Origin of the sequence: Mesorhizobium sp. M8A.F.Ca.ET.165.01.1.1 (assembly GCF_004792065.1) — a bacterium.
Taxonomy (GTDB): Bacteria; Pseudomonadota; Alphaproteobacteria; order Rhizobiales; family Rhizobiaceae; genus Mesorhizobium.
In genome coordinates this window covers 1-222,243 of sequence record NZ_SRTH01000006.1, presented here as the reverse complement: position 1 = coordinate 222,243, position 222,243 = coordinate 1, and the positions used below count along the sequence as shown (strand labels likewise).

The 222,243-nt window shown below is 64.4% G+C and carries 228 protein-coding genes, 1 tRNA gene and 3 pseudogenes (1 of these 232 only partly in view); 101 read left to right on the top strand and 131 right to left on the bottom strand.

Annotated features, from left to right (window positions below):
* From EN808_RS18995 to EN808_RS18985, 3 genes are all read right to left on the bottom strand, one after another.
* A protein-coding gene (locus EN808_RS18995) for a cyclopropane-fatty-acyl-phospholipid synthase family protein (protein WP_135863311.1) crosses the window boundary here: on the bottom strand, nucleotides 1-1,060 show its 5' portion. 209 nt of this gene lie to the left of the window's left edge; 1,060 of the gene's 1,269 nt are visible here — the first part of the coding sequence; it begins with the start codon at nucleotides 1,058-1,060; its stop codon lies off the left edge, out of view.
* Between the two features lie 361 nt (nucleotides 1,061-1,421).
* Nucleotides 1,422-2,900, bottom strand: a complete 1,479-nt coding sequence (locus EN808_RS18990; protein WP_135883266.1) for a pilus assembly protein — start codon at nucleotides 2,898-2,900, stop codon at nucleotides 1,422-1,424.
* A 346-nt stretch (nucleotides 2,901-3,246) separates the two neighbouring features.
* Entirely contained in the window at nucleotides 3,247-4,116 is an 870-nt protein-coding gene (locus EN808_RS18985) for a transglutaminase family protein (RefSeq protein ID WP_127277740.1), read from the bottom strand.
* Between the two features lie 165 nt (nucleotides 4,117-4,281).
* On the opposite strand from EN808_RS18985, the gene EN808_RS18980 reads away from it, so the two are divergent.
* Nucleotides 4,282-4,947: an HAD-IA family hydrolase gene (locus EN808_RS18980; protein ID WP_127277741.1), complete on the top strand. Its 666-nt coding sequence runs from the start codon at nucleotides 4,282-4,284 to the stop codon at nucleotides 4,945-4,947.
* 60 nt (nucleotides 4,948-5,007) lie between these two features.
* On the opposite strand, the gene EN808_RS18975 is transcribed toward EN808_RS18980, so the two are convergent.
* Nucleotides 5,008-5,226, bottom strand: a complete 219-nt coding sequence (locus tag EN808_RS18975) for a DUF1674 domain-containing protein (RefSeq protein WP_135883265.1) — start codon at nucleotides 5,224-5,226, stop codon at nucleotides 5,008-5,010.
* A gap of 105 nt (nucleotides 5,227-5,331) precedes the next feature.
* Here EN808_RS18975 and htpX point away from each other — a divergent pair, with 105 nt between their 5' ends.
* The 4 genes from htpX (at nucleotide 5,332) to purH (ending at nucleotide 11,330) form a co-directional block, all read left to right on the top strand.
* Nucleotides 5,332-6,351 (top strand): zinc metalloprotease HtpX, encoded by a 1,020-nt coding sequence (gene htpX / locus EN808_RS18970; protein WP_135916624.1) that lies wholly within the window; start codon nucleotides 5,332-5,334, stop codon nucleotides 6,349-6,351.
* Nucleotides 6,348-7,736 carry an RsmB/NOP family class I SAM-dependent RNA methyltransferase gene (locus tag EN808_RS18965; protein WP_189522216.1) on the top strand — a complete coding sequence of 463 codons (1,389 nt, stop codon included), beginning with the start codon at nucleotides 6,348-6,350 and terminating at the stop codon, nucleotides 7,734-7,736. Before htpX ends, EN808_RS18965 begins: the two co-directional genes overlap by 4 nt.
* 147 nt (nucleotides 7,737-7,883) lie before the next feature.
* The gene (locus EN808_RS18960) at nucleotides 7,884-9,608 is read left to right on the top strand and encodes a heparinase II/III family protein (protein ID WP_135916622.1); all 1,725 of its coding nucleotides are present in this window, start codon (nucleotides 7,884-7,886) and stop codon (nucleotides 9,606-9,608) included.
* 105 nt (nucleotides 9,609-9,713) lie between these two features.
* Nucleotides 9,714-11,330 (top strand): bifunctional phosphoribosylaminoimidazolecarboxamide formyltransferase/IMP cyclohydrolase, encoded by a 1,617-nt coding sequence (gene purH / locus EN808_RS18955; protein ID WP_135916621.1) that lies wholly within the window; start codon nucleotides 9,714-9,716, stop codon nucleotides 11,328-11,330.
* Nucleotides 11,331-11,374: 44 nt separating this feature from the next.
* Here purH and EN808_RS18950 read toward each other — a convergent pair whose 3' ends face one another.
* Entirely contained in the window at nucleotides 11,375-12,754 is a 1,380-nt protein-coding gene (locus tag EN808_RS18950) for an MFS transporter (RefSeq protein WP_135916620.1), read from the bottom strand.
* A gap of 274 nt (nucleotides 12,755-13,028) precedes the next feature.
* Nucleotides 13,029-17,816 (bottom strand): NAD-glutamate dehydrogenase, encoded by a 4,788-nt coding sequence (locus tag EN808_RS18940; protein ID WP_135916619.1) that lies wholly within the window; start codon nucleotides 17,814-17,816, stop codon nucleotides 13,029-13,031.
* Between the two features lie 137 nt (nucleotides 17,817-17,953).
* On the opposite strand from EN808_RS18940, the gene EN808_RS18935 reads away from it, so the two are divergent.
* The 3 genes from EN808_RS18935 (at nucleotide 17,954) to EN808_RS18925 (ending at nucleotide 21,002) form a co-directional block, all read left to right on the top strand.
* Nucleotides 17,954-18,517 carry a peroxidase-related enzyme gene (locus EN808_RS18935; RefSeq protein WP_135916618.1) on the top strand — a complete coding sequence of 188 codons (564 nt, stop codon included), beginning with the start codon at nucleotides 17,954-17,956 and terminating at the stop codon, nucleotides 18,515-18,517.
* A 139-nt stretch (nucleotides 18,518-18,656) separates the two neighbouring features.
* Nucleotides 18,657-20,477 carry an aromatic amino acid ammonia-lyase gene (locus EN808_RS18930; RefSeq protein ID WP_135916617.1) on the top strand — a complete coding sequence of 607 codons (1,821 nt, stop codon included), beginning with the start codon at nucleotides 18,657-18,659 and terminating at the stop codon, nucleotides 20,475-20,477.
* A 198-nt stretch (nucleotides 20,478-20,675) separates the two neighbouring features.
* Nucleotides 20,676-21,002 carry a YciI family protein gene (locus tag EN808_RS18925; RefSeq protein ID WP_127278718.1) on the top strand — a complete coding sequence of 109 codons (327 nt, stop codon included), beginning with the start codon at nucleotides 20,676-20,678 and terminating at the stop codon, nucleotides 21,000-21,002.
* Between the two features lie 9 nt (nucleotides 21,003-21,011).
* On the opposite strand, the gene EN808_RS18920 is transcribed toward EN808_RS18925, so the two are convergent.
* Entirely contained in the window at nucleotides 21,012-21,626 is a 615-nt protein-coding gene (locus EN808_RS18920; protein WP_127278719.1) for a LysE family translocator, read from the bottom strand.
* A gap of 400 nt (nucleotides 21,627-22,026) precedes the next feature.
* On the opposite strand from EN808_RS18920, the gene EN808_RS18915 reads away from it, so the two are divergent.
* Nucleotides 22,027-22,653 (top strand): DUF1062 domain-containing protein, encoded by a 627-nt coding sequence (locus tag EN808_RS18915; RefSeq protein WP_135916616.1) that lies wholly within the window; start codon nucleotides 22,027-22,029, stop codon nucleotides 22,651-22,653.
* Nucleotides 22,654-22,711: 58 nt separating this feature from the next.
* Here EN808_RS18915 and typA read toward each other — a convergent pair whose 3' ends face one another.
* Entirely contained in the window at nucleotides 22,712-24,541 is a 1,830-nt protein-coding gene (typA, locus tag EN808_RS18910; RefSeq protein WP_027145159.1) for a translational GTPase TypA, read from the bottom strand.
* 197 nt (nucleotides 24,542-24,738) lie between these two features.
* On the opposite strand from typA, the gene EN808_RS18905 reads away from it, so the two are divergent.
* Nucleotides 24,739-25,020: a hypothetical protein gene (locus EN808_RS18905; protein ID WP_245464393.1), complete on the top strand. Its 282-nt coding sequence runs from the start codon at nucleotides 24,739-24,741 to the stop codon at nucleotides 25,018-25,020.
* 72 nt (nucleotides 25,021-25,092) lie between these two features.
* Here EN808_RS18905 and EN808_RS18900 read toward each other — a convergent pair whose 3' ends face one another.
* Entirely contained in the window at nucleotides 25,093-26,376 is a 1,284-nt protein-coding gene (locus tag EN808_RS18900; RefSeq protein ID WP_189524136.1) for an MFS transporter, read from the bottom strand.
* Nucleotides 26,377-26,450: 74 nt separating this feature from the next.
* On the opposite strand from EN808_RS18900, the gene EN808_RS18895 reads away from it, so the two are divergent.
* Together EN808_RS18895 and EN808_RS18890 are read left to right on the top strand one after the other, a co-directional pair.
* The gene (locus EN808_RS18895; RefSeq protein ID WP_135916615.1) at nucleotides 26,451-27,068 is read left to right on the top strand and encodes a TetR/AcrR family transcriptional regulator; all 618 of its coding nucleotides are present in this window, start codon (nucleotides 26,451-26,453) and stop codon (nucleotides 27,066-27,068) included.
* A 44-nt stretch (nucleotides 27,069-27,112) separates the two neighbouring features.
* Entirely contained in the window at nucleotides 27,113-27,706 is a 594-nt protein-coding gene (locus EN808_RS18890) for a hypothetical protein (protein ID WP_127278723.1), read from the top strand.
* Between the two features lie 9 nt (nucleotides 27,707-27,715).
* On the opposite strand, the gene ppa is transcribed toward EN808_RS18890, so the two are convergent.
* The 6 genes from ppa to EN808_RS18855 all read right to left on the bottom strand — a co-directional run bounded on the left by ppa (nucleotide 27,716) and on the right by EN808_RS18855 (nucleotide 32,293).
* Nucleotides 27,716-28,249, bottom strand: a complete 534-nt coding sequence (gene ppa / locus EN808_RS18885; protein ID WP_127278724.1) for an inorganic diphosphatase — start codon at nucleotides 28,247-28,249, stop codon at nucleotides 27,716-27,718.
* 189 nt (nucleotides 28,250-28,438) lie between these two features.
* Complete coding sequence (locus EN808_RS18880; RefSeq protein WP_127278725.1) at nucleotides 28,439-28,945, bottom strand: GNAT family N-acetyltransferase; 507 nt, start codon at nucleotides 28,943-28,945, stop codon at nucleotides 28,439-28,441.
* Between the two features lie 149 nt (nucleotides 28,946-29,094).
* Nucleotides 29,095-29,733 carry a TPM domain-containing protein gene (locus EN808_RS18875; RefSeq protein ID WP_135916614.1) on the bottom strand — a complete coding sequence of 213 codons (639 nt, stop codon included), beginning with the start codon at nucleotides 29,731-29,733 and terminating at the stop codon, nucleotides 29,095-29,097.
* A 9-nt stretch (nucleotides 29,734-29,742) separates the two neighbouring features.
* Nucleotides 29,743-30,636, bottom strand: a complete 894-nt coding sequence (locus tag EN808_RS18870; protein ID WP_135916613.1) for a YgcG family protein — start codon at nucleotides 30,634-30,636, stop codon at nucleotides 29,743-29,745.
* Nucleotides 30,637-30,639: 3 nt separating this feature from the next.
* Complete coding sequence (locus tag EN808_RS18865; protein WP_348630937.1) at nucleotides 30,640-31,377, bottom strand: YgcG family protein; 738 nt, start codon at nucleotides 31,375-31,377, stop codon at nucleotides 30,640-30,642.
* A 277-nt stretch (nucleotides 31,378-31,654) separates the two neighbouring features.
* Nucleotides 31,655-32,293, bottom strand: coding sequence for a LemA family protein (locus EN808_RS18855; protein WP_127280912.1), 639 nt, complete (start codon nucleotides 32,291-32,293; stop codon nucleotides 31,655-31,657).
* 163 nt (nucleotides 32,294-32,456) lie between these two features.
* On the opposite strand from EN808_RS18855, the gene EN808_RS18850 reads away from it, so the two are divergent.
* The 6 genes from EN808_RS18850 to EN808_RS18825 all read left to right on the top strand — a co-directional run bounded on the left by EN808_RS18850 (nucleotide 32,457) and on the right by EN808_RS18825 (nucleotide 37,821).
* A complete protein-coding gene (locus EN808_RS18850) occupies nucleotides 32,457-32,708 on the top strand; it encodes a hypothetical protein (protein WP_127280911.1) in 252 nt (83 codons plus the stop codon).
* 13 nt (nucleotides 32,709-32,721) lie between these two features.
* A complete protein-coding gene (gene pdxY, locus EN808_RS18845; RefSeq protein WP_135916612.1) occupies nucleotides 32,722-33,606 on the top strand; it encodes a pyridoxal kinase PdxY in 885 nt (294 codons plus the stop codon).
* Entirely contained in the window at nucleotides 33,603-34,394 is a 792-nt protein-coding gene (locus EN808_RS18840) for a DUF429 domain-containing protein (protein ID WP_135916611.1), read from the top strand. The genes pdxY and EN808_RS18840 overlap by 4 nt, the downstream gene beginning before the upstream one ends.
* Nucleotides 34,395-34,601: 207 nt before the next feature.
* Nucleotides 34,602-35,246 carry a carbonic anhydrase gene (locus tag EN808_RS18835; RefSeq protein ID WP_023771805.1) on the top strand — a complete coding sequence of 215 codons (645 nt, stop codon included), beginning with the start codon at nucleotides 34,602-34,604 and terminating at the stop codon, nucleotides 35,244-35,246.
* Nucleotides 35,243-35,677 (top strand): nuclear transport factor 2 family protein, encoded by a 435-nt coding sequence (locus tag EN808_RS18830; protein WP_127872891.1) that lies wholly within the window; start codon nucleotides 35,243-35,245, stop codon nucleotides 35,675-35,677. Before EN808_RS18835 ends, EN808_RS18830 begins: the two co-directional genes overlap by 4 nt.
* A gap of 89 nt (nucleotides 35,678-35,766) precedes the next feature.
* Nucleotides 35,767-37,821 carry a M3 family metallopeptidase gene (locus EN808_RS18825; RefSeq protein WP_135916610.1) on the top strand — a complete coding sequence of 685 codons (2,055 nt, stop codon included), beginning with the start codon at nucleotides 35,767-35,769 and terminating at the stop codon, nucleotides 37,819-37,821.
* A gap of 169 nt (nucleotides 37,822-37,990) precedes the next feature.
* Here EN808_RS18825 and EN808_RS18820 read toward each other — a convergent pair whose 3' ends face one another.
* The 4 genes from EN808_RS18820 to EN808_RS18800 form a co-directional block, all read right to left on the bottom strand.
* Nucleotides 37,991-39,466 carry a M81 family metallopeptidase gene (locus tag EN808_RS18820; protein ID WP_135916609.1) on the bottom strand — a complete coding sequence of 492 codons (1,476 nt, stop codon included), beginning with the start codon at nucleotides 39,464-39,466 and terminating at the stop codon, nucleotides 37,991-37,993.
* A gap of 78 nt (nucleotides 39,467-39,544) precedes the next feature.
* Nucleotides 39,545-40,369: a carbohydrate ABC transporter permease gene (locus EN808_RS18815; RefSeq protein ID WP_135916608.1), complete on the bottom strand. Its 825-nt coding sequence runs from the start codon at nucleotides 40,367-40,369 to the stop codon at nucleotides 39,545-39,547.
* The gene (locus tag EN808_RS18810; protein WP_135916607.1) at nucleotides 40,366-41,235 is read right to left on the bottom strand and encodes a sugar ABC transporter permease; all 870 of its coding nucleotides are present in this window, start codon (nucleotides 41,233-41,235) and stop codon (nucleotides 40,366-40,368) included. Before EN808_RS18810 ends, EN808_RS18815 begins: the two co-directional genes overlap by 4 nt.
* Before the next feature lie 384 nt (nucleotides 41,236-41,619).
* Nucleotides 41,620-42,846: a sugar ABC transporter substrate-binding protein gene (locus tag EN808_RS18800; RefSeq protein ID WP_127277076.1), complete on the bottom strand. Its 1,227-nt coding sequence runs from the start codon at nucleotides 42,844-42,846 to the stop codon at nucleotides 41,620-41,622.
* 181 nt (nucleotides 42,847-43,027) lie between these two features.
* Between EN808_RS18800 and EN808_RS18795 the strand changes: the two genes are divergently transcribed.
* The 3 genes from EN808_RS18795 to EN808_RS18785 are packed head-to-tail and all read left to right on the top strand — an operon-like array spanning nucleotide 43,028 to nucleotide 45,769.
* Nucleotides 43,028-43,798 (top strand): SDR family oxidoreductase, encoded by a 771-nt coding sequence (locus EN808_RS18795; RefSeq protein WP_135916606.1) that lies wholly within the window; start codon nucleotides 43,028-43,030, stop codon nucleotides 43,796-43,798.
* Nucleotides 43,799-43,800: 2 nt separating this feature from the next.
* Nucleotides 43,801-44,871, top strand: a complete 1,071-nt coding sequence (locus tag EN808_RS18790; protein WP_127872888.1) for an ABC transporter ATP-binding protein — start codon at nucleotides 43,801-43,803, stop codon at nucleotides 44,869-44,871.
* 16 nt (nucleotides 44,872-44,887) lie between these two features.
* Nucleotides 44,888-45,769: a MurR/RpiR family transcriptional regulator gene (locus EN808_RS18785; RefSeq protein ID WP_127277082.1), complete on the top strand. Its 882-nt coding sequence runs from the start codon at nucleotides 44,888-44,890 to the stop codon at nucleotides 45,767-45,769.
* 3 nt (nucleotides 45,770-45,772) lie between these two features.
* Here EN808_RS18785 and EN808_RS18780 read toward each other — a convergent pair whose 3' ends face one another.
* Both EN808_RS18780 and EN808_RS18775 read right to left on the bottom strand, forming a co-directional pair.
* Nucleotides 45,773-46,096, bottom strand: a complete 324-nt coding sequence (locus tag EN808_RS18780) for a DUF167 family protein (protein ID WP_135916605.1) — start codon at nucleotides 46,094-46,096, stop codon at nucleotides 45,773-45,775.
* A 7-nt stretch (nucleotides 46,097-46,103) separates the two neighbouring features.
* A complete protein-coding gene (locus EN808_RS18775) occupies nucleotides 46,104-46,397 on the bottom strand; it encodes a YggT family protein (protein WP_015315112.1) in 294 nt (97 codons plus the stop codon).
* A 148-nt stretch (nucleotides 46,398-46,545) separates the two neighbouring features.
* On the opposite strand from EN808_RS18775, the gene EN808_RS18770 reads away from it, so the two are divergent.
* The 3 genes from EN808_RS18770 (at nucleotide 46,546) to EN808_RS18760 (ending at nucleotide 48,241) form a co-directional block, all read left to right on the top strand.
* Nucleotides 46,546-46,621, top strand: a tRNA-Ala gene (locus EN808_RS18770).
* A gap of 320 nt (nucleotides 46,622-46,941) precedes the next feature.
* The gene (locus EN808_RS18765; protein WP_127277086.1) at nucleotides 46,942-47,691 is read left to right on the top strand and encodes a helix-turn-helix transcriptional regulator; all 750 of its coding nucleotides are present in this window, start codon (nucleotides 46,942-46,944) and stop codon (nucleotides 47,689-47,691) included.
* Between the two features lie 298 nt (nucleotides 47,692-47,989).
* On the top strand, nucleotides 47,990-48,241 hold the full coding sequence (locus EN808_RS18760; RefSeq protein ID WP_127277088.1) for a hypothetical protein: 252 nt from the start codon (nucleotides 47,990-47,992) through the stop codon (nucleotides 48,239-48,241).
* 15 nt (nucleotides 48,242-48,256) lie between these two features.
* Here the strand turns inward: EN808_RS18760 and EN808_RS18755 are convergent, their stop codons facing one another.
* From EN808_RS18755 to exbB, 3 genes are read right to left on the bottom strand one after another with little or no spacing between them, the layout of a single operon-like run.
* Complete coding sequence (locus EN808_RS18755; RefSeq protein ID WP_135916604.1) at nucleotides 48,257-49,195, bottom strand: energy transducer TonB; 939 nt, start codon at nucleotides 49,193-49,195, stop codon at nucleotides 48,257-48,259.
* The gene (gene exbD, locus EN808_RS18750) at nucleotides 49,192-49,659 is read right to left on the bottom strand and encodes a TonB system transport protein ExbD (protein ID WP_127872884.1); all 468 of its coding nucleotides are present in this window, start codon (nucleotides 49,657-49,659) and stop codon (nucleotides 49,192-49,194) included. Before exbD ends, EN808_RS18755 begins: the two co-directional genes overlap by 4 nt.
* 13 nt (nucleotides 49,660-49,672) lie before the next feature.
* Nucleotides 49,673-50,620, bottom strand: a complete 948-nt coding sequence (gene exbB / locus EN808_RS18745) for a tonB-system energizer ExbB (protein WP_135916603.1) — start codon at nucleotides 50,618-50,620, stop codon at nucleotides 49,673-49,675.
* Nucleotides 50,621-50,962: 342 nt separating this feature from the next.
* On the opposite strand from exbB, the gene EN808_RS18740 reads away from it, so the two are divergent.
* Nucleotides 50,963-51,649: an isochorismatase family cysteine hydrolase gene (locus EN808_RS18740; RefSeq protein WP_135916602.1), complete on the top strand. Its 687-nt coding sequence runs from the start codon at nucleotides 50,963-50,965 to the stop codon at nucleotides 51,647-51,649.
* A 6-nt stretch (nucleotides 51,650-51,655) separates the two neighbouring features.
* On the opposite strand, the gene EN808_RS18735 is transcribed toward EN808_RS18740, so the two are convergent.
* The 9 genes from EN808_RS18735 to EN808_RS18685 all read right to left on the bottom strand — a co-directional run bounded on the left by EN808_RS18735 (nucleotide 51,656) and on the right by EN808_RS18685 (nucleotide 61,053).
* Entirely contained in the window at nucleotides 51,656-52,597 is a 942-nt protein-coding gene (locus EN808_RS18735; RefSeq protein WP_135916601.1) for an LLM class flavin-dependent oxidoreductase, read from the bottom strand.
* 136 nt (nucleotides 52,598-52,733) lie between these two features.
* Nucleotides 52,734-52,889, bottom strand: a complete 156-nt coding sequence (locus EN808_RS18730) for a hypothetical protein (protein ID WP_127279725.1) — start codon at nucleotides 52,887-52,889, stop codon at nucleotides 52,734-52,736.
* Between the two features lie 187 nt (nucleotides 52,890-53,076).
* On the bottom strand, nucleotides 53,077-54,021 hold the full coding sequence (locus tag EN808_RS18725; RefSeq protein ID WP_135863337.1) for an ABC transporter permease: 945 nt from the start codon (nucleotides 54,019-54,021) through the stop codon (nucleotides 53,077-53,079).
* Nucleotides 54,018-55,073 carry an ABC transporter permease gene (locus tag EN808_RS18720; RefSeq protein WP_135916600.1) on the bottom strand — a complete coding sequence of 352 codons (1,056 nt, stop codon included), beginning with the start codon at nucleotides 55,071-55,073 and terminating at the stop codon, nucleotides 54,018-54,020. Before EN808_RS18720 ends, EN808_RS18725 begins: the two co-directional genes overlap by 4 nt.
* Nucleotides 55,073-56,584, bottom strand: coding sequence for an ABC transporter ATP-binding protein (locus tag EN808_RS18715; RefSeq protein WP_135916599.1), 1,512 nt, complete (start codon nucleotides 56,582-56,584; stop codon nucleotides 55,073-55,075). Before EN808_RS18715 ends, EN808_RS18720 begins: the two co-directional genes overlap by 1 nt.
* 232 nt (nucleotides 56,585-56,816) lie before the next feature.
* Complete coding sequence (locus EN808_RS18705; RefSeq protein ID WP_135916598.1) at nucleotides 56,817-57,848, bottom strand: BMP family protein; 1,032 nt, start codon at nucleotides 57,846-57,848, stop codon at nucleotides 56,817-56,819.
* 337 nt (nucleotides 57,849-58,185) lie between these two features.
* A complete protein-coding gene (gene pcaF / locus EN808_RS18695; RefSeq protein WP_135916597.1) occupies nucleotides 58,186-59,391 on the bottom strand; it encodes a 3-oxoadipyl-CoA thiolase in 1,206 nt (401 codons plus the stop codon).
* A 1-nt stretch (nucleotide 59,392) separates the two neighbouring features.
* Nucleotides 59,393-60,199, bottom strand: coding sequence for a CoA-transferase subunit beta (locus EN808_RS18690; RefSeq protein WP_135916596.1), 807 nt, complete (start codon nucleotides 60,197-60,199; stop codon nucleotides 59,393-59,395).
* Entirely contained in the window at nucleotides 60,196-61,053 is an 858-nt protein-coding gene (locus EN808_RS18685) for a CoA transferase subunit A (protein ID WP_135916595.1), read from the bottom strand. The genes EN808_RS18690 and EN808_RS18685 overlap by 4 nt, the downstream gene beginning before the upstream one ends.
* Before the next feature lie 110 nt (nucleotides 61,054-61,163).
* On the opposite strand from EN808_RS18685, the gene EN808_RS18680 reads away from it, so the two are divergent.
* On the top strand, nucleotides 61,164-61,934 hold the full coding sequence (locus tag EN808_RS18680; protein WP_135916594.1) for an IclR family transcriptional regulator C-terminal domain-containing protein: 771 nt from the start codon (nucleotides 61,164-61,166) through the stop codon (nucleotides 61,932-61,934).
* A 224-nt stretch (nucleotides 61,935-62,158) separates the two neighbouring features.
* Here the strand turns inward: EN808_RS18680 and EN808_RS18670 are convergent, their stop codons facing one another.
* The 4 genes from EN808_RS18670 to EN808_RS18655 are packed head-to-tail and all read right to left on the bottom strand — an operon-like array spanning nucleotide 62,159 to nucleotide 67,081.
* Nucleotides 62,159-63,457, bottom strand: coding sequence for an FAD-binding oxidoreductase (locus tag EN808_RS18670; RefSeq protein ID WP_189524135.1), 1,299 nt, complete (start codon nucleotides 63,455-63,457; stop codon nucleotides 62,159-62,161).
* A gap of 2 nt (nucleotides 63,458-63,459) precedes the next feature.
* Complete coding sequence (locus EN808_RS18665) at nucleotides 63,460-64,842, bottom strand: glutamine synthetase family protein (RefSeq protein WP_135916593.1); 1,383 nt, start codon at nucleotides 64,840-64,842, stop codon at nucleotides 63,460-63,462.
* Between the two features lie 5 nt (nucleotides 64,843-64,847).
* The gene (locus tag EN808_RS18660; protein WP_135916592.1) at nucleotides 64,848-66,131 is read right to left on the bottom strand and encodes a glycosyltransferase; all 1,284 of its coding nucleotides are present in this window, start codon (nucleotides 66,129-66,131) and stop codon (nucleotides 64,848-64,850) included.
* A gap of 11 nt (nucleotides 66,132-66,142) precedes the next feature.
* Nucleotides 66,143-67,081 (bottom strand): GntR family transcriptional regulator, encoded by a 939-nt coding sequence (locus EN808_RS18655; RefSeq protein ID WP_135883236.1) that lies wholly within the window; start codon nucleotides 67,079-67,081, stop codon nucleotides 66,143-66,145.
* A 231-nt stretch (nucleotides 67,082-67,312) separates the two neighbouring features.
* Here EN808_RS18655 and EN808_RS18650 point away from each other — a divergent pair, with 231 nt between their 5' ends.
* The 10 genes and pseudogenes from EN808_RS18650 to EN808_RS18605 all read left to right on the top strand — a co-directional run bounded on the left by EN808_RS18650 (nucleotide 67,313) and on the right by EN808_RS18605 (nucleotide 75,534).
* Nucleotides 67,313-68,377 (top strand): spermidine/putrescine ABC transporter substrate-binding protein, encoded by a 1,065-nt coding sequence (locus tag EN808_RS18650; protein WP_127278191.1) that lies wholly within the window; start codon nucleotides 67,313-67,315, stop codon nucleotides 68,375-68,377.
* Nucleotides 68,378-68,703: 326 nt separating this feature from the next.
* Nucleotides 68,704-69,546: an ABC transporter permease gene (locus EN808_RS18645; protein ID WP_135916649.1), complete on the top strand. Its 843-nt coding sequence runs from the start codon at nucleotides 68,704-68,706 to the stop codon at nucleotides 69,544-69,546.
* Nucleotides 69,539-70,333 carry an ABC transporter permease gene (locus tag EN808_RS18640; RefSeq protein WP_135916591.1) on the top strand — a complete coding sequence of 265 codons (795 nt, stop codon included), beginning with the start codon at nucleotides 69,539-69,541 and terminating at the stop codon, nucleotides 70,331-70,333. The genes EN808_RS18645 and EN808_RS18640 overlap by 8 nt, the downstream gene beginning before the upstream one ends.
* Entirely contained in the window at nucleotides 70,330-71,403 is a 1,074-nt protein-coding gene (locus EN808_RS18635) for an ABC transporter ATP-binding protein (protein WP_135916590.1), read from the top strand. Before EN808_RS18640 ends, EN808_RS18635 begins: the two co-directional genes overlap by 4 nt.
* A gap of 12 nt (nucleotides 71,404-71,415) precedes the next feature.
* The gene (locus EN808_RS18630; RefSeq protein ID WP_135916589.1) at nucleotides 71,416-72,690 is read left to right on the top strand and encodes a glycosyltransferase; all 1,275 of its coding nucleotides are present in this window, start codon (nucleotides 71,416-71,418) and stop codon (nucleotides 72,688-72,690) included.
* A 229-nt stretch (nucleotides 72,691-72,919) separates the two neighbouring features.
* A complete protein-coding gene (locus tag EN808_RS18620; RefSeq protein WP_127872867.1) occupies nucleotides 72,920-73,270 on the top strand; it encodes a cupin domain-containing protein in 351 nt (116 codons plus the stop codon).
* 28 nt (nucleotides 73,271-73,298) lie between these two features.
* Nucleotides 73,299-73,442: a hypothetical protein gene (locus tag EN808_RS37025; protein ID WP_245525099.1), complete on the top strand. Its 144-nt coding sequence runs from the start codon at nucleotides 73,299-73,301 to the stop codon at nucleotides 73,440-73,442.
* A gap of 12 nt (nucleotides 73,443-73,454) precedes the next feature.
* A pseudogene (locus EN808_RS37020) lies at nucleotides 73,455-73,640 on the top strand (cupin domain-containing protein); the annotation flags it as partial.
* 20 nt (nucleotides 73,641-73,660) lie between these two features.
* A complete protein-coding gene (locus tag EN808_RS18610; RefSeq protein ID WP_095202811.1) occupies nucleotides 73,661-74,005 on the top strand; it encodes a cupin domain-containing protein in 345 nt (114 codons plus the stop codon).
* Nucleotides 74,006-74,025: 20 nt separating this feature from the next.
* A complete protein-coding gene (locus EN808_RS18605) occupies nucleotides 74,026-75,534 on the top strand; it encodes an aldehyde dehydrogenase family protein (protein ID WP_135863372.1) in 1,509 nt (502 codons plus the stop codon).
* A gap of 145 nt (nucleotides 75,535-75,679) precedes the next feature.
* On the opposite strand, the gene EN808_RS18600 is transcribed toward EN808_RS18605, so the two are convergent.
* The 6 genes from EN808_RS18600 to EN808_RS18575 all read right to left on the bottom strand — a co-directional run bounded on the left by EN808_RS18600 (nucleotide 75,680) and on the right by EN808_RS18575 (nucleotide 81,584).
* On the bottom strand, nucleotides 75,680-76,504 hold the full coding sequence (locus EN808_RS18600) for a hypothetical protein (RefSeq protein ID WP_135863374.1): 825 nt from the start codon (nucleotides 76,502-76,504) through the stop codon (nucleotides 75,680-75,682).
* Between the two features lie 285 nt (nucleotides 76,505-76,789).
* Nucleotides 76,790-77,551: a glucose 1-dehydrogenase gene (locus tag EN808_RS18595; protein ID WP_127278200.1), complete on the bottom strand. Its 762-nt coding sequence runs from the start codon at nucleotides 77,549-77,551 to the stop codon at nucleotides 76,790-76,792.
* Between the two features lie 13 nt (nucleotides 77,552-77,564).
* Nucleotides 77,565-78,377 (bottom strand): ABC transporter permease, encoded by an 813-nt coding sequence (locus tag EN808_RS18590; protein ID WP_135863378.1) that lies wholly within the window; start codon nucleotides 78,375-78,377, stop codon nucleotides 77,565-77,567.
* A complete protein-coding gene (locus EN808_RS18585) occupies nucleotides 78,377-79,240 on the bottom strand; it encodes an ABC transporter permease (RefSeq protein WP_127280013.1) in 864 nt (287 codons plus the stop codon). The genes EN808_RS18590 and EN808_RS18585 overlap by 1 nt, the downstream gene beginning before the upstream one ends.
* Before the next feature lie 63 nt (nucleotides 79,241-79,303).
* Complete coding sequence (locus EN808_RS18580) at nucleotides 79,304-80,467, bottom strand: spermidine/putrescine ABC transporter substrate-binding protein (protein ID WP_135916588.1); 1,164 nt, start codon at nucleotides 80,465-80,467, stop codon at nucleotides 79,304-79,306.
* Nucleotides 80,448-81,584: an ABC transporter ATP-binding protein gene (locus EN808_RS18575; RefSeq protein WP_127280015.1), complete on the bottom strand. Its 1,137-nt coding sequence runs from the start codon at nucleotides 81,582-81,584 to the stop codon at nucleotides 80,448-80,450. The genes EN808_RS18580 and EN808_RS18575 overlap by 20 nt, the downstream gene beginning before the upstream one ends.
* Before the next feature lie 113 nt (nucleotides 81,585-81,697).
* Here EN808_RS18575 and EN808_RS18570 point away from each other — a divergent pair, with 113 nt between their 5' ends.
* Nucleotides 81,698-82,510, top strand: a complete 813-nt coding sequence (locus EN808_RS18570) for a LuxR C-terminal-related transcriptional regulator (RefSeq protein ID WP_127280016.1) — start codon at nucleotides 81,698-81,700, stop codon at nucleotides 82,508-82,510.
* A gap of 14 nt (nucleotides 82,511-82,524) precedes the next feature.
* On the opposite strand, the gene EN808_RS18565 is transcribed toward EN808_RS18570, so the two are convergent.
* The 5 genes and pseudogenes from EN808_RS18565 to EN808_RS18545 all read right to left on the bottom strand — a co-directional run bounded on the left by EN808_RS18565 (nucleotide 82,525) and on the right by EN808_RS18545 (nucleotide 89,241).
* On the bottom strand, nucleotides 82,525-84,597 hold the full coding sequence (locus EN808_RS18565) for a 3-hydroxyacyl-CoA dehydrogenase NAD-binding domain-containing protein (protein ID WP_135916587.1): 2,073 nt from the start codon (nucleotides 84,595-84,597) through the stop codon (nucleotides 82,525-82,527).
* A 128-nt stretch (nucleotides 84,598-84,725) separates the two neighbouring features.
* On the bottom strand, nucleotides 84,726-85,673 hold the full coding sequence (locus EN808_RS18560) for an ABC transporter permease (protein WP_135863386.1): 948 nt from the start codon (nucleotides 85,671-85,673) through the stop codon (nucleotides 84,726-84,728).
* 3 nt (nucleotides 85,674-85,676) lie between these two features.
* The gene (locus EN808_RS18555; protein ID WP_135916586.1) at nucleotides 85,677-86,657 is read right to left on the bottom strand and encodes an ABC transporter permease; all 981 of its coding nucleotides are present in this window, start codon (nucleotides 86,655-86,657) and stop codon (nucleotides 85,677-85,679) included.
* A 1-nt stretch (nucleotide 86,658) separates the two neighbouring features.
* Nucleotides 86,659-88,179, bottom strand: coding sequence for a sugar ABC transporter ATP-binding protein (locus EN808_RS18550; protein ID WP_245525097.1), 1,521 nt, complete (start codon nucleotides 88,177-88,179; stop codon nucleotides 86,659-86,661).
* A gap of 49 nt (nucleotides 88,180-88,228) precedes the next feature.
* A pseudogene (locus tag EN808_RS18545) lies at nucleotides 88,229-89,241 on the bottom strand (ABC transporter substrate-binding protein).
* Here EN808_RS18545 and EN808_RS36360 point away from each other — a divergent pair.
* The 9 genes and pseudogenes from EN808_RS36360 (at nucleotide 89,147) to EN808_RS18505 (ending at nucleotide 98,654) form a co-directional block, all read left to right on the top strand.
* Nucleotides 89,147-89,398, top strand: a complete 252-nt coding sequence (locus EN808_RS36360) for a hypothetical protein (RefSeq protein WP_189524138.1) — start codon at nucleotides 89,147-89,149, stop codon at nucleotides 89,396-89,398. The pseudogene EN808_RS18545 and the gene EN808_RS36360 overlap by 95 nt on opposite strands.
* A gap of 53 nt (nucleotides 89,399-89,451) precedes the next feature.
* Nucleotides 89,452-91,871, top strand: a pseudogene (locus EN808_RS18540) (glucan 1,4-alpha-glucosidase).
* 49 nt (nucleotides 91,872-91,920) lie between these two features.
* A complete protein-coding gene (gene gnd, locus EN808_RS18535) occupies nucleotides 91,921-92,937 on the top strand; it encodes a phosphogluconate dehydrogenase (NAD(+)-dependent, decarboxylating) (protein ID WP_127277935.1) in 1,017 nt (338 codons plus the stop codon).
* 22 nt (nucleotides 92,938-92,959) lie between these two features.
* Nucleotides 92,960-94,336 carry a glucose-6-phosphate dehydrogenase gene (gene zwf, locus EN808_RS18530; RefSeq protein ID WP_135916585.1) on the top strand — a complete coding sequence of 459 codons (1,377 nt, stop codon included), beginning with the start codon at nucleotides 92,960-92,962 and terminating at the stop codon, nucleotides 94,334-94,336.
* 14 nt (nucleotides 94,337-94,350) lie between these two features.
* Nucleotides 94,351-95,055, top strand: a complete 705-nt coding sequence (locus EN808_RS18525; RefSeq protein WP_127872908.1) for an ROK family protein — start codon at nucleotides 94,351-94,353, stop codon at nucleotides 95,053-95,055.
* A gap of 206 nt (nucleotides 95,056-95,261) precedes the next feature.
* Nucleotides 95,262-95,726, top strand: coding sequence for a MucR family transcriptional regulator (locus EN808_RS18520; protein ID WP_127277932.1), 465 nt, complete (start codon nucleotides 95,262-95,264; stop codon nucleotides 95,724-95,726).
* A 126-nt stretch (nucleotides 95,727-95,852) separates the two neighbouring features.
* Complete coding sequence (locus EN808_RS18515) at nucleotides 95,853-96,953, top strand: aminotransferase class I/II-fold pyridoxal phosphate-dependent enzyme (protein ID WP_135916584.1); 1,101 nt, start codon at nucleotides 95,853-95,855, stop codon at nucleotides 96,951-96,953.
* 159 nt (nucleotides 96,954-97,112) lie between these two features.
* Complete coding sequence (locus EN808_RS18510) at nucleotides 97,113-98,351, top strand: MFS transporter (protein WP_127872852.1); 1,239 nt, start codon at nucleotides 97,113-97,115, stop codon at nucleotides 98,349-98,351.
* A gap of 72 nt (nucleotides 98,352-98,423) precedes the next feature.
* The gene (locus EN808_RS18505) at nucleotides 98,424-98,654 is read left to right on the top strand and encodes a hypothetical protein (protein WP_127277929.1); all 231 of its coding nucleotides are present in this window, start codon (nucleotides 98,424-98,426) and stop codon (nucleotides 98,652-98,654) included.
* On the opposite strand, the gene EN808_RS18500 is transcribed toward EN808_RS18505, so the two are convergent.
* From EN808_RS18500 to hemC, 6 genes are all read right to left on the bottom strand, one after another.
* The gene (locus EN808_RS18500) at nucleotides 98,612-99,424 is read right to left on the bottom strand and encodes a glutamine amidotransferase (RefSeq protein ID WP_245525096.1); all 813 of its coding nucleotides are present in this window, start codon (nucleotides 99,422-99,424) and stop codon (nucleotides 98,612-98,614) included. The two genes, EN808_RS18505 and EN808_RS18500, sit on opposite strands and share 43 nt — an antisense overlap.
* A 17-nt stretch (nucleotides 99,425-99,441) precedes the next feature.
* Nucleotides 99,442-99,921, bottom strand: coding sequence for a TerB family tellurite resistance protein (locus EN808_RS18495; protein ID WP_127277927.1), 480 nt, complete (start codon nucleotides 99,919-99,921; stop codon nucleotides 99,442-99,444).
* A 53-nt stretch (nucleotides 99,922-99,974) separates the two neighbouring features.
* Complete coding sequence (locus tag EN808_RS18490; RefSeq protein WP_135916583.1) at nucleotides 99,975-101,570, bottom strand: heme biosynthesis protein HemY; 1,596 nt, start codon at nucleotides 101,568-101,570, stop codon at nucleotides 99,975-99,977.
* A gap of 10 nt (nucleotides 101,571-101,580) precedes the next feature.
* On the bottom strand, nucleotides 101,581-103,059 hold the full coding sequence (locus EN808_RS18485; RefSeq protein ID WP_135916582.1) for a mitofilin family membrane protein: 1,479 nt from the start codon (nucleotides 103,057-103,059) through the stop codon (nucleotides 101,581-101,583).
* A gap of 111 nt (nucleotides 103,060-103,170) precedes the next feature.
* Nucleotides 103,171-103,887 carry a uroporphyrinogen-III synthase gene (locus tag EN808_RS18480; protein ID WP_135916581.1) on the bottom strand — a complete coding sequence of 239 codons (717 nt, stop codon included), beginning with the start codon at nucleotides 103,885-103,887 and terminating at the stop codon, nucleotides 103,171-103,173.
* A gap of 2 nt (nucleotides 103,888-103,889) precedes the next feature.
* The gene (gene hemC, locus EN808_RS18475) at nucleotides 103,890-104,828 is read right to left on the bottom strand and encodes a hydroxymethylbilane synthase (RefSeq protein ID WP_135916580.1); all 939 of its coding nucleotides are present in this window, start codon (nucleotides 104,826-104,828) and stop codon (nucleotides 103,890-103,892) included.
* 103 nt (nucleotides 104,829-104,931) lie between these two features.
* On the opposite strand from hemC, the gene tsaD reads away from it, so the two are divergent.
* From tsaD to EN808_RS18440, 7 genes are read left to right on the top strand one after another with little or no spacing between them, the layout of a single operon-like run.
* The gene (gene tsaD / locus EN808_RS18470) at nucleotides 104,932-106,017 is read left to right on the top strand and encodes a tRNA (adenosine(37)-N6)-threonylcarbamoyltransferase complex transferase subunit TsaD (protein ID WP_189343598.1); all 1,086 of its coding nucleotides are present in this window, start codon (nucleotides 104,932-104,934) and stop codon (nucleotides 106,015-106,017) included.
* On the top strand, nucleotides 106,014-107,036 hold the full coding sequence (locus EN808_RS18465; protein WP_127872846.1) for an NAD(P)H-dependent glycerol-3-phosphate dehydrogenase: 1,023 nt from the start codon (nucleotides 106,014-106,016) through the stop codon (nucleotides 107,034-107,036). Before tsaD ends, EN808_RS18465 begins: the two co-directional genes overlap by 4 nt.
* A 19-nt stretch (nucleotides 107,037-107,055) precedes the next feature.
* Nucleotides 107,056-107,352, top strand: coding sequence for a YciI-like protein (locus EN808_RS18460; RefSeq protein WP_127278253.1), 297 nt, complete (start codon nucleotides 107,056-107,058; stop codon nucleotides 107,350-107,352).
* Nucleotides 107,353-107,369: 17 nt separating this feature from the next.
* On the top strand, nucleotides 107,370-107,795 hold the full coding sequence (locus EN808_RS18455) for an EVE domain-containing protein (RefSeq protein ID WP_127278254.1): 426 nt from the start codon (nucleotides 107,370-107,372) through the stop codon (nucleotides 107,793-107,795).
* Nucleotides 107,750-108,475: a methyltransferase gene (locus EN808_RS18450; RefSeq protein ID WP_189524134.1), complete on the top strand. Its 726-nt coding sequence runs from the start codon at nucleotides 107,750-107,752 to the stop codon at nucleotides 108,473-108,475. The genes EN808_RS18455 and EN808_RS18450 overlap by 46 nt, the downstream gene beginning before the upstream one ends.
* Nucleotides 108,476-108,497: 22 nt before the next feature.
* On the top strand, nucleotides 108,498-108,914 hold the full coding sequence (locus EN808_RS18445) for a DUF1761 domain-containing protein (protein ID WP_127278256.1): 417 nt from the start codon (nucleotides 108,498-108,500) through the stop codon (nucleotides 108,912-108,914).
* Nucleotides 108,915-108,931: 17 nt separating this feature from the next.
* Nucleotides 108,932-109,675 (top strand): glycosyltransferase family 25 protein, encoded by a 744-nt coding sequence (locus EN808_RS18440; protein WP_127278257.1) that lies wholly within the window; start codon nucleotides 108,932-108,934, stop codon nucleotides 109,673-109,675.
* A gap of 25 nt (nucleotides 109,676-109,700) precedes the next feature.
* On the opposite strand, the gene gcvA is transcribed toward EN808_RS18440, so the two are convergent.
* Complete coding sequence (gcvA, locus tag EN808_RS18435) at nucleotides 109,701-110,633, bottom strand: transcriptional regulator GcvA (protein ID WP_135916578.1); 933 nt, start codon at nucleotides 110,631-110,633, stop codon at nucleotides 109,701-109,703.
* Between the two features lie 164 nt (nucleotides 110,634-110,797).
* Here gcvA and EN808_RS18430 point away from each other — a divergent pair, with 164 nt between their 5' ends.
* Nucleotides 110,798-111,040: a hypothetical protein gene (locus EN808_RS18430; protein ID WP_135916577.1), complete on the top strand. Its 243-nt coding sequence runs from the start codon at nucleotides 110,798-110,800 to the stop codon at nucleotides 111,038-111,040.
* A gap of 96 nt (nucleotides 111,041-111,136) precedes the next feature.
* Here EN808_RS18430 and EN808_RS18425 read toward each other — a convergent pair whose 3' ends face one another.
* On the bottom strand, nucleotides 111,137-111,673 hold the full coding sequence (locus tag EN808_RS18425) for a L,D-transpeptidase (protein ID WP_167531445.1): 537 nt from the start codon (nucleotides 111,671-111,673) through the stop codon (nucleotides 111,137-111,139).
* Nucleotides 111,674-111,817: 144 nt separating this feature from the next.
* On the opposite strand from EN808_RS18425, the gene EN808_RS18420 reads away from it, so the two are divergent.
* Both EN808_RS18420 and EN808_RS18415 read left to right on the top strand, forming a co-directional pair.
* On the top strand, nucleotides 111,818-112,501 hold the full coding sequence (locus EN808_RS18420; protein WP_027145512.1) for a response regulator transcription factor: 684 nt from the start codon (nucleotides 111,818-111,820) through the stop codon (nucleotides 112,499-112,501).
* A 122-nt stretch (nucleotides 112,502-112,623) separates the two neighbouring features.
* Nucleotides 112,624-113,079: a cyclic nucleotide-binding domain-containing protein gene (locus tag EN808_RS18415; RefSeq protein ID WP_127278261.1), complete on the top strand. Its 456-nt coding sequence runs from the start codon at nucleotides 112,624-112,626 to the stop codon at nucleotides 113,077-113,079.
* Nucleotides 113,080-113,128: 49 nt separating this feature from the next.
* On the opposite strand, the gene EN808_RS18410 is transcribed toward EN808_RS18415, so the two are convergent.
* The 7 genes from EN808_RS18410 to tesB all read right to left on the bottom strand — a co-directional run bounded on the left by EN808_RS18410 (nucleotide 113,129) and on the right by tesB (nucleotide 121,310).
* On the bottom strand, nucleotides 113,129-113,935 hold the full coding sequence (locus tag EN808_RS18410) for an exodeoxyribonuclease III (protein ID WP_135916576.1): 807 nt from the start codon (nucleotides 113,933-113,935) through the stop codon (nucleotides 113,129-113,131).
* Between the two features lie 73 nt (nucleotides 113,936-114,008).
* Complete coding sequence (locus EN808_RS18405; protein ID WP_127278263.1) at nucleotides 114,009-114,689, bottom strand: outer membrane lipoprotein carrier protein LolA; 681 nt, start codon at nucleotides 114,687-114,689, stop codon at nucleotides 114,009-114,011.
* A gap of 134 nt (nucleotides 114,690-114,823) precedes the next feature.
* Nucleotides 114,824-117,481 (bottom strand): DNA translocase FtsK, encoded by a 2,658-nt coding sequence (locus EN808_RS18400; RefSeq protein ID WP_127872839.1) that lies wholly within the window; start codon nucleotides 117,479-117,481, stop codon nucleotides 114,824-114,826.
* Between the two features lie 205 nt (nucleotides 117,482-117,686).
* On the bottom strand, nucleotides 117,687-117,965 hold the full coding sequence (locus tag EN808_RS18395; protein ID WP_127280025.1) for a hypothetical protein: 279 nt from the start codon (nucleotides 117,963-117,965) through the stop codon (nucleotides 117,687-117,689).
* Nucleotides 117,966-118,421: 456 nt separating this feature from the next.
* Nucleotides 118,422-119,777 (bottom strand): ammonium transporter, encoded by a 1,356-nt coding sequence (locus EN808_RS18390; protein ID WP_127280024.1) that lies wholly within the window; start codon nucleotides 119,775-119,777, stop codon nucleotides 118,422-118,424.
* Between the two features lie 31 nt (nucleotides 119,778-119,808).
* Nucleotides 119,809-120,147, bottom strand: a complete 339-nt coding sequence (locus tag EN808_RS18385) for a P-II family nitrogen regulator (RefSeq protein WP_127280023.1) — start codon at nucleotides 120,145-120,147, stop codon at nucleotides 119,809-119,811.
* Between the two features lie 302 nt (nucleotides 120,148-120,449).
* Nucleotides 120,450-121,310: an acyl-CoA thioesterase II gene (tesB, locus tag EN808_RS18380; protein ID WP_023771879.1), complete on the bottom strand. Its 861-nt coding sequence runs from the start codon at nucleotides 121,308-121,310 to the stop codon at nucleotides 120,450-120,452.
* Between the two features lie 116 nt (nucleotides 121,311-121,426).
* Between tesB and EN808_RS18375 the strand changes: the two genes are divergently transcribed.
* The gene (locus EN808_RS18375) at nucleotides 121,427-122,686 is read left to right on the top strand and encodes a ubiquinone biosynthesis hydroxylase (protein WP_127872838.1); all 1,260 of its coding nucleotides are present in this window, start codon (nucleotides 121,427-121,429) and stop codon (nucleotides 122,684-122,686) included.
* 60 nt (nucleotides 122,687-122,746) lie between these two features.
* Here EN808_RS18375 and EN808_RS18370 read toward each other — a convergent pair whose 3' ends face one another.
* The 3 genes from EN808_RS18370 to EN808_RS18360 all read right to left on the bottom strand — a co-directional run bounded on the left by EN808_RS18370 (nucleotide 122,747) and on the right by EN808_RS18360 (nucleotide 124,011).
* Nucleotides 122,747-123,277: a hypothetical protein gene (locus EN808_RS18370; protein WP_135863401.1), complete on the bottom strand. Its 531-nt coding sequence runs from the start codon at nucleotides 123,275-123,277 to the stop codon at nucleotides 122,747-122,749.
* 153 nt (nucleotides 123,278-123,430) lie between these two features.
* Complete coding sequence (locus EN808_RS18365) at nucleotides 123,431-123,787, bottom strand: YciI family protein (protein ID WP_127276761.1); 357 nt, start codon at nucleotides 123,785-123,787, stop codon at nucleotides 123,431-123,433.
* Nucleotides 123,784-124,011 carry a hypothetical protein gene (locus EN808_RS18360; protein WP_127872836.1) on the bottom strand — a complete coding sequence of 76 codons (228 nt, stop codon included), beginning with the start codon at nucleotides 124,009-124,011 and terminating at the stop codon, nucleotides 123,784-123,786. The genes EN808_RS18365 and EN808_RS18360 overlap by 4 nt, the downstream gene beginning before the upstream one ends.
* A 216-nt stretch (nucleotides 124,012-124,227) precedes the next feature.
* Between EN808_RS18360 and EN808_RS18355 the strand changes: the two genes are divergently transcribed.
* Nucleotides 124,228-124,653, top strand: coding sequence for an OsmC family protein (locus EN808_RS18355; protein WP_135863403.1), 426 nt, complete (start codon nucleotides 124,228-124,230; stop codon nucleotides 124,651-124,653).
* Nucleotides 124,654-124,720: 67 nt separating this feature from the next.
* Here EN808_RS18355 and EN808_RS18350 read toward each other — a convergent pair whose 3' ends face one another.
* The 7 genes from EN808_RS18350 to EN808_RS18315 form a co-directional block, all read right to left on the bottom strand.
* Nucleotides 124,721-125,347 carry a DUF480 domain-containing protein gene (locus EN808_RS18350; protein ID WP_127276769.1) on the bottom strand — a complete coding sequence of 209 codons (627 nt, stop codon included), beginning with the start codon at nucleotides 125,345-125,347 and terminating at the stop codon, nucleotides 124,721-124,723.
* 228 nt (nucleotides 125,348-125,575) lie between these two features.
* A complete protein-coding gene (locus EN808_RS18340) occupies nucleotides 125,576-126,355 on the bottom strand; it encodes a succinate dehydrogenase iron-sulfur subunit (RefSeq protein WP_127276771.1) in 780 nt (259 codons plus the stop codon).
* Nucleotides 126,355-126,789 (bottom strand): DUF3052 domain-containing protein, encoded by a 435-nt coding sequence (locus EN808_RS18335; RefSeq protein WP_127872833.1) that lies wholly within the window; start codon nucleotides 126,787-126,789, stop codon nucleotides 126,355-126,357. The genes EN808_RS18340 and EN808_RS18335 overlap by 1 nt, the downstream gene beginning before the upstream one ends.
* A 2-nt stretch (nucleotides 126,790-126,791) precedes the next feature.
* Nucleotides 126,792-128,627, bottom strand: coding sequence for a succinate dehydrogenase flavoprotein subunit (gene sdhA / locus EN808_RS18330; protein ID WP_135916575.1), 1,836 nt, complete (start codon nucleotides 128,625-128,627; stop codon nucleotides 126,792-126,794).
* A gap of 4 nt (nucleotides 128,628-128,631) precedes the next feature.
* Nucleotides 128,632-129,027 carry a succinate dehydrogenase, hydrophobic membrane anchor protein gene (sdhD, locus tag EN808_RS18325; RefSeq protein WP_135916574.1) on the bottom strand — a complete coding sequence of 132 codons (396 nt, stop codon included), beginning with the start codon at nucleotides 129,025-129,027 and terminating at the stop codon, nucleotides 128,632-128,634.
* A 2-nt stretch (nucleotides 129,028-129,029) separates the two neighbouring features.
* Complete coding sequence (gene sdhC / locus EN808_RS18320; protein WP_127276780.1) at nucleotides 129,030-129,443, bottom strand: succinate dehydrogenase, cytochrome b556 subunit; 414 nt, start codon at nucleotides 129,441-129,443, stop codon at nucleotides 129,030-129,032.
* Nucleotides 129,444-129,699: 256 nt separating this feature from the next.
* Nucleotides 129,700-130,125 carry a hypothetical protein gene (locus EN808_RS18315; RefSeq protein ID WP_135863414.1) on the bottom strand — a complete coding sequence of 142 codons (426 nt, stop codon included), beginning with the start codon at nucleotides 130,123-130,125 and terminating at the stop codon, nucleotides 129,700-129,702.
* Between the two features lie 271 nt (nucleotides 130,126-130,396).
* On the opposite strand from EN808_RS18315, the gene EN808_RS18310 reads away from it, so the two are divergent.
* Nucleotides 130,397-130,759, top strand: a complete 363-nt coding sequence (locus EN808_RS18310) for a hypothetical protein (RefSeq protein ID WP_127872906.1) — start codon at nucleotides 130,397-130,399, stop codon at nucleotides 130,757-130,759.
* On the opposite strand, the gene EN808_RS18305 is transcribed toward EN808_RS18310, so the two are convergent.
* From EN808_RS18305 to rplS, 9 genes are all read right to left on the bottom strand, one after another.
* A complete protein-coding gene (locus tag EN808_RS18305; RefSeq protein ID WP_135863416.1) occupies nucleotides 130,743-131,960 on the bottom strand; it encodes a GGDEF domain-containing protein in 1,218 nt (405 codons plus the stop codon). The genes EN808_RS18310 and EN808_RS18305 overlap by 17 nt on opposite strands.
* A 75-nt stretch (nucleotides 131,961-132,035) precedes the next feature.
* Nucleotides 132,036-133,232, bottom strand: a complete 1,197-nt coding sequence (locus EN808_RS18300; protein WP_135883207.1) for a GGDEF domain-containing protein — start codon at nucleotides 133,230-133,232, stop codon at nucleotides 132,036-132,038.
* 157 nt (nucleotides 133,233-133,389) lie between these two features.
* The gene (gene leuC / locus EN808_RS18295) at nucleotides 133,390-134,799 is read right to left on the bottom strand and encodes a 3-isopropylmalate dehydratase large subunit (protein ID WP_135863418.1); all 1,410 of its coding nucleotides are present in this window, start codon (nucleotides 134,797-134,799) and stop codon (nucleotides 133,390-133,392) included.
* Between the two features lie 400 nt (nucleotides 134,800-135,199).
* Nucleotides 135,200-135,835 (bottom strand): class I SAM-dependent methyltransferase, encoded by a 636-nt coding sequence (locus EN808_RS18285; protein WP_135916573.1) that lies wholly within the window; start codon nucleotides 135,833-135,835, stop codon nucleotides 135,200-135,202.
* 55 nt (nucleotides 135,836-135,890) lie between these two features.
* Entirely contained in the window at nucleotides 135,891-136,700 is an 810-nt protein-coding gene (locus EN808_RS18280; RefSeq protein ID WP_127276792.1) for an amino acid ABC transporter permease, read from the bottom strand.
* 75 nt (nucleotides 136,701-136,775) lie between these two features.
* Entirely contained in the window at nucleotides 136,776-137,573 is a 798-nt protein-coding gene (locus EN808_RS18275) for a transporter substrate-binding domain-containing protein (protein WP_127276794.1), read from the bottom strand.
* A gap of 168 nt (nucleotides 137,574-137,741) precedes the next feature.
* A complete protein-coding gene (locus tag EN808_RS18270) occupies nucleotides 137,742-138,242 on the bottom strand; it encodes a MarR family winged helix-turn-helix transcriptional regulator (protein ID WP_127872826.1) in 501 nt (166 codons plus the stop codon).
* The gene (locus EN808_RS18265) at nucleotides 138,239-138,652 is read right to left on the bottom strand and encodes an organic hydroperoxide resistance protein (RefSeq protein ID WP_127276798.1); all 414 of its coding nucleotides are present in this window, start codon (nucleotides 138,650-138,652) and stop codon (nucleotides 138,239-138,241) included. Before EN808_RS18265 ends, EN808_RS18270 begins: the two co-directional genes overlap by 4 nt.
* Before the next feature lie 439 nt (nucleotides 138,653-139,091).
* Nucleotides 139,092-139,640, bottom strand: coding sequence for a 50S ribosomal protein L19 (gene rplS / locus EN808_RS18260; protein WP_096451662.1), 549 nt, complete (start codon nucleotides 139,638-139,640; stop codon nucleotides 139,092-139,094).
* A 338-nt stretch (nucleotides 139,641-139,978) separates the two neighbouring features.
* Here rplS and EN808_RS18250 point away from each other — a divergent pair, with 338 nt between their 5' ends.
* A complete protein-coding gene (locus EN808_RS18250; RefSeq protein ID WP_127281190.1) occupies nucleotides 139,979-140,731 on the top strand; it encodes a sulfite exporter TauE/SafE family protein in 753 nt (250 codons plus the stop codon).
* Here the strand turns inward: EN808_RS18250 and trmD are convergent.
* Both trmD and rimM read right to left on the bottom strand, forming a co-directional pair.
* Complete coding sequence (gene trmD, locus EN808_RS18245; protein WP_127872825.1) at nucleotides 140,713-141,411, bottom strand: tRNA (guanosine(37)-N1)-methyltransferase TrmD; 699 nt, start codon at nucleotides 141,409-141,411, stop codon at nucleotides 140,713-140,715. The genes EN808_RS18250 and trmD overlap by 19 nt on opposite strands.
* Nucleotides 141,408-142,007 (bottom strand): ribosome maturation factor RimM, encoded by a 600-nt coding sequence (gene rimM, locus EN808_RS18240; RefSeq protein WP_127276297.1) that lies wholly within the window; start codon nucleotides 142,005-142,007, stop codon nucleotides 141,408-141,410. The genes trmD and rimM overlap by 4 nt, the downstream gene beginning before the upstream one ends.
* A gap of 115 nt (nucleotides 142,008-142,122) precedes the next feature.
* Between rimM and EN808_RS18235 the strand changes: the two genes are divergently transcribed.
* Entirely contained in the window at nucleotides 142,123-143,061 is a 939-nt protein-coding gene (locus EN808_RS18235) for a tyrosine recombinase XerC (protein WP_135916572.1), read from the top strand.
* A 62-nt stretch (nucleotides 143,062-143,123) separates the two neighbouring features.
* Nucleotides 143,124-144,194 (top strand): TraB/GumN family protein, encoded by a 1,071-nt coding sequence (locus tag EN808_RS18230; protein ID WP_127276291.1) that lies wholly within the window; start codon nucleotides 143,124-143,126, stop codon nucleotides 144,192-144,194.
* 3 nt (nucleotides 144,195-144,197) lie between these two features.
* Here EN808_RS18230 and EN808_RS37795 read toward each other — a convergent pair whose 3' ends face one another.
* From EN808_RS37795 to mdh, 11 genes are all read right to left on the bottom strand, one after another.
* Complete coding sequence (locus EN808_RS37795; protein ID WP_335930844.1) at nucleotides 144,198-144,974, bottom strand: DUF2867 domain-containing protein; 777 nt, start codon at nucleotides 144,972-144,974, stop codon at nucleotides 144,198-144,200.
* Between the two features lie 465 nt (nucleotides 144,975-145,439).
* Entirely contained in the window at nucleotides 145,440-146,846 is a 1,407-nt protein-coding gene (gene lpdA / locus EN808_RS18215) for a dihydrolipoyl dehydrogenase (protein WP_135916571.1), read from the bottom strand.
* 24 nt (nucleotides 146,847-146,870) lie between these two features.
* Nucleotides 146,871-147,626: an SDR family oxidoreductase gene (locus EN808_RS18210; protein WP_135916570.1), complete on the bottom strand. Its 756-nt coding sequence runs from the start codon at nucleotides 147,624-147,626 to the stop codon at nucleotides 146,871-146,873.
* Nucleotides 147,623-148,132: a hypothetical protein gene (locus tag EN808_RS18205; RefSeq protein ID WP_245511785.1), complete on the bottom strand. Its 510-nt coding sequence runs from the start codon at nucleotides 148,130-148,132 to the stop codon at nucleotides 147,623-147,625. The genes EN808_RS18210 and EN808_RS18205 overlap by 4 nt, the downstream gene beginning before the upstream one ends.
* Before the next feature lie 38 nt (nucleotides 148,133-148,170).
* Nucleotides 148,171-149,448, bottom strand: coding sequence for a 2-oxoglutarate dehydrogenase complex dihydrolipoyllysine-residue succinyltransferase (gene odhB / locus EN808_RS18200; RefSeq protein WP_127276283.1), 1,278 nt, complete (start codon nucleotides 149,446-149,448; stop codon nucleotides 148,171-148,173).
* Between the two features lie 46 nt (nucleotides 149,449-149,494).
* Nucleotides 149,495-152,479 (bottom strand): 2-oxoglutarate dehydrogenase E1 component, encoded by a 2,985-nt coding sequence (locus EN808_RS18195; RefSeq protein WP_135883795.1) that lies wholly within the window; start codon nucleotides 152,477-152,479, stop codon nucleotides 149,495-149,497.
* Nucleotides 152,480-152,576: 97 nt separating this feature from the next.
* Complete coding sequence (gene sucD, locus EN808_RS18190) at nucleotides 152,577-153,479, bottom strand: succinate--CoA ligase subunit alpha (RefSeq protein WP_127276279.1); 903 nt, start codon at nucleotides 153,477-153,479, stop codon at nucleotides 152,577-152,579.
* Nucleotides 153,480-153,491: 12 nt separating this feature from the next.
* Nucleotides 153,492-153,989, bottom strand: a complete 498-nt coding sequence (locus EN808_RS18185) for a DUF1579 family protein (RefSeq protein WP_135916569.1) — start codon at nucleotides 153,987-153,989, stop codon at nucleotides 153,492-153,494.
* 2 nt (nucleotides 153,990-153,991) lie between these two features.
* Entirely contained in the window at nucleotides 153,992-154,363 is a 372-nt protein-coding gene (locus EN808_RS18180) for a cupin domain-containing protein (RefSeq protein ID WP_135916568.1), read from the bottom strand.
* Nucleotides 154,364-154,367: 4 nt separating this feature from the next.
* On the bottom strand, nucleotides 154,368-155,561 hold the full coding sequence (gene sucC, locus EN808_RS18175) for an ADP-forming succinate--CoA ligase subunit beta (RefSeq protein ID WP_127872821.1): 1,194 nt from the start codon (nucleotides 155,559-155,561) through the stop codon (nucleotides 154,368-154,370).
* Between the two features lie 45 nt (nucleotides 155,562-155,606).
* On the bottom strand, nucleotides 155,607-156,575 hold the full coding sequence (gene mdh / locus EN808_RS18170; RefSeq protein ID WP_135916567.1) for a malate dehydrogenase: 969 nt from the start codon (nucleotides 156,573-156,575) through the stop codon (nucleotides 155,607-155,609).
* 215 nt (nucleotides 156,576-156,790) lie between these two features.
* Here mdh and EN808_RS18165 point away from each other — a divergent pair, with 215 nt between their 5' ends.
* Complete coding sequence (locus EN808_RS18165; RefSeq protein ID WP_135916566.1) at nucleotides 156,791-157,216, top strand: GNAT family N-acetyltransferase; 426 nt, start codon at nucleotides 156,791-156,793, stop codon at nucleotides 157,214-157,216.
* Between the two features lie 67 nt (nucleotides 157,217-157,283).
* Here the strand turns inward: EN808_RS18165 and zapE are convergent, their stop codons facing one another.
* The 3 genes from zapE to EN808_RS18150 form a co-directional block, all read right to left on the bottom strand.
* Nucleotides 157,284-158,504: a cell division protein ZapE gene (zapE, locus tag EN808_RS18160; RefSeq protein ID WP_135916565.1), complete on the bottom strand. Its 1,221-nt coding sequence runs from the start codon at nucleotides 158,502-158,504 to the stop codon at nucleotides 157,284-157,286.
* Nucleotides 158,505-158,633: 129 nt separating this feature from the next.
* Nucleotides 158,634-159,173, bottom strand: coding sequence for a protease inhibitor Inh/omp19 family protein (locus EN808_RS18155; protein ID WP_127872818.1), 540 nt, complete (start codon nucleotides 159,171-159,173; stop codon nucleotides 158,634-158,636).
* Between the two features lie 138 nt (nucleotides 159,174-159,311).
* The gene (locus EN808_RS18150; protein WP_127872817.1) at nucleotides 159,312-159,752 is read right to left on the bottom strand and encodes a hypothetical protein; all 441 of its coding nucleotides are present in this window, start codon (nucleotides 159,750-159,752) and stop codon (nucleotides 159,312-159,314) included.
* 213 nt (nucleotides 159,753-159,965) lie between these two features.
* Between EN808_RS18150 and EN808_RS18145 the strand changes: the two genes are divergently transcribed.
* From EN808_RS18145 to EN808_RS18110, 8 genes are all read left to right on the top strand, one after another.
* A complete protein-coding gene (locus tag EN808_RS18145) occupies nucleotides 159,966-160,985 on the top strand; it encodes an MBL fold metallo-hydrolase (protein WP_127872816.1) in 1,020 nt (339 codons plus the stop codon).
* A gap of 90 nt (nucleotides 160,986-161,075) precedes the next feature.
* Entirely contained in the window at nucleotides 161,076-161,237 is a 162-nt protein-coding gene (locus EN808_RS18140) for a DUF1328 family protein (RefSeq protein WP_127281226.1), read from the top strand.
* Between the two features lie 91 nt (nucleotides 161,238-161,328).
* Entirely contained in the window at nucleotides 161,329-162,213 is an 885-nt protein-coding gene (gene dapF / locus EN808_RS18135; protein ID WP_135863427.1) for a diaminopimelate epimerase, read from the top strand.
* Nucleotides 162,213-163,538, top strand: coding sequence for a tRNA (N(6)-L-threonylcarbamoyladenosine(37)-C(2))-methylthiotransferase MtaB (gene mtaB, locus EN808_RS18130; protein WP_127872814.1), 1,326 nt, complete (start codon nucleotides 162,213-162,215; stop codon nucleotides 163,536-163,538). Before dapF ends, mtaB begins: the two co-directional genes overlap by 1 nt.
* Nucleotides 163,539-163,551: 13 nt before the next feature.
* Nucleotides 163,552-165,471, top strand: coding sequence for a signal recognition particle-docking protein FtsY (gene ftsY, locus EN808_RS18125; protein WP_127872813.1), 1,920 nt, complete (start codon nucleotides 163,552-163,554; stop codon nucleotides 165,469-165,471).
* A gap of 57 nt (nucleotides 165,472-165,528) precedes the next feature.
* Nucleotides 165,529-166,203, top strand: a complete 675-nt coding sequence (locus tag EN808_RS18120) for a septation protein A (RefSeq protein ID WP_127872812.1) — start codon at nucleotides 165,529-165,531, stop codon at nucleotides 166,201-166,203.
* Nucleotides 166,204-166,226: 23 nt separating this feature from the next.
* The gene (locus EN808_RS18115; protein WP_127872811.1) at nucleotides 166,227-166,847 is read left to right on the top strand and encodes a pyridoxamine 5'-phosphate oxidase family protein; all 621 of its coding nucleotides are present in this window, start codon (nucleotides 166,227-166,229) and stop codon (nucleotides 166,845-166,847) included.
* Nucleotides 166,848-166,883: 36 nt separating this feature from the next.
* Complete coding sequence (locus EN808_RS18110) at nucleotides 166,884-167,408, top strand: NADPH-dependent FMN reductase (protein ID WP_127872810.1); 525 nt, start codon at nucleotides 166,884-166,886, stop codon at nucleotides 167,406-167,408.
* 288 nt (nucleotides 167,409-167,696) lie between these two features.
* Here EN808_RS18110 and EN808_RS18105 read toward each other — a convergent pair whose 3' ends face one another.
* On the bottom strand, nucleotides 167,697-167,903 hold the full coding sequence (locus EN808_RS18105) for a 4-oxalocrotonate tautomerase family protein (RefSeq protein WP_127280266.1): 207 nt from the start codon (nucleotides 167,901-167,903) through the stop codon (nucleotides 167,697-167,699).
* A 162-nt stretch (nucleotides 167,904-168,065) separates the two neighbouring features.
* On the bottom strand, nucleotides 168,066-168,986 hold the full coding sequence (locus EN808_RS18100; protein ID WP_127872809.1) for an SMP-30/gluconolactonase/LRE family protein: 921 nt from the start codon (nucleotides 168,984-168,986) through the stop codon (nucleotides 168,066-168,068).
* A gap of 250 nt (nucleotides 168,987-169,236) precedes the next feature.
* On the opposite strand from EN808_RS18100, the gene EN808_RS18095 reads away from it, so the two are divergent.
* Nucleotides 169,237-169,404, top strand: coding sequence for a hypothetical protein (locus EN808_RS18095; protein WP_127280268.1), 168 nt, complete (start codon nucleotides 169,237-169,239; stop codon nucleotides 169,402-169,404).
* A 243-nt stretch (nucleotides 169,405-169,647) separates the two neighbouring features.
* Here the strand turns inward: EN808_RS18095 and EN808_RS18090 are convergent, their stop codons facing one another.
* The 4 genes from EN808_RS18090 to ccmA form a co-directional block, all read right to left on the bottom strand.
* Nucleotides 169,648-170,223: a DsbE family thiol:disulfide interchange protein gene (locus EN808_RS18090; protein WP_127872808.1), complete on the bottom strand. Its 576-nt coding sequence runs from the start codon at nucleotides 170,221-170,223 to the stop codon at nucleotides 169,648-169,650.
* On the bottom strand, nucleotides 170,220-170,393 hold the full coding sequence (ccmD, locus tag EN808_RS18085; RefSeq protein ID WP_127280270.1) for a heme exporter protein CcmD: 174 nt from the start codon (nucleotides 170,391-170,393) through the stop codon (nucleotides 170,220-170,222). The genes EN808_RS18090 and ccmD overlap by 4 nt, the downstream gene beginning before the upstream one ends.
* A gap of 132 nt (nucleotides 170,394-170,525) precedes the next feature.
* Nucleotides 170,526-171,191 carry a heme exporter protein CcmB gene (gene ccmB / locus EN808_RS18080; protein WP_127872807.1) on the bottom strand — a complete coding sequence of 222 codons (666 nt, stop codon included), beginning with the start codon at nucleotides 171,189-171,191 and terminating at the stop codon, nucleotides 170,526-170,528.
* Nucleotides 171,192-171,402: 211 nt separating this feature from the next.
* Entirely contained in the window at nucleotides 171,403-172,011 is a 609-nt protein-coding gene (ccmA, locus tag EN808_RS18075; protein ID WP_135916564.1) for a heme ABC exporter ATP-binding protein CcmA, read from the bottom strand.
* Nucleotides 172,012-172,292: 281 nt separating this feature from the next.
* Here ccmA and acnA point away from each other — a divergent pair, with 281 nt between their 5' ends.
* Together acnA and EN808_RS18065 are read left to right on the top strand one after the other, a co-directional pair.
* Nucleotides 172,293-174,983, top strand: coding sequence for an aconitate hydratase AcnA (acnA, locus tag EN808_RS18070; RefSeq protein ID WP_135863433.1), 2,691 nt, complete (start codon nucleotides 172,293-172,295; stop codon nucleotides 174,981-174,983).
* A 348-nt stretch (nucleotides 174,984-175,331) separates the two neighbouring features.
* A complete protein-coding gene (locus EN808_RS18065) occupies nucleotides 175,332-176,147 on the top strand; it encodes a thioredoxin family protein (protein ID WP_127279203.1) in 816 nt (271 codons plus the stop codon).
* A gap of 46 nt (nucleotides 176,148-176,193) precedes the next feature.
* Here the strand turns inward: EN808_RS18065 and EN808_RS18060 are convergent, their stop codons facing one another.
* Genes EN808_RS18060 through EN808_RS37010 form a run of 4 tightly spaced genes read right to left on the bottom strand, consistent with a single transcriptional unit; the run spans nucleotide 176,194 to nucleotide 178,536 of the window.
* Nucleotides 176,194-177,579 carry an FAD-binding oxidoreductase gene (locus EN808_RS18060; RefSeq protein ID WP_135916563.1) on the bottom strand — a complete coding sequence of 462 codons (1,386 nt, stop codon included), beginning with the start codon at nucleotides 177,577-177,579 and terminating at the stop codon, nucleotides 176,194-176,196.
* 21 nt (nucleotides 177,580-177,600) lie between these two features.
* The gene (locus EN808_RS18055; protein ID WP_245511786.1) at nucleotides 177,601-177,858 is read right to left on the bottom strand and encodes a TOBE domain-containing protein; all 258 of its coding nucleotides are present in this window, start codon (nucleotides 177,856-177,858) and stop codon (nucleotides 177,601-177,603) included.
* Between the two features lie 19 nt (nucleotides 177,859-177,877).
* Nucleotides 177,878-178,261 (bottom strand): cupin domain-containing protein, encoded by a 384-nt coding sequence (locus EN808_RS37015; protein ID WP_245525100.1) that lies wholly within the window; start codon nucleotides 178,259-178,261, stop codon nucleotides 177,878-177,880.
* Nucleotides 178,262-178,311: 50 nt separating this feature from the next.
* The gene (locus EN808_RS37010; RefSeq protein ID WP_245525095.1) at nucleotides 178,312-178,536 is read right to left on the bottom strand and encodes a helix-turn-helix domain-containing protein; all 225 of its coding nucleotides are present in this window, start codon (nucleotides 178,534-178,536) and stop codon (nucleotides 178,312-178,314) included.
* A gap of 529 nt (nucleotides 178,537-179,065) precedes the next feature.
* Here EN808_RS37010 and EN808_RS18045 point away from each other — a divergent pair.
* A complete protein-coding gene (locus tag EN808_RS18045; protein ID WP_127279199.1) occupies nucleotides 179,066-179,452 on the top strand; it encodes a DUF2794 domain-containing protein in 387 nt (128 codons plus the stop codon).
* 105 nt (nucleotides 179,453-179,557) lie between these two features.
* On the opposite strand, the gene EN808_RS18040 is transcribed toward EN808_RS18045, so the two are convergent.
* The 4 genes from EN808_RS18040 to EN808_RS18025 all read right to left on the bottom strand — a co-directional run bounded on the left by EN808_RS18040 (nucleotide 179,558) and on the right by EN808_RS18025 (nucleotide 184,484).
* Nucleotides 179,558-180,130 (bottom strand): GNAT family N-acetyltransferase, encoded by a 573-nt coding sequence (locus EN808_RS18040; RefSeq protein ID WP_135916562.1) that lies wholly within the window; start codon nucleotides 180,128-180,130, stop codon nucleotides 179,558-179,560.
* A 104-nt stretch (nucleotides 180,131-180,234) separates the two neighbouring features.
* Nucleotides 180,235-181,008, bottom strand: a complete 774-nt coding sequence (locus tag EN808_RS18035; RefSeq protein WP_127872799.1) for a Bax inhibitor-1/YccA family protein — start codon at nucleotides 181,006-181,008, stop codon at nucleotides 180,235-180,237.
* A 231-nt stretch (nucleotides 181,009-181,239) separates the two neighbouring features.
* Nucleotides 181,240-183,789 (bottom strand): ABC transporter permease, encoded by a 2,550-nt coding sequence (locus tag EN808_RS18030; protein WP_135916561.1) that lies wholly within the window; start codon nucleotides 183,787-183,789, stop codon nucleotides 181,240-181,242.
* Complete coding sequence (locus EN808_RS18025; RefSeq protein ID WP_135883781.1) at nucleotides 183,789-184,484, bottom strand: ABC transporter ATP-binding protein; 696 nt, start codon at nucleotides 184,482-184,484, stop codon at nucleotides 183,789-183,791. Before EN808_RS18025 ends, EN808_RS18030 begins: the two co-directional genes overlap by 1 nt.
* Nucleotides 184,485-184,569: 85 nt before the next feature.
* Here EN808_RS18025 and EN808_RS18020 point away from each other — a divergent pair, with 85 nt between their 5' ends.
* Complete coding sequence (locus EN808_RS18020; RefSeq protein ID WP_127278706.1) at nucleotides 184,570-185,214, top strand: arylesterase; 645 nt, start codon at nucleotides 184,570-184,572, stop codon at nucleotides 185,212-185,214.
* Nucleotides 185,215-185,342: 128 nt separating this feature from the next.
* Entirely contained in the window at nucleotides 185,343-185,939 is a 597-nt protein-coding gene (gene thpR / locus EN808_RS18015) for an RNA 2',3'-cyclic phosphodiesterase (protein ID WP_135883779.1), read from the top strand.
* Here thpR and EN808_RS18010 read toward each other — a convergent pair.
* The gene (locus EN808_RS18010; RefSeq protein ID WP_135916560.1) at nucleotides 185,843-186,361 is read right to left on the bottom strand and encodes a low molecular weight protein-tyrosine-phosphatase; all 519 of its coding nucleotides are present in this window, start codon (nucleotides 186,359-186,361) and stop codon (nucleotides 185,843-185,845) included. The two genes, thpR and EN808_RS18010, sit on opposite strands and share 97 nt — an antisense overlap.
* A gap of 56 nt (nucleotides 186,362-186,417) precedes the next feature.
* Between EN808_RS18010 and EN808_RS18005 the strand changes: the two genes are divergently transcribed.
* The 3 genes from EN808_RS18005 to EN808_RS17995 all read left to right on the top strand — a co-directional run bounded on the left by EN808_RS18005 (nucleotide 186,418) and on the right by EN808_RS17995 (nucleotide 187,990).
* Nucleotides 186,418-186,714 carry a 4a-hydroxytetrahydrobiopterin dehydratase gene (locus tag EN808_RS18005; RefSeq protein ID WP_127278703.1) on the top strand — a complete coding sequence of 99 codons (297 nt, stop codon included), beginning with the start codon at nucleotides 186,418-186,420 and terminating at the stop codon, nucleotides 186,712-186,714.
* 138 nt (nucleotides 186,715-186,852) lie between these two features.
* Nucleotides 186,853-187,215, top strand: coding sequence for a YkvA family protein (locus tag EN808_RS18000; RefSeq protein ID WP_127278702.1), 363 nt, complete (start codon nucleotides 186,853-186,855; stop codon nucleotides 187,213-187,215).
* Nucleotides 187,216-187,486: 271 nt separating this feature from the next.
* The gene (locus tag EN808_RS17995) at nucleotides 187,487-187,990 is read left to right on the top strand and encodes an invasion associated locus B family protein (protein WP_127278701.1); all 504 of its coding nucleotides are present in this window, start codon (nucleotides 187,487-187,489) and stop codon (nucleotides 187,988-187,990) included.
* A gap of 54 nt (nucleotides 187,991-188,044) precedes the next feature.
* Here EN808_RS17995 and EN808_RS17990 read toward each other — a convergent pair whose 3' ends face one another.
* Together EN808_RS17990 and EN808_RS17985 are read right to left on the bottom strand one after the other, a co-directional pair.
* Nucleotides 188,045-189,400, bottom strand: a complete 1,356-nt coding sequence (locus EN808_RS17990) for a chloride channel protein (RefSeq protein WP_135916559.1) — start codon at nucleotides 189,398-189,400, stop codon at nucleotides 188,045-188,047.
* A gap of 208 nt (nucleotides 189,401-189,608) precedes the next feature.
* Nucleotides 189,609-189,908 (bottom strand): hypothetical protein, encoded by a 300-nt coding sequence (locus EN808_RS17985; protein WP_135863461.1) that lies wholly within the window; start codon nucleotides 189,906-189,908, stop codon nucleotides 189,609-189,611.
* Nucleotides 189,909-190,176: 268 nt separating this feature from the next.
* Here EN808_RS17985 and rlmN point away from each other — a divergent pair, with 268 nt between their 5' ends.
* From rlmN to EN808_RS17970, 3 genes are read left to right on the top strand one after another with little or no spacing between them, the layout of a single operon-like run.
* The gene (gene rlmN, locus EN808_RS17980) at nucleotides 190,177-191,412 is read left to right on the top strand and encodes a 23S rRNA (adenine(2503)-C(2))-methyltransferase RlmN (protein ID WP_135863463.1); all 1,236 of its coding nucleotides are present in this window, start codon (nucleotides 190,177-190,179) and stop codon (nucleotides 191,410-191,412) included.
* Nucleotides 191,409-191,858 carry a hypothetical protein gene (locus EN808_RS17975; RefSeq protein WP_135916558.1) on the top strand — a complete coding sequence of 150 codons (450 nt, stop codon included), beginning with the start codon at nucleotides 191,409-191,411 and terminating at the stop codon, nucleotides 191,856-191,858. The genes rlmN and EN808_RS17975 overlap by 4 nt, the downstream gene beginning before the upstream one ends.
* Entirely contained in the window at nucleotides 191,855-192,334 is a 480-nt protein-coding gene (locus EN808_RS17970; protein ID WP_135916557.1) for a hypothetical protein, read from the top strand. The genes EN808_RS17975 and EN808_RS17970 overlap by 4 nt, the downstream gene beginning before the upstream one ends.
* Here EN808_RS17970 and EN808_RS17965 read toward each other — a convergent pair.
* A complete protein-coding gene (locus EN808_RS17965; RefSeq protein ID WP_127280596.1) occupies nucleotides 192,306-192,947 on the bottom strand; it encodes a LysE family translocator in 642 nt (213 codons plus the stop codon). The two genes, EN808_RS17970 and EN808_RS17965, sit on opposite strands and share 29 nt — an antisense overlap.
* Nucleotides 192,948-193,038: 91 nt before the next feature.
* Nucleotides 193,039-195,090 (bottom strand): bifunctional diguanylate cyclase/phosphodiesterase, encoded by a 2,052-nt coding sequence (locus EN808_RS17960; RefSeq protein WP_245525094.1) that lies wholly within the window; start codon nucleotides 195,088-195,090, stop codon nucleotides 193,039-193,041.
* Nucleotides 195,091-195,397: 307 nt separating this feature from the next.
* Here EN808_RS17960 and EN808_RS17955 point away from each other — a divergent pair, with 307 nt between their 5' ends.
* Nucleotides 195,398-196,621, top strand: a complete 1,224-nt coding sequence (locus EN808_RS17955) for an argininosuccinate synthase (RefSeq protein ID WP_127872787.1) — start codon at nucleotides 195,398-195,400, stop codon at nucleotides 196,619-196,621.
* Between the two features lie 5 nt (nucleotides 196,622-196,626).
* A complete protein-coding gene (locus EN808_RS17950) occupies nucleotides 196,627-197,148 on the top strand; it encodes a hypothetical protein (protein ID WP_135916555.1) in 522 nt (173 codons plus the stop codon).
* Between the two features lie 48 nt (nucleotides 197,149-197,196).
* Here the strand turns inward: EN808_RS17950 and EN808_RS17945 are convergent, their stop codons facing one another.
* Nucleotides 197,197-197,994: a lytic transglycosylase domain-containing protein gene (locus EN808_RS17945; protein WP_127872785.1), complete on the bottom strand. Its 798-nt coding sequence runs from the start codon at nucleotides 197,992-197,994 to the stop codon at nucleotides 197,197-197,199.
* Nucleotides 197,995-198,290: 296 nt separating this feature from the next.
* On the opposite strand from EN808_RS17945, the gene EN808_RS17940 reads away from it, so the two are divergent.
* The 6 genes from EN808_RS17940 (at nucleotide 198,291) to rpsP (ending at nucleotide 203,894) form a co-directional block, all read left to right on the top strand.
* A complete protein-coding gene (locus EN808_RS17940) occupies nucleotides 198,291-199,388 on the top strand; it encodes a putative zinc-binding metallopeptidase (protein ID WP_135916554.1) in 1,098 nt (365 codons plus the stop codon).
* A 63-nt stretch (nucleotides 199,389-199,451) separates the two neighbouring features.
* Entirely contained in the window at nucleotides 199,452-200,051 is a 600-nt protein-coding gene (locus tag EN808_RS17935; protein ID WP_127280417.1) for a DUF1236 domain-containing protein, read from the top strand.
* Nucleotides 200,052-200,227: 176 nt separating this feature from the next.
* Nucleotides 200,228-201,181 (top strand): type II CAAX endopeptidase family protein, encoded by a 954-nt coding sequence (locus EN808_RS17930; RefSeq protein ID WP_135916553.1) that lies wholly within the window; start codon nucleotides 200,228-200,230, stop codon nucleotides 201,179-201,181.
* Nucleotides 201,182-201,473: 292 nt separating this feature from the next.
* Nucleotides 201,474-203,078: a signal recognition particle protein gene (gene ffh / locus EN808_RS17925; protein ID WP_135883771.1), complete on the top strand. Its 1,605-nt coding sequence runs from the start codon at nucleotides 201,474-201,476 to the stop codon at nucleotides 203,076-203,078.
* A gap of 8 nt (nucleotides 203,079-203,086) precedes the next feature.
* On the top strand, nucleotides 203,087-203,428 hold the full coding sequence (locus tag EN808_RS17920) for a chorismate mutase (RefSeq protein WP_127279013.1): 342 nt from the start codon (nucleotides 203,087-203,089) through the stop codon (nucleotides 203,426-203,428).
* Nucleotides 203,429-203,492: 64 nt separating this feature from the next.
* A complete protein-coding gene (gene rpsP / locus EN808_RS17915) occupies nucleotides 203,493-203,894 on the top strand; it encodes a 30S ribosomal protein S16 (RefSeq protein WP_127279014.1) in 402 nt (133 codons plus the stop codon).
* 76 nt (nucleotides 203,895-203,970) lie between these two features.
* On the opposite strand, the gene EN808_RS17910 is transcribed toward rpsP, so the two are convergent.
* The 3 genes from EN808_RS17910 to EN808_RS17900 all read right to left on the bottom strand — a co-directional run bounded on the left by EN808_RS17910 (nucleotide 203,971) and on the right by EN808_RS17900 (nucleotide 205,779).
* Entirely contained in the window at nucleotides 203,971-204,234 is a 264-nt protein-coding gene (locus EN808_RS17910) for a YMGG-like glycine zipper-containing protein (protein ID WP_127279015.1), read from the bottom strand.
* Nucleotides 204,235-204,357: 123 nt separating this feature from the next.
* Nucleotides 204,358-204,768 carry a DoxX family protein gene (locus EN808_RS17905; protein WP_135883767.1) on the bottom strand — a complete coding sequence of 137 codons (411 nt, stop codon included), beginning with the start codon at nucleotides 204,766-204,768 and terminating at the stop codon, nucleotides 204,358-204,360.
* Between the two features lie 105 nt (nucleotides 204,769-204,873).
* Nucleotides 204,874-205,779 carry a bestrophin family ion channel gene (locus EN808_RS17900; RefSeq protein ID WP_135916552.1) on the bottom strand — a complete coding sequence of 302 codons (906 nt, stop codon included), beginning with the start codon at nucleotides 205,777-205,779 and terminating at the stop codon, nucleotides 204,874-204,876.
* Nucleotides 205,780-205,955: 176 nt separating this feature from the next.
* Between EN808_RS17900 and EN808_RS17895 the strand changes: the two genes are divergently transcribed.
* Nucleotides 205,956-206,363: an ACT domain-containing protein gene (locus tag EN808_RS17895; protein ID WP_135863475.1), complete on the top strand. Its 408-nt coding sequence runs from the start codon at nucleotides 205,956-205,958 to the stop codon at nucleotides 206,361-206,363.
* 2 nt (nucleotides 206,364-206,365) lie between these two features.
* Here EN808_RS17895 and EN808_RS17890 read toward each other — a convergent pair whose 3' ends face one another.
* The 3 genes from EN808_RS17890 to EN808_RS17880 form a co-directional block, all read right to left on the bottom strand.
* Complete coding sequence (locus tag EN808_RS17890; RefSeq protein WP_135916551.1) at nucleotides 206,366-206,818, bottom strand: GNAT family N-acetyltransferase; 453 nt, start codon at nucleotides 206,816-206,818, stop codon at nucleotides 206,366-206,368.
* Nucleotides 206,819-207,015: 197 nt separating this feature from the next.
* Nucleotides 207,016-208,050, bottom strand: a complete 1,035-nt coding sequence (locus EN808_RS17885; RefSeq protein WP_127279020.1) for an aspartate-semialdehyde dehydrogenase — start codon at nucleotides 208,048-208,050, stop codon at nucleotides 207,016-207,018.
* A 107-nt stretch (nucleotides 208,051-208,157) separates the two neighbouring features.
* Nucleotides 208,158-208,346, bottom strand: coding sequence for a hypothetical protein (locus EN808_RS17880; RefSeq protein WP_127279021.1), 189 nt, complete (start codon nucleotides 208,344-208,346; stop codon nucleotides 208,158-208,160).
* 345 nt (nucleotides 208,347-208,691) lie between these two features.
* Between EN808_RS17880 and EN808_RS17870 the strand changes: the two genes are divergently transcribed.
* Entirely contained in the window at nucleotides 208,692-210,560 is a 1,869-nt protein-coding gene (locus tag EN808_RS17870; protein ID WP_135916549.1) for a DEAD/DEAH box helicase, read from the top strand.
* Between the two features lie 32 nt (nucleotides 210,561-210,592).
* Here the strand turns inward: EN808_RS17870 and EN808_RS17865 are convergent, their stop codons facing one another.
* Nucleotides 210,593-212,038 (bottom strand): glycosyltransferase, encoded by a 1,446-nt coding sequence (locus EN808_RS17865; RefSeq protein WP_135916548.1) that lies wholly within the window; start codon nucleotides 212,036-212,038, stop codon nucleotides 210,593-210,595.
* A gap of 139 nt (nucleotides 212,039-212,177) precedes the next feature.
* Here EN808_RS17865 and EN808_RS17860 point away from each other — a divergent pair, with 139 nt between their 5' ends.
* The 3 genes from EN808_RS17860 (at nucleotide 212,178) to EN808_RS17850 (ending at nucleotide 213,923) form a co-directional block, all read left to right on the top strand.
* Nucleotides 212,178-212,888, top strand: a complete 711-nt coding sequence (locus tag EN808_RS17860) for a DUF805 domain-containing protein (RefSeq protein WP_127280855.1) — start codon at nucleotides 212,178-212,180, stop codon at nucleotides 212,886-212,888.
* 158 nt (nucleotides 212,889-213,046) lie between these two features.
* Nucleotides 213,047-213,475 (top strand): polyketide cyclase, encoded by a 429-nt coding sequence (locus tag EN808_RS17855; RefSeq protein ID WP_135883758.1) that lies wholly within the window; start codon nucleotides 213,047-213,049, stop codon nucleotides 213,473-213,475.
* Nucleotides 213,468-213,923: a MarR family winged helix-turn-helix transcriptional regulator gene (locus EN808_RS17850; RefSeq protein ID WP_135863487.1), complete on the top strand. Its 456-nt coding sequence runs from the start codon at nucleotides 213,468-213,470 to the stop codon at nucleotides 213,921-213,923. Before EN808_RS17855 ends, EN808_RS17850 begins: the two co-directional genes overlap by 8 nt.
* A 13-nt stretch (nucleotides 213,924-213,936) precedes the next feature.
* Here the strand turns inward: EN808_RS17850 and leuB are convergent, their stop codons facing one another.
* The 6 genes from leuB to leuD form a co-directional block, all read right to left on the bottom strand.
* Nucleotides 213,937-215,040 (bottom strand): 3-isopropylmalate dehydrogenase, encoded by a 1,104-nt coding sequence (gene leuB / locus EN808_RS17845; RefSeq protein WP_135863490.1) that lies wholly within the window; start codon nucleotides 215,038-215,040, stop codon nucleotides 213,937-213,939.
* A 322-nt stretch (nucleotides 215,041-215,362) separates the two neighbouring features.
* A complete protein-coding gene (locus tag EN808_RS17835) occupies nucleotides 215,363-215,713 on the bottom strand; it encodes a VOC family protein (protein ID WP_127276575.1) in 351 nt (116 codons plus the stop codon).
* 12 nt (nucleotides 215,714-215,725) lie between these two features.
* Complete coding sequence (locus tag EN808_RS17830) at nucleotides 215,726-216,109, bottom strand: RidA family protein (RefSeq protein WP_127276581.1); 384 nt, start codon at nucleotides 216,107-216,109, stop codon at nucleotides 215,726-215,728.
* Nucleotides 216,110-216,314: 205 nt separating this feature from the next.
* A complete protein-coding gene (locus EN808_RS17825) occupies nucleotides 216,315-217,319 on the bottom strand; it encodes a L,D-transpeptidase (RefSeq protein WP_135916547.1) in 1,005 nt (334 codons plus the stop codon).
* A 307-nt stretch (nucleotides 217,320-217,626) separates the two neighbouring features.
* The gene (locus EN808_RS17820) at nucleotides 217,627-218,562 is read right to left on the bottom strand and encodes a hypothetical protein (protein ID WP_135916546.1); all 936 of its coding nucleotides are present in this window, start codon (nucleotides 218,560-218,562) and stop codon (nucleotides 217,627-217,629) included.
* Nucleotides 218,563-218,616: 54 nt separating this feature from the next.
* Nucleotides 218,617-219,222: a 3-isopropylmalate dehydratase small subunit gene (gene leuD, locus EN808_RS17815; protein WP_127276567.1), complete on the bottom strand. Its 606-nt coding sequence runs from the start codon at nucleotides 219,220-219,222 to the stop codon at nucleotides 218,617-218,619.
* A gap of 153 nt (nucleotides 219,223-219,375) precedes the next feature.
* Between leuD and EN808_RS17810 the strand changes: the two genes are divergently transcribed.
* The 5 genes from EN808_RS17810 to EN808_RS17790 all read left to right on the top strand — a co-directional run bounded on the left by EN808_RS17810 (nucleotide 219,376) and on the right by EN808_RS17790 (nucleotide 222,042).
* A complete protein-coding gene (locus EN808_RS17810; RefSeq protein ID WP_127276565.1) occupies nucleotides 219,376-219,801 on the top strand; it encodes a GNAT family N-acetyltransferase in 426 nt (141 codons plus the stop codon).
* A gap of 86 nt (nucleotides 219,802-219,887) precedes the next feature.
* Nucleotides 219,888-220,205, top strand: a complete 318-nt coding sequence (locus EN808_RS17805; RefSeq protein ID WP_127276562.1) for a metalloregulator ArsR/SmtB family transcription factor — start codon at nucleotides 219,888-219,890, stop codon at nucleotides 220,203-220,205.
* Entirely contained in the window at nucleotides 220,205-220,651 is a 447-nt protein-coding gene (locus EN808_RS17800; protein ID WP_127276560.1) for an SRPBCC family protein, read from the top strand. The genes EN808_RS17805 and EN808_RS17800 overlap by 1 nt, the downstream gene beginning before the upstream one ends.
* Before the next feature lie 43 nt (nucleotides 220,652-220,694).
* Nucleotides 220,695-221,186 carry an SRPBCC domain-containing protein gene (locus EN808_RS17795; protein WP_135916545.1) on the top strand — a complete coding sequence of 164 codons (492 nt, stop codon included), beginning with the start codon at nucleotides 220,695-220,697 and terminating at the stop codon, nucleotides 221,184-221,186.
* A 70-nt stretch (nucleotides 221,187-221,256) separates the two neighbouring features.
* Nucleotides 221,257-222,042, top strand: a complete 786-nt coding sequence (locus tag EN808_RS17790) for a DUF72 domain-containing protein (RefSeq protein ID WP_135916544.1) — start codon at nucleotides 221,257-221,259, stop codon at nucleotides 222,040-222,042.
* The last annotated feature ends 201 nt before the right edge of the window (nucleotides 222,043-222,243 follow it).

Genomic DNA, 222,243 nt, shown 5'->3' with positions numbered 1-222,243 from the left:
AGGTGCGGGCATAGTGCTCGCGCAAATTCTCGACATCGTAGACGAGGAAGCCGTGTGCTTCGAGATTGCCGAGCGTCATGCCGATCGTGTCCAGCTCGCCACCCGGGAAGATGTATTTGATCAGTGCCTTGTATTCCGGCCCCTTGCGCAGGGTCTTCTTGATGTCGCCCTTGCTGCGCCTTGTGATGGCGTGATGCAGATAGATGCCGCCCGGCTTCAGCAGCCGGTGGACGGCGGAGAAGTAGGCCGCATGGTTTGCCAGGCCTAGATGTTCGAACATACCGATGGACGATATCTTGTCGAAGGTGCCGGTCAGCTCCGCGTAGGACTTTATCTCGATGGTGATCTTGTCCTCCAGACCCTCGGCGCGAATGCGCTCGCGGGCTAGCGAGGTCTGGGCTTGCGACAGCGAGACGCCGTGTCCGACGACACCATAATTTTTCGCGGCGTGGATCAGCATCGCGCCCCAGCCGCAGCCGATATCGAGCAATCTTTCACCGGGTTTCAGCCGAAGCTTGCGGCAGATATGGTCGAGCTTGTCGACCTGCGCCTCGTCGATGCCGTTTGCGAAATCCTGGAAATACCCGCAGCTATAGACCATGCGCTCGTCGAGAAAGAGCCCATAGAAGGCATTCGAGATATCATAGTGATGCTGGATCGCCTCCTTGCTGGAGCCGCTGACGAACGGGTTGCGACCGGCGAGATCTACCCGCGACGTCATCTGCTTTCTCGAAAACAACACCGCCGGCAAGTCACGCAGAAGCGCCCGTTTCGGCAAAGTCTTCAGCTTCGGACGCAGCTTGCCCGTCGAAGGCAGGGCATAGAAATCGAACAGCGATCCGTCTTCGATGTCGACTGCCTTGGAAATCCACATCTCGATAAGGGTCGACAGGGACGGTCGGCGAACGATCTGCCAGACAATGTCGTGGTCGTTGATGATCAGCACGGGGCCGGTGGCGGGGCCGATCCGCTCACCTGTCCACAGCCTGACCGCGAAGCTGGGTTTCACCGCCTCGACTACCGTTCTAACGATGCGCGCCGCTCTTTCGGTGGCGTCCATGTCCTTCCCCCCGCGGTCGATGGCTCAATCTTGTCCGTTTAAGACCTGGATCGCAAGCCGGAGCATGCGGCGCCACCTTCCGGCAAGGACGCCTTTTTCAGCAGGGCACTTGTCATTTGCTGCAACGCACCCCATCATGAAGGTGTGTTCAACGAACTGAAAGGAGGTGATCCGATGTCGAGTGATTTCGTTTTCCAGAACGTGGCCTCAGCGGATTGCACTTTCGGGAAGCAGTCTTCCCGTTAAGGCGCGAGATGCGCGGCGGGTGACGTGAACGTCACCGCCATTGAGCCGCGCCATGGACGGAAACACGGAAGGCCGCCGGCTTCGAAAGAAGCGGCGGCCTTTTCCTTTTCGCGGATTATTGGGTCAGTATGACCTTTTCGGTGTTGCGGATGATTGCCTGAAAGGCATCGTCCAATTCACTTCCGGTGGACACCTCGAAATAATGTTTCTCGGTGGCGGAGGAGTCTTTCGACGAACAATCCTTTAGCACCGCCTTTGCCTGGTCCCGCTCGGTTGCCGACATGTCCTTATCGTTCAGGTCGAAGCCGATGGTGAAAATCTCGATGCCGTCATTTTTCATGTTGCCGCACAGCGTTTCAGCATTGCCGCGCGCAAGGTTACCCTGGCCGTTGTAGCTCCCGGCGGCACCCGCGAAGGCCGTATTGAACTGGCCATCGGTCATCAGGATTGCGACCTTGGCAATCTTCTTTCCATTGGCATTCGAAGCGCCGTTGCCGAGGCCGGCATTCTTGATCGCGCTGCGCCATTGCGGCGACAGCATATAATAGGTCCACTGAATGGCGATTGCGCCGGCTGTATAACCACCGGCCCGGAAGTCGTCGATCGAATCGAGCAATGCATCGGAATCCGCGGTCAGCGGGATCACTTGCGCGTCAGGACACCTGTTCATTCCTTCGCCGCCGAGATGATCATCCCGATTGACCAGGGCATAATATTTCTTGCCGTTCCTGTCTGTGCGAACAGTGTCTGGGCCGTCGGCGCTCAAATCCGCGTCGCCGTTTTTGTTCTTGCGCTCCGTAGCGCAATTATCCGGGCGCGGCATGGCCGCACCAACAATGGAGATGTAGTCGCTGAAGGACGGCAGCAGATTTTTGCCCGTCTTGGCAACCAGAAGCGAACTGCCGGCGACGGGTGGCAGTTCAGAACTCCCTTGCTTTTCGGCATAGACGTTCTCCGCCAGTTTGCCGGCGTTCACGCCAGATGCATAAGGCACAATCGCGACACGAACGCGGGGGTTCTTCGAGTCCTGGTTCTCGAGCATCGTCTGGACGGCATTTCGCGCAGCTGCTTTCAGGTCGCCGATCTTGTTGACGTTGCCCCGTTTGGCCATCGATCCCGTTATGTCGAGCATCATGGCCACCTCTATCTGCTTGTCGGAATAGAGCGCTGTGGTGGAAGCGCCGACGCGCTGCATGGCACCGGTGCTGAACAACGGGAAATAGAGGTCGACATCGACGTGGGCATCCGCCTGGACCGTATTGGCGGTCCTGTCGACGATCAGCTTGTCGAGCACGATCTGGCCGGCGTGCAGCATGCCCGCCGTGCTGTTGGCTTCCAGAAAAGCCTGCACGGATTTGTTGGCGTCGGCTTCCTTGATGGCACCGGTGGTCAGGTCACGCGCCGTCGATGTTACAGCCGCATCGACCACGCCCTGCAGGCTCGATTTGGCATTGTAGAGCTGGGTCACATTGACCGAAAAGCCCGCGACCAGCGCCAAGACCGAGGCGGCAAAGCCGAACAGGACCGCGAAATTTCCACCGCGATCCCTGGCCAACTCGCCGACCGCGTGAACAAGACCCCCGTAATTCCGCATCCAACAGCCTCCGCTTGCCTCGGCCTCGTCGCCGCGGACAGGGCAATGCAGGATTCCAGCCGGATGACGCGGCGATCGGACCGCAGACCAGGAGTTCGCCAGCAGAACATTGTTTTTGTTGGATTTTCACAGCGCAGGAAGGTGAATGACCGGTAAACGTCGGACTGTATTCGCGCGCGCGTTTACCGGACGCTTACCATGCGAGACCAAAGACCTCGTGGGGTGTGCGGCGACGTCTTGTTGCGGAACAGCGTCTCTGTGCCGCAACGGGTCAACTGTACCAGGACAGCTGTGTTGAGATTCAGGTGAGGCAATTGCAGGCCGCCTCATCCGAATATCGACATGCCTAGGCCAGCATCTGTGCGCTGGCCGTCCTGTCGATACCGTGGTGGGGTGGATTGAACAGCCTGCCTTCCTGCTCGTAGGTCCATACCTTGAACAAGGTAAGCCGGTGCGGGCCGAAACTGTGCAGCAAGGGAACGTCGGTGGCATCGCGGCCGCGCGCGATGACGACGCGACCAATTCTGGGCCGGTTATGGCGCGGATCGAACGTGTACCACTTGCCGTCGAGGAATGCTTCCATCCAGGCTGAGAAATCCATCGGCGCCGGATCGGCCGGCACGCCGATGTCGCCGAGATAGCCGTTCACGTAGCGCGCCGGAATGTTCATGCAACGGCAAAGCGTGATCGCCAGATGGGCGAAGTCGCGGCACACTCCGACACGTTCCTCGTGCGCCTGCGCGGCGGTGCGAGTCGAACGCGCATAGCCGTAGCCGAAAGACAGCCGGTTGTGGACATAATCGACGATTGCCTGTACCCGCGCCCAGCCGGAGGGAAGATGGCCGAAAAGCTGCCAGGCGAGATTGCTCAAATGATCTGTCTCGCAATAGCGGCTGCCGAGGAGATAGCCGAGCACCTCGTCGGGCAATTCGGCGACCGGCATTTCCCTGGCCAGCGTATTGATCTCGTCCGTCTCGCCGCTGTCCTCGATCACCGCGTCGTAGAGGATGCGAAAGCCGCCGGCGGGGGCAGTGAAGCGGCGGCAGGCATTGCCGTGCAGGTCATGGTAGAGCCGAGTCGGCACCGAAGGCGACGTCAGCACCCGCGTCTGCCGCTTGATATCGGCCTGCCTGTCCCGGTGAATCTCGAGCAGCGAAATCACCGGCGTCGGCTCTGTGCATTCAATGGCGATTTCGTAGCCGAGCCGTATCAGCATCGCGTCCCCCTTCGATGGTCATGGAGATAGTGTGGCTGAAACGCGGTTGGGGGATGGTGGTTCCCTGGACCGTCCGAAAAGGCGTTCTCGCGCCTTTCCATGCCGGCGCCTGGAAGATACGGTTGCGCTCTTCCCCAAGGCACACCCCGCAATCCAAGGAAAATCATGTACCCAGGCAAGAAATTCGCCGCCTTTCTCTTTGACATGGACGGCACGCTCATCAATTCCATCGCCTCGGCGGAGCGGGTATGGAGTGATTGGGCACGACGTCACGGCCTCGACGTCGCCGCCTTCCTGCCGACCATCCATGGCGTGCGGGCGATCGAGACCATCACCGCCCTGGCGCTCCCGGGCGTCGATCCGACGCACGAAGCCGACCTGCTCCTGAAGGCGGAAGCGGCCGATCTGGATGGCATTCTCCAGATCGCCGGCGCCGTTGCGTTCCTCAATTCGCTGCCACCGGAGCGCTGGGCGATCGTAACCTCGGCGCCACGCTCGCTGGCGCTTGCACGCATGAAGGTCGCCGGCATTCCTGTCCCAGCGGTCCTCGTCGCCGCGGAGGATGTTTCCCGCGGCAAGCCGGCGCCCGATTGCTTCCAGCTCGGCGCGAGACGGCTTGGCTTCGACGCGCGCGATTGTCTGGTGTTCGAGGATGCGCCGGCCGGCATTGCGGCGGCCGAGGCGGCGGGCGCTTCGGTCATGGTGATCAACGCCACGCACCAGCACGCGCTGCAGACCCCGCATGCCGCGATATCGGCCTATGACATGGTCGGCCTCACGGTCGACGAGCAAGGCTGGCTGGCGCTCGAGCCCCAGCGCAGTGCCGCTTAGTCTGGGCGCACCAGCTATGGCGAGATACGCCGGCCGGCCTCAGCTGAATATCGACACACTCTAAAAGTCGCTGGTCAGGCCTTTGATCTCCCAGTCGCCATAGCGGCCGGGCTCCTTGCCGCCACGGCCACCGATCTCTTTCGGCAGGGCGGCTTCCTGCGCGAGATAGTCGGTGCGTCGTGCGTCGGCTTCCGCCAGCGCCCGGCGGGCGGCTGGCGTCAAATCTTTCAGCGGCGCATTGCCATCGCCGGCGTGCGTTTTACTGGTTTCGTCGTTCATGCGATATTTCCCGCGGATTGAAACAGGAACAGGCGTTTCCCATCATATAGCGATGACCTCGCAAGGATCGACCCTTTTTCACCACCATCGCGACAGGAGCAGACGATGAACACCATTCGCACCGCCATGCTTCTCGCCGCCATGACGGCGCTGTTCATGGGCGTCGGCTTTTTGATCGGCGGCTCGGGCGGCATGATGGTCGCGCTGGTGGTCGCCGCCGGTACCAATCTGTTCAGCTATTGGAACGCCGACAAGATGGTGCTGTCGATGAACCGCGCCGTCGAGGTCGACGAGAAGAACGCGCCGGAATATTACGCCATCGTCCAGGCACTGGCCAAGCAGGCCGGGCTGCCGATGCCGAAAACCTATCTGATCGACAATCCGCAGCCGAATGCCTTTGCCACCGGCCGCAACCCGCAGAACGCGGCGGTGGCCGCCTCGACGGGCCTGTTGCAGCGGCTGACCCACGAAGAGGTCGCCGCCGTGATGGCGCATGAGCTCGCCCACGTCCAGCACCGCGACACGCTGACCATGACCATCGTCGCCACCTTTGCCGGTGCCATCTCGATGCTTGGCAATTTCGCCTTTTTCCTCGGCGGCAACCGCGAAAACAATCCGTTCGGCTTTGTCGGCGTGCTGGCGGCGATGATCGTGGCGCCCTTCGCGGCCATGATCGTGCAGATGGCGGTCAGCCGCACCCGCGAATATGAGGCCGACCGGCGCGGCGCCGAAATCTGTGGACACCCGCTGTGGCTGGCCTCCGCGCTTGACAAGATCGCCCGCGGGGCCGAACGCATTCCCAACCCCGACGCCGAGCGCAATCCGGCAATGGCGCATCTCTTCATCATCAACCCCCTGCATGGCGAGCGCATGGACAGTCTGTTCTCCACCCATCCGAGCACCGACAACCGCATCGCCGCGCTGCAGGCGATGGCGCGCGAAATGGGCGATGGCGCTACGCGGGCCACGCAGCGCCAGACACAGACGCCGCCGCGGGCGGACGAGCCGCAGGCGGCCGGACCGTGGGGCAAGCCGGCCGAACCGGAACAACAGGCCGAACCGGCCAGCCCGAAATCCAATCCGTGGGGCCGTAACCCGACCGGACCCAAGGGCCGGTGGTCGTGAGCGTGGCGGGCAGAGCACCTCGACGCACGGTTTCAGGCGATCAGGAACACAATGCCGGCGGCGAGTTCGTTGCCGGCCTTGCCGCGCGCAAGGCGGCGGCGCGGCTGCTGGCCGCCGTCATCGACGCCCGCACGCCGCTTGATGGCCTGACCGACCACGAGAACGGCCATCCGCAATACAAGGCGCTCGATTTGCGCGACCGTGGCCTGGTGCGCGCCATACTGGTCACCGCGCTGCGTTACCGCATGACCATATCGGGATTGCTGGCGCGGCGCCTGGAAAAGCCGCTGCCGCCCAACGCGACCGCCTTGTCGCACATACTGCATGTGGCGGCGGCCCAGATCCTGTTCCTCGACATTCCCGACAGCGCGGCCGTCGACCTCGCCGTGACGCACGCCAAGTCCGACCCCCGCACGCAGCGTTTTTCCGGCCTGGTCAACGGCGTGCTGCGCACGCTCGCGCGCGCCAAGGAGGCCGAACTTCCGGCAGTGCTTGCCGCCACCGACGAAGCGCCGAAATGGTTTTCCGACCGGCTGAAGGCGGCCTACGGCGCCGAGAAGGCTGGGCAGATCCTGGCCGCCCATCGCCACGAGGCGCCGGTCGACTTCTCGGTCAAGGCCGATGCCGAACTCTGGGCCGAAAAGCTCGGCGGCATAGTCCTGCCAACCGGCACGGTGCGCGTGGAGAAGCTTGCCGGCCCTGTCACCGAACTGCCTGGCTTCGCCGAAGGCGCCTGGTGGGTCCAGGATGCGGCCGCCAGCTTGCCGGCAAGACTGTTCGGCGATGTCGGCGGATTGCGCATCGCCGATCTCTGCGCCGCGCCCGGCGGCAAGACAGCTCAGCTGATCCTGGCCGGCGCCAGGGTCACCGCCGTCGATACCTCGAAGAACCGGCTTGCGCGGCTGGAGCAGAACCTCGACCGCCTCGGACTGTCCGCCGAAATCGTCCAGGCCGACCTGCTCAAATACGAGCCGGCGGCGTTGTTCGACGCCGTGCTCCTCGACGCACCATGTTCCTCGACCGGCACGGTGCGGCGGCATCCCGACGTGCCGTGGACCAAGACGGCGGCGGACGTCGAAAAACTCGCCGACCTGCAGCGCAGGCTGCTCGCCCGCGCCGTCACGCTGGTCAGGCCCGGCGGCCGGATCGTCTTTTCCAATTGTTCGCTCGACCCGCTCGAAGGTGAAGAACTGCATCGTTCCTTCCTCAAGGACGCGGCTACGGTCATTGACGATCCGCTGCATCAGGGCGAGATCGCCGGCATCGATTCGTTCCTGACGCAGCAAGGCACGCTGCGCACCACGCCCGCCGATCTCGACCTCGGCGCGCCGGAGCGCTCCGGTCTGGACGGCTTCTTCGCCGCGCGTATGCGCCGCGCCGGCTAAGCGTGTAACCGCCCGGATTTGTTGACTTTTTTAGGGCAAGTCAGGGTTAAGACCGGGTTAACTGGACCCGTTGCCAGGAATTCGCCTTCGCACGCTACGTTCAATCATGTAAACTTGTGCCGGGGTAGAGGACGACCAGGAGGGCTTTTGGCACTTGCTGCCGGCAACACGACGCGTCTGTGGACGCTGGTCGCGAAGGAGTTCTGGCGCAAGACGCGCCGGCGCCTGCGTGCCGGGCCGGTTTATCGCTGGCGCTATTCCGGCCGCACGCCCGAACGCGTCCTGATCGCGCCGCCTGACCTGCGCCTCGCCGATCCGCAGATCGCACTTGAGATCTATTACGGCCGCTATCCCCTGTCTGGCCATCTGGTCGAGACCGGCGGCAAATCCCCTTTCCAGATCAATGTCGCCAATCACGGTTGGCAGAAGACCCTGCATGGCTTTCGCTGGCTGCGCCACATGCGCGCCGCCGGCACGGAGCTGGCCGCGGCAAACGCCCGCGCGCTCGTTTCCGACTGGATCACCATGCATGGCAGCCATATTTCGGGCATTGCCTGGGAGCCAGGCACGACGGCCAAACGCATCATCGCCTGGCTGCAGCATTCTTCCGTCGTGCTGCAGGGCGCCGAATTTCCCTTCTACCGGGCCTTCCTGAAATCGCTGGCGATGCAGATCCGCTATCTCAAGTCCATGGCGCGCGAAATGCCCGACGGCAAGGACCGGCTACGCGCTCGCATCGCGCTGGCATTCGCCGCACTGTCCCTGCCGGCGCCGGCCTCGGCGCTGCGCAGCGCCACCCGCAACCTCGCCGAAGAACTCAATCGCCAGATTCTTGCCGACGGCGGCCATGTCTCGCGCAATCCGATGGTGGTGCTGGAAATCCTCGCCGACCTTCTGCCGCTGCGGCAGACCTATGCCAACCAGGCCGAAGCGCCGCCGCAGGCGCTGATCGGCGCCATCGACCGCATGCTGCCGGCGCTGCGCTTCTTCCGCCATCAGGATGGCAGCCTCGCCCGCTTCAACGGCATGGGCGCCACCATCCATGACCGCATCGCCACCATCCTGCGCCACGACGACACCGCCGGCTCGCCGCTGCTGCATGCGCCGCATTCGGGCTATGAGCGGCTGGCGATCGGTGGCACCACGGTCATCGCCGATACCGGCCTGCCGCCGCCGGTCGACGTGTCCAATGCAGCCCATGCCGGCTGCCTCGCCTTCGAACTGTCGTCCGGGCGCCAGCATTACATCGTCAATGCCGGCATCGACACCTACGGCGCCGCCGAGTTCCGACCGCTGGCCCGTGCCACCGCCGCGCATTCGACAGCCACCATCAACGACACGTCTTCGGCGCGTTTCACCCATGCGCTGCGGGTCAACGACCAGTTGGGTTCGCCGTTGATCGGCGGCCCGCAGCAAGTGCAGTGCAAACGCATCGACCAGAAGGGCGTCCACGGCTTCATCGCCCGTCATGATGGCTATCTCCAGCGTTTCGGCTTCCTGCATGAGCGTGAACTGAAACTCTCCTCGGACGGCAATGTGCTGGTGGGCCGGGACCGGTTCCATCGGCCCGGCAACGCCGCGGTCCGCAACAACGGCCGCGATTTCATCACCGTTCGTTTTCACATCCATCCGGACATCAATCTGCTGCAGGACGAACAGGAGCGGCTGATCCTGACCGCCGATCAGGCTGACACCTGGGTGTTCACCTCCAGCGAAGTGATGCCCGAGGTGGAGGAATCGATCTATTTCGCCGGTCTGGGCGGTCCACGCCGCAGCCGCCAGATCGTGCTCGCTTTCAGGGCGTCCGAAATTGCCGAAGTCCATTGGCAGCTGACGCGGACAAAGATCGCCGGTTATCCCGAAAACAACTGAGCTTGCGGCGGCAATGGCATGCCGTGAAAAAGCGAACGCTTGATTTCCGGGCCTCATGTGCTACGGCGCGGGCTTGCTCCTCCAGACTTGAAAGGCCGCCAGCCCATGGCCGTTCCTGCCAAGAACATTCCCGCCCCCGACCTCGTTCCGGTCCGCCGCGCGCTGCTGTCTGTCTTCGACAAGACCGGCATGCTTGACTTTGCCAGGGCGCTGGCCGCGGCCGGCGTCGAGCTGGTCTCCACTGGCGGCACGGCAAAAGCGATCGCCGAGGCCGGCATGGTGGTACGCGACGTCTCCGAGCTCACCGGCTTTCCCGAGATCATGGACGGCCGCGTCAAGACGCTGCACCCGTCGGTGCACGGCGCGCTGCTAGGCGTGCGCGATGATCCCGAGCATGCATTGGCGATGCGCAAATATGGCATCGAGCCGATCGATCTCGTCGTCTCCAATCTTTATCCCTTCGAGGAAGTCCGCCGCTCCGGCGCCGACTACGCGGCGATCGTCGAGAATATCGACATTGGCGGCCCGGCGATGATCCGCGCCTCGGCCAAGAACCACGCTTACGTCGCCATCGTCACCGATCCCGGCGACTACGCCGCGGTGCTCAACGCGCTGGAGATGAACATCGGCTCGCTGTCGCTGGATTTCCGCAAGAAGCTGGCGGCCAAGGCCTTCGCCCGCACCGCCACCTATGACGCGGCAATCTCGGGCTGGTTCGCCGAGGCCCTGGAGATCGAGCATCCGACCTGGCGCGCCTTCGGCGGCAGGCTGGCCGAAGTCATGCGCTATGGCGAGAACCCGCATCAGGGCGCCGGCTTCTATGTCAATGGCGACAAGCGGCCGGGCGTCGCCACGGCGCGGCAGCTGCAAGGCAAGCAGCTATCCTACAACAACATCAACGACACCGACGCCGCCTTCGAACTGGCCGGCGAGTTCGACCCCAACCGCTCGGCCGCCGTCGCCATCATCAAGCACGCCAATCCCTGCGGCGTGGCCGAGGGTACGTCGCTGAAGGCGGCCTACGCCAAGGCGCTCGCCTGCGACCCGGTCTCGGCCTTCGGCGGCATCGTCGCCTTGAACCGCACCCTCGACGCCGAGGCGGCGCAGGAAATCGTGAAAACCTTCACCGAGGTGATCATCGCGCCCGACGCCACCGACGAGGCCGCGGCAATCATCGCCGCCAAGAAGAATTTGCGCCTGCTGGTCACCGGCGGCCTGCCCGATCCGCGTACAGCAGGCACGACGGTCAAGTCCGTCGCCGGCGGCCTGCTCGTCCAGGGCCGAGACAACGCCGTGGTCGACGACCTCGAACTGAGGGTGGTGACGAAGCGCGCGCCGACGCCGGCGGAAATGGCCGACCTCAAATTCGCCTTCCGCGTCGCCAAGCACGTCAAGTCGAACGCCATCGTCTATGCCAGGGACGGCGCCACTGTCGGCATCGGCGCCGGCCAGATGAGCCGCGTCGATTCCTCACGCATCGCCGCCCGCAAGGCGCTCGACGCGGCGGAGGCCGCCGGGGTGACTGAGCCGCTGACCAGGGGCTCGGTGGTCGCTTCGGACGCCTTCTTCCCCTTCGCCGACGGCCTGCTGTCGGCCATCGAGGCCGGTGCCACGGCCGTGATCCAGCCGGGCGGTTCGATGCGCGACGACGACGTCATCGCTGCCGCGGATGAACATGGCATCGCCATGGTGTTCACAGGCGTGCGGCATTTCCGGCATTGAGCACCCCCATCCTTCTCCCCTTGTGGGAGAAGGAAGTGGCGCTGCTACTCAACCGGCCGATCCGCCGGATATGGCGTTCCAACCAGGATCGCCATGCCGATGCCGAGGAACAGGATGATCGCGGCCATGCCGAGCCGTGGCGAATCGCTGAGCGCGGTGATGGTCGCCACCATGAACGGCGCCAGGAAGCTGGTGGCCCGCCCGGCCAGCGCGTAGATGCCGAAATAGCGCCCGGATTCGGCCGCGGTGACGCTGCGCGCCATGTAGGAGCGCGACGAGGCCTGCACCGGACCGAAGGCGAGGCCGATCAGCAAGCCGTACAGGATGTAGGCCTTTTCCGCGGCGGTGCCGAACAGCCCGCCTGAATCGGCGGTCGACAGCGGTATAAGGCCGAGCAGTGTGAAGCCCGGTCCGGTCGAGACGACGCCGACGGTGGCGACCGAAAGCATGACCAGCGCAACCATCACGACGTGCTTCGAGCCGAGCGCGGTATCGAGCCGCGCCGCGATCCAGCAGCCGAAGATGGCGACGACGTTGAGGATGATGCCGAACAGGCCGATCTCGGTGATCGACCAGTGGAACATGCCGGCCGCGAACGTGCCGCCCAGCGCCAGCAGCGCGTTGACGCCGTCCTGATAGATCATCCGCGCCGCGAGGAAGCGCAGGATGCCGCTGCGGTTGCGCACTTCGGCGAGTGTCGACTTGAGTTCCGACAGGCCCTCGCGCACCGCCGGCCCGATCGGGATGCCCTTGACGGCGTCGGGCGTGAAGAAAAACATCGGCAGGATGAACAGGAAATACCAGCCGGCCGACATCGGTCCGGTGAAGCGCGCGTCCTCGCCAAGCTTCGGATCGAGCCCGAACAGCGGGTCGATGCCGATAAGCGTCTTGCCGGTCTCCAGATTGCCTGCCAGGAACAGGACGACGAAGATCAGCGCGATCATACCGCCGAGATAGCCAAGTCCCCAGGCCATGTTGGAGATCCTGCCGATCTCGGCCTTCGGCACCAGGCGCGGCATCATGGAATCGTTGAACACGGTCGAGAACTCGGCCGCCACCGAAGCCAGCGAGAACAACAGCACGACCAGGAACAGGTTCGAACCGGGCGCGGCGAACCACAGCAGGGTGAGGCTGACGATCTTGATCGTCGCGAAGAAGGCGATCCACGGCTTGCGCGGCCCGGTCTGGTCGGCGATCGAACCGAGGATGGGCGACAGGATCGCGATGACCAGCCCCGCCGCGGCGATACCATAACCCCAGGCCGCCTGTCCGGCGGTCGGGTCGCTCGCCATGCGCGAGACGAAATACGGTCCGAAAATGAAGGTGGTGACGACGGTGAAGAACGGCTGCGCCGCCCAGTCGAAGAACATCCACCCCCAGATGCCGCGCCCCGACGCCCGCTGCACTGTCTCTACCGCCGCCATGCTGATTCCCCCGGCCCGCCCGCGTCGGGCGTCATGTCTGCATGTTTTTCATGGGCATGCAAACTGGCAAATGTTCGTGCCGCCCCTCACCTGCCAGCCGGCATCCTCTCCCCGTATAGAGACGGGGAGAGGGGCGCCGTCACTGCGGATTTCGCCAATCACCAGCGTCCCAAAAGAAGGCGCCGAGGCCGCGGCCAGCCCTTTCTCCCCGTCACTATGCGGGGAGAAATGCCCGGCAGGGCAATGAGGGGCGGCGCCGGCGTTTCGGAGATGCTCACATCCCCGTCAAATCGCTCATCAGTCCCGACGCGACCGACAGCCGCGACACGGTGATGTCGCCGCCTTCGGTCAGCGCCTGCAGCCGCTCGCGGATGCGCGCCACCCGCTCGCCGCCCGCTTCCAGCCAGGCCGCCACCGGATCGGCCGCCTTGGCATGGCCGGTGAGCGCGGCCACCGCGATGCCGCGCCGCGCCGCGCCGATCGTGTCGGTGGCGCGGGACAGAGCGAGTTGATCATAATAGTCCGATGGCGTGATCGAGCGCGCCGCATCCTCGACGCGTGGGATGCGGAAGGCATCGCTGACGGCGAAGAACGCCTTGGCGGCCGCGACGATATCGGCACCGGCGGTGCGCGTTGTCAGCGCGATGTCGGGAATGAGCTCCGCCGCCTCGCTCATCGCCAGCTGCTCGGCGAGCTTTTCCGGAGCGCCCGCCTTGAACAGCCCGTGCCGCTTCTCCTCGATCCGCTCGCGCGAAAAAGCCGGCAGCAGCGATACCAGTTTGGGCTCCAGCGCCTTGCGTGCATCCTGCAGTTCGGCGATGCGTTGGCCAAGCGATGCCGTGCCGGCATCGTTTTTCAGATACCAGCCGCTGCTCATATAGATAAGCCGGCTCACCATCTGGTAGAGATCGAGCTGCACCTGGCCGTCGATCTGGTTATCGAGCGCGTCGATCTCGCGATAGAGCGCCGGCAGCGCAAAGCCGTCGCGCACCAAGGCGAAGGTGCGCACCACGTCGGCGGCGGTGCGCCCCGTCGCTTCCTGCAGCCGGTTGACGAAGGATGGGCCGCCGCGATTGACCAGATCGTTGGCGACGACTCGGGCGATGATCTCGCGGCGCAGCCGATGGCCATGAATCTCGGAAGCGTATTTCTTCGCCATCCGGTCCGGGAAATAGCCCATCAGGTCGCGGTCGAAATGGGCATCATCCGGCACGTCGCTGGCGACGATGTCGGAAAACAGCACGATCTTGGCATAGGCGAGCAGCACGCCGAGTTCGGCCCGGGTCAGCGGCTCGCCGCGCGCCTCGCGCTCGGCAAGGGCCGCCGGCGACGGCAGCGTCTCGACCACGCGATCGAGCAGGCCACGCGCCTCGAGCGCGGTCATGAAGCGGCTTTGATGCGCGATGTCGGCGAGGCCGCGCTTGCGGGCGATCGAAAGCGCCAGCGTCTGCTGGTAGTTGTTGGACAGCACCAGGCCGCCGACCTCGTCGGTCATCTCGGCCAACAGCTTGTTGCGCGCCGGGCGCGTCAGCGATCCCTTGCGCATGGCCGACGCCAGCGCGATCTTGATGTTGACCTCGACGTCGGAGCAGTTGACGCCGCCCGAATTGTCGATAGCGTCGGAATTGCAGCGGCCGCCATTCATGCCGAACTCGATGCGTGCCCGCTGGGTGACGCCGAGATTGGCACCCTCGCCGATCACCTTGGCGCGGACGTCGAGCGCCGTGATGCGGATGGCATCGTTGGCGCGGTCGCCGACCTCGGCATTGGTTTCGGTCGATGCCCTGAGATAGGTGCCGATGCCGCCGAACCACAGGAGATCGACGGGCGCCTTGAGGATGGCGGTCATGATCTCGACCGGCGTGGCGGTCGTCTTGGCGAGGCCGATCGCGGTCGCCGCGGCAGCCGGCAAGGTGATCGACTTCTGGCTGCGCGAGACGATGACGCCGCCTTCCGACAGCTTGGTCTTGTCATAGTCCTGCCAGCTCGAACGCGGCAACGCGAACATGCGTTCGCGCTCGGCCATCGAGGCAGCCATGTCAGGATCGGGATCGATGAAGATGTCGCGATGGTCGAAGGCTGCGATCAGCCGCGTCTTCGGCGACAACAGCATGCCGTTGCCGAACACGTCGCCCGACATGTCGCCGACACCGACGACGGTGAAAGGCGAGGTCTGGATGTCGCGGTTCATCTCGCGGAAGTGCCGCTTGACCGCTTCCCAGGCGCCCTTGGCGGTGATGCCCATCTTCTTGTGGTCGTAGCCGGCCGAACCGCCGCTCGCGAAGGCATCATCGAGCCAGAAGCCATGCTTTTCCGAGATGGCGTTGGCGGTGTCGGAGAAGGTTGCCGTACCCTTGTCGGCGGCGACGACGAAATAGGGATCGTCCTGGTCGCGGCGCACGACACCGGCTGGCGGAATGACACCGTCCAGCCCGATATTGTCGGTGATCGACAAAAGGCTGGAGACGAAGTTCTTGTAGGCGGAGGTGCCGGCCTCGAAGATGGCGTCGCGTCCGGCGCTCATCGGCAGTTTCTTGGGATAGAAGCCGCCCTTGGCGCCGACCGGCACGATGACGGCGTTCTTGACCTGCTGCGCCTTGACCAGGCCGAGCACTTCGGTGCGGTAGTCCTGGGCGCGGTCCGACCAGCGCAGGCCGCCGCGCGCGACCGGGCCGAAGCGCAGATGCAGGCCTTCGACCTCGGAGCCGTAGACGAAGATTTCCCGCCATGGCCGCGGCGCCGGCAATCCCTCGACCGCCTGCGACTCGAGCTTGATCGCCAGCGACTGGCCTTTCTCTTTCGTATCGGCAACGAAATGATTGGTGCGCAGCGAGGCTTCGATCAGGTTCAGGTAGCGCCGGATGATGGTGTCGTCGTCGATGTTGGGGACATCCTCCAGCGCATCCTTGATCTTGGCCTTGAGATGCTTGGCCGCCACCACGCCTTCCGTTTCCGCCGTCGGGCCGAGGCGGGCGATGAATAGGTCATGCAGGCCGCGCGCGATTTCGGGATAGCGGTTGAGGGCGGCGGCGATGAAATCCTGGCTCTGCGGAATGCCGACCTGCTGCAAATAGCGGCCATAGGCCCGCAGGATGGTAATCTCGCCCGACCACAGGCCGGCGGTTTGCGCAAGGCCATTATAGCCGTCATTGTCGACGTCGCCGCGCCACACCGACAGGAACGCGTCCTCGAACAGCGCGCCGCCATCGGCGAGGTCTATTCGCGCGCCGTAGCTGTTCTCCAGCTCCATGTCGTGGATGAAGACCATCCCGGAGGCTTCGTCGCCGACTGCGAAAGTCCGCTCGCTGATGACGCGGAAACCGATGTTCTCCAGCACCGGAACGCGCCGCGACAACGCCACCGGACTGCCATGGTGATAGATTTTCAGCGCCGCCTGCTGCGGCTTCTGCCCGGTATGGCGGTAATAGTCGATGGCGATCGGATTGCTGGCGCTGATCTTGGCGATGCGCCCGGCATCGGCCAGCGCTACCGCCGCGCTGAACGAATCCCGGTAGCTTTCCGGCAGCCGCGCGGCGATGGCCTTCAACGCCGGATCGCTGCCGTCGGCTTCCGCGGCATCGGCAAGCGCATCTTCCCAGGTGCGCACGATGTCGCGTATCGCCGCTTCGATCGTCGCCTGCTCGACCTTCGGCGTCTTGCCGCCGGAGCGGCCGATGATGAAGTGCACACGCGCCAGCCCACCTTCCGGGAAGGCCGGGTAATAGGCCGACAGCCGGCCCTCGAACACGGTTTTCAGATAGGCGCCGATCTTCTCGCGCACGACGCTGTCGTAACGGTCGCGCGGCACGAAGACGAGGATCGATACGAAACGGTCGAACTGGTCGGCACGCACCAGCGCCCGCACGCGTGGCCGCTCGATCAGGCCGAGAATGGCAGCGGCATGCTTGCGCAGGATCGGCACCGGCACCTGGAACAGCTCGTCGCGCGGATAGCTTTCCAGCACGTTGATCAGCGCCTTGCCGGAGTGATCGTGCCGGTCGAAGCCCGACTTGGCGATGATGGTTTCGGCCTTGGACCTGAGATACGGGATCTTCATCACCGAGCGCGTGTAGGCGGTCGAGGTGAACAGGCCGACGATGCGCAGTTCGCCCGCCAAGGTGCCCTTGGCGGTGTAGGTCTTGACGCCGATATAGTCGAGATAGATGCGCCGGTGCACCAAGGACTTGGCATTGGCCTTGGTGACGATCAGCGGCTCCGGTCCGTGCAGGAAAGCACGGATTTCAGGCGTCGTCGTCACCGCCTCGGTGCCGCGCCTCAGCACCAGCACGTCCGGGTCGGTCAGGATGCCGAGGCCGGGTTTTTCGGAGCGCTCCAGATTGCCGCTTTCCTCGCCGCCGGTGTACTTGAATTCACGCATGCCGAGGAAGGTGAAATTGTCGTCGCGCAGCCACTCCAGGAAGGCGATGGCCTCGGCGACGCTCTTCTTGTCGAGCGGCACCGCAGAATAGCGGAATTCGGAGATGGCCTGATCGAGCCGGGCGAGCATCGGCCGCCAGTCCTTGACCGCGGCGTGGACCTGGCCAAGCATCTTGCGCAACCGCTCGGTCAAGCCATTTGCCTGTGCTGACGTCAACCGGGGAATGTGCACATGGATCACGCTCAGCCGGTCGTGGCTGCCGTCGTCCTTGGCGAAATTGCCGTCGCCGAGGATTTCGTCGACTCCCGTTTTGCCATGGCGAACCGTGATCACCGGATGGGTGACCAGGGTCGGTCCCCCTGATGTCTCCGTGACTTCGCCGAGGATGGAATCGAACAGGAACGGCATGTTGTCGTTGACGACCGTGATGACCGTCACCGGGCGGCCTTCGCGAACGACGCCCGAATCGGCTTCGACGGCGACGACGCACTCACCCTTTTTGTGGCCGGCGACCGCCTTGCCGGCGAGATCGGCGGCGCGTTCGAGGTCGGCCACGTCATAGGCGGCGATATCCTCAGCCGGCGCGCGGGCGAGCAGATAGTCGGCAAGCCTGGCCGGTCTGTCCTCCGTCTTCGCCGCCGTTGCCTTCTTCTTCGACTTAGCTGCGGACTTCACGCTGGCCATGACGCTTCTTCCCTCCCGTCGCATGCTTTTGCGACTATGGTAGCAGATGACCGCTGTTTGGCGACAAAGGTTTGACGGCTTGCCAAGAATTATCGGAATTCGGCGGCAGGCCATCGCGTGACGAGGAGAAATGATCCATGACCGGCAAAATCACCGCGCTTGACCTGGCCCCGGCAGAGCCGAGCGAACCGACAAAAGCCTATTTCGCCAAATGCGAGGAGAAGCTCGGCCTCGTCCCCAACGTCCTCAGGGCCTATGCCTTCGACGACAAGAAGCTGCGCGCCTTCACCGACATGTACAATGATTTGATGCTGGGCGAATCCGGCCTGTCGAAGCTGGAACGCGAGATGATCGCGGTCGCCGTCTCCTCCATCAACCACTGCTACTATTGCCTGACCGCGCATGGCGCGGCGGTGCGCCAGCTCTCGGGCGACCCCTTGCTTGGCGAGATGATGGTGATGAATTTCCGCGCCGCCGACCTTTCGCCGAAGCAAACGGCGATGCTCGAATTCGCCGTCAAGCTGACCGAGGAACCGGCCAGGATCGTCGAGGCCGACCGTGCGGCGCTGCGCCAGGCAGGCTTCAGCGACCGCGACATCTGGGACATCGCCTCGACCGCGGCCTTCTTCAACATGTCGAACCGCGTCGCGGCGGCAATCGACATGCGGCCCAACGACGAATACCACGCCATGGCGCGATAGGGCCACGCGCGCTGCACCGTCAGTCCTGCTCTCATCAAGCGTTGACAGGCGAATGCAGCCAGTTAGTTTTCCGGGAAACAAAATTTCCGAGGGGTGAAACTTCGTGCCCGAGGCTAACGCTTCGAGAATAGGAGCCCTTATGCTTGAGCGAATTGCCCAACCCCGGATTTTTCTCTGCGCCCTGACCATGACACTGGCGCTCGCCACCCCACCCGCTCATGCCTTCGAGGCAGCGACCACCTATCAGCCCATTTTCGAGACCGCGGCAGCCAAGACAGTATCGTTGACCGGGCATGACCTGACTATCGATCAGGTCATCGACATCGCCCGCAACGGCGCCAAGGTCGAGCTTAGCCCGGAAGCGCTGCAGCGCTCGGCGGATGCCTATGGCCTGCTGCTCGAGGGTGCGGCCGAAGGTATCACGATCTACTGGTTCAACCGTGGCGCCGGCGATCAGCGCGAAACGGTGATCTTCTCCGGCGATCCGACGACGCCGGAAAACAGCAAGCTCCTCAAGGAGCAGCAGCTCGCCCGCTTCAAGGGCGGGGTCAACAGAGGCTACGGGCCGGAACTGCAGGAAGAAGCGCTGGTGCGCGCGATCATGGCGATCCGCGCCAACACCATGTCCTACGAAGCCGCCAGCCCGCAGCTGACGCATATGCTTGTCGACATGATGAACAAGCGGGTGACGCCGGTGGTGCAATCGCGCGGCACGCTCGGCGAAGGCGACCTCGCGACACTCGGCAATATCGGCGCGACGATGGTCGGCGAGGGCGAGGCCTATTTCAACGGCACACGCATGCCCGCCTCCCAGGCCCTCTCCCAGGCCGGCCTGAAGCCGCTCGAACCCTTCGCCGCCGACCAGGCCGCGCTGATCAGCACCAATGCCTATGCCCAGGCGCAAGCCGTGCTCTTGCTCGAGGACGCGCGAAAACTGCTGGAATGGACCGACCTCAGCTACGCCATGGGGCTCAACGGCATGAACTCCAGCGTGACGCCGATATCGGTGCCGGTGCAATCCATGCGGCCTTACCCGTGGCTGACATGGGACGCGGCGAGGATCATGGACATGATCAAGGGCAGCTATCTCTTCGACGAGGATCCGGCCCGCATCATCCAGGACCCGGAAAGCATGCGCGCCTCCAGCCAGCGCCAGGGCTCGGCCTGGCAGGCCTGGGCGGATCTGCGCCAATCCGTGCTGCTTTCGATCAATTCGTCGGATCACAATCCGGCCATCCTGCCGGGCCTGACGCCGCAGAGCTCGCCGGAGCTGAGCACGCCGCAATTCATGAAATATTACATCAAGGGCGGGCCGCTGAGTAACGGCAAGTCCGGCTATATCTTCTCCAACGCCAACTGGGATCCCTATCCCATGGCCAATCAGGTCGAGGCTTTCACCATCTCGCTGACCAATCTTGGCGTCGCGGTGGCGCAGCGCATCGAGCGCTTCCGCAACCCCTTCTTCACCGTGGTCAAGCCGGCCGATGTGCTGAAGCCCGAAGAGCGCAAGGACATCCCGACCTTCGACGGCTATCTGCCGACCGATCTCTGGCAGGAGCTGGCCGACCTCGGCACCCCGGTGACGCCGAATGGCCAAGCGATCGTCGCCACCGTCGAGGACCTGGAAGCGCAAACCCGCATCAAGACGCAACGCGCCCGCGAGGCGATCGACGTGTCGTTCCACCTGCTGGCGCAGGACCTGTTGACGGCAAGCTATTGGATGGAAATCCGCAAGGCGCAGAACCCGCAGCGGAAATTCGGCGCAGCGCCAACCGCGGCACTCGAGGCGCTGCGCCAGGTAATCCCCTGGCATCAGGCGGCATCGGAACGGCAAAAGCGGCCGCTCGGCATGGTCGCCTACGATTTCATGCAGGAGAACCCGGCTTCGAAATTCTATTCCGGCGGGCCGCTGGCCCCGAAGAGTGCTTCACTTCCGACGGCCGGCGTTCTGCCCAACTGATGAGCTTGCCGCAAGGCGGTATTCCAGGAGCCGGCGCGCCACCCTTCAGAATGGCAGGAGGGCGCAAGGCGATCACCTCGCGGCAGCACGAATATTAGCGGTTGCGTATTTTCGTTGCCCACTCGTCATTTTGGTCCGATGATCGGCATGCGGCATGACCGCATGCCGGTTCGATGCCGCTCATCAAGGGAGGAGAACATGGCGAAGTTTCTCTACGTCTATCACGGCTCCGGCAAGATGCCGACGAGCGACTCCGAGCGAAAGGCGATGACCGACGCCTGGACAGACTGGTTCGGAAAACTCGGCTCGGCCGTGGTCGAGCGCGGCAATCCTGTCGGCATGTCGAAGACGGTGCTGCCCGGCGGCAAGGTCGAAAACAATGGCGGCAGCAACCCGACCGGCGGCTACTCGATCATCGAGGCCAGGGATATCGACGAAGCCGCCGAGAAGGCCAAGGGCTGCCCGATGCTGGCCATGCCAAACTGCAACGTCGAGATCGCACCCATCATCAACATGATGGGCTGACGGGTCGCCTCAAGAGCGCGCCGCGATGGCCGCCGCGGCACCGGCCATCGTCGTGGCGCTGACGCGGTTGGCGATCTTCATGGCGCGCTTGCTCCTGAGCAGTTTGCGTGCCTGCGAGGCGGCGAGCACCCAGGCGAGATCGATGGCGATCAGCACCACCGCCATGGTCGCCGTCAGTTCGACCCAGCCGACGAGACTGACCGAAGCGAGGTCGATGATGGTCGGCAACAGCGCCAGGTAGAACATCATGATCTTGGGATTGCCGAGCGTGACAGCCATGCCGGCGAAGAAAAGCTTCGCCGGCGAGTCTTCACGCGGCATCTCGCCCTCCTTGGCGTCGACGGGCGCCGTCCACATCTTCCAGGCGAGGTAGGCCAGATAGGCGACGCCAGCCCATTTCACCGCGACGAAAGCGAGATGGAAGGTCTGCGCCACCACGGCGAGCCCGAACACCGCCAGCGAAAGCCAGATGCCTTCGCCGATCCACATGGCAAGCAGGAACGGGAACACGTCGCGAAAGCCCTTCGAAATGACGCGCGCGACAAGTGCCGCGATCGACGGACCGGGCGAACCGGCGGCCACGAACAAGGCGGCGGCGAAGATCAGCAGCGAGGTGAGGTGCATGGCGAGGGTCTCTGTCTGGCAACCTTTGAAACCTGACACTAGCGCAAGCCATCGAGCTGCGGTAGCGCCGACAAAATGACGCTTGTCCGCGCGGCGTCACGCCGCTAGAAGGGCCGCCGCGAAACAATTTCGAGCTTCACTTTGCCTCAGTAACCGCCGGTCTCGTCAACTCCCCCGACACACCTGCATGGCGCCGCATCAGCAGTGCCTGTTTCATTTTTCATGTGTTCCTCTGGGCGGCGGTTCGAGACCGGTTTGGTACTGCTGAACCGCTGTCGCGCGCTTTTCGCCCAGCGACACCCGACTTCACGATCTCCGCAGCCACCCGCCACGCCGCGCCCGCACGGGCATCTCGACATCGCCGACCGGATGAACTTCCCGACGGGAAGGATTTACCGGCATGTCTTCTATCCTGCGCATCCACTGGACGATCGCGCCTAAAATCGCACCGCGCCCATTGATCAACTGCAATCGCTGCGGCGGCGTGAAAGCCTATCGCTGCAGCGGGAAATTCCGCGTCAACGCCAATGGCAAGCGCATCGACGTCTGGCTGATCTATCGTTGCGTCGACTGTGACAATTCCTGGAATTTAGGCATTTTCGAACGCTGCAACCGCCGTGACATCGGGCCGGCGCTTCTCGCGGCGCTCGAGAGCAACGATCCGGAGCTGGCACGTCGCCATGCCTTCGACATCGTCGCCCTGCGCAACCAGGTTGGGCGCGTCGAGGAATTCCCTGATGCCGCCGTGCGCAAACAGGTGATCGGCGGGATGAAGCAGGGCGCGACGGCGCTGGAACTCCGGCTGGGTTTGGAAGTGCCGATATCGCTGAGGCTCGACCGCTTGCTGGCCAGCGAATTCGGCATCTCGCGATCGCGGCTCCAGGCGCTGAAGGAGCGACGGCTGCTGGTCGTTGATTCCGAGGGGAGCAAAGCCCTTCGCAAGCCAGCCCGCGAGGGGACGACAATCCGCGTCAATCTTGCCAGCGAACCAGATCGGCAGGCCATCATCCTGGCCGCTGGGGGATGAAAAAGGGGCGAGGCATCGATGTGCCTCGCCCCTTCCGTCAGTTCCGTAAAATGGAAAATTACGCCGCGCCGACCGCCTTCGACGACTTCTCGAAGCGCTTGCGCTCGTTCGGGTCGAGATAGAGCTTGCGCAGGCGAATAGTCTTCGGCGTCACCTCGACCAGCTCGTCGTCCTGGATCCAGGCCAGCGCGCGCTCCAGCGTCATGCGGATCGGCGGGGTGAGCTTGACCGCTTCATCCTTGCCGGCGGCGCGGATGTTGGTCAGCTTCTTGCCCTTCAGCACGTTCACTTCGAGGTCGTTGTCCCTGCTGTGGATGCCGATGATCATGCCCTGATAGACCTTGACGCCCGGATCGATGACCATCGGGCCACGGTCTTCCAGGTTCCACATGGCGTAGGCGACCGACTCGCCCTGCTCGTTGGAGATCAGCACGCCGTTGGTGCGGCCGGGCAATTCGCCCTTGTAGGGCTCGTAGGCATGGAACAGCCGGTTCATCACGGCGGTGCCGCGCGTGTCGGTCAACAATTCCGACTGGTAACCGATCAGGCCGCGCGTCGGCGCGTGGAAGACGATGCGCTGGCGGTTGCCGCCCGAGGGCCGCAGCTCGACCATTTCGGCCTTGCGCTCCGACATCTTCTGCACGACGACGCCGGCATGCTCCTCGTCGACGTCGATGACGACTTCCTCGACCGGCTCCAGCAATTCGCCGTTCTCGCCCTTCTGCATGACGACGCGTGGACGCGAGACGGCGATTTCGAAGCCTTCGCGGCGCATGGTCTCGATCAGCACGGCGAGCTGCAATTCGCCACGTCCGGAGACGAAGAACGAATCCTTGTCGGGCGATTCCTCGATCTTCAGCGCGACATTGCCTTCGGCCTCGCGCAGCAGCCGGTCGCGGATGACGCGGCTGGTCACCTTGTCGCCTTCGGTACCGGCGAGCGGGCTGTCGTTGACGAGGAAGGACATGGTCACGGTCGGCGGGTCGATCGGCTGCGCATGCAGCGCCTCGGTCACCGCCAGGTCGCAGAACGTGTCGGCGACGGTCCCCTTGGACAGGCCGGCAATGGCAACGATGTCACCTGCCTGGGCCTCTTCGATCGGCTGGCGCTCGAGGCCACGGAAAGCGAGGATCTTCGAAATGCGGCCGGTCTCGATCTGGGTGCCGTCATTGTGCAGCACCTTGACCGCCTGGTTCGACTTCAGCGTGCCGCTCTCGATGCGGCCGGTGATGATGCGGCCGAGGAACGGGTTGGCTTCCAGGATGGTGCCGATCATGCGGAACGGGCCGGGATGAACGGTCGGCGCCGGGACATGCTTGATGACGAGGTCGAACAGCGGCGCAAGCTGCTGGTCCTTCGGGCCTTCGGGATTTTCCGACACCCAGCCGTCGCGGCCCGAACCATAGAGGATCGGGAAGTCGAGCTGCTCGTCGGTGGCATCGAGCGCGGCGAACAGGTCGAACACCTCGTTGACCACCTCGACATGGCGGGCGTCGGGACGGTCGATCTTGTTGATGACGACGATCGGCTTCAAACCGACCTTGAGCGCCTTGCCGACGACGAACTTGGTCTGCGGCATCGGCCCTTCGGCGGCGTCGACCAGCACGATGGCCGAATCCACCATCGAGAGGATGCGTTCGACCTCACCGCCGAAATCGGCGTGGCCGGGGGTGTCGACGATGTTGATGCGGGTGTCCTTCCAGTCGACCGAGGTCGCCTTGGCCAGGATGGTGATGCCGCGTTCCTTTTCGAGGTCGTTGGAATCCATGGCGCGCTCGGCGACGCGCTGGTTGTCTCGGAAAGACCCGGATTGCTTCAAAAGCTGGTCGACCAGGGTGGTCTTTCCATGGTCGACGTGCGCGATGATCGCGATATTACGGAGGTTCATGATTCTGGTCTCGGAAGCGTTGCAGGCAGCAGGCCAAAGGCGCTGCCTCTTTCGGTTGCGCGGCTCATACAGGGTTTTTCGCAGTTGCGAAAGGGGACGCGCGACACCAAATACTCATCAAATCTTAAGCATCTGCGTGTGAAATGATTTTGTTAACCAAGGCGGGAACCTTTGAGGGCCCGGACAGTTCGAACGTCATGACCGATAAACTCAACCGATTTTGGCCGCTGATCGCGTCCGCCGCCTTTGCCGTCCTGCTGGCGGCCAACGCCGCGCAGTCGGCCGCGACGCTGAAGGAAGCGCGTGCCGTCCTGCCGGCTGACGCGCCTTCCGCGCAGCAGGCCTTTGCCGACGCGCCCGACGGTGTCGACCCGGTGGTGACCGGCCCGGTCAGCGCCGCCTTCAAGCAGAGACAGGCCAGCGCCAATTGTGATGCGGCGGTTTGGCCCAACATTCCGATGGTCTGCTATCCGGATTGAGACGCGTTGCGCTGCCCGCGCCGCTGCCAATCTCCCCCACAAGTGGGGAGATCGCCAAATTCGCCTGCCGCCTCAAGCCGGCTGCGGTTCCGGATCGAAAGCCGGCCGGCTGGTGTTGATCAGGAGCGAAATACAGGCGGCGGCGATCGCCGTCATGCCGGCAATCAGGAACGCCAGTTCGTAATTGCCTTGCAGTTCGCGCATCGTACCGCCGAAGGCGGCGGCGGTGGCGGCACCCACCTGGTGACCGGCGACGATCCAGCCGAACACGATCGGCCCGCTACGGTCGCCGAAGGCTTCGTTGGCGAGCCGCAGCGTCGGCGGCACGGTGGCGATCCAGTCGAGACCATAGAGCACCGCGAAGATGATCAGGCTGGTCGCCGAGAAGCCGGAATAGGGCAGGTAGATGAGCGAGAGACCACGCACCGCGTAGTAGACGCCAAGCAGCTTGCGCGGGTCGTAACGGTCGGTGAGCCATCCTGACAGCGTCGTGCCGATCAGGTCGAAAATGCCCATCATCGACAACAGGCCGGCCGCTTGCACCTCGCCGATGCCCATGTCGCCGCAGAACGCGATCAGATGTGTGCCGACGAGACCGTTGGTGGTGAAGCCACAGACGAAGAAGGTGGCGAACAGGTACCAGAACACCCGCGTGCCGGCGGCCCGGCGCAACGTGTTGAGCGTATGCGCCAGGAAGTTGCCTTGTGACGCGGGCGAAGTCGGCGGCACATCATCCGCCTCTGCGCCATAACGCACCATGCCGATCGAGGCCGGGCGCTCCGGCACCAGCAGCCAGACCAGAGGGATCAACGCCGCGGTCGCGATCGCGACGGCGATGACGACAGGCTGCCAGCCGCCTGCCTGCGCAAGCGAGGCGATCAGCGGCAGGAAAATCAGCATGCCGGTGGCACTGGAGGCCGACATCAGCCCCATGACAAGGCCGCGATTGGTCTTGAACCAGCGGTTGACGATGGTGGCACCCAGCACGCTGGCGACGGCGCCGGATCCGATGCCGGAAAAAACGCCCCAGGTGATGAACAGATGCCAGGGCTTGGTCATCAGCAGGCTGAGCCCGGTCGAAGCCGACATCACCACCAGCGACGCAAGCAGCGTGCGGCGCAGCCCGATGCGCTCCATAAGCGCCGCGGCGAACGGACCGGTCAGCCCATAGAGCAGGATGCCTACGCCCGCCGCCAATGAAATGACGTCGCGCCGCCAGCCGAAGCTGTTTTCCAGCGGCAGCATCATGACGGACGGCGCGGAGCGCAGGCCGGCCGCGATAAGCAGGCAGAGGAAGATGACGCCAACCACCACAAAAGCGTAGTGCTGGCCAAAGGGACGGGATTGAGCTATCATGTTACTGACCGGTACGTTGCAAGGTGGGAGTATGTATACGTACCGATCGGTAACATTGTCAATCGAGTCCCATGATGCCAAGCGACAAAAATATTGAACTGACCATCAGCGACGGTCATGCGTCGGCGCCACCCAAGGCCGCCAAGAAGATCCTCGACGTGGCCTATGACCTGTTCTACCGGCGAGGTATCAGGGCGATCGGTGTCGACGAGATCGTCAAGCGCGCCGGCGTCACCAAGCCGAGCCTCTATCGCAGCTTTCCCTCCAAGGACGAACTGGCCGCCTCCTACCTCAGGCAATACGATCTTGAATACTGGGAGCGTTTCGATGAGGCGGTTGCCGCCAATCCCGGGGACCCTCGTGCGCAGATCAAGGCTTTCCTGACCCGCATCGGCAAGCGAACGCAGGTGGCGGACTATCGCGGCTGCGGCATGACCAATGCGGCGGTCGAATATCCCGACCACAGCCATCCGGCCCGCGTCGTCAGCGAGGCCAACAAGCACGAATTGCGCCGCCGCCTGCGCGCCATGGCGGCTGCGATGGGCGCGCATGACCCTGACACGCTGGGCGACGGGCTGCTGCTGCTCATCGAAGGCGCCTATATCAGCGGCCAGCTGTTCGGCCTCGGCGGACCGGCACAGTCGGTCGCCCGCAACGCCGACCTGCTGATCGAGGCGAGCTTGAAGAAATAGCGATTGGCGATACGCTGGGACGACCGCCAACGGAGATCTCCGCGATGCGCAGCCTGTTGATCCCGCTCATCCTCGCCGGCCTCTGCCAGGCGGCACAAGCCGGCGAGATATCCAGCGCCTACACCGACCTCGACTGGAAGAAGGACTGCGTGACCTATGCGCAGGCCGAGCAGGGCGACGGCGATTGGGCCGACCTCGCCTGCTCCGGCTATCGCGGCTATTCCGTGCTGATCGGATATGACGACGCCCGCGAATCGCTGTTCTACGGTTTTCCGCCCGGCGGCGACATGACGTCCGCCTGGGAAAGTTTTTCGGCCTTCAATTCGTCCGGGGCCAAGGTCGAGTGGCGCATCGAAACCAATGGCGACAAGGCGGTGCCATTCGCGGTCATCCACCGCCGCTCGATCAGCAATCCCGAGGACGAGACCAGGAAGACCGAGGTGCTGCTCGTCGCCAAGGTCGCCCAGATGGACGCCCGTGACGGCTGCACCGTCGGCCTGGTGCTGGCCACCGGCAACCCTACCGCCAACGACCAGGCGCGCAAGATCGCCGACGAGAAGGCGAAAGGCTTCGCCTGCGGCAAGGACAAGCGCGTGGTGATCGGCGACGTGCCGGCTTTCGGCCGGGTCGATAACTGACCGCTCGAGCTACTTGCTCGCCTTTGCCCGTGCAACCGCGTCGATGATCATCCTCTTGGCGTATTTGGAATCGTGCCAGCCTTCGATCTTGACCCATTTGCCGGGCTCGAGATCCTTGTAGTGCTCGAAGAAGTGTTGCACCTGCTGGCGCGTGATGTCGGGCAGCTGCGTGTATTCGGTGATGTTCTCGTAGCGCAGTGTCAGCTTCGGTGACGGCACCGCGATGATCTTCTCGTCCTGGCCGGCATTGTCTTCCATGATCAGCACGCCGATCGGCCGCACATTGATGACGCAGCCCGGCACCAGCGCACGCGTGTTGCAAACCAGCACGTCGATCGGGTCGCCGTCGCCCGACAGCGTGTGCGGCACGAAGCCGTAATTGCCGGGGTAGCGCATCGAGGTGTGCAGGAAGCGGTCGACGAACAGCGTGCCGGCCTCCTTGTCCATCTCGTACTTGATCGGCTCGCCGCCGATCGGCACCTCGATGATGACGTTGACGTCCTCAGGCGGATTCTTTCCAGTGGCTATGGCTTCGATGCGCATGGCTTTTGTCCCTCTCTCGATTGGCAGGAGATAGCGGGCGGCGCAAAATGGTGCAATGCGGCGAATGGTGCTTACATGCATCCGGCGGGACGCGATGGCGTTCGGCGCGTTCAATCATCGGCACAAGATGTTTCAGCGTCGTGATTTGCGTGAGCCCGGGACTTCGCCTTCCGCGATCGTGCCCGGCAGTCACTCCCAGACGAAGGCGACCTTCTTCAGCGCCTTCTGCTCGAAAATCTCGACCCCTTCAGCGATGTCGCGGCCGCCGGCACCTGCGTAGAAGGCGAGTGCGTTCTGGTTGTCTTCCAGCGCCCACACCACCATGCCCTTCAGCCCATGGTCGGCAAGCCGCGCCCTGGCCGCTGAAAACAGCCGCCTGCCCAGCCCGATGCCCTGATATTCCGGGCGCAGGTACAATTCGTAGATCTCGCCTTGCTGCTTGAGCTCCTTGGCGCGGTTCTTCCCGATCGTCGCATAGCCGGCAATCGTGCCGCCGATCTCGACGACCAGCACGGTCGCCGCGCGGCGGATGGCATTCGCCCACCAGTCGGTTCCCCGGCGGTTGATCATCGACGTCAGCGTGCGGTGCGGGATGATGCCGCTATAGGCGCCGCGCCAGGCTTCCAGGTGCACCTCGGCAATGGCGCCGGCATCGCGCGGGTCTGCCTTCCGAATATCGATCGTCAGCGTATTCATGATTTGTTAACCATAAACCCGCATCGGCCGATTGCAAGAGTCCGGGCGGCCCGCCAACCGCTTTCTACATCCGATCCTGACATTGCCGAAACTGGATAAGCCCCGTCCCGAAATGGGCCGGATCGGCAGGGTGGCGTCTGCCGGCAGACTCAGATTTCGACCAGATGGTCGTCCAGTTCGTTGGTATCGCCCGGCGTAACAGGGAAATGCTCGGCCAGCACCGCCCCCACCTGCTCGATCGCCTTGACGAAGCCGTCGGCGAGCCGGTCGTCCCCGGCATGGGCGGTCAGGTCACGCACCACTCCGTCCCAGACTTGTTGGCCGACCTTGGCGTCGATGCCTGAATCGGCCACCACCTCGGCGTAGCGCTCGGCGATCGAGACGAAGATCAGCACGCCGGTGCGCGCCGTGGTGCGGTGAACGTTGCGGGCGAGAAACTGTTTGACCGCATTGGCGTGCGCTGCCTGATAGCGCAGCCGGCGTGGCACCATGTGGATGCGCAGGCTGGGCAGCGTCCACAGCAGGGCCAGCACGCAGGCCAGCGCCAGCAACTCGGCGATGACGAAATGCGGCAGGCGGATGGTGAGCCACCAGGCTTCCAGCCCATAGGCGACGGCAAGGCTGACGATCAGCATGCCGAGGGTCGCCATCAGCGCGGCGGGGGCGAAATAATCGTCGCTGGCATGCGCCACGACGCAATAGATCTCGCCATCGGTTTGCGCTTCGGCGGCACGGATCGCAGCGGCGATGCGCTCATGATCCTGCGGGCTGATCGGTCGTGTTGCCATGATCTTGTCTCACCAGCTTCCTGAAGAACCGCCACCGCCGGACGAGCCGCCGCCGCCCGAAAACCCGCCGCCGCCGCTGCTTGACCCCGAGGACCACCCGCCGCCGGAACTGCCCGAGGACCAGCCGCCGCCCGACGACCCCGTCGTCCAGCCGCTGCTGCCCGTGGATCCGCCCGCTCCCTGGCCATAGCGAAACGTCATCCCCAGCCATCTATACACGCCCGGCGACAGCTTCGTGCCGAACATCGGCGGCAGGAATGCCATTGCCAGGCCACCGAAGAACATCGTCGCCCACAGGATCAGGAACACGGCGACGATCGGGTCCATGGAAGTGCTGCTGTCGGCGGGATTGCGGCGGCCGCGCGCCTCCAGTTCCTCGGGATTGCCTTCCAGCACCATGACCATGTCGTCGACGGCCTTGGAGATGCCGCCGGAGAAATCGCCGGCACGGAACGCCGGCACCATGTCGTTCTCGATGATCAGCTTGGTATGCAGATCGGTCAGCGTGCCTTCCAGCCCATAGCCGACCTCGATGCGCATCTTGCGGTCGTTTGGCGCGACCAGGAGCAGGACGCCGTTGTTCTCCTTGGCCTGGCCGAGCTTCCAGAAGCGGAACAGCCGGTTGGCGTAGGGTTCGATCTCCTCGCCGTCGAGACTGGGGATGGTGGCGACGACGATCTGATCCGAGCCCTTGGTTTCGAAGTCCGCCAGCTTCTGCGTCAGCGCCGCCTTGGTCGCGGCATCGATAATGCCGGCATTGTCGACCACACGGCCGGTGAGAGCCGGAAGATCGGCGGCCACGGCGGCGATCGAGGCAAGCAGCAGGGACGCCAGTGTGATTAAGGCCAGGCGCAATCCCGTGGCGCATCGGCCGGGCATCGATGGGACGGCGGCTCTTACCATGGCCTACCAGCTTCCCGAGGAGCCGCCGCCGCCGGACGAACCGCCGCCGCCCGAAAAGCCGCCACCCCCGCCACCCGAAGACCAGCCGCCGCCGGAGCTTCCGGACGACCAGCCGCCCCCCGATGAGGACCGCCGGTGCGGCTCGAAGGTCATGCCCAGCCAGCGATAGCGTCCGGGCCCGAGCTTCTGGCCGAAGATCGGCGGCAGGACCGAGGCCGCGATGCTGCCGAAGAAAATGATCGCCCAGATGCTGATGAAGACGGCGAAGAACAGGTCGTCGGCATTGAACGGCGGCTGCTCGTTGCGCTTGCCACGCGCCTCCAACTCCTCCGGATTGCCCTCCAGCACCATGATCATGTCGTCGACGGCCTTGGAGATACCGCCCGGGAAATCGCCGGCACGGAACGCCGGCACCATGTCGTTCTCGATGATCAGCTTGGTGTGCAGGTCGGTCAGCGTGCCTTCGAGCCCATAGCCGACTTCGATGCGCATCTTGCGATCGTTTGGCGCGACCAGGAGCAGGACGCCGTTGTTCTCCTTGGCCTGGCCGAGCTTCCAGAAGCGGAACAGCCGATTGGCGTAGGGTTCGATCTCCTCGCCGTCGAGACTGGGGATGGTGGCGACGACGATCTGGTCCGAGCCCTTGGTTTCGAAGTCGGCGAGTTTTTGGGTCAGCGCGGCACGTGTGCCGGCATCGATGATGCCGGCATTGTCGACCACGCGGCCGGTGAGCGCCGGCAGATCGGCGGCGAAGGCGCTTAGGGGGAGGAGAAGAAAACCGAGAAGAAACCCAAGAAGAGTGAGGTACGCGCGAGGCGCCCCTCTCTGTCCTGCCGGACATCTCCCCCACGAGGGGGGAGATCGGCGGCTTGACCGCCGGCTCTCCCTTTTAGGCGTTGGAGATTGGCGAAAGCCAACGCGACATGTGATCTCCCCACTCGTGGGGGAGATGTCCGGGAGGACAGAGGGGGGCGCCACGGAACGCAATGCTTTCAGGCCCCGCGAAACAATGGCCCACTCACCCGCCCTGCTTCGTGCCGAAATCGACCTTCGGCGGCTGCATCTTGTCTTCGTCGACGGTGAAGTTGGCGAACGGCTCGTTGCCACGGAACCAGAAGGTCGCCCACAGCACCGACGGGAAGGTCTTCAGCGTCAGATTGTAGTCCCTGACCGCCTGGATGTAGTCGCGCCGCGCCACCGCGATGCGGTTCTCGGTGCCTTCGAGCTGTGCCTGCAGCGCCAGGAAATTCTGGTTGGCCTTGAGGTCGGGATAGGCCTCCGACACCGCGATCAGCCGCGACAGCGCGCTGGTCAGCCCTGCCTGGGCATCCTGGAACTTCTTGAGCGCTTCCGGGTCCTTCAGCGTTTCCGGCGTCACCGTGATCTGCGTCGCCTTGGCGCGCGCCTCGACCACCGCGTCGAGCGTGTCCTTTTCATGCGAAGCATAGCCTTTGACCGTCTCGACCAGATTGGGGATGAGATCGGCGCGGCGTTGATACTGATTCAACACCTCGCTCCATGCCGCCCTGGCGTTTTCTTCCGCTGTCGGGATGGTGTTGTAGCCACAGCCAGCAAGCAGCGGCAGCACGATTGCCATCATCAGGAAGGCGGGCAGCGTGCGGAATGTCGATGGTCGAGCAAGGCGCTGGGCAAGCATGATGGGGTTCCCTCGATAGAAGTTGCAGGCGAAGCATTACCACAATCGGCGCGCAAGAAAACGGCCTCGACCTCTGAGCAGGCTCTGCGTGAATCGGGCCCGCGCAAGGCCCTGTGATTGCGTCCGCGAACGCGATAAGGTCCGATCAGAACGGGACATCAACATGGCGCAACGCCAGAACAGCGACAGCGAATCGCGCCGTATCCTCCAGCGCGTCGCGCAGGAGACCGATCCGGCCGGCAACTCTTTCGTGGCACGGACGACGAAAGGCATGCGCGACCACGTCTCCGCGGCCGACGCCGATCGCACGGATCCGATCGAAGTCTGGGGCACGCGCGTTGGCCGGATACTCGGACTGCTTCTGGCGCTGGGCCTGATGGTCTGGCTCGTGCTTTTCCTCACCCGGGGCAGCTAGGAATCAAGAAACAATGAGCGCCGAAAAAGCCGACGCGCCGCGCGCGGTCATCGTCATTTCCAGCCATGTCGCCCGTGGCTCCGTCGGCAACCGCGCCGCCGTCTTCGCGCTGGAGACCTTGGGCTTTCCGGTGTGGGCGGTGCCGACAATCATCCTGCCCTGGCATCCCGGACATGGCCGCGCCACCCGTATCGTGCCGCCGCTCGACCAGTTCAAGGCGCTGATGGCCGATCTGGAGCGCGCGGCGTGGCTGGGTGAAGTCGGCGCCGTGCTCTCCGGTTACCTCGGCGAGGCCGGCCAGGCCGAGGCGGTCGCCTCGCTGGTCGCCGCGGTCAAGGCCAGGACGCCTGACGCCGTCTATATCTGCGATCCGGTGATGGGTGATTCCGGCGGGCTCTATGTGCCCGAGCCCACCGCCGCCGCCATGCGCGACCGCCTGATGCCGATCGCCGACATCGCCACGCCCAACCGCTATGAGCTGGAATGGATGGCCGGCGCGCCGCTGCCCGACTTGAAATCGGTGATCTCGGCGGCGCTCCATGCCGGACCGTCGACCATGCTGGTCACCTCGGCACCGGCGATGATTTCAGGCGGCACCGGCAATTTGCTGCTCGACGGCACCCAGGCGCTGCTCGCCGAACACCGCCTGATCGACAAGCCGCCGAACGGTCTGGGCGACCTGACGGCCGCCGTCTACCTGGCGCGCATCCTGTCCGGTCAGCCGGCGATCAAGGCGCTGCAGTCGACCACGGCGGCGGTCTACGAGATCCTGGCGCGCACGGCCAAGCGCGGCGGCGACGAATTGCAGCTCGAAACCGATGCGCAGAGCCTGTCGCACCCGATGGCCATGGTCCAGCTTCGCCACCTGACGTATCCGGGGCGGGACCGCCGGGCGTGACCCCCGCCGAAATCGTGCTCGTCGGCGCCGATGGCTGCAAGGCCGGCTGGATCGCCGTGCTGCACGAACCCGGTTCGACACCTCGTGACGCCAGCCCCGCGCCTTCGGTCGATGTCTTCCCCACCTTCGCCGCCCTGGTGGCGGCGATCCCCGATGACGCGATCGTCGCCGTCGACATGCCGATCGGCTTGCCGGAATTTTCGCAAAAGGGCGGGCGCGGACCGGAAGCGCTGGTGCGGCCGCTGCTCGGCGCGCGCCAGTCCAGCGTCTTTTCGATCCCGTCCCGCGCCGCGCTCTATGCCGACACCTGCGGCTTCACCACGATCGAAGCCTGGTACGCCGCGCATCGCAGCGCAAGCGAGGTGGCCAGGACCACATCCGATCCACCGCGCGGCGTTTCCATCCAGGCCTTCGGCATCTTCTCCAAGATCCGTGAAATAGACGCGTTGCTGATCGCGCAGCCCGAACTGCGCGGCCGCGTCTTCGAATCGCATCCGGAAGTCGCCTTCTGCCGCCTGAATGGCGACCAGGCCATGCTGTTGCCGAAGAAGATCAAGGGCAGTGTCAACCCGGCCGGCATGGCGGAGCGCAAGGCACTGCTTTGCCGGCATGGCTATGAAATGGATTTCCTCGACCAGCCGCCGCCACGTGGTGCGGCCGCCGACGATTTCCTCGATGCGGCGGCGATGGCGCTGATCGCCGGCCGCATCGCCAGCGGCAAAGCAAAACCGTTTCCCGACCCGCCGCTCGCTGACGGTTTTGGCATACCGGTCGCCATCTGGGCATGACAATGTCGGCGGGCGTCGCGCTTTTGGCGCATGGCATTTATGGCCAGCCCCTACAATTCTGCATTGCTCGTAGCGGGCTTTTGCCGTTAGAGCCTTTCCTCGACCGCAACGTATCGGCCCGAAAGCCGGAATCGGCTTTCGGAAAGCACGATGCGTAAACAAAATAGCAGAGCTGCCGCCTCCAACCCGGAAAGGCCTTAGCCGCCCATGCCTCATCTTCCCGAACACCTCCTCGCCGGCTACCGCAATTTCATGAACGGCCGCTACCTGACGGAGAGCGGCCGCTATCGCGAGCTCGCCCGCGAAGGCCAGGCGCCCGAGACCATGATCGTCGCTTGCTGCGACTCGCGATCTGCACCCGAGGCGATCTTCGACGCCGGCCCCGGCGAACTCTTCGTGCTGCGCAATGTCGGCAATCTGGTGCCGCCTTACGAGCCGGACGGCGAGTTCCATTCGACTTCGGCGGCGCTCGAATTCGCGGTGCAGAGCCTCAAGGTCAAGAACATCGTCGTCATGGGCCACGGCCGCTGCGGCGGCATCCGCGCGGCGCTCGACCCCAATTCCGCGCCGCTGTCGCCCGGCGACTTCATCGGCAAGTGGATGAGCCTGATCGCGCCCGCCGCCGAGACGGTGTCGGCCAGCACCTTCATGACGGCGACGGAGCGCCAGACGGCACTCGAGCGCATCTCGATCCGCTATTCCCTCGCCAACCTCAGGACCTTTCCCTGCGTCTCGATCCTCGAGGGCAAGGGGCGGCTGTCGCTGCACGGAGCCTGGTTCGACATTTCGACCGGCGAGCTCTGGGTGATGAACAAGGAAACCGGCGATTTCGAGCGCCCGGTGCTGGAATGACCGGTACGGCGCGGCAGGCGATGAGCGTCCGGCCGGTCGTTTTCGCGGCGGCCGCGCTGCTGATAGCGATCGTTGCCGCTCGCGCCGATGACCGCGCCATCATCAGCCGCTGGTATTCGGCGCTGCTGGTCGCCGATCGCACCGAGCTGTCAGACCTGCTCGCCGACGACGTCCGCATCAAGCTCGACGACCTCGGCGTCGTCCAGAGCAAGCAGGAATTCATCGCTTCGCTCGACGAATGGAAAGGCGCGGTTGCCGGTGCTGCTATCCGGCACCGCATCGAGAAGAGCGAGGGCGGGGTCACCACCGTGATCGCCTGCTACGATTTCCCCGACAATGACATGCTGATGCAGGAAACCTTCGCGGTGAACAACAACCGCATCACCGCCAGCTCGCAAGCCGCGATCGCCGAAAACTGCGAGGGCTACTGAGGCGGATCGGCCAACTGGCATATTGCGGGCCCGCGGGCCACGCCCTACATCGGTGACACCCTCCTTCTGATGCCAGCGAAAGACCCTCCATGCCCTCTCCGAAAGCCGTCGATCTCGCCGCCCATCCGTTGACCGCGTGGCGAGGACCGCTCGGCCTGCCCGATTTTGCCCATATTGGCGACGGTGATTTCTCCCCCGTCTTCGACGCCGCGCTGAAGGCGCATGAGGCCGAGATCGACGCGATCGCCACCAGCAAGGATGCGCCGACCATCGACAACACGCTTGCCGCGCTGGAACTGGGCGGCGAGGCGCTCGATCACGTCTCGTCGATCTTCTGGTGCCGCGCCGGCGCCTTCACCAACGAGACGATCCAGGCGCTGGAGCGCGACATTTCGCCGAAAATGTCGAGGCACTTCTCGGCGATCTCGATGAACGAAAAACTGTTTGCCCGCATCGACGACCTCTATCAGCGCCGCGAGAGCCTGAAGCTCGATCCCGAGACGCTGCGTGTCCTGGAGAAGACCTGGAAAGGCTTCGTCCGTTCCGGCGCCAAGCTCGACGCCGACGGCAAGAAGCGGTTGGCGAAAATCAGCGAGGAGCTGTCGTCGCTCGGCACGACTTTCGGTCAGAACGTGCTGGCCGACGAGCGCGACTGGGCGCTCTTCCTCGACGAGGCCGACCTCGCCGGCCTGCCGGATTTCGTGAAAAGCTCGATGGCCGAGGCCGCCGAGATACGTGGCCAGAAGGGCCGCTACGCCGTCACCCTGTCGCGCTCGATCTACGAGCCGTTCACCACCTTCTCCGAGCGCCGCGACCTGCGCGAGATCGCCTTTCGCGCCTTCACCATGCGCGGCCAGAACGGTGGTGCGTCCGACAACACGACGGTGGTGCGCGACATGCTGAAACTGCGGGCCGAGAAGGCGAAGCTGCTCGGCTATGCCTCCTTCGCCGCGCTCAAGCTCGACGACACCATGGCCAAGACACCGAAGGCGGTGCATGCGCTGCTCGACCCGGTCTGGGACAAGGCGCTGGAAAAAGCCGCCGCCGACCAGAAGGAACTGGAGCGGCTGGCGGCCGAAGCCGGCAGCAACGAAAAATTCGCCGCCTGGGACTGGCGCTTCTACCAGGAGAAGCTGCGCGCGGAAAAGTTCGCCTTCGATGAGGCCGAACTCAAACCCTACCTGCAGCTCGACCGCGTCATCGACGCCTGCTTCGACGTGGCGACGCGGCTGTTCGGCATCACTTTCGAGGAGAAGAAGGGTATTGCCGCCTGGCACCCGGACGCGCGTGTCTTCGTGGTGAAAAACGCCGACGGGAGCGAGCGCGGCCTGTTCCTGGCCGACTATTTCGCGCGGCCCTCGAAACGCTCCGGCGCTTGGATGAGCGCGCTGAAGTCCGGATATAAGCTCGGTCACGGCGCGAAGCCGGTGATCTACAACGTCATGAACTTCGCCAAGCCGCCGGCGGGCGAGCCGGCCCTGCTGTCGGTCGACGAGGCGAAGACCTTGTTCCACGAATTCGGCCATGCGCTGCATGGCATGCTGACCGACGTCACCTGGCCATCGGTTTCCGGAACTTCGGTCAGCCGCGACTTCGTCGAACTGCCCTCGCAGCTCTACGAGCACTGGTTGACGGTGCCGGCGGTGCTGGAAAAGCACGCGCTTCATGTCAAGACCGGCAAGCCGATGCCCAAGGCGCTGCTCGACAAGATGCTGGCCGCGCGCACTTTCGGCGCCGGCTTCGCCACTGTCGAGTTCACCGCCTCCGCCTTGATCGACATGGCCTACCATGCACGGCCCGACGCGCCGGAACAGCCGCTTCGTTTCGAGGGCGAAACATTGGAAAAGCTCGACATGCCCGACACCATCGCGATGCGCCATCGCACCCCGCATTTCGGCCACGTCTTCTCGGGCGACGGTTACTCGGCCGGCTATTATTCCTACATGTGGTCGGAGGTGCTCGACGCCGATGCCTTCGCCGCCTTCGAGGAGACCGGAGACCCCTTCAACCCGGCGCTTGCCGAGCGGCTGAGGAAGAACATCTACGCCGCCGGCGGCTCGAAGGATCCCGAAGAGCTCTACACGGCGTTTCGCGGCAAGATGCCATCGGCAGACGCGATGATGGTGAAGCGGGGCTTGGCGTAGCGCCAGCTAATCTCCCCCCTCGAGGGGGAGATGGCCGCGAAGCGGCCAGAGGGGGTCGGTCCGACCGGACTCGACTTCCTGCGGCGGATGAAGGTTGGCGCTTCAAGTGAGGCGACCCCCTCTGTCGCCTTCGGCGACATCTCCCCCTCGAGGGGGGAGATCAGCAGCGTCACGCCTTCCAAGGATCCTTCACCCTTGGCCACATCGGCCGCGTCAGCTTCGTGTAGTTCGTCGCCGCCGGGTTGCTGGGATACGAACTCGGCGCCGAGACATAGATGATCTCGGCGCCGATCGGTTCGAAGCCGGCATAAAAGTGGTTGGTCGACTTGATCAGCAGCATGTCCTTGGCCAGCGGATCGACGCCAATGTTGGAGAAAATGTCCGGCTCGAAAGTCTGCGTGCGATTGGTGTTGAGGATCACGTCGACCTCGGTGCCTTCGATGCGCACCACCGCTGACGGTCCCAATGTCACGCGGCTCGGCCCGAAACTCTGCCAGCTTTCGCTGACAGCCTTCAGCACCTTGACGCGCGCGTCGATCGGCTCACCCGCTTGAGGCCCGGCCTTGCCGCCGAAACGCAGGTCTATGACAGCGCCCTCGCCGGCCGCCAGGCAGAAGGTCACCGCTATCGGATCCCAGATCGTCGCCACGCCAAGCTTGTCGAGGCCGCGCGCCAGCATCTGGCGCAGCACGAAGGTGCCGTCGCCGGGAACGCCGCCGCCGGGATTGTCCCAGACGTCGGCGATGACCACGGGCTTGCCGGGATTCCCGGCACGTACGGCCAGCGCCCGGTCGATGCCGTCGGCGGCATCAAGCATCGTCATCGCTGTCTTTTCGCGCATCGAATAGAGCTCGCGTCCGAGTTGTTCCGCCAGCGCGTCGCCCCTGGCCTTGTCATTGTCGGTGACGACCAGGATGCGCGTGCCCATTTCCGGCACGTCGGCGGCCATGAAGCCGTGGATGACGGAGACCGACAGAACGCCGTCCTTGCCGTGCAGCGCCTTGATGCGGTCGACGAAGGAGCGCATCGGCTCGCGGCTGGTCGGCAGCACCTGGATCATGCGGCAGTCGAAGGTCGAGATGACAGGCTTGATCTCGCCACGCGCCGCGGCAAGCCCGAGTTCGACGACGTGTTCGCCGCGCTCGTAGAAATCGGTGTGCGGGAATTCGAGGAAATAGGCCATGATGTCGGACGCCGCCACGCGCTTGGGCGTCAGATGGCTGTGCGGATCGAACTCGCAGGCGATCACCACGCCAGGCCCGACGATGCCGCGCACGCGCTCCAGCAGATCGCCCTCGCAGTCGTCATAGCCTTGCGCCACCATGGCGCCATGCAGGCCCAGCATGACGGCATCGACCGGCAAGGCGGCCTTGAGCTGGCCAAGTATTTCGTCGCGCAGCGCCTCATAGGTCTGCCGCTGCACGAGACCGCCGGGCTCGGCCCAGGTCGCGGTGCCTTCGATCAGGGTGAGACCTTCCGCGCCCGCCCGCCGGCGCAGCGCCACGATCGGCGAGGAGCACAGGGTCGGCGTTTCCGGATGCTTGCCCGGACCGGCATAGAACGCCATCTCGAACGAGGCTCGGTCTGTCGGCACCGGCGAGAAGGTGTTGGTTTCCGTCGCCAGCGAGGCGGTGAAGATACGCATGAAAGCTCCGTGGACTTCTTGTTCTTTCGCAATTCCGCGCGGAAAACCGCTGGGAACTTTTCCTGAATTGCTGGAATGCTATTTGACCGCCCCGAGCGCCAGCCCCCGGACGAGATAACGCTGCAGCCAGATGAACAGGACCGCCACCGGCAAGGTGGCCAACAGCGTCGCCGCCATGACGTGATGCCATTCGATCGTGTAGCGGCCAGCGACCAGCGAGAACACCTGGATCGGCAGCGTGTAGCTCTCCTGGCTGCGCAGCATGGTCAGCGCCACGACGAACTCGTTCCAGGCGTTGATGAAGGTGAAGATCGCCGTCACCGCGATCGCCGGCAGGCAAAGCGGCAGGAACACTTTTCGCAAGGTCAGCCAGCGCCCGGCCCCTTCCATCCAGGCCGCCTCCTCGAGGTCACGCGGAATGGTGTCGAAATAGCTCTGCAGCATCCACACGGTGAAGGCGACGTTGAAGGCCATGTAGATGAAGCCGAGCGCCGTGGTCGATTCGACGAGCCCCCAGGCGGCCATCAGCCGGAACAGGCCGAGCACCAGCACGATCGGTGAAATCATCTGCGAGATCAGCAGGAACTGGCGGAAGGCGCCGTAGCCGGCGAAGCGGAAGCGCGACATCGCGTAAGCCGCGGGCACCGAGATCAAGATGGCGCCGACGGTAGCGATCACCGAGACGTAGAGCGAATTGGCCAGCGCCTGGCCGAAGCCGGTCGCCACCCACATGTCGGAAAAATTCGACCAGCGGAACTCGCTCGGCCACCAGGTGGGTGTCAGCACTTCGGTCCGAGGCTTCACCGCTGTCAGGAACATCACCGCGAAGGGGAAGATCGTCACCACGATCAAAGGCGCCAGCAGCAGCCACGCGATGGCGGTACGCTTCAGTTTGCTGCTCATGCGCGCTGCTCCCGCATGGCGAGGCGCACATAGATCATGGTGAAGACCAGCAATATGGCGAACATCACCAGCGACACCGCCGACGCCTCGCCCAGCTTGCCGATGCGGAAGGCGAGCTTGTAGAGGTGGGTCACCAGGATGTCGGTCGAATTGGCCGGCCCGCCCTGCGTCATCACCCAGATGATCGGGAAGGAATTGAAGACGTAGATCGTGTTGAGCACGATGGCGATGTTGATGAACGGTTTCAGCAGCGGAAAGGTGATCTCGCGGAACTGCTGCAGCGTCGTTGCCCCCTCCAAGGCGGCCGCCTCGTAGAGATCGTCCGGGATCGACGACAGGCCGCCGAGGAAGATCGTCGTGGTGAACGGCACCGTCACCAATATGCCGATCAGCACCTGCATCGGAAAGGCGGTTCCGGCCTGTGCCAGCCATTGGATGTTGTGGTCGATCAGGCCGAGCCCGATCAGCGCCGAATTCAGCATGCCGCTTTCGCCGCTCAGCGCCCAGCGCCAGACCACCGCCGTCATGGTCAGCGACACCGCCCAGGGCAGCATGATGATGACGCGGGCAAGGCCACGGCCGTAGAAATCGGTGTTCAGGATCATCGCCACCGGGATCGAGACCAGCAGCGCGCCGCCGACCACCAGCACCGTCCACAGCCCGGTGCGCCAGAGGGCCGCGATGAAATCGGGATCGGCGGTGAGCGCGGCGAAATTGGTCAGGCCGCTGAACTCCCGCAACTGGCCAAACCGATTGACGTCGTGCGTCGCGATCTGGATCAGGTCCCAGACCGGCCAGAAAATGACCACCGCAGCCAGGAACAGGCTGGGCAGGGTCAGGAGATAGGGCAGGAAGCGATTTTGCATCGGCTGGTTTGTACCGCTTTGCGAGGCATCAGTAGCGCTGGTTGGCCAACAGACCTGTTCTTCCCAGGCGCCCGGTTTCGAACTCTTTCCCGCCGTCGGCGCCGCCCCTCACCTGCCTGCCGGCATCCCCTCCCCGTATAGTGACGGGGAGAGGGGGTGCTTTCGTCACCGCTTTCGCCAGTCACCAGCGTCCAAGAAGGGCGCCGAGATTGCGACCAGCCCTTTCTCCCCGTCACTATGCGGGGAGAAATGCCCGGCAGGGCAATGAGGGGCGGCGCTGACATTGGAGAGCAGCCGAACACTTCTAGAAGTGTGGCGCGCCCCGCCTGAGTCGGGGGCGCGCCACGGGCGCAGGGAGATACGCCCTATTTCTTGAACACGGCCCTATTTCTTCAGCACCGCATTGGCCTTGACTGCCGCCTCCTTCAAGCCTGCCTCGGGGTCGCCGCCGAGATAGATCTTCTGCATGGCGTCCGAGGTGATCTGGGCGACTTCTTCCCAGCCCGGGATGATCGGCGCGAAACGGGCATCCGGCAGCAGCGCGGTAAAGGCGGCGAGATCGGCGTTGTTGACGTAATAGTCCATCTTGGCCTCTTCCTTGTTCACCGGGAGGAAGCCTTCGCCTTGCGTGAACTTGGCGCGCTGCTCCGTGGTGAACAGGAAGTCCATCAGCTTCCAGGCCTCATCCTTGTTCTTGGAGTTCTTGAACATGATCATGGAATCGGTGACGCCATAGGTGCCGCGCGCGCCGGTCGGCCCGGCCGGAATGGCGGCCACGCCGTATTTGAGGCTCGGCGCCTCATCCTTGATCTGGTTGGACAGGAAGGGCGCGGTGATCATCATGCCGACCTTGCCCTGCTTGAACAGGTTCTGCACGTCCTCACGGTTGTTGGAGGTGACGCCGGGCTCCGTCAGCCCCTCGTCGATCATCGACTTGTAGAGCTTGGCGGCTTCGAGCGCGCCCGGCGTGCCGAGGCCCGACGTGCCGTCCTTGTTGAGGATCTCGGTGCCCTGCGACCACATGGCGTAGTAGTAGTAGACGTCGGTCTCGATCTCCTTGCCCTGCAGGCCGAAACCGAAGGCACCCTGCGCCTTGATCTTGCGGGCATCCTCCTGCAGTTCGGTCCAGGTTGCCGGCGGCTTGGCGATGCCGGCCTTCTCGAACAGCTCCTTGTTGTAATACATGGCGCGCGCCGAAGCGGCGATCGGCAACCCATAGGTCTTGCCGCCCATGATCGAGGGCGACAGGAAGGTGTCGATGAAGCGGCCCTTGAATTCGGGCGTGATATAGCTGTCGAGCGGCTCGGCGACATCCTGCTGGACGAAGTCGATCAGCCAGCGCGTGCCGATGATGGAGAGATCAGCATTGGTGCCGGCGGTGATGTCGGTGGTCAGCTTCTGCAGGAGCACATCCCACGGCACCACCTCGAACTTGACGGTGATCCCGGGATTCTTCGCCTCGAACTCTTTCTTGACCTCTTCGAAGTAGGGGCCGGTCTTGGCGCTGTATTCGGCGACGGTAACCCGCACTTCGCCAGCTTCTGCCTGCGCCGCGAAGGCCAGAATGCCCATTCCGGCCATCAGGCCGGCAGTCCATTTCGCAAGGTTCATCTGATCTCTCCCATTTGGTCCACGCTTTTGCGCTCCCTGTGCCGGTGCTGACACAAGATTTATGTGACTTTCCTACATTATCGATGAATTTGCCGCATGCAAGCGGATTATGATGTTGCTTAATTACATTCCATTCTTTAGCCTGCCGGCATCTGCCTGACCTGCCGGAGGAGCAAGCGCCGTGGTTTCGAGAGCCGAATTCGAAGGCAGGACGGTCGTCATCACCGGTGCCGGTGGCGGCCTTGGCTCCGCGATCGCCGCACTGCTGGCCGGCAGGGGCGCACGGGTGGTCGGCTGCGACCAGTCCGAGGAGGCGCTGGCGAGCCCGCACCTTGCCTCGCGCCATGTCTTCGATCTTCTCGACCGGGCCTCGGTCGAAGCCGCGGTCGCCGCAGTGCTCGAAAAGGACGGCGTCCCCGACATTCTGATCAACAATGCCGGCTGGACGCGCGCCGAGACGCTCGATGCGCTGACGGCGGACAGGATCGAGCATGAACTCGACCTCAACCTGACCGGCGTGATGATTTTCGCCGATCCCATTGCCAAGGCGATGGCCGCGCGCGGTTCGGGCAGCGTCGTCTTCATTTCGTCCGTCAACGCCATCGCGCATTTCGGCAACCCCGCCTATGCCGCTGCCAAGGCCGGCATCAACGCCTATGCCAAATCGATCGCCGTCGAGCTCGGCCGCAGCGGCGTGCGCGCCAATGTGGTCTGCCCCGGATCGATCCGCACCGCCGCCTGGGACCATCGCCTCGCCAAGAACCCCGACATAATCGGCAAGCTGCAGCGGCTCTATCCGCTCGGCCGCATCGTCAACGCCTCGGAAGTGGCCGAAGCGGTGGCTTTCCTTGCCTCCGACCGGGCCTCGGGCGTAACAGGCGTGGTGATGCCCGTGGACGCGGGATTGACCGCCGGCTGCCTGCCGTTCATCGACGACATATTGGGAGCGTGACCATGACCGACGTCGAGTTTCGCAACCTGTCGAAATCCTTCGGCCAGCACAAGATACTCGAGAACATCAGCCTCGACATCACGAGCGGCGAATTCGTGGTGCTGGTCGGCCCGTCTGGCTGCGGCAAGTCGACCTTGCTGCGCATGCTGGCGGGCCTGGAGACCATCAGTTCCGGCGATCTCCTGATCGGCGGCACACGCGCCAACGACCTGCCGCCACAGCAGCGCAACATCGCCATGGTGTTCCAGTCCTATGCGCTGTTTCCTCACCTCAAGGCCTCGGACAATATCGGCTTCGGTCCGAAGATCCGGGGCGAGGACCGCACCGCCATCGACCAGAAGGTCAAGAAGGCGTCCGGCGTCCTCAACCTGTTCTCCTACCTCGACCGTTATCCCCGCCAGCTCTCCGGCGGCCAGCGCCAGCGCGTCGCCATGGGCCGCGCCATCGTGCGTGAACCCTCCGTCTTCCTGTTCGATGAGCCGCTCAGCAATCTCGACGCGCAGCTGCGCGTGCAGATGCGCACCGAGATCAAGGCACTGCACCAGCGGCTGAAATCGACCATCGTCTACGTCACCCACGACCAGATCGAGGCCATGACCATGGCCGACCGCATCGTGGTGATGGATCGCGGCAGGATCCAGCAGGTCGGAGCGCCGCTGGAGCTCTATGACAGGCCGGCCAACAAATTCGTCGCCGGCTTCCTCGGCTCGCCGTCGATGAGCTTTGTTTCCGGGGCGCTCAAGACGACGCCCGAGAGAACCTGGTTCGAGTCGACCGGCGGCGGACGGCTTGCGCTCGCCGGCAAACCGGTGCCGGCAGGCAGTGCCGTGGAGGCCGGCATCCGGCCCGAACATTTCATCGTCGGCGAGGCCACTGATGCCATGGCGCTCAAGGTTGATGTCGTCGAGCCGACCGGTTCCGAAACCCATGTCTACGGCACCATTGGCGCCGACACTGTGCGCGCCGTGTTCCGCGACCGGGTGCCGGTCCGGCCTGGCGACCTGCTGCCGGTCTCGGTCGCCCCCGGCAACATCCATCTGTTCGACACGGCGACGGGCCTGCCGCTGAGATGACGACGGAAACTCGAATATGAAGACGCCGGCCGACATCATCACGCGGCTGCAACTGATGTCGCAGGACGGCACCAAGTCGGATCGCCGGCTGGCAAGCCTCGTTCTGTCCGATCTCGACTTCGCCTCCAAGGCAGCAATCTCGGAAATTGCCGCGCGCGTCGGCGTCAGTGAGCCGACAGTCACCCGTTTCTGCCGCAACCTCGGCTGCGAGGGCCTGCGCGACTTCAAGTTCTATCTGGCGCAGGCCATTGCCATCGGCGGCCAGTATCTGTCGCCGGAGCCGCTGAGCCGCGATGCCCGCGAACAGCGCATCGCATCGGCCATCACCGAAGCCGCGATCGCCTCCATCCAGCGCGTCAGCGAAAACCTCGACATGACGACACTGGTCGACGTCGCCGCGCGCCTCGCGGCGTCAGGCAATGTTCTGTGCATCGGTTCGGGTGGCATTTCCTCGATGATGGCGACCGAGATGCAGAACCGGCTGTTCAGGCTGGGCCTGCCGGTCCTGGCGCAGATCGACGGCCAGTTGCAGCGCATGTACGCCGCCGTTGCCACGCCGGACACCACCGTCGTCGCCTTCTCGGTCTCCGGCTATGCGCGCTCGGTCATCGAGGCGGTGCAGGTCGCACAGCAATATGGCGCCGCCACGGTGGCCGTCACTGCGCCCGACTCCGCGCTGGCCAAGGTCGCCGACACGGTCATCCACCTGCAGCCGCTCGAGGACGGCAACATCTACAAGCCGACATCGTCGCGCTACGCGCTGCTGGCGATCGTCGACATGATCGTCACATCGGTCGCCGAGACCCGCGGCCCGAAGGTGCTGGAGAACCTGCGCCGCATCAAGCAGAGCGTGAACACGCTGAAGGTCGACGATCCGCGTTTGCCGCTGGGGGATTGAACTTCAGGTAGAGGATAGACGGCAGAGCGCATCGACACTTCTTGCCAGCGCCGCCGGTTCGCCTGAAATGCGCAGCGTCTTGAGACGGGCCGTGCCGCCGGCAACGACCGAAACCGAAGATGCCGGCACGCCCAGCGCCTTGGCGACCAGCCTCTCCAGCGCTTGATTGGCGGCGCCATTTTCCGGCACGGCGCGGACCCGCGCCTTCAAATGGCTTCGTCCGTCCGCCGATGTTTCGACGCCTTCCAGCCGGTCCACGGAAGACTTCGGCGTCAGCCGGACGAACAGATCAACGCCGTTCTCGCGAATGCGGTACTGCGCGCTCATGCGATCGTCAGGCCAGCAACAGCGGCGCCACCGTGGTGAGAATGAACTGCCTGAGGAAGAACAGGATCAAAAGCAGGATGATCGGCGAGATGTCGATGCCGCCAAGGTCGGGCATGAAGCGGCGGATCGGCCGCAGCGCCGGCTCGGTCAACCTGTAGAGCATGTTGCCGATGCTGCCGACGAACTGATTGCGCGAGTTGACGACGTTGAAGGCATAGAGCCAGGAAAAGATCGCCGAAGCGATGATGACCCACCAATAGAGGTCGAGCGCCATGACGATGGTTTGAATGAGGGCGAGCATGCCGGTCTCCAATTGTTGCCGACATGTAGCCACTACGCGCCGAACCGGCAAGGGCAGGGTTCAGCCACGCGACCGGCGGGCGGGTTTTTGGTGAAGCGCCGCCTTGACAGGAAACCGCGTCGCCCGATAAATGCGCCATCCGCTGGACGGGGCTGTAGCTCAGCTGGGAGAGCGCGTCGTTCGCAATGACGAGGTCAGGAGTTCGATCCTCCTCAGCTCCACCAGCGGAATAATCGATTATCCGCCTTTCCCGCGCGGTAACGCCCAAGCATCATCCGATACATCGCGATGCATCACCCGGCGAGAATGCCCCCAAAAATGGCCAGAAGCGACTTCGCCTTTCCAAGGCGAAATGGTTGTCAATTGGACTTATGGCGATGGCCGGTTTCCGATCGGCGCTATTTTTTTTGGAAGCCGCCCCATTAGACTGGCGTTCTCAAATCAGTTTTTCTGTGTGTTGTGACAAGGCGTTTCGGCGGGGGCGACCGAAGGCGCTATACGGATTCCGAGTCGAAATGAAGAAGCCGCCCGCGGAAGCAAAAAAGTGTCCATTCGCGACAATCTCGCTGCAAATCTCAGGCGGCTCTGCAAGGACCATGCTTCCGTCAGCGCGGTGTGCCGCGAACTGGGCATCAACCGCACGCAGTTCGAGCGTTACCTGCAGGGGCAGACCGTCCCCAACAAGGCCACCGCCAAGCTGATCTGCGACTACTTCCGAATCGACGAGGCCGAACTGTACCGGGACCCCGGCACCCCCGAGCCCACGGCTCCCGGCCTGCCGCCGATCTCCGAAAGCCTGTTCACCCAGATGATCCGCCCGCCCGCCCCGTCGATCGCGGGCGGCACCTATTTCACCTATTTTTCGATCCCGACCCGCGCCGACCTCCTGATGCGGTCGGTGACCTTCGTGCGTCGCGAGGCCGAACTGGTCACATTCCGCTGGGTCACCGGATGGTCGGAGCGCCGCGGCTCGACATGGGCGCGGGCGCGCGGCAACCATTATGGCGTGGCGATCTCGCGCCTCAACTGGATCTATTTCAGCGGCGTCAACCGCCGCCAGACAGGCGAGCCATCGCTGATCTCGGTGCAATGGGCGCCTATCTCCGAACCGGTTCTGAGAGGCAAGGCCATGCTTCTGACCGAAACCGGGCCGGCATTCGTGTCGGTCATCATGCGGCAGGACATGTCCAATATCCCGCCCAGGCATGCGATCCGCATGGCGCATGTCGTCAGGCTCGATGATCCCGGCGTCGATCAGCTCGTCGTCAGCCTTGCCCGGGACGGGCTGGATTAGCAACTTGCTTACGCTAAATAAGAACAAGAATATCCCGAAAAAGCGTATGCTAGCGATTGCCTACTCCATATCTGAGTAAAATCGATTTTTTTAGACTTTACAGCCAGGAAAGATATTTTAGATCATATTTGATTTACTACAATTTTAACAAATCATTAACTCTCCGGACCTTACCTTTCTACTCGCGGGTACGAACTTGGCCCGCATTCGGCGGGCTCGACCATCAATTGGCCGACTCGACATGTCCAGTGTAGCCCATACGCATTCCTAGAGTTCCATCCGATGACAGGAGCAGCAGGTGTCAAATCAGTCACTACGTCAGTCAGAGCTCGATAGTCTGCAATATATCGCGACGATGACCAACGAACTGGTGCAGATGGCCGAAGCAAGCCGTTTTCCCATGATCTCCTATCTGCTCGGCATGGCCTATGCCGAGGCCTTCGATGTCTTGCGCGGCGCACGCCCGGCCAGACATGCGCAGCTCAGCGGCAACCCGATGCATCCCAAGGCACACGCGAAAGACAACCACGCTCAACCAAGAACAGCGTAGCGCGACGGGGCGGCGCTAGTCCTGTAGACTGAACACGAACGGCGCCGTACGGATGACGCGCGAGCCGAGTTCCGGCGGCGGCGCCGGCACGGTGGCGCCCTGTAGCACCGCGAGCGCGGCGCGGTCGAGTTCGGCATCGCCGGACGAACGCACGACCCGCGCCGACAGCACCCGGCCGGACGGGTCCATGGTGAAAGTCACATTCACATTGCCTTGCGCCCGACGGGATTTCGCGGCGCTCGGATAGCGCTTGTGGCGATTGATCCATGCCGTCAGCCGCGATTCCCATTTGGCGGTGCTGACACCCGAAAACCCGGCCGCCGATCTCGGCGCCGCTGCCTTGGCGGCTGGCTTGGCTTCGGTACTCGCGGCACTTGCCGTCTTCGGTGGTTCGGCCTTTTCCTTCTTCGGCCTTGGCTTGGGCTTGTCGGCAGGCTTTTTGACCTTGGCTTCGGCAGGTTTCTTGTCCTTGTGTCTTTCGGCCGGCTTTGACCGCGGCAGCGGAACGACGACCTCCGGCGCGATAGTCTCGACAATATCGGGGACGACATCCTCCAAGGTCGGCTGGACGACCGGTTCGACCTCCGTCATCTCCGTGGGTTCGTCCGGCGGCACCGTCTCCAGCTCGGCAGCAGGTTCGGCTTGCTCGACTACCTTGTCGGGCTCGGCGGTCTTCTCCGTCTCCTCGACCGGCTCGGTCTGGTCGGGAATCGCTGCATCGAGCATCGCCGCCTGTTCGGGTGCCGCCGGCGTCATCATCATCGGCGCCATTTCGATCACCGGCGCCGGCGGCGGCCCGCTATCCGACGGTTCGACTGGACTGAAATTCTGCACGGCATAAGCAACGGCGACATGCGCCCCAAGCATCAGCACGGCCGCACATGCCCATAGGGCAAGGTCGCGCAAGCCGAAGCGCGACAGCCCCATCGTGGGCGAGGCGGCCGATCGTGTCATGGGGCAGCCGTTCCGCCTGGCACCGGTGCGGCGGCATCACCGGCGGGCGCCGCCTCCAGGCCGACCAGGGCGACCTTCAGATAGCCGGCGGCACGCAGCAGGTTCATCGTCTCCATCAGGTCGCCATAGGCCACCGCCTTGTCGGCGCGCAGGAAGATTCGCGTCTGCTTGTCGCCCTTGGTGCGGCTGTCGAGCGTGGCGGCAAAAGCCGGCCGCGGCACGGTGTCGTTGCCGATCGCGAGCGTGAGATCATCCTTCAATGTCAGGAAGATCGGCGTTTCTGGCCGCGGCGCCGGCATCGCGGTCGAGCCGGGCAGGTCGACATTGACATCCACCGTCGCCAGCGGCGCTGCGACCATGAAGATGATCAACAGCACCAGGATGACATCGATGAACGGCGTGACATTGATCTCGTGGCTCTCCTCGAGATCGTCGTCCATGGTCTGTCGAAGCCTGCTTCCCACGACACCGCCCCCTCTACTCTGCCGCCAGCACCGCCGCGGGTGCTATCGCGCGGAAATCGAGGTCGCGGCTGACCAGCCGTTCGACGCCCGCCGAGGCGTCGGCCAGTGTCTGCCGGTAGCCGGCTATCGAGCGGGCAAAGACGTTGTAAATCACCACCGCCGGAATTGCCGCGACCAGCCCCATCGCGGTGGCCAGCAACGCCTCGGCGATGCCCGGCGCCACCACGGCGAGATTGGTGGTCTGCGCCTGCGAAATGCCGATGAAGGCGTTCATGATGCCCCAGACTGTGCCGAACAGGCCGACGAAAGGCGCCGTGGACCCGATCGTCGCCAGCAGGCCGGCGCCGCGCGACATGCGCCGCGACGCCGCCGCCTCGATGCGCGACAGGCGCGAGGCGACCCGTTCCTTCAGTCCCTCCCCGCCGACATGGTCGAGCGCGCCGGCCGAAAGCGCGGTCTCTTCCTCGGCGGCCCGCACCAGGAGCGCGCCGGGGCCGCCACTGCGGTCGAGCGCCCGGCTCGCCTGCTTCAACGTCGCGGCATCGCCGATCGCGCGGACGGCATGGCGGACACGCAGCTTGCCGGCGAAAATTTCCAGCGACTTGGCCAGCCATATCGTCCAGGTGACGAGCGACGCGAACGCCAATCCGATCATCACCGCCTTCACGATGATGTCGGCGGCCATGAACATGCCCCATGGCGACAGGTCGTGCGGCAGGTTCAGCTCCATCGTCCCCGCAAGGCCCGTCCCCGCCGGCTGCGGCTGCGCAGGCATCGCTGGTACTTCAGCCGCCGGTGGGGCGGGTGCCGGTACAGCTGGTGCAGCTTGTGCCGCTTCTGCCGGCGCGGCAGGGGCCCCGACTACTGCTGCAGCGACGGCCGGTTGCTCCTGGGCCACCGCGCCGGTCGCCGCCAGGATCACCGATGCGACCAACGCCGCCAACAAACCATGTCTCGACACGAGCTTCTTCCTTGCTCTCACGGCGGCCAGAATGCGGTCTGGGTATCGGCTTCGGCCCCGGCCATGGCATTTCTCCAGCGCGGCCGCCGCTTTCCAATCCTGGTTACGGCAGGCAGGTGCCCGGGTTGACTATAAAACATGAACTTACTAGTCAACATTGAAGATGACAACGGCACTCAACAACTCTTGGGAATGTGCCGGTCAAAACCCTGAAGCGCCGTGACGGCTTGTTACCGATTATGGGCGATCCGCGCCGGCGATATCCACCGCACGATACCGGACTTCCGGTGTCGCGGCATCGATGCGAAGTCGCTAGAATGATCCGGCGGCAAGGAGCTCCGGATGATCAAGGCAATACCCTTCGACTACCCTTATGATGGCAGGCTGGTGGCCCAAAACACTGCGTTGATCGTCATCGACCTGCAACAGGATTTCCTGTCGACAACGGGCTATTTCGCCAGGAAGGGATATGACCCCTCGCCGCTGCGGGCGATCCTGCCCACGGTGAACCGCCTGATCGCGGCCGCGCGCAGGGCCGGGCTCACCATCGTCCACACCAGGCAGGGTTACCGCGCCGACATGGCCGACATCACGCCCTATGAGAAATGGCGCCGCAAGCGCGCCGGTCTCGACGGCACCGACGTCCTGCTGCGCTCGGGCGCGGGGTTCCAGATCGTTCCGGAGATCGATGTCGCACCGCACGACATCATCGTCGACAAGACCTGCAACAGCGCCTTCACCTATACGGATTTCGAGCTCGTGCTGCGCGCGCGAGGCATCACGCATCTGATGTTTTCCGGATGCACGACGGATGTCTGCGTTCACACCACGCTGCGCGAGGCCTGTGACCGCAATTTCCAGTGCCTGACCATTTCGGACGCCTGCGCCAGCGGTGATCAAAAGGCGCATGAAGCGGCGTTGCACATGGTGACGGTCGAGGACGGCGTCTTCGGCGTGCTGGCCGATTCGGACGCCGTCATCGATGGCCTGTCGCGGCTTGCCGGCAGACATCATGCAACAGAAGATTGACGGGCCTCAGCCCACTGCTCGCGTCTCCAGCCCAGCGCCAGGCGCATAAGCTCCGTGGTGGAATTCGTTAGCCTCCCGGCGCGCCAGGGAGTTGCGCAGCAACGCAATGGTTTCCCGGCCAGCCGTCGCGATCTCGTGTGGCGTGTCGACGCCGATGACCATGAACTCATCGATGCCGAGAGCCGCATAGGCAAGCAGCGACAGCGCGACCTGGGCCGGAGGCCCGGAGAGGTCGACCGTCTTTTGGCCGGCGACGGAAACACCTTGGTGGATCCTGACCGGAAGCGCGAAGCGCAGTTTGCCGGCGCGGCCATGTTCGGCCGCGGCGCGACGCGCCCGCTCCATCAATTGCCTGATATCGTCGATCGGACCCGGCGCCAGTTCGAAGACATCGGCATGGCGGCCTGCCACCTTCAGCGCAGTTCCGGATTGCCCGCCCATACGGATCACGAGGTCGGCGCCATGCGGACCCTTGCGCTCGATATAACCACCCTTGATGCTGTAGAACGCACCTTCGTGGTCGAAGGGACGGTCGTTCGACCACAGCCGCTTCAACAGCACCAGATATTCGTCGATCCGCTGCCAGACGACGCCATGTCCGACCGGCCGTGTCTCGGCATCGTCGTCGTTCAACGGCTCGCTGATCATCCTGAGCGCCAGCCGTCCGCCGCTCCCCCTGTCGATGGACGCCAACTGGCGGGCAGCCACCGTCGGTTCGATCACGCCGGCCCAATGGGTGAGCACCACTTCCAGCGAAGAGGTGCGGTCGAGCACCTGGGCGGCAAGATCCATGTTGGTCAGCAGCCCGGCCGAATCGTCGACGACGATCTTCTGGAAACCGCCGTCCTCGATCAGCCCGAGTTTGGTCGCGGTCTCTGCGAAGTCATAGAAAAAGGGAACCGTCGCGTCGGCGGTCTTGCCGGGAACATGAGTGAATTCGATCGGCATTGTCATCTCCTCCATCACTGGAATCACTGATGCTGTGAAATGCGAATCCACAGGCGCGAAAGCGCTCCGGGATCCGGTTCATTCAACTCCGATTGCCTGAAAGCCGTGGGGCAGCTACCCCTGCCGATCTGGTGCCTTAGGGAATAAGGCCCAGCACGACTGCCCCGGTGAACACGAATGCAAGGGCAAAGACGAGATAGGCGAAAGCGCCGGCATAGGCCGGGCGAAAGCCCTGGGCATTGGCCAGCCTCTGGCCGCTGCTGTCGGTCTGGGCGTTCTGGATATAGGACATATCGACCTCCGTCTCGCCGGTTAATCTATAAAACTTGTAGACTTTGTCGATTGCTATTTTTCGGTCTGTGGCAGAATTATTTTCTCATCGATCGCCAAAAATTGGTGTGAAATTGCTGTTGAAGCCGATCTGAGCGATCGACTGACGCAGCATGGCGGCATCCCTAGCGATGCAGGAAGGTTCTTGCCTACCGCTCCTCTCGTCGAAACGGCTTCAGCAGCGCCGAGGGTGCCACCGCGTTGCGCGACATCACCGCCATGGCGACAATCGTAAAGATGAAGGGCAGCATCAGGAACGCCTCGTAAGGGATATGCCCGAGCCCGCTCGCTTGCATGCGCAGCTGGAGCGCATCGACGAAGGCGAACAGCAGTGCCGCACCCGCCGAGCGCCACGGATCCCAGCGGCCGAACACGACCAGCGCGATCGCCACCCAGCCGCGTCCGGACACCACGCCGAAGGTGAAGGCGTTGAACTGCGCCATCGACAGGAAGGCGCCGGCGAGCCCCATCAGTGCACCGCCAAGGATGACGGCCTGGAAGCGCGTGGCAATGACGCTGACGCCGGCGGAATCGGCGGCACGCGGGTTCTCGCCGACCATGCGCACCGACAGGCCCCATGGCGTGCGGTAGAGCACGAAGGCAGCGAGCGGGATGGCCAGGATCGCCATGTAGACCAGCGCGAACTGGTTGAACACCGCCGGCCCGAGCACCGGAATATCGGACAGAACCGGGATCGGCAGCGTCTGAAAACCCTTGATGCTTGGCGGCACCGATTGCTGGCCGAAGATCAGCCGGTAGAGGAAATAGGCAAGCCCCGATGAGAACAGCGTCACGCCGATGCCGCAGACATGCTGGCTGAGGCCGAGCGCCACCGTGAACAGCGCATGCAGCGCGCCCATCAGCATGCCGGTCAGCACCGCCACCAGCACGCCAAGCCACAGGCTGCCACTGAGGCTGGTGGCGGTGAAGCCGGTCATGGCGCATAGCAGCATGATGCCTTCGATGCCGAGATTGAGCACGCCGGCCCGTTCGGAGAACATTTCGCCGAGCGTGGCAAAGGCCAGCGGCGTGGCGATGCGGATGATGGCGGCGAGAAAGCCGACCTGAAAAATCTGTTCCAGCACGGCGCTCATCGGGCGACCCCGACGCGGCGGATCCGATAGGCGGTGAACAGCAGCGCGACCAGCATGGCGAGCAGAGCCGTGCCCTGGATGACGTCGCTGAGGAACGCCGGCACGCCGGTCGCGCGCGACATCGCTTCCGCACCGGTCATCACGGCGGCAAGGAAGATCGCCGCCGGCACCACGCCGAGCGGGTTGAGCCGCGCCAGCATGGCGACGACGATGCCGGAATAGCCGTAGCCCGGCGAAATATCGCTCATCACCTGGAAATGCACGCCGCCGACCTCGCCGACACCGGCAAGGCCGGCCAGCGCGCCGGAAAGCAATGCCGTCGAGATCAGCACCCGCTCAACATGGATGCCGCCATATCTGGCGGCTTCCGGGTTTTCACCGGTGACGCGGATGCGGAAGCCAAGGGTCGTGCGCACGATCAGGAACCAGATCAAGGGTGCCGCGACCAGCGCCACGATGACGCCGAGATGCAGCCGCGTGCCTTCGATCAGCACCGGAAAGTTTGCCGAATCCTCGATCGGCGGCGAGATCGGGTAGCCGCTGAAGCTATCCTTCCACGGCCCTTCGATCAGCGCCATCAGCGCGTAGTAGATGACCGAGTTGAGGAGCAGCGAACTGACGACGTCGTCGACCTTGAATTTGACCCGTAGCGCCGCGGGGACAAGCGCCACCGCCGCACCGGCAGCAGCACCGGCGATTGCCATGAGCAGCATGGCGAGTGGCCCCGGCATCGGGATCGCGCCGACGAAACAACTGGCCACCGCGCCGGCCAGCAATTGCCCCTCGGCGCCGATGTTCCAGAACTTGGCCCGGAAGGCGACGGCGACCGCCAACCCGGTAAAGATCATCGGTGCCGCGCGCACCAGCGTCTCGGTGATGGCATAGCTGTCGCCGAGCGAGGCCGTGAACATCACACCATAGGATTCGAACACGCCAGCCCCGGCCAGCGCGATCAGGCCGCTGCACAAGACAAGCGTCGCCACGATGGCCAGCAGCGGCAAAGCGAGGTTGAACCAGGCGGGCGTGGAGGTACGAGCTTCCAGGCGGAACATCAGCCGTGGCCCTCCGCGCCGGTCATCAGCAGGCCGAGCCGCGCAACACTCGCATCGGCGCTGTCGAGCGTGCCGGCGATGCGGCCCTCATACATCACCGCGATGCGGTCGCAGAGCACCAGCAGTTCTTCCAGATCCTCGCCGATGACGATGATGCCGCAGCCCTTGGCGCGCATGTCGAGGAATTTTTCGTGGATGAAACGGGCCGCACCAATGTCGAGGCCGCGCGTCGGCTGCGAGACGATCAGAACCTTTGGGTCAAAGGCAAGCTCGCGCGCCAGCAGCGCCTTCTGCAGATTGCCGCCGGACAGCGCGCCGGCGCGCGTCATCGGCCCAGGACATCTGATATCATAGGCCTTGATCTGTTCTTCGGCGAAAGCGCGGATCGCATCCGGCTTGAGCAGCCCCCTGGCGGAGAAAGCTGATGTGCCGATGCGCGGCAGCACCATCGAATCGGCGAGTGGCAGATTGGTGACCAGCCCCGTCGTCATGCGGTCTTCCGGGATGCGGCCAAGGCCCAGCGCCTGCACCTCGCGCGGCGAGAAGTGCACGACCTGTTTGCCGGCTATCGTCATTTGACCGCTGTCGGGCGCGCGCACGCCCGAGATCACCTCCGCCAGCGCTCGCTGGCCATTGCCCGAGACTCCCGCGATGCCGAGAATCTCGCCAGCACGCACCACAAGCGACACATCGCGCAACGCGGTGCCCGAATGCCGTGAGGTGGAAATGCCGTCGAGGGTCAGCACATCGGCGCCCGGTGTCGATGGCCCGCGCGCCGGCGGCACGATTTCGTGGCCACACATCAATTGCGCCATTGCAGCCGATGTCGTGTTTGCCGGATCATCGACACGGCCGGCGACGCGGCCATGCCGCAGCACGGTGCAGCGATGCGTCAGCGCCCGCACCTCGTTGAGCTTGTGCGAGATGAAGATGATGCCGAGCCCCTGCGCCGCCATCGACCGCAACGCCGAAAACAGCCCGTCGACCTCGCTTGGCGCCAGCACCGCCGTCGGTTCGTCGAGGATCAAGAGCTTGGCGCCGCGAAACAGCGCCTTGACGATTTCGAGCCGCTGCTGCTCGCCGACCGACAGTGCCGAGACCGGCAGATTGGGGTCGAGCGTCAGCCCATGCTGGCTGCTGATTTCAGCAAGCCGCGCCAGCCCGCCGGCGCGATCGATCCGCCCCGACTTGCCGGGAATGCCGATGAGCAGGTTTTCCAGCACTGTCAGCCGTGGCGCCAGATGGAAATGCTGGTGCACCATGCCGATGCCGGCAGCCAGCGCGTCGGCCGAGCTGCTGATCCGCACCGGCCGGCCCTGGATCAGGATCTCGCCGGCATCCGGCGCATAGGCGCCGAACAGCACGTTCATCAATGTGGTCTTGCCGGCGCCGTTCTCGCCGAGCAAACCGAGGATTTCTCCTGGCGCCACGCTGAGATCGACAGCCTCGTTCGCCTTGACGGCGCCGAAGCTCTTGGTGATGCCGCGCATTTCGATGAGTGGGGCGGGCAAGGGTGCTCCTGACTTGCGATCCGGTGACTAACCGCAGAGGGCAACGCTGCACCCCCTCTGGCCTGCCGGCCATCTCCCCCTCAAGGGGGGAGATCAGATGTCATCGGCGCTTTCGCCAATCTTCCACGTCGGAGGAAAGGCGCAAAGACCGAAGCTGCCAATCTCCCCCCTTGAGGGGGAGATGTCCGGCAGGACAGAGGGGCGCCTAGCACCAACCCCTAAAGATCAGAACTCAATCCGAAACCGGCGTATTCTCGTCGACATCCACCCGGAAATTGCCTTCCAGGATCTCGGCCTTCTTCTTCTCGACCAGATCCTTGACCTCGGCGGGCAAGGTCTTGTCGAACTTGTGGAAGGGCGCGAGATAGGAGCCGCCCTTGGCCATGCGCGAGAAATCGCCGTAGTCCTGCGCCGTGTAGACGCCGGCCTTGACCAGCTTGATCGCTTGCTCGACCGTCGGGTACATGTCCCAGACCGGGCCGGTGATGACCGTATCGGGGCCGAGGCTCGACTGGTCGGACATGTTGGAGATGGCGAGGATCTTCTTCTCGACCGCCGCCTCGATGACGCCGAAGCGTTCCGCATAGATGACGTCGACGCCGGCGTCGATCTGCGCCACCGCCGCTTCCTTGGCCTTGGGCGGATCGAAGAAGGAACCGATGAAGGCGACCTTCTTCTTGACGTTCGGATTGACCTCCTTGGCGCCGGCGAAGAAGGCATTGACCAGCCGGTTCACTTCCGGAATGCCCATCGCCGCCACCGCGCCGACCGTACCCGACTTCGACATCTTGCCGGCGATCATGCCGGAGAGATAAGCAGGCTCGTGGATCCAGTTGTCGAAGACGCCGAAATTGGGTTCGGCCGGCCCCGCGCCTGAGCCGAACAGAAATGCGGTCTTGGGGAACTGCTTGGCCGTGCGGCGCGATTCACGCTCGGCGGCGAAGGCGTCGCCCAGCACCAGCTGGTACCCGCCCTGCGCATATTCGCGCATGACACGGCTGAAGTCGGCGGTCTGCACCTTCTCGGACCATTTGTATTCGATGCCGAGTTCCTTTTCGGCCTTCTGCAGTGCGACGTGGATCTGGTTGTCCCAGGGTTCCTCGATCGGCGTGGCGAAGATAGCCGCCACCTTCAGTTTCTTGCCCGCCGCGAAGGCCGCACCCGGCAGCATCGCCGCAGCGAAACCCAGCGCGCCCAGTTCGAGCACGTTGCGCCGCGAGAGCCCTTCGCGGATCAAATGAGATTTGTTCTTCCGGTCTTCCATTGAAGTGCCCCTCTGTTCGACAGCCGTGTCGAGCCGGCCGTTCCCTAAGAATGTCAGACGAGGAACTATGGAACGGGTCTAGACTTTTGTCCACATGGTCAAATTTGAGAGCGGCCAATCGCTTCAGGTTGCCGCCGCCCCTCACCTGCCTGCCGGCATCCTCTCCCCGTATAGTGACGGGGAGAGGGGCCTGTCATTGCCGGTTTCGCCAATCACCGGCGTTCAAAGGAGGGCGCCGGCATTGCCGCCAGCTTCCTTCTCCCCGTCACTATACGGGGAGAAGTGCCCGGCAGGGCGATGAGGGGCGGCGCCAACCCTGGCAATTTGCAGTCTCCGATCAGGCCCGTTCGAGCGCGATGGCGATGCCCTGGCCGACGCCGATGCACATGGTGGCCAGCGCATAGCGGCCGCCGCGTTCCCGCAGCTCCAGCGCAGCCGTGCCGGAGATGCGGGCGCCCGACATGCCCAGGGGATGGCCGAGCGCGATGGCGCCGCCATTCGGATTGACGTGCGGTGCGTCCTCGGCGATGCCGAGTTGGCGCAGCACCGCGATGCCTTGCGAGGCGAAGGCTTCGTTGAGTTCGATGACATCGAATTGTTTCGGCGTCAGCCCGAGCCGCGCGCATAGCTTTTGCGTTGCCGGCGCCGGACCGATGCCCATGATGCGCGGCGCGACCCCGGCGGCGGCACCGCCAAGGATGCGCGCGATCGGCGTCAGCCCGTATTTCCTCACCGCTGCCTCGGAAGCAACGACCAGCGCCGCCGCGCCGTCATTGACGCCGGAGGCATTGCCGGCCGTCACCGTGCCGCCTTGCCGGAACGGCGTCGGCAGTTTGGCCAGCGCCTCGACCGTGGTGCCGGCGCGGGGATGCTCGTCCTTCGACACGACGACCGCATCGCCCTTGCGCTGCGGGATCGTCACCGGGGTGATCTCCTTCGCCAGCCGGCCATTGGCTTGTGCCGCGACCGCCTTGTCCTGGCTGCGGACGGCAAAGGCGTCCTGGTCCGCGCGGGAAACAGCGAAGTCTTCCGCCACGTTCTCGCCGGTCTCCGGCATGGAATCGACGCCATACAGCTTGTTCATCAGCGGGTTGACGAAGCGCCAGCCGATGGTGGTGTCGTAGATCTCGGCATTGCGCGAAAAGGCGGTGTCGGCCTTCGGCATGACGAAGGGCGCCCGGCTCATCGATTCGACGCCGCCTGCGATCATCAATTCCGCTTCGCCGGCCTTGATGGCGCGCGCGGCGATGGTCAGCGCGTCCATGCCCGAGCCGCACAGCCGGTTGACGGTCGAGCCCGGAATCTCCTGCGGCAGGCCGGCCAGCAGCAGCGCCATGCGCGCCACGTTGCGGTTGTCCTCGCCGGCCTGGTTGGCGCAGCCATAGACGACGTCGTCCACCGCCTGCCAGTCGATCCCGGCATTGCGCTCAAGCAAAGCCTTCAACGGGATGGCGCCAAGGTCGTCGGTGCGTACCGAGGATAGCGAACCGCCGAAGCGGCCGATCGGCGTGCGGATATAGTCGCAAATATAGGCCTCGGCCATGTCAGGCTGCTTTCCCTTTTCCGGTCCCCTCATGCGCCGCCTTGGTGCGGGCCTGCAGGTCACGCAATGTCTCGAGTTCGAGTTCGCTTGGCGCCGGCGTTTCGTCAAGCGCCTCGGCGAACTTAACCACCCAGCCACAGCTTTCCTGCACCTGCTGGCGGGTAACGCCGGGATGTAGGGACACGACCGTGAATTCCTTGGTCAGAGGATCCGGCTTCCAGATGGCCAGGTCGGTGATCAGCAAGGTCGGGCCCGCTGTGTCGATGCCGAGCCGCCTGCGATGATCGCCGCCCTCGCCATGGCCGAACGAGGTGAAGAAGTCGATCTTTTCGACCATGCCGCGCTTGGTCTGCGCCATGGTGATGTAGATTTCCTTCGACGACGTCGCGATCTCCGGCGCGCCGCCGCCACCCGGCAGCCTGGTCTTGGGATGAAAATAGTCGCCGATGACCGTGGTGTTGATGTTGCCGAACTTGTCGAGCTGGGCGGCACCCAAAAAGCCGATCGAAATGCGGCCGCCCTGCAGCCAGTAGCGGAACATCTCCGGCACCGCGACGGTGGTCACCGCCGTCTCGCACAATTCGCCGTCGCCGATCGACAGCGGCAGCACGTCGGGCGCGGTGCCGATCGTGCCGCTCTCGTAGATCAGCGTGATGTCGGGCGCATGCGTCAGCCGCGCCACGTTGCAGGCGGCGGACGGCGCGCCGATGCCGACGAAGCAGACATCGTCATTCCCCAACGCCCGGCTGGCGGCGATCGTCATCATCTCGTTGGGCGTGAAGCCCAAGCGCTTTTGATCGTCGCTCATGCCGCTTTCCTCAGATGCTCGACCCGCGCCGCGAAATCGTCGGCGTTCTTCTCGATCACGTTCGCCTGCATCCATGCCTGGAATTTCTCGCGGTCGGCGGCGATCTCGTCCCATGAGAGATAGGCGGCATTGTCCCTGGCATAATAGCCATGCGCGTAGGACGGATGCGAGCCGCCCGGCACCACCGAGATCGCCGCGATGGTCCAGCGCGGCAACACGGTGAGGTTCGGGTGCAGGTCGTCGAAATTGTCGACCACTTCCTCGACCGTCACGACGGCGCGCCTGGCCGCCAGCACGGCTTCCTTCTGGATGCCGATGATGCCCTCGACCAGCACATTGCCTTTCTTGTCGGCCTTCTGCGCATGGATGAAGGTGACATCGGGCCGGATCGACGGCACGGCCGCCAGCACCTCGCCGGTGAACGGACACGTGACCGACTTAATGTTCGGATTGACTGCGGCCAGCCCGGCGCCGCGATAGCCACGGAACACCGCGCAAGGCAGGCCGGCCGCGCCCGCCTCATAGGCGTTGGCCATGCCGGCATGGCTGTGCTCCTCGACCTCGATCGACCGGGGAAAAGCGTTCTCGATCGCATCGCGGGCGCGCCGCAGCAGGCCGACACCGGGATTGCCGACATAGGAGAAGACGATTTTCTTCGCCATGCCCATGCCAATCATCTGGTCGTAGATCAGATCGGGTGTCATGCGGATCAGGGTCAGGTCGCGAAACCCCTGGCGGATCGCCTCATGCGCGGCAGCTGTCGGGATCAGATGGGTGAAGCCTTCGAAGGCGACGGAGTCGCCATTGTTCAGGTTCTCCGCGACGGCTTGCTTGAGCGACAGGAACTTGACCATCACCTAGACTCCAACTCCAAAAGTTCGTATTGCGAACTTTTGTTTTATATGTGATACTTTTTAAGCTACCCTATGACGCGGAGTCAATCCTGACGTCGCCCGGAGATGAGATGGACGAAGAGGCCGTTTCCCGTGATCAAGTCGGCTCGCTCGGGCGCGGTCTTGCCGTGATGGAAATCCTGGCCCGGCATCCTGCGGGCATGACCCTGACCGAAATGGCCGAGGAAGCCGGCCTGACCCGCGCCGGCGCCCGTCGCTTCCTGCTGACCTTGGTCGCCACCGGCTACGCGACTCAATCCGGCCGTGTGTTCTCCCTGTCGCCGCGCCTGCTGACCGTCGCCCGCACCTGGCTCGGAGGCGCCTCGCTGTGGAGCTTCGCCGCGCCGATCATGCGTGCGGTGGCGGCGCAGTTGAACGAAGCTTGCTCGGCGGCGATCTTGTCGGGCGAGGATGTCGTCTATGTCGCCCGTATTCCTGGCCGCCGTATCCTGAGCGTCTCGCTCGATGTCGGCACCAGGCTGCCCGCCTATTGCACCTCGATGGGCCGGATGCTGCTCGCCGGGCTGACGGCGGATGAGCTCGACGCATTTCTTAGCCACGCAGCCATCGAACGCCGGACGCCGAAGACGATTACCGACAGGTCATTGCTGGCGAACACCATCGGCAAGGCTGGAACGGATGGCTTCGCCATCGTCGACGAGGAGCTGGAACTCGGCCTGCGCTCCATCGCCGTGCCGATCCGCGACAGGTCCGGACGCACGGTCTCGGCGATCAATGTCTCTACACAGTCGGCACGGTTTTCGGTCGCGGAGATGGAACGGGAGATCCTGCCGGCGCTGCTGGATGCCAGGCAGCGTATCGAGGATTTTTTTGTGGTGTAAGAGGCCTTGCTAGCCTTCCGACGTCGGCGGGCCAGCGCCCCCCTCTGCCCTGCCGGGCATCTCCCCCACTTGGGGGGGGATCGGATGCTACGCCGGCTTTCGCCAAATTTAACATTTGCAAGGAAAAGGCGGGGCGCCAAAGCTGCCAATCTCCCCCCTCGTGGGGGAGATGTCCGGCAGGACAGAGGGGGGCGCGGTCCCGCCAGCCTCTGATCGTTAGCCCCTCAATGCTTCATCCGATCCCGCATCGCGTACCACAACATCCCCAGCACATAGAGTGGCCCGCGCAGCGCCGTGCCGCCCGGGAACGGCATCGGGGTCAGCGTCGAGAACAGGTCGAGCCGCGACGCATCGCCGGTGATCGCTTCGGCGAGCAGCTTGCCCGACAGTGTCGACAGGATGACGCCCTTGCCGGAATAGCCATGCGCGAAATAGACCTCGCCATAGTGCCCGACATGCGGCAGCCGCGACGTCGTCACCGATACCAGCCCGCCCCAGGCATGATCGATGCGGCATCCCTTGAGCTGCGGGAAGGTGCCTTCCATGTGCGGCCGCACGAAGCCGGCTATATCGGCCGGCGGTGACGGCGTGTAGCGCTCGCCGCCGCCGAACAACAGCCGCCCGTCCGCGGACATCCTGTAATAGTTGACGACGAAGCGCGTGTCGGACACCGCGACATTGGCGGGGATGACGTTGCGTTTGCCCTCCAGCGGCTCGGTGGCGACGATGTAGTTGCCGACCGGCATGATGCGGCTGTTGACGCGCGGCTCCAGCCCGTTGAGCAGCGCGTCGCCCGCCAGCACCACATGCTTGGCCCGCACCGATCCCTTTGATGTCGAAACCCGGATCGACGGCTCCCGCTCCAGTTTCACCGCCACCGAATTCTCGTGGATGGTGACGCCGGCCGCGACAGCCGCGCGGGCAAGCCCGAGCGTATAGTTGAGTGGATGCATGTGGCCGCCGAGCGGCTCATACATCGCGCCCTGATAAGGCGTGTCGACCTTGGCCCGCGCGTCCGCCGCCGACAGGATCTCGACGTCGCGGAATTTCATCACGCTCTTGAGGCATTTGGCCTCTTCCTCGAGATCCCTGAGGTCGGAGCCGTTGACCGCGCCGACCAGATGGCCGGTCAGCCTGAGGTCGCAGTCGATGGCATGGCGCTCGATGATGCCGAGCACCAGGCCGCGTGCCTCGAAGGCGAGGTCGAACAGCACCTTCGCCCGCTCGGGTCCGTAGAGCTTGACCAGACCCTTGGCGCCCTTGCGCAGGCCGGGGATCATCTGGCCGCCATTGCGGCCCGACGCGCCCCAGCCGATCCTGCCGCCTTCGAGCAGCACCACTTTGAGGCCGCGCTCGGCCGCGTGAAGGGCGGCCGACAGGCCGGTGCAGCCGCCGCCGACGACGACCAGATCCGCCTCGACATCGCCCGCAAGGGCCGCGTGTTCCGGCGCCGGATTGGCGGTCGCGACATAATAGGATTTGCCGATATCGAGACCGGAATTGAAACCCGTCGAAGATGCCATGATCACACCTTCAGCAAGAGGTGGTCGCGTTCCCAGCTCGTCACCACGCTCTGGAACAGGTCGAGCTCGACGCTCTTGACGCGCAGATAGGTCTGGAAGAAGTCCTCGCCCAGCAATGCCCGCACCGGGTCGCACGCGGTGAAGCGGTCGAGCGCCTCCTCCATGGTCTTCGGCAGCGTGCTCTTGATCTTGTAGGCATTGCCCGACGCCTCGGCCGAGCGCGCCTGCTTCTGCTCGACACCGAGATAGCCGGCAAGCAGCGAACCGGCGATCGCCAGATAGGGATTGGAATCGGCACCCGGCAGCCGGTTCTCCACCCGCCGCGCCATGCGCCCGCCGGCCGGCACGCGCAGGCCGCAGGAGCGGTTGTCATGCGACCACTCGATGTTGGCCGGCGCGCTGTGGTTCGGCCTTATGCGGCGGAACGAGTTCACGTTGGGCGCGAACAGCGGCATGATTTCGGGAATGTACTTCTGCAGGCCGCCGATGAAATGGCCGAACATCCCGGTGTCGGCATCGTCGCTGCCGGCGAAAAGCGCGTTGCCGGCCTCGTCGACGACGGACATGTGCAGATGCATGGAGCTGCCCGCCTGGACCGCGATCGGCTTGGCCATGAAGGTCGCATGCATGCCGCATTGCTGCGCGGCCTGCCGCGTAAACCGCTTGAACAAAAGCACCTGGTCGGCGAGCGGCAGGGCGTCGCCATGCAGCAGATTGATTTCGAGCTGCGCCGTGCCCGATTCATGGATCAGCGTGTCGAGGGGCAGTCCGGCTGCCGCTGAATAGTCATAGATACGCCGGATCACCGGCTCGAATTCTTCCAGCGCCGCCATGTCATAGGGATGCTGCACGCCCTCGGCGCGGCCATTGGCTCCGACCGGCGCGGTCAGCGGCTTGTCCGGATCGGGATTGGGCGCGGTAAGGTAGAATTCGAGCTCGGGTGCGACCACCGCGCGCCAGCCGCGCTGGCGATAGAGATCGAGCACGGCGCGCAGCACATGACGCGGCGAAGCCATCCACGGCCTGCCATCCATATGAAAGACATCGGCAAAAACATAGGCCTTCCCCGCCCCTGCGCCCGGCGCCAGGCACAGCGTCGAGACATCGGGCACCATGCGCATGTCGGGGTCCGAATAGGCAAAACCCTCGTCGATCGAGCCTGAATAACGGCCGTCGATGCTGACCAGGAAGGCGCTGCTCGGCAGGTAGAGCGCGCGGTCTTCCAGCGCCTTGAGGAATTTGGCGGTCGGCAGCGCCTTGCCGCGCAGCACGCCGTTCATGTCGGGCACCAGGCACTCGATCTCGGTGATGCCATGCTGCGTAAGCCAGGCCTTGGGGTCGTTGCCATTGAAGAGGTTTGCGGTATTCGTATTCTTATCGAGCATTTCGTTCATGTCCGTATCAGGGAGAGAATGGCTTGCGCGGCCACGTCCGTTCCGGGTTTCAGCGCCATCTCGGCTGCATTGTCCCTGAGGCGGGCGCGCATGGCGTCATCGGCCAGCAGGCCGAGAATGGCTCTCTCCAATCCCCCTTCGGTCCAGCCGTCACGGCCGATATGGTCGCCGACGCCGGTTTCGCCGGCGCGTTGCGCATTGTCGTGCCCGTCCCAGCAATAGGGCATGATCAGCGAAGGCACGCCGAAGCGCAGCGCTTCGCAAAAGCTGTTGTTGCCGCCGTGGTGGATGAACAAGTCCGACTTCGCCACCACGGAGGGCTGCGGAAACCAGGCGTCGAGGTAGACATTGTCGGGCACCGCGCGGTAGGCATCGCGCAGGCCACCGACATTGACGATGAAGCGGGCCGGCAGCCGGTCGAATACGGCAAGCATGCGCTCGATCAGGCCGACATCCATTGCGCCGAGACTGCCGAAGCTGACATAGACCAGCGGCCCGCCATTGCGCGGGAAAACCGGCACCTCGAATGGCCCTTCCGACCGCACGCAGCCTTCGAGATAGACGAAGCGCTCGGGGTCGAGCGGCTCGGCGCGTTCGCGGCGCACGATCGCCGGCGTCAAGAGCAGATTGAGATCGGGTGAGGTTTCAAGAAACAGGCCCTTCGGCAGCGGCGCTAGGCCGCAATCGGCGCGAAAGCGGTTGAAGCGGTCATGCGCCGGCGCCGAGGCTGCGAGATATCGCGCCTCGAACGCCGCGCGTTGCGGATCGCCAGCGCCGAGGCCCGACAGATAGGGCGGCACGGCGTTGTCCGGAAGTTCCGTCTCGGCGCAGGAAACGACGCGCACCCACGGGCAGCCGGCTGCCGCTATCGCCGGGAACATGATGACATTGTCGAGCACCACCGCGTCGGGCTTCAGCCGCGCCAGCAATTGGCGCAGCGGCGCCTCGGCATTGACCGCCGTGTCGACGATCGCCTGCCAGGTCGGCGCGACATAGGTTTCGAGCTGGTCGATCGGGCTCAGCCTGAAATGCGGCAGATGCCGGCGCACGAACGCCTGCCAGTAGCTCTGGCGCTCGCTGTCGCTCAGCGGCTCCTCGGTCGGCAGCTGGTATTCCTGGAAACCATAGTCGGCAAAGACGCCGGAGAAGCCGGCATGGCAGATGAACACCGGCCGCGCGCCCTTCGCGCGCAGCGCCTGCGCGATGCCGACGCAATTCAACGCCGCCCCGAAACTGGCCTCGGGAAACAGCGCGATGGTCGGGCTCGCTCTACGCGTCAATTAAATCCTCTTCATTCCGGCCGGCTGATCATGCCGAACAGCGCGGGAGCGCCGCGACTGGCCGCCTGCGGCCGCTGGCTGCGCGACAGCCGCAGGTGGATGCGCAGCAGATCGGCAGCAACCTCATACTGCCGGCTCTCAAGATGGTCGAGTATGTTCAGGTGTTCGCGCAACGATTGCTTCAGCCGGAAGACGTTGACGCCGGCATAGATGCCCGGAAGCCGCCGCAGCCTGAGGTGATCGGCCAGCGCGTCGGCGACGAAGCGGTTGGCGCTGCCTTCGGCGATCATGCCGTGGAAATCGATGTCGAGCCGCTGGAACTCGCGTGTATCGAACGCGGCGTCGGGCAGCGCCGATAGCGCCTCCATGCCCTGGCGCAACATCGCGGCGCGCGCGCCGTCGAGCCGGAAGCCGGGCGTCAGGATGGCGGCGGGCTCCAAAAGCAGCCGGAACTCGTAGCTCTCGCCTTGCGCCTCCGGGTCATCAGGGGCGCGCCGGAACAACCAGGACTGACCTGGTGCGCGATCGAGAAGATTCTCCTCCGTCAGTCTGTTCAGAGATTTTAGTACCGTTTTCCGTTCGGCACTGTACCGCCGCATCAGCCCTGCGACGGTCACTGTCTGGTCGAGGCGCCGCGCCGAACGGTCGCGCAGGATGGCCTCGGCAAGCTCGTCTTCCTCGGCGGCGGGCAATTCGGCTGATATCGCCGGCTGCGCGGCGAGGTCGATCGCCAAGTGATATCCGGTGTCCGCCTCCCAGCGCACGACACCCTGCTCCGCGAGCAGGCTGAGCGCCGCCCGGACCGGAGTGCGCGAGACATTGCACAGCGAGGCGATCTGTTGCTCGGGCAGGCGTGCGCCGGGCGCGAAGCCACGCTGCCGCGCCACATCCAGGATGCGCTGGGCCAGATCGAGATGGTTGGTGCGAGGTCGTCGGGTTGCGGCTTGCATGACATTCTCGTGGAACGGACGTGACCTCGTTGATTTGACCCATCACCGGCGTGGACGCAATCGGCCAGATTCCGAGGCCGGTTGTCAAATTATGGATTGACGTACTTTTTTCTGCAATAGTACTGTCAGTGCAATCGGCGACAAAAGACCGCGGGAACAGGATCGATGCAGCGGCGCATGTCGCGCGGGTCCAGCACGAATTCGACGAACCAACCGGAATGGGAGCCTGCCATGACTGCTACCAGCCTGCGGCGCCGTGCGCTGAGAATGCCTTCGATCGCCCTCGGGCTTGTCGTGGCGCTGTCCGCGCCGGCGATGGCCGCCGACCTCGTCATTTCCAATTGGGACGGCTACATGGCGCCCGATGCCATGGCGTCTTTCAAGACCGCGACGGGCGTTTCCGGCGAAGTCGTGGTGCACGCCACCAATGAAGAGATCATGGGCAAGCTGATTGCCGCCGGCGGCAAGGGCTATGACGTGGTTTTCGTTTCCTCGCCCTTCGCCGAGGTTCTGAACAAGCTCGGCCTGACCGAGCCGATGGACCACGCCAAGATCCCCAATCTCGCCAACCTCTATCCCGAAGCGACCAAGCTGCCGCACGATGTCGGCAACACTTTCTCCGTGCCCTACACCTGGGGCACGACCGGCCTCTGCTACCGCTCGGACCTGGTCAAGACGGCGCCCACGAGCTGGAGCGACCTGCTGGCGCCATCGGATGAGCTGAAGGGCAAGACCACCATGCTGGCGACTGATCGCTGGCTGCTCGCCGCCGGGCAGCTCGACAAGGGTTTCTCCGTCAACGAGACAGATCCGGCCAAGATGGCCGAGGTCAAGAACCTCTTGATCTCGGCCAAGAAAACCCTGCTCGCCTATGACGACACCACCTTCTATTCGAAACTGGTCTCCGGAGAAGCGCTGATGGTCCAGGCCTGGGACGGCTGGTGCAATTACGGCATCGCCGACAAGCCGGAGATCAAATACATCATTCCCAAGGAAGGTTCGGATCTCTGGGTCGACACGATGGTGGTGATGAAGGCCTCCGAGCACAAGGATGCCGCGTTCCAGTTCATCAACTTCATGCTCGATGCCAAGAACCACGCCTGGGCGGCCCAGAATATCGACTACAAGGTTCCGAACAAGCCGGCGATGGAAAGCCTGCCGGCCGATTTCCTGGCAAAATTTCCCAACATGGCGATGCCGGTGGCCGACCTCGTCAAGTTCGAGCAGTTGCGTGACGTCGGCGAAGCCCAGCGCGACTATTCCAAGATCGTCAGCGAGATCAAGGCCGCGCAGTAAGATCGATTGCTGGAATCACGCTTGCGTTCCTTCACGCCCCCCTTTGACCTGCCGGCCATCTCCCCCTTAAGCGGGGAGATCGGCTGGCTCGCGGGCCTTCGCCAATCTCCAGCGCAGCGCCCCCTCATCCGGCCGCTTCGCGGCCACCTTCTCCCCGGCGGGGAGAAGAGGCTGGAGCCAGCTCTGGCGCGCTCCTCTCCCCTCGGGGAGAGGTCGGATTGTCCCGAATTGCCCTTCGCAATTCGGTTGGCAATCCGGGTGAGGGGGAACTCGCCTGCTGCCAGCGAGGGCGCGGCGTGATGCGATCATCCCGCTCCTCCTTGCTGATGGCCCCGGCGCTGGTCTGGTTGACCGCGCTGATGGTGGTGCCATGCGCGCTGGTGCTGGCGCTCGCCTTCTTCCGGCGCGGCATCTATGGCGGCATCGACTACACCTTCACGCTGGAGAATTTCGGGCAGGTCTTCGACCCGCTCTATGCCGGCATTTTCCTGAACTCGGCGCGCATTGCCGGCATCGCCACGCTGATCGCGGTGGTGATCGGCTACGCCGCCGCCTATGCCATCGCGGCCGCCCCGCGCCGCTGGCAGCCGGTGTTCCTGTTCTTCGCCGTGCTGCCGTTCTGGTCCAACTACCTGATCCGCACCTATGCCTGGATCGTGCTGCTCAACCGCGAAGGGCTTATCACCCAGCTCCTGCGCTGGGTGGGCTACACCGGTGAACCGCCCTCGATGCTCTACACCGAAGGCGCGGTCATCGCCGGCCTGGTCTACAACTATCTGCCCTTCGTCATCCTCGCCTGCTACGCGCCTTTGTCGCGGCTCAACCCGGAACTGGCCGAAGCCTCGCGCGATCTCGGCGCTTCGGCGATGACGACGTTTCGCCGTGTCATCCTGCCGCTGACCGTGCCCGGCATCGTCGCCGGCGCCGTCTTCGTCTTCGTGCTGTCGATCGGCAATTTCGTCACCCCGGCGCTGCTCGGCGGCGGCCGCTTCCAGATGATCGGCAACCTTGTCTACGACCAGTTCCTGACCGCCAATGACTGGCCGTTCGGCGCGGCCCTGGCAATGGCGCTGATCGCCATCATGCTGCTGGTGCTGATGGCGCAAGCGATCGCCGCCAATCGCGCCTCTGGCCGCACCGCGGAAGCCGAGGGCAACGCGAATGGCTGAACGCTCACCAGCCACACGGCGCATGCTTTGGCTCGTGTTGAGTCTCGTCTTCGCCTTCCTCTACATCCCGATCGCCGTGCTGGTGGCGCTGTCCTTCAACGAAGGCGGGCTGCCTACGGCATGGTCGGGCTTTTCGCTGAAATGGTACGTCTCGCTGGCCGGCAATTCCGCGATCCTCTCCGCCGCCCTCAACACGCTGATCGTGGCGCTGGTCTCGACAGCGATCGCCACCTTGCTCGGCACGCTGCTGGCGATCGGCGTCGAGATGCGCCGGCAATATGGCAAGGGGCTCGAGGCGCTGATCTTCGCGCCGATGATCATTCCCGACATCGTGCTGGCAATCGCGCTCCTGTCGTTCTTTTCGATGCTCAACCTCACCATGGGCCTGCACACCATCATCCTCGCCCATGTCGTATTCAACCTCGCCTTCGTCTGCTCGGTGGTGCGTGCCCGGCTGAAGAGTTTCGACTGGTCGATCGTCGAGGCTTCCACCGATCTCGGCGCCTCCGCCATCGCCACCTTCCGGCGGATCACCTTGCCGGTCATCGCGCCGGCCGTGATTGCCGGCGCACTGCTCGCCTTCACGCTCTCGGTCGACGAGTTCATCATCGCCTTCTTCACCGCAGGCGCGGGCCGCGCCTCGACCACGCTGCCGATGCAGATCTACGCCATGATCCGCTTCGGCATCACACCCGAGATCAACGCCCTGGCCACCATCGTCATGGCGGTCTCGGTCACCGCGCTGACCCTGTCGCAGCGGCTCAACCGGGGAATGATCGGCCAATGAGCGAACCGCGCACGCTGCTGGCCATCGATCGTGTGTCGAAGAATTTCGGCCGCGTCACCGCCGTCGACGGCATCTCGCTGGATATCAGGGAGAACGAGTTCTTCGCGCTCCTCGGTCCATCGGGCTGCGGCAAGACCACGCTCTTGCGCATGCTGGCCGGCTTCGAGACGCCGAGCGATGGGCGCATCCTGCTCGACGGCAAGGACATCGCCAGGATGCCGCCCAACAAGCGGCCGGTCAATCTGATGTTTCAGTCCTACGCGCTGTTCCCGCATATGAGCGTGCGGGCCAATGTCTCCTATGGGCTGGAGATGGAGCGCTTGCCGGCTAAAGAAATCCGCGCGCGCGTCGACGCCATCCTGGCGACCACCGAACTCGTGCCCTTCGCCGACCGCAAGCCGGAGCAACTATCGGGCGGTCAGAAGCAGCGCGTGGCGCTCGCCCGCGCCCTGGTCAAGCGCCCGCGCTTGCTGCTGCTCGACGAGCCGCTCGGCGCGCTCGACAAGAAGCTGCGCGGCGCCATGCAGCTGGAATTGAAGCGCCTGCAGCACGAGGTCGGCATCACCTTTGTCATCGTCACCCATGATCAGGAGGAATCGCTGGTCATGGCCGACCGCATGGCGGTGCTGAAAGACGGCAAGCTGCTGCAATGCGACACGCCGCATGCGGTCTATGAGCATCCGGCTGAGCGTTTCGTCGCCGACTTCATCGGCGTGATGAATTTTATCCCGGGCAAGGTGTCAGCCGATGGCGTCGTGGCCGCGAATGGCGCGCGCATCGCCGGCAAGGTCCCCGCAGCGCTTTCGTCCGGGGCGGCTGCCGTCGCGTCGGTGCGGCCCGAACGCGTCCGGCTGTTCCCGTCAGCGGATACCGCGAACCGGACGACCGGAACGGTCGAGGTGCTGGCCTATCAGGGGCTCGACCTGCAGCTGCATGTCCGCACGCCGCTGTCGCCGAAGCCGTTCCTCGTGCGTGTAACCGCCGACGCAGCCGACCGGCGGCCGGTCGCATTGGGCGACCAGGTCGAACTCGGCTGGGATGCCGCCGACGTCAGAATTTTCGCAGAGTGAAGGAGAAGCCTGATGGCGCAGAAGACGATCGCGTTTTTTCCCGAAGCCGCCTACGGCCCGGCGCTCAATTCCGTCGGCATCGCTCAAGCCGTGGAGGCGCGCGGACACAAAGCGGTGTTCCTGTCCGATCCGGGATTCGTCGATGTCTACAAGGGCTATGGCTTCGAGGCGCATCCGGTGAACCTTTCCGAACCGATGCCGCCCGAGCAGATGGCCAAGTTCTGGGAGGACTTCATCAACGGCCATATCCCCAACTTCCGCAAGTCGCCCTACGACCAGGTCGACAATTACGTCAAGGATTGCTGGACGGCGATCGTCGACAGCGCCAAGTGGGCGCAGAAGGACCTGCCGCGCGTGCTTTCCGCCATCAAGCCTGATGTGATCTGCGTCGACAACGTCATCCTGTTCCCGGCGATCAAGCAGTTCGGCAAGCCGTGGGTGCGCGTCATCTCCTGTTCCGAAAACGAGATCGAGGACGAGGGCATCCCACCGCATCTCTCCGGCTGCGGCGAAAACGACCATGCCGGACACCAGCGCTACCGCGATCACTTCAATGCCGTGATCAAGCCGATCCATGATGACTTCAACGCGTTCCTCGGCGCCAATGATGAGGCGCCCTATCCGATCGGCCAGTTCTTCGAGGCTTCGCCCTATTTGAACCTGCTGCTTTATCCCGAAGCCGCGAAATTCAAGCGCCGCCATCCGCTCGATCCGGCAAAATTCCAGTATTTGGAAGGCTGCGTGCGGCAGGAAAAGCCCTATCCCGTCCCGGCCTTCGCCAAAAACAACGACGGGCCGCTGCTCTACGTCTCCTTCGGCAGCCTGGGGGCCGGCGATGTCGACTTGCTGAAGCGGATCATCGCGACGCTGGGCAAGACCCGCTACCGCGCGCTGGTCAATGTCGGCGGCTACAGGGATCAGTACACCGACGTGCCCGGCAACGTCATCGTCGACAGCTGGTTCCCGCAGCCTTCGGTGATCCCGCAGGTCGATGCCGTGATCCACCATGGCGGCAACAACTCCTTCACCGAGTGCCTCTATTTCGGCAAGCCCGCGATCATCATGCCCTATGTCTGGGACGGCCACGACAACGCCACCCGGGTCCAGGAAACCGGCCATGGCTTCGGCATGCCGCGCTACGATTGGACGGACGCGGAGTTGATCGCGAAGATCGAAGCCTGCCTGACCGATCCGAAAATGAAGGCGAAGCTGGCGCAGACATCGGCACAGATGCACGTGCAGAATGGACCTGAGAAGGCTGCGGGTTTGCTGGAGGCGTTGCTGTGATTGCGATGTTTGACACGCCGAGCCAAGGCGCCCCCCTCTGGCCTGCCGGACATCTCCCCCACGAGGGGGGAGATTGGATGTCGCGACTGCCTTCGCCAATTTTCGACGTCGATGACGAAACGCCGAGGCCGAAGTTGCCGATCTCCCCCCTCGTGGGGGAGATGTCCGGCAGGACAGAGGGGGGCGCCGTAGAGCACGAGCTTCTCAGGCGGCGCGCAGGAGCATCAGCATGACTTCCTCCGCCCCGCACCTCCACCAGGCCTCGACCCGCACCGACCTCGTCGACTGGGGCGTCCAGCCCGACGCCCTGTCGGGCGTCTCCCACTCCACCGGCAAGCTCGTGCACAAAGGGCCGAACAACCAGCCGGAATCCGGAATATGGGTCTGCACACCGGGCCGCTGGCGGCTCTCGATTCCGCGCGACGAACTGTGCCACTTCGTCGCCGGCCGCGCGACCTACCGGTCGGATGTCGGCGAGGTGATAGAAATCTCCAGGGGAAGCGTGGTCATGTTTCCCGCCGGCTGGACGGGCGAATGCACCGTGCATGAGACCATGCGCAACGTCTACATGCTGGCCTGAGCAAGAATAAGCCGCAGAGGAGCAAGACATGCCGACACCGCATTGGCCTGAGGCCTCGACCGTGGAGCTGGAAGATTGGGGCGCGGGCGCCAACACGCTCGCCGGCGCGCCGCGGGCCTCAGGCAAGATCCTCTCCAGGAATCCGGACGGGTCGAACGAATGCGGCCTGTAGTCGTGCACGCCGGGCACCCGCAAGGTGACCTTTGCCGCCGACGAGTTCTGTCATTTCCTGTCGGGGCGCGGCAGCTATGTCAGGGACGATGGCGAGGACATCCCGGTCGGAGCCGGCACGCTCATCTTCTTTCCCGCCGGCTGGACCGGCATCTCCATCATCACGCAAACGCTGACCAAGGCCTTCATGTGCCGGTGAGCACTTACCAGGAAAATCCTATGACCACGCCGATCATGCAATCGCCGCTTGCCATCACGGACCTCGTCGACTGGGGCGTCATCCCGACAATGATCGAGGGGCAATCCCATACGTCGGGCAAGCTGCTCCACAAGGGGCCGGAAGGCCGTTCGGAATGCGGCCTCTGGGTCTGCACGCCAGGCAAGTGGCACTGCCACGTCACCCGCGACGAGTTCTGCCACTTCCTGGAGGGTCGCTGCACCTACGTGCATGAGTCCGGCGAGGTCATCGAGATCGAGCCGGACACGGCGGCCTTCTTCCCGCAGGACTGGAAAGGCGTCTGCACCGTCCATGAGACGATCAAGAAGGTCTACATGATCCGTTGAGCGGATCCGAGAGGATGTCCATGCATTTCTCCCCCGGCCGGCCGATTTTCTTCGTCAATCCGGACTACCGGCCAATGACCGGCGCGAACAGGCCGGTAATCGATCCGGCGACGCTGGAAACCGTCGGCGCGATCGCGGCGGCCAGCGACGGCGAGGTCGACACCGTGCTCACCGCCGCGACCAAGGCGCAGCTTGCCTGGAAAAAGCTCGACGCCAAGAGCCGGGCAAAGCATCTGCACGCCGTCGCCAACGCCATCGAGGCGGCGGACTTCACGCGCTGCGCCGAACTGATGGTGCGCGAGATGGGCAAGCCCTATCCCGAAGCCATCGGCGAGATCGCCAATTGCGCGCCGATCTTCCGCTACTATGCCGAGATGGCGCGCGACGATGCCGGCAAGATCGCCGGCACGACGCAGGCCGGCTCGTTCCAGTATGCGCGCTACGAGCCCTATGGTGTCTCCGTCCACATCATGCCCTACAACTTTCCGATCCTGCTGATGTGCTGGACCGTCGCGGCCTCGCTCGCCGCCGGCAACGCCTGCGTCATCAAGCCGGCGGAAGCGACGACGCTCTCGACGCTGGACTACATGACCGTATTCCGGTCGCTGCCCGAGGGCCTCGTCTCCTGCTTGCCTGGTGGCGCGGCCACCGCGCAGGCACTGATCAGTGCCGATCGCACCGATGCGGTCGCTTTCACCGGCTCGGTCGCGGCCGGCAAGGCGGTGGCCGTGGCCTGCGCGGAACGCATGAAGCCTTGCGTCATCGAGGCCGGCGGCAGCGATCCGCTGATCATCAGCCAGCACGCGCCGCTCGACGTGGCGGCGGCTGGCTCCGTCACAGCCGCCTTCCACCTCACAGGCCAGGTCTGCACGTCGGCCGAGCGATTCTTCGTCGTCGATTCGGTCCACGATCGCTTTGTCGAACTGTTTGCCGAGAAGACACGGGCGCTGCGCATCGGCAACGGCATGGACAGAACCGAGATCGGCCCGCTGGTCAGCGAGGCAGCACGGGCCAAGGTCATGCGGCTGGTCGACGATGCCATCTGCAACGGCGCCACGGCCATTACCGGCGGCCGCATCCCGCCGGAGCACAACACCGGCTGGTTCTACGAGCCGACCATCCTGACTGGCGTCACCCCAGACATGGCGATCGTGCGCGAGGAGTGTTTCGGCCCGGTCGCCGCCATCTGCCGGGTTAGGGATTTCGACGAGGCGATCCGGCTTGCCAATGACAGCCCGTTCGGGCTCGGCGCTTCGGTGTTCACGACGGATCTGGCCGAAGCGCATGAGGCGGCCGAACGGCTCGAGGCCGGCATGGTCTGGGTCAACAACCCGCTGATCGACAATGACGCCCTGCCCTTCGGCGGCTGGAAGGCTTCCGGCCTTGGCCGCGAACTCGGGCGCCAGGGGCTCGACGCCTTCCGCCGCTCGAAGATGGTCATCATCGATCACAGACCGGCCATCCAGGACTGGTGGTATCCCTATCCCGACAGCTGGTTTCGCGAGACCGGCGGCCGCAAACACGTATGAAGAATGGCGCGCGGCAACACCGCGCGCCCTATCCTTATGCCTCGATCGCTACGACCAGGACGTGCGAGCAGGAAAAGCAATGCCGCCGGGCAAAGCCCAGCGGCATCTTCTTCGACTGGCTACCGCCTTTTTCAGGGACGATCCGCTACGGCGTCGTTCCCGCCTGAAGCTTGGCCGCCATCTGATCGATCTTGTCGGCAAGGACGCCTTGGGCCCAGGCCGTGACATCGGCGTCGACGGGCTTGTTGGCCATATCCGCCAGTGCCGCGTCGAGCGCCGCCGGATCCGTGCCGACCGCTGCCGCGGCAGCGTCGGCCTCGGCCTGGTCGGCCGCCGCATTGTCGGCGGCCACCACGGCCTCCTGTGCGGTGACATCTGCCTGCAGGGCCGCTATCTGGCCAGGCAAGGCCGCCTGTTCTTCGGGCGTCATGGCGGCGATCTGATCCGGCGTCAGCGACGTCAGCGCGCTCAGCTGCGAATTCAGGTCATCTAGCTGGGCTTGGGCGGCGGCGGCCGTGGCGGCGGCGGCAGCGGCCGCTGCTTGCGCATTCTTGGCCGTCGCCGATTGCGTCACGAAGGCCTGAATGCCGGCAAACTTCTTGCTCTTGGAGTTCATGTAGGCGTTGATGTTGCGCTGCAGCGAGTTCAGCCGGCCGAGTTTGGCGTGAATGTTCTTGTCCTTCGGTACGGACGAGACTGTTGTGGTCGTATCGACCGTGGTGTCGGTGGTTGTGTCGGTTTCCGTCTTGGCTGCATGTCCCGGTGCCGACGACGACTTGCCATGCGAAGCACCGCTGTTGCCGCTGCCATTACCGTGGGTGCCGCCGTTGCCATTGCCACCGCCATTCCCGTTGCCGCCGCCGTTACCTCCGCCATTGCCGCCATTGCCATGTCCATTGCCGGCGAGCGCCGGAGACGCCAGAAGCGCCAAAGCGGCCAGCGCCGCGAACAGAGTTTTCCGGTTTGTCATGTTAATCTCCTCGGGAATCGCCTACTCGCCCACCGCTGAACCATCTGGGTATGAGAAATCGCTAATTATACCCGGTAAACTTTAGACAAACTCGGTCGCAATCCGAGAGCGGACGCCGTTACCAAGCTGTAACGAGTTGAAAAGTCACAGAAATTGCCGCTCTGGTCCTGCCATGGCACTGAAGTCCCATGACAACCAGACCATAGTCCTGTGCCGTCCGACGCCACGCAAACCGCAGCAAAAAGGGGGCTGAAATGGGAAGGTCGATAGATGAAAGCGTCGGTGTCAGCCGATACTTTCGCCGCCATCGATCACCAGCGCCTGCCCGGTCATGAAGGACGAGCGGTCCGAGACGAGGAACAGGATCGCCTCGGCGATCTCTTCGGCCACGGCCCAGCGCCCCATCGGGATCTTGGTGCGGACATAGGTTTCGATCGCCTCGCGTCCGCCCATCTGGGCGATGAACGGTTCGTTGAAGGGCGTGTCGACCCAGCCCGGGCAGAGCGCGTTGACACGCACATTGTGCCGGGCATAGTCGAGCGACATCTGCCTGGTCATCGCCACCACGGCATGTTTCGATGTCGCGTAGGCGATCATCTCGCGGTCATAGAAGACACCCGAATTCGAAGCCGTGTTGAGGATGACGCCGCCGCCTTGCGCAATCATCGACGGCATGACGATCCTTGCCGCGAGAAACTGCGCCCGCACATTGACCCGCCACGAGGCGTCCATGCCGGCGGTCTCGACCTCGGTCAGCGTGCCGCCGACCTGGATGCCGGCATGATTGTGCAGGATGTCGATGCGCCCATGCTTCTCGAGCGTGCCGGTTATCAGGTGCTCGACAGCCACGTCCTCCCCGACATCGGTGGCGATGGCCTCGGCCCGGCCGCCCACTGCGCGGATGCCTGAGGCTGTTGCCTCGCCGGCGGCCGCATCCCGGTCGGCGATGACGACCACCGCACCTTCCCTGCCCATGATCATGGCGCCGGCACGCCCGATGCCGGATCCGGCGCCTGTCACCACGGCGATGCGGTCTTTGAGGATCATGGAGCAGCAGCTTTCAGTTGGATGGCTTGCGCTGGCGCAGCTGCCATTGGGCAAGCACCACGAGCAGGACGGAAGCGACGAGCACGATCGTCGCGATGGCGTTGATCTCCGGCGTCACCCCGCGCCGGATCGACGCGAACACATAGATCGGCAGCGTCGTCTGCGCGCCGGCGACGAAGAAGGCGACGATGAAATCGTCGAAGGAGAAGGTGAAGGCCAGCAGGAAGCCGGCGACCACCGCCGGCATGATCTGCGGCAGGACGATCGAGCGGAACGTCGTCAGCGGCGTCGCGTAGAGATCGCTCGAAGCCTCGACCAGATTGCGGTCGAGGCTGCCCAGACGCGTGCCGACGATCATCGTCACCAGCGCCATCGAGAACAGGCCATGCGCGGCGATGATCGAGCCGTAGCCGAGCGACAGGCGCGGTGGCTGGTCACCGGGCCAGACCGAGGCGAGGAACGGGTTGACGACGGCGAACAGCTGGACGAGCGCGACCAGCGTCGAGATGCCGATGACGACGCCGGGAACGACGATCGCCGCGCCAAGCAGCCCATCGAAGACGGCGCGGGTTCTGACGCCGACACGCGCCAGGCCAAGGGCTGCCGCGGTGCCGAACACCGCCGCCAGCAGGGCGCTGGTGGTGGCAATGAACAGGCTGTTCTTCAGCGCCTCGACCAGGAACGGGTTGGACAGCGCCTTGCCGTACCATTGCACCGAGAAGCCGGTGAACTCGCTGGCATGGTGGCCGGCGTTGAAGGAAAACAGCACGACCAGCACGATAGGCAGATAGAGGAACGCGAAGACGGCAATGACGAAGGCGCGCATCAGATGAGGTCCACCCGGCGGGCGCCCGCAACCCGGTTCGAAATGCGGTTGGCGACAATCAGCACCACCACCGAGACCAGCACCAGCGTGATTGCGATGGCCGATCCGAACGGCCAGTTGCGCGACTGCAGGAACAGGTCGACCAGCGCGTTGCCGATGAAGAACACCTTGCCGCCGCCGAGCAGCGTCGGGATCAGGTACTCGCCAAGCAGCAGGATCATGACCAGCGAAAAGCCGGTCATCACGCCCGGCAGCGACAGCTTCAGGGTCACACCAAGGAAGGTGGAGAGCGGGGTCGCGCCGAGATCGGCCGAAGCTTCCAGCAGCCTTCGGTCGAGCCGCTCGAGGCTGACATAGATCGGCAGGATCATCAGCGGCAGATAGCCGTAGACGATGCCGAGCAGGACGGCACCCGGCGTGTTGATCAGCCTGACATCCTCGATGCCTACGAAGGCGAGCAGCGCGGGGATGCCGCGTCCGCCCAGAATGTACATCCAGGCATAGGTGCGCATCAGCAGGCTCGTCCAGAACGGAATGACGACCAGCGCAAGCAGGATCAGCCGCCAGCGCTGCGGCGCCTGCAAGGCAAGATAATAGGCGACCGGATAGGCAACGAGCAGGCAGGCAAGCGCGCCCACCGGGGCCAGCACCATGGTGTTCCAGAACGCGGTCGCCCGCGCCGGAAGATTGGCGTATTGCGCCAGCGTGAAGGCCGCCTGGTATCCGCCCTCGGGGGCCCGCTCGCCGACGCTGAACACGGCTATGGCGATGAACGGCAGCACCAGGAACACCACCAGCCATACTGTCGCCGGCGCGAGCAGCAAGGCGGTCAGGAAATTATGCCGAAATCTGTTGCCCTGCATCGAAACCGTCCCGGTACCGGCGGACATGGGCCCGCCGGTCGTTTGTCTTTGTCCAGGCCAGTCTCAAGCCGATTTGAAGCGCGCCATCAGTTCGGCACGGCCCGGATCGGTCAGCGTTGCCGCCGCGCCGAATTCGAGCGGCGTCAGCAAGTCCGCCGCCGGATAGAGGATCGGATTGTCGAGCACTTCCTTGGGCAGCAGCTTGTTGACGCGCGCATCGGTGGAAGGAGCGCCGTTGGCGAGGTGCTCCTTCACCGCGACCTGCGGGTTCATCAGATAGTTGAGCAGCGCGTAGCCGGCGGGCTTGTTCGGCGCGTCCTTCGGGATGGCATAAAAATCGGTCCAGATCTCGCCGCCTTCCTTGCCAAGCACATAGGCGATCTCGGGAATGTCGCGATGCAGCTGCGCGCCGTCATTGGTCCAGCACATCGTCATCCACGCGTCGCCCGCGCGCATGCCCGGCTGGTAGTCGGACGAGACCGCGAACAGATGCGGCTTGACCTTGAGCAGCAGTTCCTCCGCCTTGGCGAGCTCGTCCTGCTTCAGCGAATTGAACGAATAGCCGTAATATTTCAGCGCGTTGCCGATGGTGGTGAGCTGGTAGTCATGCACCATGGTGCGGCCATCGCCCTCGGCCATGGCGGTGTCCCAGAACTCCTTCCAGCTCGTCATCGGCCTGGCGAGCTTCTTGGTGTTGACGGCAAAACCCGTCGTGCCCCAGTTCTTCGGCACGGCGTAAATAGTGCCATCGATGGTACCCTCGGAGGTGAAACGCGCATCTTCCTGGGTGCCATCGAAGTTCGGCAGCTTCGCCATCTCCAGCGGCTCGATGATGCCGAGCTTCTTGTAGGTCGAGATCGTATAATTGGTCGGCACGAACAGGCTCCAGCCCGAGGCGCCGGCCTGCAGCTTGGCCAGCATCTCCTCATTCGAGCCGAACACGTTGACCTCGACGGCGACGCCCGTGTCCTTCTTGAAGTTCTCGAAGGTCTGCGGGTCATGGTAGTTCGGCCAGGTGGCGATCGACATGCGGTCGCCAAGGCTTTCGGCGGCGAAGGCCGGCGTCGGCATGATGCCGATCTCGCGCGCCATCACCGCCGTTGCGATGCCGAGGCCGGTGAGGCCAAGGAAGTCGCGGCGGCCGATCGAGCCGCGCTTCAAGCGCATCAGCTGGTCGACGAAATTCTCGGGGCTTATCGGCAGTCCGTCACGATATGATTTCGACATGTTTGTTTACCCTCTGGTTGGTCCCGTTGTTCTTGGTCTCCGGAAACGCGAGCGGCGTCCCGGTGGCAAAGCCGATGGCGACGGGTTCACCCGGCTTGAAGAGATTGCCTTGGCCGATCAAATGGTCGGCCTTGGCGAGTAATGTTCCGATGCCCTGGACCTCGATCGCGTATTCCGCCGTCGATCCCAGGAAAATCCGGTTGCGGACGACACCCTTGAGCGGGCCGCTTGCCGGAGCGCCGAGGCTGAGTGATTCAGGACGCAGGCTGACCGAGACGGTCTCGCCCTGTTGCAAGGCGGTGCGTTTGCGCGCCGCGATGATGGTGCCGTCCGCCAGCGCAACGTCCACCAGTTCGCCCGTATGCCCCGCGACCTTGCCGGCAAGCAGATTGGTCTTGCCGACGAAATCGGCCACGAACAGATCGGCCGGCTCGTCGTAGATCTCATTGGGCTGTCCAAGCTGGACGATGCGGCCGCCATTCATGACGCAGACGAAATCGCTCATCGACAGCGCTTCCTCCTGGTCGTGCGTCACCAGCACGAAGGTGATGCCGATCTCGCGCTGCAGGTTCTGCAGCTCGATCTGCATGTCGGTGCGCAGCTTCTTGTCGAGCGCCGCCAGTGGCTCGTCGAGCAACAGCACCGCCGGCTTGTTGACCAGCGCGCGCGCCAGCGCGACACGCTGCTGCTGGCCGCCGGACAGTTCGTGGATCTTGCGGCCGCCATAGCCGGCGAGCCGCACCATTTCGAGCGCTTCGCCGGCCCGCTGGCCGATCTCGCGCGACGACAGCCGTGGCCTTGCCTGGCGCAGGCCATAGGAAACATTGGCTTCGACGTCGAGATGCGGGAACAGCGCGTATTGCTGGAACACCATGTTGACCGGCCGCCGGTAGGGTGGCGTGCCGGCCATGTCCTGGCCGCGGATGAACACCTGGCCTTCGCTCGGCTGTTCGAAGCCGCCGATCATGCGCAGGCAGGTCGTCTTGCCGCAGCCAGACGGTCCAAGCAGCGCAACGAAGGCGGAGGGCGGCACGGCAAGGTCGATACCGCTGACCGCAGTCACCGCGCCATAGCGCTTGGCCACGCCGCGAAATTCGATGTCGGGCACTGCGGTCAAGGCTGCGGGCTCCAGGACGATGCGATTTCAAGACGCTACCAGAGCCAATGGCAGCTAGTATATACCTCGCGGGTGGTATATCTGATCTATTTTCTCGTTTAAGGGGGTATTGATTGAGCACTTCCCGCAGCGACGAATACAGCCGGCTCGCCGCCCTTGTCGCGGCGACGCGGGAGACGAGCGGCGACCTGTTCGGCCACGCGATGGTCGATTGGCTGCGCCAGCATGTCGGCTTCGACCACTGCGTGATCTTCGGCTATCGTGGCGCCTCACGACCGCCATTGCTGTTCGAGACGTTCACACCGGCCGAAAGCCACGTCTTCGTCGCGCTCTACCAGGAGGGGCCTTACCTGCTCGACCCGTTCCATCACGCGGCGGTCGAGCGCAAGGAAGGGTTCTGGCGCATGCGGGAACTCGCGCCCGATCGTTTCTACGCCAGCGAATATTTTCGCTCCTACTACAGCCAGACCCGGTTGGCCGAGGAAGTCGGCTTCTTCGTGCCGCTGCCGGGCAAGGACGCGCTGGTGCTGTCGTTGATGCGGCTCAGTGCTTCCGGCCCGTTCGGCACCGCCGATGCCAGGCTGCTGCGCGACATGGCGCCTGCGGTGATCAGCTTCATCAGATCGCGCTGGCCTGCCCTCCCCGCCGACGAACCGGCCGTGACGAAGCAGGACGAGGAAATAGCCGCGGTCAACGAATTCGACCGCGCCCATATCTGGAAAAGCCTGTCACTGACGCCGCGCGAAAAGCACGTCGTCGACCTGGTGCTGCAGGGGCATTCGACGGAATCGATCGCCAGGGCCATGCGCATCGTGCCGGGAACCGTGAAGGTCCATCGCCGCAACATCTACCGCAAGCTCAAGATCAAGTCGCAGGCCGGCCTTTTCGCCCGCTTCGTCGAGATCATCGACGCGCGGATCCGATGATTCCGCTACCCGGATCAGGCTGTTGAGCCGGCTTCCCAAGAGCCGCTCTCAGCCATCCGCTTGAGCAAGGACGCCGGCTTGAAAACATCCTTGCCGGTCCGCTCCAGCCAATATTCGAGCCGCTCGATGATCTTGCCCGCGCCTACGAGACCGGGCCAGAACATCGGGCCGCCCTTGCCGATGGGAAAGCCGTAGCCATTGACCCAGACGACATCGATGTCGGAGGCGCGGGCTGCAATCCCTTCCTCCAGAATTTTCGCCCCCTCGTTGATCAGGGGATAGAGCGTGCGTTCGATGATCTCGTCGGCGGCTATCGTGCGCGGCGCGATGCCCTTCTCGGCGGCCTTGTCGCGGATCAGCGCCTCGACCTCGGGATCGGGTATCGGCGTGCGCGAACCGTTCTCGTAGAGATAGAAGCCACGGCCGGTTTTCTGGCCGAAACGGCCCTGCTCGCACAGCGAGTCGGCGATGACGGCCGTCAGCCCACGCGCCTTGCGGTTGCGCCAGCCGATGTCGAGGCCGGCCAGGTCGCCCATCTGGAACGGCCCCATCGGCCAGCCGAAATCGGTGAACGCCTTGTCGATCTGGCTGGGTGTCGCGCCCTCCAGCAGCAGCGCTTCCGATTCCGAGCCACGCGCGGCCAGCATGCGGTTGCCGACGAAGCCGTGGCAGACGCCGACGACGACGGCCACCTTGCCGATCCTGCGTGCCAGGTCGACCACGGTCGCCAGCGCATCCGGCGCCGTCTTTTCGGCGCGCACGATCTCCAGCAGCTTCATGACGTTGGCCGGCGAGAAGAAATGCAGGCCGAGCACGTCCTGTGGTCGCGAGATCGAGGCGGCGATCTCGTCGATGTCGAGATAGGACGTGTTGGTGGCAAGGATGGCGCCTGGTTTCGCCACCGCGTCGAGCTTGCCGAAGATTTCCTTCTTGACCGCCATGTCCTCGAACGCCGCCTCGATGATCAGATCGCAATCGCCGAGATCGGCATGGTCGATCGAGCCTTTGAATTGACCGAGCCGCTGCTGCCTGGCGTCTTCGCTCAAGGAGCCGCGTGTGACCGAGACGGCATAATTCTTCTCGATCGTCGCCAGCCCTCGCTGCAGCGCTTCGTGACTGGTTTCCAGCAAGGTGACGGGGTAGCCGCCATTGGCGAAAGCCATGGCGATGCCGCCGCCCATCGTGCCGGCGCCGATGACGCCGACGCGGCTGATCCTGCGCTTGACGACATCCCTGCCGGGAAGCTTGGCCGCCTCGCGTTCGGCGAAGAACAGATGCCGTTGCGCGCGCGACTGGTCGCTGGCGACGAGTTTCACGAACAGCGCCCGCTCGGCCGCCAGCGCCTCGTCGAAGGGCAGCGTGACGGCATTGCGCACCGCCTGCGCACAGGCAACAGGCGCCTCGAGCCCGCGCGCGTTCCTGGCAAGATCCGCGGCCTCGGCATCGAAGGCGGCAAGGTCGGTTTCCCCCAGACTTTCATCGCGTTCGCGCACCGGCGTGAACGGACCACCCTTGCGGGCGATCTCGCGGGCGAAATTCACGGCATGCGTGGTCAGATCACCCTCGAAAACGGCATCGACCAGACCGGCGCCATGCGCCTCTTGCGCGCCAATCGGGGTGCCGGAAACGATCATCCTCATCGCCTTTAAAGCGCCCACGAGACGAGGTAGCCGCACCGTGCCGCCGCCGCCGGGCAACAAGCCGAGCTTCACCTCGGGAAGGCCGAGCTTTGCGCCTTGATCGGCAACACGGAAATGACAGCCGAGCGCCAGTTCCAGCCCGCCGCCGAGCGCGGTGCCGTGGATGGCGGCGACCGTCGGCTTGGCGATGGCTTCAAGCGTCGCCACGATGGCACGCAGGTCCGGCTGCTGCACCGGCTTGCCGAACTCGGTGATGTCGGCGCCGGCGACGAAGGTCCGACCGGCGCAGGCGATGACGATTGCCGAGACCGATGCGTCATCGCGCAGGGCGACCAGCGCCTGCAGCAGCGGCTCGCGGACGTGAAAACTCAGTGCGTTGACCGGCGGATTGTCGATGGTGACGATGGCGACCCCACCCTCGTTCGCGACACTGACAGAATTGGACAAGCGGAGGCCTCCCGAGACCGACTGAGATCGCGGACCGGTTTACTAGGCCGCGCCGCGAATGGGAACCGGATGTTGAACTGGTCCAATGATTGGCCCGACAGGCCGCGGTCGCGCCGTCGACGTTGCAGTCAGCGCACCGCCTTCTCGCCACCCGCCGCCGTGATCACCCCTACGATGATCAGGCCGGTAAGCAGAAGCCGCACGCCGGCGCTGACGCCGAATGTGTTGAGCATGGTGAGCAGCAGCACCAGGAACAGCGCCGCGCCCCAGACGCCGGGCACATTGGCTTTGCCGCCGGCCACCGACGTGCCGCCGATGACGACGACCGCGATCGAAGCCAGCAGATATTCATTGCCGATATCGACATTGGCGCCGCGGAAATAGCCGGCGAGCAGCGCGCCGTCGATGCCGCCGAGCGCCCCCGACAGCGTGTAGGTGAGGAAGCGGATGCGGCCGACATTGACGCCGGCGAGCCAGGCGGCGCGGATGTTCTGGCCGATCGCCAGCACCGAGCGGCCATAGATCATGCGCTGCAAGGCGATGGCCGCGCCGATGGTGAACAGCACGGTGAGCATCGCCAGCACCGGAATGCCCAGCACCTGCCAGTTGGTGAAATCGGCGAAGCCCGGCGGCGGCTTGATCTGCAGCCCGCGCCCATAGCTGATGTCGACCGACTGGATGATGAAGCTCGCCGACAACGTGGCGATGATCGGCGGAATGCGCAGCGCCCAGATCAGCAGGTAGTTGATGGCGCCGATGGCGGCACCACAGGCGAGCGCCGCCAGCAATCCAACCACGATCATGGCATCGCTGCCGCCCATCACCTTCATGGCAACCGCGCTTGCCAGGCCGATATTGGCCGGCAGCGACAGGTCGACATTGCCGGGCCCGAGCGTGATGACGAACATCTGGCCGACGCCGACGATGACCGTGAACACGGCAAGGGACAATGCGGCCGTAACCATGCCGCCGGCGCCATAGCCGCCGGTGAAGGCGATCGTCGCAAGCCACACCAGCAGCGCACCGGCAAACGACCAGATCCAGGGTTTTGTGAGCAGCGTTTTCAGCGAAGCCATCGCTCACCTTTCCCTGCGGCTGATCAGCACCCGCGCCGCCAGCACGATGATCAGGATGGCGCCGTTGGCGGCCACCTGCCAGTCGGGCGGAATGTGCATGAAGGTGAGCAGCGGCGAGGCGGCCAGCGCCAGCGTCAGCGCGCCGATGACGGCGCCGATCGGCGAGACCCGGCCGCCGACGAACTCGCCGCCGCCGAGGATGACGCCGGCGATGGCCAGCAGCGTGTAGCCATTGCCGATATTGGCATCCGCCGAGGTGGTGATGCCGATCAGCGCCATGCCCGACAGCACGCCGAACAGGCCGGCCAGCGCAAACAGCACGATCTTGGTCTTGAGCAGCGACCAGCCGGCGCGCCGCAGCGCCGCCGGATTGCCGCCGGAACCGCGCAGGATCACGCCGTAGGAGGTGCGCATCAGGCCGAAATGCACGACCGCCGCGATCAGCAGAGCGGCGATGATCGGGAACGGAATGAAGGGCGGCTTGAACGACATGATCGCCAGCAGCCAGTCCGGCGCCTTACCGCCGGGCTTCGGCAGGACGAGGATGGCCAGCCCCTGCCAGACGAAACTCATGCCGAGCGTCACCACGATGGAAGGCAGGTTGCGCAGATGGATCAGCGCGCCGAGCAGCGCATAAATGCCTATCGACCCGGCGAGAATGAGGACGCCGATGAGCGGCGTGTCCTTCAGCCATGTCGCGGTGACACAGCCGACAAAGCCGACAAAGGTGCCGATCGAGAGATCAAGCTCGTTGCCGGCTATGACGAACATCTGCGCGATCGTCGCCAGCGCGATCGGGATAGCCAGGTTCAGCATCAGGCTGAAGCCGAAATAGCTGATGGCGCGCGGGTTGAGCCAGGCGATCGCAAGCAACACCAACGCCAGCGACAGCGCCGGCAGCAGGCCGCGCAACAGCCGCGCCCGCGCCGCCGCGTTGCGCGCCGCCGATCCCTTGAAGCCATTGTCGATTGGCGTCGCCGTCATCTCAGGCCGCGTCGCCGAAGGAGGACTGGATGATCTTCTCTTCGGTCAGCTCGTCGCGCGTCAAATTGGCGACGATGCGGCCGTTCTTGAAGACATAGACGTGATCGCAATTGTCGAGCTCTTCGGTTTCGGTCGTGTACCAGAGGAAGGTGCGTCCGCGGCCAGCCTCCTCGCGCACGAGGTCGTAGACCTCCAGCTTGGTGCCGATGTCGACGCCGCGCATCGGATCGTCCATCAGCACGATTTCGGCATCGGAGCCCAGTGCGCGGGCAAACAGGGCCTTCTGCTGGTTGCCGCCCGACAGTGAAAAGATGTTGTTGTCCATGTCGGGCGTGCGGATGCCGATCTTCTTCTTCCAGGCATCGGCGAGTTCCGCCTCGCGTCGCGGCGAGATCAGCAAGCCGTTGCGCAGACGCGCCAGCGAGCGGATGCCGATATTCTGCGCAATCGACCATTGCGGGAAAATGCCGTCCGACTGGCGGTCGCCCGCCACCAGCGCCACCGGCGCCGTGACCTCGATGCCGGCTTTGGCGCGTGCGGTGGCACCAAAGATCCGCAGCAGCAAGTCGGTCTGTCCGTGACCGGCCAGCCCGGCAAGGCCGATGATCTCGCCGGCACGGGCGACAAGCTCCTTGCCGTCAGTCTGCCCGGCGGGCCGCGCCCGGACGCGCAGCGGGCTGGCGCCTGGCTTTGCGGCAGCGGCCTGCGCGGCGGTCTTCTGGCGCGCCTCAGCCCCGCCCATCACCGTCACCAGCCGGTCGCGGTCGAAGGCGCCAGCCGCGTCCGACGCCACCATCTTGCCGTCGCGCATCACCACGATCCGGTCGGCGTTGCGCAACACCTCGCCCAGCACGTGCGAGATCAGGATGCAGCTTTTCCCGCCGGCGACGAAGCGGCGCACGAAAGCCAGCAGCTGGCCTGCCGTGTGCGCGTCGAGCGAGGAGGTCGGCTCGTCGAGGATGACCAGGTCGAGCCGGTCCTGCGTCACGGTGAAGGCGCGCGCCACCTCGACCATCTGCCGCCGGCCGATCGACAGATCGCCGACAATGTCCCAGGCCGAGATGCCATGGTCCGGGAATATCTCGTCGAGCTTGGCGGCGATCAGCTCGGCCGCCTTGCGCCGCCAGCCGAAGCCGGACAGCGAGGCGTGGTTGATGCGGGTGTTTTCGGCGACGCTGAGATTGGGACACAGCGACAGCTCCTGGAACACGCAGCGTATGCCGAGCTGCTGCGCCCGCGAAACCGAGTAGTTCTCCTCGATGCCGCCATGCACGCCGATGGTGCCGCTGTCGGGCGTCAAGGTGCCGGCCACCATATGCATCAGCGTCGATTTGCCGGCGCCATTATGGCCGACGAGGCCGACGCATTCGCCGGGTCCGACATGGAAATCCACCCCGCCCAGCGCTCTGACGGCGCCGAAATGCTTTTCGGCACCGTCAAGTCTGACGACGTCAACAGTGGCGGCGCCGAACTGTTTTTCGGCGCCGCCCAGCCTGATGATGCCCGTGTTGCCTGCAGCCATGCTCAACGATATCCGTTCAGTGATGTGCTAGGCAACGCGGATGCGGCTTTCACTTGATGTTGGCTTTGATGGCCGCGATGGCATCTTCCTGGGTGTATTCGTGAGTGGCGACGCCACCCTCCTTGATCTTAGGCAGGGCCGCCTCGAAATCGTCCTGGGTGAAGGCGAGATACGGCACCAGCAAATCATGCGGAATGTCCTTGCGGCCATCGAGCACCTGCTGCGCCACCCAGAAGGCGAGCGTCGACACGCCGGGCGCGATCGAGGCCGACCAGGTCTTGTAGCCGTCCTTCTCCTTCTGTTCCTTCCACCACTTCAGCTCGTCCTGCCGGTTGCCCATGATGATGGTCGGGCGCGGCTTGTTGGCGGCGGCGAAGGCTTGCGCGGCGCCATAACCGTCGCCGCCCTGGTCGACGATGCCGACAATGTCGGGCAGCGACGGCAGGATGGTCGCGACCGCCTTCTGCGCCGTGGTCTGGTCCCAGTCGCCGGTCACCGAACCGACGATCTTGAATTCGGGATGGGCAGCGACCCCTTCCAGGATACCGGCATGGATGGCGTCGTCGATCGAGGTGCCGGCCAGCCCGCGGATTTCAAGCAGATTGCCGCCCTTGGGCTGGAACTTCGCCATCTGCTCGACTTCCTGCTTGCCCATGTCCTTGAAGTCGACGACGACGCGGTAGGCACATGGCTCGGTCACCGTGCCGTCGAAGGAAACGACGGTGATGCCGGCGTCGCAGGCCTGCTTGATGGCGCCGTTGAGCGCGTCCGGCGAAGCGGCGTTGATGACGATGGCGTCATAGCCCTGCAGGATCAGGTTCTGCACCTGGGCGGCCTGCGTCGGCACCTCCTTGTCGGCGGTGGTGAAGACATCGGCCGCGCCGACGATCTTGTCGTCGACCGCCTTTTGGTGACGATGCCATAGCTGTCGAGCATGGCCTGGCGCCACGAATTGCCGGCGTAATTGTTGGAGAACGCGATCTTCTTGCCGCTGGTGTCGGCGAAAGCCGTACCGGCTGCGAGCACCGCCGCAAGCGTGCCGAGAACCAATAATTTCTTCATAGGATACTCCTCCCGAGAGTTGTTGATCAGTTGGCTGTCGATGAATTTTCGCGATTGCGATCCTGTTTTTTATCTATTGTCAGACAAAAGTGCAGAAGGCCGCCGAGCTGTCAACTGCAATCCGATGCGCGCCGGCGATCAACTTGCAGTGCGCTGATTGAAATGGTTTCGGTTGATGGCTAGGCAGGCGGGCCAGGAGACCGAACAAGCATGGCAGTGACGCCGACTGTGCCGACGGGCGCACCGGGAATTCCCGCGCGCTGGACCTCTAGCGCCAAGAGCGGCGTCGGCTCGGCGCTTTCGCCGTCCAGTCGCGTCTGGTTCACCATCAGCCACGGCATCCTGAACGAAGTGTATTATCCGCGCGTCGACAGCGCCTGCACGCGCGACCTCGGCCTGATCGTCACCGGCAAGGATGGATATTTCTCCGAGGAGAAGCGCGATGCCGCGCACGGCATCGAGCCGTTCGGAGATGGCGTGCCCGCCTACAGGCTGGTCAACACGGCTGATGACGGCGCCTACCGGACCGAGAAGCGCATCGTGGCCGATCCGGCTCGTCCGACGTTGCTGCAGGAGATCACCTTCAGCCCGCTCAAGGGCTCCGCGGCCGACTACCGCGTCTACGCGCTTCTGGCGCCGCATCTGGTCAATGCCGGCATGGGCAACACCGCCTGGGTCGGCGAGCACCGGGGAAAGCCTGTCCTGTTTGCCTCGGGGCGCGGCACCTGCCTGGCGCTGGCCTCGTCGCTGCCCTGGCGGGACTGTTCGACCGGCTATGTCGGCTTCTCCGACGGCTGGCAGCAATTGAACCACACCGGCAAGCTTGATCCGGCTTGCCGGCGCGCCGAGGACGGCAATGTCGCGCTGACCGGCGAGATCGGCTTCACCGCCACGAAGACAAAAGCCGTGCTGGCGCTGGGTTTTGGCGCGACACCGGACGAGGCCGCCGAAAACGCCTTCGCCAGCCTGAAGCGTGGTTTTGAGCCGGCAGCGAGATCCTATGTCGAAAGATGGCACGAATGGCAGGCGGGGCTGCTGCCGCTGGACCGGACGCCCGGAGTGCCCGGGGTGAACAGCTACCGCGTCTCCACCGCGGTGCTGGCAACCCACCGGTCATTGGCCAAGCCGGGCGCGGCGGTGGCCAGCCTATCGATCCCGTGGGGATTCAACAAAGGCGATGATGATCTCGGCGGCTACCATCTGGTCTGGCCGCGCGACCTGGTCGAAACGGCGGGCGGCTTCCTCGCCGCCGGCGATGCCGCCTCGGCCCTTCGGATCCTGGAATACCTCCGCTCCATCCAGCAGCCTGACGGCCATTGGCCGCAGAATGCCTGCTCGACGGATCGGCCTATTGGCCGGGCATCCAGATGGACGAATGCGCCTTTCCCTTGCTGCTGGCAGACGCCCTGCATCGCGCCGGCCATTTGCCGCAGGCGCGACTGAAGGCCTTCCTGCCCATGATCGAGCGCGGCGCTTCCTATGTCGTGCGCAACGGCCCTGTCACCGGCGAGGACCGCTGGGAAGAAGACGCCGGCTATAGCCCGTTCACCCTGGCCGTCGAGATCGCTGCACTGCTCGCCGGCGCGGACCTGCTCGACGCCTGCGGCCGGACGGCGGAGGCGGCCTATCTGCGCGAGACCGCGGACTGCTGGAACGATCAGGTCGAGCGCTGGACCTATGTCACCGGTACCGCCACCTGCAAGGTGGCCAGCGTCGCCGGCTACTACGTCCGCATCGCGCCGCCCGACAGCGCCGATGCCGGCTCGCCGAAGGACGGCTATGTGCCCATCAAGAACCGCCCGCCCGGCGACACGGAACGACCGGCCGAAGAAATCGTCAGCCCCGACGCCCTGGCGCTGGTGCGCTTTGGCCTGAGAGCCGCCGACGATCCGCGCATCGTCGATACAGTGAAGGCGATCGATGCGCAGTTGCGCTGCGAGCTGCCGCAAGGGCCGCTCTGGTACCGCTATAACAGTGACGGCTATGGCGAACACGAGGATGGCGCGCCCTTCGACGGCACCGGCCAGGGCCGGCCGTGGCCGTTGCTCGCCGGCGAACGGGCGCATTATGAGCTGGCGGCCGGCCGCAAGGACGAGGCGGCCAGCCTGCTCGATGCGCTGGAACGGTCGGCCGGACCCGGCGGCCTGCTGCCGGAACAGGTCTGGGATGGCGCCGATATTCCGGAGCGCGAGCTGCTGCATGGCAAACCATCGGGCAGCGCCATGCCGCTGGTCTGGGCGCACTCCGAGCATATCAAGCTGCTGCGTTCGCTGCGCGACGGCGCCGTCTTCGACATGCCGCCGCAAGGCGTGAAGCGCTACATCGAGAACAAGACCATATCGCCGTTCAGGCCATGGCGCTTCAACAACAAGATCCGCACGCTGCCGGCCGGCAAGGCGCTGCGTATTGAATTGATGGCAGCAGCCACTGTCCACTGGAGCACCGACGATTGGGCAACCGCGCATGACAGCCAGACGGTGGAAAACGCGTTCGGCATCCACCTTGTCGATCTGCCCACGGCCGGCCTCCCCGAGGGAAACACGCTCGTCTTCACTTTTTTCTGGCCCGGCACCGGCGATTGGGAGAATGTCGACTTCTCTGTCATATCTGGCGGGCAGGATAGCCAGTAGACCCTTCTCCAGGGATACCCGAGACTCTTCAGCAAACAGGGACGAAACCATGCAGATCGGAATGATGGGACTGGGCCGGATGGGCGCCAACATGGTGCGGCGTCTGATGCGCGACGACCACGAATGCGTCGTCTACGACATCAACCCGGCCAGCGTCGCGGCGCTGGTGAGCGACGGCGCGTCTGGAGCGGCCTCGATGGCGGAATTCGTCGGCAAGCTCACCAAGCCGCGCTGCGTGTGGCTGATGCTGCCGGCGGCGATCACCGGCAAGATCATCGACCAGGTCTCGGCGCTGATGGAGCCTGGCGACATCGTCATCGACGGCGGCAATTCCTATTATCACGACGCCGTCGACCAGGCCGCGAAACTCGCCACCAAGGGCATCCACCTTGTCGATGTCGGCACCAGCGGCGGTGTCTGGGGGCTGGAGCGTGGCTACTGCCTGATGATCGGCGGCCCCGACGTGGCGGTGCAGCATCTCGATTCGGTCTTTGCCACGCTGGCGCCTGGCGCCGATGCCGGCGCACCCACGCCGGACAAGACCGTCGGCACCGCACCCTTCGGTTACTTGCATTGCGGACCGAGTGGCGCCGGCCACTTCGTCAAGATGGTGCACAACGGCATCGAATATGGCGTCATGGCCGCCTATGCCGAAGGCATGAACATCCTGAAGTCGGCCAATGCGGGCAAGCGGCAACGAACGGCGGACGCCGAGACCAGCCCGTTGGAAAACCCGCAATACTACCAGTTCGACATCGATCTTCCGCAGGTGGCCGAGGTGTGGCGGCATGGCAGCGTCATCGGCTCCTGGCTGCTCGATCTCACCGCCGGCGCGTTGAAGAGCGATCCAGGCCTGGCGCAATTCGGCGGCCGGGTTTCGGATTCCGGCGAGGGACGCTGGACGCTGAAGGCGGCGATCGACACCGGCGTGCCGGCGCCGGTCCTGTCCTCGGCCCTGTTCGACCGCTTCTCCTCGCAAGGCGAATCCGAATTCGCCGACAAGCTGTTGTCCGCCATGCGCTATGCCTTCGGCGGCCACATCGAAAAGCCGAAGGGCGGCAAGTGACGGCGACAGGGGAGACGCAGGCATGAGCCAGGAACGGTCCGACACGCTGGTGCTCTTCGGAGCGACCGGCGACCTCGCCCACAAGAAGATATTTCCAGCCCTCCACCAGATGGTCGCCAAGGGCACGCTCACCGAACCGGTGATCGGCGTCGCCTTCGACGCCTGGGATTTGAAGCAATTGCAGGACCGTGCCCGCGACGGCATCGTCAACGCGCTCGGCACGATCGACGAGAAGGTGTTCGCCAAGCTGGCGTCGCTGCTGCGCTATGTCAGCGGCGACTACCGCGATCCGGCCACTTTCGAGAAGCTGAAGACCGCACTCGGCAGCGCCCAGCGGCCGCTGCACTACATGGCGGTGCCGCCGACCATGTTCGAGACCGTCGTGCAAGGCCTGGAGCAATCCGGCACCGCGCACGGCGCCCGGCTGATGGTCGAAAAGCCCTTCGGCCACGATCTGCAGTCGGCCCGCTGGCTGAACCGTGTGCTGCATTTGGTGTTCGACGAACAGTCGATCTTCCGCATCGACCACTATCTCGGCAAGGAAGCGATCCAGAACCTGCTCTATTTCCGCTTCGCCAACGCTTTGCTCGAGCCGATCTGGAACCGCAATTACGTCGAGAGCGTCCAGATCACCATGGCCGAGGATTTCGGCGTCGAAGGGCGGGGGCGGTTCTACGACGATGTCGGCGCTATCCGCGACGTCATCGAGAACCATCTGCTCAACATCCTGCTGCTCTTGGCCATGGAGCCGCCGGTCGGCCGCTCGGCAGACGATTTGATCGACGAGAAGGTGCAGGTGCTGCGCGCCATCCGCACCCTGACCAGGGACGATGTCGTGCGCGGCCAGTTCACCGGCTATCTGGCCGAACCCGGCGTGAGGCCGAACTCGCCGGTCGAGACCTTCGCCGCGGTGCGCTTCTTCGTCGACACCTGGCGCTGGCAGGACGTGCCGTTCTTCATCCGCGCCGGCAAGAACATGCCCGTGCATGTCACCGAGGTGGTGGTGCGGCTGAAGCGGCCGCCACTCGACGTCTTCGACCCGATCAAGCCCGCCGACCAGAATTATGTCCGTTTCCGCATCGACCCGCAGGTGATGATCGCCATCGGCGCCCAGCGCAAGGCGCCCGGCGACGACATGATCGGCGAGCAGGTGGAACTGACCGCGCTCGACGACTCGAAGGGCGACATGCCGCCCTATGAACGGCTGATCGGCGACGCCATGAACGGCAATGGCCAGCTCTTCACCCGTCAGGACGCGGCGGAACTGGCCTGGCGCATCGTCGGCCCGGTGCTCGGCGACACCACGCCGCCACATCTTTACGAGCCGAAGACATGGGGACCGGCGGACGCCATGGCCGGCTTCGGGCCGCCCAATGGCTGGATCGATCCGGTGGCATGAACGGAGGGGACAAGATGGCCAAGGCGGTGAAGCAGGCTGCGTCGGACACCGGGCAGGTTGTCCTTTCGGTCGACATTGGCGGCTCGCGCGTCAAGATCCTGACCAGCGACGGCGGCACCGAGCGCCGGACGGATTCCGGACCGGACCTGACGCCACGGCAAATGATCGACAAGGTGAAAAAGCTCGCCGAGGGCCTGTCCTATGACGTTATCTCCATGGGCTATCCAGGCCCGGTGCGCCACAACAAACCGGTGCTTGACCCCATGAATCTCGGCAAGGGCTGGGCCGGCTTCGATTTCGCCGCGGAGTTCGGCAAGCCGGTCAAGGTGGTCAATGATGCGCTGATGCAGGCCATCGGCAGCTATGAGGGCGGGCGCATGCTGTTCCTCGGTCTCGGAACCGGCCTCGGCGCGGCGATGGTCTTCGACAATGTCGGTCAGCCGATGGAACTCGCCCATCTTCCCTACCGAAAAGGCCGGAGTTTCGAGGATTATGTCGGCGAACGCGGCCTGGAAAAACGCGGCAAGAAGAAGTGGCGCGGCTATGTCTTCGACGTCGTCAACCGGCTACGAGCCGCCCTGCAGCCAGACTATGTCGTCATCGGCGGCGGCAATGTCGACAAGCTCGACGAATTGCCCGCCCACTCCAGACGCGGTGACAACACACGCGCCTTCGAAGGCGGATTTCGTCTATGGCGCGACAAGGCGCTGATCGTCTGAGAGTATTACAGTTTAGTATAGTCGTTCAAAATGACGTGTGATGCCGCGCCGATAGATTGCATTGTGCAGATTTGCCGACTAGGAAGTCAGCCCCACTACATCGCGTCGCGCGCGACGCACAATGACGACGCACTTTAATTTTGCGCATCATCCTTTTTGAAAACGGCCCCATTTTCGAGGTCATGCGCCATGGATGGAGAAATAGATTGACCGACGAAGACAGCCACGCCAGCAAGACCCTCGACCTTCTCGAACTGACCGCCCATATCGTATCGGCTTATGTCGAGAAGAATCGCCTGCCTGCGTCCGGCCTTCCCGAGCTGATCGCCAGCGTCAGCGCCTCGATCAGCGGGCTCGGTCAGCCGGTCGCTCCGGTGGCGGCACCGCTGGTCCCGGCCGTCAACCCGAAGAAGTCGGTGACGCCGGATTTCATCATCTGCCTCGAGGACGGCAAGAAATTCAAATCGCTGAAGCGTCACCTCGGCGTGCATTTCGGCCTGACGCCGGATGCCTACCGCGCCAAATGGGGCTTGCCGTCTGACTATCCGATGGTTGCTCCCAACTATGCGGCTTCGCGCTCCGAACTGGCGAAGTCGATCGGCCTCGGCCGCAAGGCCGTCGCCCCGGCGCCCGTCAAGGGCAAAGGCCGGAAGGCCAAGGTTTCGGCCTGAGCAATTCAGTCCTGAGCCAATATTTAGGACGACTGGAACGGAAGCCTGCCGGCGAAAATCGCCTTGGCAGGCTTCATGTTTTTGTGGCTTGGATGAACCGGACAGGTGCTTTGAGGGGGAACTGCCATGAACTACACCAGGATGGTGATCGAGAAAGAAGCACCGGAGGAATACGGCTACGATCGTATCCGCTACAATCTTTCCGAAAGTTCGATCGCCGACCAGAAGCTCTCCGACATCGGCCTGTCGCTGCCCGACCTGACGCTTTTCTATGGCGAGCATCGTGGCGACAAGGACTTGCGCGCCCTGGTCGCGGCGCAGGATGCCGGCATCTCGCCCGATGATGTGCTGGTCACCGCCGGCGCCGCCGGCGCGCTGTTCATCATCTCGACATCGCTTCTGTCGGCCAGCGATCATCTCGTCGTCATCAGGCCCAACTACGCCACCAACATCGAAACGCCGCGGGCGATCGGCTGCGCCATCAGCTTCGTCGACCTCGCCTTCGACGAAGGCTTCGCCATTGATGTCGAGCGCGTCAGGGCGGCGATGCGGCCGAACACCAGGCTGATCAGCGTCACTTGCCCGCACAACCCGACCGGCACCATGATGAGCCGTGCCGAATTGGACGCACTGGTCGCGCTCGCCGAAGCCAGCGACTGCCATCTGCTGGTCGATGAGACCTATCGCGACCTCTCCTATGGACGGCGCCTGCCCTCGGCGGCCTCGCTGAGCAACAAGGCGATCAGCGTCTCGTCACTGTCGAAAGCCTTCGGCATTCCCGGCATCCGCATCGGCTGGCTGGTCACCAGGGATGCTGCCCTCCAGGAAAAATTCCTCGCCGCCAAGGAGCAGATCGGCATCTGCGGCAGCGTCATCGACGAAGGCATCGCGCGCGGCATGCTGGCGCGCCGGGACGCGTTTCTGGGAAAGCTGCTGCCCGAAATGGCCGGGCGCCGCGATATCGTCCAGGCATGGATCGACCGCGAACCTTTAGTCGACTGGGTGCGCCCCGAGGGCGGAGTGGTCGGCTTCCCGCGCCTCAATGTCGAGCCCGGCTTCGACCTCGACCGGTTCTATGTCGGGCTGCTGGAAGACCACGGCACCTATGTCGGACCCGGCCATTGGTTCGAGATGGAAAAGCGCTTCTTCCGCGTCGGCTTCGGCTGGCCGACGGAGGCCGAGTTGAAAGGCGGATTGGACGCGATTTCGGCCGCGCTGCGGCAGTAACTTCCGCGTGGGCTGGACGGTGCGGACCGAAAGTCCCTTGATCCAGGTCTGAATTTGAAGCATATCCGCCCCGAACTTTTATCCAGTTCCATTGGTCGAACAGCGCCCATCCGGGAAGTGCCCCGCGAGCCGATGCCCACCGCAACGGGGCCTCTTTCCATGATACCAGAACAAACTTTGCCGGAGCAGCGTTACGCCGCGTTCCGGCACAAAGCCTTCCTCAGCTATTGGACGGCGCGCTTTCTCACCACCTTCGCGACCATGATCGTTTCCGTCGCCGTCGGCTGGCAGGTCTATGACCTGACGCGCGATCCGTTCGACCTCGGCATTGTCGGCATCGTCCAGTTCCTGCCATCGCTGCTTCTGGTGCTGGTGACAGGTGTCGTCGCCGACCGCTTCGGCCGCCGGCTGATCATGACCCTGGCGACATTGGTCGAAGGCGCCTGCGCGCTGGCTCTGCTGTTTCTGACCCTGCGCGGCCTTACGACCCCGCTGCCGATCTTCGCCGTACTGGTCATGTTCGGCATTGCCCGAGCCTTCTATGGGCCGGCTTCGTCCTCGCTGTTCGCCAATCTCGTGCCGCAGCGGGATTTCGCCAACGCCATCGCCTGGAACTCCTCCGCCTGGCAGACGGCGACGATTGTCGGCCCTGTCGCAGGGGGCTTGCTCTATGGCGTGTCGGCGGAGGTGGCCTATGCCACGGCGGCAGTCCTGATGCTCGCTGCCGCGTTGCTCATCTTCACCATCCCCAAGCCCGCGCAACAGACGGCCACGGACAAGCCGACAATGGAGACGCTGTTTGCCGGCTTCCGCTACATCTGGAGCGAGAAGATCGTGCTCGGCGCCATCTCGCTCGACCTCTTTGCCGTGCTTCTGTCCGGCGCCTCGGCACTGCTGCCGGTCTATGCCCGCGATATTCTGCAACTCGGCCCCTGGGGCCTCGGCCTGCTGCGCTCGGCGCCGGGCATCGGTGCCATTTGCGTCGCCATCTGGCTTGCCGGCCATCCGATCCGCGATCATGCCGGCAAGATCATGCTGAGCTTCGTCGCGGCGTTCGGCGCCTGCACAGTGCTGTTCGGCCTGTCGACCCTCACCTGGCTGTCGATAGCGGCACTTGCCCTGCTCGGCGCCACCGACATGTTCAGCGTTTACATCAGGGAAACGCTGATCCAGCTGTGGACGCCCGACGCGGTGCGCGGCCGCGTCAACGCCGTCAACCAGGTCTTCGTCGGCGCCTCCAACGAGGTCGGCGAATTCCGCGCCGGCACCATGGCGGCACTGATCGGCACGGTTCCGGCGGTGGTGATCGGCGGCGTCGGCGCCGTCGCGGTTGCCGGCCTGTGGGCCTATCTGTTCCCGGCGCTGCGCAAGGTGAGGCACCTCAAGGGACGAAACTGAAGGCTTCATCGGTATCGGCGGGGCCGCGAATCTGTGCTAAGCCGCCGCCCAATCAACGAAAGGACGACAGCTGTGAGCGAACCGACCGTGGCCGAGGCGACCGAAAATATCTATGCGTCGCTCCGGGCGGACAATGCCGACATCGACGCGCATATCGCGACGCTTAAGGCGGCGCTGACACGCGAGGGGATAAAACAGGCGGTCTTCGATCCTGCCAAATTGGCGCAGAACAACCGCTCGGGCCGCAAGTTGATGCAGGCTTACTTTCGGCAGCGCGGCGTGAGCGTGAGGTTTTCGGAGTAGTTTCCACACTCCGAAAACCGATGGTCGGCCACATTGGCGGCCACTGGTCTGCCCTGACGCGCCGCCGGCCCGCCAAAAATCATCCGCAAGAACTCGTCGAGCCAGCGCTTCAGGTGCATGTCCCAGATCAGCCGGCCGCCGAGATGGTCGCGGCCGGGCTGGGCGCCGGGTAGCTCGAAACGATGGGCGCCGCGCACCACCCAGCGCTGCATCATCACCCTGGTGAGTTCGCCATGGAACTGGATGCCCCAGGCATTGTCGCGATAGCGGAAGGCCTGGTTGGGATAGGTCTCGTTCGTGGCCAGCAGCGTCGCGTCGCTCGGCAGCGAAAAGCCCTCGCGGTGGAACTGGTAGACCATTTCGGGCCAGTGCATCAGCTTCCTGCCGGCCTCGGTCCCCTTCAGCGGATACCAGCCGATCTCCACCAGCCCTTCGCCGTGGCCCTCGACCTTGCCGCCGAGATGATTGGCCAGCATCTGCGCGCCCAGGCAGATGCCGAGCAACGGCCGGTTTTCCCTGAGCGGGACTTCCAGCCAGTTGGTTTCGCGGCGGACGAACTCGTCCTCGTCATTGGCGCTCATTGGCCCGCCGAACACCACCGCGCCGGCATGGCCATCCAGCGTTTCCGGCAAGGCGTCACCGAGCGGCGGGCGGCGAATGTCGAGATCGAAGCCTTCTTCCAGGAGCATGTGGCCGACGCGTCCGGGGCTCGAATTCTCCTGATGCAGCACGATCAGGATCTTGGGCTTCGGGCTCGTTGCGCGCTGCATCGTTGGGCGAAATCCGTCTATTCGTCGCTTGACGTCCCGCGCGCGCCTGGCGCATGCGCCGCGGCCTGGCGGCGCGCCTCGACCCGGTCGTGGCGCTCGACGCCGATCAGCTCGGCAACGCGCCACACCGTATTGTCCTCGAGCTCATGCAGCTCGCCATCGGCATAGACGATCTCCCACATCAGGCCGATGAAGGCCTTGCGCCCCTCCGCGTCGAGATGGCGCTTGAGCACGCTGGTGAAGGCATAGAGGTCGATCGCCTCGTTGTCGGCGCGCTCGCCGGCGGCGACGAGCGCTTCGAGTTCGGCACCACTGATCGAATAGCTCTGCGCCAGCACCGCCTTGAAGCGCTCCCACTCGACATCCTGGCGCACGCCATCGGCATTCATCACATGGTAGAGCAGCGCCGAAGCCGCGACGCGCGGATCGTCCGCGCTGGTGTGGCTGGCCGAGCCGGCCGGCAAATCCCTGAGAAACGACAGAACGCGCTCGAACATCAATTCATTCCCAAACGGCCCGATGGCCAGGTCAAATCACCCGATGGCCAAAATCAAAACAGCCGGAACCGGCGTGGCGACTTTTCCGCCTCGTCGTCCGGATCGACGCCTGGATCGTCCGGCAGGCGCGCCAGTTCTTCCGCCGGCCCGACGGCCTCGGCATCGGCCGGCACCGCGGCAAAGGCGGCGGCCGTGACCGGGGTGACATGATCCTCGCGGCTTTCGGCGTCCTTGCCCGTTGCCTCGTTGCCCGGGGCGGCATGATCGATCACCTCGACCGGCTTTTCAGGCCTGCCCGTCGCCTCGATGGCTACCACCGGGGCATCCGGCTCAACATCGCGACTGTCGATCAGTTGGCCAAGGCGTTCCATCGGCGCGCGCCATTCGAAGGCGTCGAGCCGCCCGGTGACCGGCGAGACCGGCGCCCAGCGCTCGGAGACGATGCCGTCGGCGACCCAGGCCGGATCGCGCGGCGCCCGAACCGCCTTGGAGAGCAGCTGCCGTACTTTGCCCTGGTCGCCGGTCTCGGCCTCCTCAATGTCGGCCAGGAGCAGATAGGCGCCCTCGCGGCGGTCCATGCGGATCGCGGCTTCGGCCTCGCGGCGGGCGGTCGACAAATCCTGCGCGTCGAGCGCCGCACGCGCCACCGTCATCGACGATTCGGTGTGGTTCTTCTTCATCTCCTGCAGCTTCTTTGCCCGGTTGAGCCGATCAAGCACGGCGTCGCCAGGCCTAGCATGGGTGTAAAGCTCGGCAATTTCGGGATGCGGCTCGGCCTTCCATGCGGTCTCGAGGATCTTCGAGCCCTTGCGCACGTCGTTCTGTTTGAACAGCGCGGCGGCGGCGGCAACGGCGGCAGGCGCGAAGTCGGGGGCGAGTCTGTTGGCCTCGATCGCCGCTGTCCTGGCAGCCGCGGGATCGCTGTCGGCGAGCGATTGCGCCTTGGCGGTCAACAGCACGGCGCGGCGGCGGTTGGCAGCGTCGCGCTCGATCTGCCGCGTCGACTTCTGCGCCTCGACCAGTTTCAGCGCACCGTCCCAATCGCCGCGCGCGGTCAGCTCCTCCAGCGTCGATTCGGCCGCCCATGCCAGTTGCGGCGCCACTGCGGCGGCGCGGCCGGCATAGTGCCGGGCGGCGTTGCGATCGCCCAGGCGCTCGGCTTCCAGATAAAGCCCGCGCAGGCCAAGCAGCCGCATTTCCGGATCGTCGAGCATGCTCTCGAATTTTTGCCGCGCACCTTCATGGTCGCCTTCGAGCAGCGATGCCTGCGCTTCGAGCAGATGGATCAGCGGCTCCTGGTCGGAGCGGATCAGCTTGGCCGCTTCCTTGGTCTTCTTGCGGGCCAGCGCCCCATCGCCGGCGCCGGCGGCGATCATGCCGGTCGACAGCGCCTGATAGCCACGGTCGCGGCGGCGTACGCGAAAATAGCGCGAAATTGTGTAGGGGCTGTTCCACAGCGACTTGATCAGCCACCAGACGATCATCACCGCCGCGACGACGGCGACGACGGCCACCGCCGCCACCATCAGGCTGACCTGGTACTGATAGCCGTTGAAGGTGACGACCATGTCGCCCGGCCGGTCGGCCAGCCAGGCAAAGCCCAGCCCGAGCGCGAAGACGACGATGAGGAAGGCGAGCAGGCGGATCATCGTGTTGCCCTCATGCCTTCATCGCGCCGGAGATCAGCGCGTCGACCTGGGTTTCGACCTCGATGCGCGCCTTCAGTTTGCCGGCAAAGTCGGCGCCCGCGGCCTTCGCGGCTTCCGGCAGCGTGTCATATTCGCTGAGCGCCTTGGCGTAGTCACCCTGAGTGACCGCAACCTCCATGCGCGCCACGATTTCCGGCGCACCTTTACCTTCGACGGCCCCGATCGGCCGGATCTTGACCAGTGACTCGGCGCTCGACATCAAATTCTGCAGGAAGCCGGCATTCTGGTCGACCGGCGTGGCGGCGGCGACCATGGCATTGGCGGCGACGTCCATCTGCGAGGCGATCTCGGTGCGGGTCGGCACGCCCTTTTCGGCATAGGCACGCAAGGTCGCAAGCTGCGGCGCATCAGGCGAGATCGCGGCCAGTGTATCGAGTTCGGCCGAAAACGGCGCGCCACGGTCGAGCGCGGCCTTGAGCGCGGAAGCCGCGATGGCGATCGCGATCTTCGGCTGCGACGCCTGTGCGTCGACCTTCCCGGAAAGCTGCGACACCGATTGCTCGAGCGCGGCAAGCCGGCCTTCCTGCGCCTTCGCCGCCTCGCCCGTCGACTTCACCAGCGCATCGAGACCGGCCATTTTTTCGTTGAGTGGGCCGAGATCGACGGGCGCCGCGCTGCCGGCCTTGCCGAGAGCGGCGACGGCCGTTTCGATCTGCTTGACCTTGTCGCCAAGTGCGGCGAGCCCGGCATTGTCGCCGGCGCCGCCCTTTTCGACCGCCGATTTCAGCGCCGCGACATCGCTCTTGACCTGGTCGAGCGCCGACGACAGGCCGTCGACCTTGGCCGATGCACCATTGTTGTTGCCGGCTTCCCTCATGTCTGCGATTTCGCTCTTCAACGAGGCGATCTCGCCATTGACGCCGTCGAGCGGGGCACCGGGAGCGGAACCCGGCGCGCCGAGCAGGCCGGCAAATTGCAGGCCACCGGCGCCGACCAGCGCGATGACACCGCCGATGATGCCGGCGGCGATGCCGTTGAGGCCGCCCCGCTTCGGCTGCGCTGCCATCGGCTCGCTCCTTGAGCCGGTTTTTCCGGCAGCCGCTTTGGCCTCGCCGGTCTTTGTGCTTGCGTCCTCGAAGCTGTAGTCGAACGCCCTGGCCTGGTTGGGAGGTGTATCCGAACCGGGATAAGGCATTTCCGGCTCGGCGGCTTCGGCCTCGGCATGCGGCGGCGCCTCTGTGCCGGACCGCCCGGCGGCGTCGTCGCCATGCTCCCAGGGTTCGAGATCCGCCTGATCGGCATGCACCGGCTCTTCCGGGAGCTCTGGTCGCGAGGCGTTCGCGGATTCCTCGGCCCTCGCCTCGTCGGTCTGGACGGTAACCTTGGCGGCATCCTCGTCGACGATGCGTGAGACAGCGCCCGGATCGAGGTCGATGGTCACCGGCTCGCGGCGGCTTTTCGAGTGTCGCATCTTCGGCGTCTTGACCATGCATGGGCTCCGCAAAATTCGCTTCGTCTCAACGCGCGGCGGCGCGTGATGGTTCTAAAAAGGGTCTAGCACATCACCAAGCGGTGAAAAGGGGCGGTGTGATGACGCGGGTCAGGGCCGTGCCCGCAAAAGTGCCAGCAGCGCCTCCTCGTCGGGCCGTGCGGCGACACGGATTGCTTTGCCGGCGCTGTCGCCGAAGGCGGCGGCGATGCGCGCGGAAAGGACAAAAAAACGCGTCTTTTCAAAGGCTTTTTGCAGGGCGGGTCGTCTGGCCAGGACCTGCATCGCGGCAGCGGCGTTGGCCGAATAGAGCAGCACCACATCGACGGCTTGGCCTGATAGCAGCGGAAGGATCGCTTCGTCCGAATAGCTCACCGCAAGCGTGTCATAAGTCTCTACGGCATGGACCTGGACATACGCTGCTTCCAGCTTCTGTTCGAAGGCAGCAAACCGCACGCGCCCACAGAGATAGACGATCGTTTTGCCGGAAAAGGCGGTCGCCATGCCGTCGGCCAGCGCCTCGGCATCGCCAGGCCCCTCGCTGACCGACAGAAAACCGACTTTGCGCGCGGCCTCGGCGGTCCTCTTGCCGACAGCATGACAAGGCAGCCTGGAAAGCGCCGCTACCAGATCTCCAGAGGCATGGCGCACGGCATTGGCGCTGGTGATGGCGACGGCTGCGACATCGTCCGGAACCGCCTTGGCATCGACCGGCAGTGCCGTCGTCTCCGTCAATGGCAGGAGAAGAGGCTCAAAACCCATTTCTTTCAACTTTCGCGCCGTGCGCGATGCACCGGGTTCCGGTCTGGTGACCAGGATGCGAAGCATTTTCAGAGCCAGCCGTCGAAGAACTTTTCGCCGGCGCTGGCGCGAACCGCCCGCGCGGCGTCAGCCCCTATTTCAGCCGCGTCCGTGGCCTCGCCTTCCAACCGGACGTCATGCCACTCCGTGCCGTCGGGCGAGATGATCAGCCCGGCAAAGGACAGTTTCCCGCCCGACACCGTCGCATGGCCGGCGATCGGTGTGCGGCACGAGCCGTCGAGCGTGGCGAGAAACGCGCGTTCGCAGGCCAAGGCATGGCCCGTCGGCACGTGATGGATCGCCGCAAGCATTGTCTCGATATCACGGTCGCCGACGCGCGTTTCGATGCCGATCGCGCCTTGTCCCGGCGCCGGCGGAAAATCCTCCAGCGGCATCAGGTCGGTAATCACGCCTTCGAGCCCGAGCCGCTTCAGCCCGGCATAGGCGAGAATGGTGCCCTCGGCGATGCCTTCATCCAGCTTGCGCAGCCGCGTCTGCACATTGCCGCGGAACATCACCACCTCGAAATCCGGCCGCATCCGGCGGATCAGCGCCTGGCGACGGAGCGATGACGATCCGACCTTGGCGCCATGCGGCAGATCGGCGATCCGCCTGACAGCCTTGCCTATGAAAGCGTCGCGCGCGTCCTCGCGCGGCAGGAAAGTGGAAAGCTCCAATCCGTCCGGAAGCACCGTCGGCATGTCCTTCGACGAATGCACGGCGATGTCTATGCGCCCGTCGAGCAGCGCTTCCTCGATTTCCTTGGTGAACAGGCCCTTGCCGCCGGCCTCCGACAGTGGCCGGTCCTGAACACGGTCGCCGCTGGTCGAGATGGGCACCACTTCAAACGCCTGCTCGGGAAGGCCATGCGCTTTCATCAGCCGCACACGCGTCTCATGCGCCTGGGCAAGCGCCAGCGGGCTGCCGCGCGTTCCGATTTTGCAGGTTCCGATTTTCAAAGTTTGCATGGCGCGCGGTCCGTGATAACCCCCGAGCGAAATCGAGGTCTTGCCGGCCTTTTCCTAATGGGGAATAGCCTCATAAACAATCTCTTGGGATAGCGACGAATTGATCCGCGTTCTGGGCATTGAGACGAGTTGCGACGAGACCGCCGCCAGCGTCGTGGCGCTGGAGGGCGATGCCGCGCCGAAAATCCTGTCCAATGTCGTGCTCTCCCAGATCGAGGAACATGCCGCCTTCGGCGGTGTCGTGCCCGAGATCGCCGCGCGCGCGCATGTCGAGGCGCTGGACGGCATCGTCGAGGCGGCGCTCGCCGATTCGGGCGTGGCGCTGGCCGATATCGACGCGATCGCCGCAACCGCCGGTCCAGGCCTCGTCGGCGGGCTGATCGTCGGCCTGATGACGGCCAAGGCGATCGCCGCTGCGGCGAACAAGCCGCTGATCGCCGTCAACCACCTCGAAGGCCACGCCTTGACGGCGCGGCTGACCGACGGGCTCGAATTCCCCTACCTGCTGCTGCTGGTCTCCGGCGGCCACACGCAGATCCTCGCCGTGCGCGGCGTCGGCGAGTATCAGCGCTGGGCCACCACCATCGACGACGCGCTCGGCGAAGCCTTCGACAAGACCGCCAAGATGCTCGGCCTGCCCTATCCCGGCGGTCCGAATGTCGAGAAGGCGGCGCTATCGGGCAACCCGTCGCGCTTTGCCTTCCCGCGGCCGATGAAGGGCTCGGCGCAGCCCGATTTTTCCTTTTCCGGCTTAAAGACCGCCGTGCGCCAGGCGGCAACCGCGATCGAGCCCCTGAGCGACCAGGATGTCGCCGACATCTGCGCGTCGTTCCAGGCGGCGGTCGCCGATGCATTGGCCGACCGCGTTTCTCGCGCCCTGGCACGCTTTCGCGAGACATTCCCTGGCACGAAAAGCCCGTCGCTGGTCGTCGCCGGCGGCGTCGCCGCCAACCGCGCCATCAAGGCGACGCTGGAACGGCTCTGCGCCGAGGCCGGCTTCACCTTCGTCGCGCCGCCGCTGAAATTGTGCACCGACAATGCCGCGATGATTGCCTGGGCCGGCATCGAGCGGCTGCGCGCAGGCATGGCGCAGGAGAACGGCTTCGATTTCGTGCCGCGCTCGCGCTGGCCCCTGGACAGCGTCTCGACGCCAATGGTCGGCTCCGGTCGGCGCGGAGCCAAGGCATGACAGATCGGGCCACGAAGAGCGCGGGCCGGGGCAAAAGTGGCTGGCGTGTCGCCGTGCTCGGCGGCGGCGCCTGGGGCACGGCGCTGGCGCTGGCCATGCTGCGCGCCGGCCATGCCGTGCGGCTGTTCGCGCGTGACCCTGAAACCGTGGCCTCGATCGGTCGAGGCGAGAACCCACGCTACCTGCCCGGCATCGCCATCGCGCCAGGCATCGAGGCAACGAGTGACATCGAGGCGGCGCTCACTGGCGCCGATTGCGTGCTGGCGGTGACGCCGGCGCAGGCGTTGCGCGCGACTCTGGCGGCCGCGAAGGATCATATGCCGGCCGGCATTCCGCTCGTGCTCTGCGCCAAGGGCATCGAGCGCGACACCGGCGCCTTGCTGTCGGCAATCGCCCTGGAAATCCTGCCGCGAAACCCGGTCGCCGCCTTGTCCGGGCCGAGCTTCGCCAGCGATGTCGCCCGCGGCCTGCCGACGGCGGTCGTGGTGGCCGCCGGCGACGAGGCGCTCGCCGCCGACCTTGCCGCCCGTTTCTCGGCTGAAAACCTGCGCTGCTATTCGAGCGACGACCTGATCGGCGTCGAGATCGGCGGCGCCTTGAAGAACGTCTTCGCCATCGCCGCCGGCGCCGTCACCGGGGCCGGGCTCGGCGCCAGCGCCCAGGCCGCCATGGTCACGCGCGGCTTCGTCGAGCTGCGCCGCATCGGTGCCGCCTTCGGCGCCAGGCCGGAGACCCTGATGGGGCTTTCCGGCCTCGGCGACCTGCTGCTCACCTGCTCGTCCACCCAATCGCGCAATTTCGCTTATGGGCTGGCGCTCGGGCAAGGCAAGGCGCTTTCCGGGCTGCCGCTGGCCGAGGGCGTGCCGACGGCGGCCATCGCCGCCCGCATCGCCGCCGAGCGCAACATCGATGCGCCGATCATCGCCGCCGTGGCCGCCATCCTGGACGGCACCATCACCATCGGCGAGGCCGTGACAGCCTTGATGACCCGGCCGCTGAAGACCGAGACCAACGATTGACGACCATCAGGAGAAAGACATGCTGTTTGCACTGATTTGCAAGGACAAGCCCGGAAGCCTGCAGGTGCGCGTTGATACGCGGCCCGCGCATGTCGCCTTTCTCGAGGCGCTCAATGGCGAGAAGAAGCTGGCCTTCGCCGGCCCGTTCCTCGATGCTGATGGCAAGCCGAACGGCACGCTCGCCGTGATCGAAGCGCCCGATATGGCCGGAGCGCAGGCGCTGTCGGCCGCCGACCCCTATGCCAAGGCGGGGCTGTTCGAGAGCGTCGAAATCCGCCCGTGGAACTGGGTCTTCAACAAGCCGGCGGCCGGCTAACCGGCAGGAGAACGAAAATGAACTACTGGCTGTTCAAATCCGAACCCTCGGTTTTCTCCTTCGAGGCGTTGAAGGCCAAGGGCAAGGCCGGCACCCAATGGGACGGCGTGCGCAACTACGCCGCCCGCAACAACATGAAGGCCATGCAGATCGGCGATCTCGGCTTCTTCTACCATTCCAACGAGGGGCTGAACGTGGTCGGCATCGCCGAGGTCTGCGCGCTGGCCCATCCCGACACCACATCGGATGATCCGCGCTGGGAGTGTGTCGACATCCGCGCCGTCAGGGACGTGCCGAACCCGCCGACGCTGGAAGACGTCAAGGCCAATCCAAAACTGGCCGAGATGGCGCTGGTGCGGCTCGGACGGCTTTCCGTGCAGCCGGTGACGCCGGCCGAATGGAAGGAAGTCTGCCGCATGGGCGGCCTGACGCCTGCGCCGTGACGGCGCTCACTCCCGACAGCGCCAGGCAGTTCATTCTCGACAACACGGCGCTGATGGCGCCGCCGCATGTACCGGAGATTCTTCTCCACCTCGCCGACGAAGCGCACGATCTTTGGCAGCGGACCGAGGACGAACTGGTCGAGATCGGCCTGCCGCCGCCCTTCTGGGCTTTTGCCTGGGCCGGCGGCCAGGGCCTCGCCCGATATGTCATCGACCATCCCGCCATGGTGCGAGGCAAGCGCGTGCTCGACTTCGCCTCGGGTTCCGGCCTCGTCGCCATCGCCGCCGCGAAGGCCGGTGCGGCGGCCGTGACCGCCGCCGACATCGACCCGTTCTGCGCCACCGCGGTTCGTCTCAACAGCGAGGCCAATGGTGTGCCGATCGAATTCCTCGGCGCGGACTGTATCGGCACCGATGCGGGCTGGGACGTGGTCCTGGCTGGCGACGTCTTCTATGACAAACCCTTCGCCGACCGGCTGATGCCGTGGTTTTCGGCGCTCAAACGGCGTGGCGCCGACATACTGGTCGGCGATCCCGGCCGGTCCTACCTGCCGCGATCGGGGCTGGCGCCGCTTGGCGTCTATCAGGTGCCGGTGACACGGGCGCTCGAGGATGCCGAGGTCAAACGTACGACCGTGTGGCGACTGCTTGACGCCATCGCCGAACAGGCGTTTCCATAAACCGCATCTGGAGGGGGAGCTCATGGATTTTTCAGCAGTGAACTGGATGGCGGTGGTCGCCGCCGCCGTCGTCGCATGGCTGTTCGGCGCCGCCTGGTACATGGCGTTGAGCAAGCCCTGGCTGAAGGCCGCCAAGCTCGATCCGGCGACGATGAAGAAATCGCCGCTGCCCTTCGTCATCTCCTTCATCGCGGAACTGATTATGGCGCTGGTCATGGCCCTGGTCGTCGGCGCGATGACGGGTGGTGAGCCGACCTGGCTGGCGGGGCTGATCTTCGGCTTCGTGCTTTGGCTGGGTTTCGTCGCCACGACGCTGTCGGTCAACCATCGCTACGAGAATTTCGGCTGGGACCTGACCCTCATCGATGGTGGCCATTGGCTCGGCGTGCTGCTGATCATCGGTGTGGTGATCGGCTGGTTCGGCGCCGTCGCGGCCTGAATGGAGCGCTAGTTTTGATGGCGGACGAAACCGGCTTTCCGCGCGACCTGGTGTTCAGCCGGATCTGTCATGTCAAGAATGGCTATGACGACCGGCGCCGGCATATCGTGCGCGAGTTCGAGCGGCGCGGCGTGCCGGTCACCTTCTACACCGACTGGGACCAGCCTGACATCACGCCCGATATCCGGGCCGAACTGGTCGCTCCAGACTTTACACACCCGGCGGCTGTCTCGCTGGCGCTGAAGCATGTCGGCATCTGGCGTGATTTCCTCGAAACCGACCAGCCCTATTGCCTGGTGTTCGAGGATGACGTCTTCCTCGCTCGCGACTTTGTCGCCAAGTTCCGGCAGGGGCTCGCCGAACTCGGCGATCCCAACCGCAAGGCCGTCATCTATCTCGGCAATGGAAGCAACTACTACACGCCGAGCTGGAAATTGCGCAAAGGCCAGAAGCTTTACCCGGCGCTCCATGCCCGCTGCGCCGATTCCTACCTGATCACCCGGCCGGTCGCCGAAGCCCGTTGCAACTGGATTGCGCAAAACAAGATATACACGGCCATCGACCACCAGATCGAACAGATGGACGAGAAGCTCGGTGTTGAAATGCTGTGGTTCGAGCGGCCGATCGTCGAGCAGGGCAGCGAGAACGGCGCTTTCCAAACGTCCGTCGCCGGCAAGAGACAGCCGCTTCTCTACAAGAAGCTGAAATGGAACGTGAAAAAGTACCGGCGCATGATCTTCGGCCACAACGCCCGGTCCTAAGGAAGGCCGAACCTCGCGAAGCCGCCTACAGCTTGTCCGCGCTGCGCGTCCTCGCCACCTCCTCCAGAATCCATTCGCGGAAGGCGACGATACGGGGATCCTCGGCTGTCGCCTGCGGATAGACAAGGAAATAGGCGAATTCCGGCGCAACCCTGATGCTGAGCTCGAAGGGCCGCACCAGCCGGCCCTCGGACAAGTCGTTTGCCACCATGGCGAAATCGGCGAGCGCGACGGCATTGCCGTCGAGCGCTGCCTGGACGGCATCCGTGGACGTGCCGAAGACGACGGTGCGGCTGTCGTCGAAATCGTTGATGCCGGCCGCCGCCATCCACATGCGCCAGTTCGGCCATGTCACGCCCTGGCGGGCCCATTCGATGTGGGCAAGCGTGTGGTTGAACAGGTCGCGCGGCTCGCGCAGGGGCGGCCCGGATGCCAGGAGGCCCGGACTGCACACGGGAATGATGATGTTGTCGAACAGGCGATGCGCGCAGAGCCCCGGATATTTGCCGGCGCCGAAGCGGATGCCGACATCGACGTCGTCGAGATCGAAATCGCGCAAGCCGTAGGCGATGTCGAACCTGAGCTCGATGCCCGGCCGCTGTTTGCGGAAATTCTCGACGCGCCGCATCAGCCATTTCGCCGCGAACTGCGCGTCCAGCGTCACCTTCAGGAATTCGGTGCCGCGCGCCATCTTGCGCGCCCGCATCACGGCACGGCCAAGCAGGTCGAGCGTGTCGGTTGCCGCCTCGTACAGCACCGTGCCCGCTTCCGTCAGCCGGATGGTGCGACTGGTGCGGGTGAACAGCACGATGCCGAGCTGATCCTCGATTTCCTTGATCTGATGGCTGACGGCGGCGGGCGTCAGGCCGAGCTCGTCGGCGGCGCGGGTGAAATTGAGGTGCCGGGCCGCCGCCTCCAGCGTTCTCAGCGCCCGCGTTCCCGGCAACAGGGCCGCCATCAGCGCCCGGCCCGATCGAAGCGATCCATGAAGCCTCAATCCTCAAATAAAACTTGATGATGAGAAAAGAACTACTCGTTTCTCGTTTGTTTTTCAATCCGGCAGATTGCAGCATCAAAACACCATCAAACCGGATTTGATGTCCGGAGTATAGGAATCCCATCATGTCTCACATCGTTCTTCACCCAGCATACATCGCCCGGCCAAGCTGGCTGTCGGCTGTCCGTGACTGGCTGCGGCAGGCCAGGGTCGCGATCAATCTTGCCCACCAGGACGTCGAGGATCTGTCCGATCGCCAGTTGCGCGATATCGGTGCCGCCCGCAAGGACATCGCGAAGGCCATGGACCGTGAGACCGGCCGGCTGGGCCTTCTCGACATCGGCTGGCAGCGGAATAGGAAGAGGTAGGAAGTAGGGAGTAGGGAGCAGGGAGCAGGGAGCAGGGCAGATGATGCGGCCTGGGCGTGCCTGCTCCTACTGAAGACTTTCCCTATTCCCTATTCCTCACCTCACCACCCTCACCACCGTCCGGTCCGACAGCAGCGGCAAAAGCCGCGCCATCGTGCGCGCGGTCACCGCCACGCAACCTTCCGTCGGCGTAAAGCCGGGGCGCGCCAGGTGGAAGAAGATGGCGCTGCCGCGCCCGCGGCGGCGCGGCGCGATATTCCAGTCGAGCACCAGGCAGGCGTCATAGAGCCGGTCGTCGCGCCGCATGCGTTCGTGGCTGGCGCCATAGGGAATCCTGACCGGCCTGTTATAGTTGCGGTCGTCTGGTACCTCGCACCAGCCGAGATCCGGCCCGATCGGCGCCATAGCCAGCCGCGTCTTGCGGCCGGCGGCAAACTGATCCCCCCGAAAATAGCCCGCCAGGATGCGCATCGAAGCGAGCGGCGTGGCGCCGTCGCCTTCCCGCTTGCCGGACGAGATGCCGCCGCGCCCGAGCGCGCACGCAAACACCGTTTTGCCGGCCTGCAGCAGGCCTTGGCTTGGGTGGCCGGGCCTCGCCCGCACGGTCAGTACGGGCAGCCCTTTTGCCAAAATTGCGCCGGCTGCATTGCGATCGCGTTTTTTCTTGTATGATCGTGCCACGGAACAAATCACTGTGATCGGCTATTGTGCCGGCCAGCTTCCGCATAAATACGCAGCGGTCAACTGAATTCACTTTTCAAAACAACGGATTGATCCATGACCTCACGTACCATCCTGATCGTCGACGACGATGACGACCTGCGCGGCACATTGGTCGAGCAACTGTCCCTCTACGAGGAATTCGACGTGCTGCAGGAATCCACTGCGGCAAAAGGCGTCACCGCTGCGCGCGGCGGGCTCATCGATCTGCTCATCATGGATGTCGGCTTGCCCGACATGGATGGCAGGGAAGCGGTGAAGATCCTGCGCAAGGGCGGCTACAAGGCGCCCATCATCATGCTGACCGGCCACGACACCGATTCGGACACGATTCTGGGCCTCGAGGCCGGCGCCAACGACTATGTGACCAAGCCGTTCCGCTTCGCGGTGCTGCTTGCCCGTATCCGGGCGCAGTTGCGCCAGCACGAGCAGAGCGAGGACGCGACCTTCTCGGTCGGCCCCTACACCTTCAAGCCCAGCCAGAAACTGCTCATTGACCCGCGCGGCGGCAAGGTGCGGCTGACGGAAAAGGAGGCCTCGATCATCAAATATCTCTATCGCGCCGACCAGAAGGTGGTAACGCGTGACGTGCTGCTGGAGGAAGTGTGGGGATACAATTCCGGCGTCACCACGCACACGCTGGAAACCCATGTCTACCGTCTGCGCCAGAAGATCGAGCGTGATCCTTCCAATGCCGAAATTCTTGTGACAGAAAGCGGCGGCTACAAGCTGGTTCCTTAAACATTTCACTATCCAATGAGCGGTCTGGACGGGGCCGTTTTCGGGTACGATCCTGTTGGAGGGGGATTCAGGAAGCGTACCGCAGAGGAGGGATTGGACTGACCGTTCGGGGACACAGCTAGATGGCGCTGGATGACGACATCCGCATCCTGTCCGCCGTGAGGCTTTTCGAGGGCTTCACGCAGGAACAGCTGCGCCTGCTCGCCTTCGGTGCCGAGACCACTTTGGTGCAGGCGGACCACAAGCTTTATCGCGAGGACGACGTGGCCGACTCGGCCTATGTCGTGGTCAGCGGGCTCATCGTGCTCTATCGCGAGCAAGATGGCGAGCGCATCCCGATTGGAAAAGTCGGCCCCGGCACGATGCTCAGCGAACTGGCGCTGATCGCCGACACCAACCGGCTGACCAGCGCCTCGGCCGAAATCGACTCGGAAGTGATAAGGCTGAGCCGCAAGATGTTCCGGCGCATCCTCGAGGAGTATCCGGAATTGGCGGTGAAACTGCACCAGCGCATCTCCGAGGAATTCCACGACATGATCCGCCGCATCGAGGAACTGGCCCCGCGCTTTTCGGGTTGAGGCACAACCAGCGGAACCACACTACATTCGTCGCGAAACCTACGTGGCACTAATCCAGATCAAACCTGGCGATGACCGGCACATGGTCCGAAGGCCGGTCCCAGCCACGTGCCTGCCGGAGGATCTCATAGCCGGCAAAATCAGGCACCAGGTTTGGCGACGACCAGACATGGTCGAGCCGTCGGCCGCGATTGGACGCCTCCCAATCCTGCGCACGATAGCTCCACCAGGTGTAAAGCTTCTGTTCCGAAGGCACGTTGAGCCGCATCAGGTCGACCCAGCCGCCGGCCAGCCGCATCGCCTCGAAGTTTTCGGTCTCGACCGGCGTGTGGCTGACCACGTTGAGCAATTGCTTGTGCGACCAGACATCATGCTCCAGCGGCGCGATATTGAGGTCTCCGACCAGCACCGAGGCCGACACCTCGTCATGCTCGGCCCGGATGGCATTCATCTCGGCGACGAAATCGAGCTTGTGCCTGAACTTCCTGTTGATCTCGGGATCCGGTTCGTCGCCGCCCGCGGGAACGTAGAAATTGTGCAGCAGGATTGTCTTGCCGCCGGCCCGCACCGTCACCGACAGATGCCGGCTGTCCTCGATATCGCAGAAGCGGCGCCTTTCGACGACCTCGATCGGCCGCCGCGCCACCGTCGCCACGCCGTGATAGCCCTTCTGGCCATGGAATGCGATGTAGGGATAGCCGACCCTGCGAAAGGCTTTTTCGGGAAAGAGCTCGTCCGGGACCTTGGTTTCCTGCAGGCAAAGCACATCGGGCGCATACTCATCGAGCAGGCGTTCGATGATCGGCATGCGCAGGCGCACGGAGTTGATGTTCCAGGTCGCGATCGAAAAGGGCATGCGGCAAGGTCCGGCGAGAGATCGCCGAACTACTGCCAGCCGCACGCCGGAAAGACAAGCGAGGCGACGAAACCTACCTGGTTTTCGTGTTCAGCTCGCGATTGGCCGTATAGTCGATGGCGAAGGTGTCCGGCGCGAAACTGACGCCTTCCTTGGTGTTGAAGATCATCACCGTCGTGTCCTTGCCCTGCGCGTCGGTAATCGTCCACTGCCGCAGGTCGTAGGTTTTCGGGTCGAACATCATGGTGATTCGCGCATTGCCGAAAACCGACCTGTCGGAGAGTTGGATGGTGGTGAGGTCGTCCTCTTCCTTGACGCTCTTGACGCGGTCGCCGGAGAGGTCGATGCGGTCGTCGAGCAGCAGCTTCAGCGGCGTCTTTGATAGCGGATAAAGGTCCGACGTGTTCAGTTTCTTGTTGAGGATGGCAACTGATCTGCCGTCGGAAATCACCCGGAAATTCGAAGCTCCGTCATAATTGAAGCGGATCTTGCCCGGCCGTTCCAGGAAGAATTTGCCGCCGGTCTGCTCGCCTTTGGGGCCGAACTGGACGAATTCGCCGCTCATCGATTTGACCGCTGAGAAATGGTCGGCGATCTTTTGCGCCGCCGGAGGCGCGGCCGCCTGCGCCGAGGCCAGCAGCTCGAATCCGGGCACCACGTTGAGGGCGGCGGCACCGGCGAACACAAGACCGAGGCCAAGCAACTGGCGGCGTGTCGGGGCAAGATCGCTGAGCGCTGAAAGATCGTTTTTCATATCGGTCACTCTCGTTTGATTCCTGATTTGGTCGCTGTCGTGAACCCCCAGTTGGGCTGAAGTTTGGCGAGGCGATCGCTGCTCAATCGCCTGAACGCGCCAGCAGGTTCAAAGTTGCCGCGAACTCCCACCAGCTAGAATTTGTCGTCTTCGGTCGGCACCAGGATTTCGCGTTTTCCGGCATGGTTGGCCGGGCCGACAATGCCTTCCTTTTCCATCTTCTCGATGATCGAGGCGGCCCTGTTATAGCCGATGCCCAGACGCCGCTGGATGTAGCTGGTCGAGGCCTTGCCGTCGCGCAGCACCACCGAGACCGCTTGATCGTAGGGATCGTCGGAATCCTCGAAATTGCCACCGCTTCCGCCACCGGAACCGCCCTTTCCGGACGGCTCGTCGTCGTCCTCGCCGTCATCCTCGGTGATGGCGTCGAGATATTCCGGCACGCCCTGCAGCTTCAGGTGCCCGACGATCTTCTCGACCTCGTCATCGGAGACGAACGGCCCGTGCACGCGCTGGATGCGGCCGCCGCCGGCCATGTAGAGCATGTCGCCCATGCCAAGCAGCTGCTCGGCGCCCTGCTCGCCCAAAATGGTGCGACTGTCGATCTTCGACGTCACCTGGAAGGAGATGCGGGTCGGGAAATTGGCCTTGATGGTGCCGGTGATGACATCGACCGAGGGACGTTGCGTCGCCATGATGACATGGATGCCGGCGGCGCGCGCCATCTGCGCCAGGCGCTGGACGGCGCCTTCGATGTCCTTGCCGGCGACCATCATCAGGTCGGCCATTTCGTCGATGATGACAACGATATAGGGCATCGGCTCGAGATCGAGATTCTCGGTCTCGTAGATCGCCTCGCCGGTCTGGCGGTCGAAGCCGGTCTGTACGGTGCGCGAGATCTTTTCGCCCTTCTTCTCGGCCTGTTGGACGCGGGCGTTGAAACCGTCGATGTTGCGCACGCCGACCTTGGACATCTTGCGGTAGCGGTCCTCCATCTCGCGCACGGTCCATTTCAGCGCCACCACGGCCTTCTTCGGATCGGTCACGACCGGCGTCAAAAGATGCGGAATGCCGTCATAGACGGAGAGTTCGAGCATCTTCGGATCGATCATGATCAGCCGGCATTCCTGCGGCGTGAGCCGGTAGAGCAGCGACAGGATCATCGTGTTGATGGCGACCGACTTGCCCGAACCGGTGGTGCCGGCGACCAGCACGTGCGGCATCTTGGCGATGTCGACGATGACGGCCTCGCCGTTGATGGTCTTGCCCAGCGCCAACGCCAGCTTGGCCTTGGTCGTCTCGAAATCGCGGCTGGCCATGATCTCCCTGAGATAAACCGTCTCGCGCTTGGCGTTTGGCAGCTCGATGCCGATGGCGTTGCGGCCGGGTACGACGGCGACGCGGCAGGCGATCGCGCTCATCGAGCGGGCGATGTCGTCGGAGAGGCCGATGACGCGCGACGACTTGATGCCCGGCGCGGGTTCGAGCTCATAAAGGGTGACGACCGGACCCGGGCGAACGGCGATGATCTCGCCCTTGACGCCGAAATCCTCCAGCACGCCTTCGAGCAGGCGCGCGTTCTGTTCCAGCGCGTCCTTGGAAAGACTTGGGTCGCGCGCGACGTTCTTGGGTTCGGACAGGAAATGCAGCGACGGCATTTCGAACGTGTCCGAACCGATCAGCGAGGTCTGCGCCTCGCGCTGGACGCGGGCGCCAGGCACGGGTCGCGCCGCCGGCGCCTCGACCCGGGTGGCGGCATCGGAACGGAATTGCTGGACCTTGGCAGTGGGGGCACGCCGCTGGGCGACCGGCTCGTCGTCGAAATCCATGTCCTCGTCGTCGCGGCCGAAGACATCGTCGTCGGCCGGATCGACGGAGACGCCGCGGTCGTTCACCATGGCGGCGAAGAATTCCGGTTCGACACGGGCGCGGCCGTCCTGGCTCATGCGGGATTCGGCGAACTCGGCCGACTCGACCCGTTCGGCGGCACGTCGCCAAGCACTGGCGCGTGGCTCCATCTCCGGCTCGAACTCATCGCGCTCCTGCCTGCGGCGCACCGCGCGGCGATGCATCCACGCGCGCAACGACAGCCACCAATGGGTGATGGCGCCGAGCGCCAATATGCCCTCGTCACCCTCGTCCTCGTCATTGTCGAAGAGAAGCTCGTCCTCGCGCGGGTCCGCCGCGGCCGGTTCTTCCATCACGGCGAAGCCGTTCTTGCGCCCGATCAGCGCCGCGCCATAGGCGAACAGCCAGAGCGCCGGTGCAGCCAGCAATATGGCGAGCACGCTGGCGACCAGTCCGGTCGGATAGCCGCCGATGAGGACGCCGGGAATCTTGAGCACCATGTCGCCGAAGACGCCGCCGAGGCCGGTAGGCAGCGGCCAGGTCTTGGGCGGAACCACGCAGCCCGCGATCGCGGCGGCGAGCAGCGCAAAACCGAACCAGAACAGCCCGCGCTTGGGCAGCCGGTCGACGCCGCGCGCCGAAAACAGCAGATAGCCCCAGACGACGGCCGGAACCAGCGCGGCAACCGCGGCAAGGCCGAAGAACTGCATCGCAAGGTCGGAGAAGACCGCGCCGGCATAGCCCATGGCGTTGGTGACGGTGTTGGCGGTGGCGTGCGAGAAGCTCGGGTCGGCGACGTTCCAGGTCGCGAGGCTTGCGACGGCGAAGGCGGTGAACGCGAACAGGCCGGCGCCGACCAGCCGGCCGACCTGGCGCCGCGCGAATGCCTGGATGCCGCCCCCGGTATCGGTCAGCGCGAGCGGTGCTGAAGCCCCTGAACGCATGCTCTTCCCCGTCTTGATTGCCTGGCCCGAGCGCATGACGCACTCCGGCAGATTCGGATGCCAGACTAGGCGTGGGAAGGTTAAGGGCGCATTAACTATAAGGCTGCGGCGATCGTCCTTTCGACATCGACACCTCCAGCGCTCGCGTCACATGAAAATGGCGGGCGCTTCGGCCCGCCATCCATTGGTCGGGTCGGCCGTGCGTTTACTTGTTGGCGCCGCCGAGCATCTTCACATTGGCGCAGAACTCGGCGTGCGGCTTGCTCATCGCCGCGTCCTGGCATTCCTTCATCATGGCGTCCTGCTTCTCCTTCGGCATGGCCATGAAAGCTGCCTTGAATTCCTCCATCGGCTTCATGGTTTTCATGCTGGAATCGGTGAAGAACGGCGCCATGTTGTCCGGCTCGTCCAGTGCGCCGGCAAATGCAAAGCCGCTGACCATGGAAAGCGCGAGTGCCCCGAGGCAGATATCCTTGAGGTTCATGAGCAAATTCCTTCCCTATGTTTCGAAACACGAGCGTCAGAACGACGGGCGCCTCCACAGTTCGGAGACAGGGCGGTCGATGTTTCCTCGAAAATCTCCTTCACGCGAACGTGATTGCGCGAAGTTGATCTCCACCAGAAAGAAGAATTTGCCAAAAAAAGAGGCCCGGAGCGATCCGGGCCTCAAGGCGTGAGTCCCTTTCGAGGACGTCACGACGGGATGCTTTTCAAAGCAATTCCAGGAAAAGTGCTTTTGCGGTTTTCCGTCCGGAATTGCGTAAAAACAAAGAACGCGAGCAATTCCAGGAAAAGTGCTTTCGCGGTTTTCCGTCCGGAATTGCGTAAAAACAAAGAACTCCAGCAATTCCAGGAAAAGTGCCTTTGCGGTTTTCCGGAAGTGCTTGGAGGTATGGGGCCGGCGGGAGGAGGGTTCCGCCGGCCCCGTGGCAAGGATGCCTTACGGCACCACTTCGCCATGCTGGGAAATGTCGAGGCCTTCGACCTCTTCCTGGGTCGTGGGACGCAGGCCGACCAGCGCCTTGACGACGTAGAGGATGACGAAGGTGGCAACCGCCGTCCAAATAATGGTGACGGCGACACCGTAGATCTGCTTGCCGAGCGAAGCGCCCGACGAGAGGCTGTTGATCGCCGGGTCGGCGAGCACGCCGGTCAGCAAGGCGCCGATCACGCCGCCGACGCCATGCACGCCGAAGGCATCGAGCGAGTCGTCATAGCCGAACATGTGCTTCACCTTGACCGCCGAGAGGTAGCAGACGACGCCGGCGACGATGCCGACGATGAAGGCGCCGGTCGGATTGACGAAACCGGAAGCCGGCGTCACCGCGACGAGGCCGGCCACGGCGCCCGAGATGATGCCGAGCACGGAAGGCTTCTTGGCGATGATCCATTCGGCGAACATCCAGGCCAGAGCCGCGGCGGCTGTGGCGACCTGGGTGTTGAGCATGGCGGCACCGGCAAGGCCGTCGGCCGCCAGTTCCGAACCGGCGTTGAAGCCGAACCAGCCGACCCACAGCAGCGATGCGCCGATGACCGAATAGACAAGGTTGTGCGGTGCCATGTTGGTGGTGCCATAGCCTTCGCGCTTGCCGAGCACCAGCGCGCAGACGAGGCCCGCTACACCGGCATTGATGTGGACGACCGTGCCGCCGGCGAAGTCGAGAACGCCAGCCGTACCGAGGAAGCCGCCACCCCAGACCCAATGCGCGATCGGCACGTAGACGACCAGCAGCCACAGCGCCATGAAGATCAGCAGTGCCGAGAACTTGAAGCGTTCGGCGAAGGCGCCGGCAATCAGCGCCGGCGTGATGATGGCGAAGGTCATCTGGAACATCGAGAAGACGAATTCAGGGATGTTGGCCACACCCGGCAGCCACAGGCTCGCGGTGGTGATGCCGTGGTGGAAGAATTTCGAGGTGCCGCCGAGATAGGCATTCATGCCGCCGCCGTCGGAGAAGGCCAGCGAATAGCCGAACATGAACCACAGCACCGTCACCAGGCAGGTGATGGCGAAGCTCTGCATGATGGTGGCAAGCACGTTCTTCTTGCGCACCATGCCGCCGTAGAACAGCGCCAGGCCCGGGATGGTCATCATCAGCACCAGCGCCGTCGAGGTCAGCATCCAGGCGGTGTTGCCGGTATCGAGCACCGGGGTCGGAGCGGCAGCCGGCGCGGCAGCCGCCGCAGCGGGTGCGGCTTCCTGCGCGAAGGCGGCGACGCTGCCCAACGCTGCGAGAGCGAGCGAGCCCAGCAGGGCCGCCCGTCCCGTCGTCTTCAAGGTGGAAGGAATATTCATTGAACTCTCCATTGGAATACGTGTTCGCCGCTCAGAGTGCGTCGGTGTCTGTTTCGCCGGTGCGGATGCGCACGGCCTGGTCGATGCCGAAAACGAAGATCTTGCCGTCGCCGATCTGACCGGTCTTGGCTGCGGCGGTGATGGCTTCGACGGCCTTGTCGACCATGTCGGCCGCGACCGCGACTTCGATCTTGATCTTCGGCAGGAAGGAGACCGCGTATTCCGCCCCGCGATAGATTTCCGTATGTCCCTTCTGACGCCCGTAGCCTTTGACTTCGGTGACGGTCAGGCCCTGGATGCCGACGGCGGTGAGCGCCTCGCGCACCTCGTCCAGCTTGAACGGCTTGATGATTGCCATCACGATTTTCATAAGGTTTCACCCTTTGCTGTTGCGGTCCCCCGCGTTTGCACACCTTCACCGATCCCGAGGAGCCGGAGAGTGCCCCCAAGGATTCAAGCTCCGTGCCAAGTGCCGAAGCAGGGTATTAACCTGTTGTAAACAAAGGGAATGGAGTGGCCGGAACCGGCAGGTGCTGGCGCCTGCGGTGCATCATATGCTCAAAAATTATGCAATTTTTCGAAATTGCCTATTTTGCCGGCTTTGGGAGTGACCCCGAAAAGGCGAGGCTGGGTTTCGGAAAAGATCATGCTCAAACAAGACCCGCAAAGTGCTCAACGCTTGAGCCGGATCAGGCCTTCCTGTGCCATCGAGGCAATCAGCGTGCCGTCACGGGCATAGAGCGTGCCGCGGCTGAAACCGCGCGATCCCGAGCTCGAGGGACTGTCCTGTGCATAGAGCAGCCAGCCATCGAGCGAATGCGGCCGGTGGAACCACATCGAATGGTCGAGGCTGGCGGCCTGGATGTCGGGATCGAACAGGCCGCGCCCATGCGCGAAGGTCGAGGTGTCGAGCAGCGTCATGTCGGAGAGATAGGCGAGCAGCACCGACTGCAGCGCGCGGTCGTCGGGGACCGGACCGGCAAGGCGGATCCAGACATTCTGCCGGGGCGGCAGCTTGTCGCGGCTTTCATAGTGCTGGAGATTGACGGGTCTCAGTTCCAGCGGCCGCTCGCGCGCCCAGAAACGGCGCACCGCTTCCGGCACCCGGTCGGCAGTTTCGAGCAGCTGGCGCTGCGTCTTCAGCCCTTCCGGCGGCGGCACGTCGTCGGGCAGCGCGAACTGATGCTCGAGCCCTTTCTCGTCGACCTGGAACGAAGCCTCCAGCGAAAAGATCGCCTGTCCGTGCTGGATCGCCAGCACGCGCCGCGTGGTGAAGGAACCGCCGTCGCGGATGCGGTCGACCTCGTAGATGATCGGCACCTTGATGTCGCCCGGGCGCATGAAATAGCCGTGCAGCGAATGCACGAAACGGTCCGGCTCCACCGTGCGCTGCGCCGCCACCAGCGCCTGGGCGATGGTCTGGCCGCCGAACACGCGCTGCCACTCCACCTGGGGGCTGCGACCACGATACAGATTGTGTTCCAGCCTCTCGAGGTCGAGAATGCGCAGAAGCTCGTCGATCGCCGCCGTCATGTTTTGTGACCTCGCCGCAAAATTGCTATGGCGGTTTCCGACAGGAAGAACGAGCCGTCAAGGGCGCGAGCCCCCGGGCGGCGCGCAAAGGGTCGCCGAGAGAAGGAGCCAGGACAATGGAAGGCAAGGCCGACGCCAAGACCAGATCCGGGCTCGATGTTCTCGTCGCCGGTGCCGGCTATGTCGGCCTGGCCGCCGCCGTCTCGCTGAAGCAGGCACGGCCGGGCCTCGCCGTGGCGCTGGTCGATGCGGCGCCCGCCGGATCCTGGCAAAGGGATGGCCGCGCCTCGGCCATCGCCGCGGCCGCGTGCCGCATGCTCGACCAGCTCGGCGTCTGGGCCGAAATCGCGCCGAGGGCGCAAGCGATCACCGAGATGATCATCACCGATTCACGCAGCGCCGATCCGGTGCGCCCGGTTTTCCTGACCTTCGGCGGCGAGGTGGCGCCGGGCGAACCCTTCGCGCACATGGTCGCCAACCGGGCGTTGAACGGCGCCTTGCGGGCCAAAGCCGAAAAGCTCGGCATCGACATCATCGAAGGCGTGGCGGTGCAAGGTTTTGAGACCAATGGCGCCGGCATCACGGTGCACCTGGCCGACGGCGCCACGTTGACGGCGCGGCTGCTGGTTGCCGCCGACGGTGTCAATTCGAAACTGCGCGACATGGCCGGCATCAAGACGGTCAAGTGGGAATACGGCCAGTCCGGCATCGTCTGCACCGTCGCTCACGAGCGGCCGCACAATGGTCGCGCCGAAGAGCATTTCCTGCCCGCCGGCCCCTTCGCCACGCTGCCGCTGAAACCCGACGAGGACGGCACCAACCGTTCATCGATCGTCTGGGTCGAACGGACTGAAGACGCCAAAATGCTCGTGGAAGGCGACGATCTCGTCTTCGAGCATGAACTCGAACAGCGCTTCGGCCTCAAGCTGGGAGAAATCCGCGTCGCCGACAAGCCGCGCGCCTGGCCGCTCGGCCTCACCATCGCGCGCGCCTTCGTCGCGCCGCGCATCGCACTTGCCGGCGACGCCGCGCACGGCATCCATCCGATCGCCGGCCAAGGCCTCAATCTCGGCTTCAAGGATGTAGCCGCACTTGCCGAGGTGATCGTCGAGGCCGACCGGCTCGGCCAGGACATCGGCGCGCTCGACGTGCTGGAGCGCTACCAGCAATGGCGCCGTTTCGACACGGTGCAGATGGGCATCACGACGGATGTGCTGAACCGGTTGTTTTCCAACGACATCACCCCGCTGCGCACCGTCCGCGACATCGGCCTCGGCCTCGTCGAACGCATGCCACGGCTGAAGGAGTTCTTCATCCGCCAGGCATCGGGCCTTTCCGCCGGCACGCCAAGGCTGCTGAAGGGCGAGGCGATCTGAACCTGCCCAGCTTCGTCATCAATCACCAAGGTCTGCGAACTGCCGATGGACCCAAGGGTCCTAGTTCACTTCAAAACCGAGCTTCTGGCGCAGTCGCAGCATGCGCTGGTCCGGTATCTTCAGGCTCCGCTCTCCGCCCTGAGCAACCCGGTTCAGCATCTGCAGCAGATCGTCCCGTTCGCTCGGGTCGAGGCGCTCGCGCAAGAAGGGTGCTAGCTTGTCGATGACAATGGTGGTGTCGTCTATTTGCGAGGCAGCCCACTTGGCATAGACAACCGCCTCGTCGGTCTTCTTCTGGCCGGCCGCGATCTGCGAAATCACCTCGCGAATGACGGCCTCGCGCTGCGGCAGAACCGGGCCATCTTCCGAAACTATCGCGGTGATCAGCGTCGCGGCGGCCACAACCGGATCGTCGATCGCCGTCAGCGGCGAGAGCGCGGCCTGCTTGCGCAGTTTCTTGCGCCTGATGTTGCCTTGCACGCGCCCGACGACGTCGGCGACCTCGCGCGCGGCGTCGTTCATCGCCTTCATCCGGTACCACCAGAACGCCGCCGCGCCGAGCACGCCAAGGACAGCAATCAGGAAAGGCATGTCCAAATCCCCCGAAAATCCCGGCGACGATAGGAGAACTGTCGCGTTGCTTCAACACGCAAGAGTTGCCTCTAACGAAGAAAAAACAATTCGTGGCTGGTGAAGCTTAGGCGGGTAAACAAGCCGGTTCGCGCCATCGAAGCCGGGGGCCGCCTATGACCCCGGTATGTCGTAGACGGCCCGAACCTCGATCGTGCCGATTTCGGCCAGCGGAATGCCGGCGGCAATGTCCAGCGCCTCGTCGAGATTTTCGGCCTCGACCATGACGAAGCCAAGCAACTGCTCCTTGGTTTCGGCGAAGGGCCCATCGATGATCAACCGCTTGCCCGTGCGACGGCGCACGGTCTTGGCTGTCGTCACCGATTGCAGTGCCTGCGCGACGATCAGCTTGCCTTGTTGATCCAATGACCTGTCGTAGGCCAGCGAGTCGGCGTCGAGTTTGGCCGACCTTTCGGCGGTAAGTGCATAAAGATCTTTTTCCTCACCATAGACCAGACAGACATATTTCATTTCAAGCTCCCTTCCTGCGCCAAACCATAGGATGCGGCGACAACCATGTCAGCCTTGCGGTCGACCGCCGCCGCATGATCGAGAAGGCATGCCGCGACCACAATGATGGCAACAGCGGCCAGCAGCCTGCCGAAGCCGGACGCCGGCGGGTCCAGCCAGAAGTCTTCCTCTCGCTCAGGCCCGCGGCCCGGCCTCTTCCACAGCGCGAAAAACAGATTGTCCATGTGAACCTCCATCCGGCCACAATTCCCGTGGCCGCCCGCAGGACGGTCGGCCCGGATGGAAGCCGACATTTTTGCATGCATATTTTTTCCCGGAAGAAGGGGGCCGTCATCGCGCCGTGGTGCAAACAGCGCAGTGGTCTTCGCGCACGCCCGCGCTATAGTTGGCCTGACGCTGGCTCACCCACGACAAAGTTCACGACAACCCAGGAGGACTCCATGGACCGCACCGCAAACGCCGTCTGGAAAGGCAATCTGAAAGAAGGCAAGGGCACGCTCGACACGCAGAGCGGAACCCTGAAGGGTACGCCCTATTCGTTCAAGGCGCGCTTCGAGGACGAAAGCGGCAAATCCGGCACCAATCCGGAAGAGTTGATCGCCGCCGCCCATGCCGGCTGCTACGCCATGCAGCTCTCGCATTTCCTGGCCGAGAACGGCACGCCGGCGGAAGAACTCGACGCCAAGGCCGTGGTGACGCTGGTTCCCGGCACCGGCATCACCGGCAGCGCGATCACGCTGGTCGGCAAGGTGCCCGGCATCGATGCGGCGAAGTTCAAGGAACTGGCCGAGAAGGCCAAGGCCGAATGCCCGGTCTCCAAGGCGCTCGGCGCGATCAAGGTTTCGCTCGACGCCAGGCTGGGCTGAGATTGCGGCATCCCGTGTGAAATCCGGCGCGCATGGTCGCGCCGGGCACGTTAATCAGAGAAGAGGGCTAAGCGCCCAGCGCATCAAGCCGCGCGCGTAGTGCCGCGACTTCCTGCTCCAGCGCCTCCAACCGCGCTTCCAGGTCGGAGGCAGGCATCGCCGTCACACTCCGTTGCGCCGATAGCGCTGCGACGTCCACCGGGCCGGCGAGCAGATGCACATAGCGGTCCTCGCGCTGGCCCGGCCCGCGCGGAATTTCCTGCACCAACGGCGGCCGGCGGCCGATCAGCATGTCGAGTTCTCCGCGCAGATCCTCGATCGACGAAAACCGTGCCATGCGCTCGGCTCGCGCCAGCAGTTCATGCGCCGTCTGCGGTCCGCGCAGCAAGAGCAGGCCAAGCAAGGCGGTCTGCGGCGTGGTCAGTGAAAAGCGCTGCGCCATCTGGTGCTCGTAGCGCTCGACGCGCGAGCCGAACATCTGCCGCACCAGCCCTTTCTGCTCAAGCAGCTTCAGCGCCCGGTGCACCTCTGTCTGTTCCAGCGCCATGACAGGCTCACGCGCCGTCTTCTGGTTGGCTGCGGCAAGTGCCGCATTGAGCGTCAGCGGATAGACGTCCGGCGTCAGCTCCTTCTTCTCGATCAGGCAGCCAAGCACGCGCGCTTCGACGGGAGAGAGGATGGGAAGGTCAGTCATTGGGCTGCTATCCTTTCTGACGCTCGCGGGACAGCGCCCCTCTCTGTCCTGCCGGACATCTCCCCCCATGGGGGGATCGGCAGCTTCGCCGACGGCGCCCGATCTTTCAACCTTGAGATTGGCCAAAGCCAGGATGACGGCCAATCTCCCCATCCGTGGGGGAGATGTCCGGCAGGACAAAGGGGGGCGCGAAGGATCGCTGCGTTGGAGATTGCCGCAAGCGAAGGCCTAAACCCGTCTCTCCACCATCATCTTCTTGATCTCGGCGATCGCCTTGGCGGGGTTCAGCCCCTTCGGGCAGGTCTGCGCGCAGTTCATGATGGTGTGGCAGCGGTAGAGCCGGAACGGGTCTTCGAGATTGTCGAGCCGTTCGCCCTTGGCCTCGTCGCGGCTGTCGATCAGCCAGCGATAGGCCTGCAGCAGCGTCGCCGGGCCGAGATAGCGGTCGCCGTTCCACCAGTAGCTCGGGCAGGACGTCGAGCAGCAGGCACACAGGATGCACTCGTAAAGCCCGTCGAGCTTCTCGCGGTCCTCATGGCTCTGCAGCCATTCCTTGGCTGGCGTCGGCGACACCGTCTTCAGCCACGGCTCGATCGAGGCGTGCTGGGCATAGAAATTGGTGAGGTCCGGCACCAGGTCCTTGACCACCTGCATATGCGGCAGCGGGTAGACCTTGACGGCGCCGGAAATGTCGTCACAGCCCTTGGTGCAGGCGAGCGTGTTCGAGCCGTCGATGTTCATGGCGCAGGAGCCGCAAATGCCTTCGCGGCAGGAGCGGCGCAAGGCCAGCGTCGGGTCGATCTTGTTCTTGATGTAGAGCAGCGCGTCGAGCACCATCGGCCCGCAATCGTCCATGTCGACGAAATAGGTGTCCATGCGCGGGTTCTCGTCATCATCCGGCGACCAGCGGTAGATGCGGTATTCGCGCAGGTTGGTCGCGCCTTCCGGCTTCGGCCAGGTCTTGCCCTGCTGGACCTTGGAATTCTTGGGAAGCGTGAGTTCGACCATTACCTCAGGTCCTTTCGGATGACGAGCTTCAGCCCGGACCAGATTTCGTTCACGGCGGCGACCTTGACGTCGACAAGGTCGAGCTTGAGCGCTTCAGCGCGGACAACGCCCTCGGTGACGTCGGTGACCACCTTCGAGGCTTTCTTTGGCCAGGACACCCAGACCATGCCATCGCGCTTGATCGCCGCTTCGACGGCGCCGAGGCGATCCTCGATCTCGGCGCGCTGTCTGGTGAAGGCGTGGACAGCATCGTATTTCAGGGTTGCGCCCGAAATGTCGGACCATTCGGCCAGCCGGTCGACCTCGGCGAAATCAACGGCCCCTGTGAGGCTCTCGAGTTCCCTCGGCAGCGCGATGAAGGCGGCAATCATGCCGTCCTTCAGGCCGAGCTTGGCCGGAAGGGGCGTACCGGAATATCCCGCCGCCGTAGCCATTGTCAGTACACTCGCGCCTTCGGCGCGATCTTGGCGAGACTGATGCCGCCGTCCTTTTCGGCCACCAGCGGCTCGGTGTGCACCGGCCGGTAGGTCAGCGTGACATTGCCGTCCTCGCTCAGATGGGCAAGCGTGTGCTTGCGCCAGTTGGCATCGTCACGGGCGGAAAAATCTTCCCGCGCATGCGCGCCGCGGCTCTCCTTGCGCGCTTCGGCGCCATAGACGGTGGTGATGGCGTTGGCCATCAGGTTTTCCAGCTCCAGCGTCTCGACCAGGTCCGAATTCCAGATCATCGAGCGGTCGGTGACCCTGATGTCCTTGAGCTCGCCCCAGATCTCGGAAACGCGCTTGCAGCCTTTTTCGAGCGATTCCTGCGTGCGGAACACCGCAGCGTCCTCCTGCATGGCGCGCTGCATCTTCTCGCGCAGCACCGCCGTCGGCGTTGAGCCGTTGGCATGACGCAGCCTGTCGAAGCGGTCCATGATCTTCTCGACCGAGGCCGCGTTGGGCGAAGGGATGGGCGAATGGCGGTCGATCACCTCGCCGGCGCGGATCGCCGCGGCACGGCCGAAGACGACCAGATCGATCAGCGAATTCGAGCCCAGCCGGTTGGCGCCGTGCACGGATGCGCAGGCGGCCTCGCCGACCGCCATCAGGCCGGGCGAGACCCGGTCTGGATTTTCGGCGGTCGGGTTGAGCACCTCGCCCCAATAATTGGTCGGCACGCCGCCCATATTGTAATGCACCGTCGGCAGCACCGGGATCGGCTCCTTGGTCAGGTCGACGCCGGCGAAGATCTTGGCCGATTCCGAGATGCCCGGCAGCCGCTCATGCAGCACGGCCGGGTCGAGATGGTCGAGGTGCAGGAAGATGTGATCTTTCTTCGGCCCGACGCCGCGGCCTTCGCGGATCTCCATCGTCATGCAGCGTGAGACCACGTCGCGCGAGGCAAGGTCCTTGGCCGACGGCGCATAGCGCTCCATGAAGCGCTCACCCTCGGAATTGACGAGATAGCCGCCCTCGCCGCGCGCGCCCTCGGTGATCAGGCAGCCGGCGCCGTAGATGCCGGTCGGATGGAACTGCACGAACTCCATGTCCTGCAGCGCAAGCCCCGCGCGCGCCGCCATGCCGCCGCCGTCGCCGGTGCAGGTATGCGCCGAAGTGGCGGAGAAATAGGCGCGGCCATAGCCGCCGGTCGCCAGCACCACCATCTTGGCGGAGAACCGGTGGATGGTGCCGTCGTCGAGGTTCCAGGCCACCACGCCGGTGCAGGTGCCGTCCGGCTCCGTGATCAGGTCGAGCGCGAAATATTCGATGAAGAACTGCGCGTTGTTCTTCAGCGACTGGCCGTAGAGCGTGTGCAGCATGGCATGACCGGTACGGTCGGCGGCCGCGCAAGTGCGCTGCACCGGCGGCCCTTCGCCGAAATTCATCATCATGCCGCCGAAGGGCCGCTGGTAGATCTTGCCCTCTTCCGTGCGCGAGAACGGCACGCCGTAGTGCTCGAGCTCGTAGACTGCCGCAGGTGCCTCGCGCACCATGTATTCCTGCGCGTCGATGTCGCCCAGCCAGTCCGACCCCTTGACGGTGTCGAAGAGGTGCCACTGCCAGTTGTCCGGACCCATATTGGCGAGCGAGGCGGCGATGCCGCCTTGCGCGGCGACCGTATGCGAGCGCGTCGGGAACACTTTGGTGATGCAGGCCGTGCGCAGGCCCTGTTCGGCCATGCCGAGCGTGGCGCGCAGGCCAGCGCCTCCGGCGCCGACGATGACCACGTCGAACTTGTGGTCGACAAAGGTGTAGCCTGCCGTGTTGGCTGATTTCGTGTCCTGGGCCAAGACTTCAGCCTCCGAATGCCAGTTTGAGCAGGGCGAAGAGCGAAGCGACGCCGACCGCTATCGAAAAGAAGGCGTTGAGTGCGATCAGCGCGAGCTTCATGCCCTCGCCATGCAGATAGTCCTCGATGATCACCTGCATGCCGAGCCGCATATGATAGAGCCCGGAGATGAGCATCAGCGCCAGCACCAGGGCCACGAAGGGATTGGCGAGCGTCGCGCGCACTTCCGCGTAGCCATGACCATTGACCGCGATGAGGAAGCCGACGAAGAACAGCGTCAGCGGGATGTTGGCGATGGCCGTCAGCCGCTGGCGCCAGAAATGCCCGGTGCCTTCGCGGGCCGAGCCCAGGCCGCGGACCTTGCCCAGCGGCGTACGCATGTCGGTCTTTCCGGTGCTCATGGTCAGGCCCCCCGCGCCATATAGCCGGCGATCCAGATCAGGAGTGTGAGCAGGACCGAGCCGGCAAGCGTCGCCCAGGCGATCTTCGAGGCCGTGTGTTTTTCCAGGCCGGCGCCGGTGTCCCAGACCAGATGGCGGACACCACCCAGCATGTGATGCATCAGCGCCCAGGTGTAGCCGAACAGGATGAGCCGGCCGAGCCAGGTGCCGAAAGCCCAGTTCACCCAGTCGAACGTGGCTTGCGAACTCGCCGCCGCCATCAGCCAGACGGCGACCAGCAGCGTGCCGAAATAGAGCGCGCCACCCGTGATGCGATGGATGATCGACATCGTCATGGTGATCGGCGGCCGGTAGACCGTCAGGTGCGGCGAAAGCGGCCTTTCGCGTCTGGCTTGGGTGGCTGGTGATTTGCTCATGGCTGCCCCAGTTCGGCGTCTCCCGCCTCAGGTGGAAATGCGGCATTGCCGCTTCCGGTTGCGACTTCGGACAGCCGGTTTCTAATGCTCTTTTTGCACCGCGTCAAAGCCAGAAAACCGTTTCGAAAACGTAATTTAGTCTGACTAAAAGGTCGGATGCGGCTTCAATCGATTAGCGGCCGGACACCCGAAGCCGGCTCGATATCGCTGCAGTGCAGCATGTCTGGCCCGGGGCGCTGCCGTGTCGGGATTTGCGTCAGCGGGTGCAGGTCTGCGGCGTCGACCCTCTCTTCATCACCAGCGCCTCGCGTCCGTCGATCACGATTGCGTCATGCGTCACCGCCTGGTAGCGGCTGCTCTGGTTGGCCGGCGACGCCGCGAACTCCTCGGTGGCGCCTTCCTGCCCCACCACACGCAGCGACGTGCCGAAATTCTGGATGGTGATCATGCCGCCATTGCCGCATCTATAGGTGGCCGTGCCCGTGGTGAAGCGTGGCGCCGTGAGGTCCGTGGTGATCTTGGTCGCCGGCGGCGCGGGCTGTTGCTGGGTGGGGGCGGCAGGCGCCACCACGGGTGTCACCGTGCTCGCTGCCTTGGGCGCGCCGTCTTGCGGCACACAGGCACCGGCCGCGAGAAGCAGCGGAATAACGAACGACACCCGAACCGTTCGGCCAAACATCATGTGCTGCCCCTCTCATGCCCGGGCACGCTAGCCACGCGGCGCGCCGAGATCAAGTTCACCCGGGATTCCAGCGGGCCACGCCGGCCGGCCGTGGATATCGGCGGCAACTCGAACGCGACGCCTATAAATTAACCATGTTCATTAAGAAACGGCCACGGAACCGCTCCGCCCCTTAACAAAGGTTAAGAAAGGGTTAATTTCCGATTCGGACCAGATCGGGGCGCGATCTCTCTCGCGCCGACAAAGGGAGAGCGACATGCGTTCCAAATCAGTGCGGGCCAAATCAGTACGGACAAGCCTCGCGGCCGTCACGCTGACGGCACTTGCGGTTGCGGTGGCCGCGCCGGCCGAGGCCGGCTTGCGCCACCATGACCGCGTCTACGCCGATTCGTTCGGCAATCTCGTCATCGACAGCGCCGCTGGCTACAAGCGCATCATCGTCGGCGAAGGCAAGCTGGCCAAGCAGCTGTCCGACTACACCAGCGCCGGCCAGCCCAAGGTGATCTACCAGAACGAATCCGACGACATATCGGGCGACGGCGACTGCTATCGCCCGCCGGTGTTCGTCAAGGGCCGCTCCTATATGTACGGCCTTTCCGATGGCGAGATGCCGCAGCTCAGCCCCTGCCGCTGAAACGGGCCTGGCCGATTTTTACAACGGCCAGCCCATCGGCCGGCCCGGTGGAGACACGCACGCAGTCGCGCCCGGCATTCTTTGCCAGATAGAGCGCTTCATCCGCACGCCGCATCAGGTCGGAGAAACCCTCGCCGATGTGAAGCTCGGCAATGCCGAAGCTCGACGTGCAGCGGCTGTCGGCCGGCAGCCCGCTGATGGGCAACGCGCCGAATGCGTGGCGGGTGCCTTCCGCGAACAGCCGGGCGGTTGCAAGATTGGCGCCTGACAGGATAACGGCAAACTCCTCGCCACCGATGCGGCCAACCACGTGATGGCTCTCGGCCGCTTCTCGCAGCAGGCCGGCGAAGGTCTCGATCACCCGATCGCCGGAGGCATGGCCGAAACTGTCGTTGATGGTCTTGAAATGATCGAGATCGGCAATGACCATCGCCACCGGCATGCCCGAACGCGTGGCGTCGTGCACGGCCAGCTCCGCCTGACGCGTGAAGCCGCCACGGTTGAGCAGGCCCGACAGCGTGTCCATCTCTGACTTCGATGTCACTTCGGCGAGTATGTCGCGGACCAGGATGGCCAGAATGAGCAGCGCCAGCGCCAGCCCGAAGACCGTGCCGAGCGACTGCGACACCAGCGCGTAGCTGCTTTGCAGATAGGCCTGCGGATTGGCGCCCCAGCCGCCCAGCGCATGCGCGATGAAAGGCTTTGAGGCAAACTGCAGGCCGCTGGCGGCAAGCACCGCCATCAGGATCAGATCGAGCCGGCCACGGCTTTGCCGCGACGACCAGACGATGCCAAGGCCGACGAACTGCATGACTGCGTAGGGAAGCTGGTAGGCCATCATGCGAGTGAGCGACTGGCGCGGCAGATCCTGCACGAAATAGACCGCGATGGTGGCGGCGGCCAGGAAGAACAGCATCGGCGTCCATGGCGGCGCCACGCCATATTTTCGCGCAAGCCCGCCATTGAAGGCAATGGTGGCGCCAAGGAAGACGGCGAAGGCGGCAGCCACCGGAAGCCGCGCGTCGCTGAAGGCGGGAATGCTGAATTCGATGGCAAAGTAGGCCATGCCCAGGACATAGCCTGACGCCAGCCAGCGCGCCGGGGCGCGGCCGGCATCATGGAACGAGACCGCCATGAAGGATGCCGCCAGCAGGCCGGCAACCGACAGGTTGATCAACAGGATGAAGTTGGCGCCGTTCATAGATCCTCAAACCCCCGCCGACAGCTAAACATCGACGGGCGAAAAAGACGTTAACGCGAAGCGCGGAGGTGGTGGTCAGCAGGCCTTGACCGGCTCCGGCACGAACACCGTCTCCGGTCGCTCGTAGGAAAGGCGCACGCTGTCGCGACCGTTTTTCTTGGCCTTGTAAAGCGCCTCGTCGGCCCGGCGCATCAAGGGTTCCAGCGTCTCGTCGCCGCTGCGGGCCGCCACGCCGAAACTGGCGGTGACCTTGGTGCCGGCGGGAAGCCCGTCGACGCCGCCGGCCGAATAGACCGTGCGCACCGCTTCGGCGAACAGCCGCGCGGCGGCGAGATCGGTCAGCGGCAGGAGCACGGCGAACTCCTCCCCGCCGATACGGCCCGCGGCACCTCGTGCTCCCGTGGCCGAGCGCAGTTTGGCGGCGAAGTCCGCGATCACCCGGTCGCCGGCGGCGTGCCCGTGCACGTCGTTGAGGGCCTTGAAATGGTCGAGGTCGGCCAGCACCAGCGCCACCGGGAATTTGGCCACGGCGCAACGCTGCAGCAGCATGGCCGCGCGCTCCCCGAAACCTCGGCGGTTGAGCAGCCCCGAAAGCGGATCGGTATGGGTTTCCGTCTTTAGTGCCTTCATCACGTCGAGCGCGGCGGCGGTGAAGAGGCAAAGCGCGATCAGCAGCGACAGCAGCGCGTGCGACAACAGCGCCGTCGTCCAATAGGACGAGCCGTAGAAGCCGTCATAACTGGCGAAGGGCCCGTGCGCGATGACCACCACCAGGGTGCGTACGAAGAAGTTGACGCTGGACAGCAGCGACAACACGAACAGGATCATTTCTGTCGGGCCATTGTTGCGCACCGGGCGCAGTTCGGCGGCGACGAGCAGGCTGACGCCACCGAAACCGAAATTCATCGCCAGGATGCGCCAGGTGAGATCCGGCGTGACGAACAGGAACCACGCGAAGGCCGCAAGGCCGCCGCCCGCCAGAACGGCGATTCCCACTGCGGGCACCTTCCTGCCATAGCGGGCAATGATGGCGCCGGACAGGCAGCAGGCGGCGATGGAGAAGCAGATGTTCGACACCAGCTTGGTCAGCACCACGCCAATGGGCAAGGTGAAATACTGGAACAGGAATCCCGGCGCCGACACGCAGTAGCTGAGCGCCAGCACCGCCAGGTAGGGACGATGGCGCTGATAGAACCACAGGACGAGGAACGCCGCGCCGAGCGCCAGCGCGATCGTCGGATTGAGCAGCGCTATCAATAGGCCAGTGTCCAAAGGACCGTGACTTCCCTTCGTTTGACGTCGGGGAAGACCATAGGGGGCAAGCCCAAACAAGCGGTTAAGCGAAGGCGCATATGCGGCCGCGTGAATGAAGAAAGGCCCCGGACAGCGACGCGGTCCGGGGCCTGGAATGCGCTCGGGATCGGACGGCCTACTTCCAGTCGCGGATGTCGACGAAGTGGCCGGCGATCGCCGCCGCCGCCGCCATCGCCGGCGACACCAGATGGGTGCGGCCCTTGAAGCCCTGCCGGCCCTCGAAATTGCGGTTCGAGGTCGAGGCGCAGCGTTCATGCGGCTTCAGCCGGTCGTCGTTCATGGCAAGGCACATCGAGCAGCCCGGCTCGCGCCAGTCGAACCCGGCGGCGCGGAAGATCTTGTCGAGACCCTCGGCTTCCGCCTGCTCCTTGACCAGGCCGGAGCCCGGCACGATCATGGCATCGACATGCGGGCTGACCGTCTTGCCCTCGACCACCTTGGCGACGGCGCGGAGATCCTCGATGCGGCCATTGGTGCAGGAGCCGATGAAGACGCGGTCGAGCGTGATGTCGGTGATTTTCGTCCCTGGCGTCAGGCCCATATAGTCGAGCGCGCGCAGCTTGGAGGTGCGCTTGTTCTCGTCTGGAATGTCTTCCGGGTTGGGCACGATGCCTTGCACGGAGACGACGTCCTCGGGCGAGGAACCCCAGGAGACGATCGGCGGCAGCTTGGCCGCGTCGAGCACGATCACCTTGTCGAAATGCGCGCCTTCGTCGGTCCGCAGCGTCTTCCAGTATTCGAGCGCCGCGTCCCAGGCAGCGCCCTTGGGCGCGCGCGGCTTGTCCTTGACATAGGCGAAGGTGGTCTCGTCCGCCGCGATCAGGCCGGCGCGCGCACCGCCCTCGATCGACATGTTGCAGATCGTCATGCGGCCTTCCATCGACAGCGCACGGATCGCCTCGCCGGCATATTCGATGACGTAGCCGGTGCCGCCAGCGGTGCCGATCTCGCCGATGATGGCGAGGATGATGTCCTTGGCGGTGACGCCTTCAGGCAGCACGCCATCGACGCGCACAAGCATGTTCTTGGCCTTGCGCTGGATCAGCGTCTGCGTCGCCAGCACATGCTCGACCTCGGACGTGCCGATGCCATGCGCCAGCGCGCCGAAAGCACCATGGGTGGAGGTGTGGCTGTCGCCGCAGACGATGGTCATGCCGGGCAGCGTAAAGCCCTGCTCGGGGCCGATGATGTGGACGATGCCCTGGCGGATGTCGTTCTCCGAATAATACTCGACGCCGAAATCCCTGGCGTTCTTGGCCAGCGCCTCGACCTGGATGCGGCTTTCCTCGTTCTTGATGCCGAACTTGCGCTCGGGCGAAGTCGAGACATTGTGATCGACCACGGCCAGCGTCTTTTCCGGATGGCGGACTTTTCGGCCGCTCATGCGCAGGCCTTCAAAGGCCTGCGGGCTGGTCACTTCATGGACGAGGTGGCGGTCGATATAGAGCAGGCAGGTGCCGTCGTCCTGGCGGTCGACGACATGGTCGTCGAAAATCTTGTCGTAGAGGGTGCGCGGTGCGCTCATGTGCGTAAATCCGTCGATATGAGAATGGGAAAGAGCTGATGCCGCAAACCCGCGGCCGGCCGTCAGGATCAGCGAAGTCGGCTGGTCAGGGCGCCGGACACGCGCGCGGAAAAGCGCGACGGCAGGCGTTTTCTGTCCTGCAGCACGAATCCCTTGTAAGCCGGATCGCCAAAAAGCTCTTCCATGGCCGGGTAGATAGCAATGTTTTGGCTTTTCGGCAATTGCGGCGTGGGTCAGCGCTTCTTCCTTCTCCCCTTGTGGGAGAAGGTGTCGCCGCAGGCGACGGATGAGGGGTGTTCCAGCGGAGTGAGACGCTGGCTTTCCCCTGGAACACCCCTCATCCGTCTCGGCGCTATCGCGCCGATCCACCTTCCCCCACAAGGGGGGAAGGGAAGTCCGCTCAAAGCACCTCGAACACAAACGTCTTCACCAGAGCCTCCGGCTCGCCGATCGCATAGCAGCGGAACCACGGGCTTGCCTCGACCGCCCGCCATTTCCCTGCCTGCTCCAATTCGTCGAAGACAGCCTGAAAACCGCCGCTCTCGAACACCTGGTCGCGCACGGTGAAGATGGCGTGGCCGCCCTTCTTCGTGATGCGCACCAGTTCGTGCAGGCTCGATGCCGGCGCATGGCTGATTGTGAACACGCCGGTCGAGAAGAAGGCTCGGAAATGCCCATCCGGCCACGGCAGCGGTCCGCCCAGCATCGCCTGCTTCAGTTCGCTGTAGGCGTTGCGGCTGCCGGCGATCTTGAGCATGTCGTTCGAGAGATCCAGCCCGGCGATGTCGCCGTAGCCGAGCGCCTTCAACGAAGGTCCCGACAGGCCGGTGCCGCAGCCGGCGTCGAGCAGCGGCCCCTCGCCCGCCGGCACGTGGCGCGCCACCCAGGCGGTGATCAGGAACGGCAGGAGATAACCGAGCGAGGCGGTCTCGCTGTCATAGGTCGCCGCCCATGCGGCATAGGCCGGCGCCAGCGTTTCGGGCGTATCGGCGGTGTAGACCGAATCCAGCGCCGCATTGGCCTTGTCGATGTTCATGGGCAAGCTCCTCCTCCGGTCAGCAGCCGAGCCTAACGCTGTCCTTGCCGAAAAACTATTCCTCCTGCTGGCGGCGCAAACGCCGCTCCAGCGTCCTGAGCGCCAGCGAAAGGCCGACTGTGAGGATGAGGTAGATATAGGCCGTTATCGAATAGGTCTCGAAGAAGCGGAATGAGCCGGCCGCATAGACCTTGCCCATCTGGGTGATGTCGGCGACGCCGAGCACCGAGACCAGCGAGGAATCCTTGACCAGGGCGACGAAATCATTGCCGAGCGGCGGCAGGATGGTGCGGATCGCCTGGGGGAACACGACCAGCCGGAAGCGCTGCGCGCGACTCAGCCCCAAAGCCTTCGCCGCCTCTATCTGGCCTTTCTCGACCGACTGGATGCCGGCCCGGAAGACCTCCGAGATGAAGGCCGAATAGCCGATGGTCAGCGCCATGATGGCGCGCCACAGCAACGACACGTCGCGCACCAGAAGCTCGCCGAACAGGCCGGCATTCTGCAGCGGCGCGGTCAGCGCGTTCCAGGCCGCGACGGAGGCCGGCGCGCCGGCAAACGCGATCCAGAACAGCAGCACCAGGATCGGCACGCCACGGATGATCTCGACATAGAAGCGCGCGATCTGCCGCAGCCAGGTTGAAGCAGACAGGCCCATCAGCGCGATGCCGAGACCGATGACCGACGCCATGGCGAAGGCAACGACGGTGACGAAGACGGTGATGCCGATACCCTTGGCGACGGTGGCGAAGACCTGGGCGTAGAGATCGCTGGTGGCGATGAACAGCGCCGCCGCCAAGGCAAGGATGGCGGCGACGGCCAGCCACCAGGGGAATTCGGGTTTGGTGGTGGATGCGGATGGCATCAAAAGGCGCCGGAAAGGAAATCGCGCCGAGTCAGCGCAATTTCCTGCAAATCCACTGCGCGCACCAAGATGGGCTCACTGCCCCATCTTGTAATCAAGGAACCACTTCTTGTTCAGCGCATCCAGCGTGCCATCCGCCTTGAGCGCGGCGATCGCGGCGTTGACCGGCTTCACCAGGTCCGACCCCTTGGGGAAGATGAAGCCGAAATCCTCGGTGCCGAGCGGGCCGCCGATCAGCTTCAGCTTGCCCGCCGAAGCGTCGACATAGCCCTTGCCGGCGGTGCCGTCGGTCAGCACGACATCGACGTCGCCGGATTTCAGCGCCTGTACCGTGGCCCCGAACGTCTCGAACAGTTTGATGCGCGGGTTCTGCTCGTTGCCGTCGAGCACGCTGTAGACGGCGGTGTAGAACGGCGTCGTGCCTGCCTGCGCGCCGATCAGTCCGTCCTTGAAGGCGCCGAAGGTCTTGGCGTCGGTGAAGCGGCTTTCATCGCCGCGCACCAGCATGAACTGTTCCGAGCGCATGTAGGGATCGGAGAAATCCACCTTCTCCTTGCGGTCGTCCTTGATGGTGATGCCGGTCATGCCGATGTTGTACTGGTTGTCGGAAACCGCCTGGATCATCGCGTCCCAGGAGGTGTTCTGGTACTCGACCTTGAAATTGAGCCGCTTGGCGATCTCGTTCATCGCGTCATATTCCCAGCCGATCTGTTTGCCGGTCTTGGCATCGATGAACTGCAGCGGCGGATAGGCGTTTTCCGTCACCACCACCACCTTCTTGCCGCCGAGATCGGGCAGCGCCTGCGCGAAGGCGGCAACGGGCGCCAGGACCAGAGCCAACAGGCCGGCCAGCAGCAATTTTGATTTTGTCACGACACACCCCCGAAATGATTGGCCGCGCGATGCCGGCGCGGCAGGAAAATCCAGCGCCGACTTTAGCTTTCCGCAAGCGCCTTGCAAGACGGGTCCACTGCGACGTTACGCGTCAACGTGGATTCCCGTGCTTCTGGGAGGCGGTTTTGAGGACAGTCCTTGCCGCGATCAATCTTGGTCAATCGTGGCTTCGCGCAATCCCGCGACCAGGCGGGTGAGCGTGCCGTGTAGGGTTTTGAGCTCGGTCCGCTCCAGCGGCATGCCGCAATCGAGCGCGGTCTGCACATCCTTCATGTTCGCGCGCAGGGCCTGGCCCTTGGCCGTCGGCTCGACCAGCACCCGGCGCTCATCGGCGGCATCGCGCCGGCGGGTGACGAGCCCGCCCGCCTCCATCCGCTTGAGCAGCGGCGTCAGCGTCGCCGAATCCAGGCCGAGCGCCTCGCCAAGGTCGCCCACCGTGCTCGGCGCGCGTTCCCACAGCGCCAGCATCACCAGATATTGCGGATAGGTCAGGCCAAGCGGATCGAGCAGCGGCCGGTAGAGCTTAGTCATCAGCCCGCTCGCCGAATAGAGCGCGAAGCAGAGCTGCTGATCGAGCCGTGGCACGGGGATCGCCCCGGCGGCTTCCGCCGGGACTTCGCTGGCTTTCGTTTCGACCTTTGCCGTCATACCGCCTTTACCGAAAGCGCCACTTCGACATTGCCCCTGATGGCGTTCGAATAGGGGCAAATCTGATGCGCCGCCGATACAAGCGCTTCCGCGGCCGCCTGATCAAGGCCTTTCGTCTCCGCCGCCAACGCGACGCCGAGCCTGAAGCCCTCGCCATTGGGAAGCAGGCTGACCGTGGAGGTTACCGCGGCATCCGCGAGCGGCAGCTTCTGCTTGCGCGCGACGAAGCGGACGGCGCTTTCGAAGCAGGCGGCATAGCCGATGGCGAAGAGCTGCTCGGGATTGGTGGCGCCGCCCGGCCCGCCGAGCTCCTTGGGCATCGCCAGGTCGACCTTGAGCAAACCGTCAGCGGTCTCGCCATGGCCGGCGCGGCCGCCGGTGACGCGAGCCTGTGTGGTGTAGAGTGCCATATCGTAGTCTCCAATTAATTTGTACACGATTAGTTAGTACACAATATAATCAGGCGTCAAGCTCCCTGCCGCTGTGTTTTCGCTATCTTAGAGGATGGGAATCCCAGACTTCGTCATCCTAGGGTGTAGCAGTCGCGAAGCGACGTCGCGGAAACCCTAGGATCCATGCCGTGATGGTCAACCTAGCACAGCGGTTCAGATGGGGTCGCGCTCACCGGAGCCAGCTCTGCACCGTAGCGGCGCTCAGAAGTTGCGGCATGGATCCTCGGGTCTGCGCCGCGTCGCTTCGCTCCTTGCTTCGCCCGTGGATGACGACACACAGATGTCTCGGCCAATCGCCAAGGTGTCCGTAAACACGAAGAACCACGGTAGAATGCCTGGCTGTTCGCCAAAACGAAAAAGGCGGCCGAAGCCGCCTTTTGAATGGATTTCCGAAACCTTATTCGGCCGGAGTGGCTTCCGCGGCGGCCTTGGCTGCTTCGGCCTCGGCGGCCGCCTTCTTCTCGGCGGCTTCCTTGGCGGCCGTCTCGGCGGCCAGCGCCTGGGCGGCGGCGACCTTCTCGGCCTCGATGCGGGCCTTCTCGGCGTTCAGCGCATCGCGCTCCTCATCGTTGAGCTTGCGGGCGCGCACGCCGGTGTTTTCCGAAATACGGGCCGACTTGCCGCGACGGTCGCGCAGGTAATAGAGCTTGGCGCGGCGCACCTTGCCGCGGCGCACGATCTCGACGCCTTCGACCATCGGCGAGAACACCGGAAACACGCGCTCGACGCCTTCGCCATAGGAGATCTTGCGGACGGTGAAATTTTCCTGGAAGCCGGAACCGGCGCGGGCGATGACGACGCCCTCATAGGCCTGGACGCGGGTGCGGGTGCCTTCGGTCACGCGGACCTGGACGCGCACGGTGTCGCCGGGCTGGAATTCGGGAAGCTTGCGCTTGGCTTCGATCTTGGCGGCCTGTTCGGCCTCGAGCTGACGGATGAGATCCATCTTGAAATCCACTTCTTGTTCTTCCGACAGTCAGAGCGCCCTACGCTTGCCTTGCCGTTCCATTGACCGCTCGGCTATGCCCTTTGTCTCCAAGACAATTGTCTTTAATACATCGGACAGGGGCGACTACACCGTCATTGTTGACGGGTCCGGAAGATTGTTCTTGCCGGTACGGGCGGGCACATACAGCTATTTCGGCGCTTTGTCACGCCTTGGCCATGCATTTTTTGCCGGCATGGCTCCCGGCATGGCACCATCGTAATCCTGTCGTGCCGGGTTGCGCCGGTCCGGCAAGCTTCCTAAGCCAGAAATAGCACAGTTCTTCACGGCGGCCTTCCATGTCAGTCTTCGATGCCATCCTGCTCTTCCTGGCGGGCTTTCTGTCAGGCGCCGCCAACGCGGTCGCCGGCGGCGGCACCTTCATCACCTTTGGCGCCATGACATTGATCGGCGTGCCGCCGATCGTCGCCAACGCCACCTCCTCGGTAACGCAATTTCCCGGCTACATCACCTCGACGCTCGCCTACTGGGACGACATCAGGCACTTCTGGCGCGGCGCGCTGCTGCTCTGCCTGATCTCCGCCATCGGCGCCATGGCCGGCGCGCTGATTCTGCTCGCGCTCGACAATCCATCCTTTCGGGCATTGGTGCCATGGCTGCTTTTGGGCGCGACCGCGCTGTTTGCCGCCGGACCATGGCTGAAGCCGGCGCCGAAAGCCGGACACGAAGCGGCCGTGGGCTCGCTCGCCGGTTCGCTGGCGCAGTTCATCACCGCCATCTATGGCGGCTTCTTCGGCGCCGGCATGGGCGTGATGATGCTGGCAACGCTCGGTCTGACCCAGGCCGGCGACTACCACCGGCTGAACGCGCTGAAGAACATGCTGGCCGTGGTCATCGCGGCAGTCGCCATCGTCGTCTTCGTCTCGGGCGGTGTCGTCGCCTGGCCGCAGGCGATCGTCATGATCCCGGGCGGAGCGCTGGGCGGCTATGCCGGCGTCTGGATCGCCAAGCGCGTGCCGCAGAACGCGGTGCGCGGCTTCGTCGTCGCCGTCGGCCTGTTTCTGGCTTTTTACTATTTCACCAAGGGCTGAGCGCTCAAAAGATCGGGCCGCCTCTCCTTCGTCAGCCGCTCTGACTGGTCCCGCCGCCATTCGGCGATCTTCTTGTGATTTCCGGAGATCAGTACGTCCGGAATCGGCCTGCCCTCGAACTCTTGCGGCCGCGTGTAATGCGGATGTTCGAGCAGGCCGTTCTCGAAACTCTCTTCCTCGCCGGAGACCGCATTGCCCATCACGCCGGGCAACAGCCGCACCACCGCGTCGAGCAGCACGAGTGCTGCCGGTTCGCCGCCCGACAGGATGAAATCGCCGATCGAGACTTCCTCTAGGCCCCGCGCGTCGATCACCCGCTGGTCGACGCCTTCGAAGCGGCCACACAGGATGACAGCGCCCGGCCCGGCGGCGAGTTCGCGCACGCGCGCCTGCGTCAGTGGTTTGCCGCGCGGGCTCATCAGCAGGCGGGGGCGCGCATCTCCCGGCGGCGAGGCATGGTCGATCGCCTTCGCCAGCACATCGGCGCGCATCACCATGCCGGCGCCGCCGCCGGCCGGCGTGTCGTCGACGGTGCGGTGGCGGTCGGTGGCGAAGTCGCGGATCTGGATCGCATCAAGCGACCAGGTGCCCGCCTCCAGCGCCCGCCCGGCCAGCGACAGGCCGAGCGCGCCCGGAAACATCTCGGGATAGAGCGTCAGCACCGACGCGGCAAAGCTCACCGGTTGCCCCCGGCGTCACGCGGTCCGCGCGGCCGGCCCTTGGGATCGAAATCGTCCTCGCGCGGCGCCTCGCCATCCTCGTCCTCGACCAGGCCGGCCGCCACCGGGTCGACGCGGACGAACCCCTCGGCGATCGACACGGCAGGCACGGCGGCCTGCGTGAACGGGATCAGCACGCCCTTGCGCCCGGCGAGCGTCACATCGAGGATGTCGCCGCCGCCGAAATTGTGCACCGCGACGACCTTGCCGATGGCAGCACCGGTATCATCCCGGATTTCCAGCCCGATCAGGTCGGCATGGTAGAATTCGTCCTCCTCGCCATCGTCCGGCAGCATCGAACGGTCGACGAACAGCTCCGTGCCGGCGAGCGCTTCGGCCGCGTTGCGGTCGCTGACGCCCTTGAAGCGCACCACGACAACGGTGTTGGCGGGCCTTATGTCGGTGATCTGGAAGGCACGGCCGTCCCTGGCGTAGAGCGGCCCGTAGTCTGCCAGCGCCATTGGATCGCCGGTGAAGGTTTTCACCCGGAGCTCGCCCTTGATGCCGTGGGCGGCACCGATCACGGCCATCTGGACGGGGTTTTGGAGCTTGCTCATGGCGAAAAATCCTTTGTCCCTGCTCTAGCGCCGCCCCGCCGTCATTTCAATGACGGGCTCTTCACCGCTTCCTAACCCGGCTGCCGGAAAATGACCGCGAACCGGAACAGACCCGATGCAGGAATTCCTCATACCGGCAAAACCCGATCTCCAGGCGGCGCGTGAAAACTGGCTGAAGATGCTGGCGCGCGAACGCCGGCTGTCGCCGCAAACCGTCGAGGCGTATGAGCGCGATTCTCGCCAGTTCCTGCACTTCCTCACCGGCCATATCGGCGGACCGCCCGGCATTTCCGATATCGCCAATCTGCGCCCGGCCGATCTGCGCGGATTCCTCGCCACCCGGCGCAATGCCGGCGCCGGCGCTCGCACGCTCGGCCGCGGGCTGGCAGGCATCCGCTCGCTGCTGCGATTCCTCGAACGGCGAGGCCTGGCCAATGCGGCGGGCGCCGCGGCCCTGCGGGCGCCACGCCAGCCCAAATCGCTGCCCAAGCCGCTGACGGCGAGCGATGCCAGGCAGGTGGTCTCCGTCGAGGGTCAACTGGCCGAAGAACCCTGGATCGCCGCCCGCAACGCCGCCGTGCTGACGCTGCTCTACGGCTCGGGCCTGCGCATTTCGGAAGCGCTTGGCCTCAGCGCCGCCGATTTGGCATCTGAAGCCTACACCGTGCTGCGCGTCACCGGCAAGGGCGGCAAGACGCGGCTGGTGCCGGTGCTGCCGGTCGCGCTCAGGGCTATCGCCGAATACCGCCGGCTCTGTCCCTACCATCTCGATCCAAAGGAGTTGCTGTTTCGGGGCGCGCGCGGCGGCCCGCTCAACCCGGCCATCATCCAGCGCGACATGGCAAAACTGCGCTCGGCGCTCAACCTGCCCGATACAGCGACACCGCATGCCTTGCGCCATTCCTTCGCCACTCATCTGCTCGGCCGAGGCGGCGATCTGCGCACCATCCAGGAATTGCTCGGCCACGCCAGCCTGTCGACGACGCAGATCTACACCGGCGTCGACACGACGAGACTGCTGGAAATCTACGAATCGGCCCATCCCAGAGCCTGAACCCTTCAATTTTGCCGTCCCGATTAACGGTTTTGCCGCTTTTCGGTCCTAGGAATGGGATCATGAAACGCGTCATCGCCATCGCCGACCGTGCAGCTTCCATCTCGCTGAAGCTGCTTGTCGCGCTCAACGTGCTGTTTTTCCTATCCTTCCTTGCTGTCCTGCTGTTCGCGGCCGGCAGGGCGCACGCGGAAATCCCGACCTGCACTGGCGCCGACATGCTGTCGGCCTTGCAGAAGGGCAGCCCCGCCACCTACGACAAGATCGAGGCGGAGGCCGCTGCCACGCTCAACGGCAAGGGTCTGCTGTGGAAGCTGGAAAAATCAGGCGAACAGCCATCCTACCTGTTCGGCACCATGCACATGACCGATCCGCGCGTCACCACGCTGCCGGCCTATGCACAGAAGGCCTTTGACGCCGCCGGCACCCTCATCATCGAGACCACCGACGTGCTCGACAAGCAGAAGATGATGACGGCGATGCTGAAGGAGCCGGACCTGATGATGTTCACCGACTCCACGACGCTGTCGTCATTGCTGTCGCCGGACGAGGCGGCAGCCATGAACGCCGCGCTCGACGCGCGCGGCATCCCGCCGGCAACGGTCGCCAAGATGAAGCCGTGGATGCTGTCGGCCATGATGGCGCTTCCGGCTTGCGAACTCGCCCGCCAGTCCAGCGGAGCGCCGGTGCTTGACGTCAAGCTGGCCGAGAGCGCCAAGGCGGCGGGCAAGCCGGTGGAAGGATTGGAAACAGCCGAGAGCCAGCTGCGCGCCATGGCTTCGCTGCCGCTCGCCTTTCACATGAAGGGTCTGGTCGACACGCTGAAGCTGGGCGACAAGGTCAACGACATCAACGAGACCATGATCGTGCTCTACCAGCGTGGCGACACCGGCATGTTCTGGCCGCTGTTCCGCGCCGCCATGCCCGACGAGCAGAACGACCCTGCGGGCTACGCCGCCTTCGAGGAGACCATGATCACCAGCCGCAACAAGGTGATGGTCGATCATGCCGGGCCGATCCTGGCCAAGGGCAACGCCTTCATGGCGGTCGGCGCGCTGCATCTTCCCGGTCCCGAGGGACTGGTCGAGGATTTCCGCAAAGCCGGCTATACCGTCACGGCGGTGGGGCTTTAAGCCCTATTTGATCAAGACCTGAGCCAGCATCGCCGGAACGATGATGCGGTGAAACGGCATGATGATGGCGAGATAGGTCCGCCCAAGCAGATTATGCGTCTTCACGATCGTCGACGCAGCCACCTCCTGCCGGCCCGCGCCGAGATCGTTCACCTCCACCAGGATGCGGAAATCGAGATGCCGGTCGTCCAGCCCAAGGACGACCCTGCCATGTGTCTGGCTGATGAGCGGAAATATGCCGATCCTGCTTTCCGGCGGCGCGTCGGGTTCCGCCCCCGTTTTCAGCCCAAATGGCCTGACGGCGAGGTTGCGCAGCTGCGTCAGCAGGCCGACCCATCCCGGTGTCCGCCCCAGCACGCGTTCGGCCGCGCCAATGGCGGTCAGGGCAAGGCCATCGGTTATCAGCACATATCGGTCGGCGAACTGAGCGCCGGCAAGAGCACCTTCGGGATCAGGAAAAGTCCGTGCAGTGGGCGTCATACCGGCAAATCCCTCGTAACCAACGATAGCATCCGCTGGTGTGGCTGGCTGCGTGGCGAAACGCCGCCTGACCGACGCTTTCATCGCGGTCGGCGGGCCGCACTTCCCGATCCAGAGGGACTGGTCGAGGATTTTCGTAAAGCCGGCTATACTGTCGCCGCTGTCAATTGAGTCGGATGGCAACTGGCGGATCTGCCCGTCGTATTTTCGGCGTGTCCCTTCGCTAGCGTGAAACCTGTTCAACGATAGCGCGTTGATGTCTGTTGATTGATAATTTTCATCCACGGAGGACACTTTCATGGCGAACACACCAAACGACACTCCCAGGCCAAGCGGCGGCGGCGGCAGCCCTTGGCTGATTGCCCTGGTCGTCGTTATTCTGGCGATTGTCGCGTATTACGTTTTCGGAAGAAGCGGCGAGCACCCGGCACCCGCAGAGCCGCCAGCAGCCAGCACACCGGCCCCGGCGCCCGCGCCGGCTGAACCGATGAAGCCTGCCGAACCGGCCAAGCCAGCCGAACCGGCGCCCGCGCCCGCCCCGGCTCCTGCACCAGCGCCCGCGCCGGCCCCAGCGCCGGCCCCCGCGCCAGCTCCGGCACCGGCTCCGGCACCGGCCAACTGATCGGCTCGATATCAAAGACGAACGGCCCGCCGAATGGCGGGCCGTTTTGTTTTGGGCGACGGGCACGGGGTGTTTTGAGATTCAGGGCAGGCCGAACCGACCCGTCGTTCGCAGGCCGGCATCACCTGAATATCAAGACAACCCTAAATGTGGATCGGCTTGAAGAACGTGGCCAGCGCCGCTTCCTTCACCGCTTCCGACATCGTCGGATGCGCGTGGCAGGTGCGGGCCAGATCCTCCGACGAGCCGCCGAACTCCATCAGCACCGCCGCCTCATGGATCATCTCGCCGGCGCCGAAGCCGACGATATGCACGCCGAGCACGCGGTCGCTCTGCTTGTCGGCGAGGATCTTCACGAAACCGTCGGTGTGCAGCATGGCGCGGGCGCGGCCGTTGGCGGTGAAGGGGAATTTGCCGACCTTGTAGTCGATGCCGGCCTTCTTCAGCTCCTCCTCGCTCTTGCCGACCGAGGCGATTTCCGGACTGGTGTAGACGACGCTCGGTATGACATCATAGTTCACGTGGCCGGCCTGGCCGGCGATGGTTTCGGCCACCGCCACGCCCTCGTCCTCGGCCTTGTGCGCCAGCATCGGCCCGGCGATGACATCGCCGATGGCATAGATGCCGGGCACGTTGGTCCTGAGATGCCCATCGGTCTTGACCCGGCCGCGCTCGTCGACCTCGACGCCCGCTTCCTTCAGCCCAAGGCTGTCTGAAAAGGCGCGGCGCCCGGTCGAGATCAGCACGACGTCGGCATCGATGGTCTCAGCCGCCCCGCCCTTCACCGGTTCGAAGGTGACGGTCGCGCCCTTCTTGGCCCTGGCGACGCCGGTGACCTTGGCGCCGAGCTTGAACTCGAAACCCTGCTTGGAGAGCAGCCGCTGGAACTGTTTCGACACCTCGCCGTCCATGCCGCCCAAGATGGTGTCGAGGAACTCGACCACGGTGACCTTGGCGCCGAGCCGTGCCCAGACCGAGCCGAGCTCGAGCCCGATGACACCGCCGCCGACCACCACCAGATGGCCGGGAACCTTCTCCAACGACAGTGCGCCCGTCGACGACACGATCACCTTCTCGTCGAAGTCGACCTTGACGCCGGGAATGCCGGCGACGTCGGAGCCGGTGGCGATGACGATGTTCCTGGTCTCGATCTCCTCGACCTTGCCGTCCTCGCCGGTCACCGAGACCTTGCCGGCGGCGACAACCTTGCCGGTGCCGCGGAAGGCATCGATCTTGTTCTTCTTGAACAGGAAGGCGACGCCGTTGACGTTGGCCGACACCGTCGCGTCCTTGTGCGCCATCATCTTCTTCAGGTTCAGCTTGGGCGCCGGTATCTCGACGCCGAGCGTGTCGAAGGAATGGCCGGCCTCGGCGAACATCTCCGAGGCATGAAGCAGCGCCTTGGACGGGATGCAGCCGATGTTGAGACAGGTGCCGCCGAAGGTAGCGTTCTTCTCGACCACCGCGACCTTCAGCCCGAGCTGTGCCGCCTTGATGGCGCAGACATAGCCGCCCGGTCCAGAGCCGATGATAACCACGTCATAAGCCATGTTTGTTTCCCTTTTGCTTGGGGCTCAGCGGCCGCCGCTGACATTCAGGATCGCGCCCGTCGTATAGGACGCGGCGTCGGATAAAAGATAGAGGACCGCGCCCGCGACTTCATCCGCGGTACCGGCTCTTTTCATCGGCAGCAGGTCGCGGAACCGTTCGATGCGGTCGGGCTGGCCGCCGGAGGCGTGGATTTCGGTGTCGATGATCCCAGGCCGCACCGCATTGACGCGGATGCCTTCCAGAGCCACCTCGCGGGCAAGCCCGACGGTGAAGGTGTCGATGGCGCCCTTGGAGGCGGCATAGTCGACATATTCACCCGGCGAGCCCAGCATCGCCGCCGCCGAAGAGATGTTGACGATCGCGCCGCCCGAACCGCCATGCCGCGTCGACATGCGCTTGACCGCCTCCCGGGCACACAGGAACGAGCCCACGACGTTGATGCGCATCATGCGCTCAAGCCGCGACACATCCATCTCGTCGACGCGCGCCTTGACGTCGACGATGCCGGCATTGTTGACGAAGGCATCGAGCCTGCCAAAGGCGCGGTCGACGGCGCCGAACATGGCCACGATGTCGGTTCCCTTGCCGATATCGCCCCTGACGGCAACAGCGTCGCCGCCGCCGGCCTTGATCTCGGCAACCAGCGCATCGGCGGCAGCCTTGTTGGAGGCGTAATTGACCGCGACACGATAGCCGGCCTTGGCTCCGAGCCGGCAGATAGCGGCGCCGATGCCGCGGCTGCCGCCAGTGACCAGCAGCACTTTTTGCATCGTGGTCATTCCTGGCACCCCTTCATCGAGAACACATCCGAGGGCACTTTCGAGAAGCCGGTGCCGCCGCCGTAGGCTCGGGATTGCCTGAGCACTGGCCCGAGATCGGGCAGGATCAGCGTCTTTGGCGCCTCTACGCCCTCGGCCGGCAACAGGCCGACAGCGCCCTTGTCATCGGCCGTATAGATGACGCCGTTCCACAGCGTGCAGGCGGCAAGCTCGGCGCCGGTCACGTCACCCTCCGGGCATTTGTACATCAGCGCGCCGTTTGGCCGCGATACGTCCTGGGTCCACATGACGATGCCGTTCAGCACCACATTGTTGTCGAGGATCAAGCGAAACGTGTTGGTGACTGTGGCCGAGGTGCCTGTCGGGGTGAAGTCGATCTCGGCGCCACTTTGTGCATCGCCGTAAACGGCAAGCTCGATTGGACAGGCGGCCTGGGCATTTGCAACAGGCGCGAGAATGCCGGCCACCAGCACGACCGGTCCGGCGAGCCCAAGCAAACGGGCCATCATTGGCCACCCCTGCCGCAACCCGCCATCCGACCGCCTCAGAGATCAAGCACCAGCCGTTCCGGATCCTCCAGGCTTTCCTTGACCCGCACCAGGAAGGTCACCGCTTCCTTGCCGTCGACGATGCGGTGATCGTAGCTGAGCGCCAGATACATCATCGGCCGGATCACGATCTGGCCGCCGACCACGACCGGCCGGTCCTGGATCTTGTGCATGCCGAGAATGCCCGACTGCGGCGCGTTGAGGATCGGCGTCGACATCAGCGAGCCATAGACGCCGCCATTGGAGATGGTGAAGGTGCCGCCCTGCATGTCGGCGACCGACAGCTTCCCGTCGCGCGCGGCGATACCCAGCCGGCCGATATCCTTCTCGATCTCGGCGATCGACATCTGATCGGCATTGCGCACGACCGGAACCACGAGACCCTTTTCGGTGCCGACCGCGACGCCGATATGGGCATAGTTCTTGAAGATGATGTCGGTGCCGTCGATCTCGGCATTGACCGAGGGGATTTCCTTCAGCGCGTGCGTGACGGCCTTGGTGAAGAAACCCATGAAGCCGAGCTTCACGCCGTGCTTCTTCTCGAACACGTCCTTGTATTTGGTCCTGAGCGCCATCACCGCCGACATGTCGACTTCGTTGAAGGTGGTCAGCATGGCGGCGGTCGACTGCGCTTCCTTCAGCCGGCGCGCGATGGTCTGACGCAGCTTGGTCATGCGCACGCGCTCCTCGCGCGAAGCATCGTCGCCGGACGACGGCGCGCGCACGGCAACCGGTGCCGGCGCCGCCTTTGGCGTTTCGGCCGGCTGCGACGGCGCGCCCTTGGAGATGGCATCGAGCACGTCGCCCTTCAGCACCTGGCCACGCTTGCCCGAGCCGGAAAGCTGGTCGACCGACAGATTGTTCTCGGCGATCAGTTTTGCCGCGGCCGGCGCCGGCGGCATGGTGCGTGGCTCGACCGAGCCGGCATCGCCGGCAACCTTGGCGGTCTCGGCCGCGGCCTGCTTGGTAGTCTGCGCCGCGTCGGGGCTGGACGCCTGCGCCACCGCTTGCGGCTTGGTCGCGGGAGCAGCCGCCCCACCGCCCGAAATCGACCCGAGCAGAGCGCCGACGCCGACCGTCTCACCTTCTTTTACAGTGATTTCGCCGAGCGTGCCGGCGGCGGCGGCAGGCACTTCCACCGTCACCTTGTCGGTCTCGAGCTCGACCAGCGGCTCGTCGGCGGCAATGGCATCGCCGACCTTCTTGAACCATTTGCCGACGGTCGCTTCGGTGACGGATTCGCCCAGGGTGGGGACGCGGATTTCGGTAGCCATTGTGCCTGTCCGTTCTTTCGGTTCTGTTCTATTCGCCCAGTTCTGCCTATTCGCCGAGCGCGTCTTCGAGCAAGGCGGCGAGCTGGGCAAGGTGCTTTGACATCAGGCCGGTCGCCGGCGACGCGGCCGCGGGACGGCCGGTGTAGCGCACCCGCTGATGCTTGGCGTCGATATGCGCCAGCACCCATTCCAGATACGGATCGATGAACGACCAGGCGCCCATGTTCTTGGGTTCCTCCTGGCACCACACCATCTCGGCGTTCCGGAAGCGTGACAGCTCGGTGATCAGCGCCTTGGCCGGGAACGGGTAGAGCTGTTCGACGCGCAGCAGGTAGATGTCGTTGATGCCGCGCTTCTCGCGCTCCTCGTAGAGGTCGTAATAGACCTTGCCCGAGCACAGCACGACGCGGCGGATCTTGGAATCCTTGGTGAGCTTGATCGCCTGGTTGGGCAGCAGCTGGGCATCGTCCCACAGCAGCCGGTGGAACGAGCTTTCGCCCGAGATTTCCGGCAGCGTCGACACCGCCCGCTTGTGGCGCAGCAGCGACTTCGGCGTCATCAGGATCAGCGGCTTGCGGAAGTCGCGCTTCAGCTGCCGGCGCAAGATGTGGAAGTAGTTGGCCGGCGTCGTGCAGTTGGCGACCTGCATGTTGTCTTCGGCGCAAAGCTGCAGGAAGCGTTCCAGCCGGGCCGAGGAATGCTCCGGGCCCTGGCCTTCATAGCCGTGCGGCAGCAGGCAGACGAGGCCCGACATTCTGAGCCACTTGCGCTCGCCCGACGAGATGAACTGGTCGAACACCACCTGGGCGCCGTTGGCGAAGTCGCCGAACTGCGCCTCCCACAAGGTCAGCGCCTTCGGCTCGGCCAGGCTGTAGCCATATTCGAAGCCCAGCACCGCCTCTTCCGACAGCATCGAGTTGATGACTTCGTAGCCGGCCTGCGCCGCCGACAGATTGTTGAGCGGGATGTAGCGGGTCTCGTCGCGCTGATCGTAAAGCACGGAATGGCGCTGCGAGAAGGTGCCGCGCTCGGAATCCTGGCCCGAAAGCCGGATCGGGTTGCCGTCGAGCAGGATGGCGCCGAAGGCCAGCGCCTCCGCCGTCGACCAGTCGATACCTTCGCCGGACTCGATCGCCTGACGCCGGTTCTCGAGGAAGCGGATGATCGTCTTGTGCGCCTCGAAATCCTTCGGCACCTCGGTCAGCTTCTTGCCGATTTCCTTCAGCGTCTTGACCGGCACGGCGGTCTTGCCGCGCCGCTGTTCGTCTTGGTTGTCGGCCGTGCGCAGGCCCGACCAGGCGCCGTCGAGCCAGTCGGCCTTGTTGGGCTTGTAGGCCTGGCCGACTTCCCATTCGGCTTCCAGATGCGCGCGCCAATCGGCCTTGAGCTGGTCGAGTTCGGCCTGGGTGATGTGGCCTTCGGCGATCAGCCGGTCGCCATAGATCTGCACCGTCGTCTTGTGGGTGCGGATGTTGCGGTACATGAGCGGCTGCGTGAAGGCCGGCTCGTCGCCCTCATTGTGGCCGAAGCGGCGGTAGCAGAACATGTCCACGACCACCGGCTTGTGGAACTTCATGCGAAACTCGATCGCCACCTTGGTGGCGTGCACCACGGCTTCCGGGTCGTCGCCATTGACGTGGAAGATCGGCGCCTCGATCATCTTGGCGACGTCGGACGGATAAGGCGACGAGCGCGAGAAACGCGGATTGGTGGTGAAGCCGATCTGGTTGTTGATGATGAAGTGCAGCGTGCCGGCGACGCGGTGGCCGCGCAGGCCCGACAGGCCGAGGATTTCGGCGATCACGCCCTGGCCGGCGAAAGCGGCGTCGCCGTGCAGCAAGAGCGGCAGCACCTTGGCGCGCTCTTCCAGCGGCACGATCTCCTCGCGGCCGCGGCCGAACAGATAATCCTGCTTGGCCCGCGCCTTGCCCATCACCACCGGGTCGACGATTTCCAGATGCGAGGGGTTGGCGGTCAGCGACAGGTGCACCTTGTTGCCGTCGAACTCACGGTCGGACGAGGCGCCGAGATGGTACTTCACGTCGCCCGAGCCTTCGACCTCGTCGGGGGCGGCCGAGCCGCCCTTGAACTCGTGGAAGATGGCGCGGTGCGGCTTGGCCATGACCTGGGAAAGCACGTTCAGCCGGCCGCGATGGGCCATGCCGAGCACGATTTCCTTCATGCCAAGCTGGCCGCCGCGCTTGACGATCTGCTCCAGCGCCGGGATCAGCGATTCGCCGCCGTCCAGGCCGAAGCGCTTGGTGCCCTTGTACTTGACGTCGATGAACTGCTCGAAGCCTTCCGCCTCGACCAGCTTCTGCAGGATCGCCTTCTTGCCGGTGGCGGTGAAGGAAATCTCCTTGTCGGCGCCTTCGATACGCGCCTGGATCCAGGCTTTCTCCTCGGGATCGGAAATATGCATGAACTCGACGCCGAGCGTCGAGCAATAGGTGCGGGTGAGTATCTCCAGCATCTGCCGGATGCTGCCGAATTCGAGCCCAAGCACATTGTCGAGGAAGATCGGCCGGTCGTAGTCGGCTTCGGTGAAGCCGTAATTCTCCGGCGACAGCTCGTTATAGTCTTCGAGCTTGGCAATGCCGAGCGGGTCGAGATTGGCGTGCAGATGGCCGCGCATGCGGAAGGCGCGGATCATCATGATGGCACGCACCGAATCGCGCGTCGCCTGGTGCACGTCGGCGTCGGACAGCACGACCCCGTTGGTGACCGCCTTGTCCTTGACCTTCTTTTCCAGGTGCTTCTCGACAATGCCCCAATTGCCGTCGAGCGCGGACACCAGTTCGCCATTGGCCTGCAGCGGCCAGGAGGGTTTTGCCCAGGAAGCGCCCTTGGCGTTCCTGCGCACATCACCGGCATCGTCCTTCAGACCCGCGAAGAACTCCTGCCACTCGGGATTGACCGAAGCGGGATCGTCCTCATAGGCGGCGTAGAGCGCGTCGATATAATCGGCATTGCCGCCATAGAGGAAAGAGGTGAGCGAAAACTGGTCGTTGGCCTGATCTTGTCGTGCCATTTTTGTCCGCGGAGCCTGGCTCCGTCTCCTTTTGAAGGGAATGGTGAGCAGTCAGCTGCTACTCACCGTTAGTCCCTATTCACTACTGCCTACTCACTTAACCCTTGATCGCCTCGACCAAGGTCGTGCCCAGCCGCGCCGGCGAGGGCGAAACCTTGATGCCTGCCGATTCCATCGCCGCGATCTTGTCTTCGGCGCCGCCCTTGCCGCCGGAGATGACCGCGCCCGCATGACCCATGGTACGGCCGGCCGGCGCGGTGCGCCCGGCGATGAAGCCCGCCATCGGTTTCCTGCGGCCGCGCTTGGCCTCGTCCTTGAGGAACTGCGCGGCGTCTTCCTCAGCCGAGCCGCCGATCTCGCCGATCATGATGATCGACTTCGTCTCGTCGTCGGCAAGGAACATCTCGAGCATGTCGATGAACTCGGTGCCCTTGACGGGATCGCCGCCGATGCCGACGGCGGTGGTCTGGCCGAGGCCGACATTGGTGGTCTGGAACACAGCCTCATAGGTAAGCGTTCCCGAGCGCGAAACAACGCCGACCGAGCCCTTGCGGAAGATGTTGCCGGGCATGATGCCGATCTTGCATTCGTCGGGGGTGAGCACGCCCGGGCAGTTCGGCCCGATCAGCCGCGACTTGGAGCGGTCGAGCCGCGCCTTGACCTTGACCATGTCCATCACCGGGATGCCTTCGGTGATGCAGACGATGAGCGGGATTTCTGCCTCGATCGCCTCGATGATGGCTTCGCCCGCGCCCGCCGGCGGCACGTAGATGACGGAGGCATTGGCGCCCGTCCTTTCCTTGCCTTCGGCGACAGTGGCGAAGATCGGCAGGCTCTCGCCCTTCGAGCCGTTCCAGGTCTCGCCGCCCTTCTTGGGATGGATGCCGCCGACCATCTTTGTCCCGTGATAGGCCAGCGCCTGTTCGGTATGGAACGTGCCGGTCTTGCCGGTCAGGCCCTGCACCAGCACCTTGGTGTTCTTGTCGACGAGAATGGACATCGGAGCCCTTTTCTAAAAACCGTTGATCGAGGAAGGCGAGACGCGCCGGTAGACGCCGCTCACCATGTCTTGCCAGCCATCGCTGCCGGCGGGTTTGAATTGCAATCGCATGCGGTAGGCGTCGGCATCGTCGAAAATATACGTCACGCGCGCAAAACCGCGCGGCGACGACCGTTCCAGATTGAGTTCACTGTCGTTCCATATGCCGGTGGCAGGCGACACCGGCACGAAGCCCATCGAATCGAACTGGTGCATGGTGACGACGCCATTTTGCTGGTCGAAACCAAACACGGTGTGCGAACCAAACGAAATCGTGCCGTCGCGGCGCTGGCGATAACGCTGCACCACGAACTGGCCGCCGAACTGTGCCTCAGCCAGCACTTCGCTGGTCGCCGCGCCGCCATCGGCCCATTGTGTATCCGCCACCTCTTCTTCGCCGCGCCACGCACCGACCAGCGCCTGCAGGCGCTGGTGATCGGCCGAGAGCGAAGAGAAGGACGCCGCGTTCATGGTCAGAGCCGCTTCAGATCGGTGACGGTCAGATCGCTCTTGGCATTGCCGGTATTGAGCGTCGTCGCCGGCTCGAACATCAGCACCACGGGCTCTGATGTCAGCGAGCGCGGCCGGTGCTCGACGCCGCGCGGCACGACGATGAAGTCGCCCTCGCCGAGCTCGACCGGCCCATCGCGAAAATCGATGGCGATCCTGCCCCGCAGCACCAGGAAAGCTTCGTCCTCATTGTCATGCGCGTGCCAGTCGAAGGCCTCGCCGAACTTGGCGACCTTGGCCTGGCTGTCATTGACGTCGCCGGCGACATGCGGATCGAAGACTTTCGTGATCTTGCGATCCGCCGCCTCGACCAGGTTTATCTTGCGCGGAGGCACCGGCTCAGCCCTGCACCGCCGCAACGATCTTCTTGGCCGCGTCGTCGAGATCGTCGGCGGACACGACGTTCAGGCCGCTGTCGTTGATGATCTTCTTGCCGAGCTCGGCATTGGTGCCTTCAAGGCGCACCACCAGCGGCACCTTCAGGCCGACTTCCTTGACCGCGGCGATCACGCCTTCGGCGATGATGTCGCACTTCATGATGCCGCCGAAGATGTTGATCAGGATGCCCTTCACCGCCGGGTCCTTGGTGATGATCTTGAACGCCGCCGTCACCTTCTCCTTCGACGCGCCGCCGCCGACATCGAGGAAGTTGGCGGGCTCGGCGCCATAGAGCTTGATGATGTCCATGGTCGCCATGGCAAGGCCGGCGCCGTTGACCATGCAGCCGATATTGCCGTCGAGCGCGACATAGGCGAGGTCGTATTTCGACGCCTCGATCTCCTTCTCGTCCTCTTCGGTGGTGTCGCGCAGTTCCATCAGGTCGGGGTGGCGAAACAGCGCGTTGTTGTCGAACGAAACCTTGGCGTCGAGCACGCGCAGCCGGCCGTTCTTCATGACGATCAGCGGGTTGACCTCGAGCAGGCTCATATCCTTCTCGACAAAGGCCTTGTAGAGGATCGGGAACAGCGTGCCGCCATCCTTGGCCGCGTCGCCGTCGAGCTTCAGCGCGCCATTGAGCGCCTTGACATCATCCGCCGTCACGCCCTTTTCCGGATCGATGGCGACGGTGATGATCTTTTCCGGCGTGTCGTGGGCAACACCCTCGATGTCCATGCCGCCTTCGGTCGAGACGACGAAAGCGATGCGGCCGACCGAACGGTCGACCAGGATCGACAGATAAAGCTCGCGCTCGATATCGGCGCCGTCCTCGATATAGAGACGGTTGACCTGCTTGCCGGCCGGGCCGGTCTGCTTGGTCACTAGCGTGTGGCCGAGCATCTCATTGGCGTTGGCGACCACCTCGGCGACCGACTTCGCCAGCCGCACACCGCCCTTGGCGTCGGGGCCGAGCTCCTTGAATTTGCCCTTGCCACGGCCGCCGGCATGGATCTGACTCTTCACCACATAAAGCGGGCCGGGCAGCGCTTGCGCGGCGGCTTCCGCCTCGCTTGCCTTGAACACCGGCACGCCTTCGGCCACCGGCGCGCCAAAGCTCTTCAGCAGCGCCTTGCCTTGATATTCATGGATGTTCATGGGGAACTATCTCCAGGTCGTTTGCCGGGGGTGATGTTGGGGAGGTCACTTCGAGGCGAGTTGCGGCGCGATCTTGACGCAGGCCTCGGTCAGGCCCTGCACGGTCGCCACCGAGGTGTCGAACATCTTCTGCTCGGCCTTGTTGAGGTCGATCTCGATGACGCGCTCGACACCGCCGGCACCGATCACCACGGGAACGCCGACATAGGTGCCCTTGACGCCATACTGGCCGGAGAGGTGCGCCGCGCACGGCAGCACGCGCTTCTTGTCCTTGAGATAGGATTCGGCCATCTGGATCGCCGAGGCCGCCGGTGCGTAATAGGCCGAGCCGGTCTTCAAGAGGCCGACGATCTCGGCGCCGCCGTCGCGGGTGCGCTGCACGATCTGGTCGAGCTTTTCCTTCGAAGTCCAGCCCATCTTGATCAGGTCTGGAAGCGGAATGCCCGACACCGTCGAATAGCGGATCATCGGCACCATGGAATCGCCGTGGCCGCCGAGCACGAAGGCGGTGACGTCCTCGACCGAGACCTTGAACTCCTCGGCCAGGAAATAGCGGAAACGCGCGCTGTCCAGCACGCCGGCCATGCCGACGACATGGGTCTTGGGCAGGCCCGAAAACTTCTGCAGCGCCCACACCATGGCGTCCAGCGGATTGGTGATGCAGATGACGAAGGCCTTCGGCGCGTACTTCTTCAGCCCGGCGCCGACCTGCTCTATGACCTTCAGGTTGATGCCCAGCAGGTCGTCGCGGCTCATGCCCGGCTTGCGCGGCACGCCGGCGGTGACGATGCAGACATCAGCGCCCTCGATGCCGGCATAGTCGTTGACGCCGGTCAGCCGGGAATCGAAACCATCGACCGGCGATGACTGCGCGATATCGAGCCCCTTGCCCTGCGGAATACCCTCGGCAATATCGAACAGGACCACGTCGCCGAGATCCTTGAGGCCGATCATATGCGCGAGCGTGCCGCCGATCATGCCAGAGCCGATAAGCGCTATCTTGTTGCGTGCCATGTGAGGATGATTTCCCTTTGTCTGTGGCGACGCCAACACGGCGTCGAGGAAGAGGCCGGAATGCTGCGGGGAACCGCTGATATCGCCGCACCCAATAGCTCCGGTGAGAAATAAATTCAAACGATTATTTCAACCCCTGCATTTTCAATCGGTTAGAGCGTTTGGGATTTACGTAAACGTCAAAATTTGTAAGCCGACTTGGGAGAATTTACACAATGACGGTCGAGATCAGAAGGCTCTATCCCGGCGATGACGCCCTTGTGATGCGGGTTGCCGACGACGTGTTCGACGAGCCGGTGAGGCCCGATCGCCTGGCCAGTTATCTCGCGCAATCGGGCCATTTCATGATCGTCGCCCTCGTCGAGGGCCTTGTCGTCGGCCAATGCGCGGCGGTCATCCACCGCCATCCGGACAAGCCGACCGAACTTTATATCGACGAGGTCGGCGTCTCGCCGGCCTTCCGGCGCCAGGGCATTGCGCGCAAAATGCTCGACGCCATGTTCGCGCTCGGCAGGGAGCATGGCTGCGAGGAGGCCTGGGTCGGCACCGAACCTGACAATCTGCCGGCCCGAGCGCTTTACGAGGCGCGCAAGCCGCATGCCGAGGCGGAGAGCTTTGTGATGTATGTGTATCGACTTTAGCGGGACGATCGAAGCCCCGCTACCGCCGTCATCCCTAGGGTCCGCGCTCCGCTTGCGTCGCTTCGCCCTAGGATGACGAAGGCATGGTGGCCTGCGCCCGTGACGCGTCAGCCGGGGCAGCCTTCGCCTTCCGCCGCACGGCCCAATCGTCCAGCCAGTCGCGGCTCTGCATCTCGATCAGACGCGAGGCCGTGCGCTCGAATTCGAACACCTCGACGCCGCGCCTAGCCACATAAAGCTCGTGCGGCGGCGCATCCGCGCTCACCACCAGGCGCACATGATGGTCGTAGAGCGTATCGATCAACAGGATGAAGCGCTTGGCCTCGTTGCGCTTGCCTTCGCCCAGCACCGGGACATGGTCGATGAAGACGGTCGAAAACCGGCCGGCGATCGCCAGATAATCGCGCGCGCCGAGCGGCTTTTCGCACAGGTCGGCAAAGGAGAAGCGCGCCGCATCGCCGGCGGCGGCCGGCACGGCCACCTTGCGGCCCTTCAGCGTCAGCGACGTCTCGGCCGTCGGCGCCCCGTGCGTCATCGCCTGCCAGGCCTCGTCGAGCGCCTCGACGGCAGCCGCATCCGCCGGCATGACGTAGACAGGCGTGCGGGCAAGCTTTTCCAGCCGGTAGTCCTTGTCGCTGTCCAGCGACAGCACCTCAGCATGGCGTTTCAGTATGGCGATGAACGGCAGGAAGAGCTGGCGGTTCAACCCGTCACGGTAGAGGTCTTCAGGCGCCACGTTCGAGGTGGCGACGAGCACGACCCCACTGGCGAACAGTGCCGAGAACAGCCTGGACAGGATCATGGCGTCGGCGATGTCGGTGACCGAAAATTCATCGAAGCACAGCACCCAGGCCTGCTCGGCGAGCGCCTTGGCCACCGGCGGGATCGGATCGTCTTCCCTGACCGTGCCTTCCTTGCGCGCCTGCCGGTGCTTCTGGATGCGGTCCTGCACGTCGGCCATGAAGTCGTTGAAATGGACGCGGCGCTTGCGCCTGACCGGCAAGAGTTCGAAGAACATGTCCATCAGCATGGTCTTTCCGCGCCCGACGCCGCCATGGATGTAGAGGCCCTTGACCGCCTCCTGCGTCTCGCGCTTGCGGGCAAACAGCCAGCCCAGCGCGCTGGACTTTTGCGCAAGCCGCTTGGCCGAGATCTCGTCGGTCAGCCGGTCGAGCGCGGCGGCGATCTCCTCCTGCGCGGGGTCACGTCCGATCGCGCCTGATACCACCAGATGGTCGTAGCGCTGCCGGACGGTCGCATGGGTCTGGAGGCCGTCACGCAGATGCATCGGTCACGTCGTTGTTCGGAGCGGTATGCTCAAGAGAGAAGGTATGTTGAGATTCAGGCCAGGCCGAGCCGAAACGGCAGGAAGCCGCGATTCGCAGGCAGGCATCACCTGAATACCGGCATACCCAGCCTATCTTGTAAGCGAAATCGGTTGCCCGTTGGAAGTCTGGCCGTCGAATTTCGAGCCGCCCGACGAATAGAGACGTGCCAGCGAACCGCCATTCTCGTCATAAAGCGTCAGCTGCTTGCCGGCGACGTTCCACGATTTGATGCCGTCGATCGGCGCCGGGCAGTGCAGCGGACCGGCGCGGAAGCCGGCGCCGAACTTGGTCTGTGGCGTCGCCACCTTGCAGCTCTGGCCGGAAACGCTGACGTTCCAGACACCGGCGACGCTTGCCGCGTTGAGATCCGCGGCACCCGCAGGCGCCGCGCCATCCGGCGGCAGCGAGGCAACCTGCGTGTTTGCCGGCGCGGTCGGGAATTGAGACGGGTCGGTGGTGCCGGGGGACGCCGGCGGCGGCAGCTGATTCGAGCTCACCTGGCCGGCAGGCGCCGGCTGCAGCGGGGCGGGCTGCTGGTCGTCCATCGACGAGAAGCGTGAGGTTGAGCAGCCGCTCGCAACGAGCGCCGCCAGGGATACGGCCACCAGGCCGCCTTTCGCAAAATTCATTACAACCTCCGTCGGAATCGGCTGGGGGTGCCGTCCGCGCAATCTCACCTCCACCAAGATGGAGAAGGTGGCGAAATTTCAACCCGATATGGTTAAAATAGGGTTTGCGGCAAGATTGTTGCAAATTTATCGCAATCATCACGCCAGGGCGGCACTTGGGACGAACACATATCCGTCCGGCCCCACGATATAGCACTCGCGCAGACCATGCGGCTTGTCGACGGCGCCGGCCAGCACGATGTGGCCATGATCCAGCGCCGCCGCCTCGATCGCGTCGGGATCGGCGCCATAGAGGCGCAATTCGATGCCAGCACCGCGTGTCTCGGCGCCCGTGATGGAGCCCGTCATCGGGTTGTCGAGATAGGAATGGTCGGCATGCAGCATGAATACCGACCCCAGAAGCTCGATCGCCGCGAAATCCTCGTCGGCATAGATGACCCGGGCGCCAAGCACGTCGCGGCAGAAGGCTTCCATCGCCGGCATGTCGGTCACCAGCAAATTGACGCCGACGCCGCGCGGCAGCGAGCGGCCAAAATCCTCGGCCTTCATCCAGAGCGTCTTCGTCCGCTTCATCGCCATGGCGTCCTCCTCCTGATCCGCGATCCTAGCCGAGGCCGCTTCGTCCCCCTTGGCCTTCGGCCGGCAAACGCTTGCGCCAGCCGCGGCAAGGCTTATGTCTAGAATAGTCCCAGGAAAAGTGTGCAGCGGTTTTCCCGGGAAAACGCGTAGCGCTTCCCCCCAGGGAATTGCGTGAAAACAAAGAGTTCACCGAAACCCGCCGGAGCGCAGACCTTGGCCGCGAGACACAAAGCCGCCAACCGCTACTACAGCGGCCCGCCCAGCGATCATTTCGACGGCACCCTGTTCTTCAACCCCGACGGCCGGATGCCTGGCCCCTTCACGGACCTGCTGAAATGGCAGTTCAGCGGCCAGCGTTCGAAATGGCCGCCTGCGAGTCCGAGCCCCTTCGCACAGGCAAGGCCGGCCGCGATGGTCGAAGGTACCGAACTGACCGTGACCATGGTTGGCCATTCCACCTTGCTGATCCAGACCGCCGGGCTCAACATCCTCACCGATCCGGTGTGGTCGGCGCGCACCTCGCCGTTCTCCTTTGCCGGACCCCGGCGCGTCAATCCGCCGGGCATCGCTTTTGACGATCTGCCGGCGATCGACGTCGTGCTGGTCAGCCACAACCACTATGACCATCTCGACCTTGCCACGCTGAGGAAGCTGAAGGAGACGCACGATCCGCTGGTAGTGACGCCGCTCGGCAACGATGCCATCATCGCCGCCGCGGTGCCCGGCATGCGGCTTTCCGCGCATGACTGGGGCGACAGGGTCGACGTCTCCGACGGCACCGCCATCCACATCGAGCCCGCGCATCATTGGTCGGCGCGGGGTGCCCGCGACCGGCGCATGGCGCTGTGGGCCGGCTTCGTCATCGAAACAGCGGGCGGGAAGACCTACTTCGCCGGCGATACCGGCTTCCACGACGGCATCAACTACCGGCTGATGGCGGAAAAACATGGCGGCTTCCGCTTCGCCATCCTGCCGATCGGCGCCTACGAGCCACGCTGGTTCATGGCCCCGCAGCACCAGAATCCCGAGGAAGCGGTGCAAGGCATGAAGCTGTGCAACGCAAGCTTTGCCGCCGGCTGCCACTGGGGCACCTTCCAGCTCACCGACGAGCCGATCGACGAACCGGTCCGAAAACTGGCCGAGGCGCTCGGGGCTGAGGGTGTACCGCAAGAGCATTTTCGCGCCTTGCGGGCCGGCGAAGTCTGGGACGTGCCGGAAACGACGGCGGCCTGAACCGACCAGGCTTCGAAACGAGCGGGAACCCAAGCACGACAGCCGCGTTTTTCCTGCGGTTTCAAATCTGTCGGCTTACGAGGCATTCCCATGCTCAAATGGATCATCATTCTTCTCATCGTCGCCGCCGCGGCGAGCCTGCTCGGCATGCCGGCGCTGGCCGGCGCCGCCGCCACCGGCGCGCGCATTCTCATCGGCGTCGTGCTCGTGATCTTCCTGTTGATCTTGCTGGGGGTCTTCGCGGTGACGTAAGTCCGGCGCCGTCGCGTGAAAGCGGCTGCGCACTGGTAATTCCTGCCCGTTTCCGCCATATAGCGCCGAACGGACATGGAATTTCGGAGCAATGGCAGGCACGGCCCCTTTCGCCAAGATGAACGGCATCGGCAACGAGATCATCGTTGCCGACATGCGTGGCCGTGCGGATCGGGTGACGGCCGCGGCCGCCATCGCGCTCAATGGCGACGTCGCGACGCGGTTCGACCAGATCATGGCGATCCACGACGCCAGGACGCCAGGCACCGCCTATTTCGTCGACATCCTGAATTCCGATGGCTCCGCAGCGCAGGCCTGCGGCAACGGCATGCGCTGCGTCGTCCAGGCCCTGGCCGCCGAGACCGGCGTGAAGACCTTCACCTTCGAGACCGTGGCCGGCATCCTCAATGCCCGCGAACACGCCGACGGCTCGATCTCTGTCGACATGGGCACGCCGCGCTTCGGCTGGCGCGACATTCCGCTGGCCGAGGAGTTCCGCGACACCCGCATGATCGAGTTGCAGGTCGGCCCGATCGACGCGCCTGTGCTGCATTCGCCTTCCGCCGTTTCGATGGGCAACCCGCACGCCATCTTCTGGGTCGATGACGACGTCTGGACTTATGAACTCGACCGTTTCGGCCCGCTTCTGGAAAACCATCCGATCTTTCCCGAACGCGCCAACATAACCATCGCGCAGGTGACCTCGCCCGACAGCATGATCATCCGCACCTGGGAGCGCGGCGCCGGCCTGACCAAGGCCTGCGGCACCGCGTCCTGCGCGGCTGTCGTCGCAGCGGCCCGCACCCGGCGCACGGGCCGCAGCGTCAACCTGCTGACGCCTGGCGGCGGCACGCTGCATGTCGAATGGCGCGATGACGACCACGTCATCCTGACCGGGGCGGCCGAATGGGAATTTTCCGGCAGCTTCGATCCGTCGACCGGACAATGGGCCCGCGACACCGAAAGCGCGGCCTGATGTCCGCTCTTGCCAAAGGCGTCGACGTGGCGAAGCAGCCCGGCCGCATCGACGTGGTGACCTTCGGCTGCCGTCTCAATACCTATGAGTCCGAGGTGATGCGGCGCGAGGCCGAAAGCGCGGGCCTCGGCGCGCTCGACGGCGGCGCCGTCATCTTCAACACCTGTGCCGTCACCGGCGAAGCGGTGCGCCAGGCCAGGCAGGCGATCCGCAAGGCGCGCCGCGACAACCCGGCCGCGCGCATCATCGTCACCGGCTGCGCCGCGCAGACCGAGCCCGAAAAATTCGCCGCCATGGACGAGGTCAATCTCGTGCTTGGCAATGAGGAAAAGCTCAAGGCGAATTCCTATCGCGCGCTGCCCGATTTCGGCGTCAACGACACCGAGAAGGCGCGCGTCAACGACATCTTCTCGGTGCGCGAAACCGCCGGCCACATGGTCGACGCCATCGAGGGCCGGGCACGTGCCTTCGTGCAGGTGCAGAACGGCTGCGACCACCGCTGCACCTTCTGCATCATCCCCTATGGCCGCGGCAATTCGCGCTCGGTGCCGATGGGCGCCGTGGTCGAGCAGGTCAAGCGCTTGGCCGGCAACGGCTATGCCGAGATCGTGCTGACCGGCGTCGACATGACGTCTTTCGGCGCCGACCTGCCTGGTGTGCCGAAGCTCGGCAAGCTTGTGAAGACCATCCTGAGGCAGGTGCCCGACGTAAAGCGGCTCAGGCTGTCCTCGATCGACTCGATCGAGGCCGACGAGGACTTGCTCGACGCCATCGCCACCGAGCCGCGGCTGATGCCGCATCTGCATCTGTCGCTGCAGTCTGGCGACGACATGATCCTGAAGCGCATGAAGCGAAGGCATCTGCGCGACCAGTCGATCCGCTTTTGCGAGGATGTGCGCAAGCTGCGTCCCGGCATTGTTTTCGGCGCCGACATCATCGCCGGCTTCCCGACCGAGACCGAAGCCATGTTCGAGAATTCCGAAAAAATCGTCGAGGAATGCGGCCTGACCCATCTCCACGTCTTCCCGTTTTCACCGCGCGAAGGCACTCCCGCCGCGCGCATGCCGCAGGTTCGCCGCGAGCTGGTCAAGCAGCGCGCCGCCCGGCTGCGCGCAGCCGGCGAAGCGACCTACCAGCGCCATCTGTCTTCGCTCGCCGGCAGCCGCCAGTCGATCCTGATCGAGCGCGACGGCCTTGGCCGCACCGAAGGGTTCACGCTTGCCGCACTCGCCACCGGCGCGCCGGGAGAGATCGTCGAAGCTGAAATAACCGGCCACGATGGCGCGCGGCTGACAGCCGCTCCCCTTGCCGCCCGCGCCGCCTGAGAAACGCAAAAGCATGGCTGGTTTTTTCAAGAAGATATTTTCGTTCGGCAAGAAGGAGGTCGTCGAGGAGCGCATCGACGAGACCGCCCCCCTCCCGCCGATCAAATGGGATCAGCTCGACGCGCTGAAGCCGGCGGCCGAGCAGGCCGTGCCGGAGTTTTTGAAGCGGGAGGAGGCTGTGGCGGAAGCCGCGCCGGCGGCCGCGCCTGGACCGGAGCCCGAGGAGCCCAAGCCCGAACCTGTCCCCACCATTCCGCCCCCGCCGGAGCCTACCGTTCCGTCAGAACCGGAACGGCAGCCGGAGCCTGCGCCGGAAGAGAAACCGGCAGCCCCGCCCCAGACGCCTGAACCGCCGGCGCCCGAAGAAGTGCCGCAGCCGCCCGTCGTTCCGGAGCCCGCGCCCGAACGGCGGCCGCGGGAGATTCCGCCCGCGCCATCCGAGCCGGAGATCGTTCCATCGCGTCCGGAGAGGCAACCGGAACCCGCGCCTGTGGAAGTGCCGGCGCCCCCAGTCGAAGTGCCGGCCGACATGCCCGCACCGGTCGAAGTGCCGCCGGCGTCGCCGGTTGAAGCCCCTCAGTCGACGGCCGCCTCCGAGCAGCCGACTTCAGAGGCCGGCGCTGCCCCTCATCCGCCTGCCGGCACCTTTTCCCCGCATAGGGACGAGGAGAACGGAGCTGATCGCGATGCCGGCGCCCCTCTTGGCGACGTCAAGGAGAAAAGCTCAACGCTGACGCCTCCCTCTCTCCGTCCTTCACTGGGAGAGGGTGAGGGGCAGCGCCAGCCTGCGGAAACCATCCCATCTCCGATCGAAACCGCTCCATCGGCGGAAATCGCGTCACCTATCCGCCAGCCGGCACCCGTCGAAACCCAGCCGGTCATTGCCGAGATCGCGCCCGAGCCTCAATCGATCCCACAACCCGCCCCGGAGCCCAAACCCGCTCCCGGCAAGGTGACGGTGGCCAGGAAGGTCGAGCAGAAGGCCGAAGTGCAGAAGGCGCCCGAGCCGGCGCCGAGGCGGTCCTGGTTCCAGCGCATGCGGGACGGACTTGCCCGGTCGTCGCGCGAGCTGACCGGCAACATTGCCGGCGTTTTCACCAAGCGCAAGCTGGACGAGGAGACGCTGCAGGACCTGGAGGACGTGCTGATCCGCGCCGATCTTGGCGTGGAGACGGCGCTGCGCGTCACCGATTCACTGGCCTCGAGCCGTTACGGCAAGGATGTTTCCGATACCGAGGTGCGCGCCGTCATGGCGGCCGAGGTGGAGAAGGTGCTCGCCCCGGTCGCAAAGCCGCTCGAGCTCGATCTCTCGCACAAGCCGCATGTCATCCTGGTGGTCGGCGTCAATGGCACCGGCAAGACCACGACCATCGGCAAGCTCGCCGCCAAGCTGACCGATGGCGGCCTGTCGGTGATGCTGGCCGCCGGCGACACGTTCCGCGCCGCCGCCATCGAACAGCTGAAGATCTGGGGCGAACGCACGAAATCGCCCGTCATTGCCTCCAAGCTCGGCGCCGATGCCGCCGGCCTTGCCTACGACGCCTTCGAGAAGGCGAAGGAGGCGGGCTCCGACGTGCTGATCATCGACACTGCCGGCCGGCTGCAGAACAAGACCGAACTGATGGCCGAGCTGGAAAAGATCGTTCGCGTGCTTGGTAAGCTCGATCCCGAAGCGCCGCACACCGTGCTGCAGACAGTCGACGCCACCACCGGCCAGAACGCGCTCAACCAGGTCGAAATCTTCCGCAATGTCGCCGGCGTCAACGGCCTGGTGATGACCAAGCTGGACGGCACGGCGCGCGGCGGTATTCTGGTGGCGATCGCGGCAAAGCACAAATTGCCGGTCTATTTCATCGGCGTCGGCGAGCAAGTCGACGACCTCGAACCGTTTTCCGCAAGCGAATTCGCCAGGGCGATCGCTGGAGTGGCTTGAACAGGCACGATGCCGGAAGTGAGGCTTCCGGATTGGATCGTGCGTAAGAAGGAAACCATGAACCCACCCATTCTCGAACGCGATCCGTCCGACCCGCAGAAAGAGAAGAAGGAAGGCATCAACCCCCTGCTCAAGCTGGCGCTGGAGCTGGGGCCGCTGCTCGTCTTTTTCTTCGCCAATGCGCGCGGCGAGTGGCTGACGCAGAAATTTCCGGTGCTGGCCGAATTCGGCGGTCCGATCTTCGTCGCCACCGGCCTGTTCATGGCCGCGACCGCGATCGCGTTGATCGCCTCATGGCTGCTGACCCGCACCCTGCCGATCATGCCGATGGTGTCTGGCGTCGTCGTTTTCATTTTCGGCGCGCTGACGCTCTATCTGCAGGACGACATCTTCATCAAGATGAAGCCGACCATCGTCAACACGCTGTTCGGCGGGGTGCTGCTCGGCGGCCTGTATTTCGGCCGCTCGCTGCTCGGCTATGTCTTCGAGTCCGCCTTCAAACTCGATGCCGAAGGCTGGCGCAAGCTCACCTTCCGCTGGGGCCTGTTCTTCCTGTTCCTGGCCATCGTCAACGAAGTGGTCTGGCGCAATTTTTCCACCGACGCCTGGGTTACCTTCAAGGTCTGGGGCATCATGCCGATAACGCTTCTGTTCACCTTCAGCCAGATGCCGCTCATCCTGCGCCATTCGCTCGACGACAAAGCCGGCGGGGAAGAGAAAGCCGGCAAATAAGGCAGGGAATAAAGGGGAGAGCCATGGAATTCGTCACCACCCAGGAAGAGCTGCGGACGATCTACAAGACGCCGCGCCCGACCGATGGTTCGATCCGCAAGGAATTGAAGGCGCTCGACGGCCATTGCCGCTCCTTCATCGGCAAGAGCCCGTTCGTGCTGATCGGCTCGTCCGATGGCGAAGGCAATGCCGACGTTACCCCGAAAGGCGACAAGCCCGGCTTCACCGCCATTCTCGACGAGAATACGATCGCCATTCCCGACCGGCCCGGCAACAACCGGCTGGATACGCTGGAGAACATCCTGCGCAATCCCTCGGTCGGGCTGCTCTTCCTCATCCCGGGCATGAACGAGACGCTGCGCCTCAATGGCGAAGCCCGCATCACCGTGGATGCCACTTTGCGCGAGCGCCTCGCGGTCGACGGCAAGGAGCCGCAAAGCGTCATCGTGGTCGCCGTCAAGGCCGCCTACATGCATTGCGCCAAGGCCTTCATGCGCTCCGATCTGTGGAAGCCCGAGAGCTGGTACGACCGTGCCACGCTGCCGACGCTCGGCCAGATCCTGCGCGATCAACTGGCATTGGCCGATTCGGCCGAGGCGACCGACCGCTGGCTGGACGACGAGTACAAGCAGACGATGTGGTAGGGTTTTCGGCCCACGATTCGCCCGGACCTATCCATCTTGCTCCACCTTCTTGCCATCTCAGGCAGCCTGCGGGCGGCCTCCACCAATTCGGCCCTGGTCGCGGCACTGGCGCTGAACGCGCCCGAGGGCTGTCGTATCACCGTCTATGACGGACTTCGCGGCCTGCCGATCTTCAACCCCGACGACGAGGGCGAGCGAACACCGGGCGAAGCCTCCGACCTGATCGACGCCGTCACCCGCGCCGACGGCGTCATCGTCTCCTGCCCCGAATATGCGCATGGCGTGCCGGGCGGACTGAAGAACGCGCTCGACTGGCTGGTCTCGCGCGACGCCGCCGTCGACAAGCCGGCCATGCTGGCCCACGCCTCGCCGCGTTCGCTCTATGCCCGAGCCGCTTTGGCCGAGATCATGCGGACCATGTCGTTCGCGCTGCATGATGGTGGGTTGGAGATCGCCCTGCTCGGGAAGAAGCCAGCGGAGATGGAGGCCATTTTGGCTGAGCCGGAAAAGGTGCTGGCAATGCGCAATGCGCTGTCCGGTTTCGCAGATTTCATACGCTAGCCTTGATCCTTTAGCGGCCAACCATGCGACTTCGTCATTCTAGGGCGGAGCAAGGAGCGCAGCGACGCGGCGCAGACCCTAGAATCCATGCCGTGACATTTGCCAAAGAATGCAGCGGTTCAGAACAGGCACCCCGACGTGGCTAGTACACTGACCGTATCACAGACGGAAACTGCACCGCCGCGACGTTCGAAAGGCCCGGCATGGATCCTAGGGTCTCCGCGACGTCGCTTCGCGACTGCTTCGCCCTAGGATGACGAAGTGGAAAGGACTTCGCCTTCCTTCGATCTACCCCTTCCGCAAGGTCTCGACATCGGTCTTGCCGACATACCAGTCGCGGGCGTTGACTTCCTCAAAGACTACCCAGACGTCGTCATTGCCGAGTCCGGTGGCGTCCATGATGGCCGCCGTGACTTTCCTGGCGATGTCAGCCTTCTTGCCTGCCGGATCGGCGGCGATCACTTCCTTGACGATGCGGATGTTGACGAATGGCATGACGTCCTCCCATTGATTTGTGCCTGATACCATCGGCGGACTGCTTCGAACTCCGCTCCGGCGGAGCAAATAATGGCGGCTGCGGAAGCCGCGGCGAAGCGGGTGCCGCGGCTATCCGCAGAAGCGCCAACAAGGGCCGCCAGAGAAAAGTTGCGAGCAGCCTCAAAAAGTCTTGGCCCCATTCACCATCAGCCGCACCGAATAGAGCGAGGTGGTGCCGGCGATGTAGAGGCAGTTCAGCTTGGTGCCGCCGAACACGCAATTGGCGGTCACCTCCGGCACCTTGACCTTGCCGATCAGCGTGCCGTCCGGATCGTAGCAGTGGATGCCGTCGGCAGCGCTGGTCCAGATGCGTCCGTCGGCGTCGAGCCGGAACCCGTCGAACAGGCCTGATGTGCAGTCGGCGAAGACCTTGCCGCCGGAAACCTTCTTGCCGTGCTTGCCGACGTTGAACACCCGCATATGCGCCGGGTTCTCAGCGCCATGCGTGCGGCCGGTGTCGACGACATAGAGCAGGCTTTCGTCGAGCGAGAAGGCAAGCCCGTTCGGCCTGACCATGTCGGTGATCACGGCCTCGACCTCGCCCGTGTCGGGATCCACCCGGTAGACGTTGCAGGCGCCGATCTCGCTCTCGGCCTTGTCGCCCTCATAGTCGGTGTCGATGCCGTAGCTGGGGTCGGTGAACCAGACCGAGCCGTCGGATTTCACCACCGCGTCGTTGGGCGAGTTCAGCCGCTTGCCCTTCCATTTGGCGGCGATGGTGGTGACCGAGCCATCATGCTCGGTGCGGCTGACGCGGCGGCCCGAATGCTCGCAGGTGACGAGCCGGCCCTGCCGGTCGACGGTGTTGCCGTTGGAATTGCCCGAGGGCTGGCGGAACACGCTGACGCTGCCGTCGGTTTCGTCATAACGCAGCATGCGGTTGTTCGGAATGTCCGACCACACGACATAGCGGCCGGCGGCGAACCAGGCCGGCCCTTCGGCCCAGCGGCAGCCGGTGAACAGTTTCTCCACTTGCGCGCTGCCATTGAACAGGCGCGCGAAACGCGGATCGAGAATTTCGTAATAGTCTGCGGCCGCCATGCATTTCCTCCCGGCATCACGTGACGCCGGATCAAGCCAGCCCGCGATCGATCTGGCAAGACGGGGTATCAGCAATTTGTAAGACAAAACGGCGGGACGTTCCTTAGGACGCCATTAACCGGCTATGCGCGCAGTGCAATGGTGCATTGCAACATCTTCTTTTTGCAATGCACCATTACTATGTCATGCTCCGTATCGATCAAGGGAGGAAGAACCCGCCGCGAGAATGCGGCACAGAAGGAACCTTGCTATGATCTTGAATGACCTGATGACCCGCGCTCGCAGCAGCATCGCCAAGCGCAAGCACTACAACCGCCTCGTCGCCGAAATCGACAGCTTCTCCAGCCGCGACCTCGCCGACATGCGCGCCGACCGCTCGGAAATGCTCTACCAGATCCACAAGCAGATCTACGGCTGAGCCCCACCGCGTTTCGTCATCCTCGGGCTTGACCCGAGGATCCATGCCGCGACTTCAAACGAAGCATGCAGCGGCTCGGAATAGCGGTTCTATCAGCGGCGAAGAGTCCCTTATCCTGATCCGCCTTGCCTGTCACTAATATCACGGCATGGATCCCTTGGGCTGCAAAGCAGCTCCAGGGGTCTGCGCCGCGTCGCTTCGCTCCTTGCTTCGCCCTAGGATGACGAAGGCGAGTTGGAGTTGTCAGTTCGGTACGGCCAGCGCTTTTTCAATCTGTGGCAGCAAGAGATCCCTCGCCGACTCCGCCGTCAGCGGGCCGACATGCTTGTAGGCTATCTTGCCATCCTTGCCGATGACGAAGGTTTCCGGCACGCCATAGACGCCCCAGTCGATCGCCGTGCGGCCGGCTTCGTCGACGCCGATCGCCTGGAACGGATTGCCGAGGTCGCCGAGGAAGCGGCGGGCGTTTTCCGGCCGGTCCTTGTAATTCAGCGCCGCCATCGTGAACCGCTTGTCCTGCGCCAGCGCCAACAGAACCGGGTGCTCTTCCCGGCACGGCGCGCACCACGACGCAAAGACGTTGACCAGAGTGACCTTGCCGGCGAAGGCTTTCGAATCGAGCCCCGGCAGGTTTGACCCCTCCAGCGCCGGCAGACTGGTCTGCGGCGCCGGCAGGCCGATGAGCGCCGATGGCACTTCCGAGACATCGCGTCCCGACAGAAGCTGCGACAGGAACAGGCCGGCCAGGCCGAGGAAAACCAGCAGCGGCAAGAACACGAACAGGCGGCGACGCGTCGGCGTTTCGATTTCGCTGCTCACGGCTTTCCCGCCCCGGTCTTGTCGGAGCGCCGCCGCACCCCGGCCGCCTCGAGTTCGGCGAGTTCGCGCTTGCGTGCCCGCTGGTCAAGCAGGATCCAGCCGATCAGCCCGGCCAGCACGATCGCGGTGATGGCATAGGCGGCGGTGACGTAGAGTGCGTGCGGGCTCATGCCGGCCGCCTCCCTGGCATGCCGCTCGCCAACCCGGTCCGTTCGCTGCGCTCGCTCATGCCTTCCCTTAACCTCGCGCCACGGGCCGCGCAATCTGCCGCCGCGCCGCAGCCTCTGCCGCTCGCGGCCGCCTCAATCCGTGCCATGGCGCAGCGCCAGCGCCGCGGCCACGGGGCCCAGCACCGCAAGAAACAACGTCAGCGCGGCAAGAATGAGGAAAGGCTGCAGGAACGGATCGGGATTCGCCGTCGCCCCGTAGCTTGCCGAAACACCGAAGATCAACACCGGAATGGTCAGCGGCAGCACCAACACCGAGATCAACAGCCCGCCGCGCGGCAGCGCCACCGCCACCGCGGCGCCGACGGCGCCGATGAAGGTGATGGCCGGCGTGCCGACCAGAAGCGTCAGTGCCGTGGCGCCGATGGCGACCGGTTCCATGTTCATGAACAGGCCGAGCAGGGGCGCGGCGACCACCAGCGGCAAGACGCTTCCCGCCCAATGCGCGACGCATTTCACCAGCACCGTCAGCGCCAGCATGTGCCGGTCGTGGCCGAGCACCAGCAGATCGAGCGCGCCGTCCTCGCGGTCGGCCTGGAACAGCCGGTCGAGGCCGAGCAGGCAGGCAAGCAAGGCGCCGATCCACAGGATCGCAGGGCCGATGCGGGCCAAGAGCTTGAGGTCCGGCCCGACCCCGAAGGGGATGGTGGCGATGACGGCAAGGAAGAAGATGACGCCGGTCAGCGCGCCACCGCCGGCACGGATATTGAGGCGGATGTCGCGGGCTAAGAGGGACCACATTACGATGTGGTCCCCGGTTGAAGAAGGCGTTCCGTCACGCCCCCCTCTGTCCTGCCGGACATCTCCCCCACGAGGGGGGAGATCAGCCGTCGGTTCGGCTTTCGCCAATCACTAGCGTCGCCAAGATGAGCGAGGCGCCGAAGCCACCAATCTCCCCCCTCGTGGGGGAGATGGCCGGCAGGCCAGAGGGGCGCGCCGTAGAGCACGGAAATCAATGGCCTACCCTCATTTGCAGCTCGCGCGCCCCCTCCAATCCCAGCGGCAGATGCGTTGCCGCGACGACCATCCCTCCATCCCCCAAGTGCTCGCGCATCAACCCCGCGAACCTTCCCTCCGAAGCCTTGTCCAGGCCCGCCGTCGGCTCGTCCAGCAGCCACAGCGGCCTATGGCTGACCAAAAGCTTGGCGATCGCCGCGCGGCGCCTCTGCCCGGTCGAGAGATAGCCGAACGGCAAATGACCGATGCCGCCCAGCCCGACCGTTTCCAGCGCCTCCTCGACACCGAGCCGGCCTTCGCCCTGAAACTCCAGCCAGAAGCGCAAGTTCTCCGCCACGCTCAGCGCCGTCTTCATCGCGTTCTGATGGCCGAGATAATGGCAGGCCGAGGCAATCGACGGGAATTCGTCGCCGCCGCCTTCGAGCAGCAGGCGGCCCTCCGCTTTCGGCAGCAGCCCGGCGATCACCCTGAGCAGCGTCGATTTTCCCGAGCCGTTCGGCCCGGTCACCACCAGCGCCTGCCCCGCCTCCAGGGCAAACCCGATGCAGGAAAACACCGCCTCGCCGCCGCGCTCGCCGCCCAGATTTTCGGCGATCAGCCGCATCCCTTGCCTGTCCCTCGAACGAAGCGGCACGGCCGCTGCCGCATCGCACAAATTTGCTTTGCAACTGTCTAGAACTATTCCAGAAAATTCTCTATATGCGGGTCATCCGTGCCAGCGGTCGGCACGGGAACAGAATTAGCGCCGAACCAGCGCACGCGCCGCCTTGAACGGCTCGGGTTGCTTGGGAGCGGACAGCGGAAATGGCCGTACCCGCACCTTTGCGCGTGATTGCATGCCATCGGCGTCCGTTCCCTTTCAGGCTGAACAGACAAGGATCGCACGTGTCAAAATCCCTCGACAGTTTCAATTGCCGCCGCACGCTGAAAGCGGGCGACGCCGAGTATGTCTATTTCGACCTCGTCGAGGCCGAGAAGAACGGCCTCACCGGCATTGCCCAGCTGCCCTATTCGATGAAGGTGCTGCTGGAAAACCTGCTGCGCAACGAGGATGGCCGCTCCGTCACCAAGGAATCGATCCAGGCGGTGGCCGGCTGGCTGACCGACAAGGGCACCGCCGGCGTCGAGATCGCCTACCGCCCGGCCCGCGTCTTGATGCAGGATTTCACCGGCGTCCCGGCCGTGGTCGATCTCGCCGCCATGCGCGACGCCATGGCCTCGCTCGGCGGCGATCCGCAGAAGATCAACCCGCTGGTCCCGGTCGACCTCGTCATCGACCATTCCGTCATCGTCGACGAGTTCGGCACGCCGATGGCCTTCGCCCGCAATGTCGAACTCGAATATGAGCGCAACGAAGAGCGCTACAAATTCCTGAAATGGGGCCAGCAGGCGTTCCGCAACTTCCGCGTCGTGCCGCCCGGCACCGGCATCTGCCACCAGGTCAACCTCGAATATCTCGGCCAGGTCGTGTGGACCAGCACCGAGGACGGCGAAACCACAGCCTATCCCGACACCTGCGTCGGCACCGATTCGCACACCACCATGATCAACGGCCTTGGCGTGCTCGGCTGGGGCGTCGGCGGCATCGAGGCCGAGGCGGCCATGCTCGGCCAGCCGGTTTCCATGCTGTTGCCCGAAGTCATCGGCTTCCGCCTCACCGGCAAGCTCAAGGAGGGCGTCACCGCCACCGACCTCGTGCTCACCGTCACCCAGATGCTGCGCAAGAAGGGCGTCGTCGGCAAGTTCGTCGAGTTCTTCGGGCCCGGTCTGTCCAACATGACGCTGGCCGACCGCGCCACCATCGGCAACATGGCGCCCGAATACGGCGCCACCTGCGGTTTCTTCCCGGTCGATTCGGAAACCATCCGCTACCTCACAATGTCGGGCCGCAGCGAGGACCGCATCGCCTTGGTCGAGGCCTATTCCAAGGCGCAAGGCATGTGGCGCGAGGCCGGTTCCGCCGATCCGGTCTTCACCGACCTGCTCGAACTGGAACTCGACAGCGTCGTGCCGTCCATGGCCGGCCCCAAGCGCCCGGAAGGCCGTGTGGCGCTCGAAGGCATTCCGGCCGGCTTCGCCAAGGCGATGGACACCGAGTACAAGAAGGCGGCGGAAATCTCCAAGCGCTACGCCGTTGAAGGCACCGACCATGACCTCGGCCATGGCGACGTCGTCATCGCCGCCATCACGTCGTGCACCAACACCTCGAATCCGAGCGTGCTGATCGGCGCCGGCTTGCTTGCCCGCAACGCCAACCGCCTCGGTTTGAAGCAGAAGCCGTGGGTAAAAACCTCGCTGGCCCCCGGCAGTCAGGTGGTGGCCGAATATCTGGAAAAGTCGGGCCTGCAGAAGGAGCTCGACCAGATCGGCTTCAACCTGGTGGGCTTCGGCTGCACCACCTGTATCGGCAATTCCGGCCCGCTGCCGGCGCCGATCTCCAAGACCATCAACGACAAAGGCCTGATCGCTGCCGCCGTGCTCTCCGGCAACCGCAACTTCGAAGGTCGAGTCTCTCCCGACGTGCAGGCGAACTACCTCGCCTCGCCACCGCTGGTCGTGGCCCACGCGCTCGCCGGCACCGTCACCAAGGACCTGACATCAGAGCCGCTCGGCGACGACAAGAATGGCAATCCGGTTTATCTCAAGGATATCTGGCCAAGCTCGGCCGAGATCCAGGAGTTCATCGAGAAGAACGTCACCCGCGAGCTGTTCGCCCGCAAATATGCCGACGTCTTCAAGGGCGACGAGTACTGGCAGAACGTCAAGGCGCCGGAAGGCCAGACCTATGCCTGGGACAACAATTCGACCTATGTGCAGAACCCGCCCTACTTCGCCGGCATGACATCAGGTTTCGGCAAGATCGGCGACATCAAGGGCGCCCGCGTGCTCGGCCTGTTCGGCGACAAGATCACCACCGATCACATCTCGCCCGCCGGGTCGATCAAGGCCGCCTCGCCGGCCGGCAAATACCTCACCGACCATGGCGTCGGCGTCGCCGACTTCAACCAGTACGGCACGCGGCGCGGCAACCATGAGGTGATGATGCGCGGCACCTTCGCCAACATCCGCATCCGCAACCACATGCTGGGCGAGAATGGCCGCGAGGGCGGTTACACCATCCACTATCCCACGAAGGAAGAGGAATCGATCTACGACGCGGCGATGGAATACAAGAAGGAAGGCGTGCCGCTGGTCATCTTCGCCGGCGTCGAATACGGCAACGGCTCGTCGCGCGACTGGGCGGCCAAGGGCACGAACCTGCTTGGTGTCCGCGCCGTCATCGCCCAGTCCTTCGAGCGCATCCACCGCTCGAACCTGGTCGGCATGGGCGTCATCCCCTTCGTCTTCGAGGAAGGCACCTCCTGGGCCTCGCTCAACCTCAAGGGCGACGAGCTGGTCGAGATCGATGGCTTGAGCGCCATCAAGCCGCGCCAGACGATGACCGCCAAGATCACCTATGGCGACGGCACGGTGAAGAACGTGCCGATCATCTGCCGCATCGATACGCTGGATGAGCTCGACTACTTCAAGAACGGCGGCATCCTGCAATACGTGCTGCGCGATCTGGCAGCGTAGAAAGTAGGGGAGTAGGGAACTAGCTGGGGATGGGTAACCTACTCCCCTACTCCCCCGTCCTGCGGCGATGAAGGCAAGGTTCGTCAAAGCATTGACCGGCTCGGACCAAAGTTCACGGCCGGTTCGCTCGCAATAGAGATCGACGGGGGTGAGGAGAACCTGCCACATGGGGATGATGCCGCCGCCGAATCGAACCACGCCCTGAAATGCAGTGGCTTCCCCTATTGCGGCCTTACCCCACGGTTGCGGCGGTAAAATTTCACCGCAACGTGACTTCCCGTTGACTTCCCGTTCTGCCACATATTTCGGCAAAGCAGAACAAAGCCGGCATCACCGGCGGGAATTGGAATGGTCATGGCCTCGCGACGATCATTGTGGCTGGCAGCCTTCGCGCTGGCCTTCCCGGCTTTTGCCGGCGCTGGCCATGCCGGCGAGACCGAGAGGGCCCAGGCAGACAAGCCCCAGCTGGAGAAGCCGCTCGGCGTGGTTGAGCTTTTCACCAGCCAGGGCTGCAGTTCCTGTCCGCCGGCCGATGCCTTCTTCGCCGAACTTGCTGTCCAGGAAGACCTCGTCGCGCTCTCCTATCACGTCGACTATTGGGACTATCTCGGCTGGCGGGACACGCTGAGCCACAAAGAGAATACCGAGCGCCAGAACGACTATATGCGCGCCTTCGGCAGCCGCTCCGTGTACACGCCGCAAGCGGTCATCAATGGCCGTGTCCACGTCAACGGCGCCAACCGCGGCGAAGTCGACGGCGCGCTTGCCCGCATGGCCCGGGGCGGCGAAGGGATGCGCGTCGCCATCAAGGTCAGCCGGACCAGCGACCGCGTGATCATAGACGCCGGCGATGCCGGGGCGGGCCCCAGCGACGCCCATGTCGTCATCGTCTATTTCGAGCCTCCGCAGACGGTCAAGATCGCCGAGGGTGAGAACTCCGGCCGCAAGATGACCTACTGGAACGCGGTGACCGGGATCCAGACCGCCGGCATGTGGCACGGCAAGGCGCAGCGCTACGAATTGCCGCTGAGCGAGATCACCAAGAAGGGCGGTTGCGCCGTGCTTCTGCAGTCGGTCGGCAAGGATGGCCTGCCAGGTCCCATCCTGGGTGCGGCTTTCATCCACAAGCCCGGATCCGAGACCTCTCTCGATCGAAAACTGTAACGTCACGCGGTTCGGCGCGGTTCCAGACGGAAACCGCTGCACATCGTCAGTGCCCGGTCAGGCGATCGGCAAAGGCCGCAAGGCGTGAGGTCCGGCCCAGGCCGTTTGCTTCACGCCGGTCGGCGATGCGATAGAGCTGGTACATGGTGTGCACACCGAGCCAGCGCAGCGGTTCCGGCTCCCATTTCTTGACCGTACGGTTGACCCAGGGCAGCCGGGTCAACTCGGTGTCGTGGCCGAGCACCAGGTCGCACAAGGTGCGGCCCGACAGGTTGGAGCTCGACACACCGAGCCCGACATAGCCGCCGGCCCAGCCGATGCCGCTTTCCCTATCGAAACCCGAAGTCGTGCACCAGTCGCGCGGCACGCCGAGCGTGCCGCACCAGGCATGGTCGAGACGCGCGCCCTTGGTCTGCGGCAACAGCCTGGTCAGCACCTCCTGCAGCTGGTCTATGGTCGCCTGCTGGGTCCGGCCCCGCACATCGGTGCGTGAACCGAAGCGGTAGGGCACGCCGCGGCCACCCATGGCGATGCGGCCTTCGCGCGTGCGCTGCGCGTAGCAATAGGTGTGGGCGGCATCGCCCAGCACCTCGTAGCCGTTCCAGCCGATCGCGTCCCAGAGCTTCTGCGGCAGCTTCTCCGTCACCACGATGGCGCTGTTGAGCGGCAGCCAGAGACGCTCATAGCCGGGAATGCCCGCCGTGAAGCCTTCGGTGGCGCGGACGATCTTCTGCGCCCGCACGATGCCCCTGGCGGTGGTGACCTTGCCCTTCTCGATCGCCAGCACCTGTGTCTGCTCGTAGATCGGCACGCCGAGCCGCACGACCGCCGCCGCCAGACCCTGGACCAGCTTGGCCGGCTGCACGCGCGCGACGTTGCGCACGACGAAAGCACCCAGCACCTTGTCGATGGCGATGCGCTGGCGCGCCTCCCGCGCGTCGAGGAAGGCCAGCCGCTCCGGCGGCATCTCCCAGCTCAGCAGCTCCTCGTATTCGGCCCTGGCGCGCTGCAATTGCGCGGCGTTGGTGGCGACGGTGATGTTGTCGACACGGCGGATATCGGCGTCGATGCCCTCGGCTTCCGTCACCGCGATCACCTCGTCGACCGTGCCGAACATGGCCCGCTGCATGTCGATCACCGCGCCGCGCGACGAGGTTTTTGCGTATTTCTCGCGCGACCAGCTGAAGCCGCCCGACAGCCAGCCGCCATTGCGGCCCGAAGCGCCGAAGCCGGCGAACTCCTTCTCGACGATGGCGATGCGCAGCGCGGGCTGCGCCTTCTTCAGATAGTAGGCGGTCCACAGGCCGGTGTAGCCGGCGCCGACGATACAGACATCGGCCTCGATGTCGCCGGGCAGGGACGGGCGATAGGCCGGCACGCCGCCGATATCGGCATACCAGAACGACACGTCGCCATTGTGCTTGGCTTGCATTTTTTGAAATCCGTTCCGAAATCAGGTGAGCGTAAGGTCGGCCTTGTCGTCATCGGCGAGCAGCTTCACGTCGGCGCCGGCGAACAGCACATCGACCTCGTCGCCGATGGCAAAACTGTCTGCTTCCAGCGTCGAGCGCACGATCGCTTTCGACCCGTCGGCCAGATCGACCTCGTATTTGGAGCCCGAACCGAGGTAGATCGCTTCGCCGATGCGCCCCGTGAGCCGGTTGCGGCCGTCACCGGCAACGCCGCGACGGGCGAGCGCCAGTTTTTCCATTGCAGACTCGCTTTTGATTTCATTCACCCGGATGCGAGCGGTTTCCGGGCCTGTATTGATCGAGTTCGAACGCGCCGGCGGTCGGCGGGGCGATGATCCACAGCACCTCCGCCGGCGTGTCGCCGACATTGACCGTGCGATGCGGCACCGAGGTCGCGTATTCGACGCTGTCGCCTTCGTGCATGACGTGGCGCTCATCGGCGAGTGTCAGTTCAACGGTGCCCTTGAGCACCATGAACATTTCGTGCTCGCCGCTATGGGCATAGGTCTCGTCGCCGGTCGAGCCGCCCACCTCGAAATGGCCGGCATAGGCCTCGAATTGGTGGATCGGCCGCCGCGACAGGAGCATCTTGCGGCCGTACCTGCCGACCGGGACGACCGGCCGTTCCTCACGCCGCAGCACCTTGTGCAAGGGGCGGGCATTGTCCTCGAACAGATCGTTGATGCCAAGGTCTAGAGCGCCGGCGATCTTGAGCAGCGTGCCGGTGTTGGCGCCGCACAGATTGCGCTCGAGCTGGCTGATGAGCTCGCCGTCGTGCCGGTCATGTCGGCGAGCTGCCGCAGCGAGACGCGCCGTGCCGTGCGCAACGCCTTGATGCGAGGGCCGACGCCGCCGGCCTCCGGCGCGGCCGCTACACCATCCAACTGTTTTGCCATGGAGTCCGATGCGCGTGGCATTGCTGTCTCCGTTCCACTTAACACCCTATTAAGTGAGACGGCAGATGGCAAGCAGGGTCGGCGGAATTGAGTCGCGATGTGAGGGCTGGCCGCTTCGAGCCTGCGCCGGCTTCCCACGCTCGCCACGATCCGGGTTAAAAAAGGTCCAAAAACGAAAAAACCGACGTCAGCTTGCTTCTGACGCCGGTCATTTAGGTTTTGGGATCGTCGCACCTGGTTTTTCCGAGGAAAAGACCGAGGTTGGTTCGATCCGACGCAGACCCGTGGGCGGGGGGCTTGGGGTTTACGAGCCGGTGCCGGACCGAACCGTCTCAGGCAACGCCGGTAAATTCGTCGGACATTGGGGCATGAGCGCGGATAAAAAAAGGCAGAAATGTGGCGAAGCATCACCAATTCCAACATGCGTTTCACAAACGTGACTGGACGCGACGGAAACGGCGCACCGCCGCCTCCGCTTCGCCGGCTCTTGCAATTGCGGTGCGAAGGGGCCAACTTTGGTTGGCAAAGATTCATTTCGAGGGATCGAGGCATGACTGATGACGGCGGCGGGATGGGGGATGGAGACGCATCCGCAATATTGATCCCGCTACACGAGGCGCGACGTGAACGCCTCGACCAGCCGGTCCGCTTCGACCGGCGTGAACTGGATCTGATCCTGAGGCTCTACGGACGCATGGTCGCCGCCAATGAATGGCGCGACTACGCCATCGATCATCTCACCGACCGCGCCGTCTTTTCCGTCTTTCGCCGCGCCAGCGAAGTGCCGCTGTTCCAGATCGTCAAGGATCCGAAACTGGCACGTAAACAGGGCGCCTTCGCCGTCATCGCGGCGGGCGGCCGTATCCTCAAACGCGGCCAGGAGCTTGGCCGCGTGCTTGGCGTCTTCGATCCGAAGCTGAAGGTGGTCGAGGCGTGAAGGGGAACTGAGGAATCGAAGAAATGAGGAATTGGAGAAAAGAGCGCTAAGCGCCTGACATTTCTCCAGTTCTTCAATTCCTCAATTCTTCAATTCCCATTCTTCTCATTTCCCTCCGAGCCTGAACCTCCGCTCCGGCAGCGAATCCGGATCGGGCGCGACCGATGCCCCGCCGTTCAGCGATAGCTGCATGAACACCGTGTCCAGCCAGCGCCCATGCTTATAGCCGGAGCCTTCGAGCCGGCCGGAATGGCGAAAGCCGAGCTTCTCGTGCAACCTGACCGAGGCGCTGTCGGCGCGGCCGTCGCCGATCACCGCGACGATCTGGCGAAAGCCCGCCCCCTCGACCGCGGCGACCAGGCTTTGCATCAGCTTGAGACCGACGCCCTGGCCCTTGGCGTCAGGCGCGACATAGACCGAATCCTCGACGATGAAGCGATAGGCCGGGCGCGGCCGGAAGGGGCCGGCATAGGCATAGCCGAGCACGGCGCCGTCCTTCTCCGCCACCAGATAGGGAAAGCCGCCGGCCGCGAGCGTGGCGAATCGCGTCCCCATCTCGGCACGGCTGGGCGGCTCCAGTTCATAGCTCGCCGTGCCGTTGGCGACCGCGTCGGCATAGATTTCGGTGATGGTGTCGAGGTCGGCCGGGGTCGCCGGCCTGATCACGATGTTGCTCATTCTTTATGCAAACCTCTTTTGTGCCTCCAACAACAGCAGAGGCCCGCACAAAAGAAAAGGGCGGCCATTGGGCCGCCCTTGCGAAAGTTGATGGTCCAATACCCTTAGCGGCGGTCGCCCATGAACTGGAGCAGGAACATGAACAGGTTGATGAAGTCGAGGTAGAGCGACAGCGCGCCCATGATCGCCTTGCGGCCGGCGACATCGGAAGCGTCACCTTCGAAATACATCTCCTTGATCTTCTGCGTGTCGTAGGCGGTGAGGCCGGCGAACACCAGCACGCCGATCGCCGATACGGCGAAGGTGAGCGCCGACGACTGCAGGAAGATGTTGATCACCGAGGCGATGATGATGCCGAACACGCCCATGATCAGGAACGAGCCCATCGCCGACAGGTCGCGCTTGGTGGTGTAGCCGAACAGCGACAGCGCCCCGAAAGCGGCGGCGGTGGCGAAGAAGGTCTGCGAGATGCTTGCCGTGGTGTATACCAGGAAGATCGAAGACAGCGACAGGCCGACCAGGCCGGCATAGACCCAGAAGGTCGTCTGCGCGGCGGCGACGCTCATCGACCGGATCCTGAACGACAGGAAGAACACGGCGGCCAGCGGGGCCAGCATGACAACCCAGCGCAGCGGCGAACCGAAGATCGCGTAGCCGAACGAGGTCAGCATCTCGCCGCTCGGCAGCGTCGCGACGGCCGAGGCCGGGTCGGTGGTGGTGGCCAGCATGATCGTGCCGATGGCGGCAAGGCCGGTGATGAGCAGACCGAGCCCCATCAGATTGTAGACCTTGATCATATACGCGCGCAGACCCTGGTCGATGTCGGCACGGACGCCGGGCACCGCCGACGTCTGATAATTGCGAATGGGATCAGCCATTGGAAATCCTCTGTTGCTTCTGCCCCGTCCGGTGTCGGGCCTCTTGCGGACCCAGGCGCCGCTGGCGGGGCTCCAGCATGCCTGCGCGGAATATGATGGTTCTTGGCGTCAAGAACAAGTCCGCAACCTGTTGTAACGGTTCGTGACAGGCTAAAATGCCGCTTCGCCGGCCGTTTCGGACGGTATTCTTACCAAGATTTAACCCGGGGCAGGCCGCGCCGGACCGGCGAATCAGAGGTTGCGCAGCACGGGCGCCGCCTTGTGGCCGAGCACCCGCCAGGTGCCGGCAAGGCCGATGCCGACCGTGATCACCAGCGAAAAGGCGATTGTGGCGACCGCGACCTCCGGCATGAAATGCGACGGCAAGGCCATGATGCGCGCGACGATGTACCAGGCGGCTGCACCGCCGGCGGCGAGCGCGAAGATCGCGGTGGCGAGCCCGATCAGCATGTATTCCAGCGAGAAGGCCGATATCAGCGTCGTGCGCGTCGCGCCGAGCGTTTTCAGCACCACTGCGTCGTGGATGCGCGCCCGGTTGCCGGCGGCAAGCGCGCCGGCAAGCACCAGAACCGAGGCGATCAGCGCCACGCCGGCCGCCGCCCGGATCGCCGTGCCGAGCTGGCCCACCAGCCGGTTGACGATGTCGAGCGCGTCCTTGACCCGCACCGTCGTCACGGCCGGAAAAGCGCGGGTGACGGCGTTGAGGACGCGCGCGTCATCGGCCGTCGACGCGCTCTTTTCTGTGAGCGTCGCTATCCAGCCATGTGGGGCGCCCGCGAATGTGTTGGGCGAAAACACCATGACGAAGTTGATGCCCATCGTCTCCCATTCGACCTGGCGGAAATTGGCGATCCGGGCCGTGACGTTGCGGCCAAGCACATTGACGGTGACGGTGTCGCCGAGCTTCAGCCCGATTTCCTTGCCTTCCTTGTCGGAAAACGAAACCAGCGGCTCGCCGGCATAATTGTCCGGCCACCATTTGCCCTCGGTCAGCGTCGTGTTTTCCGGCTGCCTGGCGTCATAGGTCAAGCCGCGATCGCCCTTCAGCACCCAGGCGCCCTCGGCCGGCACCTTGACCTTGTCGACATCGACGCCGTTGAGCGCCATCACCCGGCCACGCAGCATCGGCACCCTGGCCAGCGCTCCCCGCGGCGCCTCCTTTGCGATCAGCGCGGAGAAGGCATCGACCTCGCTGCCCTGGATGTCGACGAAGAAGAAGTTGGGCGCCCGCGCCGGCAGGTTGCCGGAGATCTGGCGCCTGAGATTCCCGTCGATAAGCGCCAGCGTCACCAGGAGTGTCAGCCCAAGCCCCAGCGACAGCACCACGGACGGCGTCAGCGCACCGGGCCGGTGGATGTTGCCGATGGCGAGCCTGAGCGCGACAAAGCGCACGCGCGGACTTTTCCTGGCCGCCCATTGCACCAGCGCGCCGACGAGACGCAGCACCAGGAAAGCAAAAATCGTGGCGCCGACGAAGATCGAGGCGATGCGCTGGTCGCCCGAAAACAGGATCGCCAGCGCCGCCAGGAAAAGCGCGATGCCGAGCGCGCAGACGACATAGACGGCGCGCGGCAGGCCGCGGCCTTCCAGCCCCATCTCCCGGAACAGCGCGGTCGCCGGCACATCACGGGCGCGGCCGAGCGGCAGCAGCGCGAAAGCGAGCGTCACCAGCAGGCCGAACAGGGCCGCCATGGCGAGCGCGCCGGGATAGAAGCCGCCTCGCGCCGGCACCGGAATGACGGACTGCAGGGCCGCACTTGCGGCAAAGGGCATCAGCGCACCCAGCACCAGGCCGGCGCCGATGCCGATCAGGGCGATGATCAGGATCTGCACGAGGTAGACGGCAAAGACGAAGCCGCCGGATGCCCCCAGGCTCTTGAAAGTGGCGATGACGCCGCGCTTGCCGTCGAGATAGGCACGCACCGCGTTGGCGACGCCGACGCCGCCGACCACCAGCGCGGTGAGCCCGACCAGCGTCAGGAACTGCGAGAAGCGTTCGATGTTGGAAGACAACGCCGGGGCGGCATTGCCGCGCGTGCGGATCGACCAGCCGGCCTCCGGAAAATCCCTGGCCGCCTGGTCCTGGATGGCCTTGAGCCGCGCCTCGTCGGCATCGGCGGGCAGCCGGACCTTGTAGGCATTCTCGACCAGGCTGCCCGGCTGGATCAGCCCTGTGGCGGTCAGGCCCTCTGTCGAGATCATCAGCCTTGGCGCGAAGCCGAAGCCGTCGGAGACCGCGTCGGGCTCGGTCACCAGCCTGGCGCGCAGTTCGAAGATGGCGGTGCCGAGCTTCAGCCGGTCGCCGATCTTGAGATGCAGCCGTTCGAACAGAAGGTCGGGTGCCGCAGCGCCGAAAACGCCGAACTGCCCGCTGAACAGTTCCTGCTTCGTCAGCGCCGGTTCGGTTTCCAGCACGCCATAGAGCGGATAGGCATCGTCGACCGCCTTGGCCTCGACCAGCGCCTGGTCGGATCCGTCGGCCAGGCGCGCCATCGAGCGCATGCCGGCGGTGTGCGAAACGACGCCCAGCCCGTCGAGAAAGCCAAGTTCGGCCTGGCTGGCGTCGCGCTGGTTGATCTGGAAGCGAAGGTCGCCGCCAAGCAGCGTCTGGCCCTGATCGGCGACACCGGCGGTGATGGAGCGGGCCACCGAATTGACGCCGCCGATGGCCGCGACGCCGAGTGCTATGCAGGCGAGGAAGATGAGAAACCCGGACAGGCCGCCGCGCATCTCGCGCAGCGAGAAACGGATGGCGAGCTTCAATGTCCGCGCCAGCGGCATCAGGCAATGACCTTGATCGGCGCCGGCGCTTCGATCCTGCCGGAGCGCATCGACACCTGGCGCGAACAGCGCGCCGCGAGCGCCGGATCATGGGTGACCAGCACCAGCGTCATGCCGCGCTCGGCCGCCTTGGCAAACAGCAGGTCGGCGACCTGCCGCCCCGTCGCCTGGTCGAGATTGCCGGTCGGCTCGTCGGCGATCAGGATGCGCGGCGATGGCGCCAGCGCCCGCGCGATCGCCACGCGCTGCTGCTCGCCACCGGAGAGCTCGCCGGGGTAGTGGGTGACGCGGTCGCTGAGGCCCACGGCCGCCAGTTCCCGCTCCGCCACCGAAAACGGATCCGCGTGGCCGGCCAATTCCAGCGGCACCGCGACATTTTCGAGCGCCGTCATGTTGGGGATAAGGTGGAAGGACTGAAACACGATGCCAATGTTTCGGCCACGAAACGAAGCGATTTGATCCTCGGTCTTGCCGTTGAGCAGCTCGCCCGCGATTCGTACCGTACCCGAATCGACCCGCTCCAGCCCTGCCAGCACCATCAGCAATGTGGACTTGCCGGACCCCGACGGGCCGACGATACCAGTCGCCTCGCCGCGCGCCACCTCGAGGCTGACGCCCTTCAGCACATGGACGGACGAAGCGCCTTCGCCGAGTGTCAGGGATACATCTTTCAGCGCGATGACGGCTTCTGTCAAAATGAAAGCGTCCTATATGGGGAGGGAGGCTCTGCCTGTCGCAAGCCATCGCCGGAAGAATTCTATGTCATATGGGGCTTGCCGCATGTCTTTCAAACGCCGCTTTGCCGCAGGCCTGATCGTTTTCCTCGCCATTTGCGGCGCCATTTCGTCGGCGCGCGCCGAGCCATTCAAGATCGTCGGCTTCGGTGACAGCCTGATGGCGGGGTTCGGTCTTGGCCCGGGCCAGGGTTTTACAGACAAATTGCAGGCCGCCCTTCGCGCCAGGGGCCATGACGTCACCGTCGCCGATGCCGGCGTCTCCGGCGACACCTCCAGCGGCGGCCTGGCGCGGCTCGACTGGTCGGTGCCCGACGGCACGCAACTGGTGATCCTCGAACTCGGTGCCAACGACATGCTGCGCGGCGTTTCGCCCGACATCACCCGGAAGAACCTTGACGCCATGCTGGGCAAGCTCAAGGAGCGCAAGATCGCCGTGCTCCTGGCCGGCATGCGCGCCGCGCCCAATCTCGGCGCCGACTACCAGAACGCCTTCGACGCCATCTTTCCGAACCTGGCCGGCAAATACGCTGTGCCGCTCTACCCGTTCTTCCTCGACGGCGTCGCGGGGCAGCCCACCCTGCAGCTCGAGGATGGCCTGCATCCGAACGCGGGGGGTGTCGACCTGATGGTCGAGCGCATCCTGCCGACGGTCGAGAAGGCCATCGCCGCGGCCCCGGGAGGGTCGTGAGGCCGCCAGGAATCGCTTTCCGTTAGGGAAGTTTTTAGCAATGACTGTGACCAATAAACCTCTTGCTCGATCAGGCTATCGATGATTCGCTACAGGTGACAGTTCGATTCGAGGAAGGGAGGCTCTTCATGCCGCGTCTTTTCACCGCCCTCGAAATTCCGCGTGATGCTGCCCTTTCGCTGTCCCTGCTCCGGGGCGGCCTCCCCGGGGCCCGCTGGATCGATGTCGAAAACTACCATCTGACGCTGCGCTTCATCGGCGATGTCGAGGGTCACGTCGCCGACGAGATCGCCAACGCGCTGGACCGGGTGCACCGCCCGTCCTTCTCGCTGACGCTGTCGGGTGTCGGCGCTTTCGGCCAGAAGAAGCCGCACGCCGTGTGGGCCGGCGTCGCCCCATCACCGGATCTGAGCGCCCTGCAGGGCGAGATCGACCGCATCTGCCAGCGGCTCGGCTTGGCCGCCGATCCGCGCAAGTTCACGCCGCACATCACCCTGGCGAGGCTGCGCAATTCGAGCCCGCTCGACGTCGCCCAATATCTGTCGGCGCGCGGCAATTTCTCGACGCTGCCCTTCCGCATCGGCCGCTTCGTGCTGATGTCGTCGCGCGATTCGGTCGGCGGCGGCCCCTATATCGTCGAGGAAGCCTGGCCGCTGTCAGGCGTCGATACCCGCGCCGCCAGCCGTGTCGCCAGCGCCTCGGACGCCTCGCGGATCATGCGGTAGACCGAAGCAAACGCTTCCTGGTCCGCATAATAGGGATCCGGCACATCGCGCGGCTCTCCCTCGGCGAATTCCAGAAACAGGTGGACGCGGTCGCGCACCGCCGCCGGCGCCAGCGCCTTCAGATCGGCGACGTTGGACCGGTCCATGCCGAGGATCAGGTCGAAGCGGTGAAAATCCGCCGGTGTGATCCTGCGCGCCCGCTGCCGCGAGATGTCGATACCCTGGCGCACCGCGACCGCGATAGAGCGCGGATCCGGGGCGGAGCCGACCTCCCAGCCGCTGGTGGCGGCCGAGTCGAGCACCATATCCCCGCCGTATCCGCGCTCCGCCAGCACGGCGCGAAGGACGCCTTCGGCCAGAGGCGACCGGCAGATGTTGCCGAGGCAGACGAAAAGAATGGAATTTATGGGCTTCGCGATCATGGATCCGGCGCTATGGTGGCGACTTCAGCGCATGCGCAATAGCACGGGAAGCGGACATGACGAGAGAGAAACTGGGCAGGGAAGCCGCCGAAGCAGCGCTGACTGGACTTGACGGCTGGGCGCTGGCACAGGACGGCGCCTCGATCGGCCGCACCTTTACCTTCAATAATTTCTCCGAGGCCTTCGCCTTCATGACCCGCGTCGCGCTCGCCGCCGAGAAGATGGACCATCATCCCGACTGGTCGAATGTCTACAAGACGGTCGACGTGACCTTGAACACGCATGACGCCGGCGGTGTGACGGCGCTCGATATCGAGCTGGCCAAGAAGATGAACCGCTATTTCGGCGGCTGAACACCGGCTGTCCATGCTCTGGGCCGGGCGCGGACCCGCCAAATCGGCGCCCGCATCTTGCAGCCGGGTTCGGCTTTCACCACATTTTGATCCGCGAGCATGCGCCAGTCCGCGCATGGGACCCGCAAGGAGAGATTGATGGCGCAACAACCCGGTTTTGACTTTTTCGGCTTTGGCGACAGGCTGGGCGGCGAGGGCGAAGTGCGCGAAAAGTTCTGGCGCACGGCCAAGAAGGCCGCGCGGCAGATACCGTTCATGGAAGACGTCGTCGCCGCCTATTACTGCGCCATGGACAAGAACACGCCGCTGCGCGCCAAGGGCATATTGGTGGCCGCGCTCGGCTATTTCGTCCTGCCGGTCGACCTCATCCCCGACTTCATCTTCGGTCTCGGCTTCACCGACGACATCGCCGTGCTGACCGCCGCGATCACCGCCGTCAGCGCCCATATCACGCCCGCGCACCGGCAGGCCGCCAAGGACGCCATCGCCGACAAGGGCTGAAGTCCCGCCGCGTCGGCCCGGCTTCTGGATCGGGCGTTCAGCGGCGCGTCAAAAGTCAAACTCTTGCCGTTTTCGTGGCCTCCAAGTCACCAAAGGGACGCCGTGCCGGCCGCTGACAAGGCGGCGGCGCGGAAATGGCGGCGGTTTCCTGGGGTGAGGGTCCTTTTCTCTTGGGAACTTCACCGTTTGGTAACCCAGATTAAATCAAAATGAACCGACGGCAGGACGCCATGCGGCCCGCCTCCGCACCATTTGGAATACGGGAAAAACGATGCGCGGATTGATTGCACTAGTTTCGAGCCTGGTCCTGGCCGCCTCGGCAGCGCCGGCGCTGGCGCAGCAGGCGACCAAGATCGGCCAGCACAATGCCTGGGGCACCTACAGTTACCAGGCGTCGGGCGGCAAGGTCTGCTACGTGCTGACCGTGCCGACCGACAAGCAGCCGCCGACGCTCGACCATGGCGACATGTTCTTCTTCGTCAGCCAGCGGCCCGGCCAGCAGGTATCCTATGAGCCGCAGTTCATCGCCGGCTACAATTTCCAGGAAGGCTCCAAGGCCACCGTCACCATCGACAAGAAGACCTTCTCGATGTTCACGCGCGGAAAATCGGCCTGGGTCGAGAACGCCGCCGAGGAGCCGGTGCTGATCGCGGCGATGAAGACCGGCACCGACATGAAGGTGTCGGCGAAATCGGGCCGCGGCAATCCCACGAACTATGTCTTCTCGCTGAAGGGTATTTCGGCGGCGCTGTCCTCGATCGCCAAGTGCAAATAGGCTATCTTCGTTTTTGAACCAAGGCCGGGCCGCAACGCCCGGCTTTTTGCTTTTTCAGCCCAGGCCTGATTCCGGTGCGGCCTCCGCCCGCCGCCGCCGGATTGCCTCGGCGATGAAGACCCGCGACAGCGCGTGATAGAGCGGCTCGTGCGAAATCAGGCGCGCCGTGCCGTAGCCCAGCATCGAGGCCAGCATCAGGCCGATGACATTGTCGTGATTGCCGGTCATTTCGAGGATGATGACGAAGGCCGTCATCGGCGCCTGCACGACCCCGGCGAAATAGCCGGCCATGCCGAGCAGCGCCGCGACGCCGGCGCTGCCGCCGAACACCAGGCCGAGCGAACTGCCGATGCCGGCGCCGACCGCCAGCGAGGGCGCGAAGATACCGCCAGGAATTCCTGAAATCATCGATAGCAGGCCGGCTGCGAATTTCTCGGCAAAGAAGAACCAGGGCAGCGGCGTGCCTTCGACGGCGCTGCGCGCCTGCACGTAGCCGGTGCCGAAGGTCAGCCCGCCCGAGACGATGCCGATCACCGCCACGGCCAGCCCGCAGACGGCCGCCACCAGCAGCGCGCGCCACAGCGGCTGCAGCGCGTTCCAGCGCCGGATGCGCCGCGTCGCCTTCAGCGCCAGCAACGAGAACAGGGCGCCAAAGCCGCCGCCGATGACGCCGCAGGCGATCACCAGCGGCCAGTCGGCGGCAAACGAGATCGTGTCCTTGGACACACCGAAATAGGTGTAGTTGCCGAGCACGCCAAGCGAGGCGAGGCCGGCCAGGATGACCGCCGTCAGCACCAGCCCGTTGGTGCGCGCCTCATAGGTGCGGCCCATCTCCTCGATGGCGAAGACGATGCCGGCGAGCGGCGTGTTGAACGCCGCGGCGATGCCCGCGGCCGATCCGGCCAGGATCAGGCCGCGCGCCTGCGCCATGCCGCCCCAGCGTGCCGCCTGCAGCATCAGCGAGGCGCCGACCTGCACGGTCGGCCCCTCGCGGCCGATGGAAGCGCCGCAGAACAGGCCGACCAGCGTGAGGGCTATCTTGCCCGCCACCAGCCGCAGCGACAGGATATGGCTGCGGTCATCATCGTCGCGCAGGTGCCGGGCGGCGATCGCCTGCGGAATGCCGCTGCCTTGCGAGCCCGGAAAGAAGGCGTGCGCCAGCCATGCGCACAGGACAAAGCCGAGCGGCGTGATCGCCAGCGGCAGATACGAACGCCAGCCGCCATCATTGCCGATCACCACATGGAACAGCGCCTGTGCCTTGTCGGCCAGCACGGCAAACAACACGCTGATCAGGCCGATCGAGATCGCACCCGCCCAGAACACCAGGCGCGGCTGCCAGACACGCCGCGATGCCCACATGGCGCGCGAACGCCGCAGCATGGGATGTCTTCGCGATTGGCCGGCCATGTCTGTCCTCGTGGGGAAACCCCAGCCGTAACACAGGCACGATGCCAATCAAGCAATAGTCTGATGATCGGACCGGGACCAAAGGGCCGCGATGTTGGGCGTCCGCTCGCGGGCATGGTTCACAAAGCGCATAAGCCCCCGTTCCATCGAAGTGAGAACTGCCCGTCCCGCCGGCCTCCAAGCCGGCGGGCAAGCGCTCGCGAGATCGTCACATGGCCATTTTTTCACATTCGGCCTGGGCCTTCTTGGTCGACGTATCGATCATGTAGGCCTTGCCCTTGGCGTCGGTCATCATCATCATGCAATGCTTGATGGGCTTGGCCATTTTCATCATGTCGGCGCTCATCTTCGCGTCCGGCATCATGGTGCCCATGTGCCCGTCCGGCATGATCGCCGTCACCTGGCCACCTTTCATCATGGTCATGGTGCCCATCGTATCCTCGGCAAACGCCTGCGAGGCGCAAAGAGCGGCGACGCCGGCAATGACGGCGAGTTTGATCGATTTCATTCTGCATACTCCCATTGTGCGGGGGCACAGTTGCCCCATTTCAGGGTTCGCCGATGGCTCGCCAGCCGTTACGCCGACACGAATATGTGATCGATCGCGCGCCGGCAAACAGCACCAGGCAGGCGCGGCTTGTCCACCGCCACCCGGCGGCGGGACAGGCCGCCCGATCGCCCGCGGCATGACTCTGCCGCCAAGCTGTGCTATGCGCCGCGCTTGACATCGGGCCGATGGATGAAATCGGCCGTAAACCGCTTATATCAGTGGAACCATGACCCTTTCACTCGACCTTACCGCCGAAGGCGCCCGCGACGCCTTGCGCGCCCGCCCCGTGCAGACAGAAAAGCCCTCGCTGATTGGCCTGACACGAGCCGAACTCGGCGAGGCTCTCGTCGCTTCAGGCATCGTGCCGGAGCGTCAGGCAAAAATGCGCGCCCAGCAGCTCTGGCACTGGATGTATGTGCGCGGCGTTTCCGACTTTGCCGGCATGTTCAACATCTCCAAGGACCTGCGCGCCGAGCTCGACAGGCACTTCACCGTCGCCCGGCCAGAAATCGTCGAGGAGCAGATTTCCGCCGACGGCACCAGAAAGTGGCTGTTCCGCTTCCCGCCGCGCGGCGCCGGCCGGCCGGTCGAGATCGAAACCGTCTATATCCCCGAGGAAGGCCGAGGCACGCTCTGCATCTCCTCGCAGGTCGGCTGTACCTTGACCTGCTCGTTCTGCCACACCGGCACGCAGAAGCTGGTGCGCAACCTGACCACGGAAGAAATCCTGGCGCAGTTGCTTACCGCGCGCGACCGGCTCGGCGACTTCCCCGACCGCGACACGCCCGACGGCGCCATCGTGCCGGCCGAAGGCCGCAAGGTCTCCAACATCGTCATGATGGGCATGGGCGAGCCGCTCTACAATTTCGAGGCGGTGAAGAAGGCGCTGCTGATCGCCTCCGACGGCGACGGCCTGTCCCTGTCGAAGCGCCGCATCACGCTGTCGACCTCCGGTGTCGTGCCCGAGATTTTCCGCACCGGCGAGGAGATCGGCGTCATGCTGGCGATCTCGCTGCATGCCACCAATGACGATCTGCGCGACTTGCTGGTGCCGATCAACAAGAAGTATCCGCTGAAGGAGCTGATTGCCGCTTGCCGCGCCTATCCCGGCCTCTCCAATGCCAGGCGCATCACTTTCGAATATGTGATGCTGAAGGACGTCAACGATTCCATCGAGGACGCCAAGGGCCTGATCAAGCTGCTCAAGGGCATTCCGGCCAAGATCAACCTGATCCCCTTCAACCCGTGGCCGGGCACCAACTACCAGTGCTCGGACTGGGAGACGATCGAGAAATTCGCCGACTACATCAACAATGCCGGCTATGCCTCGCCGATCCGCACGCCGCGCGGCCGCGACATCCTGGCCGCCTGCGGCCAGCTGAAGTCGGAATCGGAGCGCATGCGCAAGGTCGACCGGCTGGCGCTGGAGGCCATGATGATCGCGGGGCACGGCGAGGTGTGAGCCGTCTCGTCGCCGGCCTCCCGCGCCTCGCCATGATAGCAGTCGGCTACGTCGCCGCCGTGCTGACCTCTATCCTGGTGCCCGTGCTGCTGATCGTTCTTCTGGCCGGGATCGAGGACGGCAACTGGTCGATCATTTTCACATTCGACTGGCTAGCCTCCTTCCCGCTCGCCGTGCTGACCGTGGCGATCTGCGCGCTGCTGATCGTCGGTCCCGCGATCTTCCTCGCCGAACGGCTGGCGCTGCGGGGATGGTTCTACTTCGCCGTCACGGGTGCGGTCACGTCGATCGCCTTCGGTGTTTTTGTCCCCGGCTCGGCCGGAGGCTTCGTTTTCAACCCGGGCTTCCTCGGTTTTCTGGCCGCGGCCGGTGTTGCCGCCGGCTGGGTCTACTGGCTTCTGGCTGGACACAAGTCCGGGCATCTCACGGGACGCGACCCCCCATGACCCGTCTCGTCGCCTATATCGTGCGCTTCGCCGTCATCCTGTTCGGCTACGCCGTCGCCGCGCTGGCGGCGAGCGCCTTCCTCAACGTCCTGTTCCTGGCCTCGCTCGGCTACGCGCCGGCGCAAGCCCATCCGGCGGCGGCGGCATCGCTCTATTTTTCCATTCCTTTCGTCGCCCTGTTCGTTGCTTATTTTGGCTTCATGCTGGCCGCCGTCGTCATCCTGATTGCCGAAATCCTGGGCCGGCGCGACTGGCTGTTCTACGCGCTGGCGGGCGCGCTGGTGGCGGGGGTTTTCCTCGGCCTCGTCGACAATGTCCGCGAATCCGCTTTCGCGGTCACCGAGACCAGCGCCATCATGGCCGTCATTGGCGGCGGCATGGTCGGCGGCATCTTCTACTGGCTCAGCGCCGGGCGCTGGGCGGGAAGCTGGTGGGTCGAGAAAGCCCCTACTTCGCCTGGGCAGTCAGGATCTTGAGCGCGAAGGCCGAGAACACGCCGGCGAAGAGATAGTCGACCACCCGCGTCACGCGCGGGCTGGCCTTCATCGCCGCCGAGAATTTTTCCGCCGCCAGCACCATCGGCACCGTCACCGGGATCGACAGCACGATGAACATGGCGCCGAGGAAGAACAGCTTCCCGGGCGCGTTCGGATCGTGCGCGGAGACGAATTGCGGCAGGAAGGTCATGAAGAACAGAATGACCTTCGGGTTGAGCAGGTTGACGCCGATCCCCGCCGCCCAGCTGCGCAGCAGCGAAATCCGCGGGCCTGTCTTCTTCTCCGGCGAGAAGGCCGAGCCCTTGGCGATCGCCTGCCAGGCCAGGAAGACGAGATAGCCGGCGCCAAAGATCTTCAGCACGAAGAAAGCCATCGGCGAGGCGACGATCAGCGCCGAGACGCCGACCACCACCAGCGTGGTGTGGATCAGCGTGCCGCACAACGCGCCGGCCATCGAGGCAAAGCCGGTGGCGCGGCCCTGGCTCAGCGTGCGCGAGACGAACAGCGTCATGTCGGGGCCCGGCGTGATCGCCAGGATCACGGTGGCGATCGCGAACTGGATCAGCGTGGTCGTATCGGGAATGAAGGACATGCAAGGCCTCGGGAAGGTCCCGAGCCTATACAAGATACGCCGCGCCGACGCCAGATGCGCAGGCGGGAGTATCCTCCCGCGGCGGGGTTTTCTAAGCCGCCGACAGATCGATCTCGGCCAGCGAATGGGCGGCCGCTCCGGTCAGCAAAATCTGGTCGATCGGCTTGGGGCGGCCGAGGAAATAGCCTTGCGCCTCGTTGCAGCCTTCCACTTGCAGGATGGTGAGCTGGACATGCGTCTCGACACCTTCGGCAAGCACCGGAATGTCGAGGCTGCGCCCCAGTGTCAGCACCGCGCGGATGATCGCCTTGGCCTGTGGACTGCGCTCGACATCGGCCATGAAGGAACGGTCAAGCTTGATCTTGTCGAACGGAAACGAGCGCAGCGTGTCGAGCGACGAATAGCCGGTGCCGAAATCGTCGATCGCGATCGTCACGCCCAGCGCCTTGATCTGGCGCAGCACGTGCAGCGTGCGGACCTTGTCGGCGACGATCGTCGATTCGGTCAGCTCCAGTTCGAGGCGCCTCGGCGACAGGCCGGTTTCGACCAGGATCTGGTGGACGAGCTTGGCGAGATCGGCATGGGCGAGCTGCACCGGCGACAGGTTGACCGCGATCTTGTGACCCTTGTCCCAGGACGCTGCCTGGCGGCACGCGGTGCGCAGCACCCATTCGCCGATCGCCAGGATCGAGCCATTCTCCTCGGCGATCGGAATGAATTCGGCGGGCGGGATCATGCCATGCACCGGATGGGTCCAGCGCAGCAACGCCTCGTAGCCGCAGGTGGCGCCGGTCGAGACCGAAGTCTGCACCTGGTAGTGGAGCGTGAGTTCGCCACGTTCGATGGCCTGGCGAAGGTCGGTGGCCAGGGCGCGCCGTGCCCGCGCCGTCTCGTCCATGGCCGATTCGTAGAAACAGACGGCCCGCGCCACGTCGTTCTTGGCGCGGTACATGGCCAGATCCGCATTGCTGACCAGCCTCTCCCGGTCGGCCCCGTCACGCGGATAGACGGCGACGCCGATGCTGGCGCCGGTAACGGTCTCGAAATCGTCGAGCAGCAGCGGCTCGAACAGGGACTTCTCCAGGCGTGAAACCAGGCCGAGCAGCTCGTTCTGGTCCTTGAATTGCTTGATGGCGGCGAATTCGTCGCCGCCGAGCCTGGCGACGAACTCGCCGTCGCCGGTTAGTTTCGCCAGCCTGCGGGAGATGATCTTGAGTGCCTGGTCGCCGGCCGCATGGCCCCTGAGATCGTTGATCTCCTTGAAGCGGTCGAGATCGATGACGATGACGGCCGTCATCGTGCCTCCCTCGCGTGCCCGCTCGATCTCATGGTCGAGGCGGTCGTTGAAGGAGACCCGGTTGGCGAGACCTGTCAGCGCATCGTTGAGGGCAAGGTGCTGCAGTCGCTCGAAGCTCTCGAGCCGGCCGCGTTCGTCGATCAGGTAGCTGGCAAAGCCTGTGGCCGCGACGATCAGGCCGACCACGGCGACGGCGACGGCCATCGCTTCGAGGATATCGGGATTGGTGCCCGTGGTGATGAAGGAGAGCGGCGTCACCGCCACCGCGGCCATGGCCGTGAAATGCAGGCCGACGATCGCCAGCACCAGCAATCCGATGCCGAGATAGTGCGACCAGCGATATGGCCGGCGCTCCGCCTGGCCGATCGCCACGGCGGAGAACGCCATCGCGATCAGCAGCGAAGCGACCACATAGCGGGCGTCCCATTCGACGATGCCGGCCACGTGATAGGCGATCATGCCGGTATAGTGCATGGCACAGATTGCCAGCCCGACAAGGCATCCGCCCCATTCCGGCGCTAGGCCGCGGCTTTTGTCGAGGGCAAGACCGAAACCCGCCCCGGTTCCAACCATGGCGATGACCAGGGATATCATGGTGAGCGCCGAATCGAAGGTGATCGGCGCGCCGGGCTGATAGGCCAGCATGGCGATGAAATGCGTACACCAGATCGAAGAGCCGGCCGCGACCGCGGTCAGGAACAGCCAGCCCCGCATCTGCATGCCGACGGTCTTCCTGGCGCGATCCAGGAGACCGATCGTCACCCAGCAGCCGGTGACGCACATCAGCGCGGCCAGCAGGACAAGCCACAGATTATGCTCCGTGACGATGCAGGATATAACGCGCATCGAGGATGACCCAAGCCCGAGGATACCCGCGACGAACGGGCAAAAGCCGCTTCGGCGCCAACATGCGGCCAGGCGGCTCTGTCTTGGTTGTTTAGCGGCTGGGGGTGAAAACTTGATTAAATACGGCATATAAATGCAGCCACTGATTGTAGCAGGTTGATTCCCCAACCCGTTCGGCTGCCCCGCCATTGGCTGGATCAGAAGGCTGGCGCCGCCTGCGCTTGCTCGCTTTGCGGTTCCTGCTAAAAGGCGCTCCGACAATCCGTGACGCCATTGCCTCAAGCGTCCGCTTTTCGACGGAGCAGAAATGTCCAAGACCAAAGACGTCAAGAAGGTCGTGCTCGCCTATTCGGGCGGCCTCGACACATCCATCATCCTGAAATGGCTGCAGACCGAACTCGGCGCCGAAGTCGTCACCTTCACCGCCGATCTCGGCCAGGGCGGCGAATTGGAGCCGGCGCGCAAGAAGGCCGAGATGATGGGCATCAAGGACATCCGCATCGTCGACGTGCGCGAGGAATTCGTCGCCGACTTCGTCTTCCCGATGTTCCGCGCCAACACCGTCTACGAAGGCACCTATCTCTTGGGAACCTCGATCGCGCGGCCGCTGATCTCCAAGCACCTGGTCGACATCGCCAGGGAGACCGGCGCCGACGCCATCGCGCATGGCGCCACCGGCAAGGGCAACGACCAGGTCCGCTTCGAGCTTTCGGCCTATGCGCTCAACCCCGACATCAAGGTGATCGCGCCATGGCGCGACTGGTCGTTCAAGTCGCGCACCGACCTGATCAACTTCGCCGAACAGCATCAGATTCCCGTGGCCAAGGACAAGCGCGGCGACGCGCCGTTCTCGGTCGACGCCAATCTTCTGCACTCCTCTTCCGAGGGCAAGGTGCTGGAAGATCCATGGAGCGAGCCGCCGGAATTCGTCCACCAGCGCACCGTGTCGCCGATGGACGCCCCGGATGCCGTCACCGAGATCGAAATCGAGTTCCTCAAGGGCGATCCGGTCGCGCTCAACGGCAAGAAGCTGTCGCCGGCCACCATGCTGGCCGCCCTCAACGATCTCGGCCGCGACAATGGCATCGGCCGACTCGACCTGGTCGAGAACCGTTTCGTCGGCATGAAATCGCGGGGCGTGTATGAAACGCCCGGCGGCGCCATCCTGATCGTGGCCCATCGCGCCATCGAATCGATTACGCTCGACCGGGGTGCGGCGCACCTCAAGGACGAGTTCATGCCGCGCTACGCGGAACTCATCTACAACGGCTTCTGGTTCTCGCCCGAGCGTCTGATGCTGCAGGCGATGATCGACAAGAGCCAGGAAGACGTCGAAGGCACGGTGCGGCTGAAGCTCTACAAGGGCAACGTCATGGTCACCGGCCGCAAGTCGAAGAAGACGCTCTATTCCGACGCGCTGGTCACCTTCGAGGACGACCGTGGCGCCTACGACCAGAAGGACGCCGCCGGCTTCATCCGCCTCAACGCGCTGAGGCTGCGGACTTTGGCCGCGCGCAACCGCAACAGCTAGACGGAATGCGCTGTCCCGGCCGATGCCTGGTGCCGCTGGTCCTTCTGGCGGCCCCAGCCATGGCCGGGGATTTCGACCCTGGCCCGCTCGACCTTGCCGCGCTGATCGAGTGCCGGGTCGACGTGCCCAGCTACAACGGCTTTGCCCTCTGGCTGGCAGGCGAGCCCAGCGTGGCGGACACGCTCGGCTGGAAAGAAGTTCCGTCAGGCAATCCGTTCCTGCGCCAATACAGCTTGCCCGCCCCGGTCCACGTCTTCGGGCGCGAGACCGGAGCGATCGTCTTTACCGCGACGGGCCCGATGGCGGTGCTTGACGGCATCGCCGCACCGGACCTCGCCCGCCAGCTCGACGTCCCGGCGACGGTCTCGACGCCTGGCAAATTCCTCGGCGAGAAGGTCGTGGCCGAAAACACCGAGGAAGCCGGCGGCGTGAGCCTTGTCACGCGCATCACGCTCAACGTCTCGACGGTCGAGTCCCATCCCGGCAAGGCGCTGGCCGGCTGCTCCTATGCGCTCGACGTGAAATGAAAAACCCAGCGCGGAGGCCGGGTTCTTCGTTCAATACCGCATGTTCGATCAGTTGGCGTCGATCGCGTCGGCGATGCGGGCGATGGCTTGCTGATAGACGTTTGCCGAATTCCAGCCGGCAATCGCGCCCATATTGGCGCTCGCGCTCGCGCCGGCCCGCCAGCCATGACCCTTGAGGTAGTTGGCGGTGGAAGCCAGCGCGGTGGCCTTGTCGCGCAGGTTTCCGTTGCCGACCGCATATTTCAAGACATTTCCGGGCAGGAACTGCGTGTGGCCGACCTCGCCATGCATGGCGCCGACCGACGAGGAGGTCAACGCGCCGCGGTCAACCAGCTTCAGGGCCGCGATGGCATGCGGGTGGAAATAGTCCGGACGGCGGCAATCATAGGCAAGCGTCAAAATCGCTGAGACCGTGTTCTGGTTGCCCATCGAGGCACCGAAGCCGGTTTCCATGCCCCAGATGGCGAGCAACACGCCCGGCGACACGCCGTAATTGGCTTCGATCTGGTTGAACAGCGCCGCGTTCGACTTCTTCAGCGAACGGCCCTTGGAAATGATCGCCGACCCGCCACGGCGTTTCATGAAATCGTCCACCGAGCCGCTGAAAGCCTTGTGGATGGCGCGGTCCGCGGAGATCGTCCTCGTTGCGTAGGTCGCGCCCGCCAGAGCGGCCAGGCCCCTCGACCCGACACCCTCGGACTTGGCCTCGGCGGCGAAATCCTGCTTCCAGGCGTCGAAGCCGGCGCCGGTCTTGCCGCAACTGGCCGCCGCCTGCGCGCCCGTTGCCAGCCCAAGCACCGCCACCATTGCGGCCGCTAAAATCCTACCCTTGGCAAGAAATGCCATGTTGTTCTCCTGATTGCCTGATTCACGTCCCGATTGCGAATTTGCCAGCGAAACGCGCATTTGTCACCGTCTGTGGCGCGATGCTGGCGAATGCCGGGGAATTTGCCTACGATCAAGTGATTATTATGGCGAGGCCAGGCATGAGAGACGTTGATGCCGGCCGTGGACAGCATCGGCGGGGCGGCCGGACCGGCGAAGCGAAATAGTCTCGATGGAGTGCGGAACGCCGGCCGGTGGTTCGCGTTTGGGCACGGGCCGCCATGCATCCTATGCCTTCCTGATGAATTGAGATCGACATGAAACTTTTCGACTGCCCGCATTGCGGCCACCGTCTCTATTTCGAGAACGCCCAATGCCTGAACTGCCGCAGTCTCGTGCTCTACGATCCCGAGGGCGCGCACTTTGTCTTGTCCGGCGTCGATGGCGCCATCCAGTGCACCAACGCCGACGAATGCGCCTGCAACTGGATGGCCGAGCCGGGGCAGGTCTTCTGCCGTGCCTGCGTGCTGAACCAGCTGATCCCCGACCTCTCCGTCGACGGCAACCGCCGCCGCTGGATCCGTGTCGAGGCGGCGAAGAAGCGCGCCATCTATTCGCTGCTCGCCTTCGGCCTGCCGGTCGCGCCCAAGCAGAGCCCGACGGACGAAATCGGGCTGGCCTTCGACTTCCTCGCCGATCCGATCGGTGGCGGCCCGGGCGGCGAACGGATTCTCACCGGTCACGACAACGGCCTGATCACGCTGAACGTCGCGGAGGCCGATTCAGCCGAGCGTGAAAGACGTCGCATCGAGATGGGCGAGAACTACCGCACCTTGCTCGGCCATTTCCGCCACGAGCTCGGCCATTATTACTGGGACCGGCTGATCCGCGACGATCCGCAAAGGCTGGAGGCCTTCCGCGCTCTGTTCGGCGACGAACGCGCCGACTACGAACAGGCGCTGAAGGTTTACTACGCCAACGGCGCCGCGCCCGACTGGCAGCAAAACCACATCTCGGCCTACGCCACCTCGCACCCATGGGAGGACTGGGCCGAGACCTGGGCCCACCACCTGCATATCACCGACACGCTGGAGATGGTCCATGCCCTGAACTTCCCGCTCGGCCGGCTGGAAACGGTGGAGGCGAACGAACTGCCACGGGGCGACACCGGCGGTGAACTGCAGGCAGCGCCTTCGGAGCCTGCAAACACGCCCGAGCCTTTCGACAGGATCCTTGTCCGCTGGCTGGTGCTGTCGGAAGCCTCCAATTCGATCAACCGCTGCATGGGCCTGCCCGATCTCTACCCCTTCGTCATTTCGGACGTGACGGCGCAAAAACTCGCCTTTGTTCACGACCTTGTGACCGATTTGCCGAAAGGCGCGGGAACAAATCGTGAGTTGGCTCGCGCACTTTAGCCGGAACGCATGCGCCGCTGCCCCGTTTTCACAGCCGAGGGGTCACGAAAACGGAGAGTACCCATGAAATCCTTATTGTTTCCCGCAATAGCCGGGATGCTGACCGCAATGTCTGGCGCCGCATTGGCCGATACCGCTGTCTCGGCGGTCACCGATCTCAATGTGCGCGCCGGTCCGGGTCCGCAATATCCGGTGATCGGCGTGCTCGCCGCGGGCCAGTCGGCGACGCTCAACGGCTGCATCGAAAACAGCAAATGGTGCACCATCGCCGAAGCCGGCGGCCAGGGCTGGGTTTATTCCGACTACGTCACCGCCGATTTCGGCGGCAGCCGTGTGGTGCTGACGCAGCGCCGCTCCGCTGTCGCCGTCGTCTCGCCGCCGGAGGACATCGGCAACTACTCCACCGACTATACCGGCGCGATCATTTCCAGTGATCCTGTCGTAGGCGAGTTCCCCGCGCCGCCGGCCGCGGTGCGGACCTATGTCGACACCCACCGGCTGGACCCCGTCTATCTCGACGGCGAGGTGGTCACCGGCGCGACCCTGCCAGACACGGTCGAGCTGCGCGAAATTCCTGACTACAACTACCGTTATGTCTATGTGAACGGCCAGCGCGCGCTGATCGATCCGCAGACACGGCGCATCATGTACGTGGTGCGTTGATAGACGCCGGCGGTCGCCGTCGCGGCCGCTGGCGACACCTGGGTTGGCGATCGGGGCAAGCCGGCCAGCGCCGGGTGTCGCGGCCGCCAGTTTGCGCCTATCCCCGCTGATATTGATTCCGATTCCCGAGGCCATCGGCTAGATCCAGGAACGATGGATTGGGATCGAGGACAAGCGTGACAATCGACGACACCGCCTTCGAGCGCTATCGCAACACCCCGAACGCCAGGACGACCTTGCCACGCCTGTTGCTGGGAACGCTGATCGTCGTCCCGTTCTGGGGCGCCACGACCGCGGCGGTGCTGTTCGGCGGCAGCCATGTTTACTTCGCCTGGCAGGCGGCGGCTTCGCCATACGGCATGGAGGGCTTCCTTGCTTCGCCCGTCGGCATCCTCAGCGCGCTCACCTCTTTCGCCGGTATCTGGATCGGCCTGTGGATCGCCATGCGCTGGGTGCATGGCGAGCCGCTGTCGGCCCTCCTCGGCACTGGCCGCCGCGTATCGCGACCGGGCTTCCTCAAGGGGCTGATCGCGGTGCTGATCACCTCGGCTTTGTCCGAAATCCTGCTCTATCTGCTGGAGCCGGGGATCGCTCGCGGCACGATCAGCCTGTCGTCCTGGCTGTTGCTGGCGATCCCGATCGTCGCGCTCGTCTTGCTGCAGACCTCGTCGGAAGAGGTGCTGTTTCGTGGCTACCTGCTGCGCGGCCTGGCCAACCGGTTCCGCAACCCTTTCATCTGGGGGCTGCTGCCCGGCCTGCTGTTCACCTCGCTGCACTGGAGCGGCGGCTCCTCGGCCGCCATCAACGCCTGCGTCCTGGTCTCGATCGCCGCTTTCGCGCTGCTTCTGACGCTCGTGGTCTATGCCACCGGCAATCTCGGCGCGGCACTTGGCGTTCATCTCGGCAACAACCTGACCGGCTTCCTGCTGATCTCGCATCAGGAGAGCTACAATTCCTTCGCCTTGTTCACCGCCAAGCCGCTCGAAGGGCCGGGCTGGATGATGTCGGATGCCATTCTCATTGCCCTCATCGGCATCGCCTGCAGCCTGCTGACGATTGTCTTGCTGCTGCATCCGCGCTCGCCGCTGAGGGTTACGGCCGAGGTTACGGACGGCGCGGGTGCGGCCTGATCGCGGCCCGGGAAACGGCGTGACGCGGGCCTTGCCTTGACTCTCGCGCCGATTTCCTGTCTACAGCCCCCGAATTCCGCGACGAGTATCCCTCCGAGCAAGCCGACCAGGACGCCGAAGCCTCTTTGAGGCCAAGTGCTGTAAACAGATCCTGGAGGCCAACACCCGGCAGCGCTGTGCGCCCCCGGGTGCTTTTTGGTTTTGGGCTTTTGCTTGGACTGGCTTTTGCTTGGAGACTGGGCGCGAACGCATTACCTCTCGGATCGAATGAACCGGGATCGAAGGAAGCAAGATGTTTGAATCGCTGCAGGAGCGCCTTGGCTCCATCCTGAACGGCCTGACCGGCCGCGGCGCGCTGTCGGAGGCTGATGTCTCGGCGGCGTTGCGCGAGGTGCGCCGTGCGCTGCTCGAGGCCGACGTGGCGCTGGAAGTGGTCCGCTCCTTCACCGACAAGGTGCGCGAGAAGGCCGTCGGCGCGGCGGTGCTCAAGTCGATCAAGCCGGGACAGATGGTCGTCAAGATCGTCCATGACGAGCTGGTCGACATGCTCGGCGCCGAGGGCGTCGCCGTCGATCTCAACGCGCCGGCGCCGGTCGTCGTCATGATGGTCGGCCTGCAGGGCTCCGGCAAGACGACGACTTCGGCCAAGATCGCCAAGCGCCTGACCGAGCGGCAGAACAAGAAGGTCCTGATGGCCTCGCTCGACACGCGGCGCCCCGCCGCGCAGGAGCAGCTGCGCCAGCTCGGCGAGCAGGTCAAGGTCGCGACGCTGCCTGTGATATCAGGCCAGAACCCGGTCGATATCGCCAAGCGCGCCGTGCAGGCGGCCAAGCTCGGCGGCCATGACGTCGTCATCCTCGACACCGCCGGCCGCACCCATATCGACGAGCCGCTGATGGTCGAGATGGCCGACATCAAGAAGGTGTCGAGCCCGCACGAAATCCTGCTGGTCGCCGACTCCCTGACCGGCCAGGACGCCGTCAACCTGGCGAAAAGCTTCGACGAGCGCGTCGGCATCACCGGCCTGGTGCTGACCCGCATGGACGGCGACGGCCGTGGCGGCGCCGCGCTTTCGATGCGCGCCGTCACCGGCAAGCCGATCAAGCTGATCGGCACCGGCGAAAAGATGGACGGGCTGGAGGAATTCCACCCCAAGCGCATCGCCGACCGCATCCTGGGCATGGGCGACATCGTCTCGCTCGTCGAGAAGGCGGCGGAAAACATCGACGCCGAGCAGGCGGCGGCGATGGCCAAGAAAATGCAGTCGGGCAAGTTCGACCTGAACGATCTAGCCCAGCAGCTTCAGCAGATGTCGAAAATGGGCGGCATGGGCGGCATCATGGGCATGATGCCCGGCATGGGCAAGATGAAGGACCAGATGGCCGCGGCCGGCCTCGACGACAAGATGTTCGGCCGCCAGCTCGCCATCATCTCCTCGATGACCAAGGCCGAGCGCGCCAATCCCGACATGCTGAAACACTCGCGCAAGAAGCGCATCGCCGCCGGCTCCGGCACCGATGCCGCCGAGATCAACAAGCTGCTCAAGATGCATCGCGGCATGGCCGACATGATGAAGGCGATGGGCGGCAAGGGCAAAGGCGGCGGCTTGATGCGCGGCATGATGGGCGGTCTTGCCTCCAAGATGGGCCTCGGCGGCATGATGCCTGGTGGCATGGGCGGCATGATGGGCGGCGGCATGCCCGATCTGTCGAAGATGGACCCCAAGCAGCTCGAAGCCTTGCAGAAGCAGGCGCAGGCCGCCGGCCTCGGCGGCATGAAGGGCTTGCCCGCCCCGGGCGGCGCTGGCCTGCCGGGCTTGCCCGGCGGCATGAAACTTCCGGGGCTGCCCGGCCTTGGCGGCGGTGGCGGTCTGCCGGGTCTGGGCAAGAAGAAGTGAGGACAAGGATGAACGAAGAAAAGGACATGGCCGACGCCCGCATCATCCTGGCCGGCTACCGCGCCTCGATCGACAACATCGATGCAGCCCTCATCCATATGCTGGCCGAGCGCTTCCGCTGCACCAAGGCGGTCGGCGTGCTCAAGGCCGAGCATGGCCTGCCGCCAGCCGACCCGGCGCGCGAGCAGCAGCAGATCGCGCGTCTCCGCCAGCTGGCGCATGACGCGCATCTCGACCCCGATTTCGCGGAGAAATTCCTCAACTTCGTCGTCCGCGAAGTGATCCGCCACCACGAACAGATCGCCGCTTCGAGCAGCGGCGGGTCAAAAAACTCGCTGCCAACGGCGTGACGAAAACCGGCTGATGACCAGCCTCGATTAATCAACGAAATCAGAGCTTTTAGGAGAAAAGAAAATGGCACTGAAGATCCGACTGGCCCGTGCGGGCTCGAAGAAGCGTCCTTACTACCACGTCGTCGTCGCCGACGCCCGTTCGCCCCGCGACGGCCGGTTCATCGAGTCGCTCGGCTCGTGGAATCCGCTGCTGCCGAAGGACGGCGAGCGCATCAAGGTCGACGCCGACCGCGTCAAGCATTGGCTGTCGCACGGCGCCCAGCCGACCGACCGCGTGCTGCGCTTCCTCGATGAAGCCGGCCTTGCCAAGCGCGAAGCCCGCTCCAACCCGAAGAAGGCCGAGCCGGGCAAGAAGGCGCAGGAGCGCGCCGCGCTGCTGAAGAAGGCGCAGGAAGACGCCGCTGCCGCCGTCGCCGCGGCCACTGCCGCACCGGCCGAAGCGGAAGCCGCCACGGCGGAATAATCGCTTCCTATTCCTTGTGGAAACAGAACGGCGGGCCTGTGCCCGCCGTTTTGCTGTGTTCAATCTTGGTCGCCGATCAATAGCCGCTTGGGCAGCGATCGACATAGGTGCGACCGTAGCGGTCGCGGTACCGGCATTGGCCGCTTTCGCTGGCATGGCCGATCAGCGCCCCGGCCACCGCGCCGACAGCGCCGCCGACGACTGCGCCCTGCACCGGGTCACCAGCCACCGCTGCGCCGACGGCTGCACCGCCAAGGCCGCCGACGGCCGCGCCTTTCTCCGTTTGCGAACAGGCGCCGAGCGCCGTCGTCAGCACCAGAATGGTCAGGATTTTCTTCATTTGTCGTTCCTCTCACATGCGGGTCGCCGTCTCGCCGCCAAGGGCTTAACTCTCAGACGGCTAATTTGATCCCGAGGAGAATGAAGATCACGACGACAGCCAGCAGCGGTTGGCGCGGAACTGCTATCGGCTGAGCGGGATCAGAGCGCGCACCCTGGGGTCGCGCAGATAGAGGCCGCCCCACAGGATGATGCCGAGATAAACGCCGAACAGCGTGTGCGAAAACAGCGGATTGCCGATACGCGCATTGGTGGCGATGGCGCCGCCCATATAGGCGGTGAGCAGGATGGCGCCGAGCACGGAGGTGCGCGGCAGTGCGTAGAGCGCGGTCGAGACCAGGCCGATAACACCTAGCATGCGCGCGACGTTGGCGTCGGCCGGCCAGCCGAGCGGCACCATCGTCTGGGTGACGATATCGAGCGGCGGCAGCTTGATGGCGCCGTCGAAGATCATGAACAGGACGATGAGGCCGCTGAGCACGCGGCCGGTCCACAAGGCGCCGGACGAGACGGGCGCGATTTCGGAAATGCTCATAGGTGTTCCCTCCGGTTGGTCAGCCCCTTTTTCAGCGGGGTCGAACCAAGGACGTGCCGTGAGGCGTCGATCCGACAAGTGTCCGGATTCTTTGACGCTGCGGCCTTACGAAAAATAGAACTTTTCGGCCGGCAGCATCTTTGGCGGCGTTTCGCCCAGGGCCTCGAACACAGAGATTTCACAGACCCGGCACAGGCCGTCGAGCGCGAGGTCGTTGGCTTCGGTGCCGAACGGATCCTCGAGTTCTTCCGAAAGCGCGTCGAGGCCGAAGAAGGTGTAGGCGATCAGCGCGGTGAACAATGGCGTCGCCCAGCCGGTGGTCGAGATCAGGCCGATCGGCAACAGCAGGCACACGATGTAGGCCGTGCGGTGGACCAGCAGCGTGTAGGCGAAGGGCAAGGGCGTGCCGGCGATCCGCTCGCAGCCGGCCTGGATGGCGGTGATTGATGCCAGCCTCTCATCCAGGATGCGGAAACCAATCGTGTCGAACTCGCCAATTTGGCGCTGTGCGTTGGCACGGCGGCCCATGCGCCTGACCATCTCGTCCGCCGGATTGGCGAAACGCGCCGCCGTCTCGGCTTCTGCCTCGATGAAGGCACGGACCTCCTTGACGCTGTCGATCCTGCGCAACTGGCCGCGCAGGAAATGACAGAAGGCCAGCGCCTCCATCAGCAGAGCGCGTTGCTCGGTCCGATCGGCGATGAGGCTGGTCGTGGCGCGGGCCAGATTGCGGATTTCGAAGACCAGCGCGCCCCACAGCTTGCGCGCCTCCCACCAGCGGTCATAGGCGGCGTTGTTGCGAAACGACAGATAGATCGACAAAGTCACGCCGACCAAGCCGAAGGGTGTGATGTTGAAGACGCCGAGATCGAGCTGGAACCAGCGCGCCACGACAAGGATGACCGCCGAATAGATCGCGAAGCCGAAAATCTGCGGCAGGATGCGTGGCACCACCGAGCCGCGCATGATGAAGAACAACTGCAGGAAGGTGGGGCGCGGGCGAACGATCATTCGGAGCCTTTCACGGGCCGGCGTCGGCCCTCAGATCCTCTATTGTGCGATGCGCCAGATGCGCAAGCTCAGCCGCCAACGACATCGCCATGTCGTCCACACGGTGTGCGGACTACCGGTGTGTGCTGGTTGCGGATATTGAGAAGCCTGCGGCCGTCCCGATACAGGCGAGAAAAATGACCGGCGAGACCGATCTGAGGACTTTGTTGGCGTCGATGGCGCCGGAATTGCTTGATGGCACCTATGTCTTTGCCAGGCTGGAGCCCGGCGTTCCGCGGCCCGAAGGCCTGGAGCCGGTGATGGTGTTTCGCGAGCGCGAAGGCACGACCCTGATCGTGACCGAGGAAGCCGCGCAGACGATGGGGCTGGCGGCCTCGTTCCGCTGCCGGATGATCACACTGAACATCCACTCCTCGCTGGAAGCGGTCGGCTTCCTTGCCGCCATCACCGCGCGCCTCGCCGCCGCCGGCATGGGCGTCAATCCGGTCTCGGCTTTTTATCACGACCATCTGTTCGTGCCGGCCGAGCGGGCGGAAGAGGCGATGGCATTGTTGCTAAGGCTGGCGGAGGACAGCGCGACCTGAAATCAGCGCCTGCGGACATAAAGAATGTCCGGCAGCCCTTCCTCGTTGGTCGTGCCGTCGCCGAACGCCTCCGCCTGGAACCCATGGCGCTCATAGAACCGCCGGGCGCCGGTATTGGCCTGGAAGCAATGGAGTTTGACTTGAGGCAGCGCGGCGGTCGCGTCCATCAGCAGCCGGCTGCCGATGCCTTGCCCGGTCGATGCCGGGTCGAGATAGAGCTGTTCCACCCAATCGCCGATGACGGCGATGAAGCCGACAATGTCGGCGCCGTCCTCGGCGACCGGGACCTGCTGGTTGGGCAACACGATATCGCGGATGAAGGCGAGGTCCTCGGCCGGGGTGTGAATGACCGGCATCCAATCGAAGGAGTTGAGCGCCGCCCGCAATATTCTGGCGATGGCGGCTGCATCGGAAGCGACGGCCGGGCGCAGAGCAATTTTGGCGCTATCAATCATACCAAGCCCCGCGACGAAAGCGGATTTCGCGGCCGGCGCCGCCCCTCATCCGCCTGCCGGCACCTTCTCCCCGTATAGTGACGGGGAGAAGGGAGCTAACGGCCGAACGCTGAGCCCGCGACCGCGGGCCGCCGGTCGTCCGGCGCCCCCGCGGAGGGCCAGCCGCGGCAGCGGCGGTGCGGCCCGTGAGCGAAAAATTATGCCGCCTTCTTCTTCGGCTGGATCAGGCCGCGCTCGACCAGCAGCTCGGCGATCTGCACCGCGTTCAGGGCCGCGCCCTTGCGCAGATTGTCGGAGACGATCCACATCGACAGGCCGTTGTCGATGGTCGAATCCTCGCGGATGCGCGAGATGAAGGTGGCGTCCTCGCCGGCCGATTCGAGCGGCGTGATGTAGCCGCCGTCCTCGCGCTTGTCCAAGACCTGGCAGCCCGGCGCCTCGCGCAGGATGTCGCGCGCCTCGTCGGCGGTGATCGGCTTTTCGAACTCGATGTTGACCGCTTCCGAATGGCCGATGAACACCGGCACGCGCACGCAGGTCGCCGTCAGCTTGATCTTGGGGTCGAGCATCTTCTTGGTCTCGGCGACCATCTTCCATTCTTCCTTGGTGGAACCGTCGTCGAGGAAGACGTCGATATGCGGAATGACATTGAAGGCGATGCGCTTGGTGAACTTCTTGACGTCGACCTGGTCGGCGACGAACACCGCGCGTGTCTGCGTGAACAGTTCGTCCATGCCTTCCTTGCCGGCGCCCGACACCGACTGGTAGGTGGCGACGACGACGCGCTTGATGGTGGCGGCGTCATGCAGCGGCTTCAGCGCCACGACGAGCTGCGCCGTCGAGCAGTTCGGGTTGGCGATGATGTTCTTGCGCGTGAACAGCGAGATCGCGTCCGGATTCACTTCCGGCACGATCAGCGGCACGTCCTGGTCGTAGCGGAAGGCCGACGAATTATCGATGACGACGCAGCCCTGCTTGCCGATCTTCGGCGACCATTCCTTGGAGACATTGCCGCCGGCCGACATGATACAGATGTCCGTGTCGGAAAAATCATACTGGTCGAGCGGCCTGACCTTCAGCGTGCGGTCACCGAACGACACTTCCGTGCCCATGCTTCGCCGCGAGGCCAGCGCCACGACTTCGCTGACCGGAAAGCCGCGCTCTTCCAGTATGTTGAGCATTTCCCGGCCCACATTGCCCGTGGCGCCGACGACTGCAACCTTGAAACTCATAGAAATCTCCTGTCCCTCTCCGCTTGGTTTTTGGAGAAAACCCGCCGGCCAAGTGCGGGTTCCGTCCCCCGGGCCGGACCCGGGAGAGGGTGGTTAGGCCAAGGGAATCACACCGTTTTGGTGGTGGTTTTTTTGGCCATGGTTTTGCTGGAACGAGCGGACGCGCCGACACGCCCGGCCCAATGGTTCGCATTGAGGCTGGGGGCATCGAATGCAAGATGAGCCATCAAAAGGCCGCGCATCGAAAAACGATCCCGTTCGAAGCGGGCTTTTACGCGGTTTCGATAAAGAGTCAATTGGCGCGCCCTTCCTTCTCCCCGTCACTATACGGGGTGAAGGTGCCCGAAGGGCGGATGAGGGGCGGCGCTGACGTTGGCAGATAGCTCGTCCGGAGTGAGCCTCCTCGCCTTACCTATCAGCATTCGCGCCGCCCCTCACCTGCCTGCCGGCATCCTCTCCCCGTATAGTGACGGGGAGAGGGGCGCTCCCGCCAGCGGTTTCGCCAATCGCCGTGCTACGCAGCACCCTGTACAAGAAGGGCGGCAGGAAGTACGAACGGCCAAGATTGTTCGGCTGGCGCGGCGCCAGCCCCGGCATGTGCTCCATGATGAGCGCAGAACCCTGAATTCCGAAAGAACGAGATGTCCAACTTCGATGGTATTGTTCCCGCGCTGGCCCAAGCGCTGGAAAAACGCGGCTATTCCGACCTGACGCCGGTGCAGAAGGCGGTACTGGAACTCGGCCAGGCCGACGCGCTGGTGTCGGCCCAGACCGGCTCGGGCAAGACCGTGGCCTTCGGCCTTGCCATGGCGCCGACGCTGCTCGACGGCGCGGAACGTTTCGGCCCGGCCGCGGCGCCGCTGGCATTGGCGGTGGCGCCGACGCGCGAGCTGGCGCTGCAGGTGACGCGCGAGCTCGAATGGCTCTACGAGCCGACCGGCGCCACGGTGGCGTCCTGCGTCGGCGGCATGGACATGCGCACCGAACGGCGCGCGCTGGAGCGCGGCGCCCATATCGTCGTCGGTACGCCCGGCAGGCTGCGCGACCACATCACCCGCAATTCGCTCGACATGTCGACGCTCAAGGCCGTGGTTCTCGACGAGGCCGACGAGATGCTCGATCTTGGCTTTCGCGAAGACCTCGAATTCATCCTCGACGCCGCGCCGGCCGACCGTCGCACGCTGATGTTCTCGGCCACCGTGCCGCGCTCCATCGCCACGCTCGCCCAGGGCTATCAGCGCGATGCCGTACGCATCTCGGCCGCCGGCGAGGAAAAGCAGCATCTCGACATCGAGTACCGGGCGCTGAATGTCGCCCAGGCCGACCGCGAGAACGCCATCATCAACGTTCTGCGCTTCTATGAAGCCAAGAACGCGCTGGTGTTCTGCAACACGCGCGCCGCCGTCAACCATCTGACCGCGCGCTTCAACAACCGCAATTTTTCGGTCGTGGCGCTTTCGGGCGAGCTCAGCCAGAACGAACGCAGCCACGCGCTGCAGGCGATGCGCGACGGCCGCGCCAAAGTCTGCATCGCCACTGATGTCGCGGCGCGCGGCATCGACCTGCCCAACCTCGAGCTGGTGATTCACGCCGACCTGCCGACCAATCCGGAAACGCTCCTGCACCGCAGCGGCCGCACCGGGCGTGCCGGGCGCAAGGGCGTCAGCGCACTGATTGTGCCGGGCAGCGCCCGCAGGCGCACCGAGCGGCTGCTGCAAAGCGCCAAGCTGACGGCGACATGGGCGAGCCCGCCCTCGGCCGACGACGTGATGCGGCGCGACGACGAGCGCATCCTTGCCGATCCGGCTTTCGACGAACCGGTGAAGGATGACGAGCGTGCATTCATCGACGCGCTGCTCGCCAGGCACGGTGCCGAACAGGTGGCGGCCGCTTTCGTGCGCCAGTGCCGCTCCAGCCGTTCGGCGCCCGAGGACCTCATGGACGTCGCGCCGTTCACACCTTCGCGCGAAAGGCTGGCGGGCGAGAAGTTCGCGCACCGCGACGAGACGCCCAGCCGCCGCGACGATTTCGGCGCCAGCGTCTGGTTCTCGCTCTCGGTGGGACGCCGGCAGAATGCCGAGCCGCGCTGGTTGATCCCGATGCTGTGCCGTGCCGGCAGCATCTCGAAGCGCGAGATCGGCGCCATCAAGATGCAGCCGGAAGAGACGTTCGTGCAGATCGCCGCCGACTGGGCGGACCGGTTCGTGGCGGCAATCGGCCCCGACCGCAAATTGCAGGGCACCATCCTGGTGAAGCGGCTGGACGGCGCGCCGGACCTGTCGCGGGCCGGCTATCAGCCGCCGAGCCCGGACAAGAAGCCGCATCGCGGCAAGGCGCCGTTCGATCCGAACGCGCCGAAGCGCAAATTCGACAAGCGTGCTCCGGCCTCGGTCGACCAGCGCCCGGCCGCCGCGCATGAGGCAAAGCCGTGGGCGAAAAAACCCAACAAGCCGAAATTCGAAAATACCGGCGCGCCGAAGCACAAGAAGACGAAGAAGCGTCCGTCGTAAGACCGACGCGAAAGCGGGCCGCTGATTTCGCGTCAGGGTGCGGCAGTCTCGGAATGCTGGCGGGCCGCGCTTTCCTTCAGGCCGGCCTTGATGGCGGCCCAGCTTGCCGATGCCGGCGTCGGCCGGTGGTTTTGGGCGATGCGCCCCGCCAGCGCGGATCGCCAGGCATGGTCTTCCGCCATTTTGCGGATCGCAGCGTACCAGCCGGCCTGGTCGTCGGGGTCGATCGCCGGCATCATTCCGCCGGTCGCCTCGATCAGTGACGGCGCGGTCGAGACGATGACCGGAACGCCGAAATCGAGACATTCCGAAGCGCCGTAGCCCCAGCCCTCTATATGCGAGGGAAAGACGCCGAAAGCGGCGCTGCGATAATAGCCGATGAGCTCCTCGTCGCTGACCAGCCCGGTGAACGTGACCGACTGGAGCAGCTCGGGATGCACCGCGAGATAGGCGCGCAGCGGCTCGATCATCCAGCCCCAGCGCCCGGCGCAGACAAGCCGCGGCAGTTTTACGCCTTCTTCCAGCGCCTGCTGCCAGATCCGGGCCAGCAATATGTGGTTCTTGCGCACTTCGATGGTCGAACAATAGATGACGAACGGTTCGCCGGTCTCGATGCGCGAGGTCGCGCCCATGCGCGAAGCGGTTTCGTGCAGGATCGAAGGCATCGGAAAGCGATACACCACAGGCGCGGAGACGCCGGCCTTGCGCATGTGATCGGTCAGCGTCGCGCCAACCTCGTCGGAAGCGCAGAACGCCGGCGCGCCGCTGCGCACCAGCTGTTCGAGATAAGAGCCGAAACGGGTTTCGCCGATGCCCGAACCGACCAGGTCCGGGCGCAGCGCCGGGATGAGATCATGGCAAAGCAAGGCAAGCTTGCCGGCGGCGCTTGAAACCGCGGAGCGGTCTTGCTGGGTCAGGACGTGATGGCTGATCAGCACGAGGCCCGGCTCCGCCTCGGTGCTCCGGCCCGGAGCATCGGGCTCCACGCACAGCCGGATCCGCGCCCGCTGGTACAGGCGATAGGCGCGGATCAGCAGCTGCGTCGCCTGGTAGGCAGCCCCTTTGCGGCCGCTTGTCACCGTCTTGGCAAGATGGCGGTCCGTCTCGCGCTTGTGCCATGGCTGTTGCCTCACCGCAGCCAAAGCCTGCGACAGGGCCGTGCGTCTTCCCGGCCACTGTTTGGCGCGGTGCGGTGAAATCCGGCCCGTCGCGACGTGATCCAGTTCATACGGGGCAAGCGGCCGAAACTTGCCCTCGTTCGGCCTGAACGCCACCACCTCCACGCAAGGATCGGGATCCGCCAGCGCCGCGTTGACGAGAAAGCTCTCCACGCGCGGAATGCCCGCCAGGCCCTTGCCGGCCGGCCACAACATCAGCCCGGTGGCGTCGATGGCCAATGTGGCGGAGGCCGATGTCGAAGGCGTCGCGGTCTTACCGTCCTCGATCACAGCGCCGGCATCGGAACGTTCGACTGTCATTGTCTGCTTTGGCGAAACGGTTGCACTCGATGTCTTATGCTTCATTTGCCGGGGAAGCGGTAGCCTGGGAACACGGCTTGCCCCCAGGCTCAGCCCTGTGCCACACCTTCACTGGGACGCGGCGACAAGCGGGTGGGTCATGCGCGGCGAAGTGCTTCACTACGACGAGGTCCAGGGCTTCGGTTTCATCACCGGAGCCGATGGCAACCGCTACACTTTCACCCGGGAGAACCTTCGCCGGCAAACCACGATGCCCACCGGCACGCTGGTCGAATTCCAGGCCAGCGGCGGCCAGGCGCGTGACGTTTTTTCGATCTCCGCCCGGGCGGCCAGCCCGGCCGCCGACGCCGGCGCAAGTCCCGCACCGGCTCAAACTGGTCCCGCGCCTGCGGCTGCCGCATCGCACGCGCAGCATTTCGGCCGGATGTCCGAGCCAACCGAACCCAGTGATCTCTGGAGCTATTTCTGGCGTGGACTGACGCAGAACTACTTCAACTTCGCCGGCCGCGCCCGCCGCAAGGAATATTGGGGCTACTGCCTGTTCTGGATGGTCTGCCTGCTGATCATCTTCGGCATCGGCATCTTCACCGATATCGAGATGGGCAATTTCGACACCGACGTCTCGGCGGCGGTCACCGTTGGCTTGTGCGGCACCTTCCTGCTGGCGACATTCCTGCCCGGCCTCGGCATGACCGTACGCCGGCTGCACGACATCGGCCTGTCGGGCTGGCTCTATCTGCTGATCCTCATTCCGAGCATCGGCAGCCTGATCATCCTGGTCTTCGCGCTGATCCCGACGCAGGAGCGGGAAAACCAGTGGGGTCCGGTGCCGGCTGGTGTCAGAGTCTAGCCCAGCACGCATATTGCGAAGGATTAAGTCATTCCCAGGATCCCACCGTGGGGCCAGAGGTCATCATGGCTGAAGATTTCTCTTGCAATTTAATCCGTGCACAGATAGTCTGTGCACGGATCGAATGATCGATCACGCAAGACGGATAGAGCAAGACAATGTGGACCAATGAATACACCGCGACTTCCCCGCTTCCGGCGCAAGCCATCTGGAACGCGCTCAAGGCATTGCATGAAGGCCGCCTGACCTATGAGGGCTCCGACACCTTCGTGCTGCACGGGCCGTTCGCCAAGGGCACCCGCGTCTCGGTGACACCGGTCGGTCAGGACACATTCGAATCGGTCATCGTCGATCTCGTCGACAACGTGACCTATGCCGACGAAACCTCGTTCGGCGACACGACGCTGCTGTTCCGGCACACGCTTGTGCCGGTCGAAGGCGGCACGCAGGTGACGCACCGGCTCGATATCTCGGGCCCTTCGGCCGCCGAGGTCGGCCCGGAACTCGGGCCGCAGATCAGCGGCGATTTCGACGTCTCGATGGCCAAGCTGTTCGAGCAAGCGGAGGCGTTGGCGAAGAATGGCTGACGGTCAGGATTTGAACACCCGCTTCAGCGGACCTTCGGAGAGCCCCGGCTTGTTGCTCTGGCGAACCACCATGCGCTGGCAGCGCGTCATGACAGCGGCGCTGGCGCCGCTCGACCTGACGCATGTCCAGTTCGTGCTGCTCGCATCGGCGATGTGGCTCGGCCGCGATGGCGAGCCGCCCAACCAGGTGCAGCTCGCCGCCCAGGCCGGCACTGAGGTGAAGATGACCTCGGATGTCGTCGCCCGGCTGGAAGCCAAGGGATTGATCGCACGCGAGGCTGATCCCCGGGATTCCCGGGCCAAGGTGATCCGCGTCACATCAGCCGGGGCGGCGGCGGCGCAGCGCGCCATTGTCGCCGTCGAGGCCGCCGACGCGGCCTTCTTCGAACCGGTGGACGAGGCGAGGCTCGTCGGCCTGCTGCGTCAGCTTGCCGGCGAGATCCGCTGAGGCCGAACGAGCGTTACGCCAGGAATTTGGCGATGATCGCGTCGCCCATCTCGACCGTACCGACCTCGGTCATGCCCGGCGAAAAAATATCCTTGGTGCGCAGACCCTGGTCGAGCACGGCGGCGATTGAAGCTTCGAGCTTGTCGGCTTCATCGACCATGCCGAAGGAATAGCGCAGGCACATGGCGAAGGAGGCGATCATGGCGATCGGATTGGCGATGCCCTTGCCGGCAATGTCGGGCGCCGAGCCGTGCACCGGCTCATAGAGCGCCTTGCGCTTCTTGGTCTTCACGTCGGGCGCGCCGAGCGAGGCCGACGGCAGCATGCCGATCGAGCCGGTCAGCATGGCGGCGATGTCGGACAGCATGTCGCCGAACAGATTGTCGGTGACGATGACGTCGAACTGCTTTGGCCAGCGCACCAGCTGCATGCCGCCGGCGTCCGCCAGCATATGGTCGAGCTTGACGTCGGAATAGCGCGCCTTGTGGGTCTGGGTGACGACTTCGTTCCACAGCACGCCAGACTTCATGACGTTGCGCTTTTCCATTGAGGTGACGTGGTTCTTGCGGGTCCGCGCCAGCTCGAAAGCGACGCCCGAAATGCGCTCGATCTCGAACGTGTCGTAGACCTGCGTGTCGATGCCGCGCTTCTGGCCGTTGCCGAGATCGATGATCTGCTTGGGCTCGCCGAAATAGACGCCGCCGGTCAGCTCGCGCACGATGAGGATGTCGAGGCCTTCGACCACTTCCTGCTTCAACGAGGAAGATGCCGCCAGCGCCGGATAGCAGATTGCGGGCCTGAGATTGGCGAACAGCTCCATGTCCTTGCGCAGGCGCAAGAGCCCGGCCTCGGGGCGCACCTCGTAAGGCACCGCATCCCACTTCGGCCCGCCGACGGCACCGAACAGCACCGCGTCCGCCGCCATAGCCTTTTCCATGTCGGCATCGGAGATCGCCGCGCCATGCGCATCGTAGGCACAGCCGCCGACAAGGCCTTCATCGGTGACGAAGCCGCTGCCGAGCTTTTCGTTCATGGCCGCGATCAGCTTCTTGACCTCGGCCATGGCCTCGGGGCCGATGCCGTCGCCGGGGAGCAGGAAAAGATGCTTCGTTGCCATGAGAAACCGTCCCAGAAAGATTTGAACCGCGGCCTTGCTAAACGCCAAGTGGTTGCAGCGCAAGCCGTAACGGGAGGGAGAACGCCGCGATGCGAACAAGGGCACCATCGGCGATCCTTCGCGCCCCCCTCTGTCCTGCCGGACATCTCCCCCACGAGGGGGGACATTGGCTATCATATCGGCCATCGCAAATGTCAGGCGTTTACAGATAGCGCCGTTAGCAAAGCTGCCGATCTCCCCCCTCGTGGGGGAGATGCCCGGCAGGGCAGAGGGGGGCGCTGGCCGCCGGGATGCCCAAGTTACTGCCCCATGCCAGATGCCATCACCGGTGCGAGAGAATGTTGACCAGCCGTCCGAGGGGATCGCGCACATAGAAGCGCCGCACGCCCCAGGGTTCGTCGGCAGGCCCATATTCGATGGCGAAACCGGCGGCCTGCATCGCTTCGAGCGCCGCATCGACATCGTCGACTTCGATCGACAGGTCCGGCACCGGCGTGCCGGACCCGCCTTGCGCCATGAAGCTGACCTGCACCTGCATCGTCTCCCCGGAGCCGTAGGTGGCGATCCAGCCCTGGTCCATGAGCAGATCGAGGCCGAGCACATCGTGGTAGAAACGGCTGGCCGCCGCCGCGTCCCGTGTCTCGATATTGGCCACGATGCGCCGGACCTTCATCGCCTTGGTCTCTCAGGCGGTACGCCGCAGCGCCGTCACCTCGATCTCGATCTTCATTTCCGGTTTGTTCAGCTGGCACACGATCATCGTCGCCGCCGGCCTGATGTCGCCGAACGTCTCGCCGAGGATCGGGAAGACGACATCCACGAAGGCCTGATCGGTGATGTAGTAATGCGCCCGCACCACATCCGCCATTTCGAAGCCGCCATCCCCGAGCGCCTTGCCGATCGTCGCCAGGCAGTTACGCGTCTGCGCCTCGACCGTCTCCGGCATCGTCATGGTCGCATAATCATAGCCGGTCGTCCCGGACACGAAGCACCAGTCGCCCTGCACCACGGCACGCGAATAGCCGGCGGTCTTTTCGAAGGGTGAGCCGGTGGAGATGAGTTTGCGCATGAGGAGCCTCGCCATGATTGCAACCATTCTGTGGCGAAAACGCCGATCCTGCCATGGGCCAACACGAATGGATCGGCAGTGCAGAATCTGTGGCGTCGACGTGCCGCGCGATCGCGCGCACGCCGGGCGACGCCGGCCTCTATGATCCGGCATTCCACGACGCCTATCCGGCACCGGCCCAGAGGTCTGCATTGCCCGCCATGCGTCAGCCGGGTTGGTCCTTGGCCGATCCAGCCGTTTCTCCAGTGAAGACAACCCTTGTGCCTTTGTGCACCTCAAGGGCGAGATCTTCGGCATCCCAATTGGTCAACCTGATGCAACCATGCGAGAAGGTCTTCCCGATCTTGCCTGGTTCGGGCGTACCGTGAATCCCGTAACTTTCAATGGACAGATCGATCCAGACCGATCCGACAGGATTGTTGGGTCCGGCAGCGATGGTGAAGGGCCTTTTGGTTCTCACCCCCTTGAAGGCGAAGTGGGGATCATAGTGATAGGTGGGTTTGTGGACCACGCGTGTGACTTGTGCCTCACCGCTCGGCGCCGGCTTCTCTTCGCCTCCAATCGAGGCGGGGTAGACCGAAACCACTTTGCCGGAATTGTCGAGAACGCGAACTTGGCGCGCGGCCTTGTCGACTTCGACGCTGGCAACGGCTGAGGGCGGATCGCCTCGGGCGACAGCCGGCACCAGCAGCTTTGCGCCCGCCGTCCTGAAGCCGATGCCCGGGTTGAGCCTTCGCAGCAATTGTTCGCTGATGTGGAGGCGCTCCGCGATCCGTTCCAGCGAACTGCGATAGCCGAGCCTGCGCAGGTGAGCCATTCTTTCCATGCTGGCCGGAATGCGCTTGGTAAACGGTCCACGCACGTCCTTGCGCGTCAGCTCGTAGTTCACAAGAACCGCGCCTGGTGAGGTTGCGACCAGCTTGTCCCAGGTCTCCCGGTTGAGCTCGCCATCGGCGGGCAGGGCGTTGGCCGCCTGAAATGCCCGCACCGCCTTGGCGAAGTTCTCCGCCTGGCGGCCGTCAATGAGGCCAGGCGAGAACCGCGCGCGATCCAGAAGGATCTGTGCCTTCAGCACGGTCGCATCGACGCCCTTCGTTGCGGCGTCGCCGAATTGAGCATTGTTGACGGTGACTGCGTCCAGCTTTGCCGCCTCTGCGGCGCCAGCTGCGAAGACGAACAAAACAAGCGCCAGAAGAACGAGTCTGACCATCAATGTTACTCCAGGCACTGCCGCGCGAAGCTGCTTCTATGACGCCGCGCGGCCGATCTGGTTCCATTTGTCCCAGCGAATATCGCCGCTGAGGCGGGTTGGGCAAAAGGCCATCTTCGATCTCCGCGCCGGCGACCGGCGGGGCTCAAAGGAAGAACGGCGCATAAACCGCAGTCCCGCGCGCGTCGGCATCCGCGGTGGCCGCATGTGGTGCGAATTTGACCTATTTGATCGCCTTGGCGTCTGATTCGCCTGTTGCGTAGAAACGAGCACTGGAGGCGCCCTGTTTCCGCCGGAAATGCCCTGGTTAGTTCGCCGACCCCAGCGCCTTGTCCAGCGCTTCCTTCACATCGGCCGGCCATGTCGTCAGCGCCGGCCAGGCGTTCGGTTGGCCATCGTCGCCGCGACGGGCGAAGTAGAGCTGGTGCTTGGCCGGGTCGACCGCCATGAAGCCGTCATTGCCGCCGCAATCATGGGGTACGCAGCCGCTGGCGTAGAACGCGCCCGACGCGGTCTTTTCCGTGCCGCCGCCGACCAGCAGGCTGGTCGCCATGTCGGGCATGTCCTTGCCGAGCAGTTTCTGGGCTTCCTTGTAGACGGCCTCATTGTGGAAGGCGTCGATGATGTTGTCGTATTTCGACGGGTCGATATCCTTCCAGTCCGTGCCGGGCTCCGGCATGTAGGCCAGATTGCCCGAAATGGTCAGTCCGCTCGCTGGCGACCATTGCAAAGCCGGCTTTTCATCGCCGGGCAAAAGATACGGCACGAAATAGATGGCGTTGTCGGACACCGCCGAGGGCGGCGCGCCGCACTCGTCCTGCTCGACCGTGATGCTCTGGATGGCGCCACCCTCCGGCTTCCAGACGATCACCTTGGCCGGGCCGCACTGGTTGCCGCCATCGCCGACATCGACCAGCGCCACATTGACGTCGCCGATCTTGACGATCTTGTCGAAAAAGACGTCATAGTTGCTGGCCAGCTGTTTGCCGTCATAGGACAGCACCTTCTCGCCGTCCTGCTCCGGCTGCGTGATGGTGAGTTGGCCGCCTTCGAACGGGATCGGCGCCTGCTTGTCGTCCTCGGAAGCGTCGGCAGCGTTCGTTCCCGTGTCCTGGTCGGTGGCTGGCTTTTCGGCCGCCGGCGCCTGCTCCGCGGCGGGCGTCTGGGTCTGGGTTTGCGCAAACGCGGTGGGTGCCAACAACAAGGCCACCCCGCAGGCGCCGGCCAGAAGCTGGTGTCTCATGACTGTCCCTCCCTCAGTCGCGTCCCGGCAGGAAAGGCCGGGCCTATCGGCCGCTCAGGCCCAGGGGCGCAGTTCGGCGTTCTTCTTCTCGAACGAGGCGATGGCGCCGGCCTTTTCCATGGTCAGGCCGATGTCGTCGAGCCCGTTGAGCATGCAATGCCGCTTGAAGTCGTCGAGATCGAAGGTCACGACGCCGCCGTCCGGGCCACGGATTTCCTTGGCTTCGAGATCGACCGACAGAGTTGCGTTGGAGCCGCGCGAGGCGTCGTCCATGAGCTTCTCCAGGTCCTCGGGGCTGACGGTGATCGGCAGCACGCCGTTCTTGAAGCAGTTGTTGTAGAAGATGTCGGCGAACGAGGTCGAGATGACGCAGCGTATCCCGAAATCGAGCAGCGCCCATGGCGCGTGCTCCCTGCTCGAGCCGCAGCCGAAATTGTCGCCGGCGACCAGGATCTGCGCCTTGCGGTAGGCCGGCTTGTTGAGCACGAAGTCCGGATTTTCCGAACCGTCGTCCTTGTAGCGCATCTCGGCAAACAGGCCGGTGCCAAGCCCCGTGCGCTTGATCGTCTTGAGATAATCCTTCGGGATGATCATGTCGGTGTCGACATTGACGATCGGCATGGGGGCGGCGACGCCGGTGAGCTTGGTGAATTTTTCCATGGCTTTGGCCCGTGTTTTCGTTGCGGGGGATTTTCTGGAGCCCGGTTTACACAAAGCCGCGGGCAAATAAAAGGCAGCTGTTCGTGCGCGCCGGCGCCAGGGTGCCGACGAAACGGCTTCGAATTCACCGCCCGATGGTGCACTCTGGCTGTGATGGCAGAAAATTCCCACGTCCTCTACGCCCGCGAGGCATCGCTCGATACCGCGCAGTTCCGCCGCGTGCTGGCCGAATCCGGCCTGGGCGAAGTCAGGCCCGTCGATGACGAGGCCAGACTGAAGGCGATGCTGGAGGGCGCCGATTTGATCGTGACCGCCCGTCTCGACATGGAAGGCAAGCCGCTGATTGGCGTTGCCCGCTGCCTGACCGACTTTTCCTGGGTCTGCTACATCTCCGACCTCGCCGTATCGGCCAAGGCGCAGGGACTTGGCATCGGCAAGGGGCTGATGGACGAGGTGGCCCGGCAGCTCGGACCGTCGGTCGCCATCAGCCTGATTTCGATGCCCGATGCCGTCGGCTTCTACGAACGCATCGGCATGAAGCGCATGCCGGACGCCTTCTGGATCTCCCGCAAGCGCTGATTCTTTATCTGCCGCGATCTATCCGGTCGCCAATGGCGTGCGATCTTGCCGCTTGACATGCAACCAAATGGTTGCATATTAGAGCAATGAGCATGGATGCAGTCTTTCGCGCCCTGGCGGACCCGACACGCCGGCAATTGCTGGACAGCCTCCATGCCAGGAATGGGCAGACGCTGAATGCGCTGTGCGCCGAGATGGCCATGACCCGCCAGGCGGTGACCAAGCACCTGGCGATCCTGGAGGAAGCAAACCTCGTCGCCACCATCCGCCGGGGTCGAGAGAAGGAGCACTACCTCAACCCGGTTCCGATCAACGAGATCGCCGACCGCTGGATTGGCAAATTCGAGCGGGGCCGGCTGACTGCCCTCAGCGACCTGAAGAAACGCCTCGAAAGGGAAGACTGATGAGCAACAGCTTCGTTTATGTGACCTATATTCGCACCACGGCCGAAAAGCTCTGGGAAGCGTTGACCGACCCGGAGTTCAACCGGCAGTTCTTCCTCTGCTCCTATCAGGAGAGCGAATGGAAGGTGGGCTCCTGCTGGAAGCTGATCTTCCCCGACGGGCGGGTCGCCGACAGCGGCGAGATCCTCGAGATCGATCCGCCGCGGCGCCTGGTCATCAAATGGCGCAATGAATGGATGCCCGAGATCAGGGAAGACGGCTACACGCGCTGCACCTTCACCATCGAGCCGGACGGCGAGCTGATGAAGCTTACCGTAACCCATGAAGCGGACGGGCCGCACAGGCTGATCGGCAACGTCGCCAAGGGGTGGCCGCTGGTGCTGGCCAGCCTGAAGAGCCTGCTCGAGACCGGCAAGGGCTTCGAGCGTCCGCCATCAAAGGGTTGAAGGCTCGTTTCGTCAACGAAACAAATTTGATGTGGAGGCATCCATGATCCACGCTCCCAGGGTACGGAGCATGACCAATGGCGACACCGTCATGGCATCGGCCGAGATCGAAGCGCCTCCGGAACGCATCTTCGAGGCACTGGTCGGCGAGGAAATCGGGCAATGGTGGGGGTCGGCCGACACCGAACGGATGGTCGACTGGTCGGCCGACCTGCGCGTCGGCGGCCATTGGACCGCTATTGTCCGAACGGCCGAAGGCACGGACCTGCCGGCCAGCGGCGAATTCCTCGAGATCGAGGTGCCGCGCCGGATCGTCCAGACGCGGGCCTATGCATGGGACCATCCCACGCTTGGCCGGCGGCAAACCACGGTAGCCTGGCTGCTGCAGCCGACTGCCAGGGGCACGCGCCTCACCATCTGCCATGGCGGTTTTGCCGGGCTGCACGAAGCGGCGGCGGAACATGCAGGGGGCTGGGCGCGGGTGCTTGCCTGGCTGCAGGCACATGTCGAGGCTGGAAGACTGGCTGCGGCCTGAGCGGCGGGCCGTTGCTTTGCGTAGCCTCTCTCCGCCTTGACCCACACCTCATCCGGCCCACATCCCATGCATGGGAAAACAGGCATGTTTCATAGGCACGGCCGGTTGGGGCGTTCCGACACGATACGGCCAAGACTTCCCACAACCCGGTTCGCATCTCGAACGCTATTCCCGGCACTTTCCGGTCGTCGAGATCAATACATCCTTCTACAAGCCGCACCGCCGCGAGACCTATGAGCGCTGGGCACGCGCCGTGCCGGAGCACTTCCGCTTCGCCGTCAAGCTGCCGAAGGCCATCACCCACGAGCACCGACTCGCCGGCTGCGACGACCTCCTTGAGAGCTTTCTCCTGCAGGCCGAAGGTCTCGGCGCAAAGCTGAGCGTGCTTCTGGTGCAGCTGCCGCCGAGCCTATCCTTCGAGCCGGATGTCGCGAGCGGTTTCTTCGACATGGTCGGCAAGCGAACCCAAGCAAGGCTGGTTTGCGAACCGCGCCATCCCAGCTGGTTCGAAGCCGACGCTGAAGCGCTTCTGGCCGATCGCCGGATCGCGCGTGTCGCCGCCGACCCCGCTCCGGTGCCATCTGCTGCGGCGCCGGCAGGCTGGCCCGGCCTCGCCTATTTCCGCTGGCACGGCGCGCCGCGCGCCTATTACTCCGACTACGATGCCGATAGCCTCGCCAGATTTGGCCGGCAAATGGAGGCGGCGGCGGCTTCCGGTGCCGAGGTCTGGGGAATCTTCGACAACACGGCCGCCGGCCATGCGCTGGGCAACGCGCTTGCCGTCGAATCGATGATCGCCCAGACGCTTCTTCCTTCTCCCCTTGTGGGAGAAGGTGTCGCCGAAGGCGACGGATGAGGGGTGTTCCAGCTTGGCTAGGACGGAGATCTGTCACGCACCCCTCAACCGTCTCGGCGCTGCGCGCCGATCCACCTTGTATCTACACGAGAGAGATTTCGTGGGATTGAAGCGATTGAGCCAAGGTCCGGGCGGCCGCCCGGACCTTGGCTTGGCGAAGTCGCCCGTACCACCTGAGGTTACAGCCGCGGGAGAGCTTGG

Bases quoted from the DNA above. Each gene is read 5' to 3' on its own strand.
- EN808_RS17960 (WP_245525094.1), bottom strand. From the start codon at position 195,090: ATGCGCGTTATATCCTGCATCGTCACGGAGCATAATCTGTGGCTTGTC.
- EN808_RS18210 (WP_135916570.1), bottom strand. From the start codon at position 147,626: ATGACCACGATGCAAAAAGTGCTGCTGGTCACTGGCGGCAGCCGCGGC.
- EN808_RS17970 (WP_135916557.1), top strand. From the start codon at position 191,855: ATGACCCGTCTCGTCGCCTATATCGTGCGCTTCGCCGTCATCCTGTTC.
- EN808_RS18935 (WP_135916618.1), top strand. From the start codon at position 17,954: ATGACCGGCAAAATCACCGCGCTTGACCTGGCCCCGGCAGAGCCGAGC.
- EN808_RS18835 (WP_023771805.1), top strand. From the start codon at position 34,602: ATGCCTCATCTTCCCGAACACCTCCTCGCCGGCTACCGCAATTTCATG.
- lpdA (WP_135916571.1), bottom strand. From the start codon at position 146,846: ATGGCTTATGACGTGGTTATCATCGGCTCTGGACCGGGCGGCTATGTC.
- EN808_RS17800 (WP_127276560.1), top strand. From the start codon at position 220,205: ATGAGCAACAGCTTCGTTTATGTGACCTATATTCGCACCACGGCCGAA.
- EN808_RS17795 (WP_135916545.1), top strand. From the start codon at position 220,695: ATGATCCACGCTCCCAGGGTACGGAGCATGACCAATGGCGACACCGTC.
- EN808_RS18385 (WP_127280023.1), bottom strand. From the start codon at position 120,147: ATGAAAATCGTGATGGCAATCATCAAGCCGTTCAAGCTGGACGAGGTG.
- EN808_RS18620 (WP_127872867.1), top strand. From the start codon at position 72,920: ATGACTTCCTCCGCCCCGCACCTCCACCAGGCCTCGACCCGCACCGAC.
- EN808_RS18140 (WP_127281226.1), top strand. From the start codon at position 161,076: ATGCTCAAATGGATCATCATTCTTCTCATCGTCGCCGCCGCGGCGAGC.
- EN808_RS17820 (WP_135916546.1), bottom strand. From the start codon at position 218,562: ATGAGACACCAGCTTCTGGCCGGCGCCTGCGGGGTGGCCTTGTTGTTG.
- EN808_RS18440 (WP_127278257.1), top strand. From the start codon at position 108,932: ATGGCGGACGAAACCGGCTTTCCGCGCGACCTGGTGTTCAGCCGGATC.
- EN808_RS17920 (WP_127279013.1), top strand. From the start codon at position 203,087: ATGAACGAAGAAAAGGACATGGCCGACGCCCGCATCATCCTGGCCGGC.
- EN808_RS18655 (WP_135883236.1), bottom strand. From the start codon at position 67,081: ATGCAAGCCGCAACCCGACGACCTCGCACCAACCATCTCGATCTGGCC.
- EN808_RS17890 (WP_135916551.1), bottom strand. From the start codon at position 206,818: ATGATTGATAGCGCCAAAATTGCTCTGCGCCCGGCCGTCGCTTCCGAT.
- tesB (WP_023771879.1), bottom strand. From the start codon at position 121,310: ATGACGGCGGCGATCGACGAGCTTCTGCGCATTCTCGACCTCGAGAGG.
- EN808_RS18350 (WP_127276769.1), bottom strand. From the start codon at position 125,347: ATGACTGACCTTCCCATCCTCTCTCCCGTCGAAGCGCGCGTGCTTGGC.
- EN808_RS18870 (WP_135916613.1), bottom strand. From the start codon at position 30,636: ATGGTAAGAGCCGCCGTCCCATCGATGCCCGGCCGATGCGCCACGGGA.
- EN808_RS18920 (WP_127278719.1), bottom strand. From the start codon at position 21,626: ATGCACCTCACCTCGCTGCTGATCTTCGCCGCCGCCTTGTTCGTGGCC.
- odhB (WP_127276283.1), bottom strand. From the start codon at position 149,448: ATGGCTACCGAAATCCGCGTCCCCACCCTGGGCGAATCCGTCACCGAA.
- EN808_RS18315 (WP_135863414.1), bottom strand. From the start codon at position 130,125: ATGATGTTTGGCCGAACGGTTCGGGTGTCGTTCGTTATTCCGCTGCTT.
- thpR (WP_135883779.1), top strand. From the start codon at position 185,343: ATGCCGCGTCTTTTCACCGCCCTCGAAATTCCGCGTGATGCTGCCCTT.
- EN808_RS17910 (WP_127279015.1), bottom strand. From the start codon at position 204,234: ATGAAGAAAATCCTGACCATTCTGGTGCTGACGACGGCGCTCGGCGCC.
- EN808_RS17965 (WP_127280596.1), bottom strand. From the start codon at position 192,947: ATGTCCTTCATTCCCGATACGACCACGCTGATCCAGTTCGCGATCGCC.
- gnd (WP_127277935.1), top strand. From the start codon at position 91,921: ATGCAGATCGGAATGATGGGACTGGGCCGGATGGGCGCCAACATGGTG.
- EN808_RS18445 (WP_127278256.1), top strand. From the start codon at position 108,498: ATGGATTTTTCAGCAGTGAACTGGATGGCGGTGGTCGCCGCCGCCGTC.
- rlmN (WP_135863463.1), top strand. From the start codon at position 190,177: ATGACCCTTTCACTCGACCTTACCGCCGAAGGCGCCCGCGACGCCTTG.
- EN808_RS18430 (WP_135916577.1), top strand. From the start codon at position 110,798: ATGTCTCACATCGTTCTTCACCCAGCATACATCGCCCGGCCAAGCTGG.
- EN808_RS18720 (WP_135916600.1), bottom strand. From the start codon at position 55,073: ATGTTCCGCCTGGAAGCTCGTACCTCCACGCCCGCCTGGTTCAACCTC.
- EN808_RS18650 (WP_127278191.1), top strand. From the start codon at position 67,313: ATGACTGCTACCAGCCTGCGGCGCCGTGCGCTGAGAATGCCTTCGATC.
- sdhC (WP_127276780.1), bottom strand. From the start codon at position 129,443: ATGAGCAAATCACCAGCCACCCAAGCCAGACGCGAAAGGCCGCTTTCG.
- EN808_RS18725 (WP_135863337.1), bottom strand. From the start codon at position 54,021: ATGAGCGCCGTGCTGGAACAGATTTTTCAGGTCGGCTTTCTCGCCGCC.
- EN808_RS18550 (WP_245525097.1), bottom strand. From the start codon at position 88,179: ATGGCTGCAGGCAACACGGGCATCATCAGGCTGGGCGGCGCCGAAAAA.
- EN808_RS18305 (WP_135863416.1), bottom strand. From the start codon at position 131,960: ATGAACGGCGCCAACTTCATCCTGTTGATCAACCTGTCGGTTGCCGGC.
- EN808_RS18975 (WP_135883265.1), bottom strand. From the start codon at position 5,226: ATGAACGACGAAACCAGTAAAACGCACGCCGGCGATGGCAATGCGCCG.
- EN808_RS18855 (WP_127280912.1), bottom strand. From the start codon at position 32,293: ATGCTTGCCCAGCGCCTTGCTCGACCATCGACATTCCGCACGCTGCCC.
- EN808_RS18815 (WP_135916608.1), bottom strand. From the start codon at position 40,369: ATGAGCAGCAAACTGAAGCGTACCGCCATCGCGTGGCTGCTGCTGGCG.
- EN808_RS17895 (WP_135863475.1), top strand. From the start codon at position 205,956: ATGACCGGCGAGACCGATCTGAGGACTTTGTTGGCGTCGATGGCGCCG.
- EN808_RS18640 (WP_135916591.1), top strand. From the start codon at position 69,539: ATGGCTGAACGCTCACCAGCCACACGGCGCATGCTTTGGCTCGTGTTG.
- EN808_RS18605 (WP_135863372.1), top strand. From the start codon at position 74,026: ATGCATTTCTCCCCCGGCCGGCCGATTTTCTTCGTCAATCCGGACTAC.
- EN808_RS18150 (WP_127872817.1), bottom strand. From the start codon at position 159,752: ATGGCGATGAAGCGGACGAAGACGCTCTGGATGAAGGCCGAGGATTTT.
- rplS (WP_096451662.1), bottom strand. From the start codon at position 139,640: ATGGATCTCATCCGTCAGCTCGAGGCCGAACAGGCCGCCAAGATCGAA.
- EN808_RS18880 (WP_127278725.1), bottom strand. From the start codon at position 28,945: ATGAATACGCTGACGATCGATATTCGGAAGGCAGACCCGCGCGATGCC.
- EN808_RS18490 (WP_135916583.1), bottom strand. From the start codon at position 101,570: ATGATCCGCCTGCTCGCCTTCCTCATCGTCGTCTTCGCGCTCGGGCTG.
- EN808_RS18690 (WP_135916596.1), bottom strand. From the start codon at position 60,199: ATGAGCGACGATCAAAAGCGCTTGGGCTTCACGCCCAACGAGATGATG.
- EN808_RS18340 (WP_127276771.1), bottom strand. From the start codon at position 126,355: ATGGTCGAACTCACGCTTCCCAAGAATTCCAAGGTCCAGCAGGGCAAG.
- EN808_RS18925 (WP_127278718.1), top strand. From the start codon at position 20,676: ATGGCGAAGTTTCTCTACGTCTATCACGGCTCCGGCAAGATGCCGACG.
- EN808_RS18395 (WP_127280025.1), bottom strand. From the start codon at position 117,965: ATGAACCTCAAGGATATCTGCCTCGGGGCACTCGCGCTTTCCATGGTC.
- EN808_RS18610 (WP_095202811.1), top strand. From the start codon at position 73,661: ATGACCACGCCGATCATGCAATCGCCGCTTGCCATCACGGACCTCGTC.
- EN808_RS18875 (WP_135916614.1), bottom strand. From the start codon at position 29,733: ATGGCAACACGACCGATCAGCCCGCAGGATCATGAGCGCATCGCCGCT.
- pdxY (WP_135916612.1), top strand. From the start codon at position 32,722: ATGAGCGCCGAAAAAGCCGACGCGCCGCGCGCGGTCATCGTCATTTCC.
- EN808_RS18120 (WP_127872812.1), top strand. From the start codon at position 165,529: ATGAACCCACCCATTCTCGAACGCGATCCGTCCGACCCGCAGAAAGAG.
- EN808_RS18480 (WP_135916581.1), bottom strand. From the start codon at position 103,887: ATGCTTCGCATCCTGGTCACCAGACCGGAACCCGGTGCATCGCGCACG.
- EN808_RS18555 (WP_135916586.1), bottom strand. From the start codon at position 86,657: ATGACGGCGACGCCAATCGACAATGGCTTCAAGGGATCGGCGGCGCGC.
- EN808_RS18825 (WP_135916610.1), top strand. From the start codon at position 35,767: ATGCCCTCTCCGAAAGCCGTCGATCTCGCCGCCCATCCGTTGACCGCG.
- leuB (WP_135863490.1), bottom strand. From the start codon at position 215,040: ATGGCAACGAAGCATCTTTTCCTGCTCCCCGGCGACGGCATCGGCCCC.
- EN808_RS18980 (WP_127277741.1), top strand. From the start codon at position 4,282: ATGTACCCAGGCAAGAAATTCGCCGCCTTTCTCTTTGACATGGACGGC.
- EN808_RS18630 (WP_135916589.1), top strand. From the start codon at position 71,416: ATGGCGCAGAAGACGATCGCGTTTTTTCCCGAAGCCGCCTACGGCCCG.
- ccmA (WP_135916564.1), bottom strand. From the start codon at position 172,011: ATGCGGCTGATCGCCGAAAATCTGGGCGGCGAGCGCGGCGGCGAGGCG.
- EN808_RS17935 (WP_127280417.1), top strand. From the start codon at position 199,452: ATGAAATCCTTATTGTTTCCCGCAATAGCCGGGATGCTGACCGCAATG.
- EN808_RS18990 (WP_135883266.1), bottom strand. From the start codon at position 2,900: ATGCGGAATTACGGGGGTCTTGTTCACGCGGTCGGCGAGTTGGCCAGG.
- gcvA (WP_135916578.1), bottom strand. From the start codon at position 110,633: ATGGCGGCCCTGTTGCCGGGAACGCGGGCGCTGAGAACGCTGGAGGCG.
- EN808_RS18790 (WP_127872888.1), top strand. From the start codon at position 43,801: ATGACCGACGTCGAGTTTCGCAACCTGTCGAAATCCTTCGGCCAGCAC.
- ppa (WP_127278724.1), bottom strand. From the start codon at position 28,249: ATGCGCATCGAAGCCATAGCCACTGGAAAGAATCCGCCTGAGGACGTC.
- typA (WP_027145159.1), bottom strand. From the start codon at position 24,541: ATGAACCTCCGTAATATCGCGATCATCGCGCACGTCGACCATGGAAAG.
- EN808_RS18830 (WP_127872891.1), top strand. From the start codon at position 35,243: ATGACCGGTACGGCGCGGCAGGCGATGAGCGTCCGGCCGGTCGTTTTC.
- EN808_RS18510 (WP_127872852.1), top strand. From the start codon at position 97,113: ATGATACCAGAACAAACTTTGCCGGAGCAGCGTTACGCCGCGTTCCGG.
- rimM (WP_127276297.1), bottom strand. From the start codon at position 142,007: ATGAGCAAGCTCCAAAACCCCGTCCAGATGGCCGTGATCGGTGCCGCC.
- EN808_RS17955 (WP_127872787.1), top strand. From the start codon at position 195,398: ATGTCCAAGACCAAAGACGTCAAGAAGGTCGTGCTCGCCTATTCGGGC.
- EN808_RS18040 (WP_135916562.1), bottom strand. From the start codon at position 180,130: ATGAGCAACATCGTGATCAGGCCGGCGACCCCGGCCGACCTCGACACC.
- EN808_RS18365 (WP_127276761.1), bottom strand. From the start codon at position 123,787: ATGAAATATGTCTGTCTGGTCTATGGTGAGGAAAAAGATCTTTATGCA.
- ccmB (WP_127872807.1), bottom strand. From the start codon at position 171,191: ATGTGGTCCCTCTTAGCCCGCGACATCCGCCTCAATATCCGTGCCGGC.
- EN808_RS17985 (WP_135863461.1), bottom strand. From the start codon at position 189,908: ATGAAATCGATCAAACTCGCCGTCATTGCCGGCGTCGCCGCTCTTTGC.
- EN808_RS17940 (WP_135916554.1), top strand. From the start codon at position 198,291: ATGAAACTTTTCGACTGCCCGCATTGCGGCCACCGTCTCTATTTCGAG.
- EN808_RS18585 (WP_127280013.1), bottom strand. From the start codon at position 79,240: ATGCAGGGCAACAGATTTCGGCATAATTTCCTGACCGCCTTGCTGCTC.
- EN808_RS18900 (WP_189524136.1), bottom strand. From the start codon at position 26,376: ATGATAGCTCAATCCCGTCCCTTTGGCCAGCACTACGCTTTTGTGGTG.
- EN808_RS18405 (WP_127278263.1), bottom strand. From the start codon at position 114,689: ATGAAAAACGATCTTTCAGCGCTCAGCGATCTTGCCCCGACACGCCGC.
- EN808_RS18265 (WP_127276798.1), bottom strand. From the start codon at position 138,652: ATGGCACTCTACACCACACAGGCTCGCGTCACCGGCGGCCGCGCCGGC.
- EN808_RS18895 (WP_135916615.1), top strand. From the start codon at position 26,451: ATGCCAAGCGACAAAAATATTGAACTGACCATCAGCGACGGTCATGCG.
- rpsP (WP_127279014.1), top strand. From the start codon at position 203,493: ATGGCACTGAAGATCCGACTGGCCCGTGCGGGCTCGAAGAAGCGTCCT.
- EN808_RS37795 (WP_335930844.1), bottom strand. From the start codon at position 144,974: ATGAAAGTGTCCTCCGTGGATGAAAATTATCAATCAACAGACATCAAC.
- EN808_RS18420 (WP_027145512.1), top strand. From the start codon at position 111,818: ATGACCTCACGTACCATCCTGATCGTCGACGACGATGACGACCTGCGC.
- leuD (WP_127276567.1), bottom strand. From the start codon at position 219,222: ATGGAAAAATTCACCAAGCTCACCGGCGTCGCCGCCCCCATGCCGATC.
- htpX (WP_135916624.1), top strand. From the start codon at position 5,332: ATGAACACCATTCGCACCGCCATGCTTCTCGCCGCCATGACGGCGCTG.
- EN808_RS17950 (WP_135916555.1), top strand. From the start codon at position 196,627: ATGCGCTGTCCCGGCCGATGCCTGGTGCCGCTGGTCCTTCTGGCGGCC.
- purH (WP_135916621.1), top strand. From the start codon at position 9,714: ATGGCCGTTCCTGCCAAGAACATTCCCGCCCCCGACCTCGTTCCGGTC.
- EN808_RS18410 (WP_135916576.1), bottom strand. From the start codon at position 113,935: ATGCCCTTTTCGATCGCGACCTGGAACATCAACTCCGTGCGCCTGCGC.
- EN808_RS18000 (WP_127278702.1), top strand. From the start codon at position 186,853: ATGGCGCAACAACCCGGTTTTGACTTTTTCGGCTTTGGCGACAGGCTG.
- ffh (WP_135883771.1), top strand. From the start codon at position 201,474: ATGTTTGAATCGCTGCAGGAGCGCCTTGGCTCCATCCTGAACGGCCTG.
- EN808_RS18415 (WP_127278261.1), top strand. From the start codon at position 112,624: ATGGCGCTGGATGACGACATCCGCATCCTGTCCGCCGTGAGGCTTTTC.
- ftsY (WP_127872813.1), top strand. From the start codon at position 163,552: ATGGCTGGTTTTTTCAAGAAGATATTTTCGTTCGGCAAGAAGGAGGTC.
- EN808_RS18495 (WP_127277927.1), bottom strand. From the start codon at position 99,921: ATGTTCGAGCGCGTTCTGTCGTTTCTCAGGGATTTGCCGGCCGGCTCG.
- EN808_RS17850 (WP_135863487.1), top strand. From the start codon at position 213,468: ATGGCTGACGGTCAGGATTTGAACACCCGCTTCAGCGGACCTTCGGAG.
- EN808_RS18460 (WP_127278253.1), top strand. From the start codon at position 107,056: ATGCTGTTTGCACTGATTTGCAAGGACAAGCCCGGAAGCCTGCAGGTG.
- EN808_RS18670 (WP_189524135.1), bottom strand. From the start codon at position 63,457: ATGGCATCTTCGACGGGTTTCAATTCCGGTCTCGATATCGGCAAATCC.
- EN808_RS18165 (WP_135916566.1), top strand. From the start codon at position 156,791: ATGACGGTCGAGATCAGAAGGCTCTATCCCGGCGATGACGCCCTTGTG.
- EN808_RS18235 (WP_135916572.1), top strand. From the start codon at position 142,123: ATGCAGGAATTCCTCATACCGGCAAAACCCGATCTCCAGGCGGCGCGT.
- EN808_RS18185 (WP_135916569.1), bottom strand. From the start codon at position 153,989: ATGAACGCGGCGTCCTTCTCTTCGCTCTCGGCCGATCACCAGCGCCTG.
- EN808_RS18155 (WP_127872818.1), bottom strand. From the start codon at position 159,173: ATGAATTTTGCGAAAGGCGGCCTGGTGGCCGTATCCCTGGCGGCGCTC.
- EN808_RS18390 (WP_127280024.1), bottom strand. From the start codon at position 119,777: ATGAATATTCCTTCCACCTTGAAGACGACGGGACGGGCGGCCCTGCTG.
- pcaF (WP_135916597.1), bottom strand. From the start codon at position 59,391: ATGGCCGAGGCCTATATTTGCGACTATATCCGCACGCCGATCGGCCGC.
- EN808_RS18635 (WP_135916590.1), top strand. From the start codon at position 70,330: ATGAGCGAACCGCGCACGCTGCTGGCCATCGATCGTGTGTCGAAGAAT.
- hemC (WP_135916580.1), bottom strand. From the start codon at position 104,828: ATGCAAACTTTGAAAATCGGAACCTGCAAAATCGGAACGCGCGGCAGC.
- EN808_RS17865 (WP_135916548.1), bottom strand. From the start codon at position 212,038: ATGACAGTCGAACGTTCCGATGCCGGCGCTGTGATCGAGGACGGTAAG.
- EN808_RS17900 (WP_135916552.1), bottom strand. From the start codon at position 205,779: ATGATCGTTCGCCCGCGCCCCACCTTCCTGCAGTTGTTCTTCATCATG.
- EN808_RS18005 (WP_127278703.1), top strand. From the start codon at position 186,418: ATGACGAGAGAGAAACTGGGCAGGGAAGCCGCCGAAGCAGCGCTGACT.
- EN808_RS17805 (WP_127276562.1), top strand. From the start codon at position 219,888: ATGAGCATGGATGCAGTCTTTCGCGCCCTGGCGGACCCGACACGCCGG.
- EN808_RS17810 (WP_127276565.1), top strand. From the start codon at position 219,376: ATGGCAGAAAATTCCCACGTCCTCTACGCCCGCGAGGCATCGCTCGAT.
- EN808_RS18600 (WP_135863374.1), bottom strand. From the start codon at position 76,504: ATGACAAACCGGAAAACTCTGTTCGCGGCGCTGGCCGCTTTGGCGCTT.
- EN808_RS18680 (WP_135916594.1), top strand. From the start codon at position 61,164: ATGGACGAAGAGGCCGTTTCCCGTGATCAAGTCGGCTCGCTCGGGCGC.
- EN808_RS18905 (WP_245464393.1), top strand. From the start codon at position 24,739: ATGACCGATAAACTCAACCGATTTTGGCCGCTGATCGCGTCCGCCGCC.
- EN808_RS18730 (WP_127279725.1), bottom strand. From the start codon at position 52,889: ATGTCCTATATCCAGAACGCCCAGACCGACAGCAGCGGCCAGAGGCTG.
- EN808_RS18055 (WP_245511786.1), bottom strand. From the start codon at position 177,858: ATGGAAAAACTGGCGCTCGCCCGTCGCGGCGTTGCCGGTGACGGCCGC.
- EN808_RS37010 (WP_245525095.1), bottom strand. From the start codon at position 178,536: ATGCCACGCGCATCGGACTCCATGGCAAAACAGTTGGATGGTGTAGCG.
- EN808_RS18195 (WP_135883795.1), bottom strand. From the start codon at position 152,479: ATGGCACGACAAGATCAGGCCAACGACCAGTTTTCGCTCACCTCTTTC.
- EN808_RS18095 (WP_127280268.1), top strand. From the start codon at position 169,237: ATGATCTTGAATGACCTGATGACCCGCGCTCGCAGCAGCATCGCCAAG.
- mtaB (WP_127872814.1), top strand. From the start codon at position 162,213: ATGTCCGCTCTTGCCAAAGGCGTCGACGTGGCGAAGCAGCCCGGCCGC.
- EN808_RS17885 (WP_127279020.1), bottom strand. From the start codon at position 208,050: ATGAGTTTCAAGGTTGCAGTCGTCGGCGCCACGGGCAATGTGGGCCGG.
- EN808_RS18780 (WP_135916605.1), bottom strand. From the start codon at position 46,096: ATGAGCGCGCAGTACCGCATTCGCGAGAACGGCGTTGATCTGTTCGTC.
- EN808_RS17860 (WP_127280855.1), top strand. From the start codon at position 212,178: ATGCGCGGCGAAGTGCTTCACTACGACGAGGTCCAGGGCTTCGGTTTC.
- EN808_RS18280 (WP_127276792.1), bottom strand. From the start codon at position 136,700: ATGCCATCCGCATCCACCACCAAACCCGAATTCCCCTGGTGGCTGGCC.
- EN808_RS18335 (WP_127872833.1), bottom strand. From the start codon at position 126,789: ATGGCTACGGCGGCGGGATATTCCGGTACGCCCCTTCCGGCCAAGCTC.
- EN808_RS18370 (WP_135863401.1), bottom strand. From the start codon at position 123,277: ATGCCTTTCCTGATTGCTGTCCTTGGCGTGCTCGGCGCGGCGGCGTTC.
- EN808_RS18375 (WP_127872838.1), top strand. From the start codon at position 121,427: ATGGAAGGCAAGGCCGACGCCAAGACCAGATCCGGGCTCGATGTTCTC.
- EN808_RS18230 (WP_127276291.1), top strand. From the start codon at position 143,124: ATGAAACGCGTCATCGCCATCGCCGACCGTGCAGCTTCCATCTCGCTG.
- mdh (WP_135916567.1), bottom strand. From the start codon at position 156,575: ATGGCACGCAACAAGATAGCGCTTATCGGCTCTGGCATGATCGGCGGC.
- EN808_RS18665 (WP_135916593.1), bottom strand. From the start codon at position 64,842: ATGCTCGATAAGAATACGAATACCGCAAACCTCTTCAATGGCAACGAC.
- EN808_RS17945 (WP_127872785.1), bottom strand. From the start codon at position 197,994: ATGGCATTTCTTGCCAAGGGTAGGATTTTAGCGGCCGCAATGGTGGCG.
- EN808_RS18455 (WP_127278254.1), top strand. From the start codon at position 107,370: ATGAACTACTGGCTGTTCAAATCCGAACCCTCGGTTTTCTCCTTCGAG.
- EN808_RS18515 (WP_135916584.1), top strand. From the start codon at position 95,853: ATGAACTACACCAGGATGGTGATCGAGAAAGAAGCACCGGAGGAATAC.
- EN808_RS17835 (WP_127276575.1), bottom strand. From the start codon at position 215,713: ATGAAGGTCCGGCGCATCGTGGCCAATATCGAGACACGGGACGCGGCG.
- EN808_RS18465 (WP_127872846.1), top strand. From the start codon at position 106,014: ATGACAGATCGGGCCACGAAGAGCGCGGGCCGGGGCAAAAGTGGCTGG.
- leuC (WP_135863418.1), bottom strand. From the start codon at position 134,799: ATGAGCGCACCGCGCACCCTCTACGACAAGATTTTCGACGACCATGTC.
- EN808_RS18590 (WP_135863378.1), bottom strand. From the start codon at position 78,377: ATGCGCGCCTTCGTCATTGCCGTCTTCGCGTTCCTCTATCTGCCTATC.
- EN808_RS18250 (WP_127281190.1), top strand. From the start codon at position 139,979: ATGTCAGTCTTCGATGCCATCCTGCTCTTCCTGGCGGGCTTTCTGTCA.
- sdhD (WP_135916574.1), bottom strand. From the start codon at position 129,027: ATGAGCACCGGAAAGACCGACATGCGTACGCCGCTGGGCAAGGTCCGC.
- EN808_RS18065 (WP_127279203.1), top strand. From the start codon at position 175,332: ATGGTCATGGCCTCGCGACGATCATTGTGGCTGGCAGCCTTCGCGCTG.
- EN808_RS17905 (WP_135883767.1), bottom strand. From the start codon at position 204,768: ATGAGCATTTCCGAAATCGCGCCCGTCTCGTCCGGCGCCTTGTGGACC.
- EN808_RS17790 (WP_135916544.1), top strand. From the start codon at position 221,257: ATGGGAAAACAGGCATGTTTCATAGGCACGGCCGGTTGGGGCGTTCCG.
- EN808_RS18580 (WP_135916588.1), bottom strand. From the start codon at position 80,467: ATGTCGAAATCATATCGTGACGGACTGCCGATAAGCCCCGAGAATTTC.
- EN808_RS18205 (WP_245511785.1), bottom strand. From the start codon at position 148,132: ATGGCCCGTTTGCTTGGGCTCGCCGGACCGGTCGTGCTGGTGGCCGGC.
- zapE (WP_135916565.1), bottom strand. From the start codon at position 158,504: ATGCATCTGCGTGACGGCCTCCAGACCCATGCGACCGTCCGGCAGCGC.
- EN808_RS18105 (WP_127280266.1), bottom strand. From the start codon at position 167,903: ATGCCATTCGTCAACATCCGCATCGTCAAGGAAGTGATCGCCGCCGAT.
- dapF (WP_135863427.1), top strand. From the start codon at position 161,329: ATGGCAGGCACGGCCCCTTTCGCCAAGATGAACGGCATCGGCAACGAG.
- EN808_RS18915 (WP_135916616.1), top strand. From the start codon at position 22,027: ATGTCTTCTATCCTGCGCATCCACTGGACGATCGCGCCTAAAATCGCA.
- EN808_RS18705 (WP_135916598.1), bottom strand. From the start codon at position 57,848: ATGGAAGACCGGAAGAACAAATCTCATTTGATCCGCGAAGGGCTCTCG.
- EN808_RS18010 (WP_135916560.1), bottom strand. From the start codon at position 186,361: ATGATCGCGAAGCCCATAAATTCCATTCTTTTCGTCTGCCTCGGCAAC.
- EN808_RS17870 (WP_135916549.1), top strand. From the start codon at position 208,692: ATGTCCAACTTCGATGGTATTGTTCCCGCGCTGGCCCAAGCGCTGGAA.
- EN808_RS18890 (WP_127278723.1), top strand. From the start codon at position 27,113: ATGCGCAGCCTGTTGATCCCGCTCATCCTCGCCGGCCTCTGCCAGGCG.
- EN808_RS17995 (WP_127278701.1), top strand. From the start codon at position 187,487: ATGCGCGGATTGATTGCACTAGTTTCGAGCCTGGTCCTGGCCGCCTCG.
- EN808_RS18930 (WP_135916617.1), top strand. From the start codon at position 18,657: ATGCTTGAGCGAATTGCCCAACCCCGGATTTTTCTCTGCGCCCTGACC.
- zwf (WP_135916585.1), top strand. From the start codon at position 92,960: ATGAGCCAGGAACGGTCCGACACGCTGGTGCTCTTCGGAGCGACCGGC.
- sucD (WP_127276279.1), bottom strand. From the start codon at position 153,479: ATGTCCATTCTCGTCGACAAGAACACCAAGGTGCTGGTGCAGGGCCTG.
- EN808_RS18850 (WP_127280911.1), top strand. From the start codon at position 32,457: ATGGCGCAACGCCAGAACAGCGACAGCGAATCGCGCCGTATCCTCCAG.
- EN808_RS18355 (WP_135863403.1), top strand. From the start codon at position 124,228: ATGGACCGCACCGCAAACGCCGTCTGGAAAGGCAATCTGAAAGAAGGC.
- EN808_RS18525 (WP_127872908.1), top strand. From the start codon at position 94,351: ATGGCCAAGGCGGTGAAGCAGGCTGCGTCGGACACCGGGCAGGTTGTC.
- EN808_RS18645 (WP_135916649.1), top strand. From the start codon at position 68,704: ATGGCCCCGGCGCTGGTCTGGTTGACCGCGCTGATGGTGGTGCCATGC.
- EN808_RS18800 (WP_127277076.1), bottom strand. From the start codon at position 42,846: ATGAACCTTGCGAAATGGACTGCCGGCCTGATGGCCGGAATGGGCATT.
- sucC (WP_127872821.1), bottom strand. From the start codon at position 155,561: ATGAACATCCATGAATATCAAGGCAAGGCGCTGCTGAAGAGCTTTGGC.
- EN808_RS18685 (WP_135916595.1), bottom strand. From the start codon at position 61,053: ATGGTCAAGTTCCTGTCGCTCAAGCAAGCCGTCGCGGAGAACCTGAAC.
- EN808_RS18740 (WP_135916602.1), top strand. From the start codon at position 50,963: ATGATCAAGGCAATACCCTTCGACTACCCTTATGATGGCAGGCTGGTG.
- EN808_RS18985 (WP_127277740.1), bottom strand. From the start codon at position 4,116: ATGCTGATACGGCTCGGCTACGAAATCGCCATTGAATGCACAGAGCCG.
- EN808_RS18595 (WP_127278200.1), bottom strand. From the start codon at position 77,551: ATGATCCTCAAAGACCGCATCGCCGTGGTGACAGGCGCCGGATCCGGC.
- EN808_RS18035 (WP_127872799.1), bottom strand. From the start codon at position 181,008: ATGGCTGATCCCATTCGCAATTATCAGACGTCGGCGGTGCCCGGCGTC.
- EN808_RS18755 (WP_135916604.1), bottom strand. From the start codon at position 49,195: ATGACACGATCGGCCGCCTCGCCCACGATGGGGCTGTCGCGCTTCGGC.
- EN808_RS18940 (WP_135916619.1), bottom strand. From the start codon at position 17,816: ATGGCCAGCGTGAAGTCCGCAGCTAAGTCGAAGAAGAAGGCAACGGCG.
- EN808_RS18270 (WP_127872826.1), bottom strand. From the start codon at position 138,242: ATGACGGCAAAGGTCGAAACGAAAGCCAGCGAAGTCCCGGCGGAAGCC.
- EN808_RS37025 (WP_245525099.1), top strand. From the start codon at position 73,299: ATGCCGACACCGCATTGGCCTGAGGCCTCGACCGTGGAGCTGGAAGAT.
- EN808_RS18735 (WP_135916601.1), bottom strand. From the start codon at position 52,597: ATGCCGATCGAATTCACTCATGTTCCCGGCAAGACCGCCGACGCGACG.
- EN808_RS18820 (WP_135916609.1), bottom strand. From the start codon at position 39,466: ATGCGTATCTTCACCGCCTCGCTGGCGACGGAAACCAACACCTTCTCG.
- EN808_RS18500 (WP_245525096.1), bottom strand. From the start codon at position 99,424: ATGCAGCGCGCAACGAGCCCGAAGCCCAAGATCCTGATCGTGCTGCAT.
- EN808_RS17825 (WP_135916547.1), bottom strand. From the start codon at position 217,319: ATGGTCAGACTCGTTCTTCTGGCGCTTGTTTTGTTCGTCTTCGCAGCT.
- EN808_RS18285 (WP_135916573.1), bottom strand. From the start codon at position 135,835: ATGAACATCGACAAGGCCAATGCGGCGCTGGATTCGGTCTACACCGCC.
- EN808_RS17990 (WP_135916559.1), bottom strand. From the start codon at position 189,400: ATGGCCGGCCAATCGCGAAGACATCCCATGCTGCGGCGTTCGCGCGCC.
- EN808_RS18950 (WP_135916620.1), bottom strand. From the start codon at position 12,754: ATGGCGGCGGTAGAGACAGTGCAGCGGGCGTCGGGGCGCGGCATCTGG.
- EN808_RS17855 (WP_135883758.1), top strand. From the start codon at position 213,047: ATGTGGACCAATGAATACACCGCGACTTCCCCGCTTCCGGCGCAAGCC.
- EN808_RS18485 (WP_135916582.1), bottom strand. From the start codon at position 103,059: ATGGTCAAGACGCCGAAGATGCGACACTCGAAAAGCCGCCGCGAGCCG.
- EN808_RS18810 (WP_135916607.1), bottom strand. From the start codon at position 41,235: ATGCAAAATCGCTTCCTGCCCTATCTCCTGACCCTGCCCAGCCTGTTC.
- EN808_RS17830 (WP_127276581.1), bottom strand. From the start codon at position 216,109: ATGCGCAAACTCATCTCCACCGGCTCACCCTTCGAAAAGACCGCCGGC.
- EN808_RS18785 (WP_127277082.1), top strand. From the start codon at position 44,888: ATGAAGACGCCGGCCGACATCATCACGCGGCTGCAACTGATGTCGCAG.
- EN808_RS18100 (WP_127872809.1), bottom strand. From the start codon at position 168,986: ATGGCGGCCGCAGACTATTACGAAATTCTCGATCCGCGTTTCGCGCGC.
- ccmD (WP_127280270.1), bottom strand. From the start codon at position 170,393: ATGAGCCCGCACGCACTCTACGTCACCGCCGCCTATGCCATCACCGCG.
- EN808_RS18030 (WP_135916561.1), bottom strand. From the start codon at position 183,789: ATGCCGCTGGCGCGGACATTGAAGCTCGCCATCCGTTTCTCGCTGCGC.
- EN808_RS18775 (WP_015315112.1), bottom strand. From the start codon at position 46,397: ATGCTCGCCCTCATTCAAACCATCGTCATGGCGCTCGACCTCTATTGG.
- EN808_RS18045 (WP_127279199.1), top strand. From the start codon at position 179,066: ATGACTGATGACGGCGGCGGGATGGGGGATGGAGACGCATCCGCAATA.
- EN808_RS18450 (WP_189524134.1), top strand. From the start codon at position 107,750: ATGGAAGGAAGTCTGCCGCATGGGCGGCCTGACGCCTGCGCCGTGACG.
- EN808_RS18020 (WP_127278706.1), top strand. From the start codon at position 184,570: ATGTCTTTCAAACGCCGCTTTGCCGCAGGCCTGATCGTTTTCCTCGCC.
- EN808_RS18360 (WP_127872836.1), bottom strand. From the start codon at position 124,011: ATGGACAATCTGTTTTTCGCGCTGTGGAAGAGGCCGGGCCGCGGGCCT.
- EN808_RS18400 (WP_127872839.1), bottom strand. From the start codon at position 117,481: ATGCGTTCAGGGGCTTCAGCACCGCTCGCGCTGACCGATACCGGGGGC.
- EN808_RS18115 (WP_127872811.1), top strand. From the start codon at position 166,227: ATGGAATTCGTCACCACCCAGGAAGAGCTGCGGACGATCTACAAGACG.
- EN808_RS18560 (WP_135863386.1), bottom strand. From the start codon at position 85,673: ATGGCTTCGCTGAAAACGCTGCTCACAAAACCCTGGATCTGGTCGTTT.
- EN808_RS18060 (WP_135916563.1), bottom strand. From the start codon at position 177,579: ATGCAAGCCAAGCACAATGGCGACGTGTCGTTCTGGTATGCCGATATC.